The organism is Microbacterium sp. MTN4-26, assembly GCF_042846595.1.
Lineage (GTDB): Bacteria > Actinomycetota > Actinomycetes > Actinomycetales > Microbacteriaceae > Microbacterium > Microbacterium luteum.
Window position 1 is genome coordinate 1 of the sequence record NZ_BTGO01000002.1, and the last position, 229,399, is coordinate 229,399.

The window sequence follows — 229,399 nt, forward strand, 5'->3', positions numbered from 1 at the left end:
TCGCTGCGCTCCTCGCTCAACGACCGGGGTGGGTGGCCGATCCTCCCGGTCCTCCCTCCCGATCCGGTCGTTGAGCGAGCGCAGCGAGACGAAACGCGGCCGCTCCGGGGCCGTCGTTGCCGGATCGTGACCTCCTCGCGCCTCCCGTTACAGATCGTTAACGAACGGCAACATCGCAGAGACGTCGGCGCGACTAGGTTGTGATCACTGGGTGGGCGCCCGAGCCTTCCCGTGAAATCACACACAGCAAGGAGCAACATGAGCGTCATCACACGTTCGCGCGCGACCACTCTCGGCGGCCTGGCCGTCGTCGGTGTGAGCGCTCTCGTCCTGGCGGGTTGTGCCGGGGGAGGCAGCGACGACAGCGGCGACAGCGGCGATGCGGCCGGTCCCGTCGAAGACATGACCCTGACGATCGGAACGGCGCTTCCGCAGACGGGAAACCTCGCGTTCCTGGGACCGCCCGAAGAGGCGGGTGTGGCCTACGCCGCGGCGCAGATCAACGAGGTCTCCGACACCACCGGCCTCAGCATGGACGTCGTCTACGGCGACTCGGGTGACACCGACAACAAGGCCTACGAGACCGAGATCCCGCGCCTGCTGGGCGAGGACGTCTCCGCGATCATCGGTGCCGCCTCGTCGGGTGTGTCGCTGCAGTTCATCGACCAGGTCACCGGCGCCGGCGTCATCCAGTTCTCGCCGGCGAACACGTCCGACGCGTTCACGACGTACGACGACGGCGGCCTGTACTTCCGCACGGCCCCGTCCGACGTGCTGCAGGGTGAGGTCCTCGGGAACCTCATCGCCGCGGACGGCGCGCAGACCCTCGGCATGATCGTGCTGAACGACTCCTACGGCACCGGCCTCGCCGGCTACGTGCAGGAGGCGTTCGAGGCGGCCGGTGGCGAGGTCGTCGCGCAGCCGACGTACAACACCGGCGACACGACGTTCGACGCGCAGATCAACGAGGTCCTCGCGGCCGACCCCGACGCCATCGCGCTGATCACGTTCGAGGAGATCACCACGATCCTCCCGAGCCTGTTCGGACAGTTCCCGGCCGAGAACATGTACTTCGTCGACGGCAACCTGTCCAACTTCGGCGACGAGTTCCCGGAGGGCTCGCTCACCGGCGCCAAGGGCACGCTGCCCGGTCTGTCGATCGACACGCTGGGCGAGTTCACCGGCGAGCTGGACGCCTTCCTCGAGGAGGAGGGTTCCGACCCGCTCGAGGAGTACAGCTACGCGGCGGAGTCCTTCGACGCCACGGTGCTGCTCGCGCTGGCCTCGCTCGCTTCGGGATCGACCGACCCGGCGGACATCGCCGCGTCGCTGCAGGAGGTCTCGGGTGGCACCGGTGACGGGGAGACCTGCACCTCCTACGCCGAGTGCGCCGACATCATCGTGGGCGGCGGCACCGCCGACTACGACGGCGTCTCCGGTCCGATCACGTTCGACGAGGTCGGCGACCCGACCGAGGCGTCGATCGGCATCTACGAGTACGGCGACGACAACACCTACGCCGCCTGGCAGGGCTGATCGTCTCGCACCCACGGAGGCCCCGTGAGCTTCGGCTCGCGGGGCCTCCCGCCGTATACCGGCGTGAGCCGGGGTCGCGGGCGTCGGGTGTCGAGCTCAGGCGCCGGTGGACGGACGGGGCACGTGCTGGTCGACGAGGATCGGGTTGCCGTCGGGGTCGACCACGGTGAAGCTCGCGGGGCCGTCGCCGGTCTCGTCGGCGGACTCGACGAACTCCACGCCGTGCTCGCGAAGGGTCCGCTGCAGATCGCGCACGTCGGTGAACGGCTCCTCGGTCGGTCCCTCGGCGGACCAGCCGGGCGTGAAGGTGAGGATGTTCCGGTCGAACATGCCTTGGAACAGCCCGATCACCGTCGTGCCGTTGCGCAGCATCCGCCACCCCGACGCGGCATCGCCGCCGAACGCCTCGAAGCCGAGGCGCTCGTAGAAGGCCGTCGACACGGCCAGATCCCTCACGGCCAGGCTCAGGGAGAACTCGCCGAGGTCCACGCGTGCGTCATCGCTCATGGCGCCGACGATACGCCTTCGGCGGGCGCGCGTCAGGCGCCGAGCGTGCCCAGGTAGAGCTCCGTCACCTTGGGGTCGTTCAGCAGCTCGCGGCCGGAGCCGGTGTAGGCGTCACGGCCCTGGTCGAGCACGTAGCCGCGATCGCAGATCTGCAGACAGCGGCGCGCGTTCTGCTCGACCATGATGCACGTCACCCCGGCCTTGTTGATCTCGGAGACGCGGATGAACGCCTCGTCCTGCCGCACAGGCGAGAGACCGGCGGACGGCTCGTCGAGCAGCAGCACTTTGGGGTCCATCATGAGTGCGCGGCTCATCGCCACCATCTGGCGCTCGCCGCCCGAGAGCGACCCGGCGCGCTGCTTGAGCCGCTTGCCGAGTTCGGCGAAGATCCCCGTGACGAACTCGAGCCGTTCGGCGTAGACCGACGGGCGCTGGTACAGGCCCATCTGCAGGTTCTCCTCGATCGTCAGGGAGGGGAAGACGTTGTTCGTCTGCGGGATGAAGCCCACGCCCCGGGCGACGAGCTTGTTCGCCTTCAGACCCGTGATGTCGTCGCCCTCGAGAGTGACCGTGCCGCTGCGCACGTTCACCTGACCGAAGATCGCCTTCAGAAGGGTGGACTTGCCAGCGCCGTTGGGTCCGATGATGCCGATCAGCTCGCCCTGGTGTGCGACGAGGTTGCAGCCGTTGAGGATGTTGACGCCCGGCAGGTAGCCGGCGTGCACGTCTTCGACGGAGACGACGGTGGTGCCGGTGGTCGTGGCGGTGCTCATCGCTCGTCCTCCTCGTGGTGGTGCCGCTTCGGGGCTTCCTCGGCCTCGAGCTCGGCTTCCGCTTCGGCCTCGATGTCGGCCTTGGACAGGCCGGAGGCCGATGCCGCCTCGCCCTGCACCGGGATGCGGCCGGTGACCTCACCCAGGTCGACGTCCTGGTGGGCGCCGAGGTAGGCGTCGATCACGGCCGGGTCCCGCATCACGGAGTGCGGATCGCCCTCGGCCACGATCTTGCCCTCGGCCATCACGACGACCCAGTCGGCGATGTGACGCACCATGTGCATGTCGTGCTCGACGAAGAGGACCGTCATCCCCTCGTCCTTCAGGTCGAGGATGTGGTCCAGCAGCGACTGCGTGAGCGCCGGGTTGACGCCGGCCATCGGCTCGTCGAGCATGACGAGCGTCGGATCGGTCATGAGCGAACGCGCCATCTCGAGCAGCTTGCGCTGACCTCCCGAGAGGCTCGCGGCGAAGTCGGCCGATTTGGTGTCGAGCTTGAACTTCTGCAGGATGCCCATCGCGCGGGTCTCGATGTCTTTGTCCTGCTTGCGCCAGAGCGGCGGGAACAGACCGCCCCAGAAGCTCTCGCCCCGCTGGCCGGTCGCGCCGAGCTTCATGTTGTCGAGCACCGTGAGCAGGCCCAGGGCCTTCGTCAGCTGGAAGGTGCGCACGAGACCCATCCGGGCCACCTTGTAGGCGGGAACGCCCGCGAGATCGCGTCCGTCGAAGCTCCACGTGCCCTCGTCGGGCTTGTCGAATCCGGTGAGCAGGTTGAACAGCGTGGTCTTTCCGGCACCGTTCGGGCCGATGAGGGCGGTGATCGCCCCGCGCGGCACCTCGAGGTGGTCGACGTCGACGGCGTGCACGCCGCCGAAGGATCGGCGCACGTTGTCGGCGACGATGATCGGGTCGACCTTGGCGCAGCCCGGTGCGGCGTCGCCCTTGTGCAGGCCCGTTGTCTTGGGGCGCGGCGTGGGAGAGGTCATCGTGGGCGGCTCGGCGCCTGCCGGCGTATCACTTGACAAAGGTCAGCTCCTTCTTGTTGCCGAGCAGGCCCTGCGGCATGAAGATCACCAGCAGCATCAGGGCCACGCCCACGAGGATGAATCGCAGCGTCGCCGCCTGGATGGCCGACATGCCGAACAGCAGACCGGCCGAGGCCATCGCGGGAAGGACGTTGGAGAGGAAGGTCTGCAGCACCCAGAAGATGAGCGACCCGAGGAGCGGACCGAACACGGTGGCGGCGCCACCGAGCAGGAGCGCGGTCCATACGAAGAACGTCAGCGACGTCACGTACACGCCGGGGCTGATGGCCGCCGGCAGGGCGTAGACGATGCCTCCCGCGGCGGCGATCACGCCACCGAGCACGAGGGTCTGCATCTTGTAGGCGAAGACGTTCTTGCCGAGCGAGCGCACGGCGTCCTCGTCTTCGCGGATGCCCTTGAGTGCGCGACCCCAGGGGCTGTGGGTCAGCATCCACACCACCAGCACCGCGAACGCGAGGGTGAGCAGCCCCATGATGCGCACCCACCACTGGGTCTCGTTGTACATCCACGGGCCGAAGCCGTACGTGCCGTCGGGGATCGGGTTCGATGCCCGGAAGCTCGCGTGATAGCCGCTCAGTCCGTCGGCCGAGCCGGTGACGTCGTCGAAGGCGGTCGTGAGGAACAGCAGTCGCACGACCTCGGCCGCCGCGATCGTGACGATCGCGAGGTAGTCGCCTCTCAGCCGGAGGGTCGGAATACCGAGGATGAGCGCGAAGATCGCCGCGGCCACCAGCCCCAGGATCGCCGCGAGCCACCACGGGAGCCCGAAGGTGAGGACGGAGATCGCGTAGCCGTAGGCACCGATGGCCATGAAGCCGGCGATGCCCATGTTGATCAGGCCGCCGTAGCCGAAGTGCATCGCCAGACCGAGCGCCGCGAGGGCGTAGCCGATCGTGGCGGGGCTCAGGATCGAGCTTGCCGAGTTGGAGAGGATCTGAAGCCAGTCCATGGTCTGCGCCTAACCTATTCTCTCGCGTCGACCGAGGATGCCCTGTGGTCGGAACAACAGGATCACGATCAGGATGAACAGTCCGCTGGCGAACTTGAGGTCCGCCGGGATCCACAGGCTCGACGCCTCCACGACGATGCCGACGATCAGCGCGCCGATGAGGGCGCCGTATGCCGTGCCGAGGCCGCCGAGGACGACCGCCGCGAACATCAGCAGCAGCAGCTGCGCACCCATGTCCCAGCGGATTCCGGGGCGGTAGTACGCGTAGAGGATGCCGGCGAGGCCCGCGAGCGCTCCGGCGAGCACCCACACCACGCGCACGACGTAGTCGACGTCGATGCCGGATGCGGCCGCCAGAGACGGGTTGTCGGAGATCGCCCGGGTCGCCTTTCCGATCCGCGAGCGGGTGAGCCAGAAGGCGAAGATGACGATCACGACGATGGAGATGACGATCGACGCCATGTCGATCACGCTCATCTGCACCGCGCCGAACAGCGGGATCTTGGGGGCCGAGGCGCCCGGGAGCTGTGCGGTGCCGCCGCCGATGAAGAACTGGAAGGTATAGCGCAGGGCGAGGGAGAGGCCGATGCTGACGATCATCAGCTGCACCACCCCGACCCGGCGTCTGCGGAGCGGTCGCCACAGCGCCGCATCCATCACCAGTCCCAGAGCCGCGCTCAGCACCACCGCGAGGGGATAGCCCAGCCACCACGGGAGGGCGAGGCTCGCAGGACCGACCAGCACGAAGGCGACGATGGCGCCGAAGGTCACCATCTCGCCGTGGGCGAAGTTCGAGATGCCGGTCGTGCCGTAGACGAGGGTGAGGCCCACGGCGGCAAGGGCGAGCATCAGGCCGAAGCTGATCCCCTGCACGACGCGCTGCACCAGCTGGTCGAAGAAGGAGGTGACGTTGCGCTCGCCCTCTCCGATGAAGAAGTTGACCGCCGCGAACCCGCCGGGGCCCACGACCACCTCGAGCACGTTCGGGGTGTCGTCCTCCGGGTCGACGACCGCGATGCCCTCGGGGAGGGAGTTCTCGTCGAGGGTGACGGTGTATTCGTTCTCGTCACCGCGCTCGGGGACCTGAACGCTCCACTGGCCGTTCTCGTCCGTCTCCACCTCCTGCGCGCCGCCGGGGCCGTCGATGACGAGGATGATGCCGGGCAGGGGCTCGCCGTCCAGCTGGACGTTCCCGCTGATGCGGTAGGGGTCGCCCTCCGCGGCGCTCGCCGGCGCGGACGCGGCGAAGACGCCCAGCAGCGCCAGCATCAGGCCGATGACGACCGATAGCGCCCGTAGGCGCGATCGAGGTGTCGCGATCGTGGTCGAAGGACTCACTGAACCTCCCAGCTCGGCACACCAGCGCGCCGAGCTCAGGTCGCATCGGCCGTGATGATCGACGGTACGAGCGTAATGTGTCGTCGTTGTTTCGGGCCAACGACACATTCGTGGCCTGCATCTCGTTTTGATCTCGAACGGCGGAAGCGCTCCCGCGCGGCGCCCGGATCGAGCGCTCCACCCCATAGGGGTGCCGGGAATGCGACGCGGCGCGCGCGCCTTAGAATCGACGAGTCGAGAATTCTCGGATCGACACGCCGTCACCCCGATCTGCACGCGCCCGACGGCGACGGGCGCAGGAGGACCCATGGAGCACCACGACCCCTTCGGCTTCGTCGGACTGACCTACGACGACGTCCTGCTGCTGCCGGGACACACCGACGTCATCCCGAGCGAGGCGGACACCTCCAGCCGGGTCACTCGCCGCATCACCGTGGCCACCCCGCTCATCTCCGCCGCGATGGACACCGTCACCGAGACGCGCCTCGCGATCGCGATCGCGCGGGAGGGCGGCATCGGGATCATCCACCGGAATCTGTCGATCGCCGACCAGGCGGCAATGGTCGACCGCGTCAAGCGCAGCGAGTCGGGAATGATCACCGACCCGATCACGACAACGCCCGAGGCCACGATCGAAGAGGTCGACGGGCTGTGCGCGCAGTACCGCATCTCGGGTCTGCCGGTCGTCGACGCCGAGGGGCGTCTGGTGGGTATCGTGACCAACCGCGACATGCGCTTCGTGTCGGGCTTCGAGCGTCAGACCACTCTCGTGAAAGACGTCATGACGAGCGAGGGCCTGGTCACCGGGAACGTGGGCATCGGCGCGAACGAGGTCATCGCCCTGTTCGCCGAGCACCGCGTCGAGAAGCTGCCGCTCATCGACGACGAGGGCAAGCTCGCCGGCCTCATCACCATCAAGGACTTCGACAAGAGCGAGAAGTATCCGCTGGCGACCAAGGACGAGCACGGCCGCCTGCGCGTCGGTGCCGCGATCGGCTTCTTCGGGGATGCGTGGGAGCGCGCCGAGGCCCTCCGCGACGCGGGTGTCGACGTCGTCGTGGTCGACACCGCCAACGGGCAGTCGGCGGGCGTGATCGAGATGGTGCGGCGCATCAAGGGCGATCGGTCGTTCGACCACATCGACGTCATCGGCGGAAACGTCGCGACCCGCGAGGGTGCGCAGGCACTCATCGACGCGGGCGTCGACGCGGTGAAGGTCGGTGTCGGCCCGGGGTCCATCTGCACCACGCGCATCGTCGCCGGCGTCGGCGTGCCCCAGGTGACGGCGATCTACGAGGCCTGGCTGGCGGCGCGTGAGGCAGGCATCCCGGTCATCGCCGACGGCGGCCTGCAGTACTCCGGCGACATCGCCAAGGCCCTCGTCGCGGGTGCCGAGAGCGTCATGATCGGATCGCTCCTGGCCGGAACCGACGAGTCGCCGGGCGAGGTCGTCTTCCAGGGCGGCAAGCAGTTCAAGCTCTATCGCGGGATGGGTTCCCTCGGCGCCCTGCAGACGCGCGGCAAGAAGACGTCGTACTCGAAGGATCGCTACTTCCAGGCCGATGTGCCCAACGACGACAAGCTGATCCCGGAGGGGATCGAGGGGCAGGTGGCCTACCGCGGCCCCGTCTCCGCGGTCGCCTACCAGCTGGTCGGCGGCCTCCGTCAGTCGATGTTCTACGTCGGCGCGCGCACGATCGACGAGCTGAAGGCCAAGGGGAAGTTCGTGCGCATCACCTCTGCGGGGCTGAAGGAGTCGCACCCGCACGACGTGCAGATCGTCGTCGAGGCGCCCAACTACAAGCGCTGACCTCGCGCGCTTGCGGCGCCGCGCCGCGAGGCCCGGAGCCCGCGCCGCGCGGCGCCGAGGTCGGAGAGTCGCGCCGATGTCGGACGATTTGCGCAGGATCCTCCGACATCGGACCGATGCTCCGACGTTCCGCCGGGGCGACAGCGGCGTACAGTCGGCGGCATGTGCCGGAACATCCACACGCTCCACAACTTCGAGCCCGCGGCGACGAGCGACGAGGTGCACGCCGCGGCGCTGCAGTACGTGCGCAAGATCGCCGGGACGACGAAGCCGTCGCAGGCGAACCGCGATGCATTCGACCGTGCCGTCGCCGACATCGCTCATGCCACGCAGCACCTGCTGGACGACCTCGTGACCAGCGCGCCGCCGAAGAACCGCGACGAGGAGGCGGCGAAGAAGCGCGCCCGCGCCGAGGCCTCCGGGCGCTACTCGGCCGCCTGACCCGCCCGCGTCTGCCCCGCCCGCGGCGCCTGACCGCCCGCGTCTGCCGCGACATTCTCTGCCGCCGCATCGTCGGAGAATCGCGTCGATGTCGGACGATTCGCGGCGAATCCTCCGACATCGGCCCGTTTCTCCGACATCGGCGGGGGAGGGGATGCGCCCGGCGGCCGGATGCGGCGGGCGGGCGGCGGGGGGTGCGGCGGGCGCGGGGCAGGGATGCCCGGCGGCTGGATGCGGCAGCGCCGGCCGAGGCGGCAAAGGCGCCGGGGGCAGAGGGATGCGGCGGGCGGGCGGGTAGGCTGGCCCGGTGAGCATGGAGATCGAGATCGGCCGCGCCAAGCGGGCCCGCCGCGCGTTTACGTTCGACGACCTCGCCGTCGTCCCCTCGCGCCGCACGCGCAACCCGGAGGACGTCTCGACCGCGTGGACCATCGACGCGTTCTCCTTCGACATCCCCGTCATCGGCGCGCCGATGGACTCGGTGGTGAGCCCCAAGACCGCGATCATGCTCGGCCAGCTCGGCGGACTCGGCGTGCTCGACCTCGAGGGGCTGTGGACTCGCTACGACGACCCCGAGCCGCTCCTCGCCGAGATCGCGTCGCTGCCGGACGACCAGGCGACCCGTCGCATGCAGGAGCTGTATGCCGCACCGATCCAGCCGGAACTGGTGCGGGATCGACTCTCCGAGATCCGCGCGGCCGGTGTGACCGTCGCCGGTTCCCTCACGCCGCAGCGCACGCAGGAGCTCTACGAGACCGTCGTCGCGGCCGGGGTCGACCTCTTCGTCATCCGCGGCACCACCGTCTCGGCCGAGCACGTGTCATCGGTGGCGGCGCCGCTGAACCTGAAGAAGTTCATCTACGACCTCGACGTGCCGGTCATCGTCGGCGGTGCGGCGACGTACACCGCCGCCCTCCACCTGATGCGCACCGGCGCCGCCGGTGTGCTCGTGGGCTTCGGCGGGGGCGCGAGCTCGTCCACCCGCGCCACCCTCGGCATCCACGCACCCATGGCCACGGCGCTCGCCGACGTCGCCGGCGCCCGTCGCGACTATCTCGACGAGTCCGGCGGCCGCTACGTGCACGTGATCGCCGACGGCGGGGTGGGAACCTCGGGCGACCTCGTCAAGGCTCTCGCGATGGGGGCGGATGCGGTCATGCTCGGCGTCGCTCTCGCGCGCGCGACCGATGCCCCCGGCCTCGGGTACCACTGGGGCCCGGAGGCGCATCACCCGAAGCTGCCCCGCGGACGCCGCGTGGCCGTGAACCAGCTCGCCGACCTCGAGTCGGTGCTGTACGGTCCGGCTCCGGTCGCCGACGGCACGGTCAACCTCATCGGCGCCTTGAAGAAGTCGATGGCCACGACCGGGTACTCAGACCTGAAGGAATTCCAGCGCTGCGAGGTCGTCGTGGCGCCGTATCAGGCCGGATGACCACCGCCGACCCGCACCCGGCACCACCGGAGGTCTTCCCGCCGACGCTGCGCGAGGTCATGCTGCGCCCGCGCTGGCTCGGCGTGCTGGCCCTGTGCCTGGTGGTGGCGGGCGTGTTCGCGTGGCTCGGACAGTGGCAGCTCTCCCGCGCGGTCGACATGCAGCCGCTCCCCGAGGGTGTCACCGAGCAGGTGCAGCCCATCGACGACGTCGTGCAGCCGGGGGAGTACCTGCCCGAGCCGCTCGTCGGGCAGCGGGTGACCGTGACCGGCGCGTTCGTCCCCGACGACTACATCGTCGTCTCCTCGCGCTACAACGACGGTGTGGAGGGCTACTGGGTGACGGGTCAGTTCCGCGTCGCGACCGCCGAGGCGCCGACGTCGCTGGCGGTCGCCGTCGGGTGGGCGGCCACCGAGGAGGAGGCGCTCGCCGCCGCAGAGCAGCTGTCCGAGGATGCGGCTGAACGACCGAACGATGCCGCGGCGCTCGCACTCACCGGCCGGCTCATCTCCGACGAGGGGCCCGTCCCGCCGCCGCAGAGCGCGGATCCCCTCACCCTCACCCGCATGTCGCCGGCCGCGCTTCTCAGCCGGTGGAGCGACGCGGACGGCATCGACGTGTACCGTCCGTACCTGGTGTCGGAGACGGCATCCGAGCCCCTGCAGCAGATCACCACGCGCCCGCCCGATCAGGGATCCGGTGTGAACTGGCTCAACATCTTCTACGCCGCCGAATGGGCGATCTTCGCGGGCTTCGCGTTCTACATGTGGTACCGCCTGGCGCGCGATGCGTGGGAGAAGGAGGTCGAAGACCTCGAGGATGCCGCGGCTGCGTAGCGCGGAACGGGGTGTCTGAGGCGCCGACTAGAATCGATGCATGCCGCGCGCCCCGAAGCTCTCCTCGTTCCCGGCGATCCGCGGCGCTCTGAAGTTTTACCAGGTGGCGTCGATCATCACCGGTGTCGGCCTGCTGCTGCTGGTCGCCGAGATGATCCTCAAGTACACGCCGCTGCACGTCGAGCTGTTCGCCGGCGGGTCCGGCGGAGCGCTGTGGTTCGCGACGGTCATCCCCGGTGCCGATTGCCAGTGGTGGTCGCTGTTCGCGCCGATGACCAACGACTGCGAGATGGTCTCCACCGGCGACGGGCTGAACATCTCCCTGTTCATCCTCGTGGCGCACGGCTGGTTCTACGTCGTGTACCTGTTCGCGTGCTTCCGCATCTGGAGCCTCATGCGCTGGCGCTTCGGCCGTTTCATCGTGCTGGCCCTCGGCGGCATCGTGCCGCTGCTGTCGTTCTTCATGGAGGCCCGCGTCGCGCGCGAGGTGAGGGCCTACCTGCGACAGCGTGAAGACGACGAGCTCCACACCCATGCCGCGCACTCGACGCTGACCCACGAGATTCCGACGGAGAACCACCGGTGACAGAATCCCCCGACCACATCGATCGCACCGATACGTTCGACGGCGCCGACACGAGCCCGTCGATCGAGGGTGACACCGAGTTCCGCCCGGTGCTCGTCGTCGACTTCGGTGCCCAGTACGCCCAGCTCATCGCCCGCCGCGTGCGCGAGGCCGGCGTCTACAGCGAGATCGTCCCGCACACCGCCACGGCCGAGGAGATCGCCGCGCGCGAGCCGCTCGGCATCATCCTCTCCGGCGGTCCCTCGTCGGTGTACGAGGAGGGCGCGCCCTCGCTCGATGCCGGCGTGTTCGACCTCGGGGTTCCGACGCTCGGCATCTGCTACGGATTCCAGGTGATGGCCCGCACGCTCGGCGGCGAGGTTGCGAACACGGGCCTGCGCGAGTACGGCGCGACGGATGCGGCGCTCTTCGGCGACGGCGGCGTTCTACTGGGCGGCCAGCCGGCCTCGCAGAACGTGTGGATGAGCCATGGCGACCAGGTCTCCCGTGCGCCCGAAGGCTTCGACGTGCTCGCCTCCACCGATGCCACCCCCGTGGCCGCCTTCGGCAACGACGAGCGCCGCATGTACGGCGTGCAGTGGCATCCCGAGGTCAAGCACTCCGACCACGGCCAGGCGGTGCTGGAGAACTTCCTGCACAAGGCGGCCGGCCTTCCCGCCGACTGGAACAGCGGCAACGTCATCGCCGAGCAGGTCGAGAAGATCCGCGCGCAGGTCGGCACCGGCCGCGTGCTGTCGGCGCTGTCGGGCGGCGTGGACTCAGCCGTGTCGACGGCTCTCGTGCACGAGGCGGTCGGGGACCAGCTCGTCGCCGTCTTCGTCGACCACGGGCTCCTGCGCAAGGGCGAGCGCGAGCAGGTCGAGCAGGATTACGTGGCCTCCACCGGTGTGCGTCTCGTGACCGTCGACGCTCGTGAGCAGTTCCTGCGTGCGCTCGAGGGCGTGAGCGACCCGGAGGAGAAGCGCAAGATCATCGGGCGCGAGTTCATCCGCTCGTTCGAGAAGGCGCAGGCCGACCTCGTCGCCGAGGCGGCTGCCGACGGCGAGCCCATCCGCTTCCTCGTGCAGGGCACGCTCTATCCCGACGTCGTCGAGTCCGGCGGGGGCACGGGCACGGCCAACATCAAGAGTCACCACAACGTCGGCGGGCTTCCCGAAGACCTGCAGTTCGAGCTCGTCGAACCGTTGCGCACCCTGTTCAAGGATGAGGTGCGTGCGATCGGACGCGAGCTCGGGCTGCCCGAGGTCATCGTCGCCCGCCAGCCGTTTCCGGGGCCCGGCCTCGGCATCCGCATCGTGGGTGAGGTCACCGCTGACCGCCTCGAGATCCTGCGTGACGCCGACGCCATCGCCCGCGAGGAGCTGACGAAGGCGGGGCTCGACGGGGAGATCTGGCAGTGCCCGGTGGTGCTCCTGGCCGACGTGCGCTCGGTCGGCGTGCAGGGAGACGGCCGCACGTACGGGCATCCGATCGTGCTGCGACCGGTCTCGAGCGAAGACGCGATGACCGCCGACTGGACCCGCCTGCCCTACGACGTGCTGTCGAAGATCTCCAACCGCATCACGAACGAGGTGTGCGAGATCAACCGCGTGGTGCTGGATGTGACGTCCAAGCCGCCGGGGACCATCGAGTGGGAGTGAGCTCCCACTCGAGACGGATGCGGTGGCACTCGGTCGCGCCAGCGGCCGAGTGGGAGTGAGTCGAGGCGGGTCACTGCCGCAAAGCGGCGTTGAGGCTCCTGCGACTCCGATCGAGTAGGCGGCGAAGCCGACGTATCGAGATCTCCCGAGACGGCTTCAGACGCGACGGCGGGAGTCGAACCCGCAACGCGATCGGGTATGAACCGTCGCCCGGGACCGCCCGGATCGCCGCGATACCGCCACGTTAGCGTCGGCGGAGAGCGGGGCGAAGAGTGTGTCGCCCCGTGACAGAGCCGCGGTGGGCGACGGCCTCATGAGCTGTCGCGCCACGGCCGGTGAGAGGGGATGGTCGTGGGGCGCTCGTGCCGCTCGTGCGGGTGCTGTGGCACCTGGCTCTCCGCCGGTGCACCCGTCTCCTCGTCGACCACCATCGTGCGGGAGGGCGCTCTCACGACGTCGCGGTCGGCGAATCGTCGGCCCGTGATCGTCACCGGCGTCAGGCGGAACACGTGCGGCTTGTAGCGCGGACTGGCCGTCAGCAGGCGCGAGACGCCGCTGCGCTCGATCTCCGTCGCGTCGCCGACCCGTTCGGCTCGACCGCGCAGCACGACGCTCCACCAGCCGTCATCGTCGTGACCGTCGACTTCGAAGGCTGAGGCCGGGTGCGTCGTCAGGCGCACCACCTTCGTGTCCGAGGCGGTGCGGAAGTAGACCGCGCCTTCGTGCGCGGCGATGTTGACGGGGAAGAGGTCGGGGCCGCCGTCGTCGCGGATGATCGCGAGCCTCCCGACGCTCTCGCCCTCGATGCGCGTCCAGCACTCGGCGGTGCTGAGGTGGTGCGGGGCGGAAGTCATGTTTCTGCTCCTTTCCCGGTGGGTGCTTCCAGCATCTCGCTCCCGCGCTGCCGGTTCAAGGGCTCGGGCTGTTGTTGCGCCCGGCCCATGGGTCATACGTGGCGATCAGTTCCTCCTGCGGGGGTCGATCGGCCTCGTCGACGTGCTGCAGGTTCACCCGGACGCGGTACCAGAGCGAACTCGAGCCGCGCATCCCGTCGATGAGCACGTCTGCCGGGTGCAGCTGGGCGGCCGCGGCGGGGTGTGATGATCGCCACGTCTCGAGCGCATCCTGCGCCTCGGGCTTGGTCTTCGTGCGGGCCACCTCGATGAGCGGCATCGTCGATGCCCGCCGTCCGGAACCGTCGGTGCGCCGCGGCGGTTTCTCCGCGGGACCCAGGTCATCGGCGAGTCGCAGCAGGGCGGTGAGGTCCCCGGCGGCGGCGTCGATGCCGTCGTGCGGGTCGCCGATCTGCGCGAAACGCTCGGGCACGGTGCGGGCGGTGAACTCGGCCGGGCGACGTTCCCGCACCTCGTCCCAGTGCAGCGGCGTCGACACGCGCGCATCCGGAACCGGCCGGATCGAGTACGCGGAGGCGACCGTACGGTCCTTGGCGTTCTGGTTGAAGTCGACGAAGACGCTCTCGCCGCGCTCCTCCTTCCACCAGCGAGCCGTCGCCAGGCCGGGCGCCCGGTTCTCGACCTCGCGGGCGATCGTCTCGGCGGCCCGGCGAACCGCGGCGTAGTCCCACGAGGGCGTGATGCGAACGAGGATGTGCATCCCGCGGGAGCCGCTCGTCTTGGGCCAGCCGGCCAGGCCCACGTCGTCGAGCACGTCGCGGGCGACGAAGGCGACATCCACGATCTGCGCCCATTCCACCCCCGGCATGGGGTCCAGATCGATGCGGAGCTCATCGGGATGGTCGAGGTCTTCGGCCCGCACGGGGTGGGGGTTGAGGTCGAGGCATCCGAGGTTCGCAACCCAGGCGAGCCCGGCCGCATCCCGGATCACGGCCTCCTCAGCCGAGGTTCCGCGGGCGTAGTGGAGCGTGGCGGTGTCGATGAACAGCGGGTGGTTCTCGGGCACGCGCTTCTGGAAGAAGGGTTCGACGTCGATGCCGCGGGGGAAGCGCTTGAGCACCATCGGGCGTCCGGCCGCGCCCCGCAGAGCGCCGTCGGCGACGGCGAGGTAGTACCGCACGATGTCGATCTTCGTCAGGCCGGCTTGCGGGAAGACCACCTTGTCGGGGCTCGTGATCCGCACGTCGGTGCCGTCGACGTCGATCACCTCGGCCGGGCTCTTCGCGGGTGTCATACGCCGGACGCTACTCGGCCCGCCTCGCCGCGGCCACCGCTTGCCTCCCGCCCCCGCCTGTGCCCACGCGCGTACCTCTGCCCACGCGCCTGCTGCAGCCCGGCCTGCCCCGTGTCCTAACTCAGGCTCGGTGCGCAGGCGAGGCCCTGGATTCCCTCTCCCACCGGTGCCGTCTTCTCTCTCAGCCTGAGTTCGGGCACGTAGGCGGCGGGCGAGGTAGGCGCCGTGCGCCGTGGTTCGGGCACGTGGGGGCGGGTGAGGCCGTCTTGCTGGGGCGGGCGCCCGGTTCAGGTGCCGGGGGCGGGTGAGGCAGGCGCGCCGGGTTCAGGTGCCGGGGGGCGGGTGAGGCCGGCTTGTCGGGGTTCGGGCGCCCGGTGAGGCCGTCTTGCCGGGGCGGGTGAGGCTGGCTTGCCGGGGCGGCCGCTGGCGGCCGCTGGCGGCCGCGGTGTGCCCTAACTCAGGCTCGGCGCATGCCGGCGTGCGGAATCGGCGTCGACTCGGCGGTCCTCGCCTGGCGCAGCCTGAGTTAGGACCGGTGGAGGAGGAGGAGAAGGAGGGCGGGGAGGAGGAGAAGGAGGGCGGGAAGGAGGAGGAGGAGGGCGGGAAGGAGGAGGAGGGCGGGGAGGAGGAGGACCGAGGGGTGGACGACGAAGGGCCGCCCCGGTGGGGACGGCCCTTCGTGTGCGTGCGCGGGTCAGTTGCTGCCGCGGATGATCGCGATCATGCGGAGGATCTCGACGTACAGCCACACGACGGTGACCATGATGCCGAAGCCTCCCAGCCAGCCCATCTGACGGGGGACGCCGTTGCGCACGCCCTGCTGGATCTGGTCGAAGTCGAGCACCAGGGAGTACGCCGCCATGATCACCACGAGCACACCGAGGATGAGGCCGAGCGGGATGCCGAAGATCGTCTCGCTGCGCAGGCCGAACGCGTTGTCGGTGACGCCGAACAGCATGAGGCCGACGTTGACGAGCGAGAAGACGAGGTAGCCGACCATCGCGATGAGGAAGATCTTGGTGGCGCGCTTGGAGGCGCGGATCTTGCCGCTGGCGAACAGGGCCAGCGTGACGCCGACGACGACGAGGGTGGCGAGGGTCGCCTGCGTGACGATCCCGGGCCAGATGAACTCGAAGAAGGCCGAGATGCCGCCGACGAACAGTCCCTCGGCCGCGGCGTAGGCGAAGATCAGGCCCGGCCGCACCTTCTTGCGCGAGGTGAAGATCACCACGAGCGACAGCACGAATCCGACGAGCCCGCCGACGATCATCGGCAGCACGGTCGGGTTGGGGTTCTGCGCGGTGACCGGAGACATCGTCCAGATCCAGCCGACCACAGCGCCGACCACCAGGATCGCGAACAAGCCGATGGTCTTGGCGACCGTGTCTTCGATCGTCATGCGGCCGGTGTCGGTGGAACCGGCAGACGGGGCGGAGTACATGCCCTCGAGGTTCGCCTGCGCGGCGGCGTCGGTGCCGGCACGCTGCGCGGTGGCGAACTGCGTCGAGCCGCCGAGGTTCGCCGCGTTCGCACCTCCCGGGTAGCTCTGCACGGCTCGCGGGTCCTGGAACGCCGGGTTGTTGAATGCGGGGTTGTTGAGGGCCACTGCTCTCACACTCCAAAGTCGCGGGGTTTCACAGCATCGTGCTGTTATCCAACACTAACGGAACCGCGCTATTCCGCGGCAGAGGGCGGCTGTGAGAGGACTATGAACGGATGCCCCTCCCGGGCCTCGTCCGCGGGCGCGTCCCGGGCACGCGTAGCCTGATCCCGTGACCCATCCCCTCGTGATCGGCCACCGCGGCGCGCCCGGCTATCGCCCGGAACACTCGCGGTCGTCGTACGAGCTCGCGCTCGCGCAGGGTGTCGACGCGGTCGAGCCCGACGTCGTCGTCACGCGCGACGGCGTGCTCGTCGTGCGGCACGAGAACGAGATCTCCGGAACCACCGACGTGGCGCAGCGGCGCGAGTTCGCCGATCGGCGAACCACCAAGACGATCGACGGTGTGGCGTGGACCGGATGGTTCGTCGAGGACTTCACCTGGGATGAGCTGTCGACCATCCGCTGTCGTGAGCGACTCCCCGATCTCCGGCCCGACAGTGCGGGGTACGACGACGGTGAACCGGTGCTGCGCCTGCGTGACGTGCTCGATCTCGTGCGCGAACGCGGCGGTGGGCGCGTCGGTGTCGTGCTCGAGATCAAGCATGCGACGTACTTCGCCTCGCTCGGGTGGGATGTCGCATCCCTCCTGGTCGCCGAACTCGCCGCGGCGGGATGGACCGAGGGGGCGCCGCCGCTCACCGTCGAGTCTTTCGAGCCGACCGTGCTGACCGACCTCCGCGAGCGGGGACTGGCGGCGGCATCCGTGCTACTGCTCGATGCATCCGGCAAGCCCGCCGATCTCGTGGCGCGCGACGTGTCGGCAGCGCCCACCTACGCTTCCTTCGCCGAACCGAAGGGACTCGATCGCCTCGTCGGGGCCGTCGACGGCATCAGCGTGCACAAGCGGATGCTGCTCGCGTCCAACGCGCTCGGGCTCGCCGCCGGTTCCGTCGGGCCTGCGCTGAACCGACCCCGCGTCGTCGTCGACGCCCACGCCCGGGGCCTGTCGGTCTTCACGTGGACGTGCCGCCCCGAGAACGTCTTTCTCACCCGGCGGTTCCGTACCGGCGGCGGTCGCGCCGCGCACGGCGACTGGCGTGCGGAGTGGACTCTGCTGCGCGACGCCGGCGTCGACGGCGTCTTCGTCGACCATCCCGACCTCGGCGTCGAGGTCTTCCGCGCCTGACCGCCCCACCCCGCGGCCGATGTCGGAGAATCGCGCCGATGTCGGAGGTTTCCGGCCGCATCCTCCGACATCGGGCAGATTCTCCGACCGGGCGGGTGACGGATGCGTAGGGTGCTGGTCATGGGGGAAACGCATCAGGATGATGCCGGCGGCATCGTCGTGTCCGATCTGCGCCGCTCGTTCGGCACCGTGCAAGCCGTGCGCGACGCCGGCTTCACGGCCGCTCCGGGGCGGGTGACGGCGCTCGTCGGTCCGAACGGATCGGGGAAGACGACGCTGCTGCTCATGCTCGCCTCGCTCTTGGCGCCCGACGCCGGCTCCATCCGCATCGCCGGCCTCGACCCCGCCGTCGATGCGCAGGCCGTTCGCGGTCGGCTCGGATGGATGCCGGACGCCCTCGGCGCGTGGGGAAGCCTGACCTCGCGGGAGACCCTCATCGTCACCGCCCGGCTGTACGGGATGCCGGCGGATGCGGCCGCCGCCCGCGCGGAGCACCTGATCCACGAGGTCGACCTCGCCGCGCTCGCCGACGCTCCGGCGCGTGTGCTGTCGCGGGGGCAGAAGCAGCGGCTCGGCCTCGCACGCGCCCTGGTGCACGACCCTCCGGTGCTGCTCCTGGACGAGCCGGCCTCGGGCCTGGACCCGCAGGCTCGGATCCACCTGCGGGTGCTGCTGCGTCGGTTCGCGGCGGAGGGGCGCACGGTCCTCGTCTCCAGCCACATCCTCAGCGAGCTGGAGGAGATCGCCGACGACGCGGTGTTCCTGGTGGAGGGACGCACCGTGAGTGCACCGCCGCGCGAGGGCTCGACCGCGACGACGCCCTGGCGCATCCGCGTCGTGGGGGATCCCAAGAAGGCGATCGAGCCGGTCGCCGCGGCCCTCGGCATCGAGCCGTTCGCCGTCGGGTTCGACCGTCGAGAGCTCGTGGTGCCGTTCGCGGGGGAGGCGGCGGCAGCCGAGGCCCTCGCCCGCATCGTCGGCGCCGGGGTGCCGGTGGCCGAGTTCGCCCCCGCGCACGGCGACCTCGAGCGCGCGTTCCTCGAGCTGAGCCGCGATGCGGATGCCGCGCCCGACCGCGCGGACGGCGACGAAGAAGCGGACGGCGACGAAGGAGATGTCGCATGAACGCCCAGCGGCTCGGCACGCTCATCCGCCTCGAGCTGACCCAGCGCACCCGCAGTGTTGCGTGGTACGTGCTGCTGAGCGTCTTCGCCCTGCTCCTGGTCATCGTCAGCGTGCTGTCGTTCCTGGGGTGGCAGTGGGTGCCGGAGCCCGGCGCCGCCATCTACTCCACGGTCGTGGCGTTCACGCTGCTGCTGGTCGTGCTCGTCTCTCCCACCTTCAGCGGGAATGCGATCAACGGCGACCGGGAGGCAGCGACCCTCGCGCCCGTGCAGGTGACCCTCGCCACCACGGGTGAGATCGTCATCGGCAAGTTCCTCGCCGCCTGGATCGCCGGTCTCGCCTTCGTCGCGGTGTCCGTGCCCTTCCTCGTGATCGCGACGTTCGCCGGCGGTGTCGACCTCATCACCGTCATGATCTCGCTGGCCGTTCTCGTAGTCGAGATCGGCGTGCTCGCCGCGATCGGGGTGGCCCTGAGCGGCATCCTGTCCCGTCCGCTCTTCTCGGTGGCGACCGCGTACCTCGTCGTCGCCGCGCTCGTGATCGGCACGCTGATCGCGTTCGCGCTCGCGGGGGCGACCATCCGCACCGAGACGACGCATCAGACCCGCACCTACGACTGGTCGTCGGTGGGGCCGAACGACGATCCGCCGTGCGCGCCGGGGCAGTCCTCGACGGCGGCGTATCCCTGCGACGAAGACGTCGAGTGCGGTGAGTGGGAGACATACACCTCCGAGACACCGCGCTTCGATCGGGTCTGGTGGATGCTCGCGCCCAACCCGTTCGTCATCCTCGGCGACGCCGCGCCCGGCCGGTTCGACGCGAACGGCAACCCCCAGGACGTCTTCTCGCAGCTGAAGACGGGCATCGCCTACGCGCAGCAACCGCCCGAGCTGGAGACTCAGTGGGACGAGTGCGCGCCGCTGTCATGGACCGAGCAGGACTATCAGACCCCCGAGGAGGTCGTCACCCAGTCGGTGCCGAGCTGGTTCGTCGGCCTCGGACTGCAGATCGTCCTCGCCGGCGGACTCCTGGCGTGGGCCTGGGCACGCACCCGCACGCCGGCGGGCCGTCTGCCGCGCGGCACCCGCATCGCCTGATCCTGCCCGCCCGCTGCCGCGCCCGGCTGCCTCGGGCCTGCCTCGGCTGCCTCATCCCACCCGCCCAGCCCAGCCCCGCCCGGCCCGGCTGCCTGCTGGCCTCGGGCCCGCCTCCGACATGCATGCGTGGGGCTGGGGCCAGGCGCCGGAGGCCGCGGCGGCTGGGGCCTGGGGCGGCTGGGGTCAGGGGCGGGTGAGGCTGGCGAGCAGGCGCTGGGCGGTGAGGGCGGTGTCGTGCCAGGACGGCAGGGCACGCCCCGCGCGCGCCGTGGCCGCGGACATGTCCGCTCGGCGGGCCGGATCGGCGAGCAGGATGCGCAGCGCGTCGGCGAAGGCGGCCGGATCCTCGGGTGGAACCAGCAGTCCCGCATCGGCGGGCACCGTGTCGGGCACGGCGCCGGTGCGGCACGACACGATCGGCAGGCCGCGGGCGAGGGCCTCGTCGAACACCAGTCCGTAGCCCTCGTACCGTGTCGCGAGTGCGAAGACCGCCGCCTCGCGCGCGAGGGCGTCGCGCTCGGCATCCGAGACGGCGCCGGCCAGCCGCACACGACCCTCGAGTCCGAGTTCGCCGCGCAGACGCGCCAACTCGGCGGCGTGGGCCGGGTCCCACGCGGACCCGACGATCACGGCGCGCCAGGGCGCATCCGTCACGCGTGCGAGGGCGCGCAGCAGCACGTCGTGTCCCTTGCGGGGGTGCTGGATGCCGACCGACAGCACGAGCGGCGGATCACTCGGCGCGCGTACCCCCGTCGGCCGATCGGTGCCGGGTCGCGCGACCGTGATCCGCTCCGGGTCCGCGCCGTATTCCGACACGAGCATGCGCCGGGTGTGCGGGCTGGGGACGAGCACGGCGTCGGCGCGACGGAGATTGGCCCGCTCGGTCTCGAAGAGGTACCGGCGCCGCTCCGCGGTGAGACCCTCCTCGAGGGCGAGCGGATGGTGCACCATCCCGACGACCGGGGCGGCGATGGCCGCGAGAGCCTCGGGCGAGAGGGAGCCGAAGACGAACCCGTCGACGATCAGCGGACGATCCGGCGGCACCGCCGCCAGTGCCGCCGCGGCCTGTGCGTGGTCGTCGGGTGTGGGATCGGGGAAGGAGCCGCCGAGCCGGATGAGCTCGGTCGGCGTTCCCGCGTCGCGCAGCCCGTGCAGGAGGCGCTTCTCGTAGAGGTAGCCGCCGGTCACCGTCTCCAGGTCGCCGGGTACGGCGAAGGCCGCCTCGATCACGTCGCCTGCTCCGGCGCGTACACGCGCAGCACGCGCGCCTCCACGGCGCTCACGAGGGCGTAACCGAGCGCCGAAAGCGCCGTCACGACGACGACCGCGCCGGCGAGCAGGTCGTATCCCGAGCGCGACGCCGCCAGGGCCATGAGGCTCCCCACCCCGGAGCCCAGCGCGAGCCACTCGACCACCGTGACCGCCAGCACCGCCGCCGGCACGCTCATCCGAGCCGCCGCGAAGAACGCGGGGAGCATCGCGGGGATGCGCACGCGCACCAGCTGCACCCTCGCCGGGGCGGCATAGGACCGCAGCACATCGAGCGCCTGGCCGGGGGCTCGACGCAGGCCCTCGAGGCACGCGATGAGGGTGGGGAAGAACACCATGACCGCCACCAGGGCGACGCCCCCGACCGCACCGCGGCCGAGCAGCAGCACGACCAGGGGAGCGGTCGTGACGATCGGCACGGCGCGCAGGGCGATCGCGAACGGCATCGACACAGCTGCCGCGCGCGGGGCCAGGGTGAGCACGATCGCGAGTCCTGCCCCGGCGGCCAGGCCCGCGAGATACCCCGGCACGGCGAGCGCCGCGGTCTCGCCGATCGCGGCGGCCAGCGCGCCGACGACCTCGCCGTCGTCAGCCGTTCCCGACAGGATCACGACGACGTCGGCGGGCGTACGGGCGAGGAACGGGCTCAGGCCGATCGCGTGGATGCCGCCCCACCACAGCACCAGCAGCACGGCGGCCGCTCCGACCGCGGTCAGGAGCGCGTCGCGCGTGCGATGGCGACGGGATGCGGGGGCGCGGGCCGGCGCGAGGATCAGCGGCGGCCTGTCGCCGTCGACGCGTCGGCCCAGCGCGCCGATCGCGGCGTAGGCGATCACGGACACGGCCGTCGCGATCACCGCGAGGGCCCAGGTCAACTCGATGTCGAGGTCACGGGAGGCGCGGAGGGTCAGCACACCCATTCCGCCGGCGGCTCCGGTGAATTCGCCCACCATGGCGCCCAGGAAGGCGGCGGGCGCTGCGATCTGGAGCCCCGCGACGAGGTAGGGGACGGCGGCCCGGGCGCGCACGTAGCGCAGCTGCGCCGCGCGTCCGCGACCGTAGCTGCGCACCAGGTCGAACCAGGTCGACGGCGCCGCCCGCACGCCCACCAGCAGCGGGATCATCGTGGTGTAGTACACCGCGAGCGCGGCGAGCACGATCTGCGGCCCGTCGCCCGGGCCGAAGACGACGCGCAGCACCGGGCCGGTCGCGACCAGCGGCAGGCAGAACACGACGAGGGCGACGACCGTGATCACCCGCTCCGTGAAAGGTGCGAGCACCGCCAGCGTCGCGAGCAGCACGGCGGCGAGGTTTCCGAGGACGAATCCGATCAGAGCCGCCCGCCCGGTGGTGAGCAGCGCGCGCCACAACAGGTCGGCGTCGGTCCACATCGTGACGGCGATCTCGCTCGGCGCCGCCAGCACGTATGCACCGCTCAGCGCACGCGCCGACGCCTCCCACACCAGCAGCACCGCGACGAGCACGACGGCGATCCCGACGCCTCGACGCGCGCCGTACCGCGTCGGGGCAGGGGTGCCGACTGCCGGCACGGTCACGGCCGCGCGCCGGCTTCCGGTGCGGGCCGGCGCGATCGCGCGAGGGCATCGGCCACGGTGTCGACCAGCCGTTCGAAGGCGGGATCGTGCGCCATCGCGTCGGTGCGCGGGTGCGGCAGCGGCACCGGGATGTCCGCCACGATGCGCGCCGGACGGGGGCTCAGCACCACGACGCGATCGGCGATCCGCACCGCCTCGCGCAGTGAGTGCGTCACGAGCAGCGTCGTCGTGCCGCGGCGTCGCCACAGCGGCGGCAGCTCGGACACGAGGTCGCCGCGGGTGATCTCGTCGACCGCGCCGAACGGCTCGTCCAGCAGAAGCAGGCGCGGTTCGGCGACGAGGGCGCGCGCGATCGCGGCGCGCTGTCGCATCCCGCCCGACAGCGACGCCGGGCGGGTGTCTTCGAACCCGTCGAGTCCGACCCGGGAGATCATCGCGTCGACCGCGGCTCCATCGGCCCGGCGTCCGGCGAGCGTGCGGGCGAGGGCGACGTTGCGACGCACGGTGCGCCACGGAAGCAGCGACGGATCCTGGAACGCCACGGCCAGTTCGCCGCGGGCGGCAACGCTCGCCGGGTGGTCGCCGTCGATGCGCACCTCGCCCGTGGTCGCCGTTTCGAGGCCCGCGATCATGCGCAACAGCGTCGACTTGCCGCATCCGGATGGTCCGACCAGGGCGGTCGTGCGACCGGACTCCAGCACCAGGTCGAGCGGTGCGAGCGCCTCGGTGCCGTCGGGGTACGTCTTCGAGGCGCCTCGCACCTCGACCCGCGGGCCGGGAGCGGTCTCAGGCGCCATGCACCTGCTCCAGGACGGATCGGTCCCACAGCGACGCGTCGACGTCCTGCCCGAGGAGGGCAAGGGTCTCGATGTTCTGCGCGACGGACTCGTCGGACCACCAGCCGAAGCCGTTCGCGTCGGTGGTCCCCGAGAACATCAGCGGCACCTGTCGCTCGGCCTGAAGCCGCTGCGTCTCGAGGTCGAGCCCCGCGTCGGGGAACATGTCCACGGCGAGCTGGGCGGCGGCGTCGGTGTCTTCGCGGTAAGCCTCCCATCCGCGCACTTCACCGCTCATGAGGGCCACGAGGTCGTCGCGCCGGTTGGCGAGGGAGTCCTCGGTGGCGATGTAGGTCTGCGAGTGCAGGGCGTAGCCGTAGTCGGCCATCAGCATCGTGACGCTGTCGACGCCCTGCACGGCCATGGCGACCGGCAGGTCGGTCTCCCAGCACAGCAGGCAGTCGACCTCGCCGGCGAGGAGCGGTTGAGCGGAGTACTGGGTCGGCACGATCTCGATCGCCTCGATGTCGACGTCGTTGAGGGTGCACAGCGTCTCGAGCACCGGCGTGTTGGCGGTGGCCATGCCGATGCGCATGCCCGCCATGTCGGCCGGCTCGTTCACCGGCCGGTCCGGCAGCGAGGCGATCACGAAGGGGTTCTTCTGCATCGCGACCCCGATGATGCGGAACGGGGCGCCCTCGGCGACGGCCGCGGCGGTGTAGTCCGCGGCGGAGACCCCCACCAGCGCGGTACCCGCCACGACCGGCGGCTCCACCGGCGCGTTCGGTCCACCCTGCAGCAGGTCGACCTCGAGACCGGACTCCTGCCACCACCCGCGATCGAGCGCGATGTAGCTGCCGCCGAACTGCACCGAGTGCAGCCACGACAGCTGCAGGCTCGCCGCGCGCGTCGCCGACGGCGAGCCGCCGGTGCCGGGCATGCTGCATGCCGCGCCGACGATGCCGATGGCGCCGACGAGCCCGGCCCCGAGGAGGGTGCGGCGGGAGAGGATCAGTCGATCGTTCATGGATGCTCCTCCGAGAGCGTGGTGTGCGGTGCGTTCGGGCGTGGGATGGGTGCGGATGCGGTGGCGCGGCCCGACGCCGGCGGTTCGGGTGCGCAAGCGGGGCCCGATGCCGTCGGTTCGGCGGCGTGCCGAGCCGTCCACAGGGCGGCGAGGCCCGGAAGCGTGGCGACGAGCGCGACCACGCCGAAGGCGATGCTCGAGGCGAGGGCCTGCGCGCCCGTGATCCCGGCCACCGGGAGGAGCGCCACCGCCGCGGTCTCGCGCACCCCCCAGCCTCCGATGGAGACCGGCAGCAGCATCGACAGCAGCACGAGCGGCACGAGTGTCGCGACCGCGCCGACGGGGAGCGCGGCCCCGACGGCGGCAGTGCAGCACCAGAAGGCCGCGAGCAGGCACGCGACGGCCACCATGCTCAGGGCGGCCTGAGCGCTCCGCACGCCCGGTCCGGTGGTGCTGCGGTGCATGCCGTCCGCGACTCGGGCGGCCCACGCGACGTGTCGGCGGGCGAGCACCCGTGTCGTCATGATCAGGGCGACGAGCACGAGCACCGCCCCGGCGATCCCGATCGAGACGCCGGCCAGCCACGGCCGCGGGAGGGTGAAGCCGCCGGGGAGGGCGGCCGTGACGACCACCCCGACGACGAGGACCACGGCCAGTGCCGCCTGCCCGATCCCGCGTTCGACCGCGACAGCGCCGGCGGCCACGCGCAGGGTCGCCCGGTGACGCGACCGTGCGGCGCGGCCGACGTCTCCGAGCACGCCGCCGGGGAGGGCGGAATTGATCAGCTGCGCGAGGAAGTACTCCTCGACAGCCGTGCGTGCCGACAGGTGCAGGCCCAAGGGCGCTGCGGTCACCTTCCAGCGCCACGCCGCGAAGATCGTGTGGGCGATCAGGAGCGCGACGGCCAGGGCGAGCCATCCGATGTGCGCGGTGGCCAGCAGGTCGGCGACGTCGGGGCCGCCGACGACGCGCCACAGCAGGACCAGGAGGACGACGGTGACGACGGCCTGCGCGGTGCGGATCCACCGCGTGCGCCGACGGGCGGGCCGCCCCGAGTCGGTCACGCCCGACGAGCTTTCGACCGTGGCACGCGCGCGCGGCGCAGGGCCACGACGTCGCTGCCGAACGACCACAGCAGCAGCCCGGCTGTCACCCCGACCATGGCCAGTGCGACGGGCGCAGGGAGGAACGGCACCTGCAGCACGAGCAGGGCCACGAGCTGCAGCACGCACACCACCTTGCGGCTCGCGCGGTCGGCCAGCGGCCCCTTCAGCCAGGGGGCGGCCAGTGCCGCGGCTCCGAACGCGTAGCGCGGCACGCCCAGGAGCACCGCCCACGCTCCGGCCGGTCCGGCGGCCGCCAGCAGAGCCAGGACGAGCGCGAACGCCGAGTCGACCTCCATGTCGAACGCCGCACCGAAGCGAGAGGTGAGGCGCTGACGCCGCGCGAGGTATCCGTCGACGCCGTCCAGGCACAGCGCGATCGTGCCGAGGGCGAGGACCGCCACCGGCTGCGTCGCCCCGGCGAAGAGGATGCCGGCGAGCACCGCGACGACCCCGAGACGCACGAGGGTCACCGCGTTGGCGGCGCCGACCCGGCCGTGACCGTGGTGGGCCCGGAAGCCCGCGATCGACACCACGAGAGCCGCGACCAGGAGGGCGACGGCGCCGCCCGCCGCGGGCGCCGGAAGACGCAGCGACGCGATGATCGCGACGGTACCGGCGACGCACACCGCCGACAGTGAGATGAATCGTCGCAGCGGAGGCAGGCGCGCGGCGGCGCGCGGGGACGCCGACGGGGAGAGCCGCTCTGCCACGGTCATGTCGGCACGCTAGCAACGCGGTGCCCGCCGCGCCCAGCACCTGACCCGGTCGGGTCGGCTGTGGTAAAGACGCGGCATCGGCATCGACTAACGTGATCACATGACGACGGCGGCACGGCGAGGAATCCTCGCCATCGCCACCTTCGTGATCCTCCTGGCGGTCGGAGCGACCTTCGCCCTCGTTCTGCCCGAGGAAGAGCTGCGTCGGTGGGCGGGCGCCCTCGAACAGGCCTCCTTCGCTCCCGTCACCGACGCCGAACGCGCCGAGCGCGACACCGCGATGGCGTGGGTGGCGCGGGTGCTGCTGGTGCTGGCGGCCCTGTGGCTCGTCACCGGCATGCTCGCCGCGCGCACGCGTCTGGTGCGCCGGCCCGGTGCGGCCGCGGCGCGGTCGACGTGGCTGTCGTCGACGCGGCCGTGGCGGGCGCGCGAGTCGACGCTCGGCATGCTGCCGCTGGACCGGCGACTCACGTTCGGCGTTCCGGCCGCGCTGCTCGTGGGCACGAGCGTGGTGCAGGCCTCCTTCCTCGCCCTCACCGAACTCGTCATCACCTTGCTCGGTTGGGGCGTCGTCGCGATCGTGCTGCGGCTGCTGGCGGGCAGGCGGTCGCCGTGGCCGGTCTTCGCCGCTGCCGGAGGAGCGCTGGTGGGCCGGTGCACGATCATGCTCGGGGCGATGTCGGTCGCCGGTCCCGGGGGGTTCTGGGACACCGTCTGGGCCAACGCCGTGACGCGCACCGTTTACGTCGCGCTCGTGTTCGCCCTGTTCGTGTGGGTGTTCGTCGCCGCCGGGTGGGCGCTGGTGACCCAGCTGCGGCGACCGGCGCGGGCCGCCGCCGTGGGCTGAACGGCCGCGCTCAGGCGCGCACGATGGGCACGGCGCCGCGGGCGGCGTCCACGTCGACGATGTCCTTGCCCAGCGGCATGAGCGAGATCGGCACGAGCTTGAAGCTCGCGATGCCGAGCGGGATGCCGATGATGGTCAGGCACATCGCGACTCCCGTGACGATGTGGCCGATCGCGAGCCAGATTCCGGCGAAGATCACCCAGATGACGTTGCCGAGGAACGACCCCACGCCGGCTCCCGGCTTGTCGACGATCGTGCGGCCGAACGGCCACAGGGCGTACAGGCCGACACGGAAGGATGCGATCGCCCACGGGATCGTGATGATGGGGATGCACAGCAGCACACCGGCGAGCAGGTAGGCGAGGAACATCCAGAAGCCCGACAGCACGAGCCAGATGATGTTGAGGACCAGGCGCATGCCTCTCATCATGGCGCAGCCGGCCGGGAGTCCTCTGGGGGCGGAGCGGCCGGGCGCGCTCCTTGCCGCTCTAGAGTGAGGGCCATGACCAGCCAGAGTCCGGCGTCAGCCGGCGACCTCGTCGTGCGCATCGTCCGCAGTGCCGCGGACGACCTCGACCAGACCCGCGCCGGGATGCTCGAAGACGTGCCGGACGGCCTGCACCAGCACCGCACGCGCGTTCGCCGCCTGCGCAGCGTGCTCGCCGGGTTCCGCGACGTGCTCGACGAGCCCGCCGTCGAGCGGCTGCGCGTGCTCTACGCCGAGTGGGGTCGGCAGCTCGGTGTCGCGCGCGACCTCGAGGTCCTCGCCGACGCGGGGGAAGCCGAGCTCGCTTCACGCGGCATCGCGGACGGCGCCGCCTTCGAGCGTCTCGTCGACCGACCGCGCGCCGAGTACGCGCGTGCGCACGCGCGCCTCGGGGAACTGATCGACCTTCGGCGTGCGCGCGAGAGGGACCGGCTGCTGCGCGGATTCGTCCTCGAGCTCCGCGTCGACGACCCGCAGGCGCCCGCCGACGATCTCGTCTCGACGGTGCTGCGGCACGAAGCGCGACGCGTGCTCCGGGCCGCGAAGCTGCTCGACGGCACGAATGCGCCGCTCCACGCGCTGCGCAAGGCGGCGCGGCGTCTGCGCTATGTCTCCGAGGCGATCGCCTCCGCCGCGCCCGAGGTGCACCCGGAGCAGGTCGCGACGCTCGCGGACGCGGGCGACGCCATCCACGACCGCCTCGGCGGCCATCGCGACGCCGTCGCCTTCCTCGCCTTCGTCGAGCGCGAAGGCGTGCTCGCCGGGCGTGCGGGTGAACCCGCCGACGTCTACGGCGACATCGTGCGTACGGTGCGCGGCGGGACGGGAGAGAAGCCGCCGGGCGTGAAGAAGCCGCTGGCGCGGATCCGCGAGGCCCGTCTCGCCCTCGACTGAGGCAGTGTCGGCGGGTCGTTCTAGACTGGTGGGGCAATGACCGACGCCTTCGCGGCCGCCTCCGACGCGGCATCCGTCCCGCTCATCGTCGGCGCCGACGCCGGCCCCCGCTCCGGGGATTCCCGCGTCGACGCCGACCTCGTCGAGGGTCTCAACCCGCCCCAGCGCGACGCCGTGACCTACCGCGGCAAGGCGCTGCTGATCGTGGCCGGGGCCGGCTCCGGCAAGACGCGCGTGCTCACCCATCGCATCGCGAGCCTGCTCCGCACGCGCGATGCGTGGCCCAGCCAGATCCTGGCGATCACCTTCACCAACAAGGCCGCCGGCGAGATGCGCGAACGCGTGGAACAGCTCATCGGCGATCGCGCCCGCGGCATGTGGATCTCCACCTTCCACTCGGCCTGCGTGCGCATCCTGCGCCGCGAGGCCGAGCAGTTCGGTTTCACGCGGTCGTTCACCATCTACGACTCGGGCGACTCGCGCGCGCTCATCAAGCGCCTCGTGAAGGAGCACGAGGCGGATGCCTTCGGTCTCACCCCCGCCGCGGTGCAGTCGAAGATCTCCAAGCTCAAGAACGAGCTCGCCGACGCGGAGTCGTATGCGCGTCAGGCGAACATGAGCGACCCGGCCGAACGGGTGTTCGTCGAGGTGTTCGGCGACTATCAGCGCTCGCTGCAGCGGGCCAACGCCTTCGATTTCGACGACCTCATCGCGCAGACGGTCTACCTCTTCCGGGCTTTCCCGACGGTCGCAGACACCTATCGGCGTCGATTCCGCCACATCCTCGTGGACGAGTATCAGGACACCAACCACGCCCAGTACGCGCTCATCCACGAACTCACCCGTCCGCCGGGCGTCGACAGCGAACCTGTCGGCGGCGGCGCAGGCATGATGATCTGGGATGCCGAGCCGGACGAAGCAGACGCGGCGTCGCTGACGGTCGTGGGCGACTCCGATCAGTCGATCTACGCGTTCCGGGGCGCCGACATCCGCAACATCAGCGAATTCGAGCGCGACTTCCCCGGTGCCAAGGTCGTGCTGCTGGAGCAGAACTACCGGTCGACGCAGAACATCCTCTCGGCCGCGAACGCCGTCATCGGCAACAACTTCGACCGCAAGGACAAGAAGCTGTGGACCGACGTCGGCGCGGGGGAGCAGATCGTCGGCTTCGACGGCTACTCGCAGCACGACGAGGCGCAGTTCGTCGCCGATGAGATCGAGCGGCTCCACCGCGACGGCGTGGACTACTCCCAGATCGCGGTCTTCTACCGCACCAACAGTCAGTCACGCGCGCTGGAGGAGATCTTCATCCGCTCCGCGCTGCCCTACAAGATCATGGGCGGCACCAAGTTCTACGAGCGCGCCGAGATCAAGGACGCCCTGGCGTACCTCATCGCCGTCGCCAACCCCGCCGACGAGATGGCGGTGCGCCGCATCCTCAACAAGCCCCGCCGCGGCATCGGCGACGTCACCGAGACCGCGATCGCCCGGTACGCCGCCGACGAGCGCATCACGTTCCGCGACGCGCTGGCCAACGCCTCAGCACTGGGGGTCGGCCCGAAGATCCAGGCGGCCATCCTGCAGCTCGACGCGGTGATCGCGGAGGCGTCCGAACTCATGCTGCCGCCGTCGGGCGAGCTCGCCCCGCCGACCGCGGTCGCCGAGGGCCTGCAGCTGCTGCTGAACAAGAGCGGATACTCGGATGCGCTGCGCGCGAGCCGCGATCCGCAGGACGAAGCGCGGTTGGAGAACCTCGACGAGCTCGTCGCGGTCGCGCGCGAGTTCGCCCGCAACAACCCCGACGGCACGGTCATCGACTTCCTCGCCGAGGTCGCCCTCGTCGCCGACGCCGACGACCTCGACGACGCATCCGGCTCCGTCTCGCTCATGACGCTCCACACCGCGAAGGGTCTCGAGTACGACGCGGTCTTCGTCACCGGCGTCGAGGAAGACCTCATCCCGCACCGCATCTCGGCGGGCGAACCGGGCGGCCCGCAGGAGGAGCGGCGCCTGTTCTACGTCGGCATCACCCGTGCCCGCAAGCGCCTCCACCTGTCGCTCGCGATGACCCGCGCGCAGTTCGGCGAGGTGACGGTGGCGATGCCGAGCCGTTTCCTGCAGGAGATCCCGGCCGAGCTGCTGCACTGGCGCCAGTCGCCCGGCGACGTCAACTCGCGCGGGGGGACCCGCTCGCGTGCGCTCAACGCGCGGGGCGGATCGGCGCGAGGCGGCGGCGGCCGGTACGGCGACGATCTCGTGCCGCTCGGGCGCCGGGAGCCGAAACCCTCCCTCGACAAATTCACCAACCGCATCCCGGCGAAGGTGCGCGACAACGGCGACATGGTGCTCGCGCCCGGCGACCGCATCCGGCACGACGACTTCGGCGAAGGGCGCATCGACACCGTCACGGGGGAGGGCGCCAAACGTGTGGCGCACGTGCGCTTCGACACGGCCGGCCCGAAGAAGCTTCTCGTGAAGATCGCGCCGATCGAGAAGATCGGCTGAGGGTCGCCGCCGCCGGGGTGGCTCCGCGGCAGGGACGGGTTAGTCTCGAAGCGATGGCTTTCTTCTCCCGCCGCAAGCGCGAAGACTCCCAGCCCGAGCGTTCCCGTGAGGGAGCAGCCGAGCCCGCGGAGCCGACGGACGCCCCGACCACCGACACCGACGTCACGAGCGGTGCGCAGACGGATGACGCCGCCGCGGATGCGGCAGCGCAGGAGGCCGCAGCATCGGTCAACATCTCGATGTCGTCCTTCCGCGGACTCGGGGGCGGTCCCTCCGCTGCCGCGAGGCCGTCGACGCCGAGCGAGGACGCCGCGCCCGCGAACGCGAAGCCGGCCCCGTCGACCGCAGCGCCGTCCGGTCCGGTGCGGGCCGAATCGATCCCGGGCGTGCGGGACAACGTGCCCGTGCGCGAGGCCATCGCGAAGCTCGCCGACACCGCGCCCGCCGACGGCCTCCTCGAGGTCGCCCGCCAGCTGCTGCAGGGGCATCTGTTCCTGCGCGTGAAGGGCGACGCGCGCACGCTGCTGTCGGAGGGGAAGAGCCTGCCGCTGGCCGTCACCAAGATCGGCGAGAAGCAGTTCGTGCTCGCCTACAGCAGCGGGGCGGCGCTGCAGAAGAGTCTCGCGGCCGACAACGACGCGCAGACCTCGGCGGTCGGACAGCCCGTCACCGCCGTGCTGAAGTACGTTCTCGGCGGTGCGTACGCCGGCCTCATCATCGATCCGGCCTCCGCTCCGGCGCGCGCCGTGGTGCCACGCGAGCTGATCGAGAAGATGCTCGACCAGGCCGACGAGAAGCTCACCGTCAAGACGCTGCTGTCGACACCGCGTACGGATGCGACGCCGGAGGCGGTGGTCGCGGCGATCCCCGAAGCGCGCCTGTGGGTCGCCGTCGGCAAGGCGCCGGACGGCGAGAAGATGGGCATCGCGCAGGGCCGCGCCGACGACGGCACCCGCTACCTCGAGGTGTTCACGCATCCCCTCGAAGTGGCCGCGATGAAGCGCAGCGACCAGCCCGCTCCGGTGACGGCGGCGCAGCTGGCCGGAGCCCTCAAGGCCGATCCCGAGATCGGCGGCGTCGTCATCGACCCGGGCGGGCCGTGGATCCGCCTCACGCGCGATCAGCTCGCACCGGTGATCGCCCTCGCCTGAGACCCACCGCTCGAGAGGTGGTTTCGGCGACGCGGGGTGGGGCCTAGGGTCGTGGGTATGGCGTCCGAGCGCATCACGCTGACCGTCCCGGGACCGCACGGCGACCGCGAGGTCGGGCTCTCCAGCCCGAGCCGCGTGCTGTGGCCGGAGGCGGGGATCACCAAGCGGGAGCTCGCTGAGTACTTCATCGCCGTCGCCGACCCGTTCCTCGCCGCGAACGGCGATCGCCCGGTGTCGCTGGAGCGGTTCCCCGACGGCGTCGACGGGGAACGGTTCTACTCGAAGAATCCGCCCAAGGGCGCCCCCGACTTCGTCGAGACCGTGACGGTCACCTACAACAGCGGGCGCCGTCATCCGCAGCTCGTCCTCACCGAGCCCGCGGCCGTCGTGTGGGCGGCTCAGATGAACACCGTCGTCTTTCACCCGTGGGCCTCGCGCACGGCCGACACCGACCGTCCGGTCGAGCTGCGCATCGACCTCGACCCCCACGGCGCGACCGATTTCGACGACGCCGCGGCGGTCGCGCCCGAGCTGCGCGGGGTGCTGCGCGAGGCGGGGCTCCAGCCGTGGGTGAAGACCAGCGGCAACCGGGGTCTGCACGTGTTCTGCCCGATCGAGCCGACGCACGAGTTCCTGGATGTGCGCCACGCCGTCATCGCGCTCGCGCGCGAACTGGAACGTCGCCTGCCGGAGAAGGTCACCACGGCCTGGTGGAAGGAGGAGCGCGGCGATCGCGTGTTCGTGGACTTCAATCAGGCCAACCGCGACCGTACGATGGCCGGGGCCTACAGTCCCCGCGCGCTGCCGGCCGCAACCGTCTCCACCCCGCTCAGCTGGGACGAGCTCGAGGCGGGGGTCGACCCGTCCGCGTTCACCGTGCGCAGCACCCCGGAGCGCCTCGAACGGCACGGCGACCCGTGGGCGGACTTCGCCGCACGACCGGGCCGGATCGATACCCTCCTGGCCTGGTGGGAGCGCGACCTCGAGGCCGGGCTCGGCGAGCTGCCCTTTCCGCCGGACTTCCCGAAGATGCCGGGGGAGCCGTCGCGCGTACAGCCCAGCCGAGCGAAGAAGGACGGATGAGCCGTCCACGCGCATCCGCTCGTGAGGCGGAGCAAGCGCGCCTCTCCCCGGTGACGGACCGCCTGATCGCGCGCCTGCTCCGCACCCGCTGGCTCATGCGTCTGCCGATCCCGATGTTCCGCCGCGGGTTCGGATGGATGCTCGGACAACGATTCGTGATGATCGAGCACCTCGGTCGCACGAGCGGGCGGCCGCGCTACGTCGTCGTCGAGGTCGTCTCCCGCGAGCGCAACCTCCTGCGCGTCGCCTCCGGATTCGGCACCGCCTCACAGTGGTACCGCAACATCTCCGCGAACGGCGTCGCCTTCCTCTCCACCGGGACCGCGCGGCGGGTTCCCGCGCATGCACGCATCCTTGCACCCGCTGAATCCGCCGCGGTCCTCGCGCGCTACGCGCGGGAGCATCCCTCGGCATGGCGGCACCTCGAACGGGCGATGGACGACCTGGCCGGGGGTGAGGCGGCGATCCCGGTGATCGAATTCACGCCGCCTGAGCGGAAGGCCTGAGCCGCCCGACTCAGACCAGGACCGCGCCGAGATCGTAGGCGCTGACGGTGTCGAGCTGGTCGTAGGTGCACGACGCGGGCTCGCGGTCGGGGCGCCACCGTGCGAACTGCACCGTGTGGCGGAAACGGCGCCCCTCGAGCTGGTCGTAGCGCACCTCGAGCACCCGCCCCGGGCGAAGGCGCACGAAGCCGGCGTCACGACCACCCGAGAAGCGTGACTTCTCGGTCGCGCCGGTCACAGCGGCGCCGTCGTCGTCGCGCACCACGAGCGGCTCGAGCTCGTCGACCAGCTCGAGGCGTCGCTGGTTGCTGAACGCGGCCACGCCGCCGACGTTCCACAGCTCGCCCGCATCGTCGTACAGGCCCACCAGCAGGGAGCCGACGCCACGGCCGGACTTGTGGATGCGATAGCCGAACGTCACGACATCGGCCGTGCGCGCGTGCTTGATCTTGAACATCGCGCGCTTGTTCGGAGCGTAGGGCTGATCCAGGGGCTTTGCGACGACGCCGTCGAGGCCGGCGCCCTCGAACTCCGCGAGCCAGCGCTCGGCGACGGCGGCGTCGGCGGTCGTGCGGGTCACATGCACGGGATGAGGGACGCCGCCGAGCAGATCGACGAGTTCGGCGCGCCGGGTCGAGAAGGGCTCGCCCTGCAGGTCGCGATCGCCGCGGGCCAGCAGGTCGAAGGCGATCAGCATGGCCGGCGTCTGCTCCGAGAGCATCGTCACACGCGACGCCGCCGGGTGGATGCGCTGGCTCAGCGACTCCCAGTCGAGCCGCTGCGCACCGGGCTCTCCGCGCGGCACGACGATCTCGCCGTCGATGAGACACGGCTCGGGCAGGATGCGCGCGAAGGCCTCGACCAGCTCGGGGAAGTACCGGGTCAGTGGCTTCGCGCCGCGGCTGCCGATCTCGACGCTCTCGCCGTCGAAGGACACCAGCGCGCGGAAACCGTCCCACTTCGGTTCGAAGCTCAACCCGCCCGGCGTCTTCGCCGGATCGGGCACGGTCGGGACCGACTTCGCCAGCATCGGCTGCGGAATGTCGTAGGTCATGGGCTCATCCTCTCGCTCGCGCCGCCCTGCCGCATCCTCCGGAGCTGCGAAGGCGGCGCGCCCGATCGCGACCGGTCGGGAGGAAATCCCGCTTCGAGAGGACGAAAGGGCGGCCGCGCGTCCTCCGGAGGCGGGATCTCCTCGGGGAGCGCGCGGTGCTGCAGGGGCGGGTCAGGCCTCGACCGGATCCTTCGGGCGCGCCCAGCGCGCGGGGCGGTGCGGACCGTCCCACACCTGGATGACGCCCCACGCCGCCGCGGCGATCGGCACCGCGAGAACGGCGCCGACGATGCCGCCGAGCACCGTGCCGACGGTCAGGGCGACCAAGATGACGAAGGCGTGCAGCTTCATCGACCGGCCCATGAGGAACGGTTGCAGGAAGTTGCCCTCGAGCTGGTTGACGAGCACGACCACGCCGACGACGAACAGGGCGTTGACCCAGCCGTTGGCCACGAGTGCGACGAGGGCCGCGAGCGTGCCCGCCAGCGTCGCCCCGACGATGGGGATGAAGGCGAGCAGGAAGACGAGCACGGCGAGCGGGATCGCGAGCGGCACCTGCAGGATCAGCAGACCGATCAGGATGCCGATGGCGTCAACGAGCGCAACGGTCGCGGTGCCGCGCACGTAGGACCCGAGCACCGACACCGTCTTGTCGCCGATGCGGCGGGCGCGCACGTAGTCGTCGCCGCGGAACGGACGCAGGAGGAACTCCCACATCTGCGGGCCGTCCTTGAGGAAGAAGAAGAGGATGACCACGAGCAGCACGAACCCGGTGACGAAGTTCGCCACCGCGCTGACGCCCGCGAGAGCTCCCGAGCCGAACTGCGCGCTCGTGACGAAGTCGGTCGCCGTGGCGATCCATGAGTCGATGTCGTCCTGCGTCGGGGCGAACGGCAGCCCCTGCGCCCACTCGATGACCGAGGTGATGCCGCTCTGCGCCGAGGCGTAGAGCTCATCCCACTGGTCGCGCACCGCCCACACGATCAGCCAGCCGACACCCGAGAGGATGAGCACGATCGCCAGCAGCGCGAGCAGGGTGGCGACCACGGAGGGCACCCCGCGGGCGCGGAGCCACCCCATCACCGGTGAGAACGCGCACGCGATGATGAGCGCGAGCATCAGCGGGATGACGACGACCGTGAGCTGCCGCATGCCCCAGATCACGGCGGCGGCGACGATCACGACGACGATGATCTGGATGGCGCGGGTGGCCAGCATCCCGAATCCGTCGGTCCAGAGCCGCCAGGGAGCGCGCTTGGTCTGCTCCTCGGCGAGGGACGGATCGAGCTGAACGTGCTGTGGTTCGCGGCGGAAGAGGCCCATGGGGTCGAGGCTACCGAGACGAGCCCTTCCGAACTGCCCCCTTGCGCACCGATGCCCGGCTCGGCAAGGGCCTCAGGCGGGGTGCTCAGGCGAAAGCGCTCAGACCCGTGATGTCCCGACCGATGAGCAGCGCCTGCACGCTCTCGGTGCCCTCGTAGGTGTGGATGGCCTCGATGTCGGCGAGATGCTGCATGACGCCGTTCTCGAGCAGGATGCCGTTGCCGCCCAGGAGGTCGCGCGCCGTGGAAGCGATCCGTCGCGCGGCGCGCGTGTTGTGATACTTCGCGAGGGAGGCCTGCGTCGGGCGGAGACCGCCGGAGGTCTCGAGGTCGGCGAGATGGCGGCAGTACAGCTGCATCGCCGTCAGCTCCTCGAGCATCTGCGCCAGGCGCTCCTGCACCATCTGGAAGGTCGCGAGCGGCTTGCCGAACTGCATGCGCTGCTGGGAATACGACAGGGCCGCCTCATAGCAGGCGGTGGCGTGGCCGAGCGCTGACCAGGCGACGCCCGATCGCGTGGAGTACAGCACGACCGATGCGTCCTTGAACGAGCGCGAGCCCGGCAGCACCGCATCCCGCGGCACGCGCACGTCGTCGAGGGCGATGTGCGCCTGGTGGATGCCGCGCAGCGACACCTTGCCGGTGATGACGGTGCCGGTGTAACCCGGGGTGTCCTGTTCGACCAGGAAGCAGCGGACCGTGCCGTGGTCGTCGGCGCCCTCGTCGTCGACGCGGGCCCACACGAAGGTGATGCCGCCCGACGCGCCGTTTCCGATCCACTTCTTCGCTCCCCGCAGCACCCAGCCGTCGCCGTCACGGCGGGCGGCGGTCTCGAGCGAGACGGAGTCGGAGCCGTGGTCGGGTTCGGTCAGCGCGAACGCCCCGAGCACCTCTCCTCGGGCGAGGGGCTGCAGCCATCGGGCCTGCTGCTCGGGGCTGCCGAAGAGGGCGAGGGTGCGCAGGGCCAGCCCGCCCTGCACGGCCAGCACGGTGCCGAGTGAGCCGTCGCCGCGCGAGACCTCCATGTTGACCAGCCCGGCACCCAGGGGTGACAGGTGCGTCAGGTCGGGATGGTCGATCCCGTCGGTGAAGAGGTCGAGCTCGCCCATCCGGCCCACGACCTCGACGGGGTAGGAGGCGGTGTCCCACGCGTCGCGCATGAGGGGCGCGACCTCGTCGACGAGCTCCTTCGCGCGGTTCCAGGCGGCGCGGTCGGCGTCGTCGATGTCGGTGAAGACGGCGTAGTAGTCGGTGTCGAGCCGCGCGCCGAGGTCATACCGCGTCGTGCGTTCGCCCGGAAGGGAGGTGTCGTTCATGAGAATCCTTTCGCCCCATCGGAGTCTAGCGAAACCGAGTGTCATCGGAGGCGGCACTGAGTCTCAAGATAGGGTCACGGACCCAGCTTGCCGCGCAGCCGACGGGTCACCTCCGCGGCGGGCATCCGCCGCGGGAACACCGCCACGACCACGTCGCCGGTCTCCTCCGCGGTGTCGTCGGCGAGAACACCGTAACGGCGCCGCACCCCGTCGAGGGCGCGGACGAGCGTGGTCGCCGGCACGCGCTTCGGGCCGCGCAGCAGGCGGCGGAGCACGTGGTTGTGCACCGCGGTGACGGCGGCGGCGAAGCCCACCGCGTCGACCGGGTCGAGGCCCGGAAGCGCGCGTCGCAGGTACTCGTCGAAGAGGCGCTCGTACCGGAACACCGTGACGATCTCGCGATCGCGCAGCGCCGGCACGCCCCGCACGACGGCGTATCGGCGGCGGGCGAGGTCGGGGTCGGCGGCGAAGTGCCGGTACACCTCGAGCGAAGCCTCGCACACGGCCGCCCACGGATCGTCGTGACCCTTGTCGAGCCGGGCGCGGGCACGGTCGAGGAGGAGTTCGTGGTCGGCGAAGACGACGTCGTCCTTGCCCCCGAACTGACGGAAAAACGTGGAGCGCGACACCCCGGCCGCCCGGGCGATCTGCTCCACCGATGTGGCCTCGAACCCCTGCTCGGCGAAGAGGTCCAAGGCGGCGGCGATCACCGCCGTGCGGGTGTCGGTCATCGGTCGTCCTCGGGTGCCGGCATGCCCCGGAGCATACCCCGCCATCTCCGTGAGGATTTCCCGACGTTCGACCCAGCGCGGCGAATATTCCGCCAAGGGCACCTCAAGTCTTCGCATCGTCGCGGAACCTTCCCGGCGCCCGCGCTTAGCGTGGCCGACGGCGCGCGACGGGGATGTGTTCCGCCGCGCCGAGGGGAGAACACGCATGGGGAGAATCGACCGGCAGCCGTCGTCGCGGCGGGCGCAGTGGGGGTCCGAGCGCACCCGCACACCGCTGGACACGGTGCATCGCACGCCGAGCGAGATGAAGATCATCTGGGGGCGTGTGGCGATCATCGTCACGATCGCGGCCTGGGTCGGATATCTCGTCTTCACGGTCGTGCCCCGCATCCTCTCCGGCGAGGGGGTCCTCGCGACGCTCGAGGCGATCCTCTACGGTCTCGTCGTCACGTTCCTCAGCTTCTCCGCGCTGATGTACCTCGTGGCACGCTCGGGCGCGTTCGGCCGGTTCCGCGACCACGCGCGTATTCCCCGGGGAGAACTCGATCGTCACTTCGCCCATCGCGCGGGCTCGGGGATGACCGTTCTGGTGCCGTCCTACGCCGAGGAGACCAGCGTCATCCGCAAGACGATGTGGTCGGCGGCGCTGCAGGAGTATCCCGATCTGCGGGTCGTGCTGCTGCTGGATGATCCGCCGACGCCCGCGGACCCGGCCGTCCGCGCACGGCTCGAGGAGACCCGGGGGATCGCGGCCGAGATCGCGACGGCGCTGGAGATGCCGCGAGCGCGCTTCGCCGAGAATCTGTTCGCCCTCGAACACCGGTGGATCCTCGGGAACACGCCCGATCCCGTCGTCGACGCCGAAGCGCTCGAGCACCTCGTGGCCGACTACGACCTCGCCTCCCAGTGGCTCCGCGACATGGCCGGCACCTGGCCGCACGAAGACCACGTCGACACCTTCTTCATCGATCAGGTGCTCCGCGAACTCGCCTCCGACCTCGACCTCACCGCGCAGGCGCTCTCGCTCGCGGCGGCCGACGGCGACACGCCCACCGTGGAGCACGTGCGCGACATGCGACGCCGCCTTGTGCGGATCTTCACCGCCGAGCTGACGACCTTCGAGCGCAAGCAGTACGCGTCTTTGTCGCACGAGCCGAACAAGGCGATGAACCTCAACTCCTACATCGGCCTGATGGGAGGTCGGTATCGCGAGGAGCACGGCCCCGGCGGAACGCTCCTGCGCCCGGTCGCCGGCTCCACCTCGGCCGACCTCATCGTGCCGAACGCCGACTACCTCCTCACGCTCGACGCCGACTCGCTGCTGCTGCGGGACTACTGCATCCGTCTGGTCTACTTCCTCGAGCAGCCGGGCAACGAGCGGGTCGCGGTCACGCAGACGCCGTACTCGTCCTTCCGAGGCGCTCCCACGCGCATCGAACGGCTCGCGGGCGCCTCGACCGACATCCAGCACATCCTGCACCAGGGCATGACCGCGCACGGCGCGACGTTCTGGGTGGGGGCCAACGCCGTCATCCGCATGGAGGCGCTGGACGACATCCTCGAGATCGACACCGTCGACGGATTCGAGGTCAGGCGATACGTGCAGGACCGCACCGTGATCGAAGACACCGAGTCGAGTATCGACATCGCCGACCGCGGCTGGACGCTGGCGAACTACCCCGAGCGGCTGAGCTACAGCGCCACGCCGCCGGACTTCGGATCGCTGGTCGTGCAGCGCCGGCGGTGGGCGAACGGCGGGCTCCTGATCCTGCCGAAGTTCTGGCGATTCGCCCGTTCCCGCCACCGCTCCGGGCGATCGGTCTCCCTCGCCGAGTGGATGCTGCGCACCAACTACATGGCCTCGCTCGCGTGGGCGAGCTTCGGGCTCATCCTCATGCTCACCCTTCCCTTCGACAGCCGTCTGCTGAGCCCGCTGGTGGTCTTCGCGGCGCTGCCGTACTTCCTGGCACAGGCGAGCGATCTGAAGTACTGCGGATACCGCCGCATCGACATCTTCCGCATCTACGGCTTCAACCTGATCCTGCTGCCGGTGAACCTCGCCGGCGTGCTGAAGTCGATCGAGCAGGCGCTGACCGGCCGCAAGATCCCCTTCGCCCGCACACCCAAGGTGAAGGACCGCACCGCCACGCAGCTGCTCTACGTCGCAGCGCCGTGGGCGATCATCGCCTTCTCGGTGTACACCACGTGGTGGAACGCGCAGTCGGAGAACTGGGGCACGGCGGCGTTCGCGGCGTTCAACGCCGTGACGGCGCTGTGGGCGACGCTGGAGAACATCGGCCTGCGCGCGTCGGTGGCCGACACCTGGCTCGGGCTCACCGACTGGATGTGGGTCGACACGCGTCCGAAGGCATCGGCCGCGGCGTCGGAGGCCGCCGAGGTCGACTGGCGGGAGGTGCTGTACCGGGGCTACCCGGCTTCGGGCGAGTCGCATCGCGCCGTGGCGCCGGTGCGGGATGCGCTGCCGGCCGCACCGCCGCCGGCGGAAGCGGAGCCGGCGACCTCGGATGAGCAGACGCCGGAGGTCGTGCGATGAGCCCGCTGCGCGGTCGGGCGTCCGGGCCCCACGCCGGAAAGCGGCTGTCGCTGTGGCGCCTGCTGCTCGGCGTCGGCGCCGTGTCGGTCGTCGCCGTGGGCGGCGTGTTCGGCGTGCGCTGGGTCGCGGCGCAGGCCGTGGTGCAGTCGTTCGACGACCCGTGGTTCGCGGCCTATGTCGATGTGACCCTCACGCCCACCTACGACTTCGGGGACCCCGCCGACGAGAGCGAGGCGAGCGTCGTGCTGGCGTTCCTGACCGCCCCCACCGGCGGCCAAGCCTGCGAACCGAGCTGGGGAGGTGCCTACTCGCTGAGCGAGGCGGCGCGCGACCTCGACCTCGACCGCCGGATCGCCCGGCTCCGCGACGCCGGCGGCGACGTGGTCCTCTCCTTCGGCGGTGCCGCGGGCGTGGAACTGGCGACGGCGTGCGACACCGCTGACCAGACCCGCGCCGCGTACGCGGCCGCGATCGACCGCTACGACGTGGAGGTCATCGACCTCGACATCGAGAACGACGACCTCGCCGATGCCGCTGCCGCGGAGCGGCGCGCCGAGGCGGTCGCGCAGCTGCAGGAGACGCGAGACCTGCAGGTATGGCTGACGCTTCCGGTGTCGCCCACCGGCCTCACGGCGGACGGCATCGACCAGGTGCGTCAGTTCCTGGCCGCCGGCGTCGACCTGGCGGGGGTGAACGCCATGACCATGGACTACGGCGTCGACCTCGACGGCCGGTCCATGGCCGCCGTCAACGACTCCGCACTCGAGGGACTTCACGCGCAGCTGGATGCGCTCTACGCGGAGGCCGACGACGCCCAGGCCGATGCGGTGCTGTGGGCCAAGATCGGCACGACGCCGATGATCGGGCAGAACGACATCCCCGCTGAGGTATTCACCCTCGCCGACGCCGAAGCGGTGAACGCGTCGGCCCATGCGCAGGGACTCGGCCGGGTCTCGATGTGGTCGCTCAACCGCGATCGATCGTGCAGCGACAACTACGCGGTGACCTCCGTGGTCTCCAATCTGTGCAGCGGCGTCGATCAGGGCGATCTCACCTTCGCCGGTGTGCTCGACGCCGGCTTCTCGGCGCCGGCCGCACGCGCGACCACGACCGCGAGCCCGTCGCCGACGGCTTCGCCGGAGCCGACGACACCGGTCGACGATCCCGCGACCAGCCCCTATCCGATCTGGGGCGAGAACACGCGCTATCTCGCCGGGACGAAGACGGTGTGGCACGGGAACGTCTACGAGGCGAAGTGGTGGACGCAGGGCGACCAGCCGGACGACCCGCTGACGGTCGCCGCGGACAGCCCGTGGACCCTCATCGGGCCGGTGCTGCCCGGAGAGAAGCCCTACGAGATCCCGACGGTCCCGGAGGGCACCTACGACGAGTGGGACGGCGCCGCCGACTACGAGGCCGGCGATCGGGTCGAGTTCGAAGGGCTGCCGTTCGAGGCGAAGTGGTGGACCAGTGGTGACAGCCCCGCCGCGATCGGCGACGACCCGGACGGCTCGCCGTGGCGCGCGCTCACCGCAGCGGAGGTGGCCGAGGTCGCAGCCGGCGCCGACGACTGAGGACCCGGCCGATCCGGCCGGGTCGCCGGGGCGCTGTCAACCCGGTTGTCGCAGGCAGTCGCGCAGCGTTGCATGAGGGCATGACGTCGTTGTGGACCCGCACCGCAGACCCTGTCCAGTCGCAGCCGTGGGACGGCCGGCGCCCCGACGTCGTGATCGTCGGCGCGGGGATCACCGGTCTGTCGACGGCGCTGCTGCTGGCGCGGGCCGGTCGCGACGTGGCGGTGGTCGACGCCGGCGAGGTGGCACATCTGGCCTCGGGATCGAACACCGGAAAGCTGTCCCTCCTGCAGGGGTCCGTCCTGTCGACACTCCGCGCGCATCATCCCGCATCGCTCGTGCGCGCATACGTCGACGCGAACCGCGACGGCGCACAGTGGCTCACGGCGTTCGCGACAGAGGCCGGCGTCCCGTTCACACGCCGCACCGCGTACTCCTACGCGCAGTCCGCCGCGGGAGGGGAAACGGTGGCGGCCGAGATGGAGACCGCGCGAGAGGCCGGGCTGCCGGTGCGTCGTGTGCCGCCCGATCCGACGCTGCCCTTTCCGGTCGTCGATGCCGTCGCGCTCGACGATCAGGTCGCGATCGACCCCTACGCGGTCACGGCCGCCCTCGCCCGGGCGGCGGTGGAAGCCGGCGCGACGCTCCACACCGGCATCCGCGTCACCGGGCTGCGCGTGGTGCCGCATCCCGTGCTCGAGACGAGCGCGGGTTTCATCTCGGCGCGCGATGTGGTGCTGGCCACCGGGGCGCCTCTGACAGATCGCGGCCTCTACTTCGCGAAGACCCGTGGCCTGCGTTCCTACGCCGTCGCGTTCGACGTCGACGGCGAGGTGCCCGACGGGCTCTACCTGTCGGTGGATGCGCCCACCCGCTCCCTCCGGTCGGTCACGTCGTCCGACGGCCCCGACGGCGGAGCACGCCTCGTGGTCGGGGGAAACGGGCACCCGGTGGGGCGCTCGTCGTCGCCGCGCGCGTGCGTGACGGATCTCATCGCATGGACGCGCGAGCACATCCCCGGGGCGGAACCCGTCGCGTCGTGGTCGGCGCAGGACTACGAGTCGCACGACCTCATCCCGTTCGTCGGCGTCATGCCGCGCACGCTCGGCCGGGTTCGTTTCGCGACCGGATTCGGCAAGTGGGGACTGTCCAACGGCCCCGCCGCGGCGCTGCGCATCGCCGCCGAGGTCACCCGCACGCCCCGACGGGAGCGGCCCGCGTGGATGAACCTCATCTCCCGCCGGTTCACCGTGCCCGCCGATCTCGGCCGGGGCGGGATCGAGAACCTGCGGGTGGGCTGGGAGGCGGCATCCGGATGGGTGGGCGCCCAGCGCCGCGCGGTGCCCGTCGCACGCCCCGCCGAGGGCGACGGCGTCGTCGTCAATCGCGCGGGTCACCCCGTCGGCGTTTCGACCGTGCAGGGCGTCACCCGCGCCGTGAACGCCGTCTGCCCCCACCTGGGCGGAGTGCTCGCGTGGAACGACGCCGAGGGCTCGTGGGACTGTCCGCTCCACGCATCCCGATTCACCGCCGCCGGTCTGCGCATCGAAGGACCGGCCGTCTGCGACCTGCAGCGGCTGCCCCGTGTGCCGGGAGAGGTCGCCGCAGGATAGTAGGCTGGGGGACCGGTCGATATCTCGACGTCAAGCGAATCCTCGGCGCCGAGAAGGTTCACCACATCACCCACCCATCGCAACAGCGAAGGAACGCACTGTGGATCTGTACGAGTACCAGGCACGCGATCTGTTCGAGAAGTACGAGGTGCCGGTGCTCCCGGGCATCGTCGCCGACACGCCGGAGGAGGTGCGCGCGGCGGCCGAGAAGCTCGGCGGTGTCGTGGTCGTCAAGGCCCAGGTCAAGACCGGAGGCCGCGGCAAGGCCGGCGGTGTGAAGGTCGCCAAGACCCCCGACGAGGCCTACGAGGCCGCGCAGGCCATCCTCGGCCTCGACATCAAGGGGCACGTGGTCCAGCGCGTCATGGTCGCCGCCGGTGCCCGCATCGCCGAGGAGTACTACTTCTCTGTGCTGCTCGACCGCTCCAACCGCTCCTACCTGAGCCTGTGCTCGGTCGAGGGCGGCATGGAGATCGAGCAGCTCGCCGTCGAGAAGCCCGAAGCCCTCGCCCGTGTCGAGGTCGACCCGCTGGGAGGCATCGACAAGGCCAAGGCCGTCGAGATCGCGAAAGCCGCCAACTTCCCCGACGACCTCGTCGAGGCCGTCTCAGACGTGTTCGTGAAGCTGTACGACGTCTACACCGGCGAGGGCGCGACCCTCGTCGAGGTCAACCCGCTGGTGCGCACCGAGGAGGGCGAGATCATCGCCCTGGACGGCAAGGTCTCGCTCGACGAGAACGCCAGCGAGGTGCGTCACCCCGAGCACGAGGAGCTCGAGGACAAGGGCGCGGCCGACCCGCTCGAGGCCAAGGCCAAGGAGTCCGGCCTCAACTACGTCAAGCTCGACGGCGAGGTCGGCATCATCGGCAACGGCGCGGGCCTGGTCATGTCGACCCTCGACGTCGTCGCCTACGCCGGCGAGGGCCACGGCGGCGTGAAGCCGGCGAACTTCCTCGACATCGGCGGCGGCGCCTCCGCCACCGTCATGGCCGCAGGACTGGATGTCATCCTCGGCGACGAGCAGGTCAAGAGCGTCTTCGTCAATGTGTTCGGCGGCATCACGTCGTGCGTCGCCGTGGCCGAGGGCATCGTCAAGGCCCTCGAGATCCTGGGCGACGCCGCGACCAAGCCGCTGGTCGTGCGCCTCGACGGGAACCAGGTCGAGGAAGGCCGCGCCATCCTCGCCGCCGCGAACAACCCCCTCGTCACGCTCGCCGCGGGCATGGACGAGGGCGCCGACAAGGCCGCCGAGCTGGCCGCCGCCTGAACCGCATCCGGATAAGGACCAGAAAATGTCGATCTACCTCAACCAGGATTCCAAGGTCATCGTCCAGGGCATCACCGGCGGCGAAGGCACCAAGCACACCGCGCTGATGCTGGAGGCCGGCACGAACGTCGTCGGCGGCGTCAACGCCCGCAAGGCCGGGACGACCGTCTCCCACACCGACAAGGACGGCAACGCCGTCGAGCTCCCCGTCTTCGGCTCGGTCGCCGAAGCGATGGAGAAGACCGGCGCCGACGTGTCGATCGCCTTCGTGCCGCCCGCGTTCACGAAGGACGCCATGATCGAGGCCATCGACGCCGAGATCGGGCTGCTCGTCGTCATCACCGAGGGCGTGCCGGTCGGCGACACCGCCGAGGCGTGGGCCTACGCCAAGAGCAAGGGCAACACCACTCGCATCATCGGGCCGAACTGCCCGGGCATCATCACCCCCGGTGAGTCGCTCGTCGGCATCACCCCGGCCAACATCACCGGCAAGGGTCCGATCGGGCTCGTGTCGAAGTCGGGCACGCTGACCTACCAGATGATGTTCGAGCTGCGCGACCTGGGCTTCTCGACCGCCATCGGCATCGGCGGCGACCCCGTCATCGGCACGACGCACATCGACGCGCTCGAGGCGTTCGAGGCCGACCCCGAGACCAAGGCGATCGTCATGATCGGCGAGATCGGGGGCGACGCCGAGGAGCGCGCAGCCGACTTCATCAAGGCGAACGTCACCAAGCCCGTCGTGGGCTACGTCGCCGGCTTCACCGCGCCCGAGGGCAAGACCATGGGCCACGCCGGCGCGATCGTGTCGGGCTCGGCCGGAACCGCACAGGCGAAGAAGGAGGCCCTCGAGGCCGCCGGCGTCAAGGTCGGCAAGACCCCGTCCGAGACCGCCGCACTGATGCGAGAGATCATCGAGGGTCTGTGATCTGACCCTTCTCTCGCCGAACCACCCCTCTGCACGCGAGCCGGCCCTTTCGGGACGGTGGGCAGAGGGGTGGTTCGCGTCGAGAGGGGCGGTTCGGTGACGGGGATCGGCTGCGCCCGCGCGCGGCGGCGTAGGCTGGCGGCATGCCGTTGAGTGGTGAGTACATCCCGTCCACGTCCGAATGGGCACGCAACCAGGCCGAGCAGTTCGAGGCCTCCGGTGGCACCGAGGCGAACACGCTGCGGGGGGTGCCGATCATCGTGCTGACGACCGTCGGGGCCACCAGCGGCGGATTGCGCAAGACGGCGCTGATGCGGGTCGAGCACGACGGCCGCTACGCCGTCGTCGCCTCGAAGGGCGGCGCGCCCGATGAGCCTCGCTGGGCCGCGAACATGCGTGCTCACGCCCATGTGGAGCTGCAGGACGGCGCCGACAAGCGGGACTACGACGCCCGCGAGCTCTCCGGCGAGGAGCGCGAGCTCTGGTGGAAGCGCGCCGCGGAGGTCTGGCCCGACTACGACGCCTACCAGGCGAAGACCGATCGGCAGATCGCGGTCTTCGTCCTCGAGCCCCGCGAGGCGTGAGGCAGCGGGTCCGGTTCTCACCGGCGCGATGAGCGAGATTGAGACCGCGCGCCTGCCCGCCGGCCGTGTCGAGCTTCACGACGCGCGGCGCAGCATCCGACGCGCGGTCGACCTCGAGCCCTTCGAGATCGCCCGGTTCCCGCTCACGCAGGCGGAACTCGGCGAGCTGCTGGGGGAGACCGCGCAGCACCCCCGACGGCCGGCGACGCACATCTCGTGGCTGCGGGCGGTGCGCGTGTGCAACGCGGCATCGGAGTGGGAGGGGCTGGATCCCGCCTATGCCGTCGACGGCGACGAGGTGACGTGGCACGTGGACTCCGACGGGTTCCGGCTGCCGACCGAGGCCGAATGGGAGTACGCCTGCCGAGCCGGATCGACCGGCGCGCACTACGGGCCGCTGGCCGAGGTGGCCTGGACGGCCGCCGACGGCTTGTCCGCTCCCCACGACGTCGGCGCGCGGCATCCGAACCTCTTCGGTCTGTTCGACACGCTCGGGAACGTCTGGGAGTGGTGCTGGGATCTGCTCGATCCCGCTCGCTACGGCGATTACCGGGTGTTCCGCGGCGGTGGCTTCGCCGACGACGCCCACAGCGTCCGCGCCGGAGCGCGACGCGGCGGCGGGCCGCGCATGCACCACGACGACGTCGGGATGCGGCTGGCCCGCGGCGGTTTCGACGCCGTCGACGCCGCGCAGGGATGGTCGGCCCGCGCGGATGCCGAACGCGGCGACCCGGACGGCCCGCTGCCGTCGGGATGGACGCCGCGCCGCTGACCGCCGGAGCCGCTCGGTCTCGATAACCTGTGGGTCATGGGGCCGGCTGGGGATGCCGCGGCGCGGTGGCGCGCACGCGAAGCGCTGATCGTCGTCGCGGGGGTGTCGGCGGTGATCGCCGTCATCGTGGGACTGCTTGCCGTGACGGTGCTGCCGCCGGTGCTGGCGAATCTGTCGGCCGAGGCCGTGGCGGACGAGACGACGGTGCCGATCGCCGATGACGGCACGGCCACGGTGCTCGTGCCCGCCGGCTGGGTGGTGCGACGTTCGCCGTTCGACGACACCCTGCGGCTGAGTTCCCCGGATGCGGGTCTCACCGTGTCGCTCGTCGCAGACGACGGCGATGCCGAGGAGGTGTCCGCCGAGGTCGCTGTCGCGTCGGACGCCGTCACCGAGAGGCTCGCGTCGGGGCTCGACGCGCGCCACGCGTTCCAGAACGGACGGTTCGTCGCGACGGTCGGCGACGGCGGAACCGCGACAGTGCTCGTGACGGCCGAGGCGTCGCCCGAGGCCGACCTGGACGACTACGTCACGGCTCTCGCGCTGATCCTCGACGGCATCCGCCTCGACGGGGTCCCCGCGTGAGGCGTCTCGCGGCCGGCGGCCTCGTGGCGGTTCTCGCTCTCACCGCGTGCGCCGTGCCGACCGACGTCGATTGGCGGCCGCCGACCTGGCCCGCCCCCCACGTGAGCGTCGTCGAGGTGCCCGCGCCGATCGAGGCCGCATCCGTGCCCGGGCTGGTGGGCGAGCGCATCCGCAACGACGACGTGCGCGTGCAATCGCGATGGATGCGCCTCCCCGGCGTTCCCGCCGTCGAAGAGGTGGCGCTGCCGGCGGTTCGCGCGGCGATCGACGGGCAGGAGGCGGCCACCGGCGACGTCTACAGCCCGCAGGTGTTCGACGCGGACGCCGGACTCGGCGATCGCGACTGCGTCACGGGATCCACCCTGCTGCCCGCGGCCGACGTGCTCGCCGATCCCGCCCTGGGCCCGGTCGGTGGGTCGGGGACGGCGGTGGTGTGCGACGTCGTCGTCGCCGCAGGCGCCATGATCGGACAGCGCATCCGCACGGTCACCGGAGCTTCCGGCGAGGTCACGGACGACGCGACGACCCTGCGCTACATCGACGTCGACGACGGCCGCCTCATCGCGCCGGCCGCGCTGTGGGCCGACGGCGCCGCGGATCGGCTGTGGGAGGACGTCGTCGACGCGATCCGTCGGGAGGCCGGTTCGCTGTCGCTGGCCCCGGTCACGCCCCCGGATGAGGAGGCGGTGGTGCTCCTGGACGCGGCGCTCGCGACCACCGTTCCCGCCGCCGACGGATCCCTGGTGGTGACGATCCCGGCGGGGTTCCGGGCCCCGGAACTGGAGGCGCTCGGGATCGCCGCGACGACCGATCCGGTCGCTGTCGCCGTCGCGCCGCCCCGGTCCGCCGAGCTCGTGAGCGGGACCGGTGCCGACCTCGTCTCCGCGGTGGTCGCGGCGGCGCCGTTCACCGCGCCGGCCGGGCCGCCCGAGGGTGCGCGCGAGGTCGACTGCGAGCTGCATCCCTGCGTGTCGCTGACCTACGACGACGGCCCGTCGCAGTGGACGTCGGCGATTCTCGACGCCGCGCGGGAGCACGACGCCGGGCTGACCTTCTTCGCCCTCGGGCAGAAGGCCGCGGGCTGGGCGGAAACGCTCTCGCGGGCGACCGCTGAGGGTCATCTCGTCGAGAACCACACCTGGAACCATCCTGATCTGACGACCCTGGAGCCGGAGGAGGTGCGCGCGCAGATCGGCGACACGACCGTCGCCCTGCGGACCGCCTCCGGAGAGGCCGTGCGCGCCTTCCGTCCGCCGTACGGGGAGTGGAACCGCGAGGTGCTGAAGGAGGCGGGCCTGCCCGCGATCCTGTGGGACGTCGACACCGAGGACTGGAAGCAGATCAGCGACGACGAGCTGCTGCGGCGCGCGGTCACGCAGCCGCGCCCGGGCTCGATCGTGCTGCAGCACGACATCCACGCCAACACCGGCCGCACCGTCGATGCGGTGATGTCGGGTCTGCGCGACCGCGGCTTCGTGCTGGTGACCGTGCAGCAGCTGTTCGGCGGTGCCTTCCCCGGCGGCGGCGCCTGGCAGTCCGCACGCTGAACCCCGCCCGCCACGCGTTTGGCTGACAGCGTGGCGAGAGCGCCGCGGCGTGCACGGAGCGCGCGTTCGGCGTGGGTAGGGTCGATGGCGCATGCATCGCCTCACCGTCGCCCTCCTCGCCGCCGTCGATTCCGCCGTCGCGGCGGCCGTCGGCGTGGCCGCCGTCTTCGCGCCGCTGACCCTGATCTGGGTGATCGGTCTGGCCGCGCCCGACTGGGGGGCGCTGTGGCCGGCGTCGGCGACGATCTGGCAGTTCGGTCACCTCGTGCCCGTCGACGTCGCGCTCACCGACGACTACCTGGTCGCCGCGGGTGTCGACGCCGACGCCTCGACGTTCACGCTGTCGCTCGCCCCGCTCGCCTTCGTCGTCTTCACCGCGCTGGCCGGTGCGCGCTCCGGGATTCGCGCCTCGCGGGCAGAGTCCTGGGCGACCGGGGCGATCACCGGTCTGCTCGTGTTCACCGCCGCGGCGGCGGCCGTCGCCCTGACCGGGGCGAACCCCGTCGCCGCGGTGGACCCCGTCATCGCGATCGCCGCGCCCGCGCTCGTCTACGCGGTGCCGTTGACCGTCGCCGCCGTCGTGACCGAGTGGCGCGAGTCGCCCGAGGGTCTGATCGCCGACCTGCGTGATCGGGCCGAGGGGGATTCGGCCGCGTGGAGCGAGGTCCCGGGGGAGATCGCACGCGGCGTCGCCGTGGTCATCACGGTGCTCGTCGGGGCTGGAGCGCTGATCGTGGCCGTGGCGATCACTCTCCGCATCGGCGAGATCCTGGCGCTGTTCCAATCCGCCCACGTCGACGCGCTCGGCGCGATCGTGCTCACCCTCGGGCAGCTCGCCTACCTCCCGACGCTCATCGTGTGGGGGCTCGCCTTCGTCGCCGGACCCGGCGTCGCACTCGGTGCCGGCGCCGCCGCGGCACCCGGAGGCACGACCGTGGGCGTGCTCCCGGGCATCCCCCTGCTCGGTGCCGTTCCCGACTCGACCAGCACGTGGCTGCTGATGCTCGTGCTCGTGCCGATCGCGGCCGGGGCCTTCGCCGGATGGGTGGCGCGATCGCGCCTGGCCGCCTCGGAGACCGAGGAGTGGGCGCCGCGCATCGTCACCGCGCTCGGCATCGCCGCCGGCGCCGCGGGGGTCGCCGCTGTGCTCTCCTGGGCGGCATCCGGATCACTCGGGCCCGGCCGGCTGACCGAGGTCGGCCCCGATCCCGGCGCAGTGGCTCTCGCGGTCGGGCTCGAGACCCTCGTCGGGGTGGCGATCCTGCTGCTGTCACCCCGCGGCGCCCGCGCCTGGATGGCGGGGGAGGAGCCCCGCGGGGAACGTGTCGCACCGCCGCTAGACTGACCGGGTGCTCTCGGTCGTCGTCCTCATCTCCGGTGCCGGGTCGAACCTTCGGGCTCTTCTCGACGCGGCGGCAGAGCCGGATTTCCCCGCACGCATCGTCGCCGTCGGCGCCGACCGTGAGGCCGACGGGTTCGCCCACGCCGAGGCCTACGGCATCCCGACCTTCCTCGTGCCCTGGGAGGAATACGCCTCCCGTGAGGAGTGGGGAGCCGAGCTCGGCTCCCACCTGGCGGTGTGGAAGCCCGACCTGGTCGTGCTCAGCGGACTCATGCGACTGCTGCCGGCATCCCTCGTCGACGAGTGGGCGCCGCGCCTGATCAACACCCACCCGGCGCACCTGCCCGAGTTCCCCGGCGCTCACGGCGTGCGCGATGCGCTCGCGGCCGGAGTCGACCGCACCGGTGCGAGCGTCATCGTCGTCGACAGCGGCGTGGACACCGGCCCCATCCTCGCCCAGGAGCGCGTCCCGGTCCTCCCCGGCGACGACGAGCACACCCTCCACGACCGCATCAAGCCGGTCGAGCGACGCCTCCTGATCGACGTGGTGCAGCGCATCGCGTCGGGAGAGCTCGACCTGTCCGCCGCAGCATCCACGACCTGACCACCGAACGAAGGAGTCCCATGGCCGGTCCCAGCCACGACCCGTACCTGTACCGCGACCGCGACGTCGTCCCGATTCGCCGAGCCCTGATCTCGGTGAGCGACAAGACCGGACTGCTGGAGCTCGCTCAGGCCCTCGCCGGGGCGGGTGTCGAGATCGTCTCGACCGGCTCGACCGCAGCGACCATCCGCGAGGCCGGGCACGACGTGACGGACGTCGCGGCGGTCACCGGGTTCCCCGAGTCGCTCGACGGGCGCGTGAAGACGCTCCACCCCGGCGTGCACGCGGGCCTCCTGGCGGACCTGCGGCTGGAGCACCACGAGGCGCAGCTGGCCGATCTCGGCATCCGGCCCTTCGACCTCGTCGTGGTCAATCTCTACCCGTTCGTGCAGACGGTCGCCTCCGGTGCCGAAGGCGACGCCGTCGTCGAGCAGATCGACATCGGCGGACCCGCGATGGTGCGCGCATCGGCCAAGAACTACGCGAACGTCGCCATCGTCGTCTCGCCCGAGTCCTACCCCGCCATCGTCGAGGCCGTCGGCTCCGGCGGGACGAGTCTGACGCAGCGCAAGGATCTCGCCGCGCGCGCCTTCGCGCACACCGCCGCCTACGACACCGCCGTCGCGACGTGGTTCGCCGAGGGCACGCTCGTGGAGGAGGAGCTGCCCGAGCACCTCACCATCAAGGCGGAGCGCCTGGAGACACTCCGCTACGGCGAGAACGCGCACCAGCGCGCCGCGATCTACTCCCGGGTCGGCGGTCACGGCATCGCGCAGGCGACGCAGCTGCAGGGCAAGGGCATGTCCTACAACAACTACATCGATGCGGATGCGGCGCTGCGCGCGGCCTTCGACATGATCAAGCCCGCCGTGGCGATCATCAAGCACGCGAACCCGTGCGGCATCGCCGTCGCGGCGCCGCAGGCCCTCGACCCGATCGCGAGCGCCCACCTGCGCGCGCACGAGTGCGACCCGGTGTCGGCCTTCGGCGGCGTCATCGCGGCCAACCGCACCGTGACGCTCAAGATGGCCGAGAACCTGCGCGACATCTTCACCGAGGTGATCGTGGCGCCCGACTTCGAGCCGGAAGCGCTGGAGGTCTTCGCGCTGAAGAAGAACCTTCGGGTGCTGCAGCTGCCCGCCGACTGGCGTCAGGAGAGCATGGATGTGCGCCTGGTGTCGGGTGGTCTGCTGCTCCAGGATGCCGACCGGTTCCCCGACGACATCGAGTCGGTGGCGAAAGACTGGGAGCTGGTCTCCGGCGAGCGTCCGAGCGACGAGGAGATGACGAACCTCATCTTCGCATGGAAGTCGTGCCGCGCGGTGAAGTCGAACGCCATCGTCCTGGCGAAGAACTCCGCGACCGTCGGCATCGGCATGGGGCAGGTGAACCGCGTCGACTCGTGCCGCCTCGCCGTCGAGCGGGCAGGCGACCGTGCGGCAGGGTCGATCGCCGCATCCGATGCGTTCTTCCCCTTCGCCGACGGGCCCCAGGTGCTCATCGACGCGGGCATCACGACGATCATCCAGCCGGGTGGATCCGTGCGCGATCAGGAGGTCGTCGATGCCGCCCGCGACGCCGGGGTGACGATGTTCTTCACCGGCGAGCGCCACTTCTTCCACTGACGCCCCGGGGATGTGCCGCCCCGGCACGCCCCGTCGTCCGCCGGCATCCCTGCCGCCCCGGCAGGCCCTGCCGCCCGCCGGCATCCCCACCTCATCACCATGTCCCCATTTCTGTCGCCATAGCGCTGCATACAGACAGAAATGGGGACATGCGTCATTCCGGCCGACCGGCATGTCCCCTTTTCTGTTGCCATAGCCACCCAGAAGGACAGAAATGGGGACATGGTGGTGCCAGGAGGGGGACATGCGGGGTCAGGAGGGGGTGGGGCGGCCGAACTCCTCGAGGAAGCGCAGCCACACCTCGCTGATCGTCGGATACGACGGCACGGCGTGCCACAGGCGGTCCACCGGCACCTCGCCGACGATCGCGATCGTCGCGGCGTGCAGCAGCTCGGCGACGTCGGGCCCGACGAACGTGGCACCGACGAGCACGCCGCGGTCGGTGTCGATCACAGCCCGCGCGGCACCCTGGTAGTCGTCGCTGTGCGTGGATGCGCCCGCGATCCAGCCGAGGTCGTAGTCGATGACGCGCACGGTCCGTCCGGCCTTCTCGGCGGCGGCCGCCGTGAGTCCGACGGAGGCGACCTCGGGATCGGTGAAGGTCACCTGCGGCACCGCGTCGTGGTCGGCCGTCGCCGCGTGCACTCCCCACGGAGCGTCGTCGACCGTCGCCCCGTGAGCGCGGGCGGCGATGACGTCACCCGCCGCGCGCGCCTGGTACTTGCCCTGGTGGGTGAGGAGGGCGCGGTGGTTGACGTCGCCGACGGCGTAGAGCCAGTCGAAGCCGTCGACCCGCAGCGTGTCGTCCGTCTCGAGCCACGAGTCCGGCTCCAGGCCGATCGCCTCGAGCCCCAGGTCGCCGGTGCGGGGGATGCGACCGGTGGCCACGAGCACCTGCTCGGCCGCGACGCGCGAGCCGTCCGAGAGCTCCAGTTCTGCGCCGACGTCGGTGCGACGGGCCGCGACGACCTCGGCGCCGGTGCGAACGGACGCACCCATGGCCCGGAGCGCCTCGGTCACCCGCTCGCCGGCGAAGGGCTCCATCCCGTTCAGCAGCGACGAGCGCGCGATGACGGTGACGTCGGTGCCGAAGCCCGCGTAGGCCGTGGCCATCTCGGCGCCGACGACCCCGCCGCCGAGCACCGCGAGACTGGCGGGGATCTGCTTCGCACTCGTCGCGTCGCGGCTCGTCCACGGCTCGATCTCCGCCAGGCCCGGGATCTCAGGGAGCAGCGCTGCGGATCCGGTGCAGACGGCGATCGCGTGGCGGGCCACGAGCGTCTCCTCGGTTCCGTCGGAGCCCGTCACCGTGAGGGTCTTCTCGCCCGAGAAGCGGGCGTGCCCGCGGACGAGGTCGATGCCGGCGCCGGAGAGCCACTCCACCTGGGAGGAATCGTTCCAGTCGTGCGTCATCGCGTCGCGGCGCCGAAGCACTCCGGCGACGTCGAGCTCGCCCGTGACCGCCTGCTTCGCACCGTCGACGGCCCGCGCCGCGCGCACCGCGGCGGCACTGCGCAGCAGCGCCTTCGAGGGCATGCACGCCCAGTACGAGCACTCGCCGCCGACGAGTTCGGCCTCCACGATCGCGGTGCTCATCCCGCCCTGCACCGCGCGGTCGGCGACGTTCTCGCCCACCGCTCCGGCTCCGATCACGATCACGTCGTATTCGCGTTCCGCCATGGCTGTCACGCTACCGCCGCGCCGCGTCGGCGCACAGCCCTTGCGCACCGTGCCGGTCGCATGTCACAGGTCCCTGCGGCCCCGTCAACCGCGCACCGCGATGGCCGATTTCCGCGAGTGTGCAGCGTTCGGGCGTGGCAGGGTGGAGGCATGAGCAGGCCGGCGACGAGCATCCCCGTGATGTCCTTCGACGAGCGGTATCGCGTCATCCGGTCCCGCGATCGTCGCTTCGACGGGCAGTTCGTCACCGCCGTGCGGTCCACGGGCATCTATTGCCGCCCGAGCTGCCCTGCGCGCACGCCGAAGGAGTCGAACGTGACCTTCTACGCCACGTCGGCGGCGGCGCACGAGGCGGGATTCCGCGCGTGCAAGCGCTGCCTCCCCGAGGCCGCGCCGGGCTCGCCGCAGTGGAACCTGCGGGGCGACGTGACCGGCCGGGCGATGCGTCTGATCGCCGACGGCGTCGTCGAACGTGAGGGCGTGCCGGGCCTCGCGCGCCGCCTCGGCTACTCGACGCGTCACCTCACGCGGCTCCTCACCGCCGAGCTCGGCGCCGGTCCCCTCGCGCTCAGTCGAGCGCACCGCGCGCACACGGCGCGCATGCTCCTCGTGGGCACCGACATGCCCGCCGCCGACGTCGCCTTCTCGGCGGGCTTCTCGAGCGTGCGACAGTTCAACGACACGGTGCGCGAGGTGTTCGGGATGCCGCCGCTCGACCTGCGCGCCCGTCGGCGTCGCACGCGCGCGGGCGAGCCGGTCGCGGGAGCGATCGATCTCGTGCTGCCCCACCGCGGACCGCTCGACGCCGCCGGACTCTTCGCGTGGATGTCCGCGCGCGCCGTCGTCGGCGTCGAAGTCGCCGACGACGCATCCTTCGCCCGCGCGTTGCGGCTTCCCGGAGGCGCGGCCTGGTTCCAGGTGCGCGTCGGCGCCGACGACCGCGTGCGCCTGCACGCACGTCTGGCACACCTCGGCGATCTGCCCGTGCTCGTCACGCGGGTGCGCCGGCTGTTCGACCTCGACGCCGATCCGCTCGCCGTCGACGAGGCCCTGGGGCGACACCCCGAGCTCGCTGGGCGGGTCGCGGCGCTTCCCGGCATCCGGGTTCCGGGCGCGGCGGACCCGCACGAGATGCTCATCCGGGCGATGGTGGGCCAGCAGATCACGGTGGCCGCCGCGCGCACGGCGCTCACCACGCTCACCGCGGCGCTGGGGGAGCGGGTGGCGCCCCACGCCGGCACCGACCGGCTGTTCCCCACGATGGCTGCGATCGCCGAGCACGGTCATGAGGTGCTGCGCGGGCCGGCCGCGCGCATCCGCGCCATCGCGGGAGCCGCCGCCGCACTCGCGTCGGGGGAGCTCGCCCTCGGGCCGGGCGACGACGCCTCCGAGCAGCGCGCGGCCCTGCTCGCCCGCCCCGGGATCGGACCGTGGACGGCCGACTACGTGCGCATGCGCGTGCTCGCCGACCCCGACATCGCCCTTCCCGGTGACGTCGCGGTGCGTGCGGGAGCGCGTGCGCTGGGCATCCCGTCCGATCCGAAGGGGTATGCCGCGTGGGCCGAGCGACTCGCGCCGTGGCGCAGCTACCTCACCGCGCACCTCTGGGCCGCCGCGCCGGCTTCGCGGCGCGCATCCGTACCGACCGACAGCCCGCTCCAGGAGGCATCATGACCGCCACGCTGCAGACCCTCGACACCCCGGACGGCGCCTTCACGATCCTCGCCGACGACGGAGGGCGCGTGATCGCATCCGGCTGGACCGCAGATGCCGAGACGATCCTCGCGCGGCTGCGGCCGGTCCAGCGCCCCACCGACGTGCGCACCGTGGCGGGCGAGAGCCCCGCATCCGATGCCGCGGTCGCCGCCGCTGCCTACTACGACGGCGACGTGCACGCGATCGATGCGGTGCCGGTGTCGCAGACCGGCACGACCCTGCAGCGCGCGGGATGGGCGGCGCTGCGCGGGATCGCGCCCGGCCGTCCGCTCACGTACACGGAATTCGCCGAGGCTCTCGGCTCTCCCAGTGCCGTGCGCGCCGCCGCGGCGATCTGCGCCCGCAACGCGCCGGCGCTGTTCGTTCCCTGCCACCGCGTGCTGCGCTCGGACGGGACACTCGGCGGCTTCGCGTGGGGACGGGACGTCAAGCGCAGCCTCCTCGCCCGCGAGGCCGTCGCCGGCTGATCGCCGCACTCCGTGCACGCGGCGCCGCGACCGGCGGTCGAAGGAAAGCGCTTGCGGACCTCGCGCCGATCCCGATATTCTGAACGGCTGTCGCCGATCGCGACATTCCCGTGAACCCTAGGAGGATGCCATGTCCCACGCCGCCGTTGTGAAGAGCGCATCCGTCCTCGTCGCCGGGTTCGGGATCCTTCCCGACCGCGCCCGCTGAGTCTCCTCGCGCGCGCCCGGTGCATTCCGGGCATCTTCTGTCCCGTCCGTGCGTTCTCCTGATCGCACGCCCTCCGATCTCTGCGCCATCCGGCGCCGCCCCACCGCTTCATCTGCGCGGTCCGCTCCACCACTCCCACAAGGATCATGACCACCACCGCTCCTGATCAGACCGATCCGACTCCGCACCGCCTCTCGACGCCGCGTGCGCTCGCGCGCCTCATCCCGTTCGCCAAGCCCGTCCTGCCGCGACTGGCGCTCGGCGCCGTGAGCGCTCTCGGCGCGAGCATCCTCGCCCTCATGATCCCGCTCATCCTCGAGGAGGTCGTGCGCGGCCCGATCGCCTCGGGCTCGACGGTTCTCATCGCGTGGGGAGCCGCCGCGATCCTCGGCCTCGGCCTGGCCGAGGCCCTCATGGTGTGGCTGCGGCGGTGGTTCGTGCTGGCACCGGCGACGCTCATGGAGTACGACATCCGGCAGACGTTCTACTCGCGTCTGCAGCGCCTGCCTGTCGCGTTCCACGACCGGTGGCAGTCGGGTCAGCTGCTCAGCCGCATGATGCAGGACATCAGCATGCTGCGTCGCTGGATCGCGTTCGGACTCGTGCTCCTCGTCGTGAACGTGCTGACGATCCTCGTCGGTGCGGCGCTGCTGTTCCGCTGGCACTGGGTGCTCGGCACGATCTTCCTCGTGACCTCGGCGCCGCTGTGGTATGCCGGGTACCGGTTCGAGAGGACCTACGGGGTGCTCGCACGGCAGAGCCAGGATCAGGCAGGCGACCTGGCGACGAGCGTGGAGGAGAGCGTCCACGGCATCCGGGTGCTCAAAGCATTCGGCCGCGGCTCGCACGCGCTCAAGAAGTTCACCCGTCAGGCCGAGACCCTCCGCGAGACCGAGCTCGACAAGGCGCGCGCGGTGGGGTGGATCTGGTTCTGGCTCGTGCTGCTGCCCGACATCGCGTTCGCGCTCTGCCTCGGCGCGGGAATCTACCTGGTCGCCCTGGGGCAGCTCGGCGTCGGGGAGCTGGTGGCATTCTTCGCGATGACGACCATCCTGCGGTGGCCGGTCGAGTCGATCGGGTTCCTGTTCTCGTTCCTGCTGGATGCGCGCACCGCGACCGACCGCATCTTCGAGGTCTTCGACGAGCAGAACCCCATCGTCGACCCCGCCGCGCCCACGACGATCGCCGCGCCGCGCGGTGAGCTCGCCTTCGAGGGCGTCCACTTCCGGTATCAGGATGCGCGGGAGAGCGAGCGCGACCTGCTCGACGGCGTCGACCTCGTGCTGCGTCCGGGGGAGACGATGGCCCTCGTCGGCCTGACCGGTTCGGGGAAGACGACCCTCACGACGCTTCCCGGGCGCCTGTACGACGTCACCGCGGGGCGTGTCACCGTCGACGGCGTCGACGTGCGCGACCTCACGCTCGCGGAGCTGCGCACGCACGTGGGCATGGCGTTCGAGGACGCCACCCTGTTCTCGCAGACCGTGCGGGAGAACGTGCTGCTGGGGCGCGAAGACCTCGAGCCGGGCAGCGAGGAGGCCGAGCGCATCCTGCGCGAAGCGCTGCAGGTGGCGCAGGCGCACTTCGTCGACGATCTGCCGAACGGCGTGGACACCGTGATCGGCGAGGAGGGCCTGAGCCTGTCCGGCGGGCAGCGTCAGCGTCTCGCGCTGGCCCGCGCCGTTGCCGCACGGCCGTCGATCCTCGTGCTCGACGACCCGCTGTCCGCCCTCGACGTCGACACCGAGGCGCTCGTGGAGGATGCGCTGCGCGAGGTGCTGCACGACACCACGGCGATGATCGTCGCGCACCGCCCGTCGACGGTGATGCTCGCCGATCGGGTCGCCCTGCTCGAGGCCGGAAAGGTCACCGCGGTCGGGGCGCACTCCGATCTGCTGCGCGAGAGCGCCCACTACCGGCATGTGATCTCGAGCCTCGAAGACGACGAAGCGCGTGCGCGCGAGACGGAGGTGAACCTGTGAGCACCGGCATCATCGGAACCCGCGGCGAGGACCGCTCCGATTACACCCGCGAGGAGAGCCGGGCGATCCGGCGGCGCTCGCTGCGCCTGCTCGGCTCGCTCGTGAGCACCCTTCGCTGGCAGCTCGTGCTGGCCGCAGCCGTGCTCATCGTGTCGACGGTGCTGCGCGTGGCCGGCCCCGCTCTGATCACCTACGGCATCAACACGGCCCTCCCCGCAGCCGTCGATCGGATGGATTGGATGCCGACGGTGGGTGTCGTCGCCGTCTACCTGCTCACGGCGTTCGGAGGTGCCGGTCTCGTCGGCTGGTACGCCGTCGTCGCGGCGCGGCTGACCCAGGCGATCATGCTCGACCTGCGCAAGCGGATCTTCCTGCACACCCAGCGCCTGAGCCTGGAGTTCCACGAGTCCTACACCTCCGGCCGCATCATCTCGCGGCAGACGAGTGACCTCGACACCATCCGCGAGCTGCTCGACGGCGGTCTCAACGAGCTCGTCTCGGGGCTCCTCTACGGCGTGTTCACGCTCGCCGCGCTGCTGCTGCTCGATTGGCAGTCCGGCGTCATCATCGTGCTGATGGGCATCCCCCTCTTCTTCCTCATGCGGTGGTTCTACCTGCGCTCCCAGCTGGTCTACCGGGAGTCGCGTGTGATCAGCGCCCAGGTGATCGTGAAGTTCGTCGAGACGATGACGGGTGTGCGGGCGGTGAAGGCGTTCCGAAAGGAGCCGCGCAACGACGACGAGTTCGGCGGCCTCGCGATGCGGTACCGCGACGTCAACATGCGCTCGATCCGCCTCTTCGGCACGTTCGAGCCGGGACTCATGGCCATCGCGTCGGTGTCGCTCGCCCTCATCGTCTTCTGGGGCGGCGTGCGCGTGGCCGAGGGTGCGATGGCGATCGGAACCCTCGTGGGGGCGGTCCTCTACGTTCGGAACTTCTTCTCGCCGCTGCAGGAGGTGGCGTTCTTCCTCAACTCCTACCAGTCGGCCACCGCCGCGCTCGAGAAGGTCTCGGGCGTGCTCGAGGAGGAGCCGACGGTGCCCGACCCGGCGAAGCCGGTCGACCTGTGGCGGGCGCGCGGTCACGTGCGCTTCGACGACGTGCGCTTCGGATACTCCGAGGACCGGGTGATCCTGCCCGACTTCACGCTGGACATCCCCGCCGGACAGACCATCGCGCTGGTGGGAACGACGGGTGCGGGCAAGTCGACCCTGGCCAAGCTCGTCTCGCGGTTCTACGACCCCACCCGCGGCGCCATCACCCTGGACGACGTCGACCTGCGTCAGCTGCATCCGAAAGACCTGCGACGGGCCATCGTCATGGTCACGCAGGAGGCGTACCTGTTCAGCGGCACGGTTGCCGACAACATCGCGCTGGGCAAGCCCGACGCGACGATCGAGGAGATCCAGGATGCCGCGCGCGCCGTCGGCGCGCACGAGTTCATCGAGGCGCTTCCCGACGGCTACGCGACCGATGTGAACAAGCGCGGCGGCCGGGTGTCGGCGGGGCAGCGGCAGCTGATCTCGTTCGCCCGGGCGTTCCTGGCGAATCCGGCCGTGCTCATCCTCGACGAGGCGACCGCCTCGCTCGACATCCCGAGCGAGCGTCTGATCCAGGAGGCGCTCCAGACCCTGCTCGCGGATCGCACCGCGATCATCATCGCGCACCGGCTGTCCACCGTCGCGATCGCGGACCGCGTGCTCGTCATGGAGCACGGACGCATCATCGAGGATGACGCTCCCGCGGCCCTGATCGCCGGTGACGGCAAGTTCGCTCAGCTCCACAGTGCTTGGCAGCAGTCCCTGGTCTGACGCCCAGGGACGCCGGGCTTGGCAGCAGTCCCTGGTCTGATGCCCAGGGACGCCGGGCCCTCGCGGCCGCGCGGAGGTCGGAGAATCGGTCGGATGTCGGAGGATTCACGTCGGATTCCCCGACATCGGCTCGATTCTCCGACATCCGGAGTGGGTCATGCGAGGTGGGCGCCGGCGGCCATGGCTCGCCCGATCGTCCGCTCGACGGCCGGCCAGTCGTGGATCACCTGTGCGTAGCTGAATCGCAGCACCGTGTATCCGCGCAGACGAAGCTCGGCGTCGTGCCGCAGGTCGCGCGTGCGGTCCTTCGACGTCGAGTGATGCGCGAACCCGTCGAGCTGAACGACCAGGCGGTCACCGATCAGGAGATCGACCGGGTGCCCGGCGAGGTAGAGCTGCTGGCGGATCGGCACACCCCAGCGCGACAGGCGCACGATCGCGATCGTCTCGAGGCCCGAGTCGGAGAGCCCGTTGACCTCGGCGGCGCACTCGGCCGACGCGCGTGAGCGCCACCGCACCGAGCGGAGCGCGTCTGTCGAGAGGTTCTCGGAGCGGATGGCTGATTCCCACACCACGAGGGCCGCCTCGCGGTCGAGGCACGATGCGATGTGGGCCAGTGCATCCTCGACGGATTCGAGCAGCGATGACGGCGACACCGGGGAGAGCGGCTTCGTCCAGTGCGAGACGCCGTCGAACGGCACCGCTCGACCGTTGGGGCGGAAGTGCAGATGCGGCTGCACGTCGACCTGCTCCGGGATCCACCACCCCCGGCGTCGCGCGACCGAGAGGCACGCGACCCGTCCACCGAGTTCTGCGGCCCGGATCAGTTCGCCGTCGCCGCGCGGGAGGGCAATCCACACGCGGCGGATCCGGCGCACGCGCCCGGCCCGGACGGCGGCGGACACGGCACCCGTGGTGAATCCGGCCCGACCCACCTCGTCGCGATGGGCGATTCCCGCGCGCGCGGCCAGCCAGCTCTTCACATCCATGCCGACACGATGCCCGCTCAGCCGTCACTGCGGCTACCGGGCGCCGGAACTGTGGAGCGTGCGTTCCCGCGACCGGCCTGTGGAGGGTGCATCCCGCCGCCTCGTTCCGCCGATGTCGGAGAATCGCGCCGATGTCGGAGAATGACGGCCGAATCCTCCGACATCCGGCCGATTCTCCGACCTTGGGAAGGGGCGGGTGGGGGATGCGCGGCGGGCTCGGATGCGCGGCGGGCGCGGGCGGGCGCGGATGCGCGGCGGGCCGGGGTGATGCGAGGGCGACGGAGCCTCGGTGGGGGAGGGGAATCCGAGGCCCCGCCGCCGGAATGCGGCGACCGGGACCTTGTTTTGAGGGGTGGGCCGATCGCCGCCCGTCAGAGACGGATCTCGGCGATGACCTCACCGTACTCCGTCTCACCCACCGGGGTGAAGCCCATGCGCGTGAAGAACGCCTCGGGTCCGGCTTCGCCCTCTTCGTAGATGACGTTGAGCTTGTCGAGGCCACGGTCGCGCGCCTCGTCGAGCAGCTTCTCGATGGCGAAGCGGCCGATGCCGCGGCCCTGATCGTCGGCGTCGACGTTGATGCGCCACAGCACCGAGCGGAAGTGCTCCTCGGGCGCTTCGGGATCGAAGCCGGCGCTGACGAAGCCGACGACCTCGTTCGCGTCGAGGACGACCCGCTGCCAGGATGTGCGCGGATCCGCGACCGTCGCGGCGATCCCATAGCTCACCGGAGCGAGGAACTGCTCCTGTCCGGGCTTGAGGGACATGTTGTTGACTGCGACGATCGTCGCGGCGGACAGTTCGACAAGTCGCAGCTCGGCCATACGCACAGGCTAGCCGCTAACCCCGTCGCCACACACGCACGCCGTCACGGGCCGCAACCGATTTATCTTGACGTCAAGATAAACAGGCGCCTGCGTTAGGCTGGAACGACAACCGAGCGAAAGACGAACAGGTGACCGACTCGACCATCATCTACACGTACACCGACGAGGCTCCCGCTCTCGCCACGGCGTCGTTCCTCCCGATCATCAAGGCCGTCACCGGCAAGGCGGGTGTCGACGTCGAGACCCGCGACATCTCGCTGGCCGGACGCATCCTGGCCGCCTTTCCGCAGAAGCTGACCGACGCGCAGCACGTCGGAGACGCGCTCGCTGAACTCGGCGGTCTCGCCACACTCCCCGAGGCGAACATCATCAAGCTGCCGAACATCTCGGCGTCGATCCCGCAGCTGAAGGCCGCCATCGCCGAGCTGCAGGCGCAGGGGTACGACATCCCCGACTATCCCGACGACCCGAAGACGGTCGAAGACAAGGATGTGCGCGCACGCTACGACCGCATCAAGGGCTCCGCGGTGAACCCGGTGCTGCGCGAGGGCAACAGCGACCGTCGCGCTCCCGGGGCGGTGAAGAACTACGCCCGCAAGTACCCGCACACCAACAAGCCGTTCCCGGCCGGCTCGAAGACGCGCGTGGCGACCATGGGCCACGACGACTTCAAGAGCAACGAGAAGTCCTGGGTGGCAGCCCACGACGACACGCTGACGATCCGCCACATCGGCGAAGACGGCGGCGAGACGATCCTCAAGAGCGATTTGAAGGCGCTGCCGCGGGAGGTCATCGACGCGACGTTCCTGTCGGCGGCGGCGCTGGACGCGTTCCTGGCCGACACGCTGAAGCAGGCCCAGGCCGACGACGTGCTCTACTCGGTGCATCTGAAGGCGACGATGATGAAGGTCAGCGACCCGATCATCTTCGGCCACGTCGTCAAGGCCTTCCTGCGGGATGTCTTCGCGACCCACGGTGAGAAGCTCACGGCAGCGGGGCTCACGCCCGACAACGGCCTCGGCTCGATCCTCACCGGGCTCGCGAGCCTCGACGGCGGTGCCGACATCGCCGCCGAGATCACCGCGGCGCTCGAGGCGGGCCCGCGCCTGTCGTACGTCAACTCCGACAAGGGCATCACCAACCTGCACGTGCCGAGCGACGTGATCGTCGACGCGTCGATGCCCGCGCTGATCCGCAACGGCGGCAAGATGTGGGGCGCCGACGGGGGAGAGGCCGACACGCTCGCCGTGATCCCCGACTCGTCGTACGCCGGCGTCTACCAGGCCGTGATCGAGGATGTCGTCGCGAACGGTCCCCTCGACCCGGCGACCATCGGCACGGTGCCCAACGTGGGGCTCATGGCGCAGAAGGCCGAGGAGTACGGAAGCCACGACAAGACGTTCGAGATCGCCGCTCCCGGCGTGGTGCAGATCGTCGACTCGGAGGGGACGGTGCTCATCGAGCACACCGTCGCCGCCGGAGACATCTGGCGTGCCACGCAGACCAAGCACATCCCGATCATGGACTGGGTGAAGCTCGCCGTCACACGGGCGCGCGCCACCGGTGCTCCCGCGGTGTTCTGGCTCGACGTCAACCGCGCCCACGACGCTCAGCTGATCGCGAAGGTGCACCAGGGCCTCGCGCTCCTGGACACCTCCGACGTCGAGATCGTGATCCTGCCGCCGGCCGAGGCGACGCGCTACACGCTGGAGCGGATGCGGCGCGGCGAGGACACCATCTCGGTCACCGGCAACGTGCTTCGCGACTACCTCACCGACCTCTTCCCGATCCTCGAGGTCGGCACGAGCGCCAAGATGCTCTCGATCGTGCCGCTGCTCGCCGGTGGGGGTCTGTTCGAGACCGGCGCGGGCGGCTCCGCCCCGAAGCATGTGCAGCAGCTGGTCGAGCAGAACTACCTGCGGTGGGACTCGCTCGGCGAGTTCTTCGCCCTGGCCGCGTCGCTCGAGCACCTGGCCACGACGACCGACAACCCCCGCGCGCAGGTGCTGGCGGACACGCTGGATGCCGCGACCGGAACGTTCCTCGAGAACGACAAGTCGCCCGGCCGCAAGCTCGGTTCGATCGACAACCGCGGCAGCCACTTCTACCTCGCGCTGTACTGGGCGCAGGAGCTGGCCGGTCAGCAGGTCGACGCGGAGCTCGCGGAGATCTTCGCCCCCGTCGCCGCGGCCCTCGCGACGAACGAGCAGAAGATCGTCGACGAGCTCGCCGCCGTGCAGGGATCGCCCGTCGAGATCGGCGGCTATTACCGCCCCGACGGCGACGCGGTCGACAAGGTCATGCGTCCGTCGGCCACACTGAACGGCATCATCGACGCCCTCAGCTGAGTCCGGCTCGCACGAGAACGGCGCCTCACCCTCGCGGGTTGGGGCGCCGTTCTCGTGCGGTCGCGTTGTCAGCGGGCGGCGATGTCGCTCGGGCTCAGGCGTGGATCCACACGTCGGTGCCGTTGGCGGTCCAGTTGAAGATCTGCTCGGCCCGCCACTCGGGCATGCCGACGCATCCGTGGCTCATCGGCGTGCCCCAGTTGGAGTGCCAGTAGACGCCGTGGAAGGCCTGGTCGCCGTTGAAGTACATGACCCACTTGACGTCGGGGGTCGTGTAGGTCACCGGATCGCCGTTGGCATCACGGAGCACGTCGCCGTTGGCGTCGCGCTCGCTGCCGCGCATGGTCTGACTCGTGAGGTGCGCGTGAACCGTGTAGCGACCGGTGTAGGTCGGTGTGTTGCTCTGACCGCTCGAGATCGCCCAGCTGTCGACGACCCGGTCGTTCTCCTTCAGGTACAGCATCTGCGAGCTCAGGTCGACCTCGAGCAGACGCACCACCTCGGCAGTCTCGTAGGGGGTCTCGACCACCGGGAGCTGGTACGCGCCGTTCGCGGTGGCGACCTGCTCGGAGAAACCTGCGGCGATGCCGTCGGTGGTCTCCAGTTCGCGGCCGACGGTGCCCTCGTTCTCTTCCGCGAGGGTCGTGCCGGCCATGTTCACGAGGATCTTGTTGTTCACCGGGTCGCGGTTCACAGCCTCGGGCAGGGTGTCCACGACCTCCTGCACGGCGGACTCGTCGACGGCGATGTCGAGGGTGCCGCGCTCGCCGGGGGACAGCGTGATCCAGGAGGCGAGCGTCGAGGCCTCGATCGGAACGACCCGTTCGTCGCCGACGTAGAACCCGGCCTCGTCGAGCATCGTGTTCAGGCGCGCGGCCGTCGCCTCGGCGACGTAGGTCTCCCGTTCGGGCGAGACCGGCGAGGCGACGGCGTCGACCTCGATCGTGGTCTCGCCGGCCGCGAACGCGGTGGCGAGGCTCTCGCGCACCGCGCCGGCATCGACGCCGGTTCCGTCGACGCCGGGCGTCACGACGTAGGCGGTGCTGTCGGCGTCGAAGGCCACCTCGGCGTCGACGGGATCCGTGTACATCGCCGGGACGGCCGCGGCGAGGGCTTCGGCAGCGACGGCCTCGTCGATCGCCACGGGGGCGTCGAGGGGTTCGGGGAACCACGCCGTGACATTCCAGAGGGGATGCTCGGCGAAGGCGGTCTCGGCGAGAGCCTGTGCCTCGACGGTCGCTCCGAGGTCGGCGCCGGAGACACGGGCGTCGCCCCCGTCACCGGCGAGCACGACGGTCGTCTCGGCGAGTCGGCCGGAGATGGCGTCGGCGGCGGCGCCCTGCGTCATGAAGCCGACATGGACGCCGGCGACCGATGTGCCGGGCGCGATGAGCACGAGCGATGCTGCGGCCGCGCCGAGGGCCACGGCCCCCGCGCCGATACCGATCCACAGGCCGATGCGCCGTTTGCGCGGCTCCGGCTCGACCGGGGCCCACTCGTAGGTGGGATCGGTCGGAACCGTCGCGTCGTCGCCCGAGGTCGGTCCGCCCGCACCCTCGTCGACACCCGCGTCCGGTCGTGTCACGACATCCGTCACGCGCTCACCCCCGCCTGCTCTGCACGTTCATCCATGGTAAAGGAGGCCGGATGCGGGCGTGCTACGGATTGATCACGGTCTGCCGAGAATCGTTCAGCCCGCGCAGAGCTCCTCGAAGGCCGCGCCGGTCTCCTGGAAGCGGGTGCCGATCTCCTCCAGATCCTCGACCCCCGACGCGTCGCCCTCGCCGAGGGCGACGAACACCTCGCCGGCCTCCGCGAACATCTGCTGCAGATCGGGCACCAGCGCGGCGACCTCGTCGTTGGTGATCGCTCCGGCCTCGGTCGCGAGCTCCGCGGCAGCGGCCTCCATGGCCTCCGCGACCGCGGCCAGGTCGTCGGCATCGCCGCCTTCGAACTCGGCGGTCGCGTCGGTGATCGTCTGGGCGATCACGGCGCACGCGTCCTCGACGCTCTGGCCGTCGTCGCCGGGGGCGTCCTGCGACTGTCCGGTGCTCTCGTCCTCGGCCGTGGCTGCCGTGGCTGCGGTGTCGGGCTCTGCGTCGCCGGTGCATCCGACGAGCAGGAGCAGGGCCGCGGCGGTCATCGCGGCGGCGGGGAGGGTGCGGTTCATGAATCTCCTTCGCGGTGCTCCCAGCGTAGGCGAGGGGCATGCGCTCGGATTGTGAGAATGCGCTCACCGCAGCGTCACCGACGTGTAACGGTTTTGTAAATGCGCCGTGCAAAAGCGACGAAAGGGTTGCGGCGGCTTTGTTCGTAAGGTCTACTAACAAACATGTCTGCTCCGGACCTGCGGCCTGGCTCCTTCCTCTCGACGGATGCCACCCCCCTCGAGAACACCGCCCCCTCCGGCGGATTCGTCCGCGCCCGTGCCTCCCGCACCGGTGCGAAGGTGCTGCCCGAGCACGCGCGAGGGCACAACCGCTCGCTCGTCCTGCAGACCCTCTTCCACGGCGGCGCCATGAGTCGCGCCGACCTCGCGCGGGAGACGGGCCTCACGCGTGTGACGATCTCCGATCTCGTCGCGGGCCTCATCACCGACGGTTTCGTCGCCGAGCAGGGTGTCCGGGAATCCTCGCGGCCCGGAAAACCCGCGATCCTCGTCGATCTCGATCGTGACGGTCATCGCATCGTCGGTCTCGACCTGTCGGGCAGTGAAACCTTCCTCGGCGCCGTCCTCACGCTCGACGGCGACATCGTCGTGCGGTCGGAAGTGGCCGTGCCCGCCGACGCCGACGCGGCGCTCGGTGCGGTGATCGCGCTCGCCCGCGACCTCGTCGCCGACGCCCATGCGCCCGTGCTCGGCGTCGGCGTGGGCGCCCCCGGTGTGATCGACGCCCATGGCGTCATTCTCACCGCCCCCAACCTCGGCTGGGACGGCCTCGACCTCGAAGGCGAACTGCGCGAGGCGCTGGGGCTGCCGGTGCTCGTCGCGAACGACGCCAACGCTGCCGTGCTCGCCGAGTACACCTTCGGGGGCGCGAGCGAGGATGTGCTCCTCGTTCGGGTCGGTCGGGGTGTCGGTTCCGGGCTGCTCGCCGGGGGGCAGCCGGTGCGCGGCGCCCGGTTCGCCGCGGGCGAGATCGGTCACGTCACCGTCGGCACCGACGGTGGCCCGCGGTGCGCGTGCGGCAAGATCGGCTGTCTCGAGGCGTGGCTGGCGGTCCCAGCGCTGACCGCCCGGATCGCCGCGACCGCCGAACCCGCCGCCGGCGTGCTGCGCGACGCGGGCGAGCGCCTGGGGATCGCGCTCGCGCCCATCGTGGGCGTCCTCGACCTCCCCGAGATCGTACTCTCGGGTCCTCGTGAACTTCTCGACGGTGCTCTTGCCGAGCAGGCCGTCGAGACCCTCCGCGCACGAACGCTCGCCACGCACCACGACGGCGTGCGGGTGCGGATGACGGAGCAAGGCCAGGACATCGTCCTGCGCGGCGCCGCCGTCATGGTCCTCTCGGCACAGCTCGGCGTCTCGTAGGGCCACGCTCCACCCTCCCCGGACGGGTCGCCCGGCTCGTCCTCACCAAGAAGAACGAAGGATGACACCATGAAGCACAAGCTCGGAGCGTTCGCGCTCGTGGGCGCCTCGGCTGTCGCTCTCGCCGGCTGCGCCGGTGGCAATGACGCCGCCTCCACGGAGCCCGAGACCGGCGACCTGACGGTCTGGCTCGTCGGCACCGACACCCCGCAGACGGCGCGCGACTACCTGACCGAGACCTTCGAGGCCGAGAACGAGGGCTGGACCCTCACGATCGAGGAGAAGACCTGGGCCGACGTCTCCGACACCTACACCGCGGCACTGTCGTCCAACGACAGCCCCGACGTCGTCGAGGTCGGCAACACCCAGGCGCTCGGCTTCGCCGACGCCGGACTGTTCCTCGACATCTCCGACATCCAGGAGGAGCTCGGCGGCGACGATCTGCTGAGCGGCCTGGTGGACGCCGGCACCTACGACGGCGCGCTGTACGCCGCGCCGTACTACGCCGGTGGTCGCGTCGTCTTCTACAGCCCCATGATGGTCGACGAGGTTCCCGCGACGCTCGAGGACTACGTCGCTCAGGGCGAGGCGCTCACCACCGACAGCGTCTCGGGCATCTACGCCCCCGGCAAGGACTGGTACAACGCGCTTCCCTACGTCTGGGCCTACGGCGGCGAGATCGCGGTGCAGGACGGCGACACGTGGGACGCGCAGTTCTCGAGCCCGGAGAGCATCGAGGGGCTCGAACTGCTGCAGCAGGTCTACCTCAACGCCTCGGTCGCCCCCGCCGATGGCAACGAGCTCATGGCGAACATCGCGTTCTGCGACGGCGAGGCCGGCTTCATCTCCAGTCCCGCATGGGCCGCCGGCAACCTCACCGGCGACTGGCCGTGGGGCGACGAGGCCGCCGGTGAAGAGGTCGAGGAAGGATGCCCCGACACCTACGCGAAGGACCTCGGCGCGTTCGCGCTGCCGGGCCTCGTCGAGGGTGAGACGGCGCCGATCTTCGCCGGCGGGTCCAACGTGGCCGTCGCCACCAAGAGCGCAGCGCCCGAGAAGGCCAAGGCCGCCCTGGAGATCATGCTCTCCGAGGGCTACCAGACGCTGCTCGCCGAGCAGGGCCTGACGCCCGGGATCGTGTCGGCCGCCGCATCGCTGCCGGACACCCCGGTCGCCCAGGCGCAGGCCGCCGCGCTCGCCAACTCCAAGGGCACCCCGGCCAGCCCGAACTGGGCCGAGGTCGAGGCTGCGCAGATCATCCCCGACGCCCTCGTCGGCATCGCCCAGGGCGGGGATGTGACCGAGATCGCGACGTCGCTCGACGAGCAGATCGAGGCCATCCTCAACGACTGACACCCGTCGGTCTTCGCAGGGGGTCCGGCCCCACCGGGCCCCCTGCATCCCTGTCCACACCCCCGCATCCGCACCACCGAGAGAGGAGGCGACATGAGCGAGACCCGTGCCCTCACCGTGGGACGCCCGGCCTCCGGGCGACGCCCGACCACGTCGCTCACCCCGCGCGAGCGCTCCCGGCGGCGCCGCGAAGCCCGCGGCGCGTGGTCGCTGCTCACCCCGTCGCTGATCATCCTCGGCGTCATGGTGGGCTACCCCGCCGTGCTGATGGTGATCCAGTCGTTCACCGACTACACGGTGAAGAACAAGGTGCAGGGCACCCTCCCCGCCTTCGTCGGTCTCGAGAACTACATCGACCTGTTCACCCAGTCCGACTTCCCGGCCGTGCTCATGCGCAGCCTCGGGCTCATGGTCGTGCTCACCGTGCTCAACATGGGTCTCGGCGTGCTGGTCGCGGTGCTCATGACCCGGCTCTCGCGTGCCTGGCGCATCGTCGTGTCGATCGGGCTCCTGCTCGCATGGGCCATGCCGCCCCTGACGGCAACGGTCGTCTGGGGGTGGATCTTCGACACCGAGTACGGCGTCGTGAACTGGGCGATGAACACCCTCACCGGCACGACCGACTGGACCAACCACTCGTGGCTGCTGAACCCGTGGTCGTTCTTCTTCGTCCTCACGATCATCATCGTGTGGCAGTCGGTGCCCTTCGTGGCCTTCACCACCTACGCCGGTCTCGGACAGGTTCCCGGCGAGGTGCTCGAAGCCGCCTCCCTGGACGGCGCGCACCCGTGGAAGCGGTTCTGGTTGGTCGTCTTCCCGTACCTGCGCAGCATCCTCACCGTCGTCCTCGTGCTGCAGATCATCTGGAACCTGCGCATCTTCACCCAGGTCTACGCGCTGCAGAGCCGCGGCGGCCTCGCCTCCGAGACGAACGTGCTCGGCACCTACCTGTTCCGCCAGGGCGTCGGCGAATTCGGGGCCACCGCGGCTATCGGCGTCGTCATGGTCATCCTGCTGCTCGTCCTCTCCTGGGGATACGTGCGCACCACCCTGAAGGAGGAGGAGCTGTGAGCACACAGGTCACCACCGCCACCCAGGTCGGCACCGTCGGCGTCGACGAGGTGCTCGGCGAGCCGGGTTCGCCGAACCGCCCCGCGCCCCGGTCCCTGCAGGCGCGGCGCCCCTCGAGCCGGCGCGTGCTCACCCGCACGCTCCTCAACGTCGCCGCGGCGATCGTCTTCGCCATGAGCGTGTTCCCGGTGTACTGGATGATCAACATGTCGCTGACGCCCAACAGCGAGATCATCACGCGCGAGCCGAGCTTTCTGCCCTTCGATTTCACGCTGCAGAACTACCTCACGGCGTGGACGCGCGAAGCGGCCCCCGGACAGACCGACTTCCCGCACGCGCTCATGACCTCACTCACGGTGACCGCCGGCGTGCTCGTGGCCACCCTGCTGTTCGCCTTCCTCGCCTCGATCGCCGTCGCGCGATTCCACTTCAAGGGACGCCGCGGGTTCATCGTCTCGGTCCTCATCGTGCAGATGATCCCCGGTGAGGCGATGATGTTCACGATCTACGGGATGATCGACGACTGGCAGCTGATGAACACCCTGCTCGGTCTCGGCATCGTCTACACCGCCGCGGTCATCCCCTTCACGATCTGGACGCTTCGCGGATTCGTGGCGGGGGTCCCCGCGGATCTCGAAGAAGCGGCCATGATCGACGGGTGCACGAAGTCGCAGGCGTTCTGGAAGGTCACCTTCCCGCTGCTGGCGCCCGGGCTCATCTCGACCGGCATCTTCGCGTTCATCCAGTCGTGGAACGAGTTCACGATGGCGCTGCTTCTCATGAGCGGCTACAACCTTCCGCTCATGCCGTGGCTGAACGCCTTCCAGTCCTCCAGCGTCGGCGGCTCCGTCGACTGGGGCGCCGTCATGGCCGGCTCGACGCTCATCGCCATCCCGGTGATGATCTTCTTCCTCATCGTGCAGGGCAAGATGACCGGAGGGCTCGTGGCCGGGGCGGTCAAGGGCTGATGGCGCCGCGCACCACCGCCGCCTTCGAACGGGAGCGCGGCCGATGAGGGTCGGGCTCGACGTCGGGGGCACCAAGACCGACGCCGTGGTCGTCGACGACGCCGCTCGCGTGCTCGCCCGCACGCGGCTGGCCACCGGCTGGGGCGTCGACGCGGTCGGCGCGACCATCGTGCGCGCCGTCGACCTGGTCGCCGCCGAAGCCGGCGTCGGCCGCGACGGGATCCGGTCGGTCGGGATCGGGATGCCGGGGCAGGTCGCCCCGGGCTCCACCCGCGTCGTGCACGCGGTGAACCTCGGCGTGCACGACCTCGACGTCGCCAGCACCGTCGAGCCGATGCTCGGCCTTCCCGTGCGGGTCGAGAACGACGTGAAGGCGGCTGCGCTCGGCGCGCACGCCCTGCACGGTGCTGGAACCGGGACCATGGCCTATCTCAACCTCGGCACCGGCGTCGCCGCCGGCATCGTGGTCGACGGGCAGCTGTGGCGCGGCGCCGGCGGAAGCGCCGGCGAGGTCGGGCACATCTCCGTCGACCCGGCGGGTCCACCGTGCCGGTGCGGACAGCGCGGATGCATCGAGGCGCTCGCGGGCGGGGGAGCCGTCGCGGAGCGGTGGGGGCGCCCCGGAGCGCTTCCCGTGCGCGACGTCTTCGACGCCGCCGACGCCGGAGACCCCCGGGCCGTCGCGCTGCGCGCGGACCTCGCACGCGGCGTGGCCTCGGCGATCCGCGTGCTCGTGCTCACCGCCGACGTCGACACCGTCGTGATCGGCGGCGGGCTCAGCGCCCTCGGCGAGCGGCTCACCGGCCCGGTGGTCGACGAGCTCGACGCCGGCGCCGCCGCGTCGGCGTTCATCCGCTCCCTCCACCTGCGCGATCGGGCGACCCTGCTGCCGCCGGCATCACCGGCCGCAGCGCTCGGCGCCGCTCTGGTCGGCCGGGCCAGCGAGGAGGTGCTTGCGCATGGCTGAAGTCGTCATCGTGCCCGACGCCCGCGCGGCCGGTGCGCTCGTGGCCGACGCGATCGCGCGGGTGATCGAGGCGCGGCCCGACACGGTGCTGGGACTTGCGACCGGTTCGACTCCGCTCCCGGTGTACGAAGCGCTGCGCGGGCGGCTGGCGGGCACCGACCTGTCGCTTGTGCGCGGCTTCGCGCTCGATGAGTACGTGGGGATCGATCCCGCCCATCCACAGAGCTACCGGTCGGTGATCTCGCGCGAGGTGGTCGACCCGCTCGGGCTCGACCCCGCGCGCGTGCACGTTCCCGACGGGAGCCCCGCGGGCATCGAGCACGCCGGGTCGGACTACGAGGCGGCGATCGAAGCCGCGGGCGGTGTCGACCTGCAGATCCTCGGCATCGGCACCGACGGGCACATCGGATTCAACGAGCCGGGGTCGTCGTTCGCGTCGGTCACGCGCGTGAAGACGCTGACGGAGCAGACCCGCCGCGACAATGCCCGCTTCTTCGACACGATCGACGATGTGCCGATGCACTGCATCACGCAGGGGCTCGGCACGATCCTCCGCGCCCGGCACCTGATGCTCCTGGCCTTCGGCGAGGGCAAGGCGGCCGCGGTGGCCGCGGCGGTCGAAGGCCCGCTGTCGGCGTCGTCGCCGGGCTCGGCCATCCAGCTGCATCCCCACGCCACGGTGGTCCTCGACGAGGCGGCGGCGACGGACCTCGCCCACGCGGACTACTACCGCTACGCCTACGCGAACAAGCCGGCCTGGCAGCGCCTCTGACGCCGCGTCGAGCCGGCCCCTTCCCGCCGAGCCGGCCCGTTCTTCGCGTCGCGAGAGGGCCGGCTCGACGCGAACGGGGTGGATCGGCGAAGGCGGTCAGCGCCAGGCAAAGCGGATGAGGTGGTTGCGGCTCAGGTTCGCCAGCGGTGTGTCGGGCACCTCGGCCGGCGTCAGCCAGCGGAGCTCCTCGATCTCTCCCGACGCGGTCGCCTCAGCCGGGCCGACCCGCAGGAGGAACGCGTCGCCGACGACGCGGTGGCCGGGCTCGTTCGCGGCGTCGTCGGCGAAGCGCCCGAGCGGCACGTAGTCGCCCGGGTCGGCGGCGATGCCGGTCTCCTCGGCCACCTCGCGCACGACGGCCGCCAGGGCGTCTTCACCCGCGTCGGGCTTGCCGCCCGGCTGCTGGAAGACCCGCGCGCCGCGCTTTCGCACCACGAGGGTGCGACCGTCGTCGGCGACGACCACCGCGGCCGCCACGTGGATCGTGCCGCTCACCGGGCGAACACCTTCCCCGGGTTCAGGATGCCGTCCGGATCGAACACGCGGGTGATCTGGCGCTGGATCTCCCACTGGTCGTCGCCGAGCTCGTCGGCGAGCCATCGGCTCTTCAGCACCCCGACGCCGTGCTCACCGGTGAGGGTGCCGCCGAGGGCGAGCGCGGCGCGGAAGAGCGCGTCGGCCGCGCGCCACACGACCGGGGGCACCTCGACGACGCCCGACGCGTCGGGGGAGGCGTCGAACACGAAGTTCGGATGCAGGTTGCCGTCGCCGGCGTGGGCGACGGTGGGGATGGGCAGTCCGTACTCGCGCTCGACGCGGGCGATTTCGTCGAACATCGCCGGGAGGGCGCTGCGGGGCACCGAGACGTCTTCGATGAGGGTCGTGCCGAGGCGTTCCATGGCCGGATGCATCGCGCGGCGCACCGCGAGCAGTCGTTCGCCCTCCATCGGGTCGCGCGTGACGGCGACCGTGCCGCCGGCGTCGGCGAGCATCCGCCCGATCGCCTCGGCGTCGGCTGCCGCCGAGATGCCGTCGGTCTGGATGGTCAGCTGCGAGGCGCCCGGTGTCGGCGCGGTCAGCCCGAGGTGAGCGTGCACGGCGGCGAGGGAAGCCGCATCCATGAGCTCCATGATCGCCGGCTGCACCCCGGACGCGGTGACGGCGGCGGATGCGGTCGCCGCGTCGCGCACCGCCGGGAAGGTCGCGGCGATCGTGCACACCTCGCCCGGCACGGTGCGCCGGAGCTTGAGGGTCGCCCCGACGATCACTCCGAGCGTCCCCTCGGAGCCGATCATGAGCGACGTGAGGTCGAGACCGGTGACGCCCTTGACGGTGCGATGGCCCAGGCGCAGCAGGCGGCCGTCGGCGAGCACGACGTCGACGCCGAGCACCGCATCGCGCACGACGCCGTACTTTGCGCACAGCAGGCCTCCCGCTCCGGTGGCGATGTTGCCGCCCACCGTCGAGATGGCGCGGCTGGCCGGATCGGGGGCCCACCAGAGGCCCTGCGGCGCGAGGGCCGCGTTGAGGTCGGCGTTGAGGATGCCCGGTTCGACGACGGCGATCAGGTCGTCGGGGCGCACCTCGAGGATGCGGTCCATCCCGCGCACCGAGAGGGCGATCTCGCCGTCGCCGGCGTTCGCGGCACCCGCGAGGCCCGTACCGGCGCCGCGGGTCACGACGGGCGTGCCGGTGGCGGTGGCGACGCGAAGGGTCGCCTGCACGTCCTCGACCGAGCCGGCGTGCACGACCGCGACGGGGATGCCCGCTGCGGCGTGCCCGGACTTGTCGGCCCGAGCGGCACGACGGGCGTCGAAGGAGACGTCGACGCGATCGCCGAGCTCGGCGGCGAGACTGGCGACGACCTCGACGGCGTCGGTCACGACAGGCGGCGCCGTCCGACCAGCACGCCGCACGTCACGGCGATCACGGCGAAGACGACGCCGATCCACGCGTAGCCGAGGTCCCACCAGGCGATCGTGGCCGACAGGTAGACCAGCAGCTCGACGAGACCCCGGATGAACGGGTGCACGGCGAAGACCGCGCGCGGGGAGACGAACAGTGCCCACACGACCAGGGCGAGGGTCGGTGCCCCGACGCCGACGACGATGTTCCACGGCAGGTCGAACGCGAGGAACCCCCACAGCGCCAACGAGCCGAGCGCGAACAGCTCGCATACGAAGGCGAGGATGTCGAGGCCGGTGAGCGGTGCGCGCATGCCGGGCGCGGGGGAAGCGGGCGCGGCCGAGGAGGGTGAGGCGTTCTCGGGCATGCTCCGATTCTACGCCGCGCCCTCTTCGGGGCCCGCGGACGCGCGTCCGCCCGTCCACACGCGGCGCACCTCGAGGTCACGGGTGAGCAGGACCGCGTCGGCGAGCATGCCGGGGGCCAGAGCGCCGAGGTCGTCTCGCCCGATCGCGCGAGCCGGGGCGGCCGTGAGGGCGTGGACGGCGTCGGGGAGCGATACGCCCGCCTCGATCGTGCGCCGGAGGGCGGCATCCTGCGTGAGCGTCGACCCGGCGATCGCGCGCGTCCCCTCCGCGAGTCGGGCGACACCCCCCTCGACGTCGACCCGCTGGCTGCCGAGCTCGTACGCGCCGTCGGGGCGTCCGGTCGCCGCCATGGCGTCGGTGATCAGGGCGATGCGGTGCGGCGCGGCCGCGAATGCGATGCGCACGGTCTCGGGATGCAGGTGCACGCCGTCGGCGATGATCTCCAGCGTCACGCGGGAATCGGCCGCGGCGGCCGCCATCGGACCCGGGTGCCGGTGGTGCAGCCCGGGCATCGCGTTGAAGGCGTGCGTGAGGATGCCGGCGCCGGCGTCGAACGCCGCGCGAGCGAGGTCGAAGCCGGCAGCGGTGTGACCGACGGCCGGCACGACGCCCGCCTCTCGCAGGCGGGCGATGGCAGCCAGGGCGCCGGGGCGCTCCGGCGCGAGGGTGACCTGCCGCACGGTGCCGCGTCCGGCCTCGAGCAGGCGGTCGACCGCGTCGGGGGTCGGATCGAGGAGCGCGCGCTCGTCGTGCGCGCCTCGGCGGCCGCGGTCGAGGAAAGGTCCCTCCAGGTGCGTCCCCAGCACATCGGGATCGGTGCCGGCGACGTCGGCGACGACGCCGGCGCGCGCGGCGAGCACCTCGATCGGTGCCGACACGAGCGAGATCAGGCCGCGGGTCGTGCCGTGGCCGCGGTGCAGGGCGCGCGCGGTGCGGATGGCGTCGGCGCCCTCGTCGAACGACGCGCCCGCGCCGCCGTGGGCGTGCAGGTCGATGAAGCCGGCAGTGAGCACGGCGCCGTCACCCGCGACGGCCGACGCATCGACGACGTCGACCCCGGCATCCGTCGTCGCAGCCCACCCCGACCCGGTGCCGACGGCCGCCACCCGGTCGCCGTCGAAGCGCACCCACGCGTCGGCGGTCACCGCGCCGCCGGTGACCAGGCGCGCGGAGTGGATGACGGTCACGCCCACGGGATCTCCCCACTGGCGTGGAAGCGGATGCCCCGCGCGGCCCAGCGCGGGCCCTGCGCGCCGACCCGGTGCCGGAACGAGTCCCACGTGCGCTCCGGGGAAGCGTCGGTCGGCGGAGACCACGCGGCTTCGGCGGCCGCCGCGATGCGCGGGAAGGCGAGGGCGTCGATGTCGGCGGCGGTGCGCACCGTCTCCGTCCACAGCGGCGCCTCCACGCCGAGGATGTCGTCCTCGTCGAGACCGCCGATCACCGTGGACGGCTCCCATTCGTAGGCCCGCCGCACGCTCGTGGGGCCGTTCGCCCACGTGAGCCCGAGGGGGAAGTCGGCGTCCGGCTTCATATCGAGGTAGACCGCGTCGGCGGGGGAGAGGATGATGCGGCCGCCTCGCGCGACGAAGCTCCGTATCGTCTCGGCGGACCCGTCCACCGGCGTGGTGAACCCCCAGTACTGGCCGGTCGTGCCGGCGGCGAGGTGGTCCGCGGCGCCGGCCTCGTGCCAGGCGACGGGGGTCTTGCCGAGCCCCGTGATGATCTCGGTGACGCGGGCGACGAACGAGGCATAGCGCGCCGGGTCGGTGCCGAGGGCCTCGTCGCCGCCGAGGTGCAGGTACGGCCCCGGGGTGAGGGCGGCGAGATCGGTGAACACGTCGGTGACGAACCGGTCGACCTCGTCGTCGCCGATGCGCAGGGACGAGAAGCCGACCGCCAGCCCGCGGTAGGGCTCCCCGGTGCGGGGGAGGCCGCCGCCGAACGCGTCGGCGGCCGCGCGCACCTCGTCGGTGATCACCGGCTCCGCCGCGAGGGCGGGGTAGGCGAGGGACACCGCGTGGGTGTGCCCGGGCATGTCGAGCTCGGGCACGACGGTCATGTGACGGGAGGCCGCGTGGGCGACGATGCGGGCGTAGTCCGCCGCCGAGTACCAGCCGCCATCGTCGGCGCCGATAGCCGTCGCCGAGGCGCGCTGGGCGAGCTCGGGTCGCGACGGGAGGGCGATCCGCCATCCCTGGTCGTCGCTCAGGTGCAGGTGCAGGTGGTTGGCCTTCAGGGAGGCGGCCCGGTCGATCCATCTGCACACCGTGTCGACGTCGAAGAAGTGGCGTGCGACGTCGAGCATGACCCCGCGGTAGGCGAACCGGGGGCGGTCGGTGATCCGGACGGCGGGGATCAGCCATCCATTTTCATCGCGGGCGACGAGCTGCAGGAGGGTCTGCACGCCGTAGAACAGGCCGGCGGGGTCCGCCCCGGTGACCACCACGCCGTGCGCCGACGCATCCAGCGTGTACGACTCGGGGGCTCCGTCCGTCGCGACATCGAGTCGGATGCCCTCATCCGACCCGATGGTGGTGCCCGTGACCGCCTCGAGCTCGCGGCGCAGCAGCGCCGCGCAGGTCTCGTCGCCGGTGACGCCGGCGCTCGCGTCGAGCCGGAAGGCGGGCTCGTCGAGGGCGGTGGTGGACGCCGGGTAAGGCACCAGCGGAAGGCTCATGTAAGGCAACCTAACAAACTCCGGCCGAGACGGCATCCGTTATGATCGGGGATGTCGCGACTGGCGTTGAGGTGGATGACCACCGGGAAGCGACCGCATGGCACGTCGACCGCACGCCTGGGCCGATCGAACACTCGGAATCCCGATCCCGTCTGCAAGGAGAACGCCATGACCGACTCTTTCTTCACGGCCCCGCTGGCCGAGGTCGACCCCGAGATCGCGCAGGTGCTCGAGCGCGAGCTCGACCGCCAGCGCGGCTACCTCGAGATGATCGCCTCGGAGAACTTCGTTCCCGTCTCGGTGCTGCAGTCGCAGGGCTCGGTGCTCACCAACAAGTACGCCGAGGGATACCCCGGTCGCCGCTACTACGGCGGCTGCGAAGAGGTCGATGTGGCCGAGGAGCTCGCGATCGCGCGCGCCAAGGAGCTGTTCGGTGCGGAGTTCGCCAACGTGCAGCCCCACTCCGGCGCCACCGCGAACGCGGCCGTGCTGCACGCGATCGCCCGGCCGGGCGACACCATCCTGGGCCTCGCGCTCGACCAGGGCGGCCACCTCACCCACGGCATGAAGATCAACTTCTCGGGCCGCCTCTACGACATCGTCGCTTACGGCGTCGACCCCGAGACGAGTCTGATCGACATGGACGAGGTGCACCGCCTCGCCGTCGAGCACGAGCCCAGGGTCATCATCGCCGGCTGGTCGGCGTATCCGCGTCAGCTCGACTTCGCCCGCTTCCGCGAGATCGCCGACGAGGTCGGCGCGTACCTGTGGGTGGACATGGCCCACTTCGCGGGCCTTGTCGCAGCCGGCGTGCACCCGTCGCCGGTTCCCCACGCCCACGTGGTCTCCTCCACGGTGCACAAGACCATCGGCGGACCTCGCTCGGGCTTCATCCTCACCAACGACGCCGACCTCGCCAAGAAGATCAACACCGCCGTCTTCCCGGGTCAGCAGGGTGGCCCCCTCATGCACGTGATCGCCGCCAAGGCGACCGCCTTCAAGCTCGCCGGCACCCCGGAGTTCCGCGACCGTCAGGAGCGCACCGTGCGCGGTGCCGCGATCCTCGCCGAGCGTCTCCAGCGCGAAGACGTCGCCGGCGCCGGCGTGACCGTGCGCTCCGGCGGCACCGACGTGCACCTCGTGCTCGTCGACCTGCGCGACGCCGAGATCGACGGCAAGCAGGCCGAAGACCTCCTGCACGAGATCCACATCACCGTCAACCGCAACGCCGTGCCGAACGACCCGCGTCCGCCGATGGTCACCTCTGGTCTGCGCGTCGGCACGCCCGCCCTCGCCACCCGCGGCTTCGGTGACGACGAGTTCGCCGAGGTCGCCGACATCATCGCCCTGGCCCTGCTGCCCGGCGCCGACGTCGAGGCTCTGCGGGCCCGCGTGGCTGCGCTCACCGGCGCCTTCCCGCTCTACCCCGAGCTGCAGCAGTAACGCCGGGACGACATCCGAAAAACCACTTCTGCCCCGAGACATCACGCAATGCCCGATGTCTCGGGGCGGGATGTGTTTATCGATCCGAGAGGGAGCGTCATGACCGCGCAGAAGCTGGACGGAAAGGCCGCGTCGGCGGCGATCAAAGACGAGTTGCGCGCGCGGGTCGCCGCGCTCGCCGAGAAGGGGGTCGTGCCCGGGATCGCGACGGTGCTCGTCGGCGCCGATCCGGCATCGCAGCTGTACGTCGGCATGAAGCACCGCGCCAGCGAGGCGATCGGGATGAACTCCATCCAGCGCGAGCTGCCCGCCGACGCCACGCAGACGGACGTCGAGGCGCTCATCGACGAGCTCAACGCCGATCCGAGCTGCCACGGCTACATCGTGCAGCTGCCGCTGCCGAAGCACATCGACACCGACGCGGTCCTCGAGCGGATCGATCCCGCCAAGGACGCGGACGGGCTGCATCCGACGAACCTCGGTCGGCTCGTGCTGAACGTGAACGCCCCGATCACGACGCCGCTGCCGTGCACGCCGCGCGGTGTCATCGAGCTGCTGCAGCGCAACGGCTACGACCTGAACGGCAAGCACGTGGTGGTCGTCGGGCGCGGTGTCACCATCGGCCGCTCGATCGGCCTGCTGCTGACCCGGCGCGAGATCAACGCGACGGTGACGCTCACGCACACCGGCACGGCCGACCTGTCGCAGCACCTGAAGCAGGCGGATGTCATCGTGGCCGCCGCGGGCGTGAAGCACATCGTGCGCGCGGCGGACGTCAAACCCGGCGCGGCGGTGCTCGACGTCGGTGTGACGCGCGAGACCGACCCCGAGACCGGCAAGAGCGCGGTCTATGGTGACGTGGACCCGGATGTGGCGGATGTCGCCGGCTGGCTCTCCCCGAATCCCGGCGGCGTCGGCCCGATGACCGTCGCGCTGCTCATGACGAACGTCGTCGAGGCCGCCGAGCGCGGTTGTCCGGCTGAGAGGTGAAAGGGCGGGAGGGGGTCAGGATGCCCTCGTGTTGCGGGATAGCGGGCGGAACGACGGGGTACGTGTCGCGAATCCCATCCGCTGGCGGAGCGTGGCGGAGCGGTCGGGCTCTGGCCACGCGCCCATCCGCTGAAGCTCCGGCACCACGAGCTCGATGAACTCCTCGTAGGCCTGCGCGTCGCCGAAGGTCGGCTCGAGCATGAACCCGTCGATGTCGGCGTAGGCGGCCGTCTCCACGAGTTCCTCGGCGACCTCGCATGGATTGCCGGTGACGATGAAGCCGCGCTCCTGCACACGGAAGGCCTCCAGGACGTCGCCGACGGTGTCCACGCCCTCCACCGTGCGATACCGGTCCAGTGGGGTCTGCCCCTGGTCGTTGCCCGGGATGTCCTCGATGCGCATCGAAGGGTCAAGGCTTCGCAGGTCGATACCGGTGAACCCGGCGAACAGGACGGCGGCGTCGTCCATCGAGAACAGGCTCTCGAGCTCCTCGCGCTTTCGTTGCGCCTCCGCGCTCGTCGGGGCGACGGTGACAGTGACGCCGCTGAGCAGCTTGAGGCTGTGCGGGTCACGGCCTGCCGCGGCGACGCGGGCGCGGATGTCGCGCGTGGCTTTCAACGCCTGTTCCTTGTCCTGCCCCTGGATGAACATCGCTTCCGCGTTGCGGGCACCGAAGTCGCGTCCGCGGGCCGAGGCGCCTGCCTGGAACAGCATGGGGGTGCGCTGCGGCCCCGGCGGCACCTTGAACATCCCGTGGCTGGCGAAGTACTCGCCGCGGTAGTCGACCTCGCGCACGCGTTCAGGGTCGATCAGTACGCCGGCACCGCGGTCGAGGACGACCGCGTCGTCGTCCCACGCGTCTTCCCAGAGTGTGCGGCAGAGGTCGACGAACTCGTCGGCGACGTCGTAGCGGGTGTCGTGGTCGTAGTGCGTGATGCCGAACAGGCCCTCGGTGACCTGCGCGGTCGATCCGGTCACGATGTTCCACCCGATCCGGCCGCCGGTGAACGCATCGAGCGTCGCGAAGCGTCGGGCGGTGGGGAAGGGCTGTTCGAGCGAGGTCGAGGAGGTGATGACGATGCCCAGGCTCGGTGCCGCCTGCGCGACCGCACTCACCAGCAGCATCGGGTCGTAGCCGGGGAAGAGAATGCCATGGGAGAGCACTTCGTCGGGGACGGCGCCGTCTACGAGGGGGTAGCCGTAGCTGTCGGCGAAAAAGAGAAAGTCGAAGCCGGCGTCATCGAGCGTTCGCGCGAGAGTCGTCCAGTACGCGACGTCGCCGTATACGTCGGCGCGACCGTGCGGGTGGCGCCAGGTGGGGACGCCATTGGAGGGGGTGAGGATCTCAAACACCCCGAAGTGCAGCGGTTCGGCCATGCGTACCCCTTCGATGATTCACGCGGCCGTCGATGTCATGGCCCACGCGGCGCACGACGGTGCGCCATCCCAGCTTGCCGTGTGGCGACATCCGATCCGCGCCAAATATAAAACGTTTTACACAGTCGTAACCGAGGTCGTCCACGCGCCCTGACGGCGCGTGGAATCGCGCGCGACGAGTTCGACGGGGAACACCTCGACGCGCGGTTCGCCGCCCACCGTGATCATCTCCAGAAGCATCAGCGCGGCACACGTGGCCATTCCCTCGGCATCCTGGCGCAGCGTGGTGAGCGAGGGTGCCAGGCGCGACGACCAGCTGATGTCATCGAACCCGCACACCAGCAGATCGTCGGGGATCGAACGGCCCAGATCGATCGCCTCGAAGATGCCGCCGATCGCCTGATTGTCGGTGCACGCAAAGACCGCGTCGACGTCGCGATGCTCTTCGAGCAGGCGCCGAATGCCGGCGCGGCCACCCTCGAAGGAGTACTCCGCGACGGCGGTGTGGATATGGGAGGGTGAGATCCCTCGATCGACCAGTCCCTGCCGGAAACCACGGGCCCGCTGCTGCGCGGTCGTGAGGCTGACCGGGCCCTCCAGCATGCCGAACACCCGCCCGCCGACATCCACGAGGTGGTGCGCGGCCGCGCGCGCGCCGGCCTCGTTGTCCGAATACACCCCGCCCAGGCCGTCGAGATCGAACACCTCGTCGCATGCCACCATGGGAATGCCCATCTCCAGCAGCGGACGCACGGCCGGTCCGGTCGGCTGCGTGGAGAAGAGCAGGATACCGTCCACCCGCGAGACCAGTCGTGCCAGTGCTGCCGTCTCGCGCTGCGGATCGAACTCCGTGTTCGTCAGCGCTACCTGGAACCCCGATTCGGCGGCGATTCGATCGATCGTGCCGATCATGCCGCCCCAGAACGGGTTGGTGACATCGGGCACCACGAGGCCGATCGCGCTGCGCAACCCCGTGCGCAGGGTGCGGGCGGCCTCGTTCTTCTGATAACCGAGCTCGGCGGCCGCCTGCAGCACACGCTGTACCGAGCTCGCGCTGACGGCGCGTGACCCGGTCAGCGCGTTGCTCGCGGTGGAGATGCTCACGCCGGCACGCGCCGCGACGTCCTTGAGTGTCACGGGCCCATGGCCCTGCGGGACGAGAGGCATGGCGCAGAAAGCCTACCAGCGCACGATCACGCGCTCGATGAGCCCGATAATGCCCAACAGGCACAATGTTGTGACGGCCGAGAAGAGAATCGCTGCCCACATCTGGGGCAGGTTCAGATAGGTCGTCGCGGTCACGATGACGGCGCCGATGCCCTTGCTGGAGCCAGTGAACTCGGAGACCACGGCGCCGATCATCGCGGCCGTCACCGACAGCCGGGCACCGGCAAACAGGTAGGGCAGGCTCGAGGGGATGCGCAGGCGGAAGAAGATCTCCCGCCTGCTCGCGGCCATGGCGTTGAACACCTCGAGCGCCTGCGGGTCGACGGACCGCAGACCCGTGATGGCGTTGATGAGCATCGGGAAGAACGCCGAGATGGCGGCGATGATGATCCGCGGCACGTCGCTGAACCCGAAGGCGACCACCAGAGCGGGTGCGATCGCGACGATGGGTGTGACGTTCAACAACAACGCGACGGGCATGATGGCCGAGCGGAGGAACGTGAAATGAACGACCGTGGCCGCCAGCAGGAGCGCGACGACGACGCCGATGAGCAGACCGGTCATCGCGGAGCGGATCGTGACCATCAGGTTCTCGACGTAGAACTCAGGGCGCTCCGCGATGTCCGCGGCGATGTCCTGCAGCGGGGGCAGGACGCTCGTGAAGGTCGCCGCCGTCCATTGCCACAGCACGGCGAGGACGACGAACAGGACCAGCGGCGCCCCGACTGTGAGCGCCGCGTTTCCCGTGCGAACGCCGAGGCGGCGGCGCGTCCGGCGGCGCTCGGCGGGGGTGTCGATCGTGCTCATTCGTCGCCCTTCCACGCGCTCCAGAGGATCTGTTTGACCTCGGCGACCTTCGCCGTGAATTCGGGGGTCTCGGTCAGCTCCCACCCGCGAGGGCGTGGGAAGTCGACTCTGACGATGTCGCTGATGCGACCAGGGCGCGGGCTCATGACCACGACGCGGTCGCTGAGCAGCACCGCCTCCTGTGCCGAGTGGGTGACGAACACGATCGTTTTCTTGTGGTGCTCCCACAGCTCCAACAGCCGGATGCGCAGCGCATCGCGGGTCAATTCGTCCAGCGCGGAAAACGGTTCGTCCATCAGCATCACAGGGGCGCCCTGCGCGAAGCCGCGTGCGATCGAGGCGCGCTGCCGCATCCCGCCGGAGAGCTGATCGGGTCGCGAGCGCTGGAAGTCCCCGAGCCCGACTTCGGCGAGAATCGCCTCGGCATCCTCGGGGCGGCGCGTGCTGACCCCCTTGCGGTCCGCCTTCTTGTTGATCACGGCGGACAACGCCGCGTTCGCGCGGATGTCGAGCCAGGGCAGCAGCGCGGAGGACTGCGGGATCCACGCGATGTCCTTGCGTGCGGACGCCTTGCGAGGCGTCGACCCGAAAATGGAGATCTCGCCGGTGGTCTGCTCGTCCAGTCCTGCCAGCAGGCGCAGGAGCGTCGACTTGCCGCATCCGGACGGGCCGAACAGGGTCACGAACTCGCCCTGCCGGATCGACAGGTCGATGCCTGAGAGGGCCTGGACCGATTTCTTGCCGCGCACGTAGGTGCGCCCGACCCCGCTGACCTCGATCGTCGCGTCGCTCTGGTTCTGACTCATCGTCATCTCACTCCGGAATCGGGGTCGGGGAAGGGGAACGCTCGGGGCCGAGTACGACGATCTTGCCGAAGAAGTCGTTGGATTCGAGTCTGCGTTCCGCGTCTGGCAGCTCCTCGAAGTCGAAGACCGAGTCGATCACGACGGTGAACTCGCCGCTCGTGAACGCATGGATCGCCGCCGCCATGTCCGCGCGGCTGTAACTGCCGTGCCCGAGGATGTTCCGCCCCGGCTGATACAAGTCGGGCAGGTGGAGGTGAGTATCCAGGCCCGCCGTCGTTCCCGAGAGCACTACCCGGCCGGCCGGACGCGTCGCGCGCAGAGCGGCTCCCAGGAACTCGCCGCCGACGTGGTCCCACACGAGATCCGCTCCGCGGCCATCGGTCAGGCGGTACACCTCGGCGACCCAGTCGGGGGTCGCGGCACGGTCGATGACCTCGTGCGCACCCGAGCGCAAGGCGCGCTTGCGCTTGCGCTCACCCGAAACGAGGGTGATCACCCGTGCGCCGCGGGAGAGGGCGATCTGCACGCCGGCGGCGCCGAGGCCCGATCCGGCACCGGGGATGACCACGGTCTCTCCGGCCGTGAGCGCACCGGCGCTGAGAAGGCCACGCCACGCGGTCGCACCGGCGACCGGGACGGCGGCGAGGGCCGCCAGACGTTCGGTGTCCTCGGGGGCGACGGAGACGACGGTGCAGTTGCGCGCGGGTACCGCCACCAACTCGGCCATGCCGCCCGCCCGCGTGGATCCGATCGTGGCGAACTGCGCGCAGTAGGTCGGTGTCTCACCCAGGCAGTATTCGCACGATCCGCAGCTGACGACGGGATCGATCAGCACCACCTCGCCGGCGGCGGGAGAGGTGGCACCCGCTGCCACGGTCTCCACCTGGCCGACGATGTCCATTCCCGCGATGTGGGGGATCGACATCGCCGGGATGACGGGGGCGACTCGTTGGAGCACGTCGAGACGGTTCAACGCGATCGCCAGCACGCGCACGATGACTTCGTCGGGTGCGGCCGCGGGTGCGGCGACGTCGAGTCGTCGCCGCACCCGCGGGCCGCCGAAGTCCGTTTGGACCCAGGCCTTCATTACGGCGCGGGCCAGACCAGTTCGCCGTCGCCGTAGATCGCCTCGACGAAGCTCGTGTCGATTTCACTCTCGATGTCGGGCTCTGCACTGATGAGGTCGTTCTCCATCAGCATGTCCGCCTCGGGCGTCCACTGGTCGACCGCCTGGTATCCCAGCACCGTGCCTTCCGGCTGGCTCTCCTCGACCAGGCCCACCTCGGTCTTCCAACGCTGCGCGCTCAGATCGAGGTCGTAGCCGGCTTCCGAGAGCGACTCGGCGTATGCGAGGGCCGCGTCGAGGTTCTCGTCCGACTCATTGATCCACGCGTAGGCGGCGAAGCTCGCGCGCAGGAAGTCCTCGACGGCGGTGGGGTGCTCCTCGGCGAACGTGGAATTGACGATCTGCGTGTTGAAGGCGGACTCGATGCCGTAGTCGGCGGGGTCCCACTCGGTCACGTCGTAGCCCTGTGAGGCCAATACCAGGGGCTCATTGGACTTGTAGCCGGTGAGTGCGTCGACCTGCCCCTGCGGCAGGATCGTCGGGTCGTAGCCCACCGATACCCATTCAATGCTCGCCGTGTCCACGCCGTCGGCGGTGAGCATGGCGGAGATCTGCGGCGGGATGGCGCCTTTGTAGCCGGCAGTCGTGCCCTCCAGCTGGGAGAGGTCGGAGATGTCGGTGTTGGTCATCAACATGATGGCGGGGGTGTTGCCGTAGGTGGCGATCGCGGAGACATCCGCGCCGTTGTCGATGGCGACCATGACGTCGGAGGGGCTGCCGACACCGGCGAACTGCGCCGTGCCGGCCGAGACCAGCTGAGTGTTGTTCGATCCGGGCTCGATGGTGACATCGAGGCACATGTCCTCGAACATGCCCTGGTCCTTCGCGGTGAGGACGTCGAGCAGTCCGACGGATGCCACGTAGGCGTATGAGGTGAGGAAGGTGATGGGTCCGGCGGCTTCGTTCTCGGCGCAGCGGTCCGCGCTGATCATGTCGCTGACACCGGTCGACGCCGAAGCGTCGTCGGTGGCGTCTGCGTCGCCGGAGCAGCCGGCGAGCAGGAGGGCGCTGGCCGATGCGAGGGTCAGCGCCGTGAGGGCCTTTCGGGTGAATCGGGTGTCGAGAGTCATGGTGACCTTCCATGCGATGCCGGGGGCCGGCGAGCGGGTGAGGGAGGGGTGGAGTCGTCGTGCTCGGTGGGGCCGGGGTTGCAGTGAGCGCGTGTCCGGCACGCTAACAACGAATGTGTTCCCGATGTAAATCGTTTTATTACGGCCATGTAAAAGGTTTTGGATGGGTGCCGTTTCCGGGTCCGTGAGGCTGCAATCCTGGACTCTCCCCGCACGAATGATGCGCCGACAGGAAGAGGACGATGTCGCGATCCACCCCCGACTCCCACCTGGTCTTTCCGGCGACGCCCGCCGACGGGCCACGCCTGGATGTCGCGACGGCCCCGGCCAACCCGCTCGTCCTGCTGCGCGCCTGGTGGCACGCGGTCGCCGAGCGTGGCGGGCTCGACCCGCAATACGTCACGCTCGCGACGGCGTCGGCCGACGGCATCCCCTCGAGCCGGACCGTCCAACTGCTCGCCGTCGAAGACGACGCCCTGCTGTTCACGACCAATGCCGGCAGTCGCAAGGGCGTCGAGATCGAGCAGACCGGGCGCGCGGCCGTCTCTGCCTTCTGGCGCGAGAGTGCGCAGTCGGTCAACGTGACCGGGTCGGTCGTATGGGCGGATGACGCGGAATCGGACGAACGCTTCGCGGCCGAGACGCGTTCCGTGCGGGCCTCGCGCAGCGTCTCGTTTCATGGGTTGCCCCTGACCGACGAACACGAGCAGCTGGAGCGCTTCACGAGGCTACGCGACAGCGGGGAGCCCATCGAGCGACCCGCCTACTGGCGATGGCTGCGTGTGCTCCCGGACGCCATGACCTTCTGGGAGGGGCATCCCGAGGCCCTCAACCGGCGTGTGCACTATCGCCGCGCGGACAGCCGGTGGACGCGAGAGGCGATCCAGGCATGAGCACGCCCGACCGGTTCGCCGGCACCCGCGTGATCGTCACCGGCGGAGCACGCGGCATCGGTGGACGCATCGCGGAGCGCTTCGGACAGGAAGGGGCCCATGTCGCGATCCTCGACCGCATGGCCGATGCCGGTCGTGCGCATGCCGAATGCATCGGCGCACGGTTCATCGAGACTGACCTCGCTGACAATGACGACGCGCGTCGCGCCATGCGCGAAGCGATCGATCGGCTTTCGGGCGTCGATGTACTCGTGAACAACGCGGGGATGCTGCGCTTCGCGAGCGTTCTGGAGACGGATCCCGACGAATGGGACGCGATGTTCGCGGTCAACACCCGGGCGATGCTCGTGACCACACAGGTCGCGGCCACCGCCATGATCGAGGCCGGTGCGGGCGGTGCCGTCGTCAACCTCGCTTCGATGGCGGCCAAGACCGGCGGTGAAGGACAGGTGGCGTACGCCGCGTCGAAGGCGGCCGTCGTCGCCCTCACTCGCGTTTCAGCGCTCGAACTTGGCGCCCATGGCATCCGTGTCAACGCGATGTGCCCGGGGTACGTGCTCACCGAGATGGGCGCCGACACGCGCACCCCGGAGAAGGTTGCGCTGTGGTCGAGCTACTCCCCGCTCGGGCGCCTCGGTACCACCGATGACGTTGCGGGTCTGGCGTTGTTCCTCGCCTCCGACGAGGGTAGCTACTTCACAGGCCAAGCTGTCAATGTCACCGGCGGAATGGTGATGCACTGACCGCCCCCGATGGGGCGGATGCACGTCGCGGCAGCCCCGTGACGACGACCAGCGACAGAGCGGCGGTCGCGCCCAGTACCCACAGGGAGGCCGCGGTCCCCGCCGTCGCGATCACAGCTGCGACCGTTGCGCTGCCCAGGACCGCGCCCAGCTGGCGGGTGGCGTTGTACGCGCCGGAGGCCGCACCGGCGAACTCCGGCTCGATCGCGGTCATGGCCGCTGTCGCCAGCGGAGACCAGACGAAGGAGTTGGCCAGACCGAACAGACCCATCGCCGCCGCCGTCGTCCACACCGGCGCCCCCAGCTGGACCGACGCCGCCGTCGCGCACGTGGAGACCGCCAGTGCCGTCACTCCGACGAGCGCGACCGGCCGCGGGCCCCACCGGGCAACGCTCGTGCCCGCAAACGGAGCGGTCGCAGCCGAGACGACTCCCAGCGGCAGGATCGCGAGGGTCGCTTGGGCCACCGACAGTCCGCGGTCGTCCTGAAGCTCCAGCATCACCGGGATCAGAGCGGAACCCACAACGAAGCTCGCGCCGGTCGCTCCGAGGGTCGCGCGCACGAAGCCACGGCTCTGCAGCAGCCGGGCTGGCATGAGAGCGCGGCGCGGATCGTGCGGCTGTATCCGGATCGCGAGGACGACCAGCGCGGCACCGACCACCGCGACGGGAACCGTCAGGAACACCGGTGCGCTCGCCGCCTCATGCACGGCGACGATCACCGCGAGTACCCCGAGGGCGCCGAGTGCGACCGGTGCAACCGGGATCGTCGCACCCGAGCGCGGAGACGACGGTACCCACATCAGGGCCAGGGCGAAAGCGACCGCGCCCAGCGGCACGTTGACCAGGAAGATCGAGGGCCACCCGGCGAGTCCGACCAGCAGCCCCCCGAGAAGCGGGCCGGCCGCCGCGGCGAGACCCCCTACACTGCCCCACACTCCGAGAGCCACCGGCATGGTGGCTGCGGGGAAGACGCGGCGGATGATCGCGAGGGTCTGCGGCGTCATGAGCGCGGCCCCCAGGCCCTGCGCGACGCGCGCCAGCGTGAGCGCCGGCAGCGTGGCGGACAGACCGCACGCTGCCGATGCCGCGACGAAAAGCACGAGTCCGATCAGATACACGCGTCGCGCGCCGATGCGATCGCCCCACCGGCCGGCGAACAACAGAGGAACGGCGTACGCGAACAGGTATCCGCTGTTGACCCACACCGTCGCGGCGGCGGGCGCCGACATCTCGCGCGAGATCGCGGGGATCGCGACCGCCACGATGGTGCTGTCCAGCAGCATGAGGAAGAACCCCAAGCACAGTGCTACGAGTGTCAGCCATGGTGACCTGGCGCGGGCTCCCCTCGTGATCATCCGCGCAAATTCTCCCGGAGCGTACGTCCGGGGTAGCGCGGCGCTAGCGCACCGCGGCGGCGCAGCTCCGGCAGCAGAAGTTCCGCGATGTCCGCAAGTCCGGAGGGGGTCGCCAGTGGTGAGCTGAACATGTAGCCGCCGCGCGCTCCCGTTGCGGCGAAGTTCTCCTCGAGAGCATCCGCCACCTGCTCGGCAGAACCCACGAGGGTGTGGTCCATGCCTGTCGCATGGCGCCACCCGTGCTCGAAGAACTCCGCTCTGGTCATCGTGTGGTCGGGGCCGAGTTCTGACACGAGCATCCCCACCAGGCCGCCGGGACTTGCCTCTGCGGCTCGGATCCAATCAGCCAGATCGCCCAGGTGGAACCGCGCCGGTAGCGTCGAGAAGTCGAAGCCGGCGTTGTGAGAGATGTGCGCACCCACCGCCTCCTCGTTCCAGAACGAGAGCACCGAACGACGGCGCTCGTCGGCTTCCGCGGCCGTGCGCCCGACGATCAGCTGCGTCGCCCACAGGACACCGACACTCAGGGGATCGCGCCCGGCCGCGGCCACGGCGGCATCGAGACTCTCGCGGTACTTCTGCTGCGCCGCGACCGACCCCCCGAAACCGAAGGCGAGCTCGACGAACTGTGCAGAGGTCTGGATGCCGGCGGGAGAGCCGCCGGCCTGCACCAGCACCGGCTCGATCTGCGGGCTCGGCACGGCACTGAGCGGTCCCTTCACGGTGAAATGGGTGCCGCGGTGATCGATCGCGTGCACCTTCTTCGGGTCCGCGAAGCGTCCCCGCTCGCGCTCGCGCACGATCGCGTCGGGGGCGACGGAGTGCCACAGGGCCTTGCAGACGGCCACGAACTCCGCCATCCGCTCATAGCGTTCGGCATGGGGCATGAGTTCGTCGAAGCCGTAATTGGCAGCGTCCGCGCCGCGCGAGGAGGCGACGACGTTGAAGGCGAGGCGTCCGTCCGTGACGTGGTCGAGCGAATTGAGCAGGCGCGCCGTCGTGAACGGATGCGTGTACGTCGACGAGTAGGTCAGTCCGAAGCCGATGTGCTCGGTCACGGTCGACATCGCGGCGACGACCGGACTCATGTCCTGCCGTGGCCACTGGATGCCCCATTCCACGGCGGGGGCGATCGAGCCGCGCCAGGTGTCGGGGATGCCGCTGCCGTCGCCGAAGAAGAGCATGTCGATGCCGGCGCGCTCGGCTGTCACCGCGATCTCCTGGAACATCCGCACATCGGGGAAGTCGCGTCCCACCCACGAACCTGGCCGTGCCCAGCGGCCTTCTGTGTGCGTGAACGACAGGTCGAGGGCGGTGTGGATGCCGCTCATGCCGCGCGCCGTGCTGTCCACAGCGCCGCCACCTCGTCGGTGCTCATCACGAGCCCGGCATTCAAGCCCAGCGCCGTGAGTGCGCTATCGTGCAGGTCCGCGGAATAGGCGGCCGTGGCATCCGAGAGCACGACGACGGAGAAGTCGTGCTGGAACGCGTCGAACGCGGTCGCGGCGACGCAGCATTCCGTGGTCAGTCCGGCGACCGAGACCCACTCGACACCCGCTTCCCTCAGCTTCGCCGCCAGCGGTGTGCCGGCGAAGCCGCTGTAGCGGCGCTTGACAATGCGGATCTCCTCCGGTTCAGGAGAGAGGGCGAACCACTCCGCCCCCGCCGTTCCGCTCACACACGGCGCATTCAGCAGAGGCGCCGCCGGATCACCGAGATTCAGCCAGGAACTCGCCCGCCAGTGCGAGTCGGGGGCGCTCTCCAGTTCGACCCACACGACCGGGATGCCCGCCTCCCGTGCGCGAGTGACCGCCAGAGCGCATTGCTCGACGGCGCCGGCGAGGCTCGCCAACTCCCGGCGGCTCAGCCCGTACTCGGCGAGGAACTCCGGATCGGCGAACGAGCGCTGCACGTCGACGACGAGCAGCGCTCCACGCTCCGCACGTGCGCGGAGGGCATTCTCTTGCCGCTCCCGCAGCGAGGGGCCGGCGCTCACGATCCGGCTCCCGACTCCGCGGCGCGCAGCGCAGGCAGGACGTGTGTGCCGAAGGCAGCCAGATCCTCGAGATAGTCCGGGAAGATCAGCATCAGGCCGTCCAGCTCGGCGGCGTCCACGACGTGCCGGATGCGCTCGATGACGGTTTCCGGTGCGCCCGTTACGTACGGCGTCTGGAACGCCTCTGAGCCCTCGGCCTCCTGCGCCCACGACAGTGCTCGCTGAGCATCCCAGCCCCACGAACGGCGCATGTTCGCCAGTGCCTCCCTGTCGAGTCCTTCCGCGTACCGCGCCGCCCGCTCCTCCGCGGCCCGGTCGGTGTCGGCCATGACGACGGTCAGCATCGAGTAGGTGCGCACTTCGCGGCCCTCGGCGGCGGCGCGCTCGTGCACGTCGCGCGAGAACCCGGCCATCTCTTCGAGGCTCTCCGCGCCGAGGAATGCGCCGTCGGCGTAGCGCGCCTGGAAAGCGCGCCCGCTCTCGGAACGGCCGGCGCTGATGAGAGTGGGTCGGGTGGTGGGGCGCGGTCGCGACTGGCAGTCGGTGAGCGTGAAGAACTCGCCGCGCTCGGTGACGCTGTCCTCGCTCCATAGGCGCAGAACGAGGCGGGTCCACTCCTCGGTCATTCGGTACCGCTCATCGTGGGACATATCGGGGTCCCACAGGCCCATCTGCTCGAACTCATCGGCATACGAGCCGTTCACGATGTTGAGCCCGGCACGCCCGCCGCTGATCTGCTGAAGCGTCGCGAAGACCTTGGCGGCGAAGGCAGGGTTCTGCATGTTCGCATGGATCGTCGCCCAGATCTTGACACGCTCGGTCGCCTCGGCGATCCCGGCCATCATCGTGACCGACTCGATCGTTTCGCCCCAGTGGTCGGTCGCACCCCCGAAGCCGCGCCACTTGGCCATTGCCATGACGAAGTCCAAGCCGATCTGTTCGCCGAGCCGGGCGACGCGCTTGTTGTAGTCGTAGTCGGCGGGCGGGTAGGGCGCCGTGTCGGAGATGAGCCAGCCGCCGGCCGCATTGGGGAGGAAGAGCCCGTACTCGGTGCCGCTCATGCGCTGTTCCTGACGGGGTGCGGGGCAAGCGGCGAACGCGTGTGGACCATGAGGCCTCCCAGGGGTGTGGACATCATCGATGACCATGGAAAGCGTGCCGAGCGAACGCGAGTGCGGTGTTCCGGCGGAGGTCCATGCAGACGTGGAAACGATAGTGGAAGAGCGCTGGGCCCGGCAACTGGCTTCAGGGGCGAGATGCGAGCCCGACGATGCGCTCGCCGTCCCAGACCCAGACCTCGATGTGCATGTCGGGTGCGGCGCGGGGCAGCCAGCCGCCGGGCCGAAATGCGGCCGCTGCGTTGACCCCTACGCAGAGAATGGCCCGCGCCCCCGGCGCGGCCGCGGTGCGCAGCCAACTGAGCTTGAACATGTCGGCCATGATCTTGTTCCGGTGCTGGGACGTGAAGTCGCCGCGACGCAGCGAAACCTGGACAAAAACGCTTCCGTCAGAGGCGGCCCCGTCGACTTCGACACGGCTGCCTTCCTGAGTGCGCACGCGCATCCGCAGCGGACGCAGGGGGATTGCCAGTTCACGGCTCAGTTCCATCAGGGCGGCACGCTCCGGGGCATCGTCCGGGAACCGCCCCCACTCGCCCTGCCGGTCGGTCTCGAGGGCGATGTCGTCGCTGAAGCCGGCGGCGGTCATGGACGAAGAACTCCTGCGTGCGTGGGCGGAGCCGCGGGCGGGCATCCGTCGTGAGGGGACGGGCCCAGCCTATGCGCGCATTGCGTGCACAGCCTAGCTGGGGTCCTTCGGCGAGCCCAGCAGCCTGACGTGACGGAATCCAGCTCTTCCCTTGCTCATCGCTCGGGGTTGGGGGAGGCGGGGCCGCCGAGGGCCTTCACGTAGAGCTCCTGGCCCTTCGCCTCGACGCGGGCGGCGATGGCGTCCCAGACCGCCCATGCGATCGCGAGGATGATCGGGGGGAACACCCACCAGGAGATCCACCCGGTCGTGTTCACGCCGGAAAGCAGCACGACCGCGACCCAGACGATGAGGGCGACCAGGAGCACGATGCCCAGCTGCAGCACCTTCTCTCCCACCTTGGTGCGTCGATGCACCGAGCCCGCAGCGCGCTTCTGGAAGAACTTCCGGATGACCGGCCGCAGCCACACCGTGGCGACGGTGAGGAGCAGTGCAGCCCAGGGGGCGCTCCATCCGACCGCGACGACCTGACCCATCACGAGGGCGATCACGAGCAGCACGATGACGTTGAACGCCCACAGGGTGAGGAGGCGCACGACCCAGGTCTTCATGCCCTCAGCCTGGCACGCCGCGTGACCCGACGCACGCGGAAACGTGTCAGCGGAGGGCGACGAGGCGATCGAGGTCGTCGTCCGGCAGCGCGTCGGCCGTGGCGGTGACCTCCATCGACGCCAGCGCAGCGCCGCCGCGTGTGACGGTGAGAAAGGCCGTGTCGGCGGCATCCCGTCCGGTCGCGATCCGCAGCAGTGTCGATCGGGGTGCGAGCGTCGTGGCGTCCACGACGTGCCAGGCGTCGTCGACCCACGCCTCGGCGACGGCGTGGAAGTCCATCGGATCCAGGCCGGGAGCGTAGACGGCGACGAGCCGGGCGGGAACGCCCAGCGCGCGAAGCAGGGCCACGCACGTGTGCGCGTAGTCGCGGCAGCGCCGCGGCGGGCCAGCAGTGTGCGCACCGCGCCGTCGGTCGGCAGGCTCGATCCCGGTTCGTAGGCCAGCCGCGTCCCCACCCACGACGACACGGCCGTGAGCAGCGGGGCACCGGGCTCGACGCCGGCGAACTCCGCGACGGCGGTGGGGGCGAGCGCGTCCGACTCCGCGTAGCGACTCGGGCGCAGGTAGGTCACGAGGTCGGTGTCGGTCGCGACATCGGGGTCTCCCGTTCCGGAGACGGATGCCTCGTAGGACAGCTCGAGGTGCCCGGTCTCGCACGGCACCCGGTGCAGCCGGGTGCCGTGCGCATCGGGCAGCTCGTCGACGGGAACGGGCGCTCCGTCGACGGTGACCTTCAGCGTCTCGTCGGGAGCGTGATGACGCGAGATGGCGATCGCAAACACCAGCTCTGCGGGACCGGTGACATCCAAGGCGACGTGGGCGGAGACATCCCTCTGCATGCTCCGAGTGTGCCGTGGCCGCCGTCCGTGTGTCGAGGCTTGACATCGGGTCCTGCGTTCCGGTGGGCGCCCCGAGCATCGGTGAGCGGGCAGGATGGGGGGATGAGGACTGTGCAGCTGCGCCGGTACACGCTCGTCGACGGCGAATACGACGCGTTCGTCGAGTGGTGGCAGAAGTGGATGCCGGCCGTGCGGCCGGCCGCCGGGTTCGCGATCGAGTTCGCGTACGGCATCCGAGAGACGAACGAGTTCGTGTGGGCCGTGAGCGCCGAAGGCGATGAGCAGGTCTTCCTGCGCCTGGAGGAGACCTACCTCGCATCGGATGCGCGGGCGAAGGCGTTCGACGGTGTTCCGCAGCGGGTCGCCGAGTACAACGTGCGGCTGGTCTCCGAGACCTACTGACCGGGGACCGGCCGAGGGAGGCGGACGCGGCCGCGCACCTCGGCGATCACCCGTCCGCCGGTGAGGACACGCGCGTCGTAGAGCGCTGTCCGACCGGTGACCGCGCGCTGTTCGGCGACGGCGACGAGCTCGTCGCCCTCGTGCGAGGGCGTGAGGAAGACGATGTCGGCGCCGGCGACGAGCGCGGCATCCGGTGTGTGGTTGCTCGCGAGGGCGATCGCGGCGTCGGCGAGGGTGAAGATCATGCCGCCGTGCGCCACGCCCGCGCCGTTGACCATGTCCTCGCGCACGCGCATGCGCACGACGGCAGAGCCGGGTTCCGCGCGGTCGACGCCGATGCCGAGCGCGACCAGCACCGCGTCTGACGCGGCGATGCGACGGGAGTGCTCCGTCGCGTGGGTGTCGTCCATGCCCGTCAGGAGGTCTCGAACTCCGCGGTCACCTCGACGCGCACGGTGATGTCCGGGATGGAGACCTCTGCGCTCTCGCCGGACGCCATCGCGGCGCTGCGCAGTCCCACGGGGCCGGGACCTGCCTCGCCCGCGCGGAGCGTGACCACCCGGGCGATGGTCGTGCCGAGGGCCGAGGCGAAGTCGTCGGCCTCGACGCGGGCGTCGCTGACGGCAGCCGCGCGGATCTCTCTCGTCACGCGGGTTCGCGTGACCTCGGTGAGGGCCCACGAGGCGTGCACCGACGCGCCCATCGCGCTCAGCTGCTCGACGGTGTCGGCCACGCGATCGAGGTTCGACAGCTTCATCTGCACGGAGCTGGTGGTCACGTGCTCGCGGTGGAGCGATCCGTCGTTGTCGACCCACTGGTGCACGCCGGTGGAGAGTGTCGACGCGTGATGCCAGGTGGCGTCCCCGGCGGCGTGGAGTTCGCCCGCCCGCGCCGCCAGCCGGTTGTGCAGCGCGGTCGCCGCGGCGATCGCGGTGGCGCGGTCGGCATCCGAGACCGACACGCGCGCGACGAGCGTGGCACGCTCGGCGGGAAGATGCCGTTCGGCGGTGCCGACGGTGGTGATGACGGTCATACGTGCCTCCCGGGCCGCGCATCGAGGCGGCGCAGCCTCGCTTCATGCAACCACGCGATCGCCGGGTCCGCCACGATTGGCTCGTTCGCCGGTGCGGCGCGGCTCGTCGCGCCCGGTGTGAACAAGACAGGAGATTCGGGTCAAATGCCCGCGGGAAGCCTCCCACAGCGGCTGATTCCGCCGAATCTCCTGTCTTGTTCACGGTGCACCCGCGGGGTGGGCGAGGCAGCGTCTCCGGCTCAGCTGCCGCGCTCGTTCCGGGCGTGACCGCCGGGTCCGCCAGGATCGGTTCCTTCGCCGCTGCGGCGAAGGTCGAGCTCGCCGTTGTACGCGGTGGAGGGCGCGGGTGCTGCGCCGGCGCGGCAGAATGGCACCGACATGCGTTTCGCGATCGAGCACGATCGAGAGGATGCTGCGGCATCCGACACAGGGAGTCATCGATGACAGAGAACCGAGAGACCGCACTTCTTGCCCACGTCCCCGACGGGCTCTTCATCGGCGGGCAGTGGCGCGCCGCCGAGGGCGGCGCCACCCTGCCGGTGTTCGACCCGGCGACCGGGGAACGCCTGCTGACCATCGCCGACGCGTCGGTCGTCGACGGCGCCGCCGCGATGGACGCCGCCGTCGAGGCCTTCCCGTCGTGGGCGCAGACGCCCGCGCGCGAACGCGCCGAGCTGCTCCGTCGCGCCTTCGACCTCCTGCAGGAGCGCAAGGAGGACATCGCCCTCCTGATGACGCTCGAGATGGGCAAGCCGCTCGCCGAGGCACGCGGCGAGGTCGCGTACGGCGGGGAGTTCCTCCGCTGGTTCAGCGAAGAGGCGGTGCGGGCCTCGGGACGCTACGGGGCGAACCCCGAGGGCACCGGCCGCATGATCGTCACGCAGCACCCGGTCGGCCCGTGCTACCTCATCACCCCCTGGAACTTCCCGCTGGCGATGGCCACGCGCAAGATCGCACCGGCCCTCGCCGCCGGCTGCACCGTCGTGGTCAAGCCCGCCGAGCTCACCCCGCTCACGACGCTCTTCTTCGTCAAGCTGCTGCAGGATGCCGGGCTTCCCGACGGTGTCGTGAACGTCATCACCACGTCCTCCAGCGGTGCCGTCTCGGAGCCCATCATCCGCGACCCGCGGCTGCGCAAGCTCTCCTTCACCGGATCCACCCCGGTCGGGCAGAAGCTTCTCGAGCAGGCCGCGCAGGGCGTGCTGCGCACGTCGATGGAGCTCGGCGGCAACGCTCCGTTCGTCGTCTTCGACGACGCCGACCTCGACAAGGCGGTCGACGGCGCGATGCTGGCGAAGTTCCGCAACATCGGTCAGGCGTGCACCGCGGCGAACCGGTTCATCGTGCACCGCTCGGTCGCCGACGAGTTCGCCCGCCGCGTGACCGAGCGCGTGCAGGGCATGCGCATCGGTCGCGGCACCGAGGAGGGCGTGGCGATCGGTCCGCTCATCGACGATCGCGCCGTCGAGAAGGCGCGATCGCTCGTGGCCGACGCCGTCGACCGCGGGGCTCAGGTGCGCACGGGCGGATCGCCGGTGACCGGACCGGGAACGTTCTTCGAGCCGACGGTCGTCACCGACGTCGCCGCCGGCAGCGACATCCTTCGCGAGGAGATCTTCGGACCCGTCCTGGCGATCGTGCCCTTCGACGACGAAGACGACGCGGTGCGGCTGGCGAACGACACCGAGTACGGCCTGGTCTCGTACGTCTTCACCGAGAACCTCGCGCGCGGCCAGCGCATGATCGAGCGTCTCGAGACCGGGATGATGGGGCTCAACGTCGGCGTGGTCTCCAACGCCGCCGCCCCCTTCGGCGGCTGGAAGATGTCGGGTCTCGGCCGCGAGGGCGGCGCCGAGGGCATCCACGAGTACCTCCAGACGAAGTACACCCTCACCCCGAACCCGTTCTGACCCGAGGTGCCGGGCTGCCCGCGGCCGGGCCGCCCGGCCGCTCGTCAGGGTCGGGGCGGCTCGGCGGCGCGGACGATCGCGGTCACCCGTGCCGTCGCGGCGGCATAGGGGGCGAGGTCGGCGTCGTGCGACAACGGCTGCAGGATGACGCTCGTCGCGCCGGCGTCGGTGAGCGCGGCGATCGCCTCGGCCACTGCGGCATCGTCGCCGGACGCGGCGAAGCGGCGCTCACCGCTGAAGCCCCACGCGTCGAACTCCGCCTCGAGCGCTGAGGCGGTGTCGCCGAACGCGCACATGAGGAACACCACGATCTCGTGGGGTCCTCTCCGGCCCGCAGCTTCACGGGCGCCGTGGATGCGTGCGACGGCGGAGCGCACCATGGCGGGGCTGGATCCCGCCGTGAGGACGGTGCCGTCGGCGACCTCGCCCGTGAGAGACAGCGTCTTCGGGCCCTCGCCGGCCGCGAGCACCGGCACAGTGCGCTCGGGCGGCCAGGCGAGCTTCACCCGGTCGAGGCGCACGTACCGGCCCGACGTCGTCACCTCGTCCCCGGCGAGAAGCCGACGCAGCGCCGGCACGTATTCGCGCATGAGCGTCAACGGTGAGGCGACCCGTGCGCCGGCCTGTCCCATCCAGTCGAGCACCCCGTGTCCGAACCCGAAGATCGCACGCCCCGGGTAGAGCCGTTCCACGGTCGCGATCTCCATCGCCGCGAGGGCGGGATTGCGCAGCGGCATCGGCAGGATGCCCACGCCGACGCGCAGGCGCTCGGTCGAGGCGAGAGCCGCGATCAGCGGGGCGAGGCCGCTCTGCTTGAAGCAGTCCTCCCACACCCACACCTCCTCGACACCGGCGGTTTCCGCGCGACGGGCGAGATCGGTAAGCGTCTCCGGCGGCAGGGTCGGCTGATGGATCATTCCGATGCGGGGCATGCCCCCATGCTCTCGCAGGGCGAAACATTCCGGAACGCTCCGCGTGATATCAACGGGTGCATGCAGAGACTCCGAGGCGCCGTGCGGGTGCTCGTGGATGCGACGACCGAGCATGCCGGAGATCTCTGGATCGACGCGGGCCGTGTGGTCGATGCACCGACCGCGGACGATCTCGCCGCTGTTCGCGTCGACGAGATCGACGTGTCGGGATGCGTCGTGACACCTGGGCTGGTGAACGCCCACCATCATCTGCTGCAGTCGGGTTTCCGCACCCTGCCCGCCACCCGCGGCGTGCCCATGCGCGAGTGGCTGCCGGCGATGGCGTCGGCATATGCCGCAGCCGGCATCGATCCGTCCCTCACGGCGCGCACCGCCGCCGTGGGGATGGCCGAGTCGCTGCTGTCGGGCGTGACGACGGTGGCGGACCACCAGCTGAACTGGCCTCGGCCCGGCAGCGACCCCGCCCGGGAGGTGGCCGAGATCGCCGGAGCGATCGCGGCCGTGTCACGCGAGCTCGGCGCCCGACTCGCCTTCGTCCGCGGCACCGCGCGCGACGATGCCGGCATCGCCGCCGAGGGGGCCGAGGCGATCGTGGAGACGCTGCTGCGCGTCGGCCACGAGCGCGGCGTCACCGATGACGGGATGCTGCAGATCGCGGTGGGTCCGGCCGGTGTGCACTCCGACGGGGAGGCCACCTTCCGGCGCCTGGGCGAGGTCGCCGCGCGTCACGGGCTGCGCCGCCGCACGCAGGCGAACGAGCAGGTGGACACCGAGATCGCTCTGGAGCGTTACGGGCGTCGTCCGCTGGATCTCCTCGAAGAATGGGGGTGGCTCGACGAGGGGGTGACGATCGCGCACCTCTGCGACGTCACGACGTCGGAGATCGACCGCCTGGCGACAGCGGGCGTCACCGCGACCCACGCGCCCGGCTGCGACGTGCCGATGGGGTGGGGGATCGCACCCGTGGCCGCTCTGCAGGCCGCGGGTGTCGTCGTGGGGCTCGGCACCTCGGGTGGGGGGGCGAACGATGCCGGGCACCTGCTCGCGGATGCGCGCCTGGCGATGCAGGTGTCGGGACTCGTCGGCGCACAGCTCCCCGCCCGGGCCGTGCTGGGCATGGCGACCGAGGGTGGCGCCACGGGCCTCGGTCGAGACGACATCGGGCACCTCCGCGCGGGCGCCCGAGCCGACGTGTGCGTGTGGGATGTCTCCGGGGTTGCCGATGCCGGTGTCGCAGACCCGGTCGCCGGGCTCCTGTGGGCCTCGCCCGGGCGACGACCGCGCGATGTCTTCGTCGAGGGAGCGGAGGTGGTGCGCGGCGGACGGTTGCTCACCGCGGACGAGGCGACGCTGGTCGCCGGCCTCCGTGCGCGGATCGCCGGCTGAACCGGGAGGTCTCAGAGGTCGAGCACGATCCGGGGGCAGGTCGCGCGGGAGACGCACACCATCATGACCGTGCTGTCCTGCCGCTCCAGCGGCGTGAGCACCGAGTCCCGGTGCTCGATCTCGCCCTCCAGGACGGGGGCCTCGCACGTGCCGCAGGTGCCGCGCCGGCAGCTGGAGAGCACCACGGTCTCGGGTGACTGCTCGGTGATCGCGTCCAGGACCGATTGCCCGGGGGAGACCGTCACCACATCGCCTGACAGGGCGAGCTCGACCTCGAACGGATCGGACCACACCGGTTCGCCGAACTCCATCGCTTCGAACCGCTCGAGGTGCAGGCGGGTGCCGTCCTCGCCCGGGAACGCCGCGTCGAGGGCTTCGAGCAGCCGCGCCGGGCCGCACGCGTAGATGCGCGTGTGCTCGTCGGCGGATGCGGCGAGGCCGGAGACGTCGAACCGCCCGCCCTCATCGGCGGCGTGCAGGGCCACGCGATCCGGATGCGCCGCGGCGAGCTCGCTCGCGAAGGCCATCGTTCGGCGCGAGCGGCCGGCGTAGTCGAGGTGCCAATCCGCTCCTGCCGCGGCCGCCGCGGCGACCATGGCGATCAGGGGGGTGATGCCGATCCCGCCCGCGACGAACCGGTACGAAAGGCCCGGCTCGGGGACGAACGGAAAGTGGTTGCGAGGTCCGCGCACCCGGATGCGCGCTCCGACCGCGGCGCTCTCGTGCACGCGCACCGACCCGCCGCGGCCGGCGTCCTCGCGGAGCACCGCGACCCGCCACGATCCGCGTTCGGCCGGGTCGGAGCACAGCGAGTACTGCCGCTCGACGACCTCGCCCCGCGAGGACCCCGGCAGCACGAGGTCGATGTGCGAACCGGGGGTCCAGGCGGGCAGGTCGCGGCCGTTGGGCGAGACGAGGTCGAGTGCGACGACGCCGTCGGCGACGTCGGTGCGGGCGGCGATGACGAGATCTCGTTCGACGTCGCTGAAGTAGCTCACGGGTGCTCCTCGGGGTGGTTCTGAGGGACGACCGTAATCGACGTTTCCGGGCGATCCGGCGCCTGCTGCGAGTCGTAACAGGCTCGCAACACGTGGCGTGGGTGGTCGAAACAGGGTCGGCGTTCAATGGCCATTGTTGGTCAAGCCAACACCGTTCCCCAAACCGTCACCACCGAGAAAGCGAGCGCCATGGTCCTCCCGACGCCCGAATCTCTCGCCCCCGGCGCCGCGCTCGACGTGCTCCGCAACGTCACCACCATCGACGGCACCGTCGGCGACCTCGCCGTCGTCGACGGTCACCTCTCGACCTCCGTCGGCGACGTTGCGGGCCCGGCTGGCGTGGACGCGACCGGATGGATGCTGCTGCCGCCCCTGGCGGACATGCACGCCCACATCGACAAGGCCTACACGTGGGAGATGGCCGGCCGCCCCGCCGGCTCGCTGGAAGACGCCGTGGCCTGCTGGCAGCGTTTCGGTGCCGCCCTCACCCAGGAGCAGATCGAGCGCAACGCCCGCCGCGCGCTGCTGGCGGCGCTGCGCGCCGGCGTGACGACGATGCGCACGCACGTGAACTTCCACGAGGGCGCCGATCCGCTCCGCGGCCTGCGCGCGATCGTCGCGCTGCGAGACGAGTTCGCCGGCCTCGTCGACCTTCAGATCGTCGCGATGCACGGCCACCTGCACACCGCGGAACTCGTGCGCGAGGCCGTCGGGCTCGGAGCTGACCTCCTCGGCGGCGCGCCCCACCTGTCGCCGGATCCGACGGGGGAGATGGACCGTACGATCGCGCTCGCCGACGAGGCCGGGATCGGGGTGGACTTCCACACCGACGAGACGCTGAACCCCGCATCGCTGGATGTCGTCCACCTCGCGAACGCGACGGCGCCCTGGGCGCCCGAGCGCACGCGTTCGGCCGGGCATTGCGTGAGCCTCGCGGTGCAGTCCCGCGATCGGCTCACCGAGGTGCTCGCCACCGTCGCGGCGGCCGAGCTGACCATCGTGACCAACCCGCTCACCAACCTCTACCTCCAGGGGTGGGACCACCCCGTCTCGACGCCGCGCGCCATCCCGCCGCTGCGGGCGATCCGCGCGGCCGGAGTCGTCCTCGCCGCCGGGGGCGACAACGTGCAGGACCCGTTCAACCCCCTCGGCAACGGTGACATGGTCGACGTGGCCGCGGCGCTCGTGATCGCGGGGCACCTGTCACCCGACGAGGCGTGGCACGTCGCGTCGGCCGGTCGAACGCTCGTGGGCAAGCCCGCCGCCGGCGGCGCGCACGGCGACGTCGCCGACCTGCTCCTCGTGCGCGCATCCTCCGTCGCCGAGGCGCTCGCCGAACGCGCACCCGACCGGGTCGTCGTTCGCGACGGCCGCGTCGTGGCCACGCGGCACCTGTCCACCGCCACCGTCGACATCCGCACGCCCGCTCCGAAGGAGATCACGGTATGACCGCTGCCACCACGGCGCCCGTCACGACGGCGCCCACGCTCGCCCTCCGTGATGTCACCAAGGATTTCGCCACCGGCACCCGAGCGCTCACCGGCGTCTCCATGGACATCTCCCGCGGCGAGTTCGTGTCGGTCGTCGGACCCTCCGGATGCGGCAAGTCGACCCTTCTGCGCCTGGCCGCCGGTCTCGACACCATCAGCCACGGCAGCCTCGACGTCGATGCGGCCGTGACGAGCTTCGTCTTCCAGGACGCGACCCTGCTGGAGTGGCGAAGCGCCCAGAAGAACGTCGAACTGGTCGGCGAACTCGCCGGCGTGCCGTCCGCCGAACGAGCACGACGAGCCCGGGAGGCGCTCGCGCTCGTGGGGCTCGACGGCTTCGAGAAGCAGCATCCGCGCGAGCTCTCCGGGGGCATGCGGATGCGCGTGTCGATCGCGCGCGCCCTCGTGGCCGAACCGCAGCTGGCCCTGTTCGACGAGCCGTTTGGCGCGCTCGATGAGATCACCCGGCTCAAGATGCAGACGGAGCTGCAGCGCCTGTTCCAGCTCAAGCGGTTCGCGGCGATGTTCATCACCCACTCGATCTCCGAGGCGGTGTATCTGTCCAGCCGCGTGCTCGTCATGAGCGGGCGTCCCGGCCGGATCGTGGCGGACATCGAGATCCCGTGGGAGTATCCGCGCCCGCCGGAGCTGCGGTACTCACCGGAATTCGGCCGCATCGCCGGCCATCTGTCGCAGACGCTGGAGGCGCACGCATGACCGAGCAAACCCTCACCGCCCCGGCCGCGGCGGCGCCCGCGCAGGTCACCGCCCCGCCGTTACAGGCCCGGCCTCAGCGCACGTCGACGCTGCGTCGCGCCGGGTCCAGCGCCGTGCCGATCGTGCTCGCGGTCGTGGGCATCCTCGTGATCTGGTACGCCGTCTCGTACCTGCTGCTCTCTGAGAGCCGCCGGTTCCTGCTGCCCCCGCCGCACGAGGTCGTCCTCGAGACGATCGGCAACCCGCAGATCATCAGCCCGATGCTCGCCGCGCTCGGGCAGACGACGATGGTGGCCCTGGTGGGACTCGCGCTCGCCGTGGTCATCGGAATGTCGTGGGCGATCTTCATGTCGCAGTCCCACCTGGCGGAGCGGGTGCTCTACCCCTACGCGGTGATCCTGCAGACCATCCCGATCCTCGCGCTCACGCCGCTCATCGGCATCTGGATGGGCTATGGCATTCCCGCCCGCGTCGTGGTGTGCGTGATCATCGCGGTGTTCCCGATGATCTCCAACACCCTGTTCGGTCTGCAGTCGGCGGACCCCTCGGCGCACGATCTGTTCACCTTGAACAAGTCCTCGCGCTGGCAGCGGCTCACGAAGCTCCAGCTTCCCGCCGCCATTCCGTCGATCTTCACCGGCCTGCGCAACGCCGCGGGGCTCTCGGTCATCGGTGCGATCGTCGGGGACTTCTTCTTCCAGCAGGGCTCGCAGGGCATCGGCGGACTCCTGCGCACCTACACGCTGCGCCTGAACATGGAGCCGCTGTTCCTCGCCATCATCTTCACGGCGCTGTTCGGCGTCGCCGTGTTCTCGGTCTTCGCCGCCCTCGATCGTGCCGTCGTGGGCCGGCTGTTCGGCTGGAAGAACCGCTGACCCGCCCCACACCTCGTTCCCCCCACGCACGATCCATCCCACGCACCATCCCCTGTCCTGCGCATCACCCACTCGTCCAGGAGGACTCTCGAGATGACACCCCCCACCCGCATCATCCGACGTTCCGTCGCCGCCGGTCTCGCCCTGTCGGTCGCCACCCTCGGGTTGGCCGCCTGTTCGAGCGACGAGACCGAACCCGCCGCCGACACGACCCCGGCCGCCCCGACCGCCGAGGCCGGCGGCGCCCTCGACCTGTCCGAGGTGTGCCCCGCGACCGTGGTCATGCAGCAGGACTGGCAGCCCGAGGCCGAGCACGGCGCGATGTACGCGCTCGTCGGCGACGACTACACGATCGACAACGACGTCAAGAGCGTCACCGGATCCCTCGTCGCCCAGGGCGTCGACACCGGGGTCGACATCGAGGTGCGCCCCGGCGGCCCGAACGTCAACTTCCAGCCCGTACCGGCGCTGATGTACCTGGATGAGGACATCCTGCTGGGTGCCGTGAACACGGATGCGGCGATCGTCGCCGCCGCCGATCAGCCGACGGTCGCCGTGACGTCGCAGATGACCTGGAGTCCGCAGATCCTCATGTGGGACCCGGAGAGCCACGACGGTGCCACCACGATCGCGGAGGCGACCGCCGACGGTGCGCCGGTGGTCACCTCCGGCGACGTCATCCCCAACATGCTCCTGGCGCAGGGCATCATCGACAGCTCGCAGATCGACCTCAGCTACGAGGGCACGGCGCAGCGCTTCGTCTCCGACCCGACGATCCTCCAGCAGGGCTTCGCGACCGCCGAGCCCTACATCTACGAGAACGAGATCGCCGAGTGGGGCAAGCCCGTCGGTTTCCAGCTGCTGAGCGAGGTGGGCTACACCATCTATCCGGAACCGCTCGCCGTGCGTGCCGACGCGATCGAGGAGTACGGCGACTGCCTCGCCAAGCTCGTCCCGATCATGCAGCAGTCGCAGCTCGACTACCTCGCCGACCCGGCCGGCACCAACGCGCTGATCGTCGAACTCGTCGTCACCTACCAGACCGGCTGGACCTACTCCGAGGGCGTCGCCGACTTCTCCGTCGAGCAGCAGCTCGCGCTCGAGATCGTGCAGAATGACGAGGCCTCGGGTGTGTTCGGGCAGTTCGACCCCGAGCGCATGCAGTCGATCCTCGACGACTTCGTGCCGTTCCTCGTCGAATCCGGCAGCATCAGCGCGGCCGATGCTGAGGAGATCTCGATCGAAGACCTCTACACGAACGAGTTCATCGACACGTCCATCTCGATGGACTGATCCGCGGTGTCAGAGCGTTTCGGTCACGACGGCGGCCAGCCGATCGAGGGCGTCGGCGGCGGCGATCGCGTCCTGCTCCTTCGCGCGCAGACCCTCGACGACCTCGGCGCTGCTGCCCGCGTCTGCGCACGCGGTCCTGTTGACCCGCACGTTGACCGCTCCGGCCCGGGCGCCCGCGGCGAGCAGACGGGCCGCGACGGCCACGTCGGCGCGCACCGGCTCCGGGCACCGCTCCGCCAGCGGCTCGAGGGCAGAGGCGAGCTCGACGACGACTCCGGCCACCGCGGCGGACGACGCTGCGGCGTGCTCCAGGATGCGACGGGTGCGGTCGGCGTCCCGCTCTTCGGGCGCGGCATGGAAGACGACGGCGAGATCGGCGGATGCCCCGGCGTCGTCGTCGGCGACGTCCCACGCCCGCTCGCGCGCGGCGATGAAACGTCGGGCGTCGGGATGATCGTCGCCGTAGCCGTCGGCCATGGCGGCGACGGCGGCGCCGATGGCGGCGACGACCGCCGCCGCGGCGCCGCCGCCCGGGGCGGGGGCGGGCTCCGCGAGTCGCTCGGTCCACTCGGTGAGGGCTGCGGTGCGGGTGGAGATCTCCATCGCCGCAGTCTAGACGTCCTGCGGAGCGGCCGGTGACCATCCCTCCTGCGACGATGCACCGCGCCGCTCCGCTCGACGCGTGTCCGAAGAACATGACCTACGGCCCGTGCGGGGGTGTCAACCCCGACGGATCGTGCGAAGCGCATCCCGACCCGTGCGTCTTCCTTCAGCGAGAGCTGCCGGTACGGTGGCCGGATGCGGCGACGACCCCGGTGCCCGCTCCGACCGCGGCGGCCACGGAGGTCGCCGACATCCTCGCCCGGCGCGCTCTCGTGATGACGGGATTCCCCGCGCGTCCGATGGTCGCCGACGATGTCTCCCGCGTGGCGGAGGTGCTCGCTCCCCACACCGATGCCGCGCTGTCGGGAGACGCCGCCACCTCGCGCACGCAGTTCCCGCCGTCCTACCGCGGTCACCTCATGACGGCCGCCGGCATGCGCGCCTGGATCGGTGTCAACGCTCGCGATCGCAACCGCGTCGCGCTCGAGGGGGAACTCGCCGCTCTGCGCCACGCGGGTGTCGCCGGCGTGCACTGCGTCACCGGAGACCACACCGAGACAGGCGACCGGCCCGATGCGGCGCCGGTGTTCGACCTGGAGGCGACCACGCTTCTTCCCCGTGCCCGGGCCCACGGGCTTCTCCCGTCCTTCGCCGAATCGCCGGCGGCGCCGCCGCACCGGCTGCGCGGCCCGCGCGTCGCCGAGAAACAACGTGCCGGCGGTCGCCTGTGCCTGACGCAGTACTGCGGGGGCGTCGACGAGGTCGCCGCCTTCATCGAGCGGTGCCGCGGTGCGGGCGCGACCGCGCCCGTCCTCCCTGGCGTGCCGGTGATCGTCGACGACGACGGAGCCGCGCTCCTGGCCTCCTTCCACGCCGCGCTCCTTCCGCCCGGATACGCCGAGCGGCTGCGCACCGCGCGCGACATGCGCTCGGAGGGGATCCGGCTCGCGATCGAGTACGGCTCGGCCCTCCTCGAGGTTCCGGGGGTCGCCGGTGTCGTCGTCGCCGGCGGCGCGCGGCGCGGCGATGAGATCGCCTACGCACGAGCGCTCGCCACGATCGCCCGCGAGCTGGGAGGGGGAGCGTGACCGGTCGCGCCGGCTCAGCTGCGGCGCTGCTCCTTGACGACGACCACCCGGCTCGTCTCGCCCTCCGGGGTGCGCCATTTGTGGCGCACCCATCCCTCGTAGTACGTCGCGTCGCCGGCGCGCAGCTCGTGCTCGCCCTCGTCCAGCACGACGACCAGCACGCCGTCGAGCACGTAGACGAACTCGTCCTCGCCGTGCTCCCACCAGGGGCCCTCGTCGCCGAACGGCCCGATCATGATCATCGGCACGAAGTGCCCGGTCGGGGGCGCCATCACGTGCACGGGGCCGCTCTCGGTGTCCACCGCCGAGTCATCCTGACGGCGGAACAGGTGGAACCCGCCTTCCGAGCGCTCCCGCGGCTGCTCGGTCAGCAGCGCCTGCTGCGTCGTGCCGAGCGCCTGCGCGACGCGGAAGAGCGAAGTCATGCTCAAGCGCTCCAGCCCGCGCTCGACCTGACTGAGGAACGAGTGCGACAGCTGCGCCTCGGCGGCCACCTCGGTGAGGGTCGCCCCACGCGCCGTGCGGAGCGCCCGGATGCGCGCTCCGAGCGCGCGTGCGGCCTCGTCGGGGTCCGCCGGACCGTCCGGCGCCCGGCGCCCCATCGTTTCCGCCATGCCAGCAGGCTACCGGGCGGTCGTGCCGACCCCCGGCATCCCGCACCCCGCGCGACGAGTGACTCATCACCCGGCTCGCCGCGCACCGCCTTCGGGAGATGCGATGAAGGAGGACATCCATGACCACCCCCGACTACGCCGCCCTCGAGCGCGAGATCGCCGATCTGCTCGGCCCACGCGGCGTCAGCTCAGACATGCGTCAGCGCGAGAAGGCGTCGGTCGACGGCGCGCGCATGTCGCCGATCATCGCCGAGCAGCTCCCGCTCGGGGTCGCCGACCTCGTGGCGTTCCCGACCACCGCCGCCGAGATCGCCGCGGTCGTCGGCATCGCCTCACGCCACGGGGCCCCGATCACGCCGCGCGGCAAGGGCACCGGCAACTACGGTCAGGCGATCCCGATGCCCGGCGGGCTCGTGCTCGACATGTCGCGCGCCCGGTCGGTCATCGAGGTGACCGACGAGACGATCACCGCCGACGCCGGAGCCCCGATGACCGCGCTCGAGCAGGCGGCGCGCGCCGCGGGGCGACAGCTGTGGATGTATCCGTCGACGGTGCACTCCAGCCTCGGCGGCTTCCTCAGCGGCGGATCCGGCGGCACCGGGACCATCGCGCACGGGTCCAACGATCGCGGCTTCGTCGTCGCCCTCGACGTCGTCACGCCCGCCTCCGCCGGCGAACTCGTGCACCTCGAGGGCGAAGCGGCGCAGGGATTCGTTCACAACTACGGCACCGCCGGCATCATCGCCCGGGCCACCGTGCGGCTGGAGCCGCTGCAGGACTGGCGCGGGCTGTATGCATCCTTCCCCGACTTCTCCGGCGCCCTGTCGGTGCTGCGCTCGCTCGGACGGCTCACACCCCTGCCCCGGCTCGTGTCTGCTGACACCCCGCACGTGACGGCGCAGCTGCCGCCCGACGACGCCTTCCCCGAGGGGCGCAGCTCCCTGCGGATGATCGCCGACATCGCGACCGTGCCCGAGGCGACGGCGCTGATCGAAGCGGCCGGTGGCCGCATCGAAGACGTGCGGGAGGGGGCGAACGTCTCGTCGGCGATCTCGGTGCTCAGCTACAACCATCCGATCGAGTGGCTGCAGAAGTCCGAACCGGGCGTCTACTTCCACGTCGAGGTCTCGGGTGACGCCCTCGTCGAGCGCATCGACGCGGTGCACGCGGTGTATCCCGGCGGCCAGCTGCACATCGAGGCCGGTCACACCGTGCCGATCGGGATGCTCGCCGGCGTCTACGAGAGTCCCGAGGCGGTCTACGCCGGCATCGAGGCCCTCCACGACCTGGGCGTGTCGACCCACAACCCGCACCAGTGGAACGTCGACTTCCGCCTCGCCGAGACGGTCGCCCTCGCGCGCGTGACCGACCCCGCCGGGCTGCTGAACCCTGGAAAGCTCAACCCCGACTACGCCGGCCCCACGAAGGGAGCCATCCGATGACCACCCCGTTCACTCCGCCCAGCCGGGCGTGGGCTGATCTCTCCGGCCCCGCGATCACCGCCGCCACGAGCGACCGGTCGATCGCCGTCGTGCCGATCGGGGCGATCGAGCACCACGGCCCGCACCTTCCGCTGCGCACCGACGCGCTCATCGCCGAGGCCGTCGCGACGGCGGCCGTCGATCGCGCGGTCGCCGCCGGGATCGACGCGTGGCTGCTGCCGACGGTCGCCTACGCGAAATCCGACGAGCACCACTGGGCCCCCGGCACGCTGTGGATCGAGGGCACGACGCTGCTCGACGAGCTCGTGCAGATCGGCGCGGCGATCGCGCAGACCCCGGTGCGCACGGTCGCCTTCGTCAACGGCCACGGGGGCAACGTCATGCTGCTCGGATGGCTCAACCGGGAGCTGCGCCGCCGGTACGGCCTGCGATCCTTCTCCATGCCGTCCGGCGCGGGGGCGTCGGGAGACGGCGTCGACGGCCCGGACGAGAAGGGGCAGGGCATCCACGCCGGCTTCGGGGAGACCTCGCTCGTCATGCATCTCGCACCGCACCTCGTCGCGCCCGAGATGCCGCCGCGGAACGTGCCCGAGAAGATCGCCGGACACACGCACATCGGCTTCAACCGCAAGCCGGTGATGTTCGGCTGGACCAGTGACGACTTCGGTCCCACCGGCGTCATCGGGGATGCGACCGGCGCCAACGCGGCCTTCGGCAAGGTGCTCTTCGAGCGCGGGGTCGACTTCGTCGCCGAAGCGCTCGCCGAGATCGATGGATTCGAGTTCGCATGAGCGGCGCCGCGCATCCGGCGTCGATCTCGATCGCGGTCGAGGTGCCGGTCATCGACCACGCCAGCGATCCCGTGCACGCCGCCGATCCTCCCGCGGACCCGGCGGCGCTCGCGGCGAGCTGGCTGCCGGGGCCGGATGAGGACCGCATCCTGATGACGCTGTCGACCGTGTCGCCGGAGGGCGTCCCGCACGCGAGGACCGTGATGCTGAGCGACTTCGACGGCGCATCCTTCTCGTTCCACACCGACGCGAGCAGCCGCAAGGTCGCCGACCTCGCGGTGAACCCCCGGGTGGCGCTGACGATCCTCTGGCCGGGCTTCACCCGGCAGCTGGTCGTGGAAGGGCTCGCCACGCGAGTCTCCGACGCCAGCGCCGCCCGAGCGTACGCACGCCGGTCGCCGTACCTGCGTCAGTTGGCCTGGGTGAACACGCCGGAGGTCGCCGCCCAGCCGCTGGCCGCGCGGGAGGAGGGATGGGCGCGCTTCGCCGCCGCGCATCCCGACCCGGAGCCCCCCGCCGGGTGGGTCGGTTTCGCCGTGCGGCCCGAACGCTGGCTGTTCTGGGTGTCGCATCCCGGGGCCCCGAGCCGTCGCATCGAGTACACCCCGTCCGCGACCGGCTGGTCCGCCCGCCCCCTCCCCGGCTGACGCGCGCATCCACCCCGCCCCGAGCCACCCCTTTTTCTGCGAGCGACCCCTGTGTCGACGCAACGAAGGGGGCGGCTCGGCGCGAAGGGGGTGGCTCGGCGGGCTCGGATGCGGGTCAGACGTGGCGGTCGAGGAAGGCGTACACCTCGTTCTCGTCCACCCCGGGGAAGGCGCCGCGGGGGAGCGGCGAGAACATCTGCATGTGCACGCGTGCGCTCGGCCACGCCTTCCCCCGCCAGCGCGCCGTCGCCTCGACCGCCGGACGACGGCAGCACGATTCGTCGGGGCACGTCGAGGCGGCGCGCGTGGTCGTCTCGCGGCCGCGGAACCAGCGGGCGTCGTCGAAGGGCACACCGACGGTGATGGAGAATTCGCCCTCCGCGGTGGTCCCCGTCTGCGTCGAGCACCAGTAGGTGCCGTTGGGCGTATCGGTGTACTGGTAGTGCTCGGTGGTGCGGTTCTGCTCCGAGAACGCCGCCCGTGCGGAGAACTTCGCGCACGCGACCTGTCCGTCCACCGCACCGGTGACATCGGCCGGAAGCGGAAGGTCGTCGTTCTCGTACACGCGTGAGATGGCGCCGTCGCCGTCGACGCGCAGGAAGTGCAGGCGCATGCCGAGGTGGTGCGTCATGAGGTTCGTCATGCGCATGCCTGCCGCCTCGTGCGTGACGCCGAACGCGTCGCGGAAATCCTCGACGGCGAGATTGCGGTCCTTCTTGGCCTGTTGCAGGAATCCCACGGCGGTGGACTCGGGCATGAGACAGCACGCCGCGTAGTAGTTGATCTCGAGCCGCTGCCGCAGGAAGTCCGCGTAATCGGCGGGTCTCTCGTGCTCCAGGAGCCGGTGCGCCATGGCCTGCAGGGCCATCGACCGCAGACCGTGGCCGCCGGGGATCGACGCCGGCGGCAGATAGATGCGACCGTTCTCGAGATCGGTGATCGAACGCGTGGAAGAGGGGAGGTCGTTGACGTAGATCAGCTCGAAGCCGATCTGCTCGGCCATGATGCTCACCGTGCGATGCGTGAGGGCGCCGGTGGAGTGGCCCGCCGCCTTCAGCTGCTTCTCGGCGAGCCGCTCGATGTCGGGCAGGTAGTTGTCCAGCGCCCGCATGCGCAGGCGCTGCTCGGTGTTCGCGCGCCGGGCCTCTTCGGGGGTCGCGATCGCCTCCCGCTCGCGGCGCTGCAGCTCGCGGTGCAGGCCCAGGACCGACTCGATCGTCTCGTCGCTCATGCCCTTGGTCACGCGCACGGGTTCGATGCCGAGACTGCGGAAGACCGACCCGCTCTGCGCACGTTCGAGTTCGATCTCGAGCGCCGCGCGCCGGTTCGGTGGTTCCGGGGAGAGGAGCTCACCGACATCCACCCCGGTCGCCGCCGCGATCGCCTGCAGCAGCGACAGCTTCGGCTCCCGCTTGCCGTTCTCGATGAGGCTCAGGTGGCTTCCGGCCACACCGACCTTCTCGCCCAGTTCGTCCAGGGTCATCCCGTGGCTCACCCGCTGGTGTCGGATGCGGTGGCCCAGGGTCGACAGTTCCAGCGGCGTCGCGTGCATTCCTTGAGCATAGCGAAAGAAATGCAGAAAATACGATCCTGATTCTTGGTAAGACGCCGCTGATTCCTCCGATAGTGGGTACAGATCGACGTTCTCCCCGTCGTACACCGCACGCCACCCATCGCACCGAGGAGCGACATGGCCATCGCAGACATCTCCCCCCGCGTCACCGACGATGCCCCGCAGCAGCGACGCTTCGGCATCCGACCCCGCCTCGACGGCGACGGCATGGCCGAGCTCGTCGCGTGGGTGGATGAGATCGCCGAGCTGACGCAGCCCGACCGCATCCACTGGGTCGACGGCTCGCGCGCCGAGAACGACGCCCTCCTGCGAGCGATGGTCGAGCAGGGAAAGCTCATCAAGCTCAACCCCGAGTGGCGTCCGGGCTCCTACCTCGCCCGCTCCCACCCGAGCGACGTCGCCCGCACGGAGGGGCGCACCTACATCGCCTCCGAGCGCGAGATCGACGCGGGCCCCACCAACAACTGGGCGGCGCCCGACGAGATGCGCGCGACTCTGACGCCGCTGTTCGAGGGATCCATGCGAGGACGCACGATGTACGTCGTGCCCTTCTCGATGGGTGCCGTCGGCGGCCCGCTGTCCCACATCGGGGTGCAGGTCACCGACAGCGAGTACGCCGTCGCCTCGATCGAGATCATGACGCGGGTGGGGACCGACGTGCTGCGCGAGATCGCGCAGGGGGCGCCGTGGGTCAAGACCGTGCACTCGGTGGGAGCCCCGCTCGCGCCCGGCGAGACGGACGTGGCCTGGCCGTGCAACGACGAGAAGTACATCGTGCACTACCCCGAGACGCTCGAGGTGTGGTCGTACGGCTCGGGCTACGGCGGGAACGCCATCCTCGCCAAGAAGTGCTTCGCGCTGCGGATCGCCTCGGTGATCGGCCGCGATGAGGGGTGGCTGGCCGAGCACATGCTCCTCATCCGCGTCATCGATCCGGCCGGCCGGGCGTACCACGTCGCGGCGGCGTTCCCGTCGGCGTGCGGCAAGACGAACCTCGCGATGCTCAAGCCCACGATCCCGGGGTGGCGCGTCGAGACGCTCGGTGACGACATCGCGTGGCTGCGTCCGGGCGAAGACGGGCGGCTGTGGGCGATCAACCCGGAGGCCGGCTTCTTCGGCGTCGCTCCCGGCACCGGCGAGTCGACGAACGTGACGGCGGTCGAGACCCTGTGGGGTAACACGATCTTCACGAACGTCGCCCTCCGTCCCGACGGAGACGTGTGGTGGGAAGGGCTGACCGACACGCCCCCCGCCGAGCTCACCGACTGGCAGGGCCAGCCGTGGACGCCGGCGTCGGGCCGGCCGGCGGCGCACCCCAACTCCCGCTTCACCGTCGGCGCGGCGCAGTGCCCGCAGATCGCCCCCGACTGGGATGCGCCGCAGGGCGTGCCGCTGGATGCGATCCTGTTCGGCGGGCGCCGTGCGACGAACGTGCCGCTGGTCGTCGAGGCGACCGACTGGACCCACGGCGTCTTCATGGGCTCGACCATCTCATCCGAGCGCACCGCCGCCGCCGAGGGGACCGTCGGAGAGCTCCGCCGCGATCCGTTCGCGATGCTGCCGTTCTGCGGCTACAACATGGCCGACTACTTCGGACACTGGCTCCGGATCGGGCAGAAGCTGCGGTTCGACCGCGCTCCGCGCATCTTCCAGGTCAACTGGTTCCGCAAGGGCGACGACGGCCGCTTCCTGTGGCCCGGGTTCGGCGACAACGCCCGCGTGATCGACTGGATCATCCGCCGCATCGACGGCGAGGTGCCCGCGGTCGACAGCCCGATCGGCCGGCTGCCGGAGACATCCGACATCGACCTCGAGGGGATCGACGTGCCGCAGGACGACCTCGACGCGCTCTTCGCGATCGACCGCGACTCGTGGCTGCGCGAGGCCGATCTCACGGAGGAGTTCTACGACACCTTCGACGGCCGCGTGCCGGCGGCCCTGCGCGCGGAGCTCGACGCCCTGCGTTACCGCCTGACCCGCTCCTGAGGCGGTTCCACGCGCGCGCCGAGTGCACGCTGCCGCGTGCGCGCTGCCGCGTGCGCGCCGCCGCGCGTGGCCGCATGACCGCTCGGCAGTCAGATTGTGCGGGTGCTCCGCTGTCAGATGCGCAGATGGTGACTGCGGAGCGAGCGGGATGCGCGGAAGGTGACTGCGGAGCGGGAGGGATGCGCGGAAGGTGACTGCGGAGCGAGCGGGAAGGATGCGCAGAAAGTGACTGCGGAGCGGGAAGGGATGTGCGCGCGCGGCGGCTGCGGGATGTGCGGGCAGCGCGGCTGCCGGGTCACACCAGCAGCTGATGCTTGGCGAGGTCGCGGTAGAGCGGCGTGGACTGCACGAGCTCGGAGTGGGTGCCCGATCCGACGACGCGGCCGTTCTCCATCACGACGATGAGATCGCTGTCGACCACGGTCGACAGGCGGTGGGCGATCACGATGAGCGTGCGCCCCGCGGCGACGGCGTCGATCGCCTCGCGCATGCGCTGCTCGTTCAGGCCGTCCAACGACGAGGTCGACTCGTCCAGGAGCAGGATGGGGGGTGCGGCCAGCAGGGCGCGGGCGATCGCGAGGCGCTGGCGCTCACCGCCGGAGAGCATGACCCCGCTCTCGCCCACGGCGGCGTCGAGCCCGTCGGGGCTCCGGTCGAGCACGTCGCCGAGGTTCACCGCGCGCAGCACACTCTCGCACTCGGCGTCGGTGGCGTCGGGGGAGGCCAGGCGCAGGTTCTCGGCGATCGTGCCGGCGAGGGTCGGCGCGTCCTGTTCGACGTAGCCGAGGCGGCTGCGCAGGTCGTCGCGGTCGAGGGTGCGCACGTCCTGTCCGTCGAGCAGGATGGCGCCGCCGGTCGGATCGTAGAACCGCTCGATGAGCGACAGGGTCGTGCTCTTTCCCGCACCCGACGGGCCCACCAGGGCCACGCGGGCGCCGCGCGGGACGCGGAACGAGACGCCGCGGAGCACATCCTTCGTCTCGTCCACGGTCTCGGCGGGCTGCGCGTCGTCCGCCTCGTCGGGCAGGGTGACGGCCGACGTGTCGACGTGGGCGCTCTCGAGCACCGCGCGTGCCTCGGTCTCCGCCCGACGGCGAGCGGCGACGACGTGCTCGGGATACCCGAACCGCACGTTCCGGAACTCCACGGCCGCGGCGTCTCCGGCCGTGCCGTCGGGCTCGGGAGCGACGGTCGCGGCGATCCGCGCGTCATCCTGGGTCTCCGTGGGGAGATCGAGCACCTCCTGGATGCGGCCCAGGGCGCCGAGCGCCTGGTTGACGGAGGTGATGGCGCCGAAGAACGACCCGAGCGGCCCGACGAGAAGGAAGAGGAACATCACGAAGGTGACGAGGTCGGCCACCCCGATGGCACCGTCCGCGACGCGGTATCCGCCGAGTCCGAGCACGGCCAGCAGCGACACCTGCAGGGCGATGCCGGCGATGGGCACCACGAGGGCCGACACCTTCGCGATCCGCACCCCCACGCCGTAGGCCTCGCCGGCCGTGGCGGTGAGGGCCGACTGCTCGCGCTCGCCGGCGCCCGATGCCCGCACCGTGCGGATGGAGCCGATGGCGCGCTCGACGCCGGAGGCGAGTTCGCCCACCTTGACCTGCTGCTCCGCCGTCGCCTTGCGGATGCGACCGCTGAGGGTCACGACCCCCAGGATCGACACGCCGAGAACGATCACGATGGCGCCGAGCAGCAGCGGGTCGATGAGCGCCATGGCGATGATGGCGCCGACGAAGATCAGGGCGTTGCCGACCGCGTCCGCGAGGCCCTGCGTGAGCACGGCGTACAGGAGGGTGGTGTCGGTGCCCACGCGCGAGACGAGGTCGCCGGTGCGGCGCGCGTCGAACTCGCTGATCGGCAGGTGGAGGATGCGCGCGATGAGCCGCCGCCGGCTCGAGTAGACCACCGCGGTGCCGGTGCGCTGCAGGAGGTAGTGCTGATAGCCGGAGATGACCGACGACACGATCACGAGCGCGACGATCGCCCACACGAGCATCCCGAGCGCCTGCTCGGCCTGCACCGCCTCGATGACCTGCCCGACCAGCACCGGCTGCGCGAGCGTGGTGACGGCGCCGAAGACACTGAGGATCGCGACGACGACGAGCACGGTGCGGTGCTCCAGGAGGAAGGGCAGCAGCTGCCGCATGCTCGCGCGCGGCCCGTCGTCCGGGGCACCCCGGCCGAATCGGGCGCGGGAGGGGCGGGTGTCAGTGGACATGCGGGTACCTCGGAACAGGGGATGACGGTTGTCTTCGACCGTACTTCGCTTCGCACCGCGACGGTGACGCCCCGGTGACGCCGTGGGCGAACGAACGCGCGGCGCCGCCGGTCTCAGGCCGGTCTGGCGGGGGTCGCGGCGTCGTTCTCGCGGTGGCCCTCGGGGGGTGTGATCCGCATCTCGGGCAGACGAGCGACGGCGAGCCATCCGGGAAGCACCACCATGCACAGGATGGGCACCATCGCGGCGTCGCCGGAGACGACGGCGGCGATGAACAGCGAGAGCCAGCCGTCGCGGATGACGACGAGGCAGATGCCCAGCACACCGGCCGAGATCGCCAGGGTGAGCGGGATGCCGGGGAAGAGGGCATAGGCGAGCACGCCGACGGCCGCGCCGATGAAGACGGCCGGGAACACGCGGCCACCGCGGAAGCCGGCGGCGCCGGCGATGAGGAGAGCGGCGAGCTTCACCAGCACGATGAGCGCGAGCTGCCCCGGCGTGAAGTCGTCGGCCTGCTCGGCCAGCTGGGCCATCTGGTCGAGGCCCTTGAAGAGCGTGATGGGACCGCCGATCGCACCGAGGATGCCCAGCAGCAGCCCCGCGACGGTGAGCGGCAGGATCGGGTCGCGCCACCGGTGGAAGAGACGGTGCGCGAGCGGGAAGGCGTAGAGCAGCCCGAGGCCGACGACGATCGCGACGGCGGCGACGACGATCGCGATGCCGAGATCGGGGAGGATGTCCAGCTCGACCGCCGGCAGCGGGAGGGCGAGGCTGCCGTGGTGGGACAGCAGCATCACGATCGACCCGGCGGCGGCCGAGACGAGCGGCGCGAACAGCCGATCCCACAGCAGTTCCTTCGACGCGATCGTCGCGGCGACCGACGTGACCAGCAGCGCGGCCCCGACCGGCGAGCCGAACAGGGCGCCGAAGGTGCCGGTGACGACCATCAGCACGACGAGCCGCGTGGGGATCTTCGGCACCAGGCGGCGGCAGATCCATACCGCGACGGCGACGTTGATCGTGATGATCGGCGCCTCAGGTCCGAGGCTCACGCCCGTGGCGAGGGTGAGGATCGCGGCTGCGGCGAGGCCGGGGAGGGTCGACAGCGGCATGGGCGGCGGGAAGAACGACTCCGTCGCGGGGTCGGGCCCGGCGTGTCCGGGCGCGAAGCGCACGATGAGGCCGGTGGCGAGCCCGGCGCCGGTGAGGATGCCGATGATCCAGCCCGCCCCGTCGGGGTCGATGCCGGCCGCGGCAGGCAGCACCTCCCACAGCAGGTCCTCCAGCGCCAGCGCGGCGAGGTCGAGGACGATCAGGCCGAGAGCGCTGCCGACCCCGATGAGAAGCGCCGGCAGTGACAGCGCGAGGAGGCGCTTGGTCGGGGAGGGCCGTGCGGCCACGGCGTGATCGTGCTCGCGCCCGAACTCCGGAACCGGGCGGGCGGGTTGCTCTGCCATGGGATCCCCCGAGATCTTCGTGCCGCGCCGAGCCGATCTGGGCGCGCTGCCAGGATAGGGGAACGGATGTCGCCGCCGGGGACTACTCTCAGACGGTGCCCGAACCCGTGATCTCCGCGAAGAACCTCCGGAAGACCTACCGGGTGGCGGGCAAACCCGCGTTCGTCGCCGTCGACGACCTCTCGTTCGAGGTGGCGGCCGGGGAGTCTTTCGGGCTGCTGGGTCCGAACGGGGCGGGCAAGTCGACGACCATGAAGATGATCGGCGCGGTCTCCGCCCGCTCCGGCGGCGACCTGTCGATCCTCGGACTCGATCCCGACCGCAACGGCCCCGAGATCCGGTCGCGACTGGGCGTGGTCCCGCAGCAGGACAACCTCGACGGGGAGTTGAACGCGCGCGAGAACCTGTACATCTACGGCCGGTACTTCGGGCTGCCGGGCCGCGAGTGCCATCGCCGCGCCGACGAGCTCCTCGTGTTCGCGCAGCTGGAGGAGAAGGCCAGGAACAAGGTCGATCAGCTCTCCGGCGGCATGAAGCGGCGTCTCACGATCGCCCGTGGCCTGATCAACGACCCGCGCATCCTGCTGCTCGACGAGCCGACAACGGGGCTGGATCCGCAGGCGCGCCACGTGCTGTGGGACCGGCTGTTCCGGTTGAAGGAGCGGGGGACGACCCTGGTGCTCACCACGCACTACATGGATGAGGCCGAACAGCTCTGCGATCGACTGATCGTCGTCGACAAGGGCCGCATCATGGCCGAAGGGTCGCCCGCGTCGCTCATCCGCGAACACTCCAGCCGCGAGGTGCTCGAGGTGCGCTTCGGGTCGGATCGCAACGAGCAGGTCGCGGCGCAGCTGGCGGGCGTCGGCGACCGCATCGAGGTGCTGCCGGACCGGGTCCTCGTGTACGCGCACGACGGCGAGCGGGCGCTGGAGGAGGTCACCGCGCGCGATCTGCACCCGCGCACGTCGCTCGTGCGGCGCTCCAGCCTCGAAGACGTCTTCCTGCGACTGACCGGACGGTCGCTGATCGAATGACGACCGAGCAGACGCACGCGCCCACGCTCGACGAGCTCCGCGAGGAGGCCCTCGCGTGGGGGCGCCGACCGCGCGCCCGCGGCGCGCTGTACGTCACCGAGCACATGGTGCGCGCCATGCGCGCCTACGGATGGACGATCGTGGTCGGGGCCCTGGGGCAGCCGATGCTCTACCTGCTCGGCCTCGCCGTCGGGCTGGCCGCGCTCATCCAGGCGCCCATCGACGACGGCTCTCAGCAGGTGCCGTACCTCGTCTTCGTGGCCCCGGCGCTGCTGATGACCTCGGCGATCGCCGTCGCCAGCGAGGAATTCACCTACCCCGTGATGGCGGGCTTCAAGTGGCGGCGGTACTTCTTCGGATTCTCGGCTTCGCCGCTGTCGCCGGGGCAGATCGCCGGCGGCGTGGTGGCCGGTGCCGCCGCGCGCATGACGATGACCGTCGTGCTCTACTTCGCCTTCATCGCCCTGTTCTTCGCCGTTCTCCAGCCTGGCGCCCTGGTGCCGGCCACGGCGTGGCTGTCGATGCCCATCGGCATCCTCGCGGGGCTCTCCTTCGGCGTGCCGCTGATGGCGTATGCGGCGTCGATCGTGGACGACAAGGGTCAGTTCGCGCTGGTGCAGCGCTTCGTGTTCATGCCCATGTTCCTCTTCTCGGGAACGTTCTACCCTCTGACGAACCTCCCGATCGGCCTGCAGTGGATCGGATGGATCTCGCCGCTGTGGCACGCCACCGAGCTCGGCCGAGTCGTCACGTACGGAGCCGAGGTGGCGCCCGGGATGATCGCGGTGCACCTGATCTATCTCCTCGCGCTCACCGCCGGCGGACTCGTCGTCGCGCGGCGCCTGTTCGCCAGGAGGCTCGCGGCATGAGCGCCGTCACGACGCAGCACCCGGTCGGCCGAGCCCGCGCCGGCGGGGTGCGGGCCCTCTGGTCCGGCAATCCGCAGGCCGTGGTGCAGCGCGGCCTGATCGCGGCGCGATCCTCCAGCTGGGTCGTGGTCGTCTCGGGCTTCTTCGAGCCGGTGTTCTACCTGCTGTCGACGGGGATCGGACTCGGCGTCATCATCGGCGAGGTCGAGGCGGCGCCGGGCGTCGAGGTGAGCTACGCCGCGTTCATCGCCCCCGCGCTCCTGGCGGTCTCGGCGATGAACGGCGCGATCTACGACTCGACGTGGAACGTCTTCTTCAAGCTCAACTACGGCAAGCTCTACGAGGGCATGCTGGCGACCTCGCTCGGTCCGCTCGATGTCGCGCTCGGCGAGATCCTGTACGCACTGCTGCGCGGCCTCGTCTATGCGTCGGGGTTCATGATCGTCATGCAGATCGCCGGCCTCAACCTCGCGTGGACCGCGATCCTGGCGCTTCCGGCGGTGCTCCTGATCGCGTTCGGCTTCGCGGCGGTGGGGATGGCGGTGACGAGCTTCATGAAGACCTTCCAGCACATGGACTGGATCAACTTCGTGCTGCTGCCGATGTTCCTGTTCTCGGCGACCCTCTACCCGATCTCGGTCTACCCGGAGTGGGTGCAGCAGATCATCATGGCGTTCCCGCTGTGGCACGCCGTCGACCTCATCCGCGGCCTCACGACCGGCATCCTCTCCGCCGGGATGCTGTGGCACGTGCTCTACTTCGTGGTCATGATCGCCCTCGGGCTGGTGTTCACCACGCGGCGGCTGCGCGCCCTGTTCCTGGACTGAACGAACCGCCGCCCGCAGACGGTCAGAGCGAGCCGCTGGCGGCCACGCCGATGTTGTCGTCGTAGTCGACGTCCTTCGTCTCCGGGGCGAGGATGAGGGCGACGAAGGTGAGCACCGCCATCGCGGACAGGTAGACGCCCACCAGCCACGGGGCGCCGCCGGTCGCGGCCCACAGGGCCACCGCCACGATCGGGGCGAGAGCGGCGCCGAGGATCGAGGAGAGGTTGTAGGCGATCGCCGATCCCGAGTAGCGCACGTTCGTCGGGAACAGCTCGGGGAGGACGGCGCCCATCGGCCCGAACGTGGCACCCATGAGCATGAACCCGAACACGAGGAACGCCTGCACCATCGCCCCGGTGAACTTCGGGTCGGCCTGCGGCAGCAGGAACACGTTGAAGGTCAGTCCGAACACGATGATCAGCCCCGTGATCCACAGCAGCAGGCGCCGTCGGCCGATCGCGTCGGCGACGGGACCGGCCAGCAGGGTGAAGATGCCGAAGAAGACCACGCCGATGATCTGCATCAGCACGAAGTCGGTGTAGCCGAAGCCGAGCCCGGGGTAGAACTGGTCGGCGAACGCGGCCGCGTCGAAGCTCTGGCCGGATGCCTCCGCGGCCGTGCGGGCCGCCGCCGTGGCGGTATCGAGGTCGGCCGCCTTGGTGCCGTAGGAGAGCGTGAAGTTTGTCATCAGGTAGAACAGCACGTAGGTGGCCAGCATGATGAACGTGCCGAGCACGATCTGCCAGCCGTTGCGGCGGACCACCGTGACCAGGGGGAACTTGCGCAGCGCGCCGTGCGCTCCGGCCTTCACGAACGTCTCCGACTCCACCAGGCGCAGGCGCACCCACAGTCCGATGATCACCATGACGGCCGAGAACAGGAACGGCACGCGCCATCCCCACGCGAGGAACGCCTCGGACTGCTGCGTGGGGCCGTCGGGGTGCGGGAGGGCCCAGCTGATCGCGAGGAAAACGCTGTTGGCGATGATGAACCCGAGCGGAGCGCCGAGCTGCGGGAAGGTGCCGTACCAGGCGCGCTTGCCCTTCGGCGCGTTCTCCGTCGCCACGAGCGCCGCGCCGGACCACTCGCCGCCCAGCGCGAAGCCCTGGGCGAGGCGCAGGACGAGCAGGAGCACCGCGGCAGCGGCGCCGATGTCCTGGAAGGTGGGGAGGCACCCGATGAGGATCGTGGCGACGCCCATGGTGAGCAGGGACCACACCAGCGTGATCTTGCGGCCGAACCGGTCGCCGAAATGGCCGAAGACGATGGCCCCCAGCGGGCGGGCGATCATCGCCGCGCCGAAGACGCTGAACGACAGCAGCAGAGCGGTCGTGTCGTTCCCGGTGGGGAAGAAGAGCGCCGGGAAGACCAGCACGGCAGCGGTGGCGTAGACGTAGAAGTCGTAGAACTCGATCGTCGTGCCGACGAGGCTCGCGGTGATGACGCGAGAGCGGGGATTCGCCGGAGCGGTTCGGGGGGAAGTCATAGCGAGCGACAAGCTTACTCTCGGCGCCCGCCGATCCGGATCACGTCCAGAGCACCGCGATGGCCGCGTTCGCGAGCGTCAGCGCGCCGATCGACCAGAAGACGCCGGTCGGCACCGAGCCGCGCTTGCGCTGCCGTGCGGAGCCGATCCCGAGCAGCGCTCCGATGACGAGGAGGATGACGAGCTTGACGCCGATCTTGATGTAGTTCAGCTCGTACGACACTCCCCACGGAGCGGCGAGGGCGAGGCCCGCGGCGGCGGCGACGGCGAGGCCCCAGTTCATCAGCCGTGTCACGTTCCGACGGCCACCGATGGCCTCGACCGCCCATGCGCCGAAGAGCAGGGCGAACCCGACGAGATGGACGAGCACGACGAGGTGGCGAAGGAACTCCATGCGACACAACCTACGGCGCCGGATGCGAGGCCGCCAGCAAGGACGACCTCACCGTCGCCCCGTCAGCCGCGCAGCGCGCGGGCGACCAGAGCGGTGCGCACCGCGGCGTCCGCCGCTTCCGCACCCTTGTCCTCTTTCGAGCCCTCCAGGCCCGCCCGGTCGAGTCCCTGCTGTTCGTCGTCGAGGGTGAGCACGCCGAACCCGACGGGTCTGCCGGCGTCGAGCGACACGCGGGTGAGTCCGTCGGTGGCGGCGGCGGCGACGAAGTCGAAGTGCGGCGTGCCGCCGCGGATGATCACGCCCAGTGCCACGACCGCGTCGGCCCCGCCCGCGAAGGCGGCCTGCGCCGCCAGGGCGAGCTCGAACGAGCCGGGCACGCGCACGAGGCGGTGGTCGGCGCCGCTGGCATCCAGCACGCGTCGAGCGCCGGCGACGAGCCCGTCGGTGATGGTGTCGTGCCACGTGCCGGCGATCACGACGACGGAGAGCCCCGTCGCGTCGACGGGGGCGGGGGTCTGGGGTGCTCCGGTGCCGCTCATGCGCCGGCTCCTTCCTTCATCTGCGCGACCGCGTCGGCGAGGTCCTCCTCGGCGATGATGTGTCCCATGCGGTCGCGCTTGGTGGCGAGGTACTGGTGGTTGTTGGGTCCGACGCCGACCAGCAGCGGCACCTGCTCGACGATGTCGAGTCCGAGTTCGCGCAGCTGGCTGACCTTGTCGGTGTTGTTGGTGAGCAGGCGCACGCGCTCGACGCCGAGGTCGGCGAGGATGCCCGCGGCCGCGGCGTAGTCGCGCGCATCGGCCGGCAGCCCGAGCTCGAGGTTGGCGTCGACGGTGTCGTAGCCGCGCTCCTGCAGCCCGTAGGCGCGGAGCTTGTTGATGAGGCCGATGCCGCGTCCTTCGTGACCGCGCATGTAGACCACGACGCCGCCGTCCTGCTCGATCGCGTCGAGGGCGGCATCCAGCTGCGATCCGCACTCGCACTTCAGCGATCCGAACGCCTCACCGGTGAGGCACTCCGAGTGCACCCGCACGAGCGGGGCGTCGGAGGAGAGGTCGCCGGAGACGACGGCGATGTGGTCGGTGCCGGTCACGCGGTCCTTGTAGGCGAGGAAGCGGAACTCGCCGTGGGAGGTGGGAACGCGCGACTCCGCGCGCAGGCTCACGCGGCGGCGATGCGCGTGGCCGGACCGGGTGCCGTCGGGGTCGACCTCCCCGAGGTGCGCGATGAGCTGCTCGATCGTGATCACCGGCACGCCGTCGCGTCGACCGAGCTCGATCAGACCGGGAAGGCGCATCATCGACCCGTCCTCCGCGACGATCTCGGCGATCGCTCCCACCGGTTCCAGCCCCGCGAGCCGCATGAGCTCGACGGCGGCCTCGGTGTGTCCGCCGCGCTCCCGCACGCCGCCGTCAACGGCGCGCAGCGGCAGGATGTGTCCGGGGCGGATCACGCTCGACGGCGTCGACGCGGGGTTCGCCAGCACGTTGAGGGTGTGCGCGCGGTCGGCGGCGCTGATGCCCGTGGTGATGCCGTCGGCCGCGTCGACGCTCACGGTGTACGCGGTGCCGCGGGCGTCCTGGTTGGTCTCCACCATCGGCGGCAGGTCGAGGGCGTCGGCGCGATCGGCGGGCATCGGCGCGCAGATGAAGCCGCTGGACCATCGGACGGTCCACGCGATCCATTCCGGCGTCGCCAGCTGCGCGGACAGGATGACGTCGCCTTCGTTCTCGCGGTTCTCGTCGTCGGCGACGATGACCGGGCGTCCCGCGCGTAGGGCGTCGAGGGCGTCGGAGATGGGGGAAAGGCTCATCGGGAGCCTCCTTCCGGATCTGCGCCGGCGGTCGGCGCGAAGGCGAGGAGTCGCTGCACGTGGCGCGCGAGGATGTCGGTCTCGAGGTTCACGCGGTCACCGGCCGCGCGCTCGCCGAGGGTGGTGGCCGTGAGGGTCTCGGGGATGAGGGAGACCTCGAACCACGGCGCGTCGGCGTCGGCGGCACTCGCGGAGCTGACGGTGAGGGAGACCCCGTCGACGGCGATGGAGCCCTTGTCGACGACGAGGGGCGCGAGGTGAGCGGGCAGGCCGATCCGCAGCACGAGCCACTGCGCACCGGGCCGCACCTCGAGCACCTCGCCGGTGCCGTCGATGTGTCCCTGCACGATGTGGCCGCCGAGGCGCCCGCCGGTCGCGGTGGCCCGCTCGATGTTCACCCGGCGACCCGGCGCCGCCCCGGCGAGGGTGGACATGTCGAGCGTCTGCTTCATGACGTCGGCGGTGAACCCGTCGGCGGCCTGCTCGACGACGGTGAGGCAGACGCCGGAGACGGCGATGGAGTCGCCGTGGGAGGCGTCGGAGACCGCGATCGGCGCGCGCACCGTCAGCCGGACGCCGTCGCCGGAAAGCGCCACGTCGGTGATCTCGCCGAGTTCTTCGATGATTCCGGTGAACATTCACGCGCCTTTCGTCGGATCCGCCGTGGCGGAGGAGGGGTGGGCGATGATCCGCACGTCGTCGCCGAGTCGGTCGATCGAGACGGTGTCGAGCCGCAGGGCCGACCCGATGGTCGGCACGCCGATCTCGCCCAGGGCGAGCCGTGCACCGCCGAGCAGCACCGGGGCGACGTAGACGATCACGTCGTCGACGAGGCCGGCGCGCAGGAACGCCGAGGCGACGGCGGGCCCGCCCTCGACGAACACCCGATGGAAGCCGAGGCCGCGCAGCTCCGCCAGCACCGCGGGCAGGTCGTCGCCCGCGCGCTGGAGGAACGGGCGGGGATGCCGGCGCACGGCCGCATCGTGCGGGATGTCGCGGCGCCCGAGCACGAGCGGCACCGGCTGGGAGTCGTGCAGCGCGCCGGAGGGGGTGCGGGCGGTGAGGGCGGGGTCGTCGGCGAGCACCGTGCCGATGCCGGCGACGATGACGTCGGCCGCCGCGCGGCGGCGGTGCACGTCTTCGCGTGCCGCGGAGCCCGTGATCCACTGGCTCGTGCCGTCGGCGGCGGCGGCTCGTCCGTCGAGTGACTGCGCCCACTTCACCGTCACGTGCGGACGCCCGAGGCGCTGCACCGCGAGCCATGACCCGAGCAGGTCGGTGCCGTCGGCGGCGAAAACGGCCGGCTCCACGTCGATGCCGGCGGCGCGAAGTCGATCGGCACCGCCGGAGGATGCCTCTCCCGGGTCGTCGACGGCGAACACGACGCGGGCGATGCCCGCCGCGATGAGCGCTTCGCTGCACGGTCCGGTGCGCCCGGTGTGATTGCAGGGCTCGAGGGTGACCACGGCCGTGGCGCCGCGCGCGGCACCGTCGGACAGGTGCGACAGGGCGTCGACCTCGGCGTGCGCGGTGCCGGCGCCGCGGTGCCACCCCTCGGCGAGGATCTCACCGTCGGGGGAGAGGATGACCGCGCCGACCTGGGGGTTCGCGCCTCGCGGGCCGCGTAGGGCGAGGTCGAGGGCGCGGCGCATCGCGCTCTTCTCCGCCGCGGTGGCCGGCATCCGTCATCTCCTCGTCCGTCTGACCTCTGCTGCTGCAGATCATCGCGCACACGGAAGACGGGAAGCGGCGACGCGTCAGCGTCGCTCGTGCCACCTCCCATCCGGACTCGCGTCGGGTTTCCCCGTCGCATCACCGTCGGTTCCGGAATTCCACCGGATCAACCCGCATCGTCGTCCGTTCGGATCTCGAGGCGGGGTCGCGGACTTTCACCGCCGGTTCGGATTCTCACCGACCCCGGAGCACGTCGACACTCATTCTAGGTCAACCGCACGCGCGGGCATTCATTCCCGATGCGCGAGGTAACACCCCGGCCGTCAGTCGTCCTCCACCAGGGCGCGAGCCGTTCCCTCGTCGATGACGAGGTCGGTCACCAGGCCCGCCGCGATTGCGCCGCGCAGGCTCGCGAGCTTCGACTCGCCCGCCACGATGCAGCAGCGCCGCGGAACCTGCCGCAGCGCCGCGAAGTCGGGGCCCGTCGCACGTTCGTTCAGGGCGATGCCGTCGCTGGACCCGTCGGCGCGGAAGAAGACCGTGGCGACGTCGCCGACCACACCGTCCCGGGCGAGGGCGCCGAGATCGGACGGGTCGAGGAATCCGCCGGAGTATACGTGGCTGCGTACCCGCGCCGACGCGGACCCCACGCTGAAGAGCACGAGGCCCATCTTGTCCTGCGTCTCGAGGATGCGCCGCGTGCTGCGCTCGCGCCACAGCAGGCGCTTGGTCTCGGGGTCGTCGAAGAACGCCGGGACCGGGAATTGCTGCACGCTTCCGCGGTACGCCTCGCCGAAGCGGCTGAGGATCTCGCTGGCGTAGAGCAGGCCGGTCGTATGCGTGTTCCCCGAGCCGTTCAGCTGCACGAAGGTGGTGTCGTGCACGGGTTTCGGAATGAGGTGCGTGCTGACCGCGGCCAGCGTCGACCCCCATGCGACGCCGACGGTGAGCTCCGAGTGCACGAAGTCGTGGATCACGTGGGCGGCGCCGAGGGCGACGCGCGCCAGACGTTCCGCTTCGGGCAGGTCGCCGGGCATCGGCACCACGTGCGCGGTGACGCCGAGGCGCGTCGCGATGCGCGACTCCAGCGTATGAGGGGCCTCGTGCGGCGAGCGGATCCTGATGTCGACGATGCCCTGGGCGCGCGCGTAGGAGAGCAGCCGAGAGACCGTCGAGCGCGAGGTGCGCAATTCCCGGGCGATCGCATCCATGGTGCGGTTCTGCACGTAGTACAGGTGCGCCGCGGTGTGCGCGCGGTCTACACGGAATGCGCCTTCGCGCCCGTCGTCGATATCGTCCATGACGACATGGTTGCACATGTGTGCAGACCCGCTGAAATATCGCGCAGCGGTGTGATGATGGATACCGGATCGAAAGGACGACCATGACGGATCGAAACGCGCCCTCCCTCCGCACCGACCTCGCTGCCCGGCCTCACGCCGAGGTTCTGATCATCGGCGGCGGCATCAACGGTGTCGCCACCTTCCGCGACCTCGCGCTGCAGGGGGTGGATGTCGCCCTCGTCGAGAAGAACGACTTCATCAGCGGCGCCTCGGCCGGGTCGTCCCACATGATCCACGGCGGGGTGCGCTACCTCGAGAACGGGGAATTCCGCCTCGTCCACGAGGCCGTCCGCGAGCGCAACGACCTCATCGGCACGGCGCCGCACTACGTCAAGCCGCTGCAGACGACCATCCCGATTCACTCGGCCTTCTCGGGGCTGTTCAATGCCCCGCTGCGCATGCTCACGCATCGGTCGGGAAAGCCGAAGGAGCGCGGTGCGCTGCTGATCAAGGTCGGACTGACGATCTACGACGCCTTCTCCCGCAACGGCGGACGCGTTCCCCGGCACGAGTTCCACGGGCGCAAGCGTTCGCTTCGCGTGCTGCCGGATCTCGGTCCCGGCGTGAAGTACACCGCGACGTACTGGGACGCCGCGATCCGGGACCCGGAGCGCCTCGGGCAGGACCTCGTTCGCGACGCACGCGCCGCCGGGGGCGACCGCGCCCGCGCGGTCAACTACACGGCCGCTGTTGCCATCGACGGCGACCAGGTGGTGCTCGAAGACGGGCCGACCGGGCGGCGGATCCCCTTCTCCGCCCAGATCGTCATCAACGCGGCGGGTCCCTGGGCCGACCTCGTCAACGACGCACTGGGTCGAGAGACCCGCTACATGGCCGGGACGAAGGGGTCGCACATCGTCCTCGATCACCCCGAGCTGCTGGACGCGACCGGCGGGCGCGAGCTGTTCTTCGAGAACAGCGACGGACGCATCGTGCTCATCCACCCCCTCAAGGGCCGCGTGCTGGTGGGCACGAGCGACCTCGAGCACGACATCACGGAGCCGGCGGTGTGCACGGAAGACGAGGTCGACTACTTCATCGACCTCATCGCGCAGGTGCTGCCCGACATCGCCGTCGACCGGTCTCAGATCGTCTACCGCTTCAGCGGCGTGCGGCCGCTGCCCAGCCACGAGGACCTGCCGCCCGGCTTCGTCTCTCGCGACTACCGCGTCGAGCATGGCGAGCTGGTCGCGGATGGGCCGCGTCTGATCACGTTGGTCGGCGGCAAGTGGACGACCTTCCGCGCGTCGGCGGAGCACCTCTCCGACGACACGTTGAAAGAGCTCGGTCGCGAGCGCTCGGTGACCACGCGAGGCCTCGCGATCGGCGGCGGCAAGGGATACCCGGCTGACGAGCGGTCGCGCCAGGCGTGGGTGGAACGCCACGCCGACGGTGTCGGACGCGAGCGCGCGGCCGTCCTGCTTGCTCGCTACGGCACGATCGCGCGCGACGTGATCGACGCGATCGTCGAAGATGATGACGATCGCGCGCTCGAGACCCTCCCGGACTTCTCGACGGGAGAACTGCGCTTCCTCGCGGTCACCGAGGATGTCGAGCGCCTCGCCGACCTGCTTCAGCGGCGCTCGGACCTCGCTTTCACCGGGCGGCTGTCCCGCGAGATCTTTGCCGAGGTCGCCGAGGCCGTCGCGCCGGTCCTGGGGTGGGATGAGGCCCGCGTCGGCTCCGAGATCGCGCGCACGATGGATCAGTTGGCCGCCCTCCACGGATGGCAGGCGTCGGCCGACGCGAACATTCCGGCGTGAGAATGCACATATGTGCACGGCGGTTGCGACGGTGTTCACCCGCTGGCTAGGGTTCCGGAGTCGCAGGATCTCACGGTGACGTGATCGATCCTTCGACTCCACCCGACTCACGAAGGAGTGTCCACGTGAAACCGCAGCTGTACCGCCGGAATGCCTTCTGGCTGGTGCTCTCCCTGATCCTCGTCGCCGTGTCCGGCGTCGGGGCTTCGCTCGTCCAGACCGACGCCGGAAGCGTCGAGATCAAGGATCTGCGCTGGGAGACGCCCACCGGGAAGGCGATGAGCGCACTGCTCTACATCCCTGAGAGTGCCACCGCCGACAACCCCGCCCCGGGTGTCGTCGCCAGCCATGGCTGGTTCAACAACCGTGAAATGCAGGACCTGAACTACGTCGAGCTTGCGCGGCGAGGATTCGTGGTCATGTCGATCGACATGTACGGCCACGGCGACAGCGACTGGCTCGTCCCCGGCGAGGAGGCCGTCGCCGGCACCGGCATGTACGACGCCGTCAAGCTCATGCATGACCTGCCATACGTCGACGCTGAGGAGATCGGCGTGACAGGTCACTCCAACGGCGCCCGTGCCGCGAACTTCTCCGTGCTCGAGGACAACGAAGCCGACGAGCCGCTCATCGCCGCCGTGCTGCTGGTCGACAACGACCCGATCTACCAGAATCCCGAGACGGGGCAGTGGGTCAACATCTACGGCGCCCGCGACACGGGACTCATCCAGGCGAAGTACGACGAGTTCTTCTTCCGCACCTACGACGAGAACGGCGTCGTGCTCACCGCCCCTCGGGACTACGTCTCGACCGATAACGCGCAGTCCTTCCTGCACTTCGGAGCCGATCCGTCGTCGTTCACCGACGAGCGCGAGGCCGGGGTCTACTACGACGAGGCGATCGACGGCACCGACAGCTCCCGCGTGATCTACAGCCTCGACCAGACTCACCCGTGGTCCCACACGTCCGCGACGGCGGCAGGCGACCTGGTGGAATTCTTCGACACCGTGTTCGAGTCGCCGAATCCGATCGACGCCGCCAATCAGGTGTGGCAGTGGAAGGTCTTCTTCAACACTCTCGGACTCATCGGATTCGGAATCTTCCTCGTGGCGTTCGCCCGTGCTCTGGTGACGACGAAGATGTTCGCAGCAGCTCGCCTCCCCGCCCCTGACGCGCAACCACTGGCCGGACGCGCTGCGAAGCTGTGGTTCTGGGGTGGCCTGGCGGTGTCCGCCGTCGTCAGCGCCGTCACGTACGTGTGGCTGAGCCAGCAGGCCTTCACCGGTCTCGTGCCGGCGTTCATCCCGCAGACCCCGCCGTACTTCATCGGGTTCTGGGCCGCCGTCAACGGCGTCTTCACCCTCCTGGTGCTGTTGGCCGCGTGGTGGTTCACGATGCGTGGCTCGAACTCCGGCCTCGCCGCCCGCGGTCTCTGGCAGGGATGGCGGCCGTTCGGCGCCGGTGTCGCCGTCGCGCTGCTGACCGTCGTCGCGGCGTTTGGACTCGTGTTCGTCGTGGATTACTTCTTCCAGACCGACTTCCGCCTGTGGGTCCTCGCGGTGCGGGCGTTCACTCCCGACAAGATCGGCCTCGCGCTGATCGTTCTGCCGCTATTCGTGATCTACTTTGTCGCGAACTCCGTCGCCGTGAACGTCTTCAACCGTGTGACCATCGGTGGTCGCGAGTGGATCAACACTGCCCTGTTGGCGTTCTTCAACGCGCTGGGTCCGCTCGTCCTGGTCATCGCGCAGTACGTGACCTTCGCGGCAAGCGGTCACCTCATCCCGGGCTTCGGAGGCATCTTCAGCATCTGGCTGTTCCCGGTCCTGGTGATCCTCCCCGTCGCGGCGATCGTGTCGCGGAAGATCTACCGAGAGACGTCCAACCCGTACATCGGCGGGCTGATCATGGCGGCCGCCGTCGCCATGGTCTCCGCGTCGAATACGCTGACGTACGTCGTATGACCCGATGCGGGGCACCCGGTCCACGGGTGCTCCGCATCCCATCCGAGAAGAAAGAGGCGACGTGGCCGAACACGTGATCGCGATCGATCAGGGGACCACCTCGACCCGGGCGATCGTGTTCGATGCCCGAGGATCCGTCGTCACGAGCGCACAGCGCGAGCACGAGCAGATCTTCCCCAAAGCGGGTTGGGTCGAGCACGACCCCGAGGAGATCTGGACCAACACGTCGTGGGTCCTCGAAGCGGTGCTGGAGCAGTCCGGCCTCTCCGCGGGCGACATCGCCGGCATCGGCGTGACCAACCAACGCGAGACCGCTGTGGTGTGGGACCGTCGCACCGGACGCCCGATCGCCAACGCGATCGTGTGGCAGGACACCCGAACCCAGCCGCGCGTCGACCGTCTCGCCGCCGACGGCGGCGTGGACCGCTTCGCCGGGACGACCGGGCTTCCGCTGGCCACCTACTTCTCCGCCTCGAAGATCGCTTGGATCCTCGACAACGTCGAGGGCGCCCGCGGGGCCGCCGAGGCCGGTGACCTGCTGTTCGGAACGCCTGACTCGTGGGTGATCTGGAAGCTCACCGACGGGCGCGAGCACATCACCGATGTCACCAACGCCAGCCGCACGCTGTTGATGGATCTCGAGACCCTCGATTGGTCGGACGAGATGCTGCGGATGTGGGACATCCCCCGTTCGATGCTGCCCGGCATCCGCCCGTCTTCCGCCGTCGTGGGCGAGGTGGTCGAGCCCGCCCAGGCCGCCGGGATCCCGATCGCGGGGATCCTCGGCGATCAGCAGGCGGCGACGTTCGGCCAGGCTGCGTTCGAACCGGGGGAGTCGAAGAACACGTACGGCACCGGGAACTTCCTGCTCGTGGGCACCGGCACCGACATCGTCCGTTCGGGCAACGGTCTCATCACCACCGTCGCCTACCGGATCGGTGAGGAGCCGGCGCGCTACGCCCTCGAGGGGTCGATCGCGGTGACGGGATCGCTCGTGCAGTGGCTGCGGGACAACCTCGGCCTCATCCGCTCCTCCGACGAGGTCGAGGAGCTCGCCGGAGGCGTCGACGACGCCGGCGGCGCATACTTCGTGCCGGCCTTCAGCGGGTTGTTCGCCCCGCACTGGCGTCCGGATGCGCGCGGGGCCATCGTCGGGCTCACCCGCTACGTCAACCGGCATCACATCGCTCGCGCGGCCCTCGAGTCGACCGCCTTCCAGTCGTGGGATGTCATCGAGGCCGTCGAGGCCGACACCGGCCACCCGCTCGAGGAGCTGCGGGTGGACGGCGGCATGACGAAGAACGACCTGCTCATGCAGTTCCAGGCCGACATCCTCGGCATCCCGGTCGTGCGCCCGCAGGTGGTCGAGACCACGGCGCTCGGCGCGGCCTACGCGGCCGGCCTTGCCACCGGAGTGTGGGCCGACCACGACGAGCTGCGGGCGCACTGGCGCGAGGACCGCCGGTTCGAGCCGCGCATGAGCACCGACGAGCGCGACCGGCGACGTCGGCTGTGGCGCAAGGCCGTGTCGAAGTCCCTGGACTGGGTCGATGACGACGCGCGCGTGCTCATGGGCACGACCGACGACGGCGGGTCACTTCAGCAGTCGTGACAGGCGGCGATCGGCGAGGATCTTGCCGCCGGTCTGGCACGTCGGGCAGTACTCGAGGGAGTTGTCGGCGAAGAAGACGCTGCGCACCTCGTCGCCGCAGACCGGACACGCCTCGCCGCGCCGGGCGTGCACCTTCATGCCGCGGCGCTTGGCGTCCTTGAGGTCGGCCGGTGGCTTCCCCGACGCGGCGGCGAGGGCCTCCGCGATCGTCGCCTGCATCGCCTCGTACAGGTGCGAGACGGTGTCGGCGTCGAGCGACGACGCCAGCGCGTAGGGCGACATCCGCGCGGCGTGCAGGATCTCATCCGAGTAGGCGTTGCCGATCCCGGCGATGAGGCTCTGGTCGCGCAGCACGCCCTTGATCTGCGTGCGACGACCGGCGAGCACGCCCGCGAGGGTGTCGACGGTGAAGGCCGGATCGAGCGGGTCGGGCCCGAGGCGGGCGACGCCGGGCATATCCGCCGGGTTGCGCACGATCGACACCGACAGCGACTTCTTGGTGCCCGCCTCGGTGAGGTCGAAGCCGGACCCGTCCGACAGGGCGACGCGCGCGGCGATGGGGGACTTGCCCGGGCGGAGAGCCGTCGCCGGCAGGGCGTCGTACCAGCGGAGCCATCCGGCCTTGGCGAGGTGGAAGACCAGGTGCAGGACGGCGTCATCCGTCGTTGCGGTGGGGGTGGCTGTGGCAACGTCGGTTGTGGCTGGGGCGGTTGGGGCGGTTGCGGTGGTTGCGGCGACGTCGAGGAACTTGCCGTGTCGACTCACGCCCGTGATCTCCGCGCCGTGCAGCGACTGCACCGGCGGGTCGTAGGTCTTCAGGGCCGCGATGTTCGTGACGGTGACTTTGGTGACGGTCAGTCCGGTGATCCGCCCGTCGAGGTAGTCGACGAGTCCCTGCACCTCCGGCATCTCGGGCATGCCCTCATCCTGGCACGGCGGGGCGGCCGCTGGGCGGGCAGGGGTCGGCGGCGGGGCGCAGGCTGGTGCCGGCCGCCGGATCGCGGGAGGGATCCGTCAGGCGGGCGTCGGCGGGTTGGCGCGTGGCGCGACACGGTCAGGACGCGGTCGCCGACGGCTCCAGGATCGGCCACGGCTGCGGGGAGCGGTCATCGCCCGGCAGCAGGCCGGCGAGCCACGCATCTTCCCGGCCGCGGTGGCTGGGGAGCGCCATCCGCGACATGCCTTCGAAGTGGAATCCGAGTGCGCGAGCGGCACGTGCCGAGGCGAGGTTGCCGACCGCGGCGCGCCATCCGATCCGTGCGTAGGCGCCACCTGCCGGGTCCAGCCCCCAGTCGAGCGCGGCCCGGGCGGCTTCGACGAGCACGCCGCGGCCGCGCGCGGCGGGCGCGATCCAGTATCCGAGTTCGGCGGAGTCCGCGGACGTGCGGTTCAGCCCCACGACGCCGAGCAGTGCCGTGCCCTCGCGGATCGCCCACGTCTGCTCGACGCCGGTGCGCCAGCGATCTTCGGCTCCGGTGCAGAACTCCTCGGCGTGGTGTCGCTCGTACGGCGCGGGCACCGTCGTCCACCGTTGGATCTCCGGATCCTGGCATGCGGCGAACACGGCGTCGACGTCGGCCGCCTCCGGCGCCGTCAGCACGAAGCGTTCGGTGGCCAGGTCGACGGCGCGCATCTCCCCACCCTACGTCGCCCTCCCATTCCTCCGCCCTGCGTCGCTCTCCCATTCCTCCGCCCTGCGTCGCCCTCCCATTCCTCCGCCCGCCCCGCCATTCCTCAGCCCCGCCCTGCCATCCCTCCGCCCGCCCCGCCATTCCTCAGCCCCGCCTGCCTGCCCAGTTGCCCCGTCCGTCTCCTGCCCGGAACCCCGTCCGTCTCCTGCCTGGCTGTCCCGTCTGTCTCTCGCTACGTTGGTGCCCCAACTCAGGCTGTGAGGCGCCAGACGGTGCCAACACGCCGTTAGCGGTGATTCTCAGCCTGAGTTGGTGCTCAGGAGTGCGGGGAAGGTGATGCCAGGGCGGCACGCTGCGGCGCTGCCCTGCCGTCCCGCTGCCCGGTTCCCGCCTCGTGTCTCCCGCCCGGTTCAATTGCCCACCCGGCACGTCTCTCCGTGCGGCTCCCCGACCGTCAGCCCTCTTGTTCGTGACCCAACTCAGGTTGGGAGGTGCGGGACGGCGCCGACACGCCGCTGGCGGTGGCCCTGGACCTGAATTCGTGCACGCCGCACCGCCCGTTCCCCCGTCCGGGCTGCATGCGCCCCCGCACCCGATCCGGTGTCCCAACTCAGGCTGAGACGGACGCGGACGGGGTGACACGCCGACGGCCGTGGCGCGCAGCCTGCGTTCGGGCACGTGTTCCCCTGCACAGGCGCCGTCGTGATGCAGGTCATCCCCAGGCGAAGGCGGCATGGCGTGAGCGGGCGCGAGGGGCCGCGACGATGCTGGTCATGCAGACGGACTGGCGGACATGGACACGTGCAGAGCTCACGGCGGAAGGGATGTCGCGCCGCGCTATCCGCGCCGCGGTCGATGATGGTGTGCTCGTCCGTGCCCGTCGAGACCGTTACCTCCCGTCGTCCGCTCCAGCCGACCTCATCCGAGCCGTGCGGGTCGGTGGGCGACTGACCTGCCTCGCTCTCTTGCGGCTCCTCGAGGTCTTCGTGGTCACCGGCGAGGGGCTGCACGTGCACCTTCCGGGGAACGCGAGTCGCATGCGCTCGCCCCACGACCGATTCACTCCGCTCAGGGGGCGAGTCTCGGTGGGTGTCGTGCTCCATTGGCTGCCGCTCCTTCGTCCACTCGGCACGGGTGATGTTTGTGTGGATGTGGTGGATGCGCTCGTCCACGCCGTGCTCTGCCAACCCGCCCGTCACGCTGTCGCGACGCTCGACAGTGCGCTTCATCGTGGCCTTGTCGGAGCGTCTGAGATCGCTGAGATCTTCGCCGCGCTTCCGGCGAAATACGGCATCGTCCGCGATCTCCTCGATGGGCGGGCCGAGTCCGGCAGCGAGACACTCATGCGGTTGATGGTGCGGGCGACAGGAGCGACCTATGAGCTGCAGGTGGTGATGCGCGGGGTCGGGCGGGTCGACCTCGTCGTCGACGGCTGGCTCGTGATCGAGTGCGACAGCGAGGAGTTCCACTCGTCATGGCGTCAGCAGCTGAAGGATCGGCGCCGCGACCTGGCGCTCGCGCAACGTGGATACGTGACCTGGCGCGTGACCGCCGCTCAGATCATGTACCAGCCCGACGAAGTCGCCGAAGGCCTGCGTGGACTGCTCGCCTCACGCCGCGACGGTCGTATCAGCACCGGGGCGTGAGGTCCCATCGTCCCGGTTGCGGCGCCAGCTGCGGTGTCGCCGGCCGCCAGGCACGTACTCAGGCTGTGCCGCGCGCCGCTGATCGGCCGCCGCGTCATGACGCAGGAAACCTCGAGCGGCGATGAGTTCAGCCTGAGTCCGGGCACGTGGCGGGTGGGTCGAGGCGGGCCGGTTCCCATCAGGGAGCGACGGCCGGGCGGCGGGGTCGCTCGGCGGGCAGTCCGGTGGAAATGCCGGCCGCGAGGCACGTACTCAGGCTGTGCAACGCGGGCGCGGGGCACAGCCGCGTCACGACGCGGTGACGCCGGAAGCTGGCGCTCGCTCAGCCTGAGTTCGTGCACGAGGCGAGGTGGCACGTGGCGAGGTGGCACGTGGCGAGGCAGGCGGCGCGATCCACCACCCTGGCGGCCCGATCACGAGGCGAGGTGGCACGAGTCGGGGCGGCACGAGGCGGGGTGGGATCGAACCGAGCCGCACCGCACCGGCGCCGCCGCCCACGGCGGGCCGCACCGCACCACGCCGCTACCCGCGGCTCAGACGCGGCGGAGGAGGCCGATCTTGTCGTAGACCGCGGCCAGCGTGCGGTCGGCGACCTCTTCGGCCTTCGCGGCGTTGGCCGCCAGGACCCGATCGAGCTCGGCCGGGTCATCGAGCAGGGCCAGCGCGCGCTCGCGGACCGGTCCGAACTCCGTCACGACGACTTCGGCGAGGGCCTTCTTGAAGTCGCCGTAACCGCGGCCGGAGAATTCGTCTTCGATCGCCGGAATTTGTCGCCCCGTGAGCGCCGCGAAGATCACCAGCAGGTTGGAGACGCCGGGCTTGTTCTCGCGGTCGTACCGCACAGCACCCTCGGAGTCGGTGACGGCGCGCATGATCTTCTTCGCCGATGCCGCCGGGTCGTCGAGCAGCCACAGAACCCCGGCGTCGGACTCGGCAGACTTCGACATCTTGGCGGTCGGGTTCTGCAGATCGTAGATGCGCGCGGTGTCCTGCTGGATGACCGGCATCGGCACCTGGAAGGTCTTCCCGAAGCGCGAGTTGAAACGCTCCGCGAGGTCGCGGGTGAGCTCGACGTGCTGCTTCTGGTCGTCGCCGACCGGCACGATGTCGGTCTGGTAGAGCAGGATGTCGGCGGCCATCAGCACCGGGTAGGTGAACAGCCCGACCGACGTCGCGTCGCTGCCGTAGCGGGAGGACTTGTCCTTGAACTGGGTCATGCGGCCCGCCTCGCCGAAACCGGTGACGGTGGAGAGCACCCAGGCGAGTTCAGCGTGGGCGGGCACGTGCGACTGCACGTACAGGGTCGACTTGGCGGGCTCGATGCCGGCGGCGATGTACTGCGCCGCCGTGCGACGGGTCTTCGCGCGCAGTTCGGCCGGGTCGTTCGGCTGGGTGAGCGCGTGGAGGTCGACGACGGAGAAGAAGGCCTGATACGACTCCTGCAGGTCGCGCCACTGCATGAGAGCCCCGATGTAGTTGCCGATCTGGAGGGAGTCGGCCGAGGGCTGCATTCCGGAGTAGAGCCGCGGTTTGTTCACCCGACAATCCTATGGGCGCGCTCGCCGGCTCATTCGCCGGACCCGGTGAACGGCGCCACCGGGAGCGGCGCGGCAGCACCGACGAACGCGACGATCTGGTGCGCGCCGGGATTGGTCTGCACCGGGACGTTCTCCCAGTTGTTGGCGACCCATACGTTTCCGGATGGATCGACGGCGAGGCCGGTGTTGCGGGTGAATCCGTCGAAGGCGTAGCCGGTGTCGTCGGGCGAGATCGCCTCGCCGGTCTCCAGGCCGCGAGGGCAGGTCTCCGCCTGCGCCCCGCAGAAGGCCGAAAGGCGCTGGTCGGCGAAGTTCGCGACCCAGACGTTTCCGTCGCCGTCGGTCGTGACGCCCCACGGACGGGTCACACCGCCGCCCGTGAACGCGGATGACACGGTCGACCCGTCGGCACTGATCATCGACACCGAGGGGGTGCCTTCCGCGTCGGCCGGACGCTCCGGGCACGGCAGGGTCGTCGTGCCGGAGTTGGCCACCCAGACGTTGCCGTCGGCATCGGTGGCCAGCCCCATCGGGTTCTGGAAGCCGGGGTCGGTCAGCGGCGAGCCGTCGACCGGAGTGCCGTCGCGGTCGAGCACGGCGACGGTGTTGTTCGCGATCCCGCTGACGAAGATGTGCTCGCCGTTGTCGACGACGTCGAACGGCTGCTCGAGTCCGAGATCGGCGAAGTTCTCGGCGGACTCGGGGTCGCCGCCGGGATACACCGAGACGGAGTCGTTCCCGCAGCTGGCGATCCATACATCTCCGTTGTCGGACACCTCGATGCCCTGCGGCCAGCTGAGGTCGCCCGCCGTGAATCCCGTATCGGGGGAGAGTGCCTCACCGTCGTACGTGAACAGCGACATGCTGTTGTGCGGCGGCTGCTCGTCTTCGGGGCACCCGGGTGCGGCGGCGGCGAACCCGAAGTTGCTGAACCAGAGCAGACCGTCCGCGGTGAACTCGATGCCGTATCCCGAGCCCGACAGGCCGCCGCCCTCGTACGTCTCCAGGAGAGCACCGGTCGGCGAGAATTTGAACATCTGGTCGCTGCCGCAGACCGGGGTCTGCGGGTCGGCGTTGTACTCGTAGTTGTTGTTGATCCAGATGTTGCCGTCGGGATCGATGGCGAAGTTCCCTGGTCCGGCGAGATCGGTGCCGTCGCCGTCGAAGCGCAGCGCGAGCGTCCACGCCGCGGGGGCCGCATCCAGCCCGGGGCGGTCTCCCTGCTCGAGCTGCGAAAGCTCGAAGAGCTCCTCGGCCGCGGCAGACGGATCGCGGGCGATGGTGGCGATCGCGGACGCCATCGAGGCGGTGTCGTCGACGCCCGCCGCCGCGTACACGTCGTGACAAACCTCGCGATCGACGAGGCAGGCGCCGACGATGTTCGACAGCGACGTGAAGGCCGGCAGCGTCTGCGTCTCGTACGCGTTCGGCGAGGTCATCAACACCTCACCGTAGGCGCCGGTCGCGGGGTCGGCGAGGTTGCCGGCCATCGCGGTCGCGTTGGCGAGGCCCGGGTTCTCGCCCGAGGGGAGCTCGCGTCCGAAGAACTGGGCGAGACCGTAGGCGGCCGCCACGGTGGTGCGTTCGTTGAGGGTCAGCTCGGTGAGGTCATCGGATGCGCTCACCGCGACCAGGTCGGCCCGCTCGGCCCCGCCGTGCGCGGCTTCGACGAGCAGGATGCGGTCCTCGGGAAGCGTGACCGGATCGAGGTGGAAGGCGCCGTCCTCTTCGGTCGTGGTCCGGCCGAGCTCGATCGGCTCACCGGCGCCGACGGCCCACGCCGTCAGCGCCCAGTCGCCGGTGTCAGCGCCCTCGACGACGGGCGCGACGTGCCCGTGAAGACCGTCTGCGGACGGTTCGGATTCCACCGCGGTGCACGCGGTGAGTGCGACGGCTGTCGCGGCCAGCAATGCGGTGGCGACGCGCGCGTGCGCACTCCGATAACCCATCCGTACCTCCCAGTGGTCGTTATGGTCCGGGCCCACCCTATCGAGGCCCACCACCCCGGCGACGTGCGAACATAGCAAGCCGTGACGCCATAGTTATCGATCCCATCGGCCGTCCCATCGGGTCCCTGTCAGGGCGCGGTCAGACGGATCCGATCCGATAGTCCGCGATCACCGGCGCGTGGTCGCTCCACCGGGTGTCCCACGTGGGTGCGCGATCGATGCGGTAGCCCTCGACCCGGTCGGCGAGCTCCGGGGTGGCGAGGTGGTAGTCGATGCGCCATCCGGTGTCGTTGTCGAACGCGCGACCGCGCATGGACCACCAGGTGTAGGGCCCCTCCACGTCGCCGTGGTGGCGGCGGCCGACGTCGACCCAGCCGAGGCCGGTGCCGCGTGTGCCGTCGACGGCCTCGACCTCGGTACCCTCGGCTGCGAGCCAACGGTCGAAGTAGGCGCGCTCGCGGGGGAGGAATCCGCTCTTCTTCCTATTGCCTCGCCAGTTCTTGATGTCGAGTTCCCGGTGACCGACGTTGAGATCGCCCATGACGAGGGAGAGCGGGGATGCGGCGCGGAGCGCCGGGAGACGCTCGTCCATCGCGTCGAGGAAGGCCCACTTCTCGTCTTGGCGGGGAGTTTCGGCCTCGCCGGTGTGCACGTAGGCGCTGACGACCGTGAGGCTCTCCCCGGCGACGACGAGGTCGGCCTCGATCCAGCGGCCGGCGGAATCGAACTCGGGCGCGCCCAGCTCGGTGCGCACGGCGGCCACGGGGGTGCGGGTGAGGATGGCGACGCCGGCGCGCCCCTTCGCCGTCGACTCGTCAGCGACGATCTCCCACCCGGGCAGCGCGTGCGCGAGCTGGTCGGCGTCGGCGCGCACCTCCTGCAGCGCGAGCACGTCGACCTCGGTGGCGTCGAGCCATTCGATCATCCCCTTGCGGACGGCGGCCCGGATGCCGTTGACGTTGACGGAGGCGATGCGAAGGAGCTCAGACACGCCCGCCAGCCTAACGGCGCCATCCGACATGCCCGCGGCGACGGCGTTACTCGAAGAGGGAGCCGCGCTTCGGCGGCGGGGGAGCGGAGCGCTCGACCTCGGCCAGCTCCTTCTCGGCATCGGCCACCGCGCGGCGCGCGGCGATGCGCCGGTACCAGGGCGCCGAGGCGGCCCCCGCACGCGCGCTGCGCAGGCGTACGCGCGCCGCCGTGAGGAGCGCCGCATGCTCCGCTGCGAGTCGTTCCTCCTCGGTGCGCTGAAGAATCGGCAGGTCCTCGTCGGTGGCGGCCACCGCCATCCACGAGGACGCCACGAGGATGATGACCCCGATGATGCGGAACCACAGCAGCAGCCCGACGAAGATCGCGAACGTCGCCAGCAGCGGGTTGGAAGGCGTGTAGATCAGCAGCCAGCCGGCTCCGATCTGCAGCACCGTGATCGCGGCGCCCCCGAGCACCGCGCCGGGGATGATCTGCCGCCACCGCAGCGAGGTGCCGGTGAGGAACTTCACCAGCGACGCGAGTGCCGCTGAGAACAGCAGGAACGACACCAGCAGCGCCGCAGCCTGACCGAGCACGTTGTAGATCGTCGACGTCGTCGGCCACCCGAGCAGGTCGAACAGCAGCCCGAGCGCCCACGTGCCCACGAACCCGAGGCCCGATCCCACCAGGAGCGCGGCCCCGAAGATCGCCGAAGCCAGCAGATCCCTCGCCTTGAGCAGGAAATAGCTGCGGCGATCCGGGGGAATGCCGAAGATGTCCCGCACGGCGCGGCGGGCGAACGTGATGAACCCGATCGCCGTCCAGATCAGGGTGACCAGTGCGACGATGCCGGTGATGCCGAGCACGCCGGTGCTGCTGGTGGCGATCTCGGTCACCTGCGCCGTGGTGAACAGGCCCTCGCCGTCGTCGCTGATGAGGTCGGGGATGTAGCTGTTGATCGCGCGGATCATCGCGTCGATCGCCTCGGGACTGCCCCCGAGCCACAGGCCCGCGACCGCGAAGGCGACGTAGATGGTGGCGAAGATCGCGAACAGCGCCTGGTAGCTCACGCCCGCGGCGAGGAGGAACCCGTTGTGCTGCAGGAAGTGCCGCCACACCCGGACGGGGAACCACGCGAGCGTCTTGCGCGTGAGGGTGGTCGCGCGCCCGATCGGCTCTTCGAACCTCTCGCGCAGCACCTCCTGCGTGGATTCCCACCGCGCTCGGAGCGTCTGCTCCTCGTGGGTCGCCTCGGCGACGGTCATCTCACGCGGATCCCCGGTGCCGGGGGTCTCCGGATGACCGTGCCGCGAGCGTCTCACACCCTCAGACTATGACGCGACGAGGGCGCCCCTCACGCGCCACCGCGCAGGACCGCCTGCTTGACCTCGGCGATCGCCTTGGTCACCTCGATGCCGCGCGGACACGCCTCGGTGCAGTTGAAGGTCGTGCGGCAGCGCCACACGCCTTCCTTGTCGTTGAGGATGTCCAGCCGCACGTCGCCCGCGTCGTCGCGCGAATCGAAGATGAACCGGTGGGCGTTGACGATCGCGGCGGGCCCGAAGTACTGGCCGTCGGTCCAGAACACCGGGCACGACGACGTGCACGCCGCGCAGAGGATGCACTTGGTGGTGTCGTCGAAGATCGCGCGGTCCTTGATGGACTGCACGCGCTCCTTCCCGGGCTCCGGGGCCGAGTTCGAGATGAGGAAGGGCTGCACCTCGCGGTACGAGGCGAAGAAGGGCTCCATGTCGACCACGAGGTCCTTCTCCAGCGGAAGGCCCTTGATCGCCTCGACGTAGATCGGCTGCGAGATGTCGAGGTCCTTGATGAGCGTCTTGCACGCCAGCCGGTTGCGACCGTTGATGCGCATCGCGTCGGAGCCGCAGATGCCGTGGGCGCACGAGCGGCGGAAGGTCAGCGAACCGTCGACCTCCCACTTGATCTTGTGCAGCGCATCCAGGACACGGTCGGTCGAGAACAGCTCGACGTCGTAGTCGACCCAGCGCGGCTCGGCGTCGACCTCGGGGTCGAACCGGCGGATGATGAAGGTGACGAGGAACGCCTGCACCCCGGTGTCGTCGTCCGCCTCGATGTCGGCGATGGCGTCGGGGTCGACCAGTGCGGTTGACATCAGTACTTCCTCTCCATCGGCTGGTAGCGGGTGATCACGACGGGCTTCCAGCCCAGCGAGATGTGATCGTCGGCGTGCGACGAGTGGGGGTCGCCGGTGAGGTACGACATGGTGTGCTGCATGTAGTTCTCGTCGTCGCGCTTGGGGAAGTCGTCGCGCATGTGCCCGCCGCGGCTCTCCTTGCGGTTGCGGGCCGCGACCACGACGACCTCGGCGATGTCGAGGAGGAACCCGAGCTCGACGGCCTCGAGAAGGTCGGTGTTGAACCGCTTGCCCTTGTCGTCGACGTGGATGTTCTTGAACCGCTCGCGGAGCTCCTCGATCGTCTCGAGCATCTCGCCGAGCGACTCGTCGGTGCGGAAGACCTGGGCCTTCTTGTCCATCTCGTCCTGCAGGGTCTTGCGCAGCACCGCGATGCGCTCCGTGCCGGTGCCCGCGCGCAGGCCCTCGATCAGGTCGCGCACGGCGCCGGCGGGATCCTCGGGGAGCGGCACGAACTCCGCGTCCTGCACGTAGGCGACGGCGTTGCGCCCGGCGCGCTTGCCGAAGACGTTGATGTCGAGCAGCGAGTTGGTGCCCAGGCGGTTCGAGCCGTGCACCGACACGCACGCGCATTCTCCCGCGGCGTACAGGCCCGGAACGACGGTGTCGTTGTCGCTGAGCACTTCGGCGGCGACATTGGTCGGGATGCCGCCCATCGCGTAGTGCGCGGTCGGCATCACCGGCACCGGCTCGACGACCGGGTCGACGCCGAGGTACGTGCGGGCGAACTCGGTGATGTCGGGGAGCTTGGTCTCGAGCACCTCGGCGCCCAGGTGCGTGCAGTCCAGGAGCACGTAGTCCTTGTGGGGCCCGGCGCCGCGGCCCTCCGCGACCTCCTGCACCATGCAGCGGGCGACGATGTCGCGCGGCGCGAGGTCCTTGATCGTCGGGGCGTAGCGCTCCATGAAGCGCTCACCAGACGCGTTGCGCAGGATCGCGCCCTCGCCGCGGGCGCCCTCGGTGAGCAGGATGCCGAGGCCGGCAAGGCCCGTCGGATGGAACTGGAAGAACTCCATGTCCTCCAGCGGCAGGCCCTTGCGCCACACGATGCCGACGCCGTCGCCGGTGAGCGTGTGGGCGTTGGAGGTCGTCTTGAAGATCTTGCCGAACCCGCCGGTGGCGAAGACGACCGCCTTGGACTGGAACACGTGCAGGTCGCCGGTGGCGAGCTCGTACGCGACGACGCCGGAGACCTTGGTCGCGCCGTCGGCATCCTTCACCGTGAGCAGGTCGAGCACGTAGAACTCGTTGAAGAAGTTGATGCCGAGCTTGACGCAGTTCTGGAACAGCGTCTGCAGGATCATGTGACCCGTGCGGTCGGCCGCGTAGCACGCGCGGCGCACCGGGTTCTTGCCGTGCTCGGCGGTGTGCCCGCCGAAACGGCGCTGGTCGATCTTGCCCTCGGGGGTGCGGTTGAACGGAAGCCCCATGTTCTCGAGGTCGATGACCGCGTCGATGGCCTCCTTCGCGAGGATCTCGGCCGCGTCCTGGTCGACGAGGTAGTCGCCGCCCTTGACGGTGTCGAAGGTGTGCCACTCCCACGAGTCCTCTTCGACGTTCGCGAGGGCCGCGGCCATGCCGCCCTGCGCCGCGCCGGTGTGGGAGCGCGTGGGGTAGAGCTTGGAGATGACCGCGGTCTTCGCACCCGGTCCGGCCTCGATCGCCGCCCGCATGCCGGCGCCGCCGGCGCCGACGATCACGATGTCGAACTGGTGGTAGTGGACGCCGTCCTTGACGTAGCTGTCCGCTGTCTCAGTGGTCACAGGCTTGTTGTTCCGTCTCTGAAGGGTTCTCGTCGCTCACGCGGCCTGGCACATCGCCCACAGGGAGCTGTCCGAGGTGACGCCGAGGCACGGGTCGAAGGTGAAGACCACCAGGGTGCCGAGGACGATGAGGAAGCCCGCGGCGAGCCACACCGCCCACACCAGCACGTTCCGCGTGGTCTTGTGGGTCACGTAGTCGTTCACGATGGTGCGCATGCCGTTCGCGCCGTGGATGAGGGCGAGCCACAGCATGAGCACGTCCCACCACTGCCAGAACGGGCTGGCGAGCTTTCCGGCCACGAACGCGAAGTCGATCTGGTGGATGCCGTCGCCGGTCATGAGGTTGACGAACAGGTGGCCGAAGATGAGCACCACCAGCAGCACGCCCGAGGCGCGCATGTACATCCAGCCCCACTTCTCGAGGTTGCCGCGACGGCGGCTGGCCGGGCGGGCCGAGCGCGGGTCGGCGATGGTGGCGGACATCAGTGGCCCCCTCCCAGGTCGGCGAAGACGTTGATGAGGTGACGCGGAACGAATCCGGCCATCGTCACCGCCCAGAGCCCCAGGACTCCCCACCACAGCTGCCGCTGGTAGCGCGCGCCCTTGGACCAGAAGTCGACGAGGATGATGCGCAGCCCGTTGTAGGCGTGATACGCGATGGCGCCGACCAGGGCGACCTCGCCGATGCCCATCAGCGGGTTCTTGTACGCGCCGATGACGATGTCGTATGCCTCGGGCGACACGCGGATCAGCGACGTGTCGAGCACGTGCACGAGCAGGAAGAAGAAGATCGCGACGCCGGTGATGCGGTGCAGGACCCAGGACCACATCCCCTCGTTGCCGCGATAGAGGGTTCCTCGGGGCACTCGCGATGTCGTCTGCGACACCGTCGGTACCTCGCGTGCTGGAGCAGACACGGTCGTCCTCCCTGGACTCGTACACGGTGAGGGCGGTATGCCCCTTCGGGGACGACGGTCCCCTGCGTCACACGGGCGCTGTCCCAGCTTATTCGGCGCCGCGGGATTCCGGCGATTAGGGCGACCTAACTCTCTCGACGTCGAGAGATCTGTCCGGTCGAGCGGGGCGACACATCCCCGACACTCACGGCCGCTACCCTTGCCGCATGCCTGAGCCGATCGCCGACTTCTACGCCGTCATCCCAGCCGGAGGGATCGGCAGCCGCCTGTGGCCGCTCTCGCGCGCCGACGCGCCGAAGTTCCTGCACGACCTGAGCGGCTCGGGGCAGACGCTGCTGCGCGACACGTGGGACCGCCTGGAACCGCTCGCCGGCGCTGAGCGCATCTCGGTGGTGACCGGTCGTGCGCATCGCGCCGCGGTCGAGCAGCAATTGCCGGGGATCCCGGACAAGAACGTCTTCCTCGAGTCCGAGCCGCGTGACTCGGCCGCCGCGATCGGGCTGGCCGCCGCGATCCTGCACCGTCGGGAGCCCGACGTGATCATCGGATCGTTCGCGGCCGACCACGTCATCCGCGTGCCGCACCTGTTCGACTGGGCGGTGCGGCAGGCCGTGGAGACGGCTCGCAAGGGCTACGTCTGCACGATCGGCATCCAGCCCTCGGAGGCGTCGATCGGCTTCGGCTACATCAAGAAGGGCGACGGCATCGTCATCGACGGAGCTCCCGAGGCGGCCCTCGTGCAGAGCTTCGTGGAGAAGCCCGACCTCGACACGGCCCGGGCCTACTTCGCCGACCGCTCCTACCTGTGGAACGCCGGCATGTTCATCTCGCGTGCGGATGTGCTGCTCGCCGAGATCGAGGCCAATCAGCCGGATCTGCACGCCGGGCTCATGGAACTCGCCGAGGCATGGGACGACCGCGAGCGCCGGGGGCCCGTCGTCGACCGCGTGTGGCCGTCGCTGACGAAGATCGCGATCGACTACGCCGTGGCCGAGCCGGCGGCCGCCAAGGGTGCACTCGCGGTTATCCCGGGGCACTTCGACTGGGACGACGTGGGCGATTTCGCCAGCCTCGCCAAGCTCAACTCGCACGGCCGCCACAACGACCTCGCGATCCTCGGGGAGAACGCGCGCATTCTGTCGGATGCCGCGAGCGGCATCGTGGTGAGCCAGACGTCTCGGGTGATCAGCCTCATCGGCGTGCGCGACATCGTGGTCGTCGACACCGAGGATGCGCTGCTGGTCACCACGAGCGAGAACGCGCAACGGGTGAAGGGTGTCGTCGACGCGCTCAAACTGTCCGGTCGGGGCGACGTGCTGTGACCGGCGCTTCAGCGCTTATTGCAGGTTTGTAACCATTCCTCGGTGACTGTGCCCGCTCTCTGTCGATTCTCCTTCGCACTGTGTAACTTGATGCAGTCCCCGTGAGAGTCACGGGACCTGTATGTGGAGGCTGAGTTGACCATCTCACGCACCAAGAAGCTCGTCGGCGCCACAGCCGCCGCGGGCCTGCTCGTCGCCCTCGCCGGCTGCGGCTCGGCCCCCGAGGACGACACCACCGACACCGCCGCCGAGGGCATGTCCGACTTCAAGGCCTGCATGGTCTCTGACGAGGGCGGCTTCAACGACAAGTCCTTCAACCAGCTGGGCCTGGCCGGCCTCGAGCAGGCGAGGGAGGAACTGGGCTTCGAGATCGCCACGACCGAGTCCGCCTCGGCCAGCGACTACGAGGCGAACCTCGACAACCTCGTGGCCGAGGGCTGCGACTTCATCGTCTCGGTCGGCTTCCTGCTGAGCGCGCCGACGGTCACCGCGGCCCAGGCCAACCCCGACGTCGAGTTCGCCATCATCGACGACTGGGCCGACAACGACTTCGACGGCGAGACCGACGCCCCGAACATCAAGCCGCTGGTCTTCGACACCGCGCAGGCCGCCTTCCTCGGCGGATACGCCGCAGCCTCGTACACCGAGTCGGGCAAGGTCGGCACCTTCGGTGGGGCGAAGATCCCGCCGGTGACGATCTTCATGGACGGCTTCCAGCTCGGCGTGGAGTACTACAACGAGCAGAACGACACCGAGGTCGAGGTCGTCGGCTGGGACATCGAGTCCCAGGAGGGCCAGTTCACCGAGGAGTTCGCCGCGAACGACCGCGCCAAGCAGGTCGCCCAGGGCATCATCGACCAGGACGTCGACGTGCTCCTGCCCGTCGGCGGCCCGATCTACCAGTCGGCCGCTGAGGCGATCCGCGACTCCGGTGGCGACATCGCCCTGATGGGGGTCGACGCCGACGTCTACGAGACCGACCCGTCGGTCGCCGATCTGCTGCTGCTGTCGATCCTCAAGGGGATGGACGTCGCCGTGTACGAGGCCGCTGTGCAGGCAGCGAACGACGAGTTCGACGTCACCCCGTTCGTCGGAACCCTCGAGAACGACGGTGTCGGCATCTCGTCGTTCCACGACTTCGAGGACATGGTCGACCCCGACCTGGCCGCAGAGCTCGAGGAGATCCGCGCGGGCATCATCGACGGATCGATCGACGCCACGTCGCCCGCTTCCCCGTAAGCGGCGCGGAAACACCCCGGCGGCCGGGCAGATGCGTGCATCTGTCCGGCCGCCTGTCGAATCGATAGATTGGCGGATATGACGCTCGAGCTTCGAGGGATCACCAAACGCTTCGGCTCACTGGTGGCCAACGACCACATCGATCTGGTGGTCGAGCCGGGAGAGATTCATTGCCTCCTGGGCGAGAACGGCGCCGGCAAGAGCACGCTGATGAACGTGCTGTACGGCCTCTACACCGCGGAGGAGGGCGACATCGTCATCGACGGCGAGGTGCAGCACTTCGCCGGACCCGGCGATGCGATGGCCGCGGGCATCGGCATGGTGCACCAGCACTTCATGCTCATCCCGGTCTTCACCGTCGCCGAGAACGTCATGCTCGGACACGAGGACACCACGGGCATCGGAGCTCTGGACCTCGACAAGGCACGTTCCCACGTGAACGAGGTGGCCGCCCGCTTCGGCTTCCACATCGACCCCGACGCGCTCGTCGGCGACCTGCCGGTCGGGGCGCAGCAGCGCGTCGAGATCATCAAGGCGCTCTCGCGCGACGCGAGGGTGCTCGTGTTCGACGAACCCACCGCCGTCCTCACGCCCCAGGAGACCGACGAGCTGATGGGCATCATGCGTCAGCTGCGCGACGAGGGCACATCCATCGTCTTCATCACCCACAAGCTGCGGGAGGTCCGCGAAGTGGCGGACCGCATCACCGTCATCCGCCTCGGATCGGTCGTCGGCGAGGCCGCGCCGACCGCTTCGAACGCCGAGCTCGCCTCGCTCATGGTCGGCCGTGCCGTCGAGCTGACGGTGCAGAAGGATGCGCCCCAGCTGCGCGAAGGAGGACTCGTCGTCGAGAACCTCCGCGTGGTCGACGACACCGACCAGATCGTCGTCGACGACATCTCCTTCGCCGTGCGACCGGGCGAGGTGCTCGCGATCGCGGGGGTGCAGGGCAACGGTCAGACCGAGCTCACCGAGGCCATCATCGGTCTGCAGCGCAAGCTCACCGGCTCGATCTCCCTCGACGGCGAGGAGCTGGTCGGCAAGACCGTCAAGCAGATCATCGACGAGGGCGTCGGGTTCGTGCCGGAGGATCGCAAGGTCGAAGGACTCGTCGGCGAGTTCAGCGTCGCCGACAACCTCATCCTCAACCGCTCCAGCGGAGCGCCGTTCTTCGCCGCCGCGACGCTCAAGCGCGGGGTGCTGCGGGAGTTCGCTGAGGAGAAGATCGCCGAGTTCGACATCCGCACCCAGGGCCCGGATCTCGCCGCCGGCCGGCTGTCCGGCGGAAACCAGCAGAAGGTCGTGCTCGCACGAGAGCTCAGCCGCGATTTGAAGCTGTTCGTCGCCTCGCAGCCGACTCGCGGCATCGACGTCGGGTCGATCGAATTCGTCCACAAGCGCATCGTCGCCACCCGCGACGCCGGCGTTCCGGTGATCGTCGTCTCCACCGAGCTGGATGAGGTCTCCGCGCTCGCCGACCGCATCGCGGTCATGTACCGCGGACGCATCGTGGGCATCGTGCCCGGCGACGCGCCGCGCGAAGTCCTCGGTCTCATGATGGCCGGAGAGAAGCCGCCCGTCGCGGCGGCCGATGAGGAGGTCACCGCGTGAGCGGCCAGAGCCCCGAGAGCAGCAGCCTCGGCCCCGGTGGGAGCGACCCGGTCCTCACCCGCACCGCCGCGGGTGAATCCGCCAGCCAGACACCCGCTGGCGACACGCCACCGCCGCCGCGCCAGAACCAGGTGATCCGGGAGATCCTGCGCGGCAACATCGTCACCACGATCCTCGCGATCGTGCTGGCGATGCTGATCGGCGGCATCCTCGTCGCCCTCACCGACCCCGAGGTGCAGTCCGCGGCCGGCTACTTCTTCGCGCGGCCGCAGGACACCGTCATCGCCGTGTGGCAGTCGTTCGCGGGCGCGTACTCGTCGCTCTTCCGAGGTGCGATCTGGAACTACGAGGCGGACACGTTCGTGCGCGCGGTCAAGCCGATCACCGACACCCTGAACTTCGCCACACCGCTCATCGCGGCCGGTCTCGGCGTGGGCCTGGCGTTCCGGGTCGGCCTGTTCAACATCGGTGCGCGCGGTCAGATGCTCATCGGCATCGCCGCCGCCGCGACCGTGGCGACCACGGTGCAGGCCCCGCTGCTGATCCACCTGCCGCTGACCATCGCTGCGGGTCTGCTCGGCGGCGCGCTGTGGGGCGGTCTCGTCGGATTCCTCAAAGCCCGCACCGGCGCGCACGAGGTGATCCTCACGATCATGCTGAACTTCGTGGCGTTCTACTTCGTCGCGTGGCTGCTGGCCACACCCGGGCTGCTCCAGCGGCCCGGCGGCACGCAGCCGATCTCGTCGCCGACCCCGGTGACCGCGCAGTTCCCGTCACTGTTCCCGGCGCCGCTGTCGGTCAACTGGGGCTTCATCGTCGCCATCGCCGCAACGGCCTTCGTGTGGTGGCTGGTCGAACGGTCCAGTCTCGGGTTCCGGATGCGCGCGGTCGGCGAGAACCCGTTCGCCGCGCGTGCCGCCGGCGTGAACGTCGAGCGGATCATCTTCTACGCCATGGCCTTCGCCGGTGCCCTCGCCGGCCTCGCGGGCGTCAACCAGATCTCCGGAACGATCACGAGTGGCTTCGGCAGCGGCATCGACGCGGGCATCGGCTTCGACGCGATCACGGTCGCGCTCCTCGGCCGCAGCAAGGCCTGGGGCGTCTTCGCCGCGGGCATCCTGTTCGGTGCGCTGAAGGCCGGCAGCTTCACGATGCAGGTGGCGCAGGACATCCCCGTCGACATCGTGGTGGTCGTGCAGGCGCTCATCGTGCTGTTCATCGCGGCGCCGCCGCTGATCCGCACCATCTTCTTCCTGCCCCAGGACGACAGCGAGCTCTCCGCGAAGCGACGAGCCCGTCGCGCGGCGAAGGCGGGTGCGGCATGAGCATCGACACGAGCCTTCCGACCTCCGCCTCCGGTGGCGCGATCGTGCGAGAACGCGTGAGGAAGCGTCACTTCAAGCTGCCGATCTCCCTCGCCGTGGCGACCGCCCTGATCTGGCTCATGGCGTTCGTCTTCGGTCGCGACGGCGTCAGCACCTATCGCCTCGGCGACCGCACCGCATCCATCGACCTGGGCGACATCGGCATCCCGACCGCGCCGGCGGTCACCATCTGCGCGATCGTCCTCGCGCTGCTCACCGCGTACGCGTTCTGGGCGGTGGCGACCTTCCGAAAGGTCGGGCTGTGGGTGCCGATCGTCTTCGCGCTGCTGGCCGTGTTCGCGTTCCTCACGTGGTCTGCCGCGGGCGGGCTGGTGCCGGTCACCGGGCTCCTGTTCGGCGCGGTGTCGCTGTCGGTTCCCCTCGTGTTCGGCGCACTGGGCGGTGTCATCGGCGAGCGGGTCGGCGTGGTCAACGTCGCGATCGAGGCGCAGTTCCTCTTCGCGGCCTTCAGCTCGGCGGTCATCGCCTCGATCACCGGATCGGTGCTGCTGGGACTCGTCGGCGCCCTCGTCGCGGGCGCCCTCGTCGGAGCCGTGCTCGCCGTGTTCTCCATCAAGTACCTCGTCGAGCAGGTCATCGTCGGCGTCGTGCTGAACGTGCTCATCACCGGACTCACCAGCTTCCTGCACGGCGCGCTGCTGAACCCGAACTCCGAGGCGCTCAACTCGCCGCCGCGCTTCCCGCGGGTGCCGATCCCGTTCCTGTCGGAGATCCCCATCCTCGGTCCGGTCGTGTTCAACCAGACCCTGATCGTCTACATCATGTACGTCGCGGTGCCGCTGGTCGCGTGGGGGCTGTACAAGACCCGCTGGGGACTGCGGCTGCGGGCGGTCGGCGAGCACCCTCAGGCGGCGGACACCGTCGGGATCAAGGTGAACCCGACCCGGTTCTGGAACGTGCTGCTCGCCGGTGCCATCGCCGGCATCGGCGGGGCGTACTTCACGCTCGGCTCGGTCGGCTCCTTCGACAAGGAGATGACCGGCGGCCTCGGATTCATTGCGCTCGCGGCGGTCATCTTCGGAGGATGGGACCCGCTGCGGGCGACCCTCGCCGCCCTGCTGTTCGGGTTCACCACGAACCTCGAGACGCTCCTGACGAACCTGGGCTCGCCCATCCCGTCGGAGTTCATGGCGATGCTGCCGTACATCGTGACCGTGCTGGCCGTGGTCGGCTTCGCCGGGCAGGTGCGGGCACCCGCCGCCGCGGGCAAGCCGTACATCAAGGGATGAGGACATGACCGACATCGATTGGGACGTGCTGCGCGCGGCCGCGACCGAGGCGATGCAGCGCGCCTATGCGCCGTATTCGCGCTTCAAGGTGGGGGCGGCGGCCCTCGTCACCGACGGGCGCATCGTCGCCGGCTGCAACGTCGAGAACGCGTCGTACGGGGTCACCCTGTGCGCGGAGTGCGGGCTCGTGTCCGAGCTCCACATGTCCGGCGGAGGCCAGCTCGTGGCGTTCGTGTGCGTCGACGGCGAGGGGCAGACCCTCATGCCGTGCGGCCGCTGCCGCCAGCTGCTCTACGAACATGCCATCCCCGGCATGCTTCTCGAGACCGTCTCCGGCATCCGCACCATCGACGACGTCCTGCCCGACGCGTTCGGGCCGCGCGACCTCGCCCCCGAGCGCACCTCGGAGATGCATTGAGCGACCACACCTCCCACGCCGCCGTCGAGCCCCATGACGCCGTGGATGTCATCCGCGCCAAGCGCGACGGGGGCGCGGTCGACGAAGATGCGCTGCGGTGGATGATCGACGCGTACACGCGCGGCTACGTCTCCGACGCGCAGATGTCGGCTTTCACGATGGCGATCCTTCTGAACGGCATGGAGCGCGATGAGATCCGCGTCATGACCGACGCGATGATCGCATCCGGCGAGCGGATGAGCTTCTCCGGCCTCGGCAAGCCGACCGTCGACAAGCACTCGACCGGGGGAGTCGGCGACAAGATCACCCTGCCGCTGGCGCCGCTGGTCGCTTCGTTCGGCGTCGCCGTGCCGCAGCTGTCGGGCCGCGGACTCGGTCACACCGGAGGGACCCTCGACAAGCTCGAATCGATCCCGGGTTGGCGCGCGGCGCTGTCGAACGATGAGCTGTTCGCCCAGCTGGCCGGTGTCGGCGCGGTCATCTGCGCCGCGGGCTCGGGGCTCGCGCCGGCCGACAAGAAGCTCTACGCGCTGCGCGATGTCACCGGCACCGTCGAGGCGATCCCGCTCATCGCGTCGAGCATCATGTCGAAGAAGATCGCCGAGGGCACCGACTCCCTCGTGCTCGATGTGAAGTTCGGCTCCGGGGCGTTCATGCGCGACATCGACCGCGCACGCGAGCTCGCCCGCACGATGGTCGCCCTCGGCACCGACTCGGGCGTGTCGACCACCGCGCTGCTGACCGACATGAACACCCCGCTGGGCCTCGCGATCGGCAACGCGAACGAGGTGCGCGAATCCGTCGAGGTGCTCGCCGGGGGAGGACCCGCCGACGTCGTGGACCTGACCGTCGCGCTGGCCCGCGAGATGCTTGCCCTGGCCGGTCAGCCGGATGCCGACGTCGAGAAGGCGCTCGCGGACGGCCGGGCGATGGATGCCTGGCGCGACATGATCCGTGCGCAGGACGGCGATCCCGACGCGGCGCTGCCGTCGCCGAAGGAGACGCACGTCGTCACTGCGCCGGAGGACGGCTTTGTGGCGAGGCTCGACGCGCTGTCGTTCGGTGTCGCCGCGTGGCGGCTGGGTGCCGGGCGCGCTCGCGCTGAGGATCCGGTCGTGCATGCGGCCGGCATCGACCTGCATGCCAAGCCGGGTGATCGGGTGCGCCGAGGTCAGCCGCTGTTCACGCTGCTCGCCGATGACGCCGCCCGCTTCGACCGCGCTCTCGCGGCCGTGGACGGCGCGTGGGACATCGCCGCGGAGGCCCCCGCGGCCTCGCCGATCGTGCGCGAGCGCATCACGGCCTGATCCACCCTCCCACCGCGCCTGCGCAGGCACTACTGTCGATACCGCCCACCCCCAGTCGAGGAGAACGTCCATGCCCATCGAACCCGACGGCGACGCGCGCCTGCAGGGCGTCTCTCTGCGCGGACTCCCCAAGGTCTCGCTGCACGATCACCTCGACGGCGCGCTGCGTCCTGCCACGATCGTCGAGCTCGCCGACGACATCGACCTCGACCTGCCTGCCGATGACGCCGACGAGCTCGCGGACTGGTTCGCCGACAAGAGCGATTCGGGCTCGCTCGTCGAGTACCTCAAGACGTTCGACGTCACCACGGCGGTGATGCAGACCCGCGAGGGGCTCACGAGGGTGGCGCGCGAGTTCGTCGAGGATCTTGCCGCCGACGGCGTCATCTACGGCGAGGTGCGCTGGGCACCCGAGCAGCACCTGGCCCGCGGTCTCTCGCTCGACGAGGTCGTCGAGGCCGTGCAGGAGGGCATCGAAGAGGGCGAAGATGCCGCCGAGAGCGCCGGCCGCGACATCCGTGTCGGGCAGCTGATCACGGCGATGCGACACGCCGATCGCTCGCTGGAGATCGCCGAGCTCGCCGTCCAGTGGCGTGGGCGAGGGGTCGTCGGCTTCGACATCGCGGGCGCCGAAGACGGCTTCCCGCCGTCGAAGCATCGTGAGGCGTTCGACTTCCTCGCGTCGCGATTCTTCCCCACGACGGTGCACGCGGGGGAGGCGGCCGGGCTCGACTCCATCCGCTCGGCCCTCATCGACGGTCGCGCGCTGCGGCTCGGGCACGGGGTGCGCCTGGCCGAGGACCTGCGGGTCGTCTCTCGCGAGGGCGACGAGGTGCAGGTGCAGTTCGGCGAGCTGGCGCGGTGGGTGCGCGACCGGGAGATCCCGCTCGAGCTGTCGCCGTCGTCGAACCTGCAGACCGGCGCGATCGCGCAGTGGGGCGAGGAGATCGAGGACCACCCCTTCGACCTGCTCTACCAGCTCGGGTTCGCGGTGACCGTCAACGTCGACAACCGCCTCATGAGCCGCACCTCGCTCACGCGGGAGTTGCAGGTGCTCGCGGAGACCTTCGACTACGACCTCGCCGACCTCGAGGCGTTCCAGCTGAACGCCGCCGCGGGCGCCTTCCTGACCGTGGAGGAGCGCGAGGAGCTCATCGAGCTGATCGCCGAGGGCTTCGCGCGCTGATCCGCCACCCGCGCGGTCTCGTTCCGCGCGCGCTGCCGTGCCTCGGCCGTCCCTCCGCTCCGCTCCGCGGCGTCGCCAACCCCGCGGCCGACGCCGTTCCTCCGCTCCGCCGCGTCGCCAACCCCGCGGCCGACGCCGTTCACAACTCCTCAAGAACGCGATCCCGCAGCCTGATCCCGGGCGCTGCGGGGTACAGCAGGCGTGTGGTTGCGGAGTTGTAAACGCATCCGGCCGATGAGCGAAGCTCGCCGCGTCACGCGGCCCGACCGTTCACAACTCCTCAACGGCGGGTGCGCCAGCGCCGACCGCGCGACACTTTCGTCTTCGGACGCAGATTCTTGAGGAGTTGTGAACAGCGCGGAGCGGCCGTCGGACATCACGGGGCGTCGACGCACGGGTGTGACGCGTCTGTGCGGGTGATCAGCGGCGAGGCGGATGTGCGAGGACGGCGGCGACCTGGCGCCGAACCGTGTCCCGCCGGTACATGATGTCTTCGGCGAGCGGCCGGACCGTCGTATAGCCGAGGGCCGCTGCGGCGAGGTCGCGTCGCCGGTCCCGCTTCTGCGCCGCCCAGTCTTCGTGGTGCTCCTTGCTGTCGCACTCGATGATCAGCCAGCCGTCGACCACGAAGTCCACGCGGCCCACACCCTCGATCGGCACCTGCACGTCGAACCGGCATCCGAGCGTGCGCAGCAGAAGGCGCATGAGCGACTCGGGCCCCGATTCGCACCGCCGGTCGAGCAGCCCGCCCAGGCGCCGGAACCGGCGCGGCAGGCGGGCGAAGATCTGGGCGAGGTCATCGCCGCCGATGAGCCGATGGTGCCAGGCGCTGTCGAGCGTCGCCACCGCCGCGCGCGGCGATTGGCAGCGGCAGGACTGCGCCAGGGCCTCGATGAGGTCGGCTGCGACCGCGTCCCGCGCGCCGCAGCGGGGTCGCCAGTGCGCCACGACGAGCGAGGGGCGGACGGGGAGCCGACTCGCGCCGTGATCCAATTGCACGTGGAGCCGAGTATCGTCCAGGACGAAGACACCGAGAGCGGTCAGCAGCGACACGCAGTCGAGCCGGGCGCCGAGCGTCGCCGCGTCGACGAGCGCCGCGTCGGTCGTGGTCGGCAGGTAGCGTCCGCGGCGGGGCCGCAGAATCCACCCGCGGCGCACGGCCTCGGTGATCGCGCGCCCGGTCATCCCTTCGCGGCGCAGGCTCGCCCGTGACATGAAGGTCGCACTGAGGAGCTCGGGGGCGCGCTCGCGAGGTGTCGGCATGCCCGAACTCAACTCGCTTCGGCGCGTCACGCCCGGCGCTCGCCCTCGATCCGGGGATGGCGGCGTCGCCGGCCCGGTTGGGGAGGGCGAGTGGCGTCCGGACGGCGCGTCCGAGGTCGGATGCTGCCGCGGCAGCGCCGTTCACAACTCCGCAAGGACGAGGCATCCGGCAACGCGAGGACGCCGCACACGCGCGTGGCGCTTCGGATATGAGGAGTTGTGAACGGCCGAGCACGGGCGCGCCACGCAGGAGCGCCGCCACGAGCGCCACCGCGGGCCCGCGGCCGCCGCCACGAGCGCCACCGCGGGCCCGCGGCCGCGGGGCCGCGGGCGGGTGCCGCGGGCGGGTGCGGCCCCCTCAGTCGGCCGGCGAGGCCTGCCGCGTCGCCACGAGCGCCTGGATGCGGTCGAAGAGCGGATGCTCCGGCTCGAGGCCCGTGACCTCGGCGGTGAAGGCCGCGGCGTCGCGCTCGGCGAGCAGCCGCTGCATGTCGACGGACTGCGCATCCTCCGGGTCGTGGAACGCGAGGGCGGCGGCGATCGCCGTCTCGAGGCCGGCGGTGGGGAGCCCGCGTTCGGCTGCCTCGGCCGCGGGGCCGATGAAGCGCTCGTTGCGCGACAGCTTGCGCAGCGGCTGGCGCCCCACCCGCCACACGGTGTCGGGGAGGGCCGGGTTCCGGAAGCGGCCGATGATCGTCGCACGGTAGTCGGCGAGGTCCGCCGCGTCGAACTCGTGTTTGGCGAGCAGGATGCCCGATGTCTCCTCCAGCGCCTTCGCGACGGCCGCTTCGATCGACGGGTCGGCGAGGGCGTCGGAGATCTTCTCGATGCCGGCCTGCGCGCCGAGATACGCGGTGGCGGCGTGTCCGGTGTTGACGGTGAAGAGCTTCCGCTCGATGTAGGGCGCGAGGTCGTCGACGAAGTGGGCGCCGGGGATCTCCGGCACCGCGTCGCCGAACGGCCCGCGCTCGATCGCCCACTCGAAGAACGGCTCGACGGTCACGTCGATGCCGGCGCCCTCGGGCTGGCCGGGCACGATCCGATCCACGGCGGTGTTGGCGAAGACGGCGCGTCTCGCGATCTGCGGCCACGCGTCGCCGGCGGCAGCGGCGACCTCGTCGCGAAGCAGGTGAGTGGCGTTGATGGCGTTCTCGCACGCCATCACCTGCAACGGCGGGCCCGCATCGCGCGCGATAAGCGCGGCGACGATGTGCGGGGCGACGAAACGGAGGATCGTCGGTCCCACGGCGGTGGTGACCACGTCGGCGTCGGCGATCTCGGCGACGACCTTCTCGGGGTCGGACTGACTGTTCACCGCACGGAAGCCGGTGACGGTCAAATCGCGCCCGCCGTCACCGACCTCGTGCACGGTGTACTCCGAGGCGGCGTTGATCGCGTCGACGAGCGGAGCGGCGACGTCGGAGAACACGACCTCATAGCCGGCCTCGTGCAGCAGCAGCCCGACGAATCCGCGGCCGATGTTGCCGGCGCCGAAGTGGACGGCCTTCATGACCCGGTCGCCTCGCTCACCACGGCGTAGATCTCCTCGGGGGTCTGCAGGGTCTTCAGGCGCGCGACGTCGTCCTCCTCGGAGAAGAGGATGGCGATCTGCGACAGGATCTCCAGGTGCTCGTCGCCCTTGCCGGCGATGCCGATGACGAACGTGACCTGCTCGCCGTCCCAGTCGACGCCGCCGTCATAGCGCACCACCGACAGCGCGGATTCGAGGATCGTGTCCTTCGTCTCATTCGTGCCGTGGGGGATCGCGAGCTCGTTGCCCATGAAGGTCGACACCGTCTGCTCGCGCTGCTGCATCGCGTCGTAGTAGTCCGCGGTGACGGCGCCGGCCGCCTGCAGGATGTCGGCCGCCTCCTTCATCGCCTCGTCGCGCGTCGCGCTTCCGGAGTGGATGCGCACCTGGCCCAGGCTCAGGACGTCACGTGCCATGGTGGCCCGCCTTTCGTTCGTGTCGGATGCTTGTCGCATCCACTGTTCCATCTGTGTCGGCCCGCGACCAGGGCCGGGAAAGGCTGCGGGGCCGGGGGCGTCGCGCCGGCCCGGCCCCGCAGCGGTCTCTCAGGAGTTCTTCTCGTGCTGGTCGCGGACCAGCTCGACGACCTCGTCGTAACGCGGCGAGTTCATGAAGTTGTCCACGGAGACGTGAACCGCGTCGGGCGTCTGGTGACGCGCACGGTCGGTGAGCTGGTTCTGCGTGATGACCAGGTCGGCGCTGGGGTCGAGGGCGGCGATGGCCTTGTTGGTCACCGTGACCCCCTCGAGGCCGGCCTTCTTGATCTTGTTGCGCAGCACGCTCGCACCCATCGCCGACGAGCCCATGCCCGCGTCGCACGCGAACACGATGTTGTTGATCTGACGCTCGGTCACGGTGGCGGCACCGCCGTCGCCGTCGGCCTGGGTGGCCGCTCCGCCGCGCAGGTTGCGCAGCGCATCCGAGCTCTTGCCCTTGGCCGCCTCGGTCTGGGTGATCGCGGCGCCGAACGCGTCGTCGGTAGAGGCCATCGCGGCCAGGTCGCGCTTGCGCGAGGCCCGCAGGATCACCGCGGCGATCAGGAAGGTCACCGCCGCCGACAGCACGACGGACAGGATCACCGCGAAGTACGCGCCGGTTGCGGTCTGCAGCAGCACCGCGATGATGCTGCCGGGGGCCGCCGGGGCGCGCAGGGCGCCGCCGAGGAGCATGTTCGTCGTGACACCGGTCATGCCACCGGCGATCAGCGCGACGATCAGCACCGGCTTCATCAGCGCGTACGGGAAGTACACCTCGTGGATGCCGCCGAAGAACTGGATGATCGCCGCACCGGGGGCCGACGCACGCGCCGCACCGAGTCCGAAGAACGTGAACGCCAGCAGCAGACCGACACCGGGACCGGGGTTGGCCTCGAGCAGGAACAGGATCGACGACCCGGTCTCGGATGCCTCCGTGACGCCCAGCGGCGTGAGCACGCCGTGGTTGATGGCGTTGTTCAGGAAGAACACCTTCGCCGGTTCGATGATGATGCTCGTCAGCGGCAGCAGGTTCATGTCGACCAGCCAGCTCACCGCGTTACCCAGTGCCTGCATGAGCCCGTTGACCAGCCAGGCGATCGGGTAGAACCCGACGACGGCCATCACGAAGCCCCAGATGCCGGCGGAGAACATGTTCACGAGCATCTCGAAGCCGGCGCGGATCTTGCCGTCCCACAGGCTGTCGAGCCACTTCATCGTGTATGCCGCGAGCGGGCCGAGGATCATGGCGCCGATGAACATGTGCACCTGGCCGAGCTGGCTCTCGCCCTCGGGCAGCGTGGCGTTGAAGTTGGCCACGAGCAGGTCGGAGCCGGCGATCGCGCCCATCGTCGCGATGACGCCGACGACGCCGCCGCGCACGTTGTAGACCATCGAGCCGCCCGTGTAGGCGATCAGCAGCGGGAGGGCGTAGTGGATGAACGGACCGACGATGGTCGCGAGGTCGGCGTTCGGGGTCCAGCCGACCTCGATGAAGAACGCCGTGAAGATGCCCCACGCGATCAGCGCAGGGATGTTCGGCATGATCATGCCGGACAGGAACGTGCCGAAGCGCTGTACTCCGACGCGCGCCTTGCTGCCCGTGCTCGCGGGCGATGACGCCGTTGTCATGACTGTGTCTCCTTCTCTCGGTCCGCCGCGGTCTGCGCGGCGATTCGTGCCGAGGCCGCGTCATCGGCGGCCAGGGCGGCTTCGGCGATGCGCACCGCATCGTCCAGGGTGTGCTCGAGCAGGGTCGCTCGAACGTCGGCAAGGGCTGTGGGCGCCATCGACAGGCTCGTCGCGCCGAGGCCCACGAGGACGACGGCCAGGAGCGGGTCCGCCGCCGCCTCGCCGCAGATGCCGACGGGCTTGCGGTTGGCCTTCCCCGCCATGCCGACCTCGCGCACGAGGCGCAGGACGGCGGGGTGCCAGGGGTCCTGATACGAGGCGACCGAGCCGAGCAGGCGGTCGGCGGCCATCGTGTACTGCGTCAGGTCGTTGGTGCCGATGGAGGCGAAGTCCGCGTGGCGGAGCACCCGGTCGGCGAGGAGCGCCGAGGACGGGACCTCGACCATCACGCCGGCGGTCTTGATGTCGTACTCGCGGGCGAGGGTGACGAAGTACTCCGTCTCCTCGACCGTGGCGACCATGGGCGCCATGACCCACAGGTCTGCGGGCCCCTCGGGCGTGCGGCGGGTGGCGGCGTGCGCCTCCGAGAGCGCGGTGAGCTGCTCGCGCAGGATGTCCTCGCTCTGGCGCAGCGCGCGGAGTCCCCGCAGGCCCAGGGCGGGGTTGTCCTCGTGAGCGTCGTTGAGGAACGGCAGCGGCTTGTCGGCGCCGGCGTCGAGCATGCGCACGACGACCTTCTTGCCGGGGAAGGCCTTCAACAGCTCCGTGTACGACGCGCGCTGCTGCTCGACGGTCGGCGCCTGGCTCGCGCTGAGGAAGAGGAACTCGGTGCGGAACAGGCCCACGCCCTCGGCGCCGAGCTCCACGGCTTCGGCCGCCGCAGCGGGGCTGCCGAGGTTCGCCAGCAGCGGCACAGCGGTGCCGTCGGCGAGAGCACCGGGGGTCAGCGGCGCGTTCGCGGCCTCTGCCCGCGCGCGGGCGCGGGTTGCAGCGCGGTCGAGCTCGTCCGTGGTCGGCTCGGTGGTCACCACGCCGGAGGCGGCATCCACGATCACCGTCTCGCCGTCGACGAGATTCTTCGCACCGGATGCGCCCACGATCGCGACGATCGACTTCTCGCGGGCGAGGATCGCCGTGTGCGAGGTCGGTCCGCCTTCGGTGGTCACGAGGGCGAGCACCTTGTCGAGGTCGAGCAGAGCAGTGTCGGCGGGGGCGAGGTCCTTCGCGACCAGCACGAAGGGGTGGCCCGGATCCGGAACGCCCGGCGCGGGCTCGCCGCGCAGCTGCGCGATGACGCGCTGGGCGACGTCGTCGAGGTCGGCCGCGCGCTCGCCGAGGTAGCCGCCGAGGGCGGTGAGCTGCTGCCGGAACGACGCGAACGCATCGTGCACCGCCCACTCGGCGGTCTTGCCCTGGGCGAGCCGCGTGTCGATCTCTTCTTCGAGGGTCGGGTCCTCGGCCATCATGGCCTGGGCTTCGAGCACCTCCTGAGCGGCGCCGCCGGCCTGCGTCCCGCGGGCCTCGAGCTCTCGGGCGACCGCGCCGACGGCCTCCCGGGCCCGGGAGGTCTCCTCTTCGGGGCTGAGGGCGCTGGCCGCATCGTCGGGGGCGGGCAGCGGCGGTGCCATGCGGGCCACGGGCCCCTGGGCGACGCCGAGTCCGATGCCGACTCCTCGCAACTGTGTCATCCGGAATCGCCTCGCTTACGCGTCGTGATCGGTCGTGAGCAGTTCCGAGAGCGAGTCGAGCGCCGCTTCGGCGTTGTCGCCCTCGGCGGTGAGGGTCACGTAGTCACCCTGCTCGACGCCCAGGGCGATGACGCCGAGGATGCTCGCGGCGTTCACGGGAGCGCCGGAGGCCTTCGCGATCGTGATCGGCAGACCGGTCTGCTTCGCCGCCTGCGCGAACAGCTTGACGGGGCGGGCGTGCAGCCCGTGCGCGGAAGCGACGCGGACGGTGCGGCTGATGGCGGTCATGAGTGATCCTCTCTGATGCGCGTGTGCGCGAACACGGTGTCGTGAGGAGTCCCGGCGACCGCCTCGCGCACGAGCGCGAGGGTGCGGCTGGCGTCCTTGTCGGCGTAGACATCGGACGGCATGAGCGCGACGATGCTCCCCACGTGGGCGGCTTCCGCCCGGATGCGGTCGAGGTCGTCGTGCAGGTGGGGCCCCACCATGACGAGATCGGCCGTCTCCAGATCGATCGGGAGGGACTGTGCGGTCGCCGCCGTGGCGGTGACATCCACGCCCTGCTCCCGCGCCGCCTGGCGCAGACGCTGAACGATGAACGTGCTCGACGCGCCCGCGCCGCACACCACCACGATCCTCATCGACCACACTCCTCGCTGATTCTTCGATTCTGAGGATTCCCTGAGCGCGTGACAACCAGTCCTTCTTCCGCCCGGCAGGAAAGGCGCCGCCTTCCGCCCGGGAGGAAGGCGGGCATGGAAGACTTGCCGGTGACGAGGCGAGGAGCGACGTTGACCAAGGCACGACAGGATCGCCTGCTCGGCATCCTGGTGCGGGACGGCCAGTGGGCCACCGCGGCGACCCTCGCCGACGCTCTCGGGGTCACTCCGCGCAGTGTCCGCAGCTACGTCACCGCGGTCAATGCGCGGGTGCGTGGCGGAACCGCGATCGAGTCGGGGCCGCAGGGGTACCGCGCCGGACCGGATGCGGTGGCCGCGCAGCGAGCGGGAGCGGGCGCCGATTCCGGCACCCCCCGAGATCGCCTTCATCGCCTGGTGCGGCTGCTGCTCGACGACCCCGACGGCGTCGACGTGTTCCAGACCGCGGACGACCTGCACGTGAGCCCTGCGACGCTCGAGGCGGACCTCGCACGAGTGCGATCCCTGCTGGGCGGTACCGAGTTGACGCTGGAGCGTTCCGCCTCGACCGCACGACTGCGCGGCACCGAGATGGCCCAGCGGCGGCTGCTCAGCCGCCTCGCGCACGACGAGATGGACGCCGGCGCGTTCGACCTCGAGGCACTGCGGCGCACGCTCGGCGACGAGTCGGTCGGAGCGCGAGCGTTCGGTCCGTTCAAGGACGACCTCGTCGGAGAGCTCGGCAGCCTCGGCTACTACGTCAACGAATTCGGGATCGCCGACGTCGTGATGCACATCGCCATCGCGGCCGACCGCGTCGCGCAGGACCGCGGGCTGGATGCGATCGCCCACGACGCGCAGGAGTCGCACGAGGCGGTCGAGGCGCTGATCGGACGCCTGGCGGAACAGCATCTCGGCGTGACTCTCGGTGCGGGGGACCGGTTCCACCTTGCGACCCTCGTGCTCACCCGCGTCGTCGCGCCGGGTGCATCGGCGCCGTCGGTGCGCGGGCGCCTGGACCCCGAGGTGGAGGGGGCGGTCCGCGAGATCGTCGAGCGGGCCGCCGCCCAGTTCCTCGTCGACATCGCGCACGATGACTTCATCCTCCGCCTGGCACTGCACGTGCAGAACCTGCGGGCGCGGGCGAAAGAGCAGGCGTGGTCGCGCAATCCGCTCACCCGGTCGCTCAAGTCGACGTACCCGATGATCTTCGATGTCGCCGTCTTCATCGCGAGCGGCCTGAACACCTCCCTCGGAATTCCTCTGCTCGACGATGAGATCGCCTACATCGCGATGCACGTCGGCGGACGACTCGAGCGGAGCCGTCGCGCCGACCAGCTGCTGACCGCGACGATCGTGTGCCCCGGGTACTACGAGCTGCATGAGCTGCTCCGCTCGAGCGTCGACCGATCGCTCGGACGTGCGATCGAGGTCGTCGGGGTCGAGACGCGCGCGGATCCGGACTGGCGCTCGATCGACACCGATCTCGTGCTCACCACGATCGATCCGCCGACGCCGAACGACCGGGTCGTCCGCGTGCAGCCGTTCCTCACCGAGAGCGACGTGGAACGGGTGCAGGCGGCAGCCGGTCGCGTGCGCCGGGGGCGGCGCCTGGCCCGACTGCGCGCCGACATCGAGCGCTACTTCGATCCGTCGGCCTTCGTGCGCGGGCTCGACGCCGGCGCAGGGGAGGAGGGCGTCATCCGGGCCCTGGGCGGGCGGCTCGTCGATCTCGGCGTCATCGACCCGGAGTACGTCGACCGGGCGATCGAGCGCGAACAGCTCTCGTCGACCGCCTTCACCGACGCCCTCGCCGTGCCGCACGCGATGGGCATGACCGCGTCGCGCACCGCCATCGCGATCGGCATCGCGGACCCGTCGATCCCGTGGGGCGACGGGCGCGTGCAGGTCGTGGCCCTCGTGGCCTTCTCGGAGAACGATCGAGAGGCCTTCCAGACCGTCTTCGAGCAGTTCGTCGAGGTCTTCAGCGAGCGTGAGAGCGTGCACCGCATCGTGCGGCGCGGCACCGACTTCACGCCCTTCCTCGACGAGCTCGTCGCCGTCATCGACGGCTGATCCACCGGCATCCGTCGCTCGGACCCCGCCCCGGCCGCCGCCGCCCTTCCCACCGGCCGCGGCCGCCCTGCCCCGCATCCGCCGCCCCTGGCCTGCCAGCTGTGCCCTAATTCAGGCTGCGCGGCCGTCAATCCGGTCGACACGCCGTCAGAGGAGTTCCTGAGCCTGAGTCGCGGCACGGCCGACGGCAAACGCCGCGCGACGCCGGGCGCTCCCGCTGCCGGGCTTGTTCGGCCAGGGTCCCGCGCCCGGCTCGTTCTGTGCCGCCGCGCATCCCCTGCCAGCTGTGCCCTAACTCAGGCTGCGTGGCCGTCGATCCGGTCGACACGCCGTCGGGAGCGCCTCTGAGCATGAGTCGCGGCACGTGGTCGACGGTGAACGCCGCGCGACGGCGGGCGCTCCCCGCTTCCGGGCCTCTCCGTCCGAGACCCCGCTCGCCCGACTCGTCCCGTGCCGCAACTCAGGCTGCGCGGGCTTCACCGAGGGCGACACGCCGATGGCCTGGGCGCTGAGCCTGAGTCAGGGACGATTGGGGGGATGGGTAGTGCGTCTGAAGTTGCGTGTGAAGTTGCGAGGCCTTCAGCCCTACCTGCCCCTCACGACCCACCGCCGGGCTTGCCCGGTTGTCCCGCGTTCTGCGCCGGGGCGGCCTGTGACGCAGCTCAGGCTGCCGCGGCCGTCACGGGCTCGACACGCCGACGGCGGAGCCGCTGAGCCTGAATTAAGGCACCTGGATGCGGGCGAACGTCTCAAGCCGCGCCGCGACGCAGGTCGCCCCACCGCCCCAGGTCGCCCCACCGCCCCAGGTCGCCCCAGGCGACGGGGCGGCTCAGGCGAGGCTGTCGAGCAGCGCGCGGGCGCCGTCGGCCAGCGCGCGAAGGCGCGACTGCGCGTCGGCGGATGACTCGGCGCGCACATCGAGGTAGACCTTCAGCTTCGGCTCGGTGCCGCTCGGCCGCACGATCACGCGGGATCCGTCGTCGAGCCACAGCCGCAGCACGTCGCCCGGCGGCAGGCCGTCGACGCCCTCGAGCAGATCGTCCACCTGCTCGATCGGCACGTCTCCCACGGTGTGCGGATGCTGCTTCCGCAGCGCCGACATCATCGCGCCGACCGCCGCGACGTCGTCGGTGCGCACGGAGACCTGATCGCTCGCGAACACCCCGAAGGTCTCGTCGAACTCCGCCAGCAGGTCGCCGAGCGTGCGGCCTTCGCGGCGCGCATCGGCGGCCAGCCCGAGCACTGCGATGGCGGCGGAGATGCCGTCCTTGTCGCGCACCGTCTCCGGATTGACGAGGTAGCCGAGCGCCTCCTCGAATCCGTAGACGATTCCGGGTGCCCGGGAGATCCACTTGAAGCCCGTCAGCGTGGCGTGGAAGTCCAGCCCGTGCGCGTCGGCGATCGCCTTCAGACCAGGCGAGGAGACGAGCGAGCACGCCAGAGACGGCCGCGGGGCCGCTGCCCCACCCTCGCCCTCGCCGCGTGCCGTGACCAGGCGGGCGGCGCGCCAACCGAGCAGCAGCCCGATCTCATTCCCCGTCAGCCGCCGCCACCCGCCGTCGGGGTCGGGCAGTGCGACGGCCAGCCGATCGGCGTCGGGGTCGTTCGCGATCACGAACTCGGCGCGCGCCTCGTCGGCCGCGGCGAACGACAGGTCCATCGCCCCCGGCTCCTCCGGGTTGGGGAAGGCCACGGTGGGGAAGGATCCGTCCGGCTCGATCTGCTCGCTCACGACCACCGGCGCCGGATATCCGGCGCGGTCGAGGATCGCCGACAGCGTCTCCCATCCCACGCCGTGCATGGCGGTGTACACCCAGGTCATCCCGTCTGCGCCCGCCGGTGCGGGGGCGACAGCGGCCGTCGCTTCGATGTACGCGTCGACAACGTCTTCGGATGCCGTTTCGAATGCCAGCGAGCGGGGGAGGGCGGCGATGTCACCGGCGTCGGCGACGCGCTGGATGTGCGCGGCGATCTCGGCGTCGGCGGGGCTGACGATCTGCGACCCCTCGTCGTCGCCGCCGAGATAGACCTTGTAGCCGTTGTCGTTCGGCGGGTTGTGGCTGGCGGTGACCATCACCCCGGCCGCGGCGCCCAGATGGCGCACGGCGAAGGCGAGCACCGGTGTCGGCAGAAGCCGCGGGAGCAGCACGGCCCGGAGGCCTGCGCCCGCGAAGATCTCCACGGAGTCGCGCGCGAAGACGTCGGAGTTGCGACGCCCGTCGTACCCGACGACCACGAGCGGAGCGTCGGGCCGGAGTGGTGCCGGCTCAGCGACGTCGTCGGCCGCGGCATCCACACCCGCCCGTTCGGCGAGGTAGGCGGCCAGCCCCGCGGCCGCCTGGACGACGAGTACGCGGTTCATGCGGTTCGTGCCCGCGCCGAGCTCGCCGCGCAGGCCCGCCGTGCCGAACGCGAGCCGCGCCGCGAACCGGTCGTGCAGCGCATCGAGCGCATCGGCATCGCCCACCTCGGCGCCCTCGAGCAGTGCGCGCAGCTCCGCCCGGGTGTCGGGGTCGGGGTCCTGGGCGAGCCACGCGCGGGCGCGCTCGAGCAGATCTTCGTGTGCGGTGCTGTCCATGGCGGCCTCCTCGTCGCTGGGAACAGAGCTCTCGTTCGGCGTCACAGGGCCGCCACGACCCGCGCCAGCAGGTCGCTGATGACGGGCTCGGCCTCGCGGCCCGCTTCGATGACCTCGGCATGGCTGAGCGGGGTGGTCTGGATGCCGGCGGCCATGTTCGTGATCAGCGAGAACCCGAGGATCTCCATGCCGGCCTGGCGCGCCGCGATGGCTTCGAGGGCGGTGGACATGCCCACGATGTGCCCGCCGATGGCCTTCGCCATCTGCACCTCTGCCGGTGTCTCGTACTGCGGGCCGCGGAATTGGCAGTAGACGCCCTCGTCGAGGGTCGGGTCGATGCGCCGGGCGACGTCGCGGAGCCGGGTGGAGTACAGATCGGTGAGGTCGATGAACGTCGCCCCCTCGAGCGGGGAGGCGCCGGTGAGGTTGATGTGGTCGCTGATGAGCACCGGCTGCCCGGGCTTCCAGGTATGACGGATGCCGCCCGCGCCGTTGGTGAGCACCATGGTCTTCGCGCCGGTCGCCGCGGCCGTGCGCACGCTGTGGACGACGCGCCGCACGCCGTGGCCTTCGTAGAAGTGGGTGCGGGCGCCGATGACCAGCACGCGGCGCCCGTCGGCGGTGAGGATGCTGCGGAGGGTGCCGACGTGGCCTTCCAAGGCGGGCTTGCTGAATCCGGTGACCTCGGGCGCGGGGATGGTCGCGGTGGTCTCGCCGATGAGGTCGGCGGCTTTGCCCCACCCGCTGCCGAGGGTGAGGGCGATGTCGTGGGACTCGACACCGGTGAGCCGAGCGATGTCGGCGGCGGCGGCCGCGGCGACCTCGAACGGGTCGGTGTCCGGGGCGTCGAGAGGATTCAGGGGCTCATCGTGCATGCCCCCACTCTAGGAACGTGCCCACGGTCCCGCCAGGAACCGGCGTTCGTGGCGCGTCCCCCGGACTGGAACAATGGGGGGCATGTCGTTGAGCTTCGAGCAGACCCAGAGCGTCGCGATCATCGGCGGCGGCCCCGGCGGGTACGAGGCGGCGCTGTCCGCTGCCCAGCTCGGCGCCGACGTCACCCTCGTGGAACGGGCCGGAGTCGGCGGGTCGGCGGTCATCACCGACGTCGTCCCGTCGAAGTCGCTGATCGCGACCGCGGATGCGGCGGTGGCGATCTCCGAGGCCGGCGATCTGGGCGTGCAGCTGTTCGCCAAGGGCGCCGACGGCAAACCGCTCAAGCCCGAGATCGCGATCAACCTCGCGGCGGTCAACCGGCGCCTGCTCTCTCTCGCCCGCCAGCAGTCCGACGACATGCGTGCGCAGCTCGCCGAGGCGGGCGTGCGCATCATCAACGGTCACGGCCGCCTCGAGGGCGATTCCGCGGTGGTCGTCTCCACCGGCCCCGGCGGCACCGACTTCGACCGCGTCGAGGCGGACACGCTCGTCGTGTCGGTGGGAGCGTCGCCGCGCGAACTGCCCACCGCTCGCCCCGACGGCACGCGCATCCTCACCTGGACGCAGCTGTACGACATGAAGGAGCTGCCCGAGCACCTGATCGTCGTCGGCTCCGGCGTGACCGGCGCCGAGTTCGCCTCGGCCTACATGAACCTGGGGTCGAAGGTCACGCTCGTGTCGTCCCGCGACCAGGTGCTCCCCGGTGAGGATGAGGATGCGGCGGCCGTGCTCGAGAAGGTCTTCAAGCGCGGCGGGATGACCGTGCTGTCGAAGACCCGTGCCGAGAAGGTCGAGAACACCGGCGACGGTGTGCGCGTGACCGTCTCGGGCGGGCAGGTCGTCGAGGGCAGCCACTGCCTGCTCGCGGTCGGATCCATCCCGAACACGAAGGACATCGGCCTCGAGGGCGCAGGGGTGCAGATGACCTCGTCCGGTCACATCCGCGTGAACCGCGTCGCCCGCACCTCGGTGCCCAACATCTACGCCGCCGGCGACTGCACGACGTTCGTCCCCCTCGCATCCGTCGCCTCGATGCAGGGGCGGCAGGCCGTCTTCCACGCGCTCGGCGACGTCGTGATCCCGCTGGAGCAGCGGCGCATCACGGCGAACATCTTCACCGCCCCCGAGATCGCCACGGTCGGCTACTCCGAGCAGGACATCGAGAACGGCGTCATGCGCGGCGTGGTGCACAAGCTGCCGCTCGCGGCGAACCCGCGCGCGAAGATGCAGGGCATCAAGGACGGCTTCGTGAAGATCATCGCCCGGCAGGGCAGCGGCACGGTGATCGGCGGTGTGATCGTCGCGCCGAAGGCATCGGAGCTGATCTATCCGCTGGCGATCGCGGTGGAACGGCGCCTGACCGTCGACCAGGTCTCGAGGGTGTTCGCGGTGTATCCGTCGCTGTCGACGAGCATCACGGATGCGACGCGTGCGATGCACATCGTCGACCGCAGCGAAGACGAGGACTGACCCTTCCCGCGAGTCCCGTCCTCCGGCCGTTGAGCCCGCGAGTCCCGACCTCCGGTCGTTGAGCGAGCGCAGCGAGACGAAACGTCGCCACGTTTCAACGTCGGAGATTCGGCCCGACGTCGGAGAATATCGGACGATTCATCCGACATCGGCGTGATTCTCCGACGTCCAGGGTGGTCAGGCCACGTCGGTGGCGATAGGCTCCGGGCGTCGGAGGGGGACCGGGTGATCGACGCCGCGCTGCTGCAGCTTCCGGAGGGGGCGCACGATGTCACCGTCGTGCGCGAAATTGACGGCCTGAGCTACATCGATCCGGATGATCCGGCGATGCCGTCGTACCGGGTCATCGCGAACAATCGCCAGCCGGTCGCGCTGCGCGACATGATGATCCTCCCCGTCCGCACGGGGTACATCGGTGCCGACCGGCTGAAGCCCGACCCGGCGCTCATCCCGCCCACCGGTGAGCAGGCAGTGCCCGACGTCGACGAGACGACCGTCTACCTGCCGGTGCGTGATGGTCACGTCAGCGCGCAGGTGTACCGGCCGCAGGCGGCGGCTTCGGATGCGGTCCTGCCGGTGATCCTCTATGCGCACGGTGGCGGGTTCACCGTCGGCTCCGACTTCGACACGGCGTACATCACCCGCCGGCTGGCGCGGGACAATACGGCGGTCGTCGTCTCGACGAACTATCGGATGGCGCCGGAGTACCCGTACCCGACGCCGCTCGACGATGTCGCCGACGTCTACGCGTGGCTCGTTCGCGAAGCCGGACGTGTGGGCGGCGACCCCGCGCGCGTGGTCGTGGCCGGCGATTCGGCGGGGTCGAACTTCGCCGCCGCGCTTGCGCTGTACGCTCGCGCGCACGACCTGCCCGCGCCGGCCGCGGTCATCATGCTCGGTGCGTTCGCCGACTTCACGCAGGAGCGGTGGCCCTCGTTCCAGGCGCAGGCGCCGCGGGGCATCGTGTACGACAGCGCCTTCTTCGCGTTCATCCGGAGCGCCTACCTGCCGACGACGGCGTGGACGGAGCCGCTGGCGAGCCCGATCTACGGCGACCTGCGCGGCTATCCGCCGCTGTTCCTGGCCACCGGAACGCACGACCCGATCATCGACTCCGCCCGCGCTTTCGCGTCGCTCGTCGCAGACGCCGGGTCACCGGTCGATGGATACTGGCCCGAGGGAATGCCGCACGGCTTCTACTTCTTCCCCGGGGTGCATCCCGAAGGCGATGTCGCGTTCGAGCGCTGCGCCGCGTTCCTCGCGGCCCACCTGTAGCGCGTCAGGCGATGGTCATCAGCTGATGACCGGCGGAGACGGTGGTGCCGGGGTCGGCGTTGACCGAGCCGATGACGCCGTCCTTGTGGGCCTGGATGGGCTGCTCCATCTTCATCGCCTCGAGCACGACGATCAGGTCGCCCTTGACGACCTCCTGGCCTTCGGCGACGGCGACCTTGACGATGGTCGCCTGCATGGGTGCCTTCACCGCGTCGCCGCTGGCGCCTCCGCCGGAGACGGTCGCGGCGTGCGAGCGGCGCGAGGGCGGGGCGACGGCCGGGCGGCCCGTCTGCGGGGCGGATGACACGACCCGGTCGGGCAGGCTCACCTCGAGGCGCTTGCCACCCACCTCCACGACGACGGTGTGGCGCCCTTCGTCGGGCTTCGGAGCATCCGGTTCGCCGTCCCACGCGGGGATGTCGTTGACGAACTCGGTCTCGATCCACCGGGTGAACACGCCGAACTCGCCGCTCTCGGCGGTGAAGGCGGGGTCGCTCACGACCTTGCGGTGGAAGGGCAGCACCGTGGGCATGCCCGCGACCTCGAACTCCTCGAGCGCGCGGCGGGACCTCTCGAGGGCCTCGGCGCGGTCGCGGCCGCTCACGATGATCTTGCCCAGCAGCGAATCGAACGCACCCGACACGGCGTCGCCGGCGGTGACGCCGGAGTCGAGCCGGATGCCCGGACCGCCGAAGGTCTTGAAGACGTGGATGGGACCGGGCTGCGGCAGGAAGTTGCGGCCGGGGTCTTCGCCGTTGATGCGGAACTCGATCGCGTGACCGACCGGCTGCGGGTCGTCGTATCCGATCTGCTCGCCCTCGGCGATGCGGAACTGCTCCCGCACCAGGTCGATGCCGGTGACCTCTTCGGAGACCGGATGCTCCACCTGCAGGCGCGTGTTCACCTCGAGGAACGAGATCGTGCCGTCGGCACCGATGAGGAACTCGCACGTGCCGGCGCCGAGGTAGCCCACCTCGCGCAGGATCTTCTTCGACGCGTCGTAGAGGATGCGGTTCTGCTCCTCGGTGAGGAACGGTGCCGGAGCCTCTTCGACGAGCTTCTGGTGGCGGCGCTGCAGGGAGCAGTCGCGCGTGGAGACGACCACGACGTTGCCGGCGGAGTCGGCGAGGCACTGGGTCTCGACGTGGCGCGGCTTGTCGAGGTACTTCTCCACGAAGCACTCGCCGCGGCCGAACGCGGCGATGGCCTCGCGCGTCGCGGACTCGAACAGCTCCGCGACCTCGTCGAACTCGCGCGCGACCTTCAGGCCGCGCCCGCCGCCGCCGTAGGCGGCCTTGATGGCGATCGGCAGCCCGTGCTCGCGGGCGAAGTCGATCACCTGCTCGGCACCGTCGACGGGGCCGGGGGTTCCCGGCGCGAGGGGAGCGCCGACCTTCTCGGCGACGTGACGGGCGGTGACCTTGTCGCCGAGGGCCTCGATGGCCTCCGGCGACGGGCCGATCCAGGTGAGGCCCGCCCCGATGACGGCGCGGGCGAAGTCGGCGTTCTCGGCGAGGAAGCCGTAGCCGGGATGCACCGCGTCGGCGCCGGAGCGTCGTGCGACGGAGAGGATCTTGTCGATGGAGAGGTAGGTCTCCGCGCTGGTGGATCCGTCGAGGGCGTATGCCTCGTCGGCGAGGCGCGCGTGCAGGGCGTCGCGGTCCTGGTCGGCGTAGACGGCGACGGAGGACTTTCCGGCGTCGCGCGCGGCGCGGATGACACGGACGGCGATCTCGCCGCGGTTCGCGATGAGGACCTTGGCGATACGAGGCATGGATTTCAGCCTACCGACGGCCTCCGCGGTGGTTTTGACCGGTTCGTACAAATCCCACGAAGAAACGTGGTCTTCCTCGTACAACGTTCGTCGGGCATCCGTCGCGCCAGGATGCCCTCGCATCACTGCGCGGCCGGGGCCCAGAGGTCGGGCCACGCCACGTCGAGCTCGCGCACGAGGTGGCGGAGCGTCGACAGCGACATCCCCACCACCGTCGACGGGTCGCCCTCCACGCGCGTGATGAACGGCGCGCCGAGGCTGTCGACCGTGAACGCGCCGGCGACCAGCAGCGGCTCTCCGGTCGCGACGTAGGCGTCGATCTCGGCGTCGGTGACGTCGTCGGCGAAGGTGACGGATGCCTCGGCGACGGCGTGGGCCTCCCGCGGCGCGATCCCGGGCGCGAGCCGGAACACCGCGTGACCGGAGTGCAGCACACCGGTGCGTCCGCGCATCCCGCGCCACCTCGCCGTGGCGTTCTCAGGCGTGTAGGGCTTGCCGAGGATCTCGCCGTCGAGCTCGAACATGGAGTCGCCGCCGATGACGATGCCGTCGAAGTCGGGCTGCTCGGCGGTGAGCCGGGCTGCGACGTCGGCCGCTTTGCGGCGCGCGAGGAGGAGCACGTGCTCGTCGGGGGAGAGGGTGCGATCCTCGCCGGCCTCCACGGCGGCGACCACGGCCTCCTCGTCGACGTCCGGCGCCGCCGTCTCCGGCGAGATGCCCGCCTGGCGCAGCAGCATGAGGCGGGCGGGCGAGGTCGAAGCGAGGCACACGCGCATGCCACGACGATAGCTGTGACAGGCTCGAGGCATGGACGTCGGCAGCATCCTCGACCTCGACATCACCGGCGTCGCGCACGGCGGCGTGTTCGTCGCCCGCCACGAGGGCCGCGTGGTGTTCGTGCCCGACGCCATCCCGGGGGAGCGCATCAGGGCGCGTCTGACCGAGACGTCGAAGAAGTCCTTCTGGCGCGCCGAGGCGCTCGAGGTCCTGGATGCGGCGCCGGCCCGCCGGCCGCACGTGTGGGCGCCGGCCGACATCGGCGTGCCGCCCGACGAGCGTCCCGGTGGCGCCGACTTCGGCCACATCGAGCTGGATGCGCAGCGCGCACTCAAGCTCGACGTCGTGCGCGACGCGCTCGCGCGCATCGGCCGCCTCGACATCCCGGCGACGATGTCCGCGGCCGCGCCGCTCCACGACGATACCGGCGCGGTGCTCGCCGAGGAGACGCCCGACGGCACCGGATGGCGCACGCGCGTGAGCCTGCACGTCGGCGACGACGGACGGGTCGGGCCCTACGCGCAGCGCAGCCATCGCATCGTTCCCGTCGACTCGCTGCCGCTGGCGACGCCGGCACTCGAGCGCGCCCTCGAGGGCGTCCGGTCCGCGCAGCCGGGCCGCATCGACCTCGTCCAGCCCGCCGACGGCCGCTTGCGCGTCGTGCCGCGACCGGCCGGACAGCGCTCCGACGCGGCGCGCGAAGTGGTCCTGGAGCAGGCGGCAGGGCGATCGTTCCGGGTGGATGCGGGCGGCTTCTGGCAGGTGCATCGCCTCGCCGCCCACACCCTCGCCGGGGTCGTCTCGCAGCGCCTTCGCGAGGTCGCCGGCGACGAACCGGCCGTGGACCCCGACGGGTGGCACCTCGACCTCTACGGCGGCGTGGGGCTCTTCGCCGCGACCCTGGGTGGCTTGGGTGGAGAGAGCGCCCGCATCACGTCGGTGGAATCGGACGAGCGGGCGACCGAGCACGCCGGTCACAACCTCGCCGACTGGGTGGGAGCCCGTGCCGAGACGGCCAGGGTGGACCGGTGGGTGTCGGCACTGCGAGCATCCGCGACCGAGCGTGAGCGCCAGCGCCTGGCCCGAGGGGTGGTGCTGCTGGATCCGCCGCGATCGGGGGCCGGACGCCAGGTCGCCGAAGACGTCGCGGCGCTCGGACCGCGCACGATCGTGTACGTCGCCTGCGATCCCGTGGCCCTTGCACGCGACCTCGCGACCTTCCGCGAGACCGGGTACGTCACCGACCGCGTCGACGCGCTCGACCTGTTCCCGAACTCGCACCACGTCGAGGCCGTCGCCGTGCTGCGACACGAGTGAGGGCGAGCGGCCGCCCCGACCCCGCGATGGAGCGTTCTCACAGGTAAGGTGATCGCATGACACGGGTGGCGCTCATCGACGATCACGAGTCGGTGCGACTCGGTCTCGAGGCCGGCTGCGCGCGCGAGGGATCGGCGAGCGTGGTGTTCTCCGGCAGCACCGTCACCGACTACCTCTCGTGGCGACAGGAACAGCAGGTCTCACCCGCCGATGTCGTGGTGCTCGACCTCACCCTCGGCGACGGGGCGACCGTGACCGAGAACGTCACGCGACTGGTCGCCGACGGCTCGAGCGTCATCATCCACAGCGTCGCCGACCGCCCGGCTTCCGTGCGCGAGGCGCTCGCCGCCGGGGCGGCCGGAATCGTCAGCAAGTCCTCCCGCATCGACGACGTGCTCCACGCGGTCTCCAGCGTCGCGCAGGGCGAGCCCCTCAACAACGTCGAGTGGGCGAGCGCCGTCGAGGGCGATCGCGATTTCGCCGATGCTCAGCTCTCGGCCCGCGAGCGCGATGTGCTGCGGCTGTATGCGGCGGGTCTGCCGCTGAAGGTCGTCGCCGAACGGCTCGGAGTCGCCTACTCGACGGCCAAGGAGAACATCACCCGAGTTCGCATGAAGTACGTCGACGTCGGGCGCCCCGCGCCGACGAAGATCGACCTGCTCCACCGCGCCGTCGAAGACGGGCTGCTCGATCGCCACGCCGACCGCGAGACCTCGCCGTGACCTCACCCCGCCTCCGCACCGACACCCCTGTCGCCGTCGACGAAGCCTGGGGACAGCTCCCGCGCCTGCGAGGAACCGAGCCCGACCTGGGGTCGTTCACGCGCCACCGCATCGAGCGGGTGCTGCAGATCGCCATCGCGCTCGGCTCGGTCTTCCTCGGCCTGCAGGGATTCGTCACCGCCATCGGGACCCTCGCCGCGGGCACCCTCGCGCAGAACGCTCTCGTCGTCATCACCTTCGGCAGCCTTCTCGCCATGCTCGTGGCGTGCGTGCTCGGCCGCGCCGTGCGGATCGCCGCCGGTGTGTTCATCGGCGTGTTCGCCGTGGTGCTCATCGCCTTCCCGATCGCGAACGTCGGGCTCTACACATCCCCCACCGAGCAGCCGTGGATCTGGTTCCTCATCAACGTCGCGACCGTCTCCAGCGTGCTGGTCTTCCCGCTGCCGGCGCAGATCGCGTGGACGATCCTCACGCCGCTGATGTTCGGCGTCGTCCGGCTCATCGGGGGAGCGTTCGATCCGTCGTTCTGGCTGTCGCTCGGGCTCGACGTGTCGTTCGCGCTCATCCTCGGCGGGGTGCTGCTCACCCTGGGGTGGCTGCTGCGATCGATCGCGACGAACGTCGACGAGACGCGTGCTCGTGCCGTCGACTCCTACGCGCGGGCCGCGGCCGCCGACGCGGCCGAAGACGAGCGGGTGGCCGTCGCGGCCCTCATGCACGACAGCGTGCTCGCCGCCCTCATCGCCGCGGAACGCGCCGACACCCCGCGTGAGCAGGCGCTCGCGGTCTCGATGGCGCGCGAGGCGCTCACGCGTCTGGCGAACACCGACCGTGACGCGAGCGAGGGCAGCGACGCCGCGCGCAGCCCCGACAGCATCGCCGATGAGATCGAGGCCGGCGCGCACGAGATGGGCGCGGATGTCACCGTGCGCCGTCGAGTCGCGATAGACGCCGGCGAGGTGCCCGGCCGCGTCGCCCGATCGATCGTGCTGGCCGCGACGCAGGCGATCTCCAATTCGCTTCAGCACGCCTCGGCGTCGGGCCTGGAGGTCGTGCTCGAGGCCTCGGGAGACCCCGCAGGGCTCGTCGTGGAGATACGGGACGAAGGGGCCGGTTTCGACGTCGGCGCCGTGCCGGATGACCGCCTCGGCATCAGGGCGTCGATCATCGCCCGGATGGCCGCCGTCAGCGGAAGCGGCGTGGTCAGTTCGGGTGCCGACGGCACCCGGGTGCGGCTCGAGTGGGCGGGGCTGGTGTCGGCGTGATGAGCGTGCGGAACATCCTCGTCGGCCTTGCGCTGGCCTTCACCGCGTACCTCGCGGCGCGCGGGCTGTGGTGGACCGAGCCGGTGCCGCTGCCGTGGCTGCTGGTGGTCGCGCTGTTCGTCTATCTCGGCACGACGTGGCTGGTGGTGCTGTGGGAGCCGCGCCGGGCCGAGGCCGCGGGAACCGAGCCGATCCCCGAGGTCGACGGCGATGGCGTGGACGAGGCGCTGAGCGCTGCCCGCCGCACCGGTCGCCTTCCCACCTGGGCGGCCGGACTCGCGCTCGGGGCCGCGATCGTGGTGCCGAACGCGCTGTCGGTGGCCGTCGGCCCCGATCATGTCACCGCTCCGTACGCCACGTGGTACCTCGGCGGGATCGGCGCCCTGATGGTCGTCGTCATGGTCCGCCGACGCCCGTGGGTCGCGTGGCTCGGCATCATCGCGCTCGGCGTGACGGCCTCGGTGTGGATGGGACCGGTGACGGCGCTCGGCCTCGGACTCGTCGGCTCGGTCGTGTGGGTCGCCGTAGCGCAAATGCTCATGCTGTCCCTGGACCGCGCGGCGCGAGACACGGCGCAGCTGACCACGCTGCAGCGCGCGGCATCCGGTGTGGAGGCTTCGCAGAGCGTGCGGCAGCGCGAGCGTCGCACGAAGGTGCAGCGCGCACTCGCGATCGCGGGCCCGGTGCTGATGCGCGTGGTCGCCGAACGCGGCCGTCTCACCGAAGACGAACGGCTCGGCGCCCGCATCGCCGAGGGCAGCCTCCGCGACGAGCTGCGGGGACCGCGTCTCCTCGACGACGACGTGCGGGCCGAGCTCGAGCGACTCCGACGCCGCGGATCGACCGTGACGGTGCTCGACGAGGGAGGCCTCGACCGCGTCGACGAGGTGACGCTGTCGGTCATCCGCGGCCAGCTCGCCGAGACGCTGCGCGAGGCGACGTCGGAGCGCCTGTACGTGCGCACCTCGCCGCACGAGAGCGTGGCCGTGACGGTCGTGGGCCGTTCCGGCGCCGGCGCCGCGCTTTCCGACGAAGACGCCGTGGACCTCTGGCGCGAGATCGCCCACCCCCGCCGCTGACCGTCACCCGCGTCGCGGACGCCCACCGCTGGCCGTCACCCCGCGTCGCCGACTCCCCGCGCCGCGGACGCCCACCGCTGGCCCCCCTGCCGCGTCGCGGCCACCGCGCGGCGGCCGAACCGGTCGCGCCTGTGCCCGCCACGCCGTGAACAACGCAGGAGATATCCGCGTCGCGGGAGCCTGGGGCCCGGATCTGGGGTAACCGCGCCCGAATCTCCTGTGTTGTTGACCGGTGGTCGGCGATGCGCGTCACGAGGGTGGTCTTCACGGCGGACCGGCGCGACGCCAGACCAGCGTCGGAGCCACCGCGGCGCGGTGTGAACAACGCAGGAGATATGCGCGTCGCGGGAGCCTAGGGGCCCGAATCTAGGGCAGCCGCGCCCGAATCTCCTGTGTTGTTGACCGGTGGCGGTGCGGCCGCGCGCGGCGGTGCCGCGCGGGCCAAGACGCCGCGGACAGAGAAGAGGCGGGGAGCGGCGTTTCCGCCAGCTCCCCGCCTGGGCGGACGATTACCCGAAAACCGTCCGCAGGGGCCGACCCGACGAGTCCGCAAAGCGGAGGTGGGCCAGCCGAACGCCGCAGCGTTCCAGCTCCTCCAGTATGCGACGCGCGCAACACGCCGTCTGTAGGTATTTCGGGGGACACGCCGGCGGGCGCCGTGCCCACCCCACACGAACGGCCGGAGCCGTCAGCAGCCGTGCTGCCAGCCGCCCTGGCGCCACCCGAGGTCGCGGCGCAGCGGCGTGCGCAGGCCGCGCTGCGTCAGTTCCCACGCGGACCGCTGCGGCGTCGGGTCGGCCGTGGCGTCTTCGACCTCGGTGCGGTACGCCTCTGACAGCACGGCGATGAGGGCGGCGAGTTCGTCGTCGGTCGGGTTGCCGCGGCGCACGTCGATCATGACGCGGGGCTCGGCGTCGCTGTCGGTCACAGCGGGATGTTCCCGTGCTTCTTCGGCGGCAGGCTCGCGCGCTTGCCGCGCAGCGCGCGAAGCGCCTTCGCGATCGACACGCGCGTCTGCGCGGGCTCGATGATCCCGTCGAGCTCGCCGCGCTCGGCGGCGAGGAAGGGCGACGCGACGTTGTAGGTGTACTCGGTGGCGAGCTTGGTGCGCACCGCGGCGACGTCTTCGCCCGCTTCGGCCGCGCGTTTGATCTCACCGCGGTAGAGGATGTTCACCGCACCCTGGCCGCCCATGACCGCGATCTCCGCGGTGGGCCAGGCGAGGTTCACGTCGGCGCCCAGCTGCTTGGAGCCCATCACGATGTAGGCGCCGCCGTAGGCCTTGCGGAGGATGACGGTCACCAGCGGCACGGTCGCCTCGGCGTAGGCGTAGAGGAGCTTCGCGCCGCGACGGATGACGCCGGTCCACTCCTGGTCTGTGCCGGGGAGGTATCCGGGCACGTCGACGAGCGTGACGATCGGGATCGAGAACGCGTCGCAGAACCGCACGAAGCGGCTGGCCTTCTCGCCGGCGTCGATGTTGAGGGTGCCGGCCATCTGCGACGGCTGATTGGCGATGATGCCCACCGAGCGGCCCTCGATGCGTCCGAACCCGATGACGATGTTCGGCGCGAACAGCGGCTGCACTTCGAGGAACTCGCCGTGATCGAGGAGTCCTTCGATGACGGTGTGGATGTCGTAGGGCTGGTTGGGGGAGTCGGGGATGACGGCGTTGAGTGCGCGGTCGGCGTCGGTCGTCTCGAACTCGAACTCCGTCTCGTAGACCGGCAGCTCCGCCATGTTGTTGTCGGGGAGGTAGCCGAGCATGGTGCGCACGTAGTCGATCGCGTCGTCCTCGTCGTCGGCGAGATAGTGCGCGACGCCGGAGCGGGTGTTGTGCGTGTGCGCGCCCCCGAGCTCCTCCATGCCCACGTCTTCGCCGGTGACGGTCTTGATCACGTCGGGGCCGGTGACGAACATCTGGCTGGTCTTGTCGACCATCACGACGAAGTCGGTGAGGGCAGGGGAGTAGACGGCGCCGCCGGCGGCCGGCCCCATGACGATCGAGATCTGCGGGATGACGCCCGACGCGCGGGTGTTGAGGCGGAAGATCTCGCCGTACTTGCCGAGCGCGACCACCCCCTCCTGGATGCGGGCGCCGCCGGAGTCGAGGATGCCGATGATCGGGATGCCGCTGCGCAGCGCGAGCTCCATGACCTTGATGATCTTCTCGCCGGCCACCTCGCCGAGCGATCCGCCGAAGGTCGAGAAGTCCTGCGCGTAGACAGCGACGGCGCGCCCGTGGATCGTGCCGGTGCCGGTGACGACCGAGTCACCGTAAGGGCGGGCGCGGTCCATCCCGAAAGCGGTGGTGCGGTGTCGCACGTACTCGTCGATCTCCACGAACGAGCCGGTGTCGAGGAGCAGTTCGATGCGTTCGCGAGCGGTGAGCTTGCCCTTGGCGTGCTGCTTGTCGTGGGCGGTCTTCTCCGCGTCGACGACCGCCTCCTGATACCGCGCGCGCAGGTCGGCGATCTTTCCGGCGGTGGTCGAGAGGTCGATGTCGTCGGTCACGGATTCCACCCTATCGGCGCGGGCCTGCGATCCCTTGGAGGGTCTGCACAACCGATCCGCGCTGCCTTGGTGCGGGTCCACACCGCGGATGCGGGACCGTAGCGGATGCGCTGTGCCGCCGGAAGGGCGCGGCGCCGACCGGCGCCACGGCGTACCGTGGGCGACATGACGATTCCCGCCGCCGGATACCCTCGTGCCGCTGCCCGCAGTCCTCGCGTGCAGCTGACGGAGTCGACCGACTCCACCAACGCGGACGTGATCGAGGGGGTGCGCGACGCGCCGGGCCTGTGGCCGCACCTGTCGGTGCTGGTGACGACCGACCAACGGGCGGGTCGTGGCCGCCTCGACCGCTCCTGGGTCGCCCCGCCCGGAACCGCGCTGGCCGTGTCCACCCTCGTGCGGGTGCCCGATCTTCCGGTGTCGGCACGTGGATGGATCCCGCTCGCGGCCGGCGCCGCGCTCGTGCGGGCGGTGCGCGGGCAGCTGGGCTCGTCGGGGCACGAGGCGGCGCTGAAGTGGCCGAACGACGTGCTGCTCGACGGAGCGAAGCTGTGCGGCATCCTCGCCGAGGTCGTGCCCAGTCATCCCGACTGCGTCGTGATCGGCACCGGCATCAACACGCGCATGTCGCAGGCCGAGCTGCCGGTCGAGACCGCCACGTCGTTCCTGGCCGCCGGTATCGATGTCGACGACGATCGCCTCATCGCCGACTACCTCGACGTGCTGGACCGCTACCTCGCTGACCTCGCCGCCACGGGCGGTGACGCAGCGGTCGCCGGTCTCCACGCCGACGTCGCGAAGAACTGCGCGACGGTCGGCAAGCGCGTGGCGGTGTCGCTCCCGGATGGCACGTCGCTCGAGGGGGAGGCGACCGGCATCGACGCCGACGGCCGGCTCGTCGTCGACTCCGGCGGCGACCCGATCGCGGTCTCGGCGGGCGACGTGGTGCACGTGCGCTGAGGCTGGGCGCGGCATCCGCTCGATGTCGGCCGCTCCCGGCATGATAGGGGCATGACACAGCCGATCGGAACGGGCGCGCGGCCGCTCCTTCCTGCGCCCGGGGCACCGACCCCGGAGCTGCGCATCGCGCGGGTGCGTCCGCACGCGCGACGGCTGTTCTGGTCGGTGCTGGTCCTGCTGGCGGTCGCCGGCGCGGTCGGCTTCTTCTACGGCAACCTTCCCGCGCCGTTCGAGAACTGGATGCTGCTGACGGCCGCGGCGGTTGTGGTGTTCCTCCTCGTGCTGCTGCCCTTCCTCGCCTGGTGGTCGCACACCTACGTGATCACCACGCGCCGGGTGATCGAGCGGTACGGCGTCTTCGTGCGACGTCGTCGCGAGCTCAGCCACGTGCGCGGCTACTCCATCGGTGTGCGTCGTGGCATCCTGCAGCGGCTGTGGGGAGCGGGAACCCTCACGCTGTCGAACGGCGTCGATGAGCCGCTGCGGCTGCGGAACATCCCGAACGTCGCCCTCGTGCACGAGGCGCTCGTCGACCAGGTGGAGGTCAATCAGATCCTCGCCCACCGCGATGCGCAGTCCATGACGCCGACGAGCGGGGCGTTCGCCGCTCCGCCGGCGCCGCCGGCCCCCGTGTGATCCGTCGCCGCATGCCTCGATGGCGGCGGTGAGACAGAATGGAGCGGTCGGAAGGAGCGGGATGACCCTGCGTGTCGGTGTGGTCGGTGGCGGACAGTTGGCGCGGATGATGATCGCGCCCGCGGTGGAGCTGGGGATCGAGCTGCGGGTGCTCGCCGAGTCCGAGGGGATGGCGGCGAAGCTCGCCGTGACCGCGGTCGGGGACTACCGCGACGCGGAGACCGTGCTGGCCTTCGCGCGCGAGGTCGATGTGATCACCTTCGACCACGAGCACGTGCCGCAGGACGTTCTCGGTGCTCTCGTCGATGCCGGCGTGGCCGTGCGTCCGGGTCCGCACGCTCTGCGATTCGCGCAGGACAAGATCGAGATGCGCACGCGGCTGGCCGAGCTCGGCATGCCGCAGCCCGACTGGGCCGCGGTGACCGGCCGCGACGAGCTGCAGGCTTTCCTCGACGCCCATGGCGGCCGCGCCGTCGTGAAGACGCCGCGCGGCGGGTACGACGGCAAGGGCGTGCGCGTCGTGACGGCCGCCGCCGAAGCTGATGACTGGTTCGCGACGCTCGCCGAAGACGCCCACGGCGGAGCGCTCCTGGTCGAGGAGCTCGTGGACTTCTCGCGCGAGCTCGCGCAGCAGGTGGCGCGTCGGCCGTCTGGCGAGGTGCGCGCGTCTCCGGTGGTCGAGACGGTGCAGAAAGACGGCGTGTGCGCCGAGGTCGTCGCGCCGGCGCCGCATCAGGACGCGCGCCTGCAGGAAGTGACCGCGCGGATCGGCGTCGGGATCGCAGAGGGACTGGATGTCACCGGCATGCTCGCCGTCGAGCTGTTCGAGACCGTCGACGAGCGGGTGCTGGTGAACGAGCTCGCGATGCGTCCGCACAACAGCGGTCACTGGACGCAGGACGGCGCGGTGACGAGCCAGTTCGAGCAGCACCTGCGCGCGGTTCTCGATCTGCCGCTCGGCGATGCGGATGCGGTGGCGGACTGGTCGGTGATGATCAACATCCTCGGTGGTCCGGTGTCGGACTCCCTCGACGCGCGCTTCGCCGCGGCGATGGAGGCGCATCCGGTCGCGAAGATCCACACGTACGGCAAGGCGCCGCGTCCGGGCCGCAAGGTGGGTCACGTGAACGTCGCGGGCGCGGATCTCGACGACGTCGCCTACCAGGCCCGCGCCGCCGCCGCCTTCTTCCAAGACTGACGCCGCCGGCTTCCGGTCGTTGAGCGAGGAGCGCAGCGTCCCCTCCCTGGTCGTTGAGCGAGGAGCGTAGCGTCCCCTCCCTGGTCGTTGAGCGAGGAGCGTAGCGACGAGACGAAACGCACCCCGGCCCCGAAACGCCCCCGTGCCGTTGCGGGGTTCTTCCAGCCGCCGCGCCTAGCCTGGACGGGTGACCCGACCGCTGCATTCTTCCGACGCGCCCTTGGTCGGCGTGGTGATGGGTTCCGACTCGGACTGGCGCGTGATGAGCGACGCCTCGCAGGCGCTCACCGACTTCGGGGTGCCGCACGAGGTCGAGGTCGTCTCGGCCCACCGCACGCCCGACAAGCTGCTGCGCTACGGCCGCGAGGCGCGGGCACGCGGCCTGAAGGCGATCATCGCCGGCGCCGGCGGTGCCGCGCACCTGCCGGGCATGCTCGCCTCGCTCACCTCGCTTCCCGTGATCGGCGTGCCGGTGCAGCTGGCGACGCTCGACGGCATGGACTCGCTGCTCAGCATCGTGCAGATGCCTGCGGGCATTCCGGTGGCAACCGTGTCGATCAACGGCGCGAAGAACGCCGGGATCCTCGCCGCCCGCATGCTCGGTTCCTCGGATGCCGCCCTCGGCGACCGCGTCGAGGCGTATGCCCGTGATCTCGAGGCGCAGGTCGAGGAGAAGAACCGGCGGCTCAAGGACGCCCTGTGAGCGTCGCGGCCCCGCACCGGCCGGTCGCCTCGTCCCGGTCGCGCACGATCGAGGAGCGGCCGCTGCGTTACCCCGACGTGTCCTCCGGCTCGGTCATGAGTCGGCGCGGCTGGTGGCTGGTGGCCCTGAACTTCCTGCTTCCCGGTTCTGCCCAGGTGCTCGCCGGGAGTCGGCGGCTGGGGCGCATCGGGCTGGCGGCGACCATCCTCATGTGGATGCTCGTGGTCGCGGGCGTTCTCATCGCCCTGTTCGCGCAGGGTCTGCTCATCTCCCTCGGCACGAACTGGTTCGTGCTGCTGCTCGCGCAGGGGCTCCTCATCGCGTACGCCGCGCTGTGGGTCGTCCTCACGATCGACACGCTGCGTCTGGTGCGGCTGGTGAAGACCGCGGGCATCGCTCGTGTCGGCATCCCGGCGCTCGCAATCGCGCTGGTGATCGCCGCGAGCGGCGGTGCCGCCTACGCGGCGCAGTCGGTCGGTGCGGCGCGCACCGCGCTCGGCGCGATCTTCGGCGCGAGCGGACCGCCGGTGGAGCCCTCCGACGGGTACTACAACATCCTGCTTCTCGGCGCTGACAGTGGCGAAGGCCGTGACAGCATGCGCTTCGACTCGATCTCGGTGGTGTCGGTGAACGCCGAGACCGGCGCGACGACGATCACCGGCATCCCGCGCGATATGCCCAACTTCCCCTTCTCGGAGGGGCCGATGCAGGAGAAGTACCCGAACGGTCACGAGGGGTTCGCCGACCCGACGTGCGGGTGGGGGAGCGGCGTCAACCAGCTGCGCACCGAGGTCGAGGTGTGTCAGGACGGCACGGCGCTGTATCCCGACGCGTACGACAACGGCTCGTCGCCCGGCGTCGAGGCGACCAAGGATGCCGCCGAGGGGATCCTCGGCATCGAGATCCCGTACTACGTCTTCGTCGACATGAAGGGCTTCGCCGACCTCGTCGATGCGCTCGGCGGGGTGACGATCACCGTCGATGAGAGGCTGCCTGAGGGTGGCGGTCCGACGTACGACGGTCAGCCGGCCGAGGAGTGGGCGACCGGGTGGATCGAGGTCGGCGAGCAGCACATGGACGGCGACACCGCCCAGTGGTACGCCCGTTCGCGCTACACCACCAGCGACTTCGACCGCATGGAGCGTCAGCGCGAGCTGCAGCAGGCCATGCTCGACCAGTTCACGCCGCAGACCGTGCTCACCCGGTTCCAGGATCTGGCGGCGGCCGGGGCCGATCTGGTCGAGACCGACATCCCGAACTCGATGCTCCCGTTCCTCGTCGACCTCGCGGCCAAGGCGAAGGATCAGCCGGTCACGACGATCGAACTGACGCCCGAGGGCGGCATCGACGAGTACGACCCCGACTACGACTACATCCGCGAGCTCGTGCAGCAGACGCTGCACCCGCCGACCCCCACGCCGGAGCCCGAGTCGTGACCGCCGTCCTGCGGGTGATGCTCGATCAGCTCGTCGCCCCCACCGACAACGATCTGAAGGTCGCTTCCGGAGAGCTCGTGCGTGCCCTCATCGCCCACGCGCCGCAGGGGTGCGAGGTGGAGGGGATCGCACCCGCGGCCGGGGGTGACGGCGTCGCGGCGCTGTCCATCCCGGGCATGGCCGGAGTGCGTCGCACGTCGCTGCCTCGCCGCGAGCTCGCCGGTGCGCTGCAGCTCGGCGTCGCGACGGGCATCGGTGGCGGGATGATCCACGCCCCGAGTCTGTTCGCGCCGCTGGTGAAGCACGACCGCGTGCACAACAACGATCAGACGAGCGTGACCGTGTGGGATCTCCGCCCGTGGGATGCACCCGACGAGCTCTCCCGATCGAGCGTCGCGTGGCACAAGGCGATGCTCAAGCGCGCCGTCAAGCACGCCGACGCCGTGGTCGTGCCCACGCACGCGATGGCGCGGCGGCTGGGGGAGATCGCTCGGCTCGGGGATCGCATCCGGGTGATCTCGGGCGCCGCTCCCGAGGGCTTCCGCGTGCCGACGGATGAGATCGGACGTCGGCGCGAGCTCGACCTCCCCGAGGGATACGTGGTGCTCGCCGGTACGTCAGCGGAATCGGACGCGCTCGCCGCCGGGTTCGGTGCGGTCGCCCGCAGTGGCCACGACGTGCCCGTCGTCGTGGTGGATGCGGGCGAAGGCGAAGAGCCGGCGATCGCCGAGATCGCGGCGGCCGCCGGGGTTCCCGCGCGACTCGTGCATGTGCGCGGCGCGCTCGCCGACGCGGACCGTGGCGCGGTCTTCGGTGCGGCCGTCGCCTACGTGGCCCCGTCGACGCGGGCGGTGTTCCCGTGGCGGACCGTCGAGGCGATGGCCCTTGGCGTTCCGGTCATCGCGGCGGACTCCGACGTCGTGCGCGAGGTCGTCGTCGACGGCGGCACGCTGGTGTCGGCATCCGACGCGGATGCTGCTGACGCCCTGGGTGCGGCGCTCGCGGATGCGCTCGGGTCAACCACGGCTGCCGAGCGTCTGGCGGTCATGGCGGCCGATCGCGGCCGCGTCTTCTCCTGGCTCGAGGCGGCAGACAAGATCTGGGCTCTGCACGCCGAACTCTAGTAACAATTGTGTTCAGGTGTAACTTTCGCCACACTAGTCACAGAATCCCCTGTGAATAAGGAGTCGGGTAGATGAGGCGATTGATTGCGCCGACGCTCGCTGTGATCGCCATGCTCGCCGGCTTCCTCGTCGCCCCCGCCGCGTCAGCGGTGGAGCAGACCGTGGTCGCCGATGCTGCGACCACGGTGGACGTCGTGTCAGCCCTCGACGCGGAGACCGCGATCGGCGACTCCATCCAGACCGCCGACCTGTCGAAGTTCCAGGCCGGCAACATCATCAGCGACGCCGTTTTCTTCGACAAGTCCACGATGACTGAAGCGCAGATCCAGGCCTTCCTGGAGAAGATGGTGCCCACCTGTCAGTCCGGATACACCTGCTTGAAGGACTGGTATGACACGTCGCGGAATGTTTCCGCCGACGCCATGTGCGGTGCCTACTCGGGCGGCACTCGGGAGCGTGCCTCGCGCATCATCTACAAGGTGTCGCAGGCGTGTGGCATCAACCCCCAGGTCATCCTCGCGACTCTCCAGAAGGAACAGGGGCTCGTCAACCACGTGTGGCCGAGCGACTGGCGGTACCGCATCGCGATGGGGCAGGGCTGCCCGGACACCGCGGCGTGCGACACGCGCTACTACGGCTTCTTCAACCAGGTCTACGGTGCCGCGTGGCAGTTCAAGCGATACGCCAACCCCGCGGGGACGAGTCAGTACTTCACCTGGTACGCGCCGGGGAAGACGTGGAACATCCTGTGGAACCCCAACCACGACTGCGGATCGTCGCCGGTCTACGTGCAGAACCAGGCGACGGCGAACCTGTATTACTACACCCCCTACCAGCCCAACGCTGCGGCGATCCGCGCCGGGTATGGCACGGGCGATGGATGCTCGTCCTACGGCAACAGGAACTTCTACCAGTACTTCACCGACTGGTTCGGGTCTACCACGACGCCGGTGAACGCGTGCGCTCAGCCATCATCACCCAAGACTGCGGTCAAGACGTACGTCGTGACAGCCAGCAGCCTAAATGCACGGTCGGCGCCGAGCCTTGCGTGTGACGAGAACATCTCCGCATTGGCGCAGGACACGGTCTTGCAGGCGACTGCGGTGGTCGACGGCTGGTTACGTGTTGACACGGAGTCCGGCGCACGATGGGTCGCCCGCGAGCATGTGCGCTACGCGGCCGCAGACGAATCAGTCTGTGCTCTCCCTCCGAAGGTCGGGTCGGCGCAGTACGCGTATGTGCTCGTCGCTGACTCAACCGGACGGGCGGTCCCGAACTCGGGCTGCGAACTCAACTCGACCGAGATCTCAGCGGGGACGATCGTACAAGCATTCGCGGTGAGCGACGACCGCAACTGGGTGAAGGTGCACATCGGCGACGTCGATGGCTGGGTAGACCGGGCGGTGCTCCGCCGCGCCGACACGATGGAAACTGCGTGCGCTCTGCCAGGGGACACCAGCGCAGCACACATGGTCTACACGATCCGAGAAAGCGGCACCTCTGGGCTGACCTCGCCGAACCCAGAGTGTGGCATCGGGCGCGCGACTCTTTCTGGACAGACGGTGGTGCAGGCAGTGTCGGCAAACGGGGACCGCGACTGGTTGTTGGTGTCCTCGGGCCGGGGCCTCCTATGGGTTGATCGCAGCCATCTAACTCGCCTAGCTTCGACCGCGGACCCCTGCGAGGTGCGCGTTTCTTCGCGAGCGGCGCAGCGCACTTATCTCCTCGATGTCGACACTGAGGCGCTCTCGTCGCCCACGACCGTGTGCGACACCGGCTCCGTACCCATCTCGGCAGGGACGGTGCTCCGCCCGAAGGCGAGCACTGAGGCGGGGGACTGGCTGCAGGTAGAGACCGACCAGGGTATGCGGTGGGTGCCCCGCGGATCCGTGCGCCAGGTGACAAGCGAGGAACTGTGTGCCGAGCCACCGGCCGACGCGACGTCGGCGATGAAGACGTACACGTTCCTCGCAACAGCGACGGCGCGGACGGCGCCGTACGCGGAGTGCGCGTCGGGTGTAGTAGAGGTGGCCGCCGGCACGGTGGCGACGGCGGTGGAGGTCAACGGCGCGCGTGACTGGCTGAAGCTGCGGCTTGCCGAGGGCGACCTCTGGGTGCCGCGCGATGCGGTCCGCTACGCCACATCGGGAGAATCCTGCGCTCAGCCGGCTGACGCGACGTCGGCGATGAAGACGTACACGTTCCTCGCAACAGCGACGGCGCGGACGGCGCCGTACGCGGAGTGCGCGTCGGGTGTAGTAGAGGTGGCCGCCGGCACGGTGGCGACGGCGGTGGAGGTCAACGGCGCGCGTGACTGGCTGAAGCTGCGGCTTGCCGAGGGCGACCTCTGGGTGCCGCGCGATGCGGTCCGCTACGCCACATCGGGAGAATCCTGCACTCAGCCGTCTGACGTGCGATCGGCGTACAAGTCGTACGTCGTGCGGAGCGAAGGATCGATAGCCCGGAGCGCGCCTTCTCTCGAGTGCGGCCGTGGTGTCGTCGAGATGTCCGCGGGAACGGTGCTCACAGCCAAGGCGGTGACCGCCGATCGGCAGTGGCTGCTGTTCGAGTCCTCGTCGGGCGAGGATCTCTGGCTTCCGCGCGACGACGTGGACTATCAGTAGGGCTGGCCTCCTGTCCGCACGACGTCCTCCCATCCGGCGGGCGCTAAGATTCCCCTTGGCCTCCGTACCTCCGCCGACCCGACACCGAAGCTTTCTGCATTGAACACAGCGATCGACCTCTCCGAATACGACGTCCCTGGCCGCGGCCGCGGGATTCTCGACGTTTTCCAGTGGGGATATCTTCTGCGCCTGCTCGTGCGCAAAGGGACGGCTACGCGATACCGCAATTCGGTCCTCGGCTGGACGTGGTCCTATGTCAAGCCGGCCGCCCAGTTTGCCGTCTACTACTTCGTCATGGGAATCGTGCTGCGGGCGCATGACGACGTTCAGTACTTCGCGATCTATCTCTTCGCCGGCGTGGTGATCGTCAACCTCTTCAATGAAGCATTCGGCAATGCCACCGACTCGATCGTGGCCAACGGTTCGCTTGTCCGGAAGATCTACCTTCCCCGCGAACTGTTCCCCATCGCGGCGATCATCGTCGCTCTCATCCACTTCCTCCCGCAGCTCGCGGTTCTCCTTCTGGTCTGCATCGTGGTGGGATGGACTCCCACCTTCGCCGCGCTCGGCGCTGTGCTGCTCGGTACGGTGATCGTCGTGACATTCGCGCTCGGCCTCGGACTGTTCTTCAGCGGACTCAACGTCCGATTCCGTGACGTCCAGAACTTCGTGGAGATCATTCGGATGTTCTCCACCTGGACATCTCCGGTCCTGTACCTCTGGACGTTCGTCGCGGCGACTCTTCCCGCGTGGGCGTTCGGCATCTACATGATGAATCCGCTCACGATCGCCGTCGAGCTGTTCCATGTGGGGTTCTGGGAGCAGACGGTCACGCAGAGCCACGGGCTGCCTCCCGCGTTCTGGGAGTATGCAGCGATCGCAATGGGCATCTGCGTAGCGATGCTCTTCATAGGCCAGTTCACCTTCCGCCGTTTCGAGCGCTCATTCGCACAGGACCTCTAAGTGACGAACCAGATCACCGCGCAGACGACCGCGAAGCCCTCGATCATCCTCGAGCACGTGTCGAAGCGCTTCCTCCGCAGGAATTCGCATTCCTTCAAGGAAGCGTTCATCGGCTGGATGAAGAAAAAGAAGGTGCGCGCCGACACGTTCACCGCGCTCGATGACCTCAGCTTCCAGGTCGGCGAGGGCGAGGCCGTCGCTGTGCTGGGCCTGAACGGCTCGGGCAAGTCGACGACCCTCAAACTCGTGTCGGGTGTGCTCGAGCCGGATTCCGGCCAGGTGTACACGCGCGGCCGTGTCGCGGGACTCATCGAGGTGGGCGCCGGGTTCCATCCCGATCTGACCGGAAGAGAGAACGTCTACCTCAATGCCGCCATTCTCGGAATGAAGCGCAAAGAGATCGACGAGCGATTCGACGACATCGTCGCCTTCTCGGAGATCGAGGAGTTCATCGACCAGGAGGTCAAGCACTACTCCTCGGGGATGTTCATGCGACTGGCGTTCTCGGTGGCCATTCATGTCGAGCTCGATGTGCTCCTTGTCGACGAAGTGCTCTCAGTGGGTGACGCACCGTTTCGGGCGAAGTGCGCCGCGAAGATCAAGGAACTCACTGCTCAGGGCATCACGATGCTGGTCGTCAGCCATGACATGGTGATGGTCCGCGAACTTTGCGATCGAGGAATCCTGATCCGAAAGGGCAAGCTGGAGTTCGACGGACCGATCGATGAAGCTGTGGAACGCCACGCGGCCCGGTGAGGCACCCGATCGTGACTCTTGAGTCGGATGTCCCGTGTAGGGCCCATCGTGCCTGAGAGCACCGTGGACGTCGGAGGCGTCGACTGCTTTCGCTGGGTCGGGCGCGACTCCTCCCAAGGAGGAAATTTCGGCGACGAACTGGGACCGATCATCGCGGCCATCCTGAGCGGGCAGCGAATCCGGGACGGCAGGGCGACGCCAGAGGCAGACCCGCGACCGCGTCTCCTGTCGGTAGGGAGTGTCCTCCAGTTCGCGCGCGATCGTGACGTGGTGTGGGGCGCGGGAATCAACGGGAAGGTCATCCCCCCGCGATATCCACGGGAGCTCGACGTCCGTGCGGTGCGTGGGCCGATCACCCGCACCGCTCTGCTGTCACGGGGGATCGAGGTGCCTCCGGTCTACGGGGACCCCGCGCTCCTGCTTCCTCACCTGCTGCCCGACCTGTCGAGCCGACGGGGGACCGGCGGCCGCGTCGTCGTGCCGAATCTCAACGAGCTCGACCGCTTCGAAGGCCCTGAGGTCGTCAGTCCGCTGGGTGAGCCTCTCGAGATCGTCGGCAGAATCGCTTCCGCGGATTTCGTCACTGGGACATCCCTTCACGCGCTCATCATCGCGGATGCGTTTGGGGTCCCCTCTCGCCCGATCGCACCGAAGGCCGAGCATCCGCTCAAGTACCTCGACCACTACTGGGGCACAGGACGCCACGATGTGCAGTTCGCAGCGTCGACCGCCCATGCGTTCCAGCTCGGCGCCGTCGGTCCCGCGGTCGCCGATCTTGCCGCCCTGCGCCAAGCGTTTCCGTCGGACCTCTGGTCCGCGCAGACGTCGCACGCCGGGACCTCGCAGGCTTCGAACCTCGTGCACGGGGATGGAGGACCGGGCGGTATCGATGTGTCGGTCGTGATTTCAGGACCCGGATCGAGCGAACTCGTCCAGACGCTGGAGTCTCTCTCGACGCAGGACCTGCCCGGGGCGGAAGTGATCGTCGTCACAGACTCGCGCGACTCACGACCCCCGACGGGTGCGACCCCGCTCATTGCCGCGCCCGTCCATCACATCGAGCCTGCCGGTGGCGAACCGGCCAGGCAGGCCGCGCTCCGCACGGCCTCCGGTCGCTGGGTGGTCTTCTACGATGCCGGTGACATCGTGCCCCCCGATCTCGTTCGCAGTATCGGGCAGCGGCCCTCGGTGCGCGGGTCCGACGTCGTCATCGGTGACCGGCTCGCCTTCTCGGCAAGCGCCACGTTCCGCCCGCGGGAGGCTCTGTCCTCCTCACCTGGGCCTTCCCCGCGGAGTTCGATCTCCGTCGACACGCTGTCACCGGCCGCGCTGCGCCGTCGTCTCTGTGGAACCGCGTTCGCGCGCGAACTGCTCACACGGGCCGACCTCCCGTTCGGATGCGAGCCTGATGGCGCAGACGCCGTTTCGATGCTGATGGCGCTGGTCATCGCCGGTTCTGTTGACATCACCTCTGATGTGACCTGTCTGCACCGGATGCCGACCGGCGTGCGCGCAGACCGCGAAGGGCTCATGCTGGACGACGATCTGGGAGCGCTATTGCGGCGCGAACTGGGGCTCGCCTGCGTGCACGCCGTGTCGTCACTGGAGACTGACGCGTACCGCTCTGACACATATCGGTGCGAGATCGCTCCGAGGCTCGTAGATGTGCTCCTGAACCCGGGCCCTCTCGTGATCGCCGACCCGAGTCTATCCGCGACGGTCGCGCTTCTCGTCGCTGCGATGCCGCTTCCCTCCGAGTCCGACCCGCTCGAGCTGCTGATGTTCCGGCTCCTGTCGGCGGGCGAACCGAACGCCGCCGCGGCGACGGCGACGCTGATCCGCGACCCGCGCAGTCCCGTCGCCGTCAAACTCGGCCTCTGGACCGAGATCCTCCTGGCAGTCGAGCGCACGCGGCTCGATGTTTCCGGAATTGCAGACACGGCGGTCGAGTCGGTCCGCGCTGTTCTCGGGACCACTCCCGCCTCCACGGCCGACATGGCTGTCGGATGGGCTGGACTCGCCCGATCGGCGCGGAAAGTGCTCGGCGGCGACGCGGTGGATCCGATCCCAGAGTCGGCGCTCATCGGCGACATCGACATGTTGCGAGCAGCGCTCGGCGCGCGGCGGCGGCTGCGCGGGCGGTTATCGATCACGCGTCCTCGCTGGAACGCGCTTCGTTTCGCGGTGCATGTCCAGTGTCCTGCCGACGGTGTGAGCGTGGCTCTGTTTCCCATCGGTGCGGCGGGACCGGCGATTCGGCTCTCTCGCCACGCGCAGTCGAACTACGCCCCGGGCGATCGCAGCATGACGCTGAGCGCTCGCTCCATTCCTCTGCACGCCCTCTTCGGCCTCGGGCTGTGGGACGACGACATCGGCGCCTGCGTCGGGGTCGAGGTCGACGTGCACGAGCTCGCGCCGCGGCGGCGAGACACGCTTCTGCTTGAGCGGGTCGGTGCGACCGTGACGGTGCGGCGACGCAGAAGCCCGGCGATGCGCGTACTCGGCCGGATTGTCAGGCGTCTGCGTTCGGGATTCAGCCGGTAGACGCTACACGACGCGATGCGCCGATGCTATGCGCCTCCTGTAGGAGCCACCGATAACGCAGCGACGTCGCCCACGGCGCACGCGATCGGAGGAACGGGTCGAAGTCGGTGACCTTCAGCGAGGAGAAGAGCGAGCCATCGCGGAGGGACGATGCGAGCGACTCCACCGGATCGTTGGCGTCGAAGGTGCGCACCCAGGGATATTCGCCGAAGTCCCGCCGGAGATGGTGGACGTCGGGAAGGATGACCGGCACGCGGAAGGTTGCTGCGAGGTGCACGCTGCCGGAGTTGAGCACCTTCTCGAAGGGGAACACCGCGACGTCTGCCGCGCGAAACCATCTCCCGACTTCATGCTCGGGAACGAAGTCGAAGTGCCCGACCGATTTCAGCGGTGCGAGTGCGCTCTCGATGAGCTCACGGTCGGACGGGGGGGTGCGGCCGGCGAGCAGAAGTGCGAGGTGTACGCCGGATCGGTCCGCATCCTGTACGAGACGGGCGGCGTCGATCAGGCTCTGGACGCCCTTGTACGCGCGGACGTTTCCGAAGAACAGTACGGCGCGATCACTGTCTGCAAGTCCGAACGAGGCTCTGGCGTCGCGTCGTGCGGGACCATCGCCGTAGACGGCCTCGTAGGAAGGGTGGGGTATCGGCCGCACCTTCTCGGGTGGAAGGCGACAGATGTCGGCGAGGACCTCCACGGTCGAGGGAGACATGACGTGGATGAGGTCCGCTCGCTCGGAGATGAGACGAATGAGACGTCGTTCCTGATCGGCGTAGAAAACTTCATGCGGTACGCGGTTGTGAACGGTCCAGATGATGCCGATGCCTCGGCGGTGCGCGCGGGAGAGCATGGCTCCGCACCGGACGAGACGGCGCTCCGCATCCGCCGGCGTCTCCGCGGTCTGCAGGATCGGCGCAGTCCAGTGCAGATGCATCACATCGCCGGGGGAGAGCCGGTCACTTCGAGTCTCCCAATCGTCGAAGTCGCCGGCGGAGAGGAATTCCCAGCCTTCCGCCATCGGCGCGAGAGAGAGGACGTTGAGGAACGGGTTGTCGTCGTAGAAGGGGAAGACGAGGACGGTGCGGCCCGTGCTCATCGCGCCCCACCCGGGAAGCGTTCCGTCATGCCCGGCCTCGACGATCGCGCGGTCGTCTGAACCGCCGCTCGAGGCGTCGAAGAAGTGACGCCTCCCCCACCTCGCGTCTGATGCCGTTCTCGACGTCGATGAAACGCTGGTCGATGAACTTCGTGAGGTAGAGCGCGAGGCCCAGACCCTGTTGAGAGACATGGGCGCGAAGCGCCTCATCTCGGATGAGGGCATCGAAGCGGTCGTGATCCCCGCGGGAGGAGATCACGCTGTTTCCGTCCGCGCCGGCGCTTTCGACGCGCTGGTGCCAGTAGGCCATCGGCTCGCCGGGGAGGAAGGGCAACGGCTGGCGCGAAAGCACCTTCAGGTTGAATGCCCAGTCCCCGACCACCGGAAGGCTCTCGTCGTAGAGACCGAGTTCCTCATGCAGACTGCGTCGATAGACGTAGGCGATCGGCACATACCGATTGAAGAGCAGAGCATCGCTGAGCAGCAGATCGTGCAGCTGGGGCTGGAACAGCTCGCGACCGATCTCCTCGAACGACTCTCCTGCTCGGCGCTCCCACACGATCTCGATTCGCGAGACGACCCCGGCGCGCTCTCGGTGTTCCGTCAGGTAGTCAACGCTGCGCCGCAGAAAATCCGGATGCCACGAGTCATCGTCATCATGGAGCACGATGAGCGGCGCGGACGTCTGCAGGACACCCGTGTTCGCGCTCTTCCACCGACCGCGCGTCTCGGGCGAGTGTACAGCGCGGATCCGTCCGCGGGACGCCGAATCGAGCGCGTCGATCAGCTCATTGACGGGCGTCGGGTCTCCTCCATCATTGACAACGACGCACTCCCACCCTGTGTGTGACTGCGAGGTCACACTCTGGAGAGCGCGCGCGAGGAAGTCCGGCCTGTCCTTGGTTCTGATGATGACGGCGACGTCGGCGATGCTCACGCAAATGCACCCTTCTGATCGGTCGACCTCGAGCGGAAGCGTCTTCGCGTCGCGCACGATCGGAGCGCTGGGCCGACGGAAATCGAGCTCTCCGATCCTATCGTTGACTGCATCTGTCGACGGCTCCGCGGTGGCGTACCAGAGGCGGTCGATGCCCCCTGGGATAGACTCCCGACCGACGGCCGGCGCCCTGGTGCGCGTCCGAGTGCATTCGCAGGTCGAGAGGAATACGCCATCGCGAAGACACCCGGAGACGGCACCTCGAACGCCCCACGAGACACACACGCCCGAATGGGCGAGCGAGGACTGATCATGTCGATCAAGCCGCACCGCGGTGGTGCAGAGACCCGATCGAGCGCGTACCACGTGGCCATCGCTGCGCTCTCTCTTCTCACTCTCGCCTTCTCGCTCCTGTGGGCTGTGGTGATGCCCCCGTTCACGGGGCCCGATGAGTACGCGCACTACAACTCGGTAACCCGTCTCGTCGCCGGCGACGGTTGGCCTCGCCCCTATGACGCACGCATCGAGAAGTCGACCATTCAAGCGGTCGCCGAGTCGGGCGGCTCCTACCTCGACCAGCGCCTTGAGGTGCTGCCGGATCCAGCGGATCGCGCACTGCTGCTGCAGGGGGATGACTGGGAACGGCAGGCCCGCGACCAGATGGTTCAGCACCCGCCGCTGTACTACGGAGCTGTTGCGGCCGTTGTGTGGGCAGCCGGTGGCGAAGAGCTTCGCTGGGACCAGGCGCAGATGATCATGCGGTCGATGTCCGCACTCATGCTCGCGTGTTCAATTCCTTTTGTCGTGGGTATAGCCCGTCGGGTCACTTCCTCCCGAGTCGCGGGCCTCGTCGGTGGGGCTGCCGTTCTCCTCGTGCCGTACTTCACCAACAGCGGCGGTTTCGTGAACAACGACAACCTCCTGGTCGTCGCGTGTGCGGCGGCAACGTACTTCGCGATCAGAGGGCTCGGCGATAGGGAACGTGCGATCCGGTACTTCGTTTGGTCGGGTGCGGCCCTCGGGGTTGCCCTCCTGACCAAAGGGCTGGCGCTCATGCTCATCCCCGTCATCGCGCTGATCGCAGTCCGCTCCGCATGGCTGGCATCCGGGCTGCTGCGCAAGGCGGCACTTGTGGCGACCCCGATGCTCGTGGCGTTCGTGATCGGCGGGTGGTGGTGGGCACGCAACCTGATCATTCTCGGGCGGATCCAGCCGAGCATTCTCGGCGGGCGTGAACCGATCGGCAATCCCGCGGAGGGCTATGACTTCTGGTTCTTCGTCGGCAACGCCGTCGTGCGATTCAACCGGTCGTTCTGGGGGCGGGGCAGTCGCCCCGAGTTCGCCTTGCCGGAGCTCGTCGCGGATCTCGCCGGACTCGGATTCGTCGTTGCCTTGGTGGTCGCGGTCGTCGTCGCCCGTCGACGCGCCCTCCTTCTCAGCTTGTGGCTGTTCCCGGCGCTCGTCGTGGCGACGACCGTTGTCAACGCGCACCGGATCTTCTGGGATCTCGGAAGGCCTGCACAGGGCATTCAAGGTCGGTATGTGTTCGCGGGCATCGCCGCTTTGGCCGCCACCATCGCGGTCCTCTTCGCCTGGATCGTGCGTCGTCACGTCGGTCGTGGCGTCCGGGCGCTCGCCGTGGTCGGTGTCGTGCTTGCGCCTGCGCCGACATGGGCAGGGCTGTGGTGGGTATACGCCAGGGTCTGGAACGGTGAGCCGGCTCAATCGCTGGCCCTTGCGCACGGGGTGCCGACAGGGTGGATCGTGCTTCTGATGGTCGCGGCGATGGCGGCGCACGCCGTGCTCGGCATCGCTGCCGCACGATCTCAGGGCGGTGGAAACGCGAAGGCCGCGCTTCCCCGGGGAGGGGAAAGTCCACGCGGGACCCGCTCAGATGAGCCCACCAGTGCCGGATAGGTAGAATCGGCGGGGCTCTCGAACGGGCTCCGACACGAATCAGCGCGCACGGGCGTGCGCATTCCACGGAATAGAGGCACCCATGGCACCACTGACCATGGCGCGACTGGGTCGGCTGGCCCGGCGCCTCGGGACGTCGCGTATGGTCGACGCCGCGGTCCCCGTGCTCGCGACGCCGTACGTGAGATCGCGCCGGGGGACGAACATCGTTGTGTCCGCGCACTACAGCATGCAGCTCGGCATCAACTTCGACGACGACGAGGCGGCCGCTCGCCACTACTTTCACCACGGATGGAAGCTGGGCGTCGTGCCGACTCCGTTCATCGATGCTCCGGCTGTGCGCTTCTCGCGTGCGGCGTCGTTGCTGCTGCGCAATCAGCTCGCTCGTATCGCCCGAGGGGGCGAGCCGCGGACACGCTGGCTCGGAACACCCAGTCGGCTCCTGGGAAGCTTCGACGTCAGCGAGCATCTCGACGACAGCGGAGGATGGGTCGCCGGTCTCACTCGGCGCGCCCGGCGCGACCCGCGATCGGTGCGGCTCACGGTCGGTCTTCGTGAACTGAACTACGAGGAGTACATCGCGGGTTGTCGCGATCTCGTGGCGGCTTCCCGCACAGCGCTTTCGTCCGCGATGATCGATGAACGCTTCTACCGCTCTCAGGTGGGCGGGGCCCGACCGGTCTCCCGTGAAGCGGCGCTCGACGACTATCTCGCCAACGGCGAGCTCGACGGCCGTGCGCTGAATCCTTTCTTCGAAGCTGAGTGGTATTCGGTCGCCGATCGCTCACAGGGACATCGTGGGCGGCCGATCAATCTGTTCCTCGACTTCGTCGCCCGCGGCGAGCTCGGCCAGGCGAGCCCTCACTTCTGGGGAACGAAGTACCTCGAGTCCGAACCGGTCGCGAGCGACGGGGGGAGCATCCTGGCGCACTTCCTCGAGAACGCGCACCGGGACAGTCTCACGCCGTCCTCAGCGGGGGTCCGCTCGATCACCCGCGGTCAAGCGGAAGCCCTCGTCAGATCTCGTGTGCGCGATTATCACGATTCTCTCGGCCGGCTTCGCGCTCACGGTCCCGTTCGCGGCCACCACACCTCCGCCCCGCGGCGGGCGCAGGCGACGGAGACGTGCGTGGTCTTCGTCGATGAACAGCACCTCCGGGCGGCGTCGGTCATCCAGGACTTCGCGGCATCCTGCGCACAGCAATCGCTGTCCGGACTGCGCGTGGCGGTCATCGAGACTGACGACGACACCCGGACCGCCCAGCTCGACGAACTCGTCGAGGCGTCGCCATTCATCGACTTCGTCCCCCGCAACCCGACCGACACGGTCGGAGCGGTCGTCGCGGAGATCCTGCGTGACGCGCAGCCCGACGGCTGGACATTCTGGACGCCCACGCAGCGCTGGAGGCCCGAGTTCCTGTCTTCGGCTGTCGCCGCGCTCGCAGAGCAGCCAGGGGTGTCTGCGGCAGCGGTGGTGTCTCCCACGACACCGCAGCCCTGGCTGCGGTCGGACGACGCCCTCTGGCTCGACGACCTCGACGGGGCAGGCGTGGTGCTTCGGGGGACGGGTTCGCGTGCGGTGCTGCCCGATCCCTCTCTTGATCGCGGGATCGTGTGGCACGCGCTCATCGGTCTCTCGGCTTCAGGGACAGCAGCCGTTCTACCCGCCGACCTCGTCAGTCGATCGCGTCAGGGAGAAGACCCGGATCTAGAAATGCGGGCAGGGGCAAACGCCGCCCGCAGCCGGCACCTCGTCGACTTCGACCAGGACCCGGTCGGCGAGGTCACGGTCGTCATCCCCACCTACCAGGACTGGGCGATGACACTCGGTGCGGTGCGGCACGTGCTCCAGACGACGGGAGACGGTGTCGACGTCGTCGTCGTGGACAACGGCTCTCGCCGCCCGGTCGCCACCATTCTGGCCGCGTGCTTCGCATCGGACGTACGCGTCACCGTGCGTCGCATGGACCGCAATACGGATTTCGCCCTCGGGTCGAACGTCGGTGCGACGACGAAGCCAGCGCGCTGCGTCGTCTTCCTGAACAACGACACCGCTGTTCAGGAGGGCTGGCTGGAGCCGCTGGCGGGCGCGCTGTCGGAGGGCGCGGGCGCGGTTCAGCCGCTCCTGCTGTACGGTGACCGCACGATCCAGACGGCCGGAACGATCTTCTTGGGCGGGTTCTCGATGCCGAGGCATCTCTTGCCCGCCGTGCATCCGATCGATCTCGATCCAGCCATCGATGACTATCGGTTCTCAGCGCTCACGGCGGCCTGCCTCGCGATGGAATGGGCTGATTTCGCTCGACTGCGAGGTTTCGACCCGCACTATGTGAACGGCATGGAGGATGTCGACCTGTGTCTTCGTCTTCGAGCGGACGCTCGTCCGCTCGCGGTGCGAACGTCCTCACGGGTGGTGCATTTCGAATCTCGGTCGCCTGGCCGGATGGATTTCCAGCTTCCCAACCGCGCACGCTTCGCGCGGCGGTGGCGACGGGTGATCACAGCGCTCGACGACCGAGCGATCTTCGACTCAGGTCCGGTGGAGCTCCGGGATGTCATCTGGGAACGTCTGGCAGGCTCGCCGCTGTGGGAGCCCCGCCTCGTCCTGGCACGACGCGATCACTCGGCTGCCATGGTCGATGAGAGCGCGCCGTGCCTCCGGTGGGCGATCAAGACCTCCGCGACCGGTGATGCGTCGGGCGATGTGTGGGGGGATACGTTCTTCGCATCAGCGCTGGCGGATGCACTCCGCCGGTGCGGACAGGAAGTCGTCGTCGATCGTGCGAGCGCCCATGTGCGGGACTCCGGCGGCTGGGACGACGTCACGGTGACCCTGCGGGGTCTGGTCCCCTTCACCCCTCAGCCGGGCGCGACCAACCTGCTGTGGGTCATCAGTCATCCCGATCTCGTCACCCGACAAGAGCTGGAATCGGGTTACGATCGCATCTATTCTGCGGGTGAGATCTGGGCCCAGCACGTTCGGGATCGGTGGGGTGTCGATGTGCATACGATGCTGCAGGCCACCGACGCCTCGAAGTTCAACCTCGAGGCCAGGGGAGGCGCTGCGCACGAGGTGCTCTTCGTGGGACGGACCCGAGGCGTGTCGAGACGGATCGTGTCCGACGCCATCGACGCGGGTGCGCAGCTCGCCGTGTTCGGCGACGACGGCTGGGACCGATTCATCGAGCCGCGCTACCTCAAGGGAACAGGCATAGACAACGACGATCTGCCTGGCGCGTACGCGGGGGCGACGTTCGTGTTGAACGATCACTGGCGCGACATGGCGGAATTCGGCTTCTTCTCCAATCGGCTGTTCGATGCGGCGGCGACCGGCGCGCGCGTCATCAGCGACCCCGTCCCCGGGATGACCGAGCTGTTCGAGGGGCAGGTTCAGTCCTACGAGAGCGTCGACGAGCTGCGAGCCCTCCTGGATCCGGCATCCGATCGATGGCCCGAGGACTCCGAGAGGGAGCGTCTCGCACGTTCTGTCGCTTCTGAGCACTCGTTCGATGCTCGGGCTCGACGGTTGCTGAATGACGCACTCGCGATGCGCGGGAGAAATGGGTGACTGTTGGCTGACCTGAAGATCGTCATGACCCTCATGGTGAGGGATGAAGCGGACATCATCGCCGCGATGATCGAGCATCATCTCTCACAGGGCGTAGACCTCATCATTGCCACGGACAACGGCTCCGTCGACGGAACTCGAGAGATCCTCGCCGACTATGCAGCATCCGGCCGCGTCGAGGTGCACGATTACCTCGCGCATGACAAGAACCAGACCGGCGTCGTCTCGGAGATGGCCTCGCGCGCAGCGTCTGAGCATGCGGCCACCTGGGTGATCAATGCGGATGCCGATGAGTTCTTCATCGCAAAGGATCCGCGGCTCACGCTGCGGGATGCCCTCTCACGGATCCCGACGAGCATCGGCTCATTTCCGGTCCCGGTGGTGAACCTCACGGGCGTCCCGGCGAGAAGCGGCGCGTGGATTCGGCGGCTCACCCAGCGCGATGTGCGCGAGGAGAGCACCCTGATGAGCACTGTCGCGCTCCATGCCCATCCCACGGCCGACGTGGTGCACGTCGGCCGCGTCGGTGTGACGGTGCAGCAGGGCAACCATGGCGTCGACATCCCGAGCCTGGGCACGCCGGACGCCCGGTTCGCGCTGGAGGTCCTGCATGTGCCGTGGCGCACGTACTCCCAGTACGAGACCAAGGTGATCAACACGGGGCGCGCATACGATGCGAACCCGCTCCTGAACCCGAGTCCACGCCATCACGGCATGCGAGACTACAGATTCTGGAAAGCGGGCGTGCTCGAGTCGCTGTACCTCGTGCGGCATCCCGGTCAGCACCCGGGATCCAGCGAGGTGCCGTCGGAGGGCTTCGCTTCCGAGACCAGACTCGAAACGACATTGGCGGAATTGCTGCAGTCTGGTCGTGCCATCGTCCCCGGCCGCCTGGAACCCCTGCTCGCCGCGCCCGGCGACCAGTACACCATCGCCGAGCGTCACTCGGCGGAGGCCATAGCCGGAGTCGTGATCCCGCTCGAGATCGAGCACATCGACGCAAGCACCCGCTGGCGAGACCTCTACCGAGCGGAAGCAGCACAGCGTCGGCGTGCGGAATCCGAGCGAGAGCACGCGGAAAGCGTCGTGAGCCGTCTGAGAGCGCGGCCGGAGGCGCGCCTACGCGCGCTTGTGCGCAGGGCGCTGGATGCCCCGCGAGCGCTGGCGTCGCGTGGCGTGCGCGCGTTCCGATCCTCGGGAGGAGCGGGTGGCGCCTGAGACTGCGACCGGCTCAGGCGCGCAAGCGCCGGGCGGTGTCGGCATCCCACGGGTGACACGACCGGAGCTCGTGGTTCTCGCAGCGCTCACGGCGGCTTTCGCTGCGATGCTCACGCTCTGGGCGTTTCTCACCCCTATCTACGGCGCACCGGACGAGCATGCGCATTTGAACAGCGCCATCCGCCTGACGCAAGGGCTCACCTGGCCGGCACCAGGTGACGCGCGCCTGAGTGAGGCTGTGGTCGCGGCGCGAGACGAGGCCGCTCTGGCAGGACGCGACCGATCGACGTTCAGCGAGCTGATGGCGGACCACCCCGGTGACGGCGGTGTCGACCAGATGACACAGCACCCGCCGCTCTATTATCTGCTCGCGGCAGGCGCGCTCCAGGCGGTCGGCTATGAGCAGCTGCGCGCCGATGTCGCGCTGCTCTCGCTCCGCCTCGGCGGAGTCCTCCTGATGCTGCCGCTGCCGTCGCTGCTATGGGATGCCGCCCGCCGCATGACCGGCTCGTCCAAGGCGGGAATTCTCGCGGCAGCGAGCATCTTCCTCGTTCCGCAGCTGGGACAGATCGCGGGGGCCGTGTCCAACGATGGGCTAACCATCCTGCTGTGCTCGGTCGTCGGCTGGCTCTGCGTACGAGTGATGACGGGCGATGACCGTCGCCGGACCGTTGTCGCTGTGGGAATCAGCTTGGGAGTGGCACTTCTCGCCAAGGGAACGTCCCTGCCATTCATTCCTTTCGTAGCGGCGGTGCTGTTGGTCTGGCCACGTGGGGTGCGCATTCGGACGCGTGTGATCCGCTCTGTCACGGCACTCGCCATCGCCTTCGCTCTCGGAGGGTGGTGGTGGTTGCGGAACCTGTTGATATATGGCGACCTTCAACCCAGTGGTCTGGCCGGCATCCGCCAGACCGTTCCCTGGGAACCGGGTACCGGACCAGATCTCGTCAGCTATCTCGACGTGATGTGGATCCGCGTGACGACGAGCTTCTGGGGCGACTTCGGCCTCCTCGACTATGCGTTGCCGGACTTCCTGACAGACCTGCTCAGCATCGTCTCGCTCGCGATGATCGTGGTCTATTTCCTCGTGCGGGACCGCGACAAGCTGCGCATGGCGGTGCTGATGTCGCTCCCGACTCTCTTGGTCCTGATGCTCATCGTCAACACCTGGCGGCACTACGTGCGCACTCAGCTCTTCGCCGGTATGCAGGGGCGCTACCTCTTCGTTGCGATCCTCATCCTGGTGGTGATGAGCGCCGTGGCTTGGCGTCGGCTCATCCCTGCTGCTCATCGACGGCGTGTGGGGACGGGGCTCCTCATTGCCTTCGTCCTTGTGGCTGCGGTCGGTCTCTTTCGTGCGTACGCCGGCGCATACGAAGCGGACTTCTACCGTCTGACGAGAGATGGCTTGTCGCAGTGGGCGCTGCTGTCACCCGGGGGAATCTCGGGAGTCGTGATATCGAGCCTGCTGATGGCGGTGCTGATGGTCGGCGCCGTGATCGTCACCTTGCGATTCATCCGATCCGACGCGGCAGCGGACAGCCAGCGCGAGAGTGGTTCGCGGTAGGGACTGCCCATCTCTGGCAGGGACGGCTGAACGGTGCCAGGACCAAGCGTCCTATTGGGCGGTGTCCGCGAGGAAGGACCTCAGCGACGCGATCGCATCCGTGGGGGTGTATCCGGTGTTCTCGATCTTGGTGGTGTCGAGGGTGCTGTTGTGGGGTCGTGGTGCGGTGGCGTGCTCCGCGGTGGAGTAGTAGTCGGTGGTGGTGACGCCGGTGATGCGGGCGGGGTCGTGTCCGGTGAGGGTGTAGACGGTGCGGGCGATGTCGGCCCACGTGTGTGGTTCGCCGGTGCCCGTGAGGTTGTAGGTGCCGTGGGGGGCGTGGGTGGTGAGGAGGTGGTGGATGCCTTCGGCGAGCGTGGGGGTGAAGGTGAGGCGTCCGGTCTGGTCGTCGACGACGCGGGGGTCGGTGCCGCGTTGGGCGAGGCTTGCCATGGTGCGGACGAAGTTGTGGCCGTCGCCGATGACCCAGCTGGTGCGGAGGATGTAGTGGCGGGGGACGGTGGTGACGATCGCGTCGCCGGCGGCTTTGGTCTGTCCGTAGACGCCGAGAGGGCTGACGGGGTCGGTTTCGGTGTAGGGGCAGTCGCTGGTGCCGTCGTAGACGTAGTCGCTGGAGATGTGGACGAGGGTGATGCCGTGCGCGGTCGCGATGCGGGCGAGCGCGGCGACGGCGGTGACGTTGACGGCCCAGGCGTCGGTGCGGCCGTGGGGGGTTTCGGCGGTGTCGACGGCGGTGTGGGCGGCGGCGTTGACGATGGTGTCGTAGTCGCGCCAGCGGCGTGCGGTGGGCAGCGCGGGGCTGGTGAGGTCGAGGTCGGCGCGGGTGGCGTACTCGATGTGGGGCTGGTCGCCCCAGAGGGCGTGGAGGGCTCGGCCGAGCTGCCCGTTCGCGCCGAGCACGAGGGTCTTCCGGGGGGCCATGGGGGTAACGTCCGTCAGGCGGGGGTGGGCTTTGTCCTTGTCGCTGATCTCGACCTGGTCCAGGGGGATGGGCCAGTCGATTCCGGCGGTTTCGTCGGCGAGGTTCAGGAAGGTGTATTCGGCGGTGGGGGACCAGTGGTCGTTGACGAGGTAGGTGTAGGCGGTGTCGGGTGCGAGGGTCTGGTAGGAGTTCCCAACGCCGCGGGGCACGAAGATCGCCTTCGAGGGGTCGAGTTCGGTGGTGAACACGGTCCCGAAGGTGGGGCCCTCGCGCAGGTCGACCCAGGCGCCGAAGATGCGTCCGGTCGCGACGGACACCCATTTGTCCCAGGGTTCGGCGTGGATGCCGCGGGTGGTGCCGGCGGCGTCGTTGTAGGAGATGTTGTTCTGCACGGGCCCGAAGTCCGGGAGGCCCGCGGCGGTCATCTTCTCCCGCTGCCAGTTCTCCTTGAACCAGCCGCGGGCGTCGCCGTGGACGGGCAGGTCCCACACGACCAGCCCCGGGATCGGGGTCGGGGTGGCGGTGAGCTTCTTGCCGAACTCCGTCACAGGGGTATGTCCTTCGTGTTGTCGCTGGCCCCGTGCCGATGCGCGGACCGGGGCGTCGGCGAGGGATGCGGGTCTACTGGCCTTTGGTGGCGTAGAACGCTTCGGTGGCGTCTTTGGCCGGCGCCCACCAGTCCGCGTGGGTGCGGTACCAGTCGATCGTCGCGGCCAGGCCCGCTTCGAAGTCGGCGTACTGGGGCTGCCAGCCCAGCTCGGTGCGCAGCCGGGTGGAGTCGATCGCGTACCGCAGGTCGTGGCCGGCCCGGTCGGTGACGTGGTCGTACGCGTCGGCGGGCTGTCCCATCAGGGTGAGGATCATCTCCACGACGGTCTTGTTGTCCTTCTCGCCGTCCGCGCCGATCAGGTAGGTCTCCCCGATCGTGCCGCCCTTGAGGATGGTCAGCACGGCGGAGGAGTGGTCGTCGGCGTGGATCCAGTCCCGCACGTTCTGCCCCGCCCCATACAGTTTCGGGCGGATCCCGCGAATCACGTTCGTGATCTGCCGGGGGATGAACTTCTCGACATGTTGGTACGGGCCGTAGTTGTTCGAGCAGTTGCTGATCGTGGCCTGTACCCCGAAGGAGCGCACCCACGCCCGCACCAACAGATCCGACCCCGCCTTCGTCGACGAGTACGGCGACGACGGGTTGTAGGGGGTGGTCTCGGTGAACTTCGCCGGGTCGTCCAGCTCCAGGTCTCCGTACACCTCGTCGGTGGAGATGTGATGGAACCGGCGCCCGTGGCGGCGGGCGGCTTCCAGCAGCGTGTACGTGCCGATGATGTTGGTGTCCAGGAACGGACGCGGGTCATCGAGGGAGTTGTCGTTGTGGGACTCCGCGGCGTAATGCACCACCGCGTCCACCCGCCCGAACAGGTCATCCACCAGACCCGCATCGGCGATGTCGCCCTGCACGAACTCCACCCGGTCCTCGGGGAGCCCGGCCAGCGAGGCACGGTTCCCGGCGTAGGTGAGCTTGTCCAGCACCGTGACGCGATCGTCGGTGTGCGCCACGACATGGTGGACGAAGTTCGATCCGATGAACCCGGCACCACCGGTCACCAGCAGCCTACGCATCAGCGTCCCCTCTCCAGCAGCTCCAGCAAGTACCGGCCGTACCCGGACTTCACCAGCGGACGCGCTCGCTCGGCGAGCTGCTCATCCGACAGGAACCCCTGCCGCCACGCGACCTCCTCCGGCGCACCGATCTTCATCCCCGTACGCCGCTCCATCGTGCGGACGTACTCCGCCGCGTCGAGCATGTCGTCCACCGTCCCGGTGTCCAACCACGCCGTCCCCCGCGGCAGCACCTCCACCTGCAGCTTCCCCCGCTCCAGATACGCCCGGTTCACATCCGTGATCTCGTACTCGCCCCGCGCCGATGGCCGCAGTCCCCGCGCGATCTTCACCACATCGTTGTCGTAGAAATACAGCCCCGGGACCGCGTAGTTCGACTTCGGCTCGGCCGGCTTCTCCTCCAAAGACACCGCCCGACCATCCCCGTCGAACTCGACCACCCCGTACGCCTGCGGCTCGGCGACCCAGTACGCGAACACCGCCCCACCATCGACATCCGAGAATCGCTTCAGCTGCGTTCCCAGACCCGGCCCGTACAGCAGGTTGTCACCCAGCACCAACGCCACCCGGTCATCCCCGATGAACTCCGCACCGATCGTGAACGCCTGCGCCAACCCGTCCGGCGACGGCTGCACCGCGAACGACAACCGCACCCCGAACTGCGACCCATCACCCAGCAGCCGCTCGAACGCGGCCGCGTCATGCGGCGTCGTGATCACCAGGATCTCGTCAACCCCCGCCAGCATCAACGTCGACAACGGGTAATACACCATTGGCTTGTCGAACACCGGCACCAGCTGCTTCGACACCCCCAACGTGATCGGATGCAGACGCGTCCCGGAACCCCCGGCCAGAATGATGCCCTTCACAGGCATCTATCCTGCCATCTTAGGTCAGTCAGCGAGCGCGCGGCGGAAGTAGTCGACCGTGCGACGCAGGCCGTCGGTGAGCGGGACGGACGGCTCCCACCCGAGTTCGCTCCGTGCGAGCGAGATGTCGGGCTGGCGCTGCTTGGGGTCGTCCTGCGGGAGAGAACGGTGCTCGATCGCGGAGCCGCTGCCGGTGATCTCCAAGACCGCTTGGGCGAGCTCGAGCATGGTGAACTCGCCGGGGTTGCCCACGTTGATCGGGCCGGTGACCTCGTGCCCGGTGTCCATGAGGCGCACCATGCCGTCGACGAGATCATCGACATAGCAGAACGAGCGCGTCTGCGAGCCGTCGCCGTAGATCGTGATCGGCTCACCGCGGAGCGCCTGGACGATGAAGTTCGACACGACGCGGCCGTCGTTGGGGTGCATACGCGGACCGTAGGTGTTGAAGATCCGGATCACCTTGATGTCGAGGGCATGCTGACGTCGGTAGTCGAAGAACAGCGTCTCGGCGGCGCGCTTGCCCTCGTCGTAACAGCTGCGGGGACCGATGGGGTTGACGTTCCCCCAGTACTGCTCGGTCTGCGGGTGCACCGCGGGGTCGCCGTAGACCTCGGAGGTGGAGGCCTGGAGCACCGGCACGCGCAGACGCTTGGCGAGGCCGAGCATGTTGATCGCGCCGACCACGCTCGTCTTCGTTGTCTGCACCGGGTCGTGCTGATAGTGCACTGGTGACGCGGGGCAGGCGAGGTTGTAGATCTGGTCGACCTCGACGTAGAGCGGGAACGTCACGTCGTGACGCAGGACCTCGAAGCGCGGGTTGCCGAACAGGTGCTCGATGTTGCGCCGCGATCCGGTGAAGAAGTTGTCGACGCAGATGACGTCGTGACCCTCGGCGAGAAGTCGCTCGGACAGATGCGAGCCGATGAAGCCCGCGCCGCCGGTGATCAGAACCCTGGATGACACCTCGGTAGCGTAGCACCGGGGCACGTGCCGCTCAGCGGGTGGTGGACACCATATTCCGCTGCCCGAATGTGCGCCCCAGCCCGCCCTCGAGGCGGCCGAGGAACATGGGCCAGCCGTCGAGGGCGGTGATGGGGCGCGCGTTGCGCACCCCGTAGAGCAGCCCTGCCGCAGTGAATGCCGCGCGCCACCACCACGGGTAGCGGTGGATCCTGAGCGCGTGCCCCGTGCCGCGGCCGTATGCCCGCAGCTTGCGACGGCGCTCCGCCGTCGTCAGCCCGAACGCCGTCGAGATCCCCTCGACGTAGACATCGTGGGGGAGCCAGGCGAAGCCCTCGGCCATCTCGGAGCGCGCCCCCAGGGCGCGCAGGAGCAGGTCGGTCCCCTCGGCGACCTGCCAAGGGGTCGCCGCCCCAGGACCCATCCGCTCGTCGAACCCGCCGATCTGCTCGAAGACGAAGCGCCGCAGCAGGATCCCCATCTCGATCACGCTCCAGACGTTCCACCGGTCGAGGGGAGTGCCGGCCGGCGGCAGCGTGGTCTTCGGGCCGCGTTCGTCCCACGAGGTGAAGCCGCCCGCGAGGAAGCCGGGATCGGCGACGCCCTCGCGAACCCGACCGAGCACGCCGGCGGGGAAGACGGTGTTGTCGTTGGGGAAGAGCAGCACGGCATCACCGGCGCCGAGCACCGCAACCCCCGCGTTGCGTCCGCGCGACGCACCGCGCGCCGACTCGGTCGCCAGGACCGGCACACCTCGATCGGCGAACTCCGCCGCCAGAGCGGCGACCTCGTCGCCGCGTCCCTGCGCCACAAGGACCACGCGGTCGCCAGCCTCCAGCTGGCCCTCCACAGACTCGAGGAGTGCGCGAAGCGGGTCGAGGCGTCCGAGCGTCGTGACTACCAGGGCAAGATCCACCCGTCCATTCTGCCCGACGCGGCCGCTGCGGCCTCGATCGCCTCGGTCAGGGAAGGCGGTCGAAGGCCGGGTAGGCGGGATCGGGAGCGTCGCGGCCGAGGCGCCAGCCCGCAAGCACGTAGCGGGCGCCACGGAGATCGCCGGTGATCGCGGTGATCAGGGTCTTCGCGCCGAGGCGTGCGTAGCCCGTCACCCGGGTGCGTCCGCCGTGCAGCCGCAGGAAGTGTCGGAACGCCTGGCTGGAGTATGCGAGTATGCGCGACCCTGCCCGCGCGTGCGACGACGACACGGCGTGTACCAGGCGGGCGTCCCCGACCTCGGCGAAGGCGATTCCGTGGCCGCTCAGCCGCAGCCCGTACTCGACGTCCTCCCAGTACATGAAGAAGCGTTCGTCGAGGAGACCCGCCGACTCCAGCGTTTCTCGCCGGAGCAGCACGCACGCCCACGTGAGGAAGTCCGGCTGTTCGCCGGGCCGGGGCTGGCGGATGCTCCATGTGACGCGGGAGAGCACACCCCCCGCCGAGAACTCCTGCCCCTCCGGAGTGACGATGCGCGGCCCGACGACGCCGAGGGCGGGCGAGCGGTCGAGCTCCGCACGCAGCAGCTCGAGGTCGGCTGCGGTCAGGGTGGCGTCGTTGTTGATCACGAGCAGCTGATCGATCGACGCGTCCGCGAGCAGCTCCCGCATCCCGGCGTTCACGCCCACGGCGAAGCCGGTGTTCGCGTCCAGCTCGCGGAACGACAGGCGCGGATCGGCAGGGATCGCCGAGGCGATGGTGCCGTCGGCCTCGTTGTCGACCACGACGACGCGCGACACCGCATCGCCGTCGAGCAGGTGCGCCACGCAGGCCGCCGTCTGGTCGCGGTCGCGCCACGTGAGCACGACCGCGCCGACCGTGGGGCGGGCCTGCGGGGCGGGAGAGGTCTCAGTCGTCATGGTGCTCCCGGTCTCGATCGAGCAGGTGTGCGGCGTCGGCCGCGTCGAGCGCGCGCACGGCCGCCGCGCAGGGCCGCCACAGCAGCAGGGTCGCCGCACCCTCGGTGACCGCGTAGCCGATCGCCGCGCCGAGCGGGCCGATCGCGATCGCGAGGGCGATCATGACCGGCACGCCCACCGCCGTGGCGATCAGGCTGGCGCGCATCACGACAGCCGCCTGGCCGGCGGGGAAGAGCGCGTGACGGGTCATGGACGTGCGGATGCTCAGGAACATGAACACCAGGCCCATCGCGATCAGCAGGTCGACGCCGGCGGCGGCGTCGGCGCCGAACAGGACCAGGCTCACCCAGTGGCCCAGGGCCGCCAGCACGATCCCGCCCAGCAGTCCGAAACCTGTGTGGGCGAGGAGAGCCAGGCGCACCCGGCGTCCGCGCGCCGGGCCGGTGACCTCTCCCACCCAGCTCTGCAGTGCGCTCGCGAGCGTGAAGGGCAGCACGCTGCCCAGCTTGAACATCTTGTCGGCGGAGGCGAACCCGGCTGCGGCATCCGGCGCGGCGGTCACGTTGACCAGCGGTGCGGGCACGCTCGAGTATGCGCTGAGCGCGGCGTCGTTGAGCGCCACGGGGAGGCCGGTGCGGAGCAGGCCCGGCAGGTCGTGCGTGCCGGGCCACGGTCCGGGGTGACAGCGCAGCAGGCGTGCGGTGAACAGGCCGGTGCCCACCAGCGTGACCGCGATGCCGGCGAGCGGGAACAGCTCGACGATGCCGGTCGCGGCGATCGCCGCGGCCGAAGCCGCGGTGGCCGCGACGCGGGGCACCGCGTCGTAGAAGATGATCGTGCGCGGCTGTCCGACTCCGGCGCAGTACCACGTGAACGACAGGGCGATGAGCGCGCCCTGCACGCCCATCAGGACCGTGAGCCATTCCGCACCCGGCGACGCGACCAGCCAGCACACGACGCCGAGCACGGGGATCGACACGGCGGCCAGGAGCAGCCGCACGACGAGCGATTCGCGGTAGAGGCGCGCGCGCTCGTCGATCCCCGAGGCGATGGAGATGAGCGCTGGACCGATGGCCGGCCAGCCGTAGCCGACCACGATGGCGGCGAACGTGCCGATCGACTCGCCGGCGATCGCGCTGGCCCAGCCGCCAGGCCCGGCCTCGCGCGAGACGAGCGGGAGGACGATCAACGGCGACACGGCGGCGATCGCCGGCAGCAGCATGAAGCCGACGAGGCGGCGGCGCAGGGGATCGGCCGTCATGCGCCTGCCTCCGGTCGGTCTCCGTGAAGAGCGTCGCGAAGGACTCCGGCGGTGGCGGTGGCGGCCCGCTCCCATGTGAAGCGCTCGGCCCACTCCCTCGCGGTCGTGCGCGCCGCCTCGGCGGGCGGGTCCGACAGCGACGAGCGCAGTGCGCGCCCGAACCCCGCCGCGTCCGTGGCGTCGGCGTAGCGGGCGGCATCGCCGCCGACTTCGCGCAGAACCTCGATGTCGTTGGCGAGCACAGGGACCTCTCGGCGGAGTGCATCGACGACGGGCAGCCCGAACCCCTCCGCCAGCGACGGACAGACGTACAGGTCCGCGACGGCGTAGAGCGCTTCGAGCTGCTCGGCGCCGACCCATCCGGGCAGCACGACGTCGGCGTCCAGCCCGAGCGCGGAGCGGAGCCCCGTCAGCGGATCGGCGGACCCGCCGCCCGTGATCACCGCGAGCGGCCGGTCTTCGGCGGCGACGGACGCCAGCGCGCGCAGGAGGCCGGCAAAGTTCTTGTGGGGCAGCCGGTTGCCCGTGCTCAGCACGATCGGGCGACCGCGGTGCACACCGAGGGGGGCGACGGCCGCCCACGGATCGGCGGGCGCGAAGCCCGCGCTCGACCCGTTCGGGACGACGGCGATGCGGTCGGCGGACACCCCGATGTGCGTCCGGATCGCGCGGGCGGCGGCCTGCGAGACGGTAACGACGGCGTCCGCGGTGACAGCAGATCGGGTCATCAGCCACGAGGTTATCGCGCTCACCACGCGGGCGATGGGCGAGCCGTGCGCCTCGTGGTAGATGGCGTCGTGCACCGTGACCACCCGGCGGCTCGGCCCGCGGCGTATCGGGCCGAAGTTTGCGGGGCACCAGACCAGGTCGGCACCCGCCGCGCGGGCGGCGCGGGTCGTGCCGAACACCGCGCCCAGGGCCCAGCTGACGCGATCGGCGCCGACCGTCCGCAGCGTGCGCACCTGTCCCGGGAAGAACGCGCGCACACGATCCGCGCCGACGCGGTTCGCCAGGGCGATCAGCTCCACACCGGGCAGTGCGTCGGGCAGGCGGGGAGCGATCTCGCGGACGTACGTCTCGGTGCCACCGCGCGTTCCGGTGTACGAGAGGAGGTCCACGAGGATCCGGTCGGGCATGGATCAGCTCTCGATGACGGCGTCGGGCCGGACCTCGCGCCGAGGGGTGGAGAGCACGCCCGAGAAGAAGCTCATCATGACGGTCTGGAACCCCAGCATGATCCCGAGCGCGCTCGGGATCGCGATCCGCACCACCTCGGTCGCGTCCTGCGGCCCGAAGTCGAGGCTGCCCCATCGGAGCACCTGCACGACGCCGATCCCCACGCCCACCACGAACAGGCCGAGGCCGATGAGGAGGCCCCGTTCGGCGCTCCACCTCGCGACAATCGAGCGATACCGCGGACTCGCTGGCAAGAATCCCTCCTGGGTGGCGTAGAGCTTGGTGAGCCAGAAGAACAGCAGCGACTGGTAGCCCGTCACGCACAGGGCGCTGGCGTACACCATGGTCGTCACGTCGAACCCGACGGCGCCGATCTGCACGCCGCCGAACGACAGGACTCCGACCGCGATGGCACCGACGAAGAACGCGAACAGGCCGGGATACACGAAAAGCCAGCGCGGCGCGAAGATCAGCAGGAACCGCAGGTGGCGCCAGCCGTCGTGCCAGCTGCGCAGGTGCGGCGGGCGCGAGCGGCCGTCCTTCTTGAGCGTGGTCGGCACCTCTTCGATGCGGTAGCGGGCGAGTGAGGCCTTGACCACCATCTCCGAGGCGAACTCCATCCCGGTCGTCTGGAGGTCGAGGCTCAGGATCCGCTCGCGATTGAAGCCGCGCAGTCCGCAGTGGAAATCGTCGATGCCGGGCCGGAAGAACAGCTGCCCGATGCCGGAGAGCACGGGGTTTCCGAGGTATTTGTGCAGCGGGGGCATGGCGCCGGGGGCGATCCCGCCGCGGAAGCGGTTACCCATCACGAGGTCGGCCCCTGCTCGGAGCTTCTCGACGAACGGCTCGAGGTTCTCGAAGTCGTAGCTGTCGTCGGCGTCGGCCATGATCACGAAGCTGCCGCGGGCCTGCTCGATGCCGTTGATGAGGGCGGCACCGTATCCGCGGCGCGGGGCGTGCGAGACCCGTGCGCCGAGGTCTGCGGCGATCTGCTGGGAGCCGTCGGTGCTGCCGTTGTCGGAGATCAGCACCTCACCGCGCACACCGCTGCGCGCGAGGAAGCCCTGGGCCTTCTGGATGCAGACGGCCAGCGTCTCGGCCTCGTTGAGGCACGGCATCAGGATGGTCAGCTCGACGGGATCCGTCTCGACGGGTCGGTTCACTTGTTCTCTGCTCTCTCGGCGCGGGGGCGATCGTCGCCCGCGCCGCGGATGTCTCGCACGGTGTCGACGATCGCGTCGATGGTGCGGCGGATCGTGCGCGTCGCCAGTGCTTCGCGGTACCAGTCTGACGTGGATCGCCGCAGCGCACCGGCACCGGCCACGGTACGGCCGATCGCATCACCGAGGTCGCGCGGCGCGGCGCTCGCGGCCACGTGGCCGTTGCGTCCCGCCTCGATCAGCTCGGTCGACGCGTTGCCCTCGTCGGCGACGAGCACGACGGGCGTCCCGCGTGCGGCGGACTCGACGACCACGAGACCGTAGCCCTCGCGACGCGAGGGGTTCACCAGGCACGCCGCGGTCGCCATGAGCTCGTCGAGGCGCTCCTGGGAGACGAAGCCCGGCAGGTCCGTCCATCCGTCCCCGTCGGCGGCCTGGATCGCGGCGCGCACCTCGGGGGCGCTCGGTCCCTCCCCCAGGATGACGAGGCGCAGGTCCGGGATGCGCTCGCGTGCGACGGCGACGGCCGCAGGGAGGCACTCCACGCGCTTGTCGGGGATATGGCGTCCGACGTACAGCACGAACGGCGGCGACGCCGCATCCCGCGTCTCGGGCTCCGGGCCGCCGCCTTCGATCAGGCCGGGGCTGACCAGCAGCCTCCCGCGCAGGCCCTCCGCGCGCAGGCGCCCGGCGCTCAGCTGCGAGTGGGCGGTCGCGACCGGTGTGAGCGCGATCGCGAGGCGCTGCAGGAACCACGCGAGGGTGCCGGTGGCGCGGCCGGCGTACCGGATCCATTGCGGGCGCCGCCACACCTCGAGGTAGTCGGCGATCAGCGTCGTGCGGGTTCCGGCCAGCGCGGCCCTTGCGGCGAAGACGTTCAACACGGGGAGTGCGCTGACGATCACCGCGTCGTACCGGTGGCGGCGACGGCGGAGGGTGCGGAACAGTCCCCAGGCGAACGCCGCGGCGGCGGTGGATCGGCGGACACCGTCCGCGGAATACAGACGGAGCGGGCCCGTGGCCGCGACCACCCGGAACCCGGGCTCCTCGGGCGCGGCCCCCGTCCATTGGCGGGCGGTGAGATAGTCCACCGTGAGGCCGCGGCCGGCGAGCTCGGTGGCGAAGGCGCGGTACTGCCGCTCGCCGCCGCCCGTGGTGTACGGGAAGAGGCAGTCGTAGGCGATCGCGACGGATGTCACGGGCATCAGCACCCCTCGATACGGAACAGCCGGGCGTCGTCACCCTCGGCGTCGACGAGGACGAGGCGATCGGAGGGCTCGAGGTCGTTGATGCCGCTGCGCTCGGTGCCCGAGTTCTTGCTCTTGAAGACGTTCTGGGATCCGAAGTCGAGCACGTACTCCGCTCCCAGGCGGTCCACGGCCTCGCACACGCGCGGGTCGTCGTCGATGTCGGCGAGGTGGGCGTCGACGTACTCCTCGTCGTCCGTGCGCGTGCCGAAGACGTGGAGCTCCAGCACCTCGCGCCCCGCGAGAGCGTACGCGAGCGAGCCGCCCGTCCACGGATTGACGATGAGCACGGCATCCGCGGGCAGCGTCTCATCCAGTCGGTCCAGCAGGATCTGCTCGTCCTCCGTGAGTAGCGCCGCGGACCCGTCCAGCCGGTAGGCGCCCTGTGCGGCATGCATCGTCGCGGTGACATTGGGGCCGACAGCGACGCTGAACGCCGCGGCCGCGGCGAGCGCGACGACGCCCATCCGGACCGGCTCCGTCCACCGCCCACGACGCGCGGCCCGGTTCAGCAGGTCGATCAGGACGAGGGCGCCGAGGACGGCGACGGGGATCGCCGCGATCGGCAGGAGCGCCGCGAGCCGGTACGAGTCGTTGTACCAGGGATTGGTCAGCAGGTCTCGGATCTGCGTGCCGATGGGGAGGCCGCTGACGACGATGAACAGGAGCGCGGCCGCTGCGAACGGGATCCCCGCGAGGGCCCAGCGAGCCGGACGGCGGACGACGACGACGATTCCCAGAATCAGCAGGAGGGCGGTGGTCACCGTGATCGGATACCCGCGCGGGGCGACGAGGGCGGCTTCGCCGAAGGCCTGCGCCGTGCTCTGCCACGCGCCCCACCCGGACATCTCCTCGTTGGTGCGGCCGAAGCGCCACAGGCCGACCCCGACCAGGGCGAGGGCGGGGATGGTCACGGCGGCGACGGTGACCGCGGCGCGCGTACGTTTGGTGAAGGCCGCCGCGCCGAGGATCCAGGCGATGCCCGCCACGGTGAGGGCGTAGAGCGCCAGGAACGCGTTCGGGTGCGAGATCCCGATGGCCGCGCACACGGTGACCAGTAGCAGCGCGGTGCGCAGCCGGTCACGCCCGCGGGTGCGCAGGAGCAGCCACACCGCAGCGATGCCGGCGGGGAGCGCTGCGTACGCGGTGTAGTTCGGGTACAGAACGCCGAAGTCGAGCAGCAGCAGCGGGAACGCCCCGAACCCTGTCGTGAGCGCCGCCGTCAGCGCGAGCGCCGCGGGGCGCGCCGCGAACACCGCGGCTGCGAGTGCGAGCGCGGAGGCTGGCCACACCACGGCGCCGATGGCGATGTTGGCGGCGTTTACCGCGAGCGCCACGCCGCCTCCGCCGAGTTGCGCGACCAGGGTGACGACGCTGTGCCACCCGTTCGGGTAGAAGTCGATGTCGGAGGCGCTGCCGACCGTGAAGATCGAGGCGTCGCCGGTGTCGAGGATCAGGCGGACCGCGTTGAGGTGCACGATCGCGTCGAAGGTCTGCGAGATGTTCTCGGGGTCGCCGAAAACGACCGCGAGCTGGGTTCCGATCGTTGCGGCCGCCGCGACGAGTCCGACCGCGGCGGCGATCGGGGCGGCCGCGCGTCGGGACGGCGCAGCGGGGGCGTCCCACGGCACGGAAGCCTCGGTGCGGCCGACCCAGCGTCGCACCGCAAACGCGACCGCCGCGGTGGTGGCGGCGACGATCGCGACGGGCAGCAGCGACCAGCGCAGGCCCGCCAGCGGGGCTGCGGTCGCCGCGACGGCGACGACCGCGAGAGACACGGCGGGCGCGAACAGCCAGGCCGTGACGGATCTCAGGCCCCATCCGGCTGCGATCACGGCAGCACCCGGAAGAAGGATTACGCCGACGGCGATCAGCACCGACGGTGCGGCGGCAAGCCAAGCCTCATTCATCTCGACTCCCGGCCGGTGGACAACAGTGAGATATCGTAGTAGACCGTCTGCTGGACAGGTGCTCAACGCTCCGGCGACTCCCCATACGAGGCGCGCGGATCGCGTCGTCGCACCGATTCAGAAAGCGCACCATATGGATCTTCTCGTTGTCGGCTCCGGCTTCTTCGGCCTGACGATCGCGGAGCGGGCGGCCGCGGCGGGACGCAAGGTCACCGTCATCGACCGCCGGCCCCACATCGGCGGGAACGCCTACAGCGAGCCCGAACCGTCCACGGGCATCGAGGTGCACCGATACGGCGCGCACCTGTTTCACACATCGAACCCCGGGGTGTGGGAGTACGTGAACCGCTTCACATCCTTCACCTCGTACGTGCACCGGGTGTACACGAACCATCGCGGCGTCGTGTACCCGCTGCCGATCAACCTCGGCACTATCAACCAGTTCTTCCAGGCGGCCTACTCGCCCGACGAAGCCCGCGCGCTGGTGCAGGAGCAGGCGGGGGAGTTCGACGCGAAGAGCGCGGCGAACCTCGAGGAGAAGGGGATCGCGCTCATCGGGCGCCCCCTCTACGAGGCGTTCATCCGCGATTACACCGCCAAGCAGTGGCAGACGGATCCGAAGGATCTGCCGGCCGAGATCATCAGCCGGCTGCCGGTGCGCTACACCTACGACAACCGGTACTTCAACGACAGGTGGGAAGGGCTTCCGACCGACGGGTACACCGCCTGGCTCGAGCGCATGGCCGACCACCCGAACATCGAGGTGCGCCTCGACACGGACTTCTTCGACGACTCCCAGCCGCTGAACAAGGCCGCCACCGTGGGCCGACTCCCGATCGTCTACACCGGTCCGGTCGATCGGTACTTCGACTACACCGAAGGCGCGCTCTCGTGGCGGACGCTGGACTTCGAGCAGGAGGTGCTCGAGATCGGCGACTTCCAGGGCACGAGCGTCATGAACTATGCCGATGCGGATGTGCCCTACACCCGCATCCACGAGTTCAAGCACTTCCACCCCGAGCGCGCAGACCGTCATCCGGCCGACCGGACCGTCATCATGCGGGAGTTCTCCCGGTTCGCCGAGCGCGCGGACGAGCCGTACTACCCCGTCAACACCCCGCAGGACCGCAGCGGCCTCCTCGCGTACCGCGAGCTCGCGAAGGGCGAGAAGGAGGTCCACTTCGGCGGGCGTCTCGGCACCTACCAGTACCTCGACATGCACATGGCGATCGGCTCGGCCCTGTCGCTGTGGAGCAACACCCTCGCCTGAGCGGCGGGCGGCGCGCGGTGCCGGACGGCTCGTCGGGGCCCGTCGGTTAGAATTGGGCCGCGGTCGGAGCCGGATCCGCCGCCCTGCGGCCCATCCCGCCGACCATATCGCGAAAGCCTCTCCAGACACATGCGCATCTTCATCCAGATCCCCTGCCTCAACGAGGAGACAACCCTCCCGCTCGTGCTCGCCGGGATCCCGAAGCAGATCGACGGTGTCGACGAGATCCACGTGCTGGTGGTCGACGACGGATCGTCCGATCGCACCGTCGAGGTCGCCCGACAGTTGGGCGTGGAGCACTTCGTCTTCCACACCCGCAACATGGGACTCGCCCGGTCGTTCCGCGACGGCGTCGACTACGCGCTCCAGCACGGTGCCGACATCGTCATCAACACCGACGGCGACAACCAGTACCCGCAGGAGCGCATCGCCGACCTCGTCCAGCCCATCCTGCGCGGCGAGGCCGACATCGTCATCGGGGACAGGCAGACCAAGACGATCGCGCACTTCTCGGGTTTTAAGAAAATCATGCAGGGCGTGGGAAGCGGTGTGGTGAACTTCGCCGCCGAGACCGACCTTCCCGACGCCGCGAGCGGCTTCCGCGCGTACTCGCGCGAGGCCCTCATCCGCCTGAACGTCGTCACGCAGTTCAGCTACTGCATGGAGACGATCATCCAGGCGGGCAACAAGCGCCTGCGCATCGCGAGCGTGCCCGTAAAGACCAACCCGAAGACGCGCGAGTCGCGCCTGTTCTCGAACATCTTCCAGCACATGGGGCGCTCCGCGCAGGCGATCATGCGCAGCTACGTGATGTTCAAGCCGCACGCGGTCTTCCTGACGCTGGCGGTCGTCTTCCTGATCGGAGCGGCGATCCCGTTCGGCCGCTTCCTCGTGCTCAGCTGGATGGGAGTCGCCGGCGACCACATCCAATCGCTCATCTTCGGCTCGGCCATGCTGGTCGGCGCGCTCCTGAGCGTCGCGCTCCTCGTGATCTCCGACATGCTGCGCACCAACCGCACCCTCGTCGAGGACGCGCTGGAGCGCATCAAGCTTCTGCAGTACGCGCCGGAGCGCATCACCGATCCGAACGCCGTGCGTCCCGACGACGCCGCGCAGCATCCTTCGCTGGCTATCAGTCCCCGGGCGGTCGAGACGGTGCTCTCGGGCGCCGACCCGGTCGCCACCATCGCGCCCGAACACGAATGGGCCGATGACGCCGAGGCGCGTGCCGCGCACGGCGCCTGACCGCCCTCCGCCCCCTTCCGCCGACAGGAGTCTGCGTGCTGAACACGCTCAAGCGCATCGCCAAGGATCTGCTCGCGATCACCTGGATCCGCCGGGTCTACGAGTTCGTCAACCGTGTGGTGCTCGAGACGTTCGGCTCGAGCCGCATCCTGACCCACCTGTGGTTCTTCGTCAGCGCGATCACGTTCAACCGCGAGCAGTCCGCCGTGCTGCGCGGTCGCCGCGACTACTACCGCAACAAGCACCGTGACCGCCTGTCGCATGTCGAGCTGCGCCGAAACGTGCACCGTCTCGAGAAGGGCCTCATCATGCGGCCCCGTCGGGATGTCTTCGCGCGCGACTACATCACCGAGACCATCGAGTTCTACGAGGAGGCCGTCGCGCAGTTCGCCGCGGCCCCCGGGACCATGGAGCAGAGCGAGATGGACTGGGCGCATGATGTGCTCACGGAGTACTTTCGGTCGGTAACGGGCGATGACGCCACGGTCGACGCCGCGCGTGCACGGTTCATGGCCGCCGGCTATGCGGGGGAGTTCACGGGCAAGGTGCCGCACCCGAAAGAGCAGCTCTCGAATCTGTCGTACGACGACCTCGAGCGCCTCGTCACCCAGCGCCGTAGCGTGCGCTGGTTCGACCAGCGCCCCGTGCCGCGCGAGGAGATCGACCGCGCGCTCCTGGTCGGACGGCAGGCGCCGACGGCGTGCAACCGGCTGCCGTACGAGTTCCGTGTCTTCGACGACCCCGAGGCCGTGCGCCGTGTCTCATCGATCCCGTTCGGCGCCGCCGGCTATGGGCACAATATCCCGGCCATCGTCGTCGTCGTCGGCAAGCTCGAGTCGTACTTCAGCCCCCGCGATCGTCACGCCATCTACGTCGACAGCTCCCTCGCGGCGATGCAGTTCATGCTGGCCCTGGAGACCCTGGGGCTGAGCTCCTCGGTCATCAACTGGCCCGACTTCGAGCCTCTCGAGCGCAAGATGCAGAAGACGCTCGGACTGTCGATGACCGACCGCGTCGTCATGCTGATCGCCGTGGGCTATGCGCACCCGGAGGGGATGGTGCCCTACTCGCAGAAGAAGGAGCTGGACACCTTCCGCCGCTTCAACTGACGCATGGCCGAGGAATCCGCTCCGCGCTGGCGACGTCGCGCGCTCCGCTGGGCGCTGACGGTCCTCGTCGTCGGCGTCGTCGGGTACTTCTTCGCCGTCGCACTGTGGGATAACTGGGATGCGATCGCCGCCGAGCAGCTCGCCTTCAGCCCCTGGTGGATCGCCGCGACGGTGATCTTCGCCCTCGCCGTCCCCCTGACGGGCCTGCTGTGGGGACGCATGGTGCGCGTGCTCGACACCGACCCCGACGGGCGCGTGAGCGCGGCGGAGGCGATTGCGGTGCAGTGCGCCTCGTGGCTGCTCAAATACATTCCCGGCCAGGTCGGGTCCGTGGTGAACAAGGTCGTCTGGGCGGGCAAGAAGGGCGTCAGCCGTTCGCTCGTGCTCATCACGTTCGTGTACGAGAACGTGTTCCTGCAGTTCGCCTCGATCGTCCCCGGCGCCGTGATCCTGCTGCTCAGCCTGGGGCCCGATATCTTCGGTGAGAATGCGACGCTGCTGGTCCTGCCGGTCCTCGTGCTCGTGCCGCTCGCGGCGGTGCTGTACCCGCCGGTCTTCCACCGCCTCGTGAGCATCCCCGCGCGGCGCGCGCTCAAGCGCGAGGTGCCGAAGGAGTACTTCCTGTCGACCGGGCGGACGCTCGCGTACATCGTCGGATTCCTCGGGCCCCGTGCGCTCAACGGCATCGGCTTCGTAATGATCGCCGCGACCGTCAGCGCGGTCCCGCCCACGCAGTGGCTTTCCTTCGCGGCCGCCTACGTGCTGGCCGGTGCGATCGGAATCCTCGCGTTCTTCGTGCCCAGCGGTCTCGGAGTTCGCGAGGCCGTCATCGTGCTCGTCCTCAGCCAGTACATCCCCGTCGCGGAGGCGATCGTCATCAGCCTCCTCGCGCGCCTCCTCAGCACCGTCGGCGACGGCCTCGTCGCTCTCATCTACGTCGGCATCCGCCGCACCATCCCCAAGGAGTACCGACCATGACCGGTCCGCGGATCACCATCATCGGCTCAGCCCTGTCGGGCAACAAGGGCGCCTCCGCCATGCTCGAAGCGGCGATCCAGTCCCTCGGCGAGCGACTCGACGACCCCCGGTTCACGCTGCTCAGCATGTACCCGCGCGAAGACGCCGCGCAGAACCCGTACCCGAACCTCGAGATCCTGCCGGCGAATCCGCGTCAGCTGGGCGTGACGATCAACACCGTCGCGCTGGCCTACCGCGTCCTGCCGTTCCTGCGCGGGACGCTGCGTCGCCATTCGCGTGTGATCCGCGCACTCGCCGATTCGTCGGTGCTGCTCGACCAGGGCGGCATCACCTTCACCGACGGGCGCGAGAAGTTCCTCCTGTACAACGTCGCATCGATCCTGCCGGCGCTGAACACCCGCACGCCCGTCTTCAAGTGCGCCCAGGCCGTCGGCCCGTTCCAGAATCCGATCAACCGCTGGGCGTCGCGCACCTTCCTGCCCAAGGCAGCGACGGTCGTCACGCGCGGCCGCATCACCCACGAGTACGCCGAGGGGCTGGGACTGACCAACCTCGTCGCGGGCGCCGACTACGCCTTCTCGCTCGAGCTCGAAGGCACCGAGGGCGAGCAGGTGTCCCGTCATCTCGATCTGTCGTTCTTCGACGAGGACGTGGTGGGCGTGTGCCCGAGCGTGGTGCTGCAGAAGAAGGTCGACGCACGCGGCGGCGACTACGTAGGGCAGATCGTCGACTTCATCGGGCACGTGCGCGCACAGGGCAAGCGCGTGCTCCTCCTGCCCCATAGCGTGCGCACCGGAACCGACAAGACTCACAACAACGATCTGCCGCTGTGCAGTGAGATCCACTCTCGGCTCACGCTGGGTGACGACCTCCTCTTCGTCGATCGGGAGCTCAGCTCGCAGCAGCTGCGCTACCTGATCGGGCGGTGCTCGTTCTTCGTTGCCAGCCGCTTCCACGCGATGGTCTCATCGCTCGCGATGGCGGTTCCGACGCTCGTGATCGGGTGGAGCCACAAGTACCGCGAGGTGCTCGAGATGTTCGACCTAGAGGAGTGGGCCTTCGGCCACGACATGCTGACTTTCGAGTACTTGGTGGAACGCTTCGAGGCACTCGAGGATGCTCGGGCGGTTGTGGAACGGAAGCTCGATGAACATCTGCCGGTTGTAAAGGCGCGATCGATTGAGCAGGCCGAACTCATCGCGCAGGTTGTGCGCACGCATCGGTGAACGCTCGCGACGACCGTCCGGTCCTTTTGTGTGGGTCAGTTACCTGCGGCAGAGTTTTCCGCTAGCGAGGGCATGGTTCTGAAGTCACCGTCGCGTCCGATGATCCGTCCGTCTCGCAGGCCGCGCCACAGATTGCTGGTGCCTCGCACCGTGCGCTCGACGAAGAAGAGACGAATGAGTTCCTTACCGAACGTAAGCGACGTCCCCAGCCCAAACAGCAGCGGGTGATACACGCCGTTGGCGCGATAGTACTTCTTGATGATGGCCCGGTTGCGCATGATGTAGTACCTGTACGCGTTGCTTGAGGCATTCATGTGGCGGACGCCCATGTCCCACTGTTTGATCTCGCGTGTACGGCGGAGAACGAACTCGTCGACGATGACCGACGTCGTGACGCGTGACGCCAGCCAGCCGTACAGCTGGTCGTCCCAGTAGATGAAGAACCGCGGGTCAGGAAGGCCGATCTGCCTCACGATGTCCCGGTGGATAAACATGCCCTCAAAGCAGCCGGAGTTCATCTCCTTGTAGCCGGACTCGTCGAAGCCGGCGGGAGCGAACGGAATCGGGATCGCCATCTTCTCAGCGATGCGGTACTGCCAGTAGAACTCGCTGCCGTCGTAGTCATAGCGGCGTCCCTGAATGCTCTTGAATCGGGGCGCCCACGCGCCCATCCGAGCGAGACCGTCCGGAAGCACCTCGACATCGTCGTCCATGAGCCAAATCCAGGTGGAGCCGAGATCGTAGGCGATGCGCATTCCTTCGCTGAAACCGCCCGAGCCGCCCGTGTTCGACTCGAGGCGACGGTACATGAGCTCGGTGCCGACGCGATCGCGAAACGACTCCACAACCTCGGTGGTGTCATCGCTGGACGCGTTGTCGACGACCACGACATGTCCCGGCTTCGGGTCCATGCGCGTGATGCTCTCGAGAAGGCCGGCGAGCAGGTGCGAGCGATTGAACGTGACGATCGCGATCGTCACGGATGCCGGTTGGAAGGAGTGTTGTTCCACGCCTGCCACACCAGGCCCAGTCACGGTCATTTCTCCTCCTCGAAACTGGAGGCCCAAGCCTCCGGTGAGGTCAGGGCGGGAAGCGCCGCGCGGTAATCGCGCGAAAGGCGCGCCCAATCCTTTCGCAGCGCGCGGTGAAGGCGGATTGATTCGACGAGCATGCGTCGGTAGGCTGCGCGATCTCGCGTGTACACGTTCTTCCCGGCGCCATCCGCGGTGCTCACGAGCGCACTGTCGAAGAGGGGCACGCGCCACCAATGCGCGTCGGTCTTGCCGAATTCGACTTCCGGCTGAGCGACGTTCTCCGGCCGCGGCTCGTGCAGCCAGTGAGAGATCAGTGTGGTCGCGGTGAACCACCGGAGTCGCATGCCGGCCGGGCTGTCATAGGCGTGGCGGCGCAGCCGCTTGAACACCTGACGACCACGCCGCGACCGCATTGGGCTGCCGTCGTCCTTGTGGACGACCGTCTCGGGGAAATTTCCCGCGAGGGCGCGCGCCTCCGGCATCGCGGTCGCCAGGTTGCGCCACATGTGGTCGGGTCCCGAGAGGATGTCGCGCAGCGCCCGATGGCGAAGCGCCACGGGGTAGTACTGCATCATCATGAGGTGTTTGAGGTCGACGCGGCGGCTGTGTCGCAGAAGCGTTCCGCCATCCGGTGCTCGTGAGTGCAGAAGCGCCGCGACGATGCGATTGCGCGCGTGAAAGTACGCCTGCCAGTCGATCGAGTCATCCTTGCCGACCCAGGAGACGTGCCACAGCGCGACGCCGGGCAACGACACCGTCGGGACCCCTGCCTCCCGGGCGCGTAGACAGTGCTCCGCGTCATCCCATTTGATGAAGGCGGGCAGTGCGAGGCCGACCTTCTCGAGGGCTTCTTTCGGGATGAGGCACATCCACCAGCCGTTGTAGTCGGCGTCGAGGCGCATGTGGAGGGTGGGGGACTGGCGGAGGTTGCCCTCGGAGAAGTCGTGCGGCATGCGCTCCTGGAAGAGCGTGCGCCACATGAACGGCTGCTCGTCGACGACCTCTGCCCAGGCGTGAAGCTTGGGCCGATCGAGCAGGTCGAACATGTGCGCGCCCACGATCGTCGGCGTAGTCGCGTACTGCCCGAAGAGGATGGACCGGCGGATCGACTCGGGCTCGATGCGCACATCGTCGTCGAGGAGCTGCACGAAATCGCTGTCTTCTCGCGCGAGTGTCTCGACCATGGCCCGGGAGAAGCCGCCGGAGCCCCCGAGGTTCGGCTGGCGAAGCACAACGAGTTGCTCGCCCAGACGCTCACCCAGCTCGGGGAACTCGGGGCGGTCGCCGACGAGGTCGGTGCCCTGATCGATGACGAAGATGCGGTCGATGAGTTCGAGCGCCTCGGGAGCGTCGGCGAGGTTCGCGAGGGTCTCGACGCAGTAGTCGGGCTTGTTGAACGTGGTGATGCCAAGCGACGCCTTTCCCGCGCGGGCGGGGGCGTCGTCGGTGGTCCATTCGGCGCCTTCGAAGGCGAGGTCCTCGGCGTCGGCCACGAGATCGAACCAGATCCAGCCGCCATCGCTGTACTGGTTGAGCACGAGGTCGACTGATGTCGTCGCCGCGCCGTCGACTTCGTTCGTGAGGATGCGCTGCTTCACCCCGCTGCCGTTCGAGCGGTAGACGAGGACCGTGCCGCGGCCGGCCGTTCGCACGGTGAGCATCACCGACCGCACCGTCGTCCAGTGCTGCCAGTACGACGCGGGAAACGCGTTGAAATAGGAAGCGAACGACACGCGACGGCCAGCCGGGACAGTCGCGCGTCGCCGATCCAGCACGTTGGCGAGTTGGGCAACGCTCGTGACCCGCACGGGCTCCTCGTCGATGGTCGCCCAGGTTTCCGGGTCCGCATACAGCGGAAGGATGTCAGGATCCCGCTCGGTGGGGAAGACGACGTTCTGCAGAACCTGCGGCAAGATATCTCCGATCGCGCTGGGCTGGACGCTGCGGCGAAGCCGCCGTCGATCCTACCCGGGCCGCCTCGCCGATCCCTGCACGTCGTTCTGCATTCGATGTCTCCGTGCGCCATAGGATCGTGCCTGTGATGACTCAGACCGTCGGTGCGCCGGGCAGCGCTCGCCGGTACTTCCACTCGCTCTGGCTCCTGTCGGCGCGGGATTTGAGAGTCCGCTACTCGACGAGTGCGCTGGGATACCTGTGGTCGATCCTCGATCCCCTCGTGATGAGCCTCATCTACTGGTTCGTCTTCACGCAGGTGTTCGAACGGCCCGTGGGCACGGAGCCGTACATCGTCTTCCTCATCACCGCGCTCCTGCCGTGGGTGTGGTTCAACGCGTCGATCACCGATTTCACCAAGGCGTTTTCAAAAGACGCGCGGCTCGTCCGATCGACGTCCATCCCTCGGTCGATCTGGGTCACGCGGATCATCCTCAGCAAGGGGATCGAGTTCCTCTTCTCCCTTCCCGTGATCGTCTTCTTCGCGGTCCTCGGCGGCGCGACCCTCACGTGGGGCGTGCTGCTCTTCCCGATCGCCGTCATCATGCAGCTTGTGCTCCTGGTCGGACTCGGACTTCTCGTCGCGCCCCTGTGCATGCTGTGGGGAGACCTGGAGCGAACGACGCGGCTCATCCTGCGCGCCCTGTTCTACGCCTCGCCGATCATCTACGGCATCTACGATCTCCCAGGGGTCTTCCCCACCGTCGCGGCGTTCAATCCGCTGGCGGGAATCTTCTCGCTGTACCGGGTCGCGTTCTTCCCCGACCAGTGGGACCCTCTGGCATTCATCGTCTCGGCCATCATGTGCCTCGCGTTCCTCGTCGCAGGTCTGCTGGTGTTCCGGCGCCTCGAGCCGGCCGTGCTGAAGGAGCTGTGACGATGAGCGAGCAATCCGCCATCCACGTCGACGGGCTCGGCGTGCGGTTCCGCCGGAACCGTCGGGGTCGCCGGAGTCTGAAGGATCTGTTCGGGGGCGCTTCGCGGCGCAGCCGCCCCAACGAGTTCTGGGCTCTGCGCGAGGTGTCCTTCCACGTGCGCCCCGGCGAGTCGATCGGGGTCGTCGGCCGGAACGGGCAAGGGAAGTCCACGCTCCTGAAGCTCGTCGCCGGAGTGCTGCTTCCGGACGAGGGGTCTGTCACCGTCGACGGGGGAGTGGCTCCCCTCATCGAGATCACGGGCGGTTTCGTCGGTGACCTCACCGTCCGCGAGAATGTGCGGCTCACGGCCGGCCTGCACGGCATGCCGCGCGCTGAGGTGAACCGACGGTTCGACGGCATCATCGAGTTCGCGGAACTCGAGGACTTCATCGACACGCCCTACAAGCACCTCTCGAACGGGATGAAGGTCCGCCTGGCCTTCGCGGTCGTCTCCGAACTCGACGAGCCGATCCTCCTCGTCGACGAGGTACTCGCCGTCGGCGACAAGGCGTTCCGGGAGAAGTGCTACGCGCGGATCGACAAACTCTTGGCCGGAGGACGGACACTCTTCTTCGTCAGCCACAACGAGCGCGATCTCCGGCGTTTCTGCGAGCGCGGGCTGTATCTCAAGAAGGGGCGCCTCGAACTGGATGCGAGCCTCGACGAGGTGCTCGACCGATACAACGCCGATTACCCCGCCTGAGCTCCAAAAGGGCCGGGTTCCGACCCGAGATCCGGAAGACCCTCAGGGTCGAGCCCGGGCGATTCCTCACCGCTGCGGAGGCGGGCGCGCCACGACCGGGACTGGCCGGCGCGCACCGCGCACAGCACGAGCATCAGCCACCCGAGGCCGGAGAGGGTGAACGACTCGAACATCGAGTCGATGAGCAGCGTCACGAGCATCAGCGGCGTCCAGGCGTAGACGACAGAGCGCCGCTCGCTCGCGTCGAGCCATGAGCGCACCAGCGCCGTGCTGCACAGCGCGAGGAAGATCAGCAGCCCCACCCAGCCCAATTGCAGCAGCACGTCGAGGTAGGCGTTGAGGCCGCTCGCGTGGTCGGCGTTCAGCACGTAGTTGAGCGCATTGAACGGCCACTCGGTGTCATCCCACGGGCCATACCACCCCTGTCCCTCGATGGGGGCGAACCGCACGTAGTCGACCATCGTGTTCCAGAGCGTCACGCGGGTGGAGAAGTCGGTGCCCGCGCCGAGGAATGCGACGATCGGATGCCGCGCGACGTATCCGATCACGAGCCCGACGATGACGACGCCACCGAGGAACCATTGCACCGCGCCGCGACGCTCGGCTCGTGTGTGCCGAACCCACGCGAGGGCGGCGACGGCGGCTCCCACGCCGACGGCGAGCACGAGCACGGTGGGGGAGTCGCTGAAGAACCCCAGCGCCCCCGCGAGCACCACCGACACGACCGACACGCCGACCCGGACCGACTGCGTGCGGTACTCGATGAGAAACGTCACAAGCGCCATGACGGCGACGAACCCGAGAAGGTTGCGCGTGCCGAAGATGCCCTGAATCGACCCCTCGGTGGCGATGTTGCCCTGCACGCCGAGGAACCGGAAGGGCACATCGAGGAGGATGCCGGAGAGGATCTCCAGGACGAGGGAGGCCCCCAGCAGCACGCGCAGCACATCGCCGAGCGCCCGCACGGTCTGCAGGGTGTCGCGCACGTGGCCGATCACGATCGCGAGGAACGCGATGCCGGCGAGCGCCACCCAGTTCCACCAGGTCTCCGAGGAATCCGAACTCCAGAACGCGCTGGCGAGCGCCCACGCCACGAAGAGCACCACCGAGACCGGCACCAGCCGCAGGAGCGAGATCTCGCGGCGCCGCGCCAGCAGCATCCCGAGCCCGAGCACGCACAGGCCCACGATGATCGTCACGTACGAGACGAGTCCGGCGGTGC

The 229,399-nt window shown here is 70.0% G+C and carries 194 protein-coding genes, 1 tRNA gene, 2 pseudogenes and 1 riboswitch (1 of these 198 cut by a window edge); of the genes and pseudogenes, 99 read left to right on the top strand and 98 right to left on the bottom strand.

The annotated features are described in order from the left end of the window. Positions 1 to 258: 258 nt before the first annotated feature. Positions 259 to 1,536: an ABC transporter substrate-binding protein gene (locus tag ACGG9C_RS01585; RefSeq protein WP_194383644.1), complete on the top strand. Its 1,278-nt coding sequence runs from the start codon at positions 259 to 261 to the stop codon at positions 1,534 to 1,536. A 96-nt stretch (positions 1,537 to 1,632) separates the two neighbouring features. On the opposite strand, the gene ACGG9C_RS01590 is transcribed toward ACGG9C_RS01585, so the two are convergent. Genes ACGG9C_RS01590 through ACGG9C_RS01610 form a run of 5 tightly spaced genes read right to left on the bottom strand, consistent with a single transcriptional unit; the run spans position 1,633 to position 6,080 of the window. Beyond that, positions 1,633 to 2,043 carry a VOC family protein gene (locus ACGG9C_RS01590; protein ID WP_228480804.1) on the bottom strand — a complete coding sequence of 137 codons (411 nt, stop codon included), beginning with the start codon at positions 2,041 to 2,043 and terminating at the stop codon, positions 1,633 to 1,635. 32 nt (positions 2,044 to 2,075) lie between these two features. Next, entirely contained in the window at positions 2,076 to 2,816 is a 741-nt protein-coding gene (locus ACGG9C_RS01595) for an ABC transporter ATP-binding protein (RefSeq protein ID WP_071046040.1), read from the bottom strand. Continuing rightward, positions 2,813 to 3,802, bottom strand: a complete 990-nt coding sequence (locus ACGG9C_RS01600) for an ABC transporter ATP-binding protein (protein ID WP_194383643.1) — start codon at positions 3,800 to 3,802, stop codon at positions 2,813 to 2,815. Before ACGG9C_RS01600 ends, ACGG9C_RS01595 begins: the two co-directional genes overlap by 4 nt. A 28-nt stretch (positions 3,803 to 3,830) precedes the next feature. Then, the gene (locus ACGG9C_RS01605; RefSeq protein WP_071046043.1) at positions 3,831 to 4,811 is read right to left on the bottom strand and encodes a branched-chain amino acid ABC transporter permease; all 981 of its coding nucleotides are present in this window, start codon (positions 4,809 to 4,811) and stop codon (positions 3,831 to 3,833) included. Between the two features lie 9 nt (positions 4,812 to 4,820). After that, positions 4,821 to 6,080, bottom strand: a complete 1,260-nt coding sequence (locus tag ACGG9C_RS01610; RefSeq protein WP_194385562.1) for a branched-chain amino acid ABC transporter permease — start codon at positions 6,078 to 6,080, stop codon at positions 4,821 to 4,823. A gap of 376 nt (positions 6,081 to 6,456) precedes the next feature. On the opposite strand from ACGG9C_RS01610, the gene guaB reads away from it, so the two are divergent. The 6 genes from guaB to guaA all read left to right on the top strand — a co-directional run bounded on the left by guaB (position 6,457) and on the right by guaA (position 12,894). Next, entirely contained in the window at positions 6,457 to 7,959 is a 1,503-nt protein-coding gene (guaB, locus tag ACGG9C_RS01615; RefSeq protein ID WP_071046046.1) for an IMP dehydrogenase, read from the top strand. 162 nt (positions 7,960 to 8,121) lie between these two features. Continuing rightward, positions 8,122 to 8,400, top strand: coding sequence for a DUF2277 domain-containing protein (locus ACGG9C_RS01620; protein ID WP_194383642.1), 279 nt, complete (start codon positions 8,122 to 8,124; stop codon positions 8,398 to 8,400). 313 nt (positions 8,401 to 8,713) lie between these two features. Next, entirely contained in the window at positions 8,714 to 9,832 is a 1,119-nt protein-coding gene (locus ACGG9C_RS01625; RefSeq protein ID WP_071044579.1) for a GuaB3 family IMP dehydrogenase-related protein, read from the top strand. Then, positions 9,829 to 10,668, top strand: a complete 840-nt coding sequence (locus tag ACGG9C_RS01630; protein ID WP_228480802.1) for an SURF1 family protein — start codon at positions 9,829 to 9,831, stop codon at positions 10,666 to 10,668. The genes ACGG9C_RS01625 and ACGG9C_RS01630 overlap by 4 nt, the downstream gene beginning before the upstream one ends. 40 nt (positions 10,669 to 10,708) lie before the next feature. Then, a complete protein-coding gene (locus ACGG9C_RS01635; protein WP_071044581.1) occupies positions 10,709 to 11,254 on the top strand; it encodes a DUF3817 domain-containing protein in 546 nt (181 codons plus the stop codon). A 62-nt stretch (positions 11,255 to 11,316) separates the two neighbouring features. Continuing rightward, entirely contained in the window at positions 11,317 to 12,894 is a 1,578-nt protein-coding gene (guaA, locus tag ACGG9C_RS01640) for a glutamine-hydrolyzing GMP synthase (protein ID WP_194385560.1), read from the top strand. 160 nt (positions 12,895 to 13,054) lie between these two features. Here guaA and ACGG9C_RS01645 read toward each other — a convergent pair. The 4 genes from ACGG9C_RS01645 to ACGG9C_RS01660 form a co-directional block, all read right to left on the bottom strand. Beyond that, positions 13,055 to 13,127, bottom strand: a tRNA-Met gene (locus tag ACGG9C_RS01645). 78 nt (positions 13,128 to 13,205) lie between these two features. Next, on the bottom strand, positions 13,206 to 13,748 hold the full coding sequence (locus ACGG9C_RS01650; RefSeq protein WP_071044582.1) for a pyridoxamine 5'-phosphate oxidase family protein: 543 nt from the start codon (positions 13,746 to 13,748) through the stop codon (positions 13,206 to 13,208). 55 nt (positions 13,749 to 13,803) lie between these two features. Continuing rightward, positions 13,804 to 15,042, bottom strand: a complete 1,239-nt coding sequence (ligD, locus tag ACGG9C_RS01655; protein ID WP_194383640.1) for a non-homologous end-joining DNA ligase — start codon at positions 15,040 to 15,042, stop codon at positions 13,804 to 13,806. 694 nt (positions 15,043 to 15,736) lie between these two features. Beyond that, positions 15,737 to 16,648, bottom strand: coding sequence for a Bax inhibitor-1/YccA family protein (locus tag ACGG9C_RS01660; RefSeq protein WP_286718702.1), 912 nt, complete (start codon positions 16,646 to 16,648; stop codon positions 15,737 to 15,739). 166 nt (positions 16,649 to 16,814) lie between these two features. Here ACGG9C_RS01660 and ACGG9C_RS01665 point away from each other — a divergent pair, with 166 nt between their 5' ends. The 3 genes from ACGG9C_RS01665 to ACGG9C_RS01675 all read left to right on the top strand — a co-directional run bounded on the left by ACGG9C_RS01665 (position 16,815) and on the right by ACGG9C_RS01675 (position 20,053). Then, positions 16,815 to 17,831: a glycerophosphodiester phosphodiesterase family protein gene (locus tag ACGG9C_RS01665; RefSeq protein ID WP_390178140.1), complete on the top strand. Its 1,017-nt coding sequence runs from the start codon at positions 16,815 to 16,817 to the stop codon at positions 17,829 to 17,831. Positions 17,832 to 17,951: 120 nt separating this feature from the next. Then, entirely contained in the window at positions 17,952 to 18,956 is a 1,005-nt protein-coding gene (locus tag ACGG9C_RS01670; RefSeq protein ID WP_390178141.1) for an ABC transporter ATP-binding protein, read from the top strand. Next, a complete protein-coding gene (locus ACGG9C_RS01675; RefSeq protein WP_390178142.1) occupies positions 18,953 to 20,053 on the top strand; it encodes an ABC transporter permease in 1,101 nt (366 codons plus the stop codon). The genes ACGG9C_RS01670 and ACGG9C_RS01675 overlap by 4 nt, the downstream gene beginning before the upstream one ends. Positions 20,054 to 20,236: 183 nt before the next feature. Here ACGG9C_RS01675 and ACGG9C_RS01680 read toward each other — a convergent pair whose 3' ends face one another. Genes ACGG9C_RS01680 through ACGG9C_RS01705 form a run of 6 tightly spaced genes read right to left on the bottom strand, consistent with a single transcriptional unit; the run spans position 20,237 to position 26,503 of the window. Continuing rightward, positions 20,237 to 21,283: a glycosyltransferase family 4 protein gene (locus ACGG9C_RS01680; protein ID WP_228480801.1), complete on the bottom strand. Its 1,047-nt coding sequence runs from the start codon at positions 21,281 to 21,283 to the stop codon at positions 20,237 to 20,239. Then, positions 21,280 to 22,878, bottom strand: coding sequence for an ABC transporter permease (locus tag ACGG9C_RS01685; protein ID WP_228480800.1), 1,599 nt, complete (start codon positions 22,876 to 22,878; stop codon positions 21,280 to 21,282). Before ACGG9C_RS01685 ends, ACGG9C_RS01680 begins: the two co-directional genes overlap by 4 nt. Next, positions 22,875 to 23,675 (bottom strand): ABC transporter ATP-binding protein, encoded by an 801-nt coding sequence (locus tag ACGG9C_RS01690; RefSeq protein WP_194383636.1) that lies wholly within the window; start codon positions 23,673 to 23,675, stop codon positions 22,875 to 22,877. Before ACGG9C_RS01690 ends, ACGG9C_RS01685 begins: the two co-directional genes overlap by 4 nt. After that, positions 23,665 to 24,681, bottom strand: a complete 1,017-nt coding sequence (locus ACGG9C_RS01695) for an ABC transporter substrate-binding protein (protein WP_071044590.1) — start codon at positions 24,679 to 24,681, stop codon at positions 23,665 to 23,667. Before ACGG9C_RS01695 ends, ACGG9C_RS01690 begins: the two co-directional genes overlap by 11 nt. Beyond that, on the bottom strand, positions 24,678 to 25,745 hold the full coding sequence (locus ACGG9C_RS01700) for a lysylphosphatidylglycerol synthase transmembrane domain-containing protein (protein WP_286795546.1): 1,068 nt from the start codon (positions 25,743 to 25,745) through the stop codon (positions 24,678 to 24,680). Before ACGG9C_RS01700 ends, ACGG9C_RS01695 begins: the two co-directional genes overlap by 4 nt. Beyond that, positions 25,742 to 26,503 (bottom strand): CDP-alcohol phosphatidyltransferase family protein, encoded by a 762-nt coding sequence (locus ACGG9C_RS01705; protein WP_194383634.1) that lies wholly within the window; start codon positions 26,501 to 26,503, stop codon positions 25,742 to 25,744. The genes ACGG9C_RS01700 and ACGG9C_RS01705 overlap by 4 nt, the downstream gene beginning before the upstream one ends. A 100-nt stretch (positions 26,504 to 26,603) precedes the next feature. On the opposite strand from ACGG9C_RS01705, the gene ACGG9C_RS01710 reads away from it, so the two are divergent. Further along, positions 26,604 to 27,350 (top strand): hypothetical protein, encoded by a 747-nt coding sequence (locus ACGG9C_RS01710; RefSeq protein ID WP_390178143.1) that lies wholly within the window; start codon positions 26,604 to 26,606, stop codon positions 27,348 to 27,350. A gap of 10 nt (positions 27,351 to 27,360) precedes the next feature. Here the strand turns inward: ACGG9C_RS01710 and ACGG9C_RS01715 are convergent, their stop codons facing one another. Next, entirely contained in the window at positions 27,361 to 27,768 is a 408-nt protein-coding gene (locus ACGG9C_RS01715) for a YccF domain-containing protein (RefSeq protein ID WP_071044594.1), read from the bottom strand. Positions 27,769 to 27,852: 84 nt separating this feature from the next. Here ACGG9C_RS01715 and ACGG9C_RS01720 point away from each other — a divergent pair, with 84 nt between their 5' ends. From ACGG9C_RS01720 to ACGG9C_RS01740, 5 genes are read left to right on the top strand one after another with little or no spacing between them, the layout of a single operon-like run. Further along, positions 27,853 to 28,731, top strand: coding sequence for a CHAD domain-containing protein (locus tag ACGG9C_RS01720; RefSeq protein ID WP_194383632.1), 879 nt, complete (start codon positions 27,853 to 27,855; stop codon positions 28,729 to 28,731). Between the two features lie 36 nt (positions 28,732 to 28,767). Further along, positions 28,768 to 31,236: an ATP-dependent helicase gene (locus ACGG9C_RS01725; RefSeq protein ID WP_390178144.1), complete on the top strand. Its 2,469-nt coding sequence runs from the start codon at positions 28,768 to 28,770 to the stop codon at positions 31,234 to 31,236. Between the two features lie 53 nt (positions 31,237 to 31,289). After that, a complete protein-coding gene (locus tag ACGG9C_RS01730; RefSeq protein WP_194383630.1) occupies positions 31,290 to 32,387 on the top strand; it encodes an SseB family protein in 1,098 nt (365 codons plus the stop codon). Positions 32,388 to 32,444: 57 nt separating this feature from the next. Then, positions 32,445 to 33,470 carry a non-homologous end-joining DNA ligase gene (gene ligD, locus ACGG9C_RS01735; protein ID WP_390178145.1) on the top strand — a complete coding sequence of 342 codons (1,026 nt, stop codon included), beginning with the start codon at positions 32,445 to 32,447 and terminating at the stop codon, positions 33,468 to 33,470. After that, positions 33,467 to 33,976 carry a nitroreductase family deazaflavin-dependent oxidoreductase gene (locus ACGG9C_RS01740; protein ID WP_390178146.1) on the top strand — a complete coding sequence of 170 codons (510 nt, stop codon included), beginning with the start codon at positions 33,467 to 33,469 and terminating at the stop codon, positions 33,974 to 33,976. The genes ligD (ACGG9C_RS01735) and ACGG9C_RS01740 overlap by 4 nt, the downstream gene beginning before the upstream one ends. A gap of 10 nt (positions 33,977 to 33,986) precedes the next feature. Here ACGG9C_RS01740 and ACGG9C_RS01745 read toward each other — a convergent pair whose 3' ends face one another. The 4 genes from ACGG9C_RS01745 to ACGG9C_RS01760 form a co-directional block, all read right to left on the bottom strand. After that, a complete protein-coding gene (locus ACGG9C_RS01745) occupies positions 33,987 to 35,030 on the bottom strand; it encodes an ATP-dependent DNA ligase (RefSeq protein WP_390178147.1) in 1,044 nt (347 codons plus the stop codon). A gap of 171 nt (positions 35,031 to 35,201) precedes the next feature. Further along, on the bottom strand, positions 35,202 to 36,353 hold the full coding sequence (locus ACGG9C_RS01750) for an AI-2E family transporter (protein ID WP_194383627.1): 1,152 nt from the start codon (positions 36,351 to 36,353) through the stop codon (positions 35,202 to 35,204). Between the two features lie 85 nt (positions 36,354 to 36,438). After that, the gene (locus ACGG9C_RS01755) at positions 36,439 to 37,668 is read right to left on the bottom strand and encodes an acyl-CoA dehydrogenase family protein (protein ID WP_390178148.1); all 1,230 of its coding nucleotides are present in this window, start codon (positions 37,666 to 37,668) and stop codon (positions 36,439 to 36,441) included. A 74-nt stretch (positions 37,669 to 37,742) separates the two neighbouring features. Next, entirely contained in the window at positions 37,743 to 38,399 is a 657-nt protein-coding gene (locus ACGG9C_RS01760) for a TetR/AcrR family transcriptional regulator (RefSeq protein ID WP_194383625.1), read from the bottom strand. A 205-nt stretch (positions 38,400 to 38,604) separates the two neighbouring features. Between ACGG9C_RS01760 and ACGG9C_RS01765 the strand changes: the two genes are divergently transcribed. The 12 genes from ACGG9C_RS01765 (at position 38,605) to purH (ending at position 53,394) form a co-directional block, all read left to right on the top strand. Further along, positions 38,605 to 40,953, top strand: a complete 2,349-nt coding sequence (locus ACGG9C_RS01765; RefSeq protein ID WP_390178149.1) for a glycosyltransferase family 2 protein — start codon at positions 38,605 to 38,607, stop codon at positions 40,951 to 40,953. Next, positions 40,950 to 42,527 (top strand): chitinase, encoded by a 1,578-nt coding sequence (locus tag ACGG9C_RS01770; protein WP_194383623.1) that lies wholly within the window; start codon positions 40,950 to 40,952, stop codon positions 42,525 to 42,527. The genes ACGG9C_RS01765 and ACGG9C_RS01770 overlap by 4 nt, the downstream gene beginning before the upstream one ends. 80 nt (positions 42,528 to 42,607) lie before the next feature. Continuing rightward, a complete protein-coding gene (locus ACGG9C_RS01775) occupies positions 42,608 to 44,140 on the top strand; it encodes an FAD-dependent oxidoreductase (protein ID WP_194383622.1) in 1,533 nt (510 codons plus the stop codon). A gap of 100 nt (positions 44,141 to 44,240) precedes the next feature. Then, positions 44,241 to 45,407 (top strand): ADP-forming succinate--CoA ligase subunit beta, encoded by a 1,167-nt coding sequence (gene sucC, locus ACGG9C_RS01780; protein WP_194383621.1) that lies wholly within the window; start codon positions 44,241 to 44,243, stop codon positions 45,405 to 45,407. 25 nt (positions 45,408 to 45,432) lie between these two features. Continuing rightward, on the top strand, positions 45,433 to 46,335 hold the full coding sequence (sucD, locus tag ACGG9C_RS01785; RefSeq protein WP_194383620.1) for a succinate--CoA ligase subunit alpha: 903 nt from the start codon (positions 45,433 to 45,435) through the stop codon (positions 46,333 to 46,335). A gap of 143 nt (positions 46,336 to 46,478) precedes the next feature. Then, on the top strand, positions 46,479 to 46,919 hold the full coding sequence (locus ACGG9C_RS01790; RefSeq protein ID WP_194383619.1) for a nitroreductase family deazaflavin-dependent oxidoreductase: 441 nt from the start codon (positions 46,479 to 46,481) through the stop codon (positions 46,917 to 46,919). Positions 46,920 to 46,947: 28 nt separating this feature from the next. Beyond that, the gene (locus tag ACGG9C_RS01795) at positions 46,948 to 47,691 is read left to right on the top strand and encodes an SUMF1/EgtB/PvdO family nonheme iron enzyme (RefSeq protein WP_194383618.1); all 744 of its coding nucleotides are present in this window, start codon (positions 46,948 to 46,950) and stop codon (positions 47,689 to 47,691) included. 36 nt (positions 47,692 to 47,727) lie between these two features. Then, positions 47,728 to 48,276, top strand: coding sequence for a hypothetical protein (locus tag ACGG9C_RS01800; protein ID WP_194383617.1), 549 nt, complete (start codon positions 47,728 to 47,730; stop codon positions 48,274 to 48,276). After that, positions 48,273 to 49,823, top strand: a complete 1,551-nt coding sequence (locus ACGG9C_RS01805; RefSeq protein WP_194383616.1) for a polysaccharide deacetylase family protein — start codon at positions 48,273 to 48,275, stop codon at positions 49,821 to 49,823. Before ACGG9C_RS01800 ends, ACGG9C_RS01805 begins: the two co-directional genes overlap by 4 nt. A gap of 91 nt (positions 49,824 to 49,914) precedes the next feature. Further along, positions 49,915 to 51,168, top strand: coding sequence for a DUF6350 family protein (locus tag ACGG9C_RS01810; RefSeq protein WP_194383615.1), 1,254 nt, complete (start codon positions 49,915 to 49,917; stop codon positions 51,166 to 51,168). A 4-nt stretch (positions 51,169 to 51,172) separates the two neighbouring features. Continuing rightward, the gene (purN, locus tag ACGG9C_RS01815; protein WP_194383614.1) at positions 51,173 to 51,769 is read left to right on the top strand and encodes a phosphoribosylglycinamide formyltransferase; all 597 of its coding nucleotides are present in this window, start codon (positions 51,173 to 51,175) and stop codon (positions 51,767 to 51,769) included. A 20-nt stretch (positions 51,770 to 51,789) separates the two neighbouring features. After that, entirely contained in the window at positions 51,790 to 53,394 is a 1,605-nt protein-coding gene (purH, locus tag ACGG9C_RS01820) for a bifunctional phosphoribosylaminoimidazolecarboxamide formyltransferase/IMP cyclohydrolase (protein ID WP_390178150.1), read from the top strand. 252 nt (positions 53,395 to 53,646) lie between these two features. On the opposite strand, the gene ACGG9C_RS01825 is transcribed toward purH, so the two are convergent. Further along, positions 53,647 to 55,074 (bottom strand): dihydrolipoyl dehydrogenase family protein, encoded by a 1,428-nt coding sequence (locus ACGG9C_RS01825; RefSeq protein ID WP_390178151.1) that lies wholly within the window; start codon positions 55,072 to 55,074, stop codon positions 53,647 to 53,649. 150 nt (positions 55,075 to 55,224) lie between these two features. Between ACGG9C_RS01825 and ACGG9C_RS01830 the strand changes: the two genes are divergently transcribed. The 4 genes from ACGG9C_RS01830 to ACGG9C_RS01845 all read left to right on the top strand — a co-directional run bounded on the left by ACGG9C_RS01830 (position 55,225) and on the right by ACGG9C_RS01845 (position 61,258). Beyond that, positions 55,225 to 56,748 carry an AlkA N-terminal domain-containing protein gene (locus ACGG9C_RS01830; protein ID WP_390178152.1) on the top strand — a complete coding sequence of 508 codons (1,524 nt, stop codon included), beginning with the start codon at positions 55,225 to 55,227 and terminating at the stop codon, positions 56,746 to 56,748. After that, the gene (locus ACGG9C_RS01835) at positions 56,745 to 57,257 is read left to right on the top strand and encodes a methylated-DNA--[protein]-cysteine S-methyltransferase (protein WP_071044617.1); all 513 of its coding nucleotides are present in this window, start codon (positions 56,745 to 56,747) and stop codon (positions 57,255 to 57,257) included. Before ACGG9C_RS01830 ends, ACGG9C_RS01835 begins: the two co-directional genes overlap by 4 nt. 354 nt (positions 57,258 to 57,611) lie before the next feature. Continuing rightward, positions 57,612 to 59,447: an ABC transporter ATP-binding protein gene (locus ACGG9C_RS01840; protein WP_390178153.1), complete on the top strand. Its 1,836-nt coding sequence runs from the start codon at positions 57,612 to 57,614 to the stop codon at positions 59,445 to 59,447. After that, positions 59,444 to 61,258, top strand: a complete 1,815-nt coding sequence (locus ACGG9C_RS01845) for an ABC transporter ATP-binding protein (RefSeq protein ID WP_194383610.1) — start codon at positions 59,444 to 59,446, stop codon at positions 61,256 to 61,258. Before ACGG9C_RS01840 ends, ACGG9C_RS01845 begins: the two co-directional genes overlap by 4 nt. 155 nt (positions 61,259 to 61,413) lie before the next feature. Here the strand turns inward: ACGG9C_RS01845 and ACGG9C_RS01850 are convergent, their stop codons facing one another. Both ACGG9C_RS01850 and ACGG9C_RS01855 read right to left on the bottom strand, forming a co-directional pair. Further along, positions 61,414 to 62,247 carry an endonuclease domain-containing protein gene (locus tag ACGG9C_RS01850; RefSeq protein WP_194383609.1) on the bottom strand — a complete coding sequence of 278 codons (834 nt, stop codon included), beginning with the start codon at positions 62,245 to 62,247 and terminating at the stop codon, positions 61,414 to 61,416. 371 nt (positions 62,248 to 62,618) lie between these two features. Next, positions 62,619 to 63,071, bottom strand: a complete 453-nt coding sequence (locus ACGG9C_RS01855) for a GNAT family N-acetyltransferase (protein WP_071044621.1) — start codon at positions 63,069 to 63,071, stop codon at positions 62,619 to 62,621. Between the two features lie 131 nt (positions 63,072 to 63,202). Here ACGG9C_RS01855 and ACGG9C_RS01860 point away from each other — a divergent pair, with 131 nt between their 5' ends. Next, the gene (locus ACGG9C_RS01860; RefSeq protein WP_390178154.1) at positions 63,203 to 65,422 is read left to right on the top strand and encodes an NADP-dependent isocitrate dehydrogenase; all 2,220 of its coding nucleotides are present in this window, start codon (positions 63,203 to 63,205) and stop codon (positions 65,420 to 65,422) included. Between the two features lie 94 nt (positions 65,423 to 65,516). Here the strand turns inward: ACGG9C_RS01860 and ACGG9C_RS01865 are convergent, their stop codons facing one another. Both ACGG9C_RS01865 and ACGG9C_RS01870 read right to left on the bottom strand, forming a co-directional pair. Further along, positions 65,517 to 67,007 (bottom strand): L,D-transpeptidase, encoded by a 1,491-nt coding sequence (locus ACGG9C_RS01865; protein WP_228480798.1) that lies wholly within the window; start codon positions 67,005 to 67,007, stop codon positions 65,517 to 65,519. A 105-nt stretch (positions 67,008 to 67,112) separates the two neighbouring features. Continuing rightward, positions 67,113 to 67,592, bottom strand: a complete 480-nt coding sequence (locus ACGG9C_RS01870) for a hypothetical protein (RefSeq protein WP_194383606.1) — start codon at positions 67,590 to 67,592, stop codon at positions 67,113 to 67,115. 162 nt (positions 67,593 to 67,754) lie between these two features. Between ACGG9C_RS01870 and ACGG9C_RS01875 the strand changes: the two genes are divergently transcribed. The 6 genes from ACGG9C_RS01875 to ACGG9C_RS01900 all read left to right on the top strand — a co-directional run bounded on the left by ACGG9C_RS01875 (position 67,755) and on the right by ACGG9C_RS01900 (position 74,085). Next, positions 67,755 to 68,954 carry an ROK family transcriptional regulator gene (locus ACGG9C_RS01875; RefSeq protein ID WP_194383605.1) on the top strand — a complete coding sequence of 400 codons (1,200 nt, stop codon included), beginning with the start codon at positions 67,755 to 67,757 and terminating at the stop codon, positions 68,952 to 68,954. Between the two features lie 69 nt (positions 68,955 to 69,023). Continuing rightward, the gene (locus ACGG9C_RS01880; protein WP_071044626.1) at positions 69,024 to 70,307 is read left to right on the top strand and encodes an extracellular solute-binding protein; all 1,284 of its coding nucleotides are present in this window, start codon (positions 69,024 to 69,026) and stop codon (positions 70,305 to 70,307) included. A gap of 93 nt (positions 70,308 to 70,400) precedes the next feature. Beyond that, positions 70,401 to 71,378: a carbohydrate ABC transporter permease gene (locus ACGG9C_RS01885; RefSeq protein ID WP_194383604.1), complete on the top strand. Its 978-nt coding sequence runs from the start codon at positions 70,401 to 70,403 to the stop codon at positions 71,376 to 71,378. Then, positions 71,375 to 72,346, top strand: a complete 972-nt coding sequence (locus tag ACGG9C_RS01890; RefSeq protein ID WP_071044627.1) for a carbohydrate ABC transporter permease — start codon at positions 71,375 to 71,377, stop codon at positions 72,344 to 72,346. The genes ACGG9C_RS01885 and ACGG9C_RS01890 overlap by 4 nt, the downstream gene beginning before the upstream one ends. Positions 72,347 to 72,389: 43 nt before the next feature. Next, positions 72,390 to 73,313 carry an ROK family protein gene (locus ACGG9C_RS01895; RefSeq protein WP_194383603.1) on the top strand — a complete coding sequence of 308 codons (924 nt, stop codon included), beginning with the start codon at positions 72,390 to 72,392 and terminating at the stop codon, positions 73,311 to 73,313. Next, entirely contained in the window at positions 73,306 to 74,085 is a 780-nt protein-coding gene (locus ACGG9C_RS01900; RefSeq protein ID WP_194383602.1) for a glucosamine-6-phosphate deaminase, read from the top strand. Before ACGG9C_RS01895 ends, ACGG9C_RS01900 begins: the two co-directional genes overlap by 8 nt. Positions 74,086 to 74,181: 96 nt before the next feature. Here the strand turns inward: ACGG9C_RS01900 and ACGG9C_RS01905 are convergent, their stop codons facing one another. From ACGG9C_RS01905 to ACGG9C_RS01925, 5 genes are read right to left on the bottom strand one after another with little or no spacing between them, the layout of a single operon-like run. Then, positions 74,182 to 74,580 (bottom strand): NUDIX domain-containing protein, encoded by a 399-nt coding sequence (locus ACGG9C_RS01905; RefSeq protein ID WP_228480797.1) that lies wholly within the window; start codon positions 74,578 to 74,580, stop codon positions 74,182 to 74,184. Beyond that, on the bottom strand, positions 74,577 to 75,968 hold the full coding sequence (locus ACGG9C_RS01910) for an FAD-binding oxidoreductase (protein WP_390178155.1): 1,392 nt from the start codon (positions 75,966 to 75,968) through the stop codon (positions 74,577 to 74,579). The genes ACGG9C_RS01905 and ACGG9C_RS01910 overlap by 4 nt, the downstream gene beginning before the upstream one ends. Beyond that, on the bottom strand, positions 75,965 to 76,357 hold the full coding sequence (locus ACGG9C_RS01915) for a YrdB family protein (RefSeq protein ID WP_194383600.1): 393 nt from the start codon (positions 76,355 to 76,357) through the stop codon (positions 75,965 to 75,967). Before ACGG9C_RS01915 ends, ACGG9C_RS01910 begins: the two co-directional genes overlap by 4 nt. A 9-nt stretch (positions 76,358 to 76,366) precedes the next feature. Further along, a complete protein-coding gene (gene nagA, locus ACGG9C_RS01920) occupies positions 76,367 to 77,551 on the bottom strand; it encodes an N-acetylglucosamine-6-phosphate deacetylase (RefSeq protein WP_071044632.1) in 1,185 nt (394 codons plus the stop codon). Further along, positions 77,542 to 79,038: a beta-N-acetylhexosaminidase gene (locus ACGG9C_RS01925; RefSeq protein ID WP_194383599.1), complete on the bottom strand. Its 1,497-nt coding sequence runs from the start codon at positions 79,036 to 79,038 to the stop codon at positions 77,542 to 77,544. The genes nagA and ACGG9C_RS01925 overlap by 10 nt, the downstream gene beginning before the upstream one ends. Before the next feature lie 46 nt (positions 79,039 to 79,084). Beyond that, positions 79,085 to 79,168: riboswitch (ZMP/ZTP riboswitch) on the top strand. 38 nt (positions 79,169 to 79,206) lie between these two features. On the opposite strand from ACGG9C_RS01925, the gene glyA reads away from it, so the two are divergent. Both glyA and ACGG9C_RS01935 read left to right on the top strand, forming a co-directional pair. Then, positions 79,207 to 80,481, top strand: coding sequence for a serine hydroxymethyltransferase (gene glyA / locus ACGG9C_RS01930; protein ID WP_194383598.1), 1,275 nt, complete (start codon positions 79,207 to 79,209; stop codon positions 80,479 to 80,481). A gap of 99 nt (positions 80,482 to 80,580) precedes the next feature. Further along, the gene (locus ACGG9C_RS01935; RefSeq protein ID WP_286718560.1) at positions 80,581 to 81,471 is read left to right on the top strand and encodes a bifunctional methylenetetrahydrofolate dehydrogenase/methenyltetrahydrofolate cyclohydrolase; all 891 of its coding nucleotides are present in this window, start codon (positions 80,581 to 80,583) and stop codon (positions 81,469 to 81,471) included. 15 nt (positions 81,472 to 81,486) lie between these two features. On the opposite strand, the gene ACGG9C_RS01940 is transcribed toward ACGG9C_RS01935, so the two are convergent. The 6 genes from ACGG9C_RS01940 to ACGG9C_RS01965 all read right to left on the bottom strand — a co-directional run bounded on the left by ACGG9C_RS01940 (position 81,487) and on the right by ACGG9C_RS01965 (position 87,824). Next, positions 81,487 to 82,848, bottom strand: a complete 1,362-nt coding sequence (locus tag ACGG9C_RS01940; RefSeq protein ID WP_071044636.1) for an NtaA/DmoA family FMN-dependent monooxygenase — start codon at positions 82,846 to 82,848, stop codon at positions 81,487 to 81,489. 117 nt (positions 82,849 to 82,965) lie between these two features. Beyond that, positions 82,966 to 83,985 carry a LacI family DNA-binding transcriptional regulator gene (locus tag ACGG9C_RS01945; RefSeq protein ID WP_176759413.1) on the bottom strand — a complete coding sequence of 340 codons (1,020 nt, stop codon included), beginning with the start codon at positions 83,983 to 83,985 and terminating at the stop codon, positions 82,966 to 82,968. 42 nt (positions 83,986 to 84,027) lie between these two features. After that, positions 84,028 to 84,822: an ABC transporter permease gene (locus tag ACGG9C_RS01950; RefSeq protein ID WP_194383596.1), complete on the bottom strand. Its 795-nt coding sequence runs from the start codon at positions 84,820 to 84,822 to the stop codon at positions 84,028 to 84,030. Beyond that, entirely contained in the window at positions 84,819 to 85,628 is an 810-nt protein-coding gene (locus ACGG9C_RS01955) for an ABC transporter ATP-binding protein (RefSeq protein ID WP_071044755.1), read from the bottom strand. Before ACGG9C_RS01955 ends, ACGG9C_RS01950 begins: the two co-directional genes overlap by 4 nt. A 7-nt stretch (positions 85,629 to 85,635) precedes the next feature. Next, the gene (locus tag ACGG9C_RS01960; RefSeq protein ID WP_176759414.1) at positions 85,636 to 86,676 is read right to left on the bottom strand and encodes a zinc-binding dehydrogenase; all 1,041 of its coding nucleotides are present in this window, start codon (positions 86,674 to 86,676) and stop codon (positions 85,636 to 85,638) included. Between the two features lie 38 nt (positions 86,677 to 86,714). Further along, positions 86,715 to 87,824: an ABC transporter substrate-binding protein gene (locus ACGG9C_RS01965; protein ID WP_071044640.1), complete on the bottom strand. Its 1,110-nt coding sequence runs from the start codon at positions 87,822 to 87,824 to the stop codon at positions 86,715 to 86,717. Positions 87,825 to 88,066: 242 nt separating this feature from the next. Here ACGG9C_RS01965 and ACGG9C_RS01970 point away from each other — a divergent pair, with 242 nt between their 5' ends. Both ACGG9C_RS01970 and ACGG9C_RS01975 read left to right on the top strand, forming a co-directional pair. Further along, on the top strand, positions 88,067 to 88,717 hold the full coding sequence (locus tag ACGG9C_RS01970; protein ID WP_071044641.1) for a pyridoxal 5'-phosphate synthase: 651 nt from the start codon (positions 88,067 to 88,069) through the stop codon (positions 88,715 to 88,717). Further along, the gene (locus ACGG9C_RS01975) at positions 88,714 to 89,460 is read left to right on the top strand and encodes an SDR family NAD(P)-dependent oxidoreductase (protein ID WP_194383595.1); all 747 of its coding nucleotides are present in this window, start codon (positions 88,714 to 88,716) and stop codon (positions 89,458 to 89,460) included. Before ACGG9C_RS01970 ends, ACGG9C_RS01975 begins: the two co-directional genes overlap by 4 nt. Here the strand turns inward: ACGG9C_RS01975 and ACGG9C_RS01980 are convergent. The 7 genes and pseudogenes from ACGG9C_RS01980 to ACGG9C_RS02010 form a co-directional block, all read right to left on the bottom strand. Further along, entirely contained in the window at positions 89,435 to 90,760 is a 1,326-nt protein-coding gene (locus ACGG9C_RS01980) for an MFS transporter (protein WP_194383594.1), read from the bottom strand. The genes ACGG9C_RS01975 and ACGG9C_RS01980 overlap by 26 nt on opposite strands. A gap of 53 nt (positions 90,761 to 90,813) precedes the next feature. Next, positions 90,814 to 92,169, bottom strand: a complete 1,356-nt coding sequence (locus ACGG9C_RS01985) for an NtaA/DmoA family FMN-dependent monooxygenase (protein WP_228480795.1) — start codon at positions 92,167 to 92,169, stop codon at positions 90,814 to 90,816. Further along, on the bottom strand, positions 92,145 to 92,813 hold the full coding sequence (locus tag ACGG9C_RS01990; RefSeq protein ID WP_228480794.1) for a cysteine hydrolase family protein: 669 nt from the start codon (positions 92,811 to 92,813) through the stop codon (positions 92,145 to 92,147). Before ACGG9C_RS01990 ends, ACGG9C_RS01985 begins: the two co-directional genes overlap by 25 nt. Next, positions 92,810 to 93,874, bottom strand: coding sequence for an LLM class flavin-dependent oxidoreductase (locus ACGG9C_RS01995; RefSeq protein ID WP_071044644.1), 1,065 nt, complete (start codon positions 93,872 to 93,874; stop codon positions 92,810 to 92,812). Before ACGG9C_RS01995 ends, ACGG9C_RS01990 begins: the two co-directional genes overlap by 4 nt. 184 nt (positions 93,875 to 94,058) lie before the next feature. Further along, positions 94,059 to 94,520, bottom strand: coding sequence for a hypothetical protein (locus ACGG9C_RS02000; RefSeq protein ID WP_071044645.1), 462 nt, complete (start codon positions 94,518 to 94,520; stop codon positions 94,059 to 94,061). A gap of 155 nt (positions 94,521 to 94,675) precedes the next feature. Continuing rightward, complete coding sequence (locus ACGG9C_RS02005) at positions 94,676 to 95,131, bottom strand: hypothetical protein (RefSeq protein WP_390178156.1); 456 nt, start codon at positions 95,129 to 95,131, stop codon at positions 94,676 to 94,678. A gap of 46 nt (positions 95,132 to 95,177) precedes the next feature. Next, positions 95,178 to 95,971: pseudogene (locus ACGG9C_RS02010) on the bottom strand (transglutaminase family protein). Positions 95,972 to 96,073: 102 nt separating this feature from the next. Here ACGG9C_RS02010 and ACGG9C_RS02015 point away from each other — a divergent pair. Continuing rightward, positions 96,074 to 96,373, top strand: a complete 300-nt coding sequence (locus tag ACGG9C_RS02015; protein WP_390178157.1) for a hypothetical protein — start codon at positions 96,074 to 96,076, stop codon at positions 96,371 to 96,373. Here the strand turns inward: ACGG9C_RS02015 and ACGG9C_RS02020 are convergent. Further along, the gene (locus ACGG9C_RS02020) at positions 96,367 to 96,783 is read right to left on the bottom strand and encodes a hotdog fold thioesterase (protein WP_390178158.1); all 417 of its coding nucleotides are present in this window, start codon (positions 96,781 to 96,783) and stop codon (positions 96,367 to 96,369) included. The genes ACGG9C_RS02015 and ACGG9C_RS02020 overlap by 7 nt on opposite strands. Before the next feature lie 5 nt (positions 96,784 to 96,788). Next, positions 96,789 to 97,406 carry an SIMPL domain-containing protein gene (locus ACGG9C_RS02025; RefSeq protein ID WP_390178159.1) on the bottom strand — a complete coding sequence of 206 codons (618 nt, stop codon included), beginning with the start codon at positions 97,404 to 97,406 and terminating at the stop codon, positions 96,789 to 96,791. 440 nt (positions 97,407 to 97,846) lie between these two features. Here ACGG9C_RS02025 and ACGG9C_RS02030 point away from each other — a divergent pair, with 440 nt between their 5' ends. Beyond that, the gene (locus tag ACGG9C_RS02030) at positions 97,847 to 99,316 is read left to right on the top strand and encodes an NAD-dependent succinate-semialdehyde dehydrogenase (RefSeq protein WP_390178160.1); all 1,470 of its coding nucleotides are present in this window, start codon (positions 97,847 to 97,849) and stop codon (positions 99,314 to 99,316) included. A gap of 44 nt (positions 99,317 to 99,360) precedes the next feature. On the opposite strand, the gene ACGG9C_RS02035 is transcribed toward ACGG9C_RS02030, so the two are convergent. Continuing rightward, positions 99,361 to 100,248: an LLM class flavin-dependent oxidoreductase gene (locus ACGG9C_RS02035; RefSeq protein ID WP_390178161.1), complete on the bottom strand. Its 888-nt coding sequence runs from the start codon at positions 100,246 to 100,248 to the stop codon at positions 99,361 to 99,363. 60 nt (positions 100,249 to 100,308) lie between these two features. Between ACGG9C_RS02035 and ACGG9C_RS02040 the strand changes: the two genes are divergently transcribed. Then, the gene (locus tag ACGG9C_RS02040) at positions 100,309 to 101,634 is read left to right on the top strand and encodes an amidohydrolase family protein (protein ID WP_390178162.1); all 1,326 of its coding nucleotides are present in this window, start codon (positions 100,309 to 100,311) and stop codon (positions 101,632 to 101,634) included. Positions 101,635 to 101,645: 11 nt separating this feature from the next. Here ACGG9C_RS02040 and ACGG9C_RS02045 read toward each other — a convergent pair whose 3' ends face one another. Continuing rightward, positions 101,646 to 102,632 carry a PDR/VanB family oxidoreductase gene (locus tag ACGG9C_RS02045; protein ID WP_390178163.1) on the bottom strand — a complete coding sequence of 329 codons (987 nt, stop codon included), beginning with the start codon at positions 102,630 to 102,632 and terminating at the stop codon, positions 101,646 to 101,648. Positions 102,633 to 102,659: 27 nt separating this feature from the next. Between ACGG9C_RS02045 and mbnA the strand changes: the two are divergent. The 5 genes and pseudogenes from mbnA to ACGG9C_RS02070 all read left to right on the top strand — a co-directional run. Continuing rightward, positions 102,660 to 102,710 (top strand): annotated as a pseudogene (gene mbnA / locus ACGG9C_RS02050) (methanobactin); the annotation flags it as partial. A 111-nt stretch (positions 102,711 to 102,821) separates the two neighbouring features. Beyond that, the gene (locus ACGG9C_RS02055; RefSeq protein WP_390178164.1) at positions 102,822 to 104,081 is read left to right on the top strand and encodes an amidohydrolase family protein; all 1,260 of its coding nucleotides are present in this window, start codon (positions 102,822 to 102,824) and stop codon (positions 104,079 to 104,081) included. Next, a complete protein-coding gene (locus ACGG9C_RS02060) occupies positions 104,078 to 104,839 on the top strand; it encodes an ABC transporter ATP-binding protein (protein WP_390178165.1) in 762 nt (253 codons plus the stop codon). The genes ACGG9C_RS02055 and ACGG9C_RS02060 overlap by 4 nt, the downstream gene beginning before the upstream one ends. Continuing rightward, entirely contained in the window at positions 104,836 to 105,714 is an 879-nt protein-coding gene (locus ACGG9C_RS02065) for an ABC transporter permease (protein ID WP_286718527.1), read from the top strand. Before ACGG9C_RS02060 ends, ACGG9C_RS02065 begins: the two co-directional genes overlap by 4 nt. Positions 105,715 to 105,807: 93 nt before the next feature. Continuing rightward, positions 105,808 to 107,007 carry a hypothetical protein gene (locus tag ACGG9C_RS02070; protein WP_390178166.1) on the top strand — a complete coding sequence of 400 codons (1,200 nt, stop codon included), beginning with the start codon at positions 105,808 to 105,810 and terminating at the stop codon, positions 107,005 to 107,007. Between the two features lie 9 nt (positions 107,008 to 107,016). Here ACGG9C_RS02070 and ACGG9C_RS02075 read toward each other — a convergent pair whose 3' ends face one another. Beyond that, positions 107,017 to 107,610: a cyclodeaminase/cyclohydrolase family protein gene (locus ACGG9C_RS02075; RefSeq protein WP_286795913.1), complete on the bottom strand. Its 594-nt coding sequence runs from the start codon at positions 107,608 to 107,610 to the stop codon at positions 107,017 to 107,019. A gap of 32 nt (positions 107,611 to 107,642) precedes the next feature. On the opposite strand from ACGG9C_RS02075, the gene ACGG9C_RS02080 reads away from it, so the two are divergent. Continuing rightward, positions 107,643 to 108,698: a methylenetetrahydrofolate reductase C-terminal domain-containing protein gene (locus ACGG9C_RS02080; protein WP_390178167.1), complete on the top strand. Its 1,056-nt coding sequence runs from the start codon at positions 107,643 to 107,645 to the stop codon at positions 108,696 to 108,698. A gap of 14 nt (positions 108,699 to 108,712) precedes the next feature. Here the strand turns inward: ACGG9C_RS02080 and ACGG9C_RS02085 are convergent, their stop codons facing one another. Continuing rightward, on the bottom strand, positions 108,713 to 109,312 hold the full coding sequence (locus ACGG9C_RS02085) for a helix-turn-helix transcriptional regulator (protein ID WP_083336501.1): 600 nt from the start codon (positions 109,310 to 109,312) through the stop codon (positions 108,713 to 108,715). A gap of 119 nt (positions 109,313 to 109,431) precedes the next feature. Here ACGG9C_RS02085 and ACGG9C_RS02090 point away from each other — a divergent pair, with 119 nt between their 5' ends. From ACGG9C_RS02090 to ACGG9C_RS02100, 3 genes are read left to right on the top strand one after another with little or no spacing between them, the layout of a single operon-like run. After that, positions 109,432 to 110,754 carry an FAD-binding oxidoreductase gene (locus ACGG9C_RS02090; RefSeq protein WP_390178168.1) on the top strand — a complete coding sequence of 441 codons (1,323 nt, stop codon included), beginning with the start codon at positions 109,432 to 109,434 and terminating at the stop codon, positions 110,752 to 110,754. Continuing rightward, positions 110,751 to 111,545 (top strand): creatininase family protein, encoded by a 795-nt coding sequence (locus ACGG9C_RS02095; protein ID WP_286795918.1) that lies wholly within the window; start codon positions 110,751 to 110,753, stop codon positions 111,543 to 111,545. Before ACGG9C_RS02090 ends, ACGG9C_RS02095 begins: the two co-directional genes overlap by 4 nt. Further along, positions 111,542 to 112,192 (top strand): pyridoxamine 5'-phosphate oxidase family protein, encoded by a 651-nt coding sequence (locus ACGG9C_RS02100; protein WP_194383578.1) that lies wholly within the window; start codon positions 111,542 to 111,544, stop codon positions 112,190 to 112,192. The genes ACGG9C_RS02095 and ACGG9C_RS02100 overlap by 4 nt, the downstream gene beginning before the upstream one ends. A 115-nt stretch (positions 112,193 to 112,307) precedes the next feature. Here ACGG9C_RS02100 and ACGG9C_RS02105 read toward each other — a convergent pair whose 3' ends face one another. Continuing rightward, on the bottom strand, positions 112,308 to 113,744 hold the full coding sequence (locus ACGG9C_RS02105) for a helix-turn-helix domain-containing protein (RefSeq protein ID WP_071044665.1): 1,437 nt from the start codon (positions 113,742 to 113,744) through the stop codon (positions 112,308 to 112,310). A 138-nt stretch (positions 113,745 to 113,882) separates the two neighbouring features. Here ACGG9C_RS02105 and ACGG9C_RS02110 point away from each other — a divergent pair, with 138 nt between their 5' ends. Then, positions 113,883 to 115,751 (top strand): phosphoenolpyruvate carboxykinase (GTP), encoded by a 1,869-nt coding sequence (locus ACGG9C_RS02110; protein WP_390178169.1) that lies wholly within the window; start codon positions 113,883 to 113,885, stop codon positions 115,749 to 115,751. Between the two features lie 295 nt (positions 115,752 to 116,046). Here the strand turns inward: ACGG9C_RS02110 and ACGG9C_RS02115 are convergent, their stop codons facing one another. Both ACGG9C_RS02115 and ACGG9C_RS02120 read right to left on the bottom strand, forming a co-directional pair. Further along, entirely contained in the window at positions 116,047 to 117,978 is a 1,932-nt protein-coding gene (locus ACGG9C_RS02115) for an ABC transporter ATP-binding protein (RefSeq protein ID WP_071044667.1), read from the bottom strand. Positions 117,979 to 118,091: 113 nt separating this feature from the next. Then, the gene (locus ACGG9C_RS02120; protein ID WP_194383576.1) at positions 118,092 to 119,435 is read right to left on the bottom strand and encodes an ion channel protein; all 1,344 of its coding nucleotides are present in this window, start codon (positions 119,433 to 119,435) and stop codon (positions 118,092 to 118,094) included. Positions 119,436 to 119,530: 95 nt separating this feature from the next. Here ACGG9C_RS02120 and ACGG9C_RS02125 point away from each other — a divergent pair, with 95 nt between their 5' ends. From ACGG9C_RS02125 to ACGG9C_RS02135, 3 genes are read left to right on the top strand one after another with little or no spacing between them, the layout of a single operon-like run. Then, on the top strand, positions 119,531 to 120,472 hold the full coding sequence (locus ACGG9C_RS02125; protein ID WP_194383575.1) for an ABC transporter ATP-binding protein: 942 nt from the start codon (positions 119,531 to 119,533) through the stop codon (positions 120,470 to 120,472). Further along, the gene (locus tag ACGG9C_RS02130; RefSeq protein ID WP_194383574.1) at positions 120,469 to 121,341 is read left to right on the top strand and encodes an ABC transporter permease; all 873 of its coding nucleotides are present in this window, start codon (positions 120,469 to 120,471) and stop codon (positions 121,339 to 121,341) included. Before ACGG9C_RS02125 ends, ACGG9C_RS02130 begins: the two co-directional genes overlap by 4 nt. Continuing rightward, positions 121,338 to 122,168, top strand: a complete 831-nt coding sequence (locus ACGG9C_RS02135; protein ID WP_390178170.1) for an ABC transporter permease — start codon at positions 121,338 to 121,340, stop codon at positions 122,166 to 122,168. Before ACGG9C_RS02130 ends, ACGG9C_RS02135 begins: the two co-directional genes overlap by 4 nt. Positions 122,169 to 122,190: 22 nt before the next feature. Here ACGG9C_RS02135 and ACGG9C_RS02140 read toward each other — a convergent pair whose 3' ends face one another. From ACGG9C_RS02140 to ACGG9C_RS02170, 7 genes are all read right to left on the bottom strand, one after another. Then, the gene (locus ACGG9C_RS02140) at positions 122,191 to 123,654 is read right to left on the bottom strand and encodes an MFS transporter (protein WP_176759416.1); all 1,464 of its coding nucleotides are present in this window, start codon (positions 123,652 to 123,654) and stop codon (positions 122,191 to 122,193) included. A 40-nt stretch (positions 123,655 to 123,694) separates the two neighbouring features. Further along, positions 123,695 to 124,048 carry a Fe-S protein gene (locus ACGG9C_RS02145; RefSeq protein WP_194383572.1) on the bottom strand — a complete coding sequence of 118 codons (354 nt, stop codon included), beginning with the start codon at positions 124,046 to 124,048 and terminating at the stop codon, positions 123,695 to 123,697. A gap of 62 nt (positions 124,049 to 124,110) precedes the next feature. Next, positions 124,111 to 124,587, bottom strand: a complete 477-nt coding sequence (ribH, locus tag ACGG9C_RS02150) for a 6,7-dimethyl-8-ribityllumazine synthase (protein ID WP_390178171.1) — start codon at positions 124,585 to 124,587, stop codon at positions 124,111 to 124,113. After that, positions 124,584 to 125,861, bottom strand: coding sequence for a GTP cyclohydrolase II (gene ribA, locus ACGG9C_RS02155; RefSeq protein ID WP_194383571.1), 1,278 nt, complete (start codon positions 125,859 to 125,861; stop codon positions 124,584 to 124,586). The genes ribH and ribA overlap by 4 nt, the downstream gene beginning before the upstream one ends. Further along, positions 125,858 to 126,499 (bottom strand): riboflavin synthase, encoded by a 642-nt coding sequence (locus tag ACGG9C_RS02160; protein ID WP_071044675.1) that lies wholly within the window; start codon positions 126,497 to 126,499, stop codon positions 125,858 to 125,860. The genes ribA and ACGG9C_RS02160 overlap by 4 nt, the downstream gene beginning before the upstream one ends. Then, entirely contained in the window at positions 126,500 to 127,543 is a 1,044-nt protein-coding gene (gene ribD, locus ACGG9C_RS02165) for a bifunctional diaminohydroxyphosphoribosylaminopyrimidine deaminase/5-amino-6-(5-phosphoribosylamino)uracil reductase RibD (RefSeq protein WP_390178172.1), read from the bottom strand. A 315-nt stretch (positions 127,544 to 127,858) separates the two neighbouring features. Further along, positions 127,859 to 128,836 carry a sugar-binding transcriptional regulator gene (locus ACGG9C_RS02170; protein WP_228480791.1) on the bottom strand — a complete coding sequence of 326 codons (978 nt, stop codon included), beginning with the start codon at positions 128,834 to 128,836 and terminating at the stop codon, positions 127,859 to 127,861. An 83-nt stretch (positions 128,837 to 128,919) separates the two neighbouring features. Between ACGG9C_RS02170 and ACGG9C_RS02175 the strand changes: the two genes are divergently transcribed. The 3 genes from ACGG9C_RS02175 (at position 128,920) to glpK (ending at position 134,217) form a co-directional block, all read left to right on the top strand. Further along, positions 128,920 to 130,641 carry a glycerol-3-phosphate dehydrogenase/oxidase gene (locus ACGG9C_RS02175; RefSeq protein ID WP_286795405.1) on the top strand — a complete coding sequence of 574 codons (1,722 nt, stop codon included), beginning with the start codon at positions 128,920 to 128,922 and terminating at the stop codon, positions 130,639 to 130,641. Between the two features lie 125 nt (positions 130,642 to 130,766). Further along, the gene (locus ACGG9C_RS02180; RefSeq protein ID WP_288420089.1) at positions 130,767 to 132,605 is read left to right on the top strand and encodes a dienelactone hydrolase family protein; all 1,839 of its coding nucleotides are present in this window, start codon (positions 130,767 to 130,769) and stop codon (positions 132,603 to 132,605) included. Between the two features lie 61 nt (positions 132,606 to 132,666). Beyond that, positions 132,667 to 134,217, top strand: a complete 1,551-nt coding sequence (gene glpK / locus ACGG9C_RS02185) for a glycerol kinase GlpK (RefSeq protein WP_390178173.1) — start codon at positions 132,667 to 132,669, stop codon at positions 134,215 to 134,217. Here the strand turns inward: glpK and ACGG9C_RS02190 are convergent. Together ACGG9C_RS02190 and ACGG9C_RS02195 are read right to left on the bottom strand one after the other, a co-directional pair. Next, positions 134,200 to 135,135, bottom strand: coding sequence for a DNA-formamidopyrimidine glycosylase family protein (locus tag ACGG9C_RS02190; protein WP_390178174.1), 936 nt, complete (start codon positions 135,133 to 135,135; stop codon positions 134,200 to 134,202). The genes glpK and ACGG9C_RS02190 overlap by 18 nt on opposite strands. 136 nt (positions 135,136 to 135,271) lie before the next feature. Next, a complete protein-coding gene (locus ACGG9C_RS02195; protein ID WP_286718480.1) occupies positions 135,272 to 135,850 on the bottom strand; it encodes a GNAT family N-acetyltransferase in 579 nt (192 codons plus the stop codon). A gap of 822 nt (positions 135,851 to 136,672) precedes the next feature. On the opposite strand from ACGG9C_RS02195, the gene ACGG9C_RS02200 reads away from it, so the two are divergent. Continuing rightward, positions 136,673 to 137,494, top strand: coding sequence for an endonuclease domain-containing protein (locus ACGG9C_RS02200; RefSeq protein ID WP_288908798.1), 822 nt, complete (start codon positions 136,673 to 136,675; stop codon positions 137,492 to 137,494). 533 nt (positions 137,495 to 138,027) lie between these two features. On the opposite strand, the gene trpS is transcribed toward ACGG9C_RS02200, so the two are convergent. From trpS to sdhC, 8 genes are all read right to left on the bottom strand, one after another. After that, entirely contained in the window at positions 138,028 to 139,032 is a 1,005-nt protein-coding gene (gene trpS, locus ACGG9C_RS02205) for a tryptophan--tRNA ligase (protein ID WP_075807111.1), read from the bottom strand. Positions 139,033 to 139,061: 29 nt separating this feature from the next. After that, positions 139,062 to 140,981, bottom strand: coding sequence for an NHL repeat-containing protein (locus ACGG9C_RS02210; protein WP_390178175.1), 1,920 nt, complete (start codon positions 140,979 to 140,981; stop codon positions 139,062 to 139,064). A 139-nt stretch (positions 140,982 to 141,120) separates the two neighbouring features. Further along, positions 141,121 to 141,972 carry an exodeoxyribonuclease III gene (locus ACGG9C_RS02215; RefSeq protein WP_390178176.1) on the bottom strand — a complete coding sequence of 284 codons (852 nt, stop codon included), beginning with the start codon at positions 141,970 to 141,972 and terminating at the stop codon, positions 141,121 to 141,123. Between the two features lie 46 nt (positions 141,973 to 142,018). After that, entirely contained in the window at positions 142,019 to 143,275 is a 1,257-nt protein-coding gene (locus ACGG9C_RS02220) for a YihY/virulence factor BrkB family protein (protein ID WP_390178177.1), read from the bottom strand. 32 nt (positions 143,276 to 143,307) lie between these two features. Continuing rightward, positions 143,308 to 144,087, bottom strand: coding sequence for a succinate dehydrogenase iron-sulfur subunit (locus ACGG9C_RS02225; protein WP_071044685.1), 780 nt, complete (start codon positions 144,085 to 144,087; stop codon positions 143,308 to 143,310). Further along, entirely contained in the window at positions 144,087 to 145,892 is a 1,806-nt protein-coding gene (sdhA, locus tag ACGG9C_RS02230; protein WP_194383563.1) for a succinate dehydrogenase flavoprotein subunit, read from the bottom strand. Before sdhA ends, ACGG9C_RS02225 begins: the two co-directional genes overlap by 1 nt. Positions 145,893 to 145,928: 36 nt before the next feature. After that, positions 145,929 to 146,375: a succinate dehydrogenase hydrophobic membrane anchor subunit gene (locus tag ACGG9C_RS02235; protein ID WP_390178178.1), complete on the bottom strand. Its 447-nt coding sequence runs from the start codon at positions 146,373 to 146,375 to the stop codon at positions 145,929 to 145,931. Further along, the gene (sdhC, locus tag ACGG9C_RS02240) at positions 146,375 to 146,809 is read right to left on the bottom strand and encodes a succinate dehydrogenase, cytochrome b556 subunit (RefSeq protein ID WP_390178179.1); all 435 of its coding nucleotides are present in this window, start codon (positions 146,807 to 146,809) and stop codon (positions 146,375 to 146,377) included. The genes ACGG9C_RS02235 and sdhC overlap by 1 nt, the downstream gene beginning before the upstream one ends. A 206-nt stretch (positions 146,810 to 147,015) precedes the next feature. On the opposite strand from sdhC, the gene ACGG9C_RS02245 reads away from it, so the two are divergent. From ACGG9C_RS02245 to ACGG9C_RS02280, 8 genes are all read left to right on the top strand, one after another. Beyond that, positions 147,016 to 148,131 carry a mannose-1-phosphate guanylyltransferase gene (locus ACGG9C_RS02245; protein WP_194383561.1) on the top strand — a complete coding sequence of 372 codons (1,116 nt, stop codon included), beginning with the start codon at positions 147,016 to 147,018 and terminating at the stop codon, positions 148,129 to 148,131. Positions 148,132 to 148,266: 135 nt separating this feature from the next. Beyond that, a complete protein-coding gene (locus tag ACGG9C_RS02250) occupies positions 148,267 to 149,370 on the top strand; it encodes a BMP family protein (RefSeq protein WP_390178180.1) in 1,104 nt (367 codons plus the stop codon). 78 nt (positions 149,371 to 149,448) lie between these two features. Beyond that, positions 149,449 to 150,981: an ABC transporter ATP-binding protein gene (locus tag ACGG9C_RS02255; RefSeq protein ID WP_390178181.1), complete on the top strand. Its 1,533-nt coding sequence runs from the start codon at positions 149,449 to 149,451 to the stop codon at positions 150,979 to 150,981. After that, entirely contained in the window at positions 150,978 to 152,306 is a 1,329-nt protein-coding gene (locus tag ACGG9C_RS02260; protein WP_390178182.1) for an ABC transporter permease, read from the top strand. The genes ACGG9C_RS02255 and ACGG9C_RS02260 overlap by 4 nt, the downstream gene beginning before the upstream one ends. Next, positions 152,303 to 153,595, top strand: coding sequence for an ABC transporter permease (locus ACGG9C_RS02265; protein WP_390178183.1), 1,293 nt, complete (start codon positions 152,303 to 152,305; stop codon positions 153,593 to 153,595). The genes ACGG9C_RS02260 and ACGG9C_RS02265 overlap by 4 nt, the downstream gene beginning before the upstream one ends. A 4-nt stretch (positions 153,596 to 153,599) precedes the next feature. Beyond that, positions 153,600 to 154,013 carry a cytidine deaminase gene (locus ACGG9C_RS02270; RefSeq protein ID WP_194383557.1) on the top strand — a complete coding sequence of 138 codons (414 nt, stop codon included), beginning with the start codon at positions 153,600 to 153,602 and terminating at the stop codon, positions 154,011 to 154,013. Continuing rightward, a complete protein-coding gene (locus ACGG9C_RS02275) occupies positions 154,010 to 155,320 on the top strand; it encodes a thymidine phosphorylase (protein WP_286795393.1) in 1,311 nt (436 codons plus the stop codon). Before ACGG9C_RS02270 ends, ACGG9C_RS02275 begins: the two co-directional genes overlap by 4 nt. A 70-nt stretch (positions 155,321 to 155,390) precedes the next feature. Next, complete coding sequence (locus ACGG9C_RS02280; RefSeq protein WP_390178184.1) at positions 155,391 to 156,506, top strand: adenosine deaminase; 1,116 nt, start codon at positions 155,391 to 155,393, stop codon at positions 156,504 to 156,506. 420 nt (positions 156,507 to 156,926) lie between these two features. Here the strand turns inward: ACGG9C_RS02280 and ACGG9C_RS02285 are convergent, their stop codons facing one another. The 7 genes from ACGG9C_RS02285 to ACGG9C_RS02315 form a co-directional block, all read right to left on the bottom strand. Beyond that, a complete protein-coding gene (locus ACGG9C_RS02285) occupies positions 156,927 to 157,769 on the bottom strand; it encodes an endonuclease domain-containing protein (protein ID WP_390178185.1) in 843 nt (280 codons plus the stop codon). 358 nt (positions 157,770 to 158,127) lie between these two features. Then, the gene (locus ACGG9C_RS02290; RefSeq protein ID WP_390178186.1) at positions 158,128 to 159,279 is read right to left on the bottom strand and encodes a mannitol-1-phosphate 5-dehydrogenase; all 1,152 of its coding nucleotides are present in this window, start codon (positions 159,277 to 159,279) and stop codon (positions 158,128 to 158,130) included. Next, positions 159,276 to 159,716 (bottom strand): PTS sugar transporter subunit IIA, encoded by a 441-nt coding sequence (locus ACGG9C_RS02295; protein ID WP_071044698.1) that lies wholly within the window; start codon positions 159,714 to 159,716, stop codon positions 159,276 to 159,278. The genes ACGG9C_RS02290 and ACGG9C_RS02295 overlap by 4 nt, the downstream gene beginning before the upstream one ends. Before the next feature lie 129 nt (positions 159,717 to 159,845). Beyond that, positions 159,846 to 161,405, bottom strand: coding sequence for a PTS mannitol transporter subunit IICB (locus ACGG9C_RS02300; protein WP_390178187.1), 1,560 nt, complete (start codon positions 161,403 to 161,405; stop codon positions 159,846 to 159,848). After that, positions 161,402 to 163,093 (bottom strand): phosphoenolpyruvate--protein phosphotransferase, encoded by a 1,692-nt coding sequence (gene ptsP, locus ACGG9C_RS02305; protein WP_390178188.1) that lies wholly within the window; start codon positions 163,091 to 163,093, stop codon positions 161,402 to 161,404. The genes ACGG9C_RS02300 and ptsP overlap by 4 nt, the downstream gene beginning before the upstream one ends. 15 nt (positions 163,094 to 163,108) lie before the next feature. Next, on the bottom strand, positions 163,109 to 163,381 hold the full coding sequence (locus ACGG9C_RS02310) for an HPr family phosphocarrier protein (RefSeq protein WP_390178189.1): 273 nt from the start codon (positions 163,379 to 163,381) through the stop codon (positions 163,109 to 163,111). Then, entirely contained in the window at positions 163,378 to 163,734 is a 357-nt protein-coding gene (locus ACGG9C_RS02315) for a PTS sugar transporter subunit IIB (RefSeq protein ID WP_288420103.1), read from the bottom strand. Before ACGG9C_RS02315 ends, ACGG9C_RS02310 begins: the two co-directional genes overlap by 4 nt. A 150-nt stretch (positions 163,735 to 163,884) precedes the next feature. On the opposite strand from ACGG9C_RS02315, the gene ACGG9C_RS02320 reads away from it, so the two are divergent. Further along, a complete protein-coding gene (locus ACGG9C_RS02320) occupies positions 163,885 to 165,807 on the top strand; it encodes a BglG family transcription antiterminator (RefSeq protein WP_390178190.1) in 1,923 nt (640 codons plus the stop codon). Between the two features lie 829 nt (positions 165,808 to 166,636). Here ACGG9C_RS02320 and ACGG9C_RS02325 read toward each other — a convergent pair. Continuing rightward, complete coding sequence (locus ACGG9C_RS02325; protein WP_390178191.1) at positions 166,637 to 168,385, bottom strand: phospho-sugar mutase; 1,749 nt, start codon at positions 168,383 to 168,385, stop codon at positions 166,637 to 166,639. Positions 168,386 to 168,426: 41 nt separating this feature from the next. Then, entirely contained in the window at positions 168,427 to 169,260 is an 834-nt protein-coding gene (locus ACGG9C_RS02330; RefSeq protein WP_390178192.1) for a purine-nucleoside phosphorylase, read from the bottom strand. An 82-nt stretch (positions 169,261 to 169,342) separates the two neighbouring features. Here ACGG9C_RS02330 and ACGG9C_RS02335 point away from each other — a divergent pair, with 82 nt between their 5' ends. Both ACGG9C_RS02335 and ACGG9C_RS02340 read left to right on the top strand, forming a co-directional pair. Beyond that, positions 169,343 to 170,791, top strand: coding sequence for an NAD(P)H-quinone dehydrogenase (locus tag ACGG9C_RS02335; protein WP_286794238.1), 1,449 nt, complete (start codon positions 169,343 to 169,345; stop codon positions 170,789 to 170,791). A 225-nt stretch (positions 170,792 to 171,016) separates the two neighbouring features. Next, positions 171,017 to 172,066 (top strand): alpha/beta hydrolase, encoded by a 1,050-nt coding sequence (locus ACGG9C_RS02340; protein WP_390178193.1) that lies wholly within the window; start codon positions 171,017 to 171,019, stop codon positions 172,064 to 172,066. 4 nt (positions 172,067 to 172,070) lie between these two features. Here the strand turns inward: ACGG9C_RS02340 and ACGG9C_RS02345 are convergent, their stop codons facing one another. Together ACGG9C_RS02345 and ACGG9C_RS02350 are read right to left on the bottom strand one after the other, a co-directional pair. Further along, a complete protein-coding gene (locus ACGG9C_RS02345; RefSeq protein ID WP_286795515.1) occupies positions 172,071 to 173,840 on the bottom strand; it encodes a biotin carboxylase N-terminal domain-containing protein in 1,770 nt (589 codons plus the stop codon). Between the two features lie 122 nt (positions 173,841 to 173,962). Then, complete coding sequence (locus tag ACGG9C_RS02350) at positions 173,963 to 174,616, bottom strand: Maf family protein (RefSeq protein ID WP_390178194.1); 654 nt, start codon at positions 174,614 to 174,616, stop codon at positions 173,963 to 173,965. A gap of 31 nt (positions 174,617 to 174,647) precedes the next feature. Between ACGG9C_RS02350 and ACGG9C_RS02355 the strand changes: the two genes are divergently transcribed. From ACGG9C_RS02355 to ACGG9C_RS02370, 4 genes are read left to right on the top strand one after another with little or no spacing between them, the layout of a single operon-like run. Next, complete coding sequence (locus tag ACGG9C_RS02355; protein ID WP_390178195.1) at positions 174,648 to 175,934, top strand: class I SAM-dependent RNA methyltransferase; 1,287 nt, start codon at positions 174,648 to 174,650, stop codon at positions 175,932 to 175,934. A gap of 56 nt (positions 175,935 to 175,990) precedes the next feature. After that, on the top strand, positions 175,991 to 176,656 hold the full coding sequence (locus tag ACGG9C_RS02360; protein WP_286795513.1) for a response regulator transcription factor: 666 nt from the start codon (positions 175,991 to 175,993) through the stop codon (positions 176,654 to 176,656). Next, positions 176,653 to 177,921 carry an ATP-binding protein gene (locus tag ACGG9C_RS02365; protein WP_390178196.1) on the top strand — a complete coding sequence of 423 codons (1,269 nt, stop codon included), beginning with the start codon at positions 176,653 to 176,655 and terminating at the stop codon, positions 177,919 to 177,921. Before ACGG9C_RS02360 ends, ACGG9C_RS02365 begins: the two co-directional genes overlap by 4 nt. Beyond that, the gene (locus ACGG9C_RS02370; protein ID WP_390178197.1) at positions 177,921 to 179,000 is read left to right on the top strand and encodes a hypothetical protein; all 1,080 of its coding nucleotides are present in this window, start codon (positions 177,921 to 177,923) and stop codon (positions 178,998 to 179,000) included. The genes ACGG9C_RS02365 and ACGG9C_RS02370 overlap by 1 nt, the downstream gene beginning before the upstream one ends. A gap of 688 nt (positions 179,001 to 179,688) precedes the next feature. Here the strand turns inward: ACGG9C_RS02370 and ACGG9C_RS02375 are convergent. Together ACGG9C_RS02375 and ACGG9C_RS02380 are read right to left on the bottom strand one after the other, a co-directional pair. Beyond that, positions 179,689 to 179,928, bottom strand: a complete 240-nt coding sequence (locus ACGG9C_RS02375) for an acyl-CoA carboxylase subunit epsilon (protein ID WP_286793450.1) — start codon at positions 179,926 to 179,928, stop codon at positions 179,689 to 179,691. After that, a complete protein-coding gene (locus tag ACGG9C_RS02380) occupies positions 179,925 to 181,514 on the bottom strand; it encodes an acyl-CoA carboxylase subunit beta (protein ID WP_071044766.1) in 1,590 nt (529 codons plus the stop codon). The genes ACGG9C_RS02375 and ACGG9C_RS02380 overlap by 4 nt, the downstream gene beginning before the upstream one ends. A 165-nt stretch (positions 181,515 to 181,679) precedes the next feature. Between ACGG9C_RS02380 and ACGG9C_RS02385 the strand changes: the two genes are divergently transcribed. The 10 genes from ACGG9C_RS02385 (at position 181,680) to ACGG9C_RS02430 (ending at position 194,458) form a co-directional block, all read left to right on the top strand. Beyond that, positions 181,680 to 182,474, top strand: coding sequence for a biotin--[acetyl-CoA-carboxylase] ligase (locus ACGG9C_RS02385; RefSeq protein WP_390178198.1), 795 nt, complete (start codon positions 181,680 to 181,682; stop codon positions 182,472 to 182,474). A gap of 51 nt (positions 182,475 to 182,525) precedes the next feature. Next, positions 182,526 to 183,110: a PH domain-containing protein gene (locus ACGG9C_RS02390; RefSeq protein ID WP_286720898.1), complete on the top strand. Its 585-nt coding sequence runs from the start codon at positions 182,526 to 182,528 to the stop codon at positions 183,108 to 183,110. A 61-nt stretch (positions 183,111 to 183,171) separates the two neighbouring features. Then, positions 183,172 to 184,308 carry a 5-(carboxyamino)imidazole ribonucleotide synthase gene (locus ACGG9C_RS02395; protein WP_390178199.1) on the top strand — a complete coding sequence of 379 codons (1,137 nt, stop codon included), beginning with the start codon at positions 183,172 to 183,174 and terminating at the stop codon, positions 184,306 to 184,308. Between the two features lie 235 nt (positions 184,309 to 184,543). Then, positions 184,544 to 185,011 (top strand): 5-(carboxyamino)imidazole ribonucleotide mutase, encoded by a 468-nt coding sequence (gene purE, locus ACGG9C_RS02400; RefSeq protein WP_071044769.1) that lies wholly within the window; start codon positions 184,544 to 184,546, stop codon positions 185,009 to 185,011. Continuing rightward, complete coding sequence (locus ACGG9C_RS02405) at positions 185,008 to 186,447, top strand: LCP family protein (RefSeq protein WP_286793069.1); 1,440 nt, start codon at positions 185,008 to 185,010, stop codon at positions 186,445 to 186,447. The genes purE and ACGG9C_RS02405 overlap by 4 nt, the downstream gene beginning before the upstream one ends. Further along, a complete protein-coding gene (locus tag ACGG9C_RS02410) occupies positions 186,444 to 187,571 on the top strand; it encodes a glycosyltransferase (RefSeq protein ID WP_286793070.1) in 1,128 nt (375 codons plus the stop codon). Before ACGG9C_RS02405 ends, ACGG9C_RS02410 begins: the two co-directional genes overlap by 4 nt. A 71-nt stretch (positions 187,572 to 187,642) precedes the next feature. Further along, positions 187,643 to 190,195, top strand: coding sequence for a hypothetical protein (locus tag ACGG9C_RS02415; RefSeq protein WP_390178200.1), 2,553 nt, complete (start codon positions 187,643 to 187,645; stop codon positions 190,193 to 190,195). Positions 190,196 to 190,294: 99 nt separating this feature from the next. Further along, positions 190,295 to 191,158: an ABC transporter permease gene (locus ACGG9C_RS02420; RefSeq protein WP_286793950.1), complete on the top strand. Its 864-nt coding sequence runs from the start codon at positions 190,295 to 190,297 to the stop codon at positions 191,156 to 191,158. Continuing rightward, complete coding sequence (locus ACGG9C_RS02425) at positions 191,159 to 191,914, top strand: ABC transporter ATP-binding protein (RefSeq protein WP_286793948.1); 756 nt, start codon at positions 191,159 to 191,161, stop codon at positions 191,912 to 191,914. Positions 191,915 to 191,962: 48 nt separating this feature from the next. Beyond that, positions 191,963 to 194,458 carry a polysaccharide pyruvyl transferase family protein gene (locus tag ACGG9C_RS02430; protein WP_288420047.1) on the top strand — a complete coding sequence of 832 codons (2,496 nt, stop codon included), beginning with the start codon at positions 191,963 to 191,965 and terminating at the stop codon, positions 194,456 to 194,458. On the opposite strand, the gene ACGG9C_RS02435 is transcribed toward ACGG9C_RS02430, so the two are convergent. After that, positions 194,448 to 195,554 (bottom strand): glycosyltransferase family 4 protein, encoded by a 1,107-nt coding sequence (locus ACGG9C_RS02435; RefSeq protein ID WP_286796302.1) that lies wholly within the window; start codon positions 195,552 to 195,554, stop codon positions 194,448 to 194,450. The two genes, ACGG9C_RS02430 and ACGG9C_RS02435, sit on opposite strands and share 11 nt — an antisense overlap. A 25-nt stretch (positions 195,555 to 195,579) precedes the next feature. After that, a complete protein-coding gene (locus ACGG9C_RS02440) occupies positions 195,580 to 196,491 on the bottom strand; it encodes a glycosyltransferase family A protein (RefSeq protein ID WP_286796303.1) in 912 nt (303 codons plus the stop codon). 312 nt (positions 196,492 to 196,803) lie between these two features. Between ACGG9C_RS02440 and ACGG9C_RS02445 the strand changes: the two genes are divergently transcribed. The 4 genes from ACGG9C_RS02445 (at position 196,804) to ACGG9C_RS02460 (ending at position 204,761) form a co-directional block, all read left to right on the top strand. After that, on the top strand, positions 196,804 to 198,408 hold the full coding sequence (locus tag ACGG9C_RS02445) for a glycosyltransferase family 39 protein (protein WP_288420046.1): 1,605 nt from the start codon (positions 196,804 to 196,806) through the stop codon (positions 198,406 to 198,408). An 82-nt stretch (positions 198,409 to 198,490) separates the two neighbouring features. Continuing rightward, positions 198,491 to 201,976, top strand: coding sequence for a glycosyltransferase (locus tag ACGG9C_RS02450; RefSeq protein WP_390178201.1), 3,486 nt, complete (start codon positions 198,491 to 198,493; stop codon positions 201,974 to 201,976). A 3-nt stretch (positions 201,977 to 201,979) separates the two neighbouring features. Further along, positions 201,980 to 203,194, top strand: coding sequence for a glycosyltransferase family 2 protein (locus ACGG9C_RS02455; protein ID WP_286795205.1), 1,215 nt, complete (start codon positions 201,980 to 201,982; stop codon positions 203,192 to 203,194). A 106-nt stretch (positions 203,195 to 203,300) separates the two neighbouring features. Next, complete coding sequence (locus ACGG9C_RS02460) at positions 203,301 to 204,761, top strand: DUF2142 domain-containing protein (RefSeq protein WP_286795203.1); 1,461 nt, start codon at positions 203,301 to 203,303, stop codon at positions 204,759 to 204,761. Between the two features lie 51 nt (positions 204,762 to 204,812). Here the strand turns inward: ACGG9C_RS02460 and ACGG9C_RS02465 are convergent, their stop codons facing one another. From ACGG9C_RS02465 to ACGG9C_RS02515, 11 genes are all read right to left on the bottom strand, one after another. Then, entirely contained in the window at positions 204,813 to 206,231 is a 1,419-nt protein-coding gene (locus ACGG9C_RS02465) for a bifunctional dTDP-4-dehydrorhamnose 3,5-epimerase family protein/NAD(P)-dependent oxidoreductase (RefSeq protein ID WP_286795201.1), read from the bottom strand. A gap of 73 nt (positions 206,232 to 206,304) precedes the next feature. After that, on the bottom strand, positions 206,305 to 207,303 hold the full coding sequence (gene rfbB / locus ACGG9C_RS02470; RefSeq protein WP_286795199.1) for a dTDP-glucose 4,6-dehydratase: 999 nt from the start codon (positions 207,301 to 207,303) through the stop codon (positions 206,305 to 206,307). After that, complete coding sequence (gene rfbA / locus ACGG9C_RS02475) at positions 207,303 to 208,172, bottom strand: glucose-1-phosphate thymidylyltransferase RfbA (RefSeq protein WP_286795209.1); 870 nt, start codon at positions 208,170 to 208,172, stop codon at positions 207,303 to 207,305. The genes rfbB and rfbA overlap by 1 nt, the downstream gene beginning before the upstream one ends. Before the next feature lie 24 nt (positions 208,173 to 208,196). Then, entirely contained in the window at positions 208,197 to 209,138 is a 942-nt protein-coding gene (locus tag ACGG9C_RS02480) for a UDP-glucuronic acid decarboxylase family protein (RefSeq protein WP_288420044.1), read from the bottom strand. 31 nt (positions 209,139 to 209,169) lie between these two features. After that, the gene (locus ACGG9C_RS02485) at positions 209,170 to 210,051 is read right to left on the bottom strand and encodes a glycosyltransferase family 2 protein (RefSeq protein ID WP_288420043.1); all 882 of its coding nucleotides are present in this window, start codon (positions 210,049 to 210,051) and stop codon (positions 209,170 to 209,172) included. 46 nt (positions 210,052 to 210,097) lie between these two features. Further along, positions 210,098 to 210,988 carry a glycosyltransferase family 2 protein gene (locus tag ACGG9C_RS02490; protein ID WP_288420042.1) on the bottom strand — a complete coding sequence of 297 codons (891 nt, stop codon included), beginning with the start codon at positions 210,986 to 210,988 and terminating at the stop codon, positions 210,098 to 210,100. After that, positions 210,978 to 212,249, bottom strand: a complete 1,272-nt coding sequence (locus ACGG9C_RS02495) for a lipopolysaccharide biosynthesis protein (protein WP_288420041.1) — start codon at positions 212,247 to 212,249, stop codon at positions 210,978 to 210,980. Before ACGG9C_RS02495 ends, ACGG9C_RS02490 begins: the two co-directional genes overlap by 11 nt. Beyond that, entirely contained in the window at positions 212,246 to 213,385 is a 1,140-nt protein-coding gene (locus tag ACGG9C_RS02500) for a glycosyltransferase family 1 protein (protein ID WP_288420040.1), read from the bottom strand. The genes ACGG9C_RS02495 and ACGG9C_RS02500 overlap by 4 nt, the downstream gene beginning before the upstream one ends. Before the next feature lie 3 nt (positions 213,386 to 213,388). After that, positions 213,389 to 214,588 carry a glycosyltransferase family 2 protein gene (locus ACGG9C_RS02505; RefSeq protein ID WP_288420039.1) on the bottom strand — a complete coding sequence of 400 codons (1,200 nt, stop codon included), beginning with the start codon at positions 214,586 to 214,588 and terminating at the stop codon, positions 213,389 to 213,391. Next, entirely contained in the window at positions 214,585 to 215,790 is a 1,206-nt protein-coding gene (locus ACGG9C_RS02510; RefSeq protein WP_286794718.1) for a glycosyltransferase family 4 protein, read from the bottom strand. Before ACGG9C_RS02510 ends, ACGG9C_RS02505 begins: the two co-directional genes overlap by 4 nt. After that, positions 215,790 to 217,742, bottom strand: coding sequence for a DUF6541 family protein (locus tag ACGG9C_RS02515; RefSeq protein ID WP_286794720.1), 1,953 nt, complete (start codon positions 217,740 to 217,742; stop codon positions 215,790 to 215,792). The genes ACGG9C_RS02510 and ACGG9C_RS02515 overlap by 1 nt, the downstream gene beginning before the upstream one ends. Positions 217,743 to 217,875: 133 nt before the next feature. Between ACGG9C_RS02515 and glf the strand changes: the two genes are divergently transcribed. The 5 genes from glf to ACGG9C_RS02540 all read left to right on the top strand — a co-directional run bounded on the left by glf (position 217,876) and on the right by ACGG9C_RS02540 (position 223,570). Continuing rightward, positions 217,876 to 219,012 (top strand): UDP-galactopyranose mutase, encoded by a 1,137-nt coding sequence (gene glf, locus ACGG9C_RS02520; RefSeq protein WP_286794722.1) that lies wholly within the window; start codon positions 217,876 to 217,878, stop codon positions 219,010 to 219,012. A 129-nt stretch (positions 219,013 to 219,141) separates the two neighbouring features. Then, positions 219,142 to 220,257 (top strand): glycosyltransferase family 2 protein, encoded by a 1,116-nt coding sequence (locus tag ACGG9C_RS02525; protein ID WP_286794725.1) that lies wholly within the window; start codon positions 219,142 to 219,144, stop codon positions 220,255 to 220,257. 35 nt (positions 220,258 to 220,292) lie between these two features. After that, positions 220,293 to 221,366, top strand: coding sequence for a nitroreductase family protein (locus ACGG9C_RS02530; RefSeq protein WP_390178202.1), 1,074 nt, complete (start codon positions 220,293 to 220,295; stop codon positions 221,364 to 221,366). A 3-nt stretch (positions 221,367 to 221,369) separates the two neighbouring features. Further along, positions 221,370 to 222,344 (top strand): lysylphosphatidylglycerol synthase domain-containing protein, encoded by a 975-nt coding sequence (locus tag ACGG9C_RS02535; protein WP_288420038.1) that lies wholly within the window; start codon positions 221,370 to 221,372, stop codon positions 222,342 to 222,344. Beyond that, the gene (locus ACGG9C_RS02540) at positions 222,341 to 223,570 is read left to right on the top strand and encodes a polysaccharide pyruvyl transferase family protein (protein WP_286793375.1); all 1,230 of its coding nucleotides are present in this window, start codon (positions 222,341 to 222,343) and stop codon (positions 223,568 to 223,570) included. Before ACGG9C_RS02535 ends, ACGG9C_RS02540 begins: the two co-directional genes overlap by 4 nt. A gap of 35 nt (positions 223,571 to 223,605) precedes the next feature. On the opposite strand, the gene ACGG9C_RS02545 is transcribed toward ACGG9C_RS02540, so the two are convergent. Both ACGG9C_RS02545 and ACGG9C_RS02550 read right to left on the bottom strand, forming a co-directional pair. Next, entirely contained in the window at positions 223,606 to 224,610 is a 1,005-nt protein-coding gene (locus ACGG9C_RS02545; protein WP_286793376.1) for a glycosyltransferase, read from the bottom strand. Continuing rightward, complete coding sequence (locus tag ACGG9C_RS02550; RefSeq protein WP_288420037.1) at positions 224,607 to 226,517, bottom strand: glycosyltransferase; 1,911 nt, start codon at positions 226,515 to 226,517, stop codon at positions 224,607 to 224,609. Before ACGG9C_RS02550 ends, ACGG9C_RS02545 begins: the two co-directional genes overlap by 4 nt. A 128-nt stretch (positions 226,518 to 226,645) precedes the next feature. Here ACGG9C_RS02550 and ACGG9C_RS02555 point away from each other — a divergent pair, with 128 nt between their 5' ends. Together ACGG9C_RS02555 and ACGG9C_RS02560 are read left to right on the top strand one after the other, a co-directional pair. Further along, positions 226,646 to 227,434 carry an ABC transporter permease gene (locus ACGG9C_RS02555; RefSeq protein ID WP_288420036.1) on the top strand — a complete coding sequence of 263 codons (789 nt, stop codon included), beginning with the start codon at positions 226,646 to 226,648 and terminating at the stop codon, positions 227,432 to 227,434. 2 nt (positions 227,435 to 227,436) lie between these two features. Then, positions 227,437 to 228,177 (top strand): ABC transporter ATP-binding protein, encoded by a 741-nt coding sequence (locus ACGG9C_RS02560; RefSeq protein ID WP_288420035.1) that lies wholly within the window; start codon positions 227,437 to 227,439, stop codon positions 228,175 to 228,177. On the opposite strand, the gene ACGG9C_RS02565 is transcribed toward ACGG9C_RS02560, so the two are convergent. Further along, positions 228,165 to 229,399 carry the 3' portion of an O-antigen ligase gene (locus ACGG9C_RS02565; RefSeq protein ID WP_286794223.1) on the bottom strand. It continues 115 nt past the right edge of the window, so only the last 1,235 of its 1,350 coding nucleotides appear in the window; its start codon lies off the right edge, out of view — the gene reads right to left on this strand; its stop codon occupies positions 228,165 to 228,167. The two genes, ACGG9C_RS02560 and ACGG9C_RS02565, sit on opposite strands and share 13 nt — an antisense overlap.

Excerpts from the sequence above, each read along its gene's own strand:
- ACGG9C_RS02145 (WP_194383572.1), bottom strand. The coding sequence starts at position 124,048 with ATGGAGTTCCTTCGCCACCTCGTCGTGCTCGTCCATCTCGTCGGGTTC.
- ACGG9C_RS02515 (WP_286794720.1), bottom strand. The coding sequence starts at position 217,742 with ATGAATGAGGCTTGGCTTGCCGCCGCACCGTCGGTGCTGATCGCCGTC.
- ACGG9C_RS01790 (WP_194383619.1), top strand. The coding sequence starts at position 46,479 with ATGCCGTTGAGTGGTGAGTACATCCCGTCCACGTCCGAATGGGCACGC.
- ACGG9C_RS02015 (WP_390178157.1), top strand. The coding sequence starts at position 96,074 with ATGAGGACTGTGCAGCTGCGCCGGTACACGCTCGTCGACGGCGAATAC.
- ACGG9C_RS02160 (WP_071044675.1), bottom strand. The coding sequence starts at position 126,499 with ATGTTCACCGGAATCATCGAAGAACTCGGCGAGATCACCGACGTGGCG.
- ACGG9C_RS01705 (WP_194383634.1), bottom strand. The coding sequence starts at position 26,503 with ATGACCGTGGCAGAGCGGCTCTCCCCGTCGGCGTCCCCGCGCGCCGCC.
- ACGG9C_RS02290 (WP_390178186.1), bottom strand. The coding sequence starts at position 159,279 with ATGAAGGCCGTCCACTTCGGCGCCGGCAACATCGGCCGCGGATTCGTC.
- ACGG9C_RS02535 (WP_288420038.1), top strand. The coding sequence starts at position 221,370 with ATGGCCGAGGAATCCGCTCCGCGCTGGCGACGTCGCGCGCTCCGCTGG.
- ACGG9C_RS02060 (WP_390178165.1), top strand. The coding sequence starts at position 104,078 with ATGACCGCTGCCACCACGGCGCCCGTCACGACGGCGCCCACGCTCGCC.
- ACGG9C_RS01870 (WP_194383606.1), bottom strand. The coding sequence starts at position 67,592 with ATGAACCGCACCCTCCCCGCCGCCGCGATGACCGCCGCGGCCCTGCTC.
- ACGG9C_RS01715 (WP_071044594.1), bottom strand. The coding sequence starts at position 27,768 with ATGCGCCTGGTCCTCAACATCATCTGGCTCGTGCTGTCGGGCTTCTGG.
- ACGG9C_RS02115 (WP_071044667.1), bottom strand. The coding sequence starts at position 117,978 with ATGTCCACTGACACCCGCCCCTCCCGCGCCCGATTCGGCCGGGGTGCC.
- ACGG9C_RS01970 (WP_071044641.1), top strand. The coding sequence starts at position 88,067 with ATGTCGCGATCCACCCCCGACTCCCACCTGGTCTTTCCGGCGACGCCC.
- ACGG9C_RS01940 (WP_071044636.1), bottom strand. The coding sequence starts at position 82,848 with ATGGCCGAACCGCTGCACTTCGGGGTGTTTGAGATCCTCACCCCCTCC.
- ACGG9C_RS01840 (WP_390178153.1), top strand. The coding sequence starts at position 57,612 with ATGACCACCACCGCTCCTGATCAGACCGATCCGACTCCGCACCGCCTC.
- ACGG9C_RS01745 (WP_390178147.1), bottom strand. The coding sequence starts at position 35,030 with ATGACCTACGACATTCCGCAGCCGATGCTGGCGAAGTCGGTCCCGACC.
- ACGG9C_RS01740 (WP_390178146.1), top strand. The coding sequence starts at position 33,467 with ATGAGCCGTCCACGCGCATCCGCTCGTGAGGCGGAGCAAGCGCGCCTC.
- ACGG9C_RS02075 (WP_286795913.1), bottom strand. The coding sequence starts at position 107,610 with ATGGAGATCTCCACCCGCACCGCAGCCCTCACCGAGTGGACCGAGCGA.
- ACGG9C_RS02195 (WP_286718480.1), bottom strand. The coding sequence starts at position 135,850 with ATGCGCGCCGTCGACCTGGCCACCGAACGCTTCGTGCTGACGGCGCCG.
- ACGG9C_RS01975 (WP_194383595.1), top strand. The coding sequence starts at position 88,714 with ATGAGCACGCCCGACCGGTTCGCCGGCACCCGCGTGATCGTCACCGGC.
- ACGG9C_RS02300 (WP_390178187.1), bottom strand. The coding sequence starts at position 161,405 with ATGACAACGGCGTCATCGCCCGCGAGCACGGGCAGCAAGGCGCGCGTC.
- ACGG9C_RS02390 (WP_286720898.1), top strand. The coding sequence starts at position 182,526 with ATGACACAGCCGATCGGAACGGGCGCGCGGCCGCTCCTTCCTGCGCCC.
- ACGG9C_RS02175 (WP_286795405.1), top strand. The coding sequence starts at position 128,920 with ATGACGGATCGAAACGCGCCCTCCCTCCGCACCGACCTCGCTGCCCGG.
- ACGG9C_RS02030 (WP_390178160.1), top strand. The coding sequence starts at position 97,847 with ATGACAGAGAACCGAGAGACCGCACTTCTTGCCCACGTCCCCGACGGG.
- sucD (WP_194383620.1), top strand. The coding sequence starts at position 45,433 with ATGTCGATCTACCTCAACCAGGATTCCAAGGTCATCGTCCAGGGCATC.
- ribA (WP_194383571.1), bottom strand. The coding sequence starts at position 125,861 with ATGAGCCTTTCCCCCATCTCCGACGCCCTCGACGCCCTACGCGCGGGA.
- ACGG9C_RS02555 (WP_288420036.1), top strand. The coding sequence starts at position 226,646 with ATGACTCAGACCGTCGGTGCGCCGGGCAGCGCTCGCCGGTACTTCCAC.
- ligD (WP_194383640.1), bottom strand. The coding sequence starts at position 15,042 with ATGACACCCGCGAAGAGCCCGGCCGAGGTGATCGACGTCGACGGCACC.
- ACGG9C_RS01965 (WP_071044640.1), bottom strand. The coding sequence starts at position 87,824 with ATGACTCTCGACACCCGATTCACCCGAAAGGCCCTCACGGCGCTGACC.
- ACGG9C_RS02055 (WP_390178164.1), top strand. The coding sequence starts at position 102,822 with ATGGTCCTCCCGACGCCCGAATCTCTCGCCCCCGGCGCCGCGCTCGAC.
- ACGG9C_RS01885 (WP_194383604.1), top strand. The coding sequence starts at position 70,401 with ATGAGCGAGACCCGTGCCCTCACCGTGGGACGCCCGGCCTCCGGGCGA.
- ACGG9C_RS02355 (WP_390178195.1), top strand. The coding sequence starts at position 174,648 with ATGGACGTCGGCAGCATCCTCGACCTCGACATCACCGGCGTCGCGCAC.
- ACGG9C_RS02330 (WP_390178192.1), bottom strand. The coding sequence starts at position 169,260 with ATGCACGATGAGCCCCTGAATCCTCTCGACGCCCCGGACACCGACCCG.
- ACGG9C_RS01850 (WP_194383609.1), bottom strand. The coding sequence starts at position 62,247 with ATGGATGTGAAGAGCTGGCTGGCCGCGCGCGCGGGAATCGCCCATCGC.
- ACGG9C_RS02235 (WP_390178178.1), bottom strand. The coding sequence starts at position 146,375 with ATGTCCGCCACCATCGCCGACCCGCGCTCGGCCCGCCCGGCCAGCCGC.
- ACGG9C_RS02090 (WP_390178168.1), top strand. The coding sequence starts at position 109,432 with ATGACCACCCCCGACTACGCCGCCCTCGAGCGCGAGATCGCCGATCTG.
- ACGG9C_RS02040 (WP_390178162.1), top strand. The coding sequence starts at position 100,309 with ATGCAGAGACTCCGAGGCGCCGTGCGGGTGCTCGTGGATGCGACGACC.
- ACGG9C_RS02200 (WP_288908798.1), top strand. The coding sequence starts at position 136,673 with ATGTCGCGCCGCGCTATCCGCGCCGCGGTCGATGATGGTGTGCTCGTC.
- ACGG9C_RS02190 (WP_390178174.1), bottom strand. The coding sequence starts at position 135,135 with ATGCCCGAGATGCCGGAGGTGCAGGGACTCGTCGACTACCTCGACGGG.
- ACGG9C_RS01625 (WP_071044579.1), top strand. The coding sequence starts at position 8,714 with ATGGAGATCGAGATCGGCCGCGCCAAGCGGGCCCGCCGCGCGTTTACG.
- ACGG9C_RS02170 (WP_228480791.1), bottom strand. The coding sequence starts at position 128,836 with ATGGACGATATCGACGACGGGCGCGAAGGCGCATTCCGTGTAGACCGC.
- ribD (WP_390178172.1), bottom strand. The coding sequence starts at position 127,543 with ATGCCGGCCACCGCGGCGGAGAAGAGCGCGATGCGCCGCGCCCTCGAC.
- ACGG9C_RS02350 (WP_390178194.1), bottom strand. The coding sequence starts at position 174,616 with ATGCGCGTGTGCCTCGCTTCGACCTCGCCCGCCCGCCTCATGCTGCTG.
- ACGG9C_RS02460 (WP_286795203.1), top strand. The coding sequence starts at position 203,301 with ATGCTCACGCTCTGGGCGTTTCTCACCCCTATCTACGGCGCACCGGAC.
- ACGG9C_RS02560 (WP_288420035.1), top strand. The coding sequence starts at position 227,437 with ATGAGCGAGCAATCCGCCATCCACGTCGACGGGCTCGGCGTGCGGTTC.
- ACGG9C_RS02065 (WP_286718527.1), top strand. The coding sequence starts at position 104,836 with ATGACCGAGCAAACCCTCACCGCCCCGGCCGCGGCGGCGCCCGCGCAG.
- ACGG9C_RS02245 (WP_194383561.1), top strand. The coding sequence starts at position 147,016 with ATGCCTGAGCCGATCGCCGACTTCTACGCCGTCATCCCAGCCGGAGGG.
- ACGG9C_RS02005 (WP_390178156.1), bottom strand. The coding sequence starts at position 95,131 with ATGAAGACCTGGGTCGTGCGCCTCCTCACCCTGTGGGCGTTCAACGTC.
- ACGG9C_RS02270 (WP_194383557.1), top strand. The coding sequence starts at position 153,600 with ATGACCGACATCGATTGGGACGTGCTGCGCGCGGCCGCGACCGAGGCG.
- ACGG9C_RS01610 (WP_194385562.1), bottom strand. The coding sequence starts at position 6,080 with ATGCTGGCGCTGCTGGGCGTCTTCGCCGCGTCCGCGCCGGCGAGCGCC.
- ACGG9C_RS02255 (WP_390178181.1), top strand. The coding sequence starts at position 149,449 with ATGACGCTCGAGCTTCGAGGGATCACCAAACGCTTCGGCTCACTGGTG.
- ACGG9C_RS02500 (WP_288420040.1), bottom strand. The coding sequence starts at position 213,385 with ATGCCCGACCGGATCCTCGTGGACCTCCTCTCGTACACCGGAACGCGC.
- ACGG9C_RS01765 (WP_390178149.1), top strand. The coding sequence starts at position 38,605 with ATGGGGAGAATCGACCGGCAGCCGTCGTCGCGGCGGGCGCAGTGGGGG.
- ACGG9C_RS02135 (WP_390178170.1), top strand. The coding sequence starts at position 121,338 with ATGAGCGCCGTCACGACGCAGCACCCGGTCGGCCGAGCCCGCGCCGGC.
- ACGG9C_RS01750 (WP_194383627.1), bottom strand. The coding sequence starts at position 36,353 with ATGGGCCTCTTCCGCCGCGAACCACAGCACGTTCAGCTCGATCCGTCC.
- ACGG9C_RS01600 (WP_194383643.1), bottom strand. The coding sequence starts at position 3,802 with ATGACCTCTCCCACGCCGCGCCCCAAGACAACGGGCCTGCACAAGGGC.
- ACGG9C_RS01830 (WP_390178152.1), top strand. The coding sequence starts at position 55,225 with ATGAGCAGGCCGGCGACGAGCATCCCCGTGATGTCCTTCGACGAGCGG.
- ACGG9C_RS01730 (WP_194383630.1), top strand. The coding sequence starts at position 31,290 with ATGGCTTTCTTCTCCCGCCGCAAGCGCGAAGACTCCCAGCCCGAGCGT.
- ACGG9C_RS01755 (WP_390178148.1), bottom strand. The coding sequence starts at position 37,668 with ATGAACGACACCTCCCTTCCGGGCGAACGCACGACGCGGTATGACCTC.
- ACGG9C_RS01605 (WP_071046043.1), bottom strand. The coding sequence starts at position 4,811 with ATGGACTGGCTTCAGATCCTCTCCAACTCGGCAAGCTCGATCCTGAGC.
- ACGG9C_RS02315 (WP_288420103.1), bottom strand. The coding sequence starts at position 163,734 with ATGAGGATCGTGGTGGTGTGCGGCGCGGGCGCGTCGAGCACGTTCATC.
- ACGG9C_RS02525 (WP_286794725.1), top strand. The coding sequence starts at position 219,142 with ATGCGCATCTTCATCCAGATCCCCTGCCTCAACGAGGAGACAACCCTC.
- ACGG9C_RS02385 (WP_390178198.1), top strand. The coding sequence starts at position 181,680 with ATGACGATTCCCGCCGCCGGATACCCTCGTGCCGCTGCCCGCAGTCCT.
- ptsP (WP_390178188.1), bottom strand. The coding sequence starts at position 163,093 with ATGACACAGTTGCGAGGAGTCGGCATCGGACTCGGCGTCGCCCAGGGG.
- ACGG9C_RS01630 (WP_228480802.1), top strand. The coding sequence starts at position 9,829 with ATGACCACCGCCGACCCGCACCCGGCACCACCGGAGGTCTTCCCGCCG.
- ACGG9C_RS02085 (WP_083336501.1), bottom strand. The coding sequence starts at position 109,312 with ATGGCGGAAACGATGGGGCGCCGGGCGCCGGACGGTCCGGCGGACCCC.
- ACGG9C_RS01710 (WP_390178143.1), top strand. The coding sequence starts at position 26,604 with ATGACGACGGCGGCACGGCGAGGAATCCTCGCCATCGCCACCTTCGTG.
- ACGG9C_RS01795 (WP_194383618.1), top strand. The coding sequence starts at position 46,948 with ATGAGCGAGATTGAGACCGCGCGCCTGCCCGCCGGCCGTGTCGAGCTT.
- ACGG9C_RS02395 (WP_390178199.1), top strand. The coding sequence starts at position 183,172 with ATGACCCTGCGTGTCGGTGTGGTCGGTGGCGGACAGTTGGCGCGGATG.
- ACGG9C_RS01955 (WP_071044755.1), bottom strand. The coding sequence starts at position 85,628 with ATGAGTCAGAACCAGAGCGACGCGACGATCGAGGTCAGCGGGGTCGGG.
- ACGG9C_RS01950 (WP_194383596.1), bottom strand. The coding sequence starts at position 84,822 with ATGAGCACGATCGACACCCCCGCCGAGCGCCGCCGGACGCGCCGCCGC.
- rfbB (WP_286795199.1), bottom strand. The coding sequence starts at position 207,303 with ATGCGTAGGCTGCTGGTGACCGGTGGTGCCGGGTTCATCGGATCGAAC.
- ACGG9C_RS01835 (WP_071044617.1), top strand. The coding sequence starts at position 56,745 with ATGACCGCCACGCTGCAGACCCTCGACACCCCGGACGGCGCCTTCACG.
- ACGG9C_RS01880 (WP_071044626.1), top strand. The coding sequence starts at position 69,024 with ATGAAGCACAAGCTCGGAGCGTTCGCGCTCGTGGGCGCCTCGGCTGTC.
- ACGG9C_RS01695 (WP_071044590.1), bottom strand. The coding sequence starts at position 24,681 with ATGAACGATCGACTGATCCTCTCCCGCCGCACCCTCCTCGGGGCCGGG.
- ACGG9C_RS01875 (WP_194383605.1), top strand. The coding sequence starts at position 67,755 with ATGTCTGCTCCGGACCTGCGGCCTGGCTCCTTCCTCTCGACGGATGCC.
- ACGG9C_RS02345 (WP_286795515.1), bottom strand. The coding sequence starts at position 173,840 with ATGCCTCGTATCGCCAAGGTCCTCATCGCGAACCGCGGCGAGATCGCC.
- ACGG9C_RS01725 (WP_390178144.1), top strand. The coding sequence starts at position 28,768 with ATGACCGACGCCTTCGCGGCCGCCTCCGACGCGGCATCCGTCCCGCTC.
- ACGG9C_RS02540 (WP_286793375.1), top strand. The coding sequence starts at position 222,341 with ATGACCGGTCCGCGGATCACCATCATCGGCTCAGCCCTGTCGGGCAAC.
- ACGG9C_RS01810 (WP_194383615.1), top strand. The coding sequence starts at position 49,915 with ATGCATCGCCTCACCGTCGCCCTCCTCGCCGCCGTCGATTCCGCCGTC.
- ACGG9C_RS01915 (WP_194383600.1), bottom strand. The coding sequence starts at position 76,357 with ATGCCCGAGAACGCCTCACCCTCCTCGGCCGCGCCCGCTTCCCCCGCG.
- ACGG9C_RS02130 (WP_194383574.1), top strand. The coding sequence starts at position 120,469 with ATGACGACCGAGCAGACGCACGCGCCCACGCTCGACGAGCTCCGCGAG.
- purE (WP_071044769.1), top strand. The coding sequence starts at position 184,544 with ATGGGTTCCGACTCGGACTGGCGCGTGATGAGCGACGCCTCGCAGGCG.
- ACGG9C_RS02105 (WP_071044665.1), bottom strand. The coding sequence starts at position 113,744 with ATGCACGCGACGCCGCTGGAACTGTCGACCCTGGGCCACCGCATCCGA.
- ACGG9C_RS01770 (WP_194383623.1), top strand. The coding sequence starts at position 40,950 with ATGAGCCCGCTGCGCGGTCGGGCGTCCGGGCCCCACGCCGGAAAGCGG.
- ACGG9C_RS01855 (WP_071044621.1), bottom strand. The coding sequence starts at position 63,071 with ATGGCCGAGCTGCGACTTGTCGAACTGTCCGCCGCGACGATCGTCGCA.
- ACGG9C_RS01620 (WP_194383642.1), top strand. The coding sequence starts at position 8,122 with ATGTGCCGGAACATCCACACGCTCCACAACTTCGAGCCCGCGGCGACG.
- purH (WP_390178150.1), top strand. The coding sequence starts at position 51,790 with ATGGCCGGTCCCAGCCACGACCCGTACCTGTACCGCGACCGCGACGTC.
- ACGG9C_RS01900 (WP_194383602.1), top strand. The coding sequence starts at position 73,306 with ATGGCTGAAGTCGTCATCGTGCCCGACGCCCGCGCGGCCGGTGCGCTC.
- ACGG9C_RS02210 (WP_390178175.1), bottom strand. The coding sequence starts at position 140,981 with ATGGGTTATCGGAGTGCGCACGCGCGCGTCGCCACCGCATTGCTGGCC.
- ACGG9C_RS02370 (WP_390178197.1), top strand. The coding sequence starts at position 177,921 with ATGAGCGTGCGGAACATCCTCGTCGGCCTTGCGCTGGCCTTCACCGCG.
- guaB (WP_071046046.1), top strand. The coding sequence starts at position 6,457 with ATGGAGCACCACGACCCCTTCGGCTTCGTCGGACTGACCTACGACGAC.
- ACGG9C_RS02285 (WP_390178185.1), bottom strand. The coding sequence starts at position 157,769 with ATGCCGACACCTCGCGAGCGCGCCCCCGAGCTCCTCAGTGCGACCTTC.
- ACGG9C_RS01585 (WP_194383644.1), top strand. The coding sequence starts at position 259 with ATGAGCGTCATCACACGTTCGCGCGCGACCACTCTCGGCGGCCTGGCC.
- ACGG9C_RS02325 (WP_390178191.1), bottom strand. The coding sequence starts at position 168,385 with ATGGACAGCACCGCACACGAAGATCTGCTCGAGCGCGCCCGCGCGTGG.
- ACGG9C_RS01650 (WP_071044582.1), bottom strand. The coding sequence starts at position 13,748 with ATGACTTCCGCCCCGCACCACCTCAGCACCGCCGAGTGCTGGACGCGC.
- ACGG9C_RS02110 (WP_390178169.1), top strand. The coding sequence starts at position 113,883 with ATGGCCATCGCAGACATCTCCCCCCGCGTCACCGACGATGCCCCGCAG.
- ACGG9C_RS01800 (WP_194383617.1), top strand. The coding sequence starts at position 47,728 with ATGGGGCCGGCTGGGGATGCCGCGGCGCGGTGGCGCGCACGCGAAGCG.
- ACGG9C_RS02000 (WP_071044645.1), bottom strand. The coding sequence starts at position 94,520 with ATGACCGCCGCCGGCTTCAGCGACGACATCGCCCTCGAGACCGACCGG.
- ACGG9C_RS02070 (WP_390178166.1), top strand. The coding sequence starts at position 105,808 with ATGACACCCCCCACCCGCATCATCCGACGTTCCGTCGCCGCCGGTCTC.
- ACGG9C_RS02310 (WP_390178189.1), bottom strand. The coding sequence starts at position 163,381 with ATGACCGCCATCAGCCGCACCGTCCGCGTCGCTTCCGCGCACGGGCTG.
- ACGG9C_RS01935 (WP_286718560.1), top strand. The coding sequence starts at position 80,581 with ATGACCGCGCAGAAGCTGGACGGAAAGGCCGCGTCGGCGGCGATCAAA.
- ACGG9C_RS02095 (WP_286795918.1), top strand. The coding sequence starts at position 110,751 with ATGACCACCCCGTTCACTCCGCCCAGCCGGGCGTGGGCTGATCTCTCC.
- ACGG9C_RS02100 (WP_194383578.1), top strand. The coding sequence starts at position 111,542 with ATGAGCGGCGCCGCGCATCCGGCGTCGATCTCGATCGCGGTCGAGGTG.
- ACGG9C_RS02265 (WP_390178183.1), top strand. The coding sequence starts at position 152,303 with ATGAGCATCGACACGAGCCTTCCGACCTCCGCCTCCGGTGGCGCGATC.
- glyA (WP_194383598.1), top strand. The coding sequence starts at position 79,207 with ATGACCGACTCTTTCTTCACGGCCCCGCTGGCCGAGGTCGACCCCGAG.
- ACGG9C_RS01775 (WP_194383622.1), top strand. The coding sequence starts at position 42,608 with ATGACGTCGTTGTGGACCCGCACCGCAGACCCTGTCCAGTCGCAGCCG.
- ACGG9C_RS01590 (WP_228480804.1), bottom strand. The coding sequence starts at position 2,043 with ATGAGCGATGACGCACGCGTGGACCTCGGCGAGTTCTCCCTGAGCCTG.
- ACGG9C_RS01995 (WP_071044644.1), bottom strand. The coding sequence starts at position 93,874 with ATGAGCGGCACCGAGTACGGGCTCTTCCTCCCCAATGCGGCCGGCGGC.
- ACGG9C_RS01690 (WP_194383636.1), bottom strand. The coding sequence starts at position 23,675 with ATGGCGCCTGAGACCGCTCCCGGCCCGCGGGTCGAGGTGCGAGGCGCC.
- ACGG9C_RS02035 (WP_390178161.1), bottom strand. The coding sequence starts at position 100,248 with ATGCCCCGCATCGGAATGATCCATCAGCCGACCCTGCCGCCGGAGACG.
- ACGG9C_RS01895 (WP_194383603.1), top strand. The coding sequence starts at position 72,390 with ATGAGGGTCGGGCTCGACGTCGGGGGCACCAAGACCGACGCCGTGGTC.
- ACGG9C_RS02490 (WP_288420042.1), bottom strand. The coding sequence starts at position 210,988 with ATGACGACTGAGACCTCTCCCGCCCCGCAGGCCCGCCCCACGGTCGGC.
- ACGG9C_RS02020 (WP_390178158.1), bottom strand. The coding sequence starts at position 96,783 with ATGGACGACACCCACGCGACGGAGCACTCCCGTCGCATCGCCGCGTCA.
- ACGG9C_RS02495 (WP_288420041.1), bottom strand. The coding sequence starts at position 212,249 with ATGACGGCCGATCCCCTGCGCCGCCGCCTCGTCGGCTTCATGCTGCTG.
- ribH (WP_390178171.1), bottom strand. The coding sequence starts at position 124,587 with ATGAGCGGCACCGGAGCACCCCAGACCCCCGCCCCCGTCGACGCGACG.
- ACGG9C_RS02225 (WP_071044685.1), bottom strand. The coding sequence starts at position 144,087 with ATGTCAACCGCACTGGTCGACCCCGACGCCATCGCCGACATCGAGGCG.
- ACGG9C_RS02025 (WP_390178159.1), bottom strand. The coding sequence starts at position 97,406 with ATGACCGTCATCACCACCGTCGGCACCGCCGAACGGCATCTTCCCGCC.
- ACGG9C_RS02360 (WP_286795513.1), top strand. The coding sequence starts at position 175,991 with ATGACACGGGTGGCGCTCATCGACGATCACGAGTCGGTGCGACTCGGT.
- ACGG9C_RS02415 (WP_390178200.1), top strand. The coding sequence starts at position 187,643 with ATGAGGCGATTGATTGCGCCGACGCTCGCTGTGATCGCCATGCTCGCC.
- ACGG9C_RS01720 (WP_194383632.1), top strand. The coding sequence starts at position 27,853 with ATGACCAGCCAGAGTCCGGCGTCAGCCGGCGACCTCGTCGTGCGCATC.
- ACGG9C_RS01595 (WP_071046040.1), bottom strand. The coding sequence starts at position 2,816 with ATGAGCACCGCCACGACCACCGGCACCACCGTCGTCTCCGTCGAAGAC.
- ACGG9C_RS01635 (WP_071044581.1), top strand. The coding sequence starts at position 10,709 with ATGCCGCGCGCCCCGAAGCTCTCCTCGTTCCCGGCGATCCGCGGCGCT.
- ACGG9C_RS01670 (WP_390178141.1), top strand. The coding sequence starts at position 17,952 with ATGGGGGAAACGCATCAGGATGATGCCGGCGGCATCGTCGTGTCCGAT.
- ACGG9C_RS02545 (WP_286793376.1), bottom strand. The coding sequence starts at position 224,610 with ATGACCGTGACTGGGCCTGGTGTGGCAGGCGTGGAACAACACTCCTTC.
- ACGG9C_RS02335 (WP_286794238.1), top strand. The coding sequence starts at position 169,343 with ATGTCGTTGAGCTTCGAGCAGACCCAGAGCGTCGCGATCATCGGCGGC.
- ACGG9C_RS01825 (WP_390178151.1), bottom strand. The coding sequence starts at position 55,074 with ATGGCGGAACGCGAATACGACGTGATCGTGATCGGAGCCGGAGCGGTG.
- ACGG9C_RS02435 (WP_286796302.1), bottom strand. The coding sequence starts at position 195,554 with ATGAGCACGGGCCGCACCGTCCTCGTCTTCCCCTTCTACGACGACAAC.
- ACGG9C_RS02120 (WP_194383576.1), bottom strand. The coding sequence starts at position 119,435 with ATGGCAGAGCAACCCGCCCGCCCGGTTCCGGAGTTCGGGCGCGAGCAC.
- ACGG9C_RS02295 (WP_071044698.1), bottom strand. The coding sequence starts at position 159,716 with ATGGCACGTGACGTCCTGAGCCTGGGCCAGGTGCGCATCCACTCCGGA.
- ligD (WP_390178145.1), top strand. The coding sequence starts at position 32,445 with ATGGCGTCCGAGCGCATCACGCTGACCGTCCCGGGACCGCACGGCGAC.
- ACGG9C_RS01925 (WP_194383599.1), bottom strand. The coding sequence starts at position 79,038 with ATGAGCCTTCCGCTGGTGCCTTACCCGGCGTCCACCACCGCCCTCGAC.
- ACGG9C_RS02510 (WP_286794718.1), bottom strand. The coding sequence starts at position 215,790 with ATGCCCGTGACATCCGTCGCGATCGCCTACGACTGCCTCTTCCCGTAC.
- ACGG9C_RS02280 (WP_390178184.1), top strand. The coding sequence starts at position 155,391 with ATGCCCATCGAACCCGACGGCGACGCGCGCCTGCAGGGCGTCTCTCTG.
- ACGG9C_RS02140 (WP_176759416.1), bottom strand. The coding sequence starts at position 123,654 with ATGACTTCCCCCCGAACCGCTCCGGCGAATCCCCGCTCTCGCGTCATC.
- ACGG9C_RS02445 (WP_288420046.1), top strand. The coding sequence starts at position 196,804 with ATGTCGATCAAGCCGCACCGCGGTGGTGCAGAGACCCGATCGAGCGCG.
- ACGG9C_RS01675 (WP_390178142.1), top strand. The coding sequence starts at position 18,953 with ATGAACGCCCAGCGGCTCGGCACGCTCATCCGCCTCGAGCTGACCCAG.
- ACGG9C_RS01760 (WP_194383625.1), bottom strand. The coding sequence starts at position 38,399 with ATGACCGACACCCGCACGGCGGTGATCGCCGCCGCCTTGGACCTCTTC.
- ACGG9C_RS02450 (WP_390178201.1), top strand. The coding sequence starts at position 198,491 with ATGGCACCACTGACCATGGCGCGACTGGGTCGGCTGGCCCGGCGCCTC.
- glf (WP_286794722.1), top strand. The coding sequence starts at position 217,876 with ATGGATCTTCTCGTTGTCGGCTCCGGCTTCTTCGGCCTGACGATCGCG.